The sequence below is a fragment of the Klebsiella sp. 141240 genome, assembly GCF_050600805.1.
Classification (GTDB): Bacteria; Pseudomonadota; Gammaproteobacteria; order Enterobacterales; family Enterobacteriaceae; genus Klebsiella; species Klebsiella aerogenes.
Map to the genome: position 1 here is coordinate 1 of NZ_JAQIRK010000010.1, position 199,915 is coordinate 199,915.

182 protein-coding genes, 5 tRNA genes and 1 pseudogene are annotated in these 199,915 nt (G+C 55.0%); 100 read left to right on the forward strand and 88 right to left on the reverse strand.

From position 1 onward, the window contains the following. Window positions 1–315: 315 nt before the first annotated feature. The 7 genes from PGQ95_RS17150 to aspA form a co-directional block, all read right to left on the reverse strand. Window positions 316–391: transfer RNA gene (locus PGQ95_RS17150), tRNA-Phe, on the reverse strand. A 114-nt stretch (window positions 392–505) separates the two neighbouring features. Beyond that, window positions 506–2,593, reverse strand: coding sequence for a DUF1176 domain-containing protein (locus PGQ95_RS17155; protein ID WP_430918820.1), 2,088 nt, complete (start codon window positions 2,591–2,593; stop codon window positions 506–508). Window positions 2,594–2,658: 65 nt separating this feature from the next. Continuing rightward, the gene (locus tag PGQ95_RS17160; RefSeq protein ID WP_113374765.1) at window positions 2,659–3,234 is read right to left on the reverse strand and encodes a transcriptional regulator; all 576 of its coding nucleotides are present in this window, start codon (window positions 3,232–3,234) and stop codon (window positions 2,659–2,661) included. 35 nt (window positions 3,235–3,269) lie between these two features. Then, window positions 3,270–4,982: a protein-disulfide reductase DsbD gene (locus PGQ95_RS17165; RefSeq protein WP_113374732.1), complete on the reverse strand. Its 1,713-nt coding sequence runs from the start codon at window positions 4,980–4,982 to the stop codon at window positions 3,270–3,272. Next, on the reverse strand, window positions 4,958–5,281 hold the full coding sequence (gene cutA, locus PGQ95_RS17170; protein WP_032715456.1) for a divalent cation tolerance protein CutA: 324 nt from the start codon (window positions 5,279–5,281) through the stop codon (window positions 4,958–4,960). The genes PGQ95_RS17165 and cutA overlap by 25 nt, the downstream gene beginning before the upstream one ends. A 99-nt stretch (window positions 5,282–5,380) precedes the next feature. Beyond that, window positions 5,381–6,682, reverse strand: coding sequence for an anaerobic C4-dicarboxylate transporter (locus PGQ95_RS17175; RefSeq protein WP_113374733.1), 1,302 nt, complete (start codon window positions 6,680–6,682; stop codon window positions 5,381–5,383). Window positions 6,683–6,798: 116 nt separating this feature from the next. After that, window positions 6,799–8,235, reverse strand: coding sequence for an aspartate ammonia-lyase (aspA, locus tag PGQ95_RS17180; protein ID WP_045380159.1), 1,437 nt, complete (start codon window positions 8,233–8,235; stop codon window positions 6,799–6,801). A gap of 334 nt (window positions 8,236–8,569) precedes the next feature. Between aspA and PGQ95_RS17185 the strand changes: the two genes are divergently transcribed. Further along, window positions 8,570–9,040: an FxsA family protein gene (locus PGQ95_RS17185; RefSeq protein WP_015368667.1), complete on the forward strand. Its 471-nt coding sequence runs from the start codon at window positions 8,570–8,572 to the stop codon at window positions 9,038–9,040. Window positions 9,041–9,071: 31 nt separating this feature from the next. Here PGQ95_RS17185 and yjeH read toward each other — a convergent pair whose 3' ends face one another. Beyond that, window positions 9,072–10,319 (reverse strand): L-methionine/branched-chain amino acid transporter, encoded by a 1,248-nt coding sequence (yjeH, locus tag PGQ95_RS17190; protein ID WP_113374734.1) that lies wholly within the window; start codon window positions 10,317–10,319, stop codon window positions 9,072–9,074. A 231-nt stretch (window positions 10,320–10,550) separates the two neighbouring features. Here yjeH and PGQ95_RS17195 point away from each other — a divergent pair, with 231 nt between their 5' ends. The 3 genes from PGQ95_RS17195 (at window position 10,551) to PGQ95_RS17205 (ending at window position 13,009) form a co-directional block, all read left to right on the forward strand. After that, a complete protein-coding gene (locus tag PGQ95_RS17195) occupies window positions 10,551–10,844 on the forward strand; it encodes a co-chaperone GroES (RefSeq protein ID WP_003855929.1) in 294 nt (97 codons plus the stop codon). Between the two features lie 37 nt (window positions 10,845–10,881). Next, complete coding sequence (gene groL / locus PGQ95_RS17200) at window positions 10,882–12,528, forward strand: chaperonin GroEL (protein WP_015368665.1); 1,647 nt, start codon at window positions 10,882–10,884, stop codon at window positions 12,526–12,528. Window positions 12,529–12,655: 127 nt separating this feature from the next. Beyond that, complete coding sequence (locus PGQ95_RS17205; protein ID WP_015368664.1) at window positions 12,656–13,009, forward strand: DUF4156 domain-containing protein; 354 nt, start codon at window positions 12,656–12,658, stop codon at window positions 13,007–13,009. Between the two features lie 42 nt (window positions 13,010–13,051). On the opposite strand, the gene yjeJ is transcribed toward PGQ95_RS17205, so the two are convergent. The 8 genes from yjeJ to PGQ95_RS17245 all read right to left on the reverse strand — a co-directional run bounded on the left by yjeJ (window position 13,052) and on the right by PGQ95_RS17245 (window position 22,851). Beyond that, window positions 13,052–13,915, reverse strand: coding sequence for a YjeJ family protein (yjeJ, locus tag PGQ95_RS17210; protein WP_430918823.1), 864 nt, complete (start codon window positions 13,913–13,915; stop codon window positions 13,052–13,054). A gap of 10 nt (window positions 13,916–13,925) precedes the next feature. After that, window positions 13,926–16,049, reverse strand: a complete 2,124-nt coding sequence (locus tag PGQ95_RS17215; RefSeq protein ID WP_087859219.1) for a peptidase domain-containing ABC transporter — start codon at window positions 16,047–16,049, stop codon at window positions 13,926–13,928. Further along, window positions 16,042–17,331 (reverse strand): HlyD family secretion protein, encoded by a 1,290-nt coding sequence (locus PGQ95_RS17220; RefSeq protein ID WP_430918826.1) that lies wholly within the window; start codon window positions 17,329–17,331, stop codon window positions 16,042–16,044. The genes PGQ95_RS17215 and PGQ95_RS17220 overlap by 8 nt, the downstream gene beginning before the upstream one ends. 93 nt (window positions 17,332–17,424) lie before the next feature. After that, window positions 17,425–17,793 (reverse strand): hypothetical protein, encoded by a 369-nt coding sequence (locus PGQ95_RS17225; protein ID WP_430918828.1) that lies wholly within the window; start codon window positions 17,791–17,793, stop codon window positions 17,425–17,427. Window positions 17,794–17,925: 132 nt separating this feature from the next. Next, window positions 17,926–18,942: a fimbrial protein gene (locus PGQ95_RS17230; RefSeq protein WP_430918830.1), complete on the reverse strand. Its 1,017-nt coding sequence runs from the start codon at window positions 18,940–18,942 to the stop codon at window positions 17,926–17,928. Window positions 18,943–18,965: 23 nt separating this feature from the next. Further along, window positions 18,966–21,509, reverse strand: a complete 2,544-nt coding sequence (locus tag PGQ95_RS17235; protein WP_430918832.1) for a fimbria/pilus outer membrane usher protein — start codon at window positions 21,507–21,509, stop codon at window positions 18,966–18,968. Window positions 21,510–21,544: 35 nt separating this feature from the next. Continuing rightward, a complete protein-coding gene (locus PGQ95_RS17240) occupies window positions 21,545–22,231 on the reverse strand; it encodes a fimbrial biogenesis chaperone (protein ID WP_087859214.1) in 687 nt (228 codons plus the stop codon). A 56-nt stretch (window positions 22,232–22,287) separates the two neighbouring features. Continuing rightward, complete coding sequence (locus PGQ95_RS17245; RefSeq protein ID WP_113374738.1) at window positions 22,288–22,851, reverse strand: fimbrial protein; 564 nt, start codon at window positions 22,849–22,851, stop codon at window positions 22,288–22,290. A 501-nt stretch (window positions 22,852–23,352) separates the two neighbouring features. Here PGQ95_RS17245 and PGQ95_RS17250 point away from each other — a divergent pair. After that, entirely contained in the window at window positions 23,353–23,910 is a 558-nt protein-coding gene (locus PGQ95_RS17250; protein ID WP_087859212.1) for a winged helix-turn-helix domain-containing protein, read from the forward strand. Window positions 23,911–24,074: 164 nt separating this feature from the next. Here PGQ95_RS17250 and epmB read toward each other — a convergent pair whose 3' ends face one another. Then, window positions 24,075–25,106, reverse strand: a complete 1,032-nt coding sequence (gene epmB / locus PGQ95_RS17255; protein ID WP_113374739.1) for an EF-P beta-lysylation protein EpmB — start codon at window positions 25,104–25,106, stop codon at window positions 24,075–24,077. Window positions 25,107–25,148: 42 nt separating this feature from the next. Here epmB and efp point away from each other — a divergent pair, with 42 nt between their 5' ends. From efp to sugE, 4 genes are all read left to right on the forward strand, one after another. Beyond that, window positions 25,149–25,715: an elongation factor P gene (gene efp / locus PGQ95_RS17260; RefSeq protein ID WP_003855940.1), complete on the forward strand. Its 567-nt coding sequence runs from the start codon at window positions 25,149–25,151 to the stop codon at window positions 25,713–25,715. Between the two features lie 64 nt (window positions 25,716–25,779). Next, window positions 25,780–25,911 (forward strand): entericidin A/B family lipoprotein, encoded by a 132-nt coding sequence (locus PGQ95_RS17265; RefSeq protein ID WP_087859224.1) that lies wholly within the window; start codon window positions 25,780–25,782, stop codon window positions 25,909–25,911. Between the two features lie 151 nt (window positions 25,912–26,062). Next, window positions 26,063–26,209, forward strand: a complete 147-nt coding sequence (gene ecnB / locus PGQ95_RS17270; RefSeq protein ID WP_015368653.1) for a lipoprotein toxin entericidin B — start codon at window positions 26,063–26,065, stop codon at window positions 26,207–26,209. Window positions 26,210–26,347: 138 nt separating this feature from the next. Continuing rightward, window positions 26,348–26,665 (forward strand): quaternary ammonium compound efflux SMR transporter SugE, encoded by a 318-nt coding sequence (gene sugE / locus PGQ95_RS17275; protein ID WP_015368652.1) that lies wholly within the window; start codon window positions 26,348–26,350, stop codon window positions 26,663–26,665. Here the strand turns inward: sugE and PGQ95_RS17280 are convergent. The 5 genes from PGQ95_RS17280 to frdA form a co-directional block, all read right to left on the reverse strand. Then, a complete protein-coding gene (locus PGQ95_RS17280; RefSeq protein ID WP_047046300.1) occupies window positions 26,662–27,192 on the reverse strand; it encodes a lipocalin family protein in 531 nt (176 codons plus the stop codon). The two genes, sugE and PGQ95_RS17280, sit on opposite strands and share 4 nt — an antisense overlap. Window positions 27,193–27,305: 113 nt before the next feature. Further along, complete coding sequence (frdD, locus tag PGQ95_RS17285; RefSeq protein WP_015368650.1) at window positions 27,306–27,665, reverse strand: fumarate reductase subunit FrdD; 360 nt, start codon at window positions 27,663–27,665, stop codon at window positions 27,306–27,308. A gap of 10 nt (window positions 27,666–27,675) precedes the next feature. Continuing rightward, window positions 27,676–28,071 (reverse strand): fumarate reductase subunit FrdC, encoded by a 396-nt coding sequence (gene frdC / locus PGQ95_RS17290; RefSeq protein ID WP_045362549.1) that lies wholly within the window; start codon window positions 28,069–28,071, stop codon window positions 27,676–27,678. Window positions 28,072–28,081: 10 nt separating this feature from the next. Next, window positions 28,082–28,816 carry a succinate dehydrogenase/fumarate reductase iron-sulfur subunit gene (locus tag PGQ95_RS17295; protein WP_430918835.1) on the reverse strand — a complete coding sequence of 245 codons (735 nt, stop codon included), beginning with the start codon at window positions 28,814–28,816 and terminating at the stop codon, window positions 28,082–28,084. After that, window positions 28,809–30,599: a fumarate reductase (quinol) flavoprotein subunit gene (frdA, locus tag PGQ95_RS17300; protein WP_430918837.1), complete on the reverse strand. Its 1,791-nt coding sequence runs from the start codon at window positions 30,597–30,599 to the stop codon at window positions 28,809–28,811. The genes PGQ95_RS17295 and frdA overlap by 8 nt, the downstream gene beginning before the upstream one ends. A 277-nt stretch (window positions 30,600–30,876) precedes the next feature. On the opposite strand from frdA, the gene epmA reads away from it, so the two are divergent. Next, entirely contained in the window at window positions 30,877–31,854 is a 978-nt protein-coding gene (gene epmA / locus PGQ95_RS17305; RefSeq protein ID WP_015368646.1) for an elongation factor P--(R)-beta-lysine ligase, read from the forward strand. A 202-nt stretch (window positions 31,855–32,056) separates the two neighbouring features. Beyond that, on the forward strand, window positions 32,057–33,559 hold the full coding sequence (gene yjeM, locus PGQ95_RS17310; protein WP_087859208.1) for a glutamate/gamma-aminobutyrate family transporter YjeM: 1,503 nt from the start codon (window positions 32,057–32,059) through the stop codon (window positions 33,557–33,559). A 43-nt stretch (window positions 33,560–33,602) separates the two neighbouring features. Here the strand turns inward: yjeM and mscM are convergent, their stop codons facing one another. The 3 genes from mscM to rsgA all read right to left on the reverse strand — a co-directional run bounded on the left by mscM (window position 33,603) and on the right by rsgA (window position 39,128). Continuing rightward, window positions 33,603–36,929, reverse strand: a complete 3,327-nt coding sequence (gene mscM / locus PGQ95_RS17315; protein ID WP_430918839.1) for a miniconductance mechanosensitive channel MscM — start codon at window positions 36,927–36,929, stop codon at window positions 33,603–33,605. 24 nt (window positions 36,930–36,953) lie between these two features. Continuing rightward, window positions 36,954–37,916 (reverse strand): archaetidylserine decarboxylase, encoded by a 963-nt coding sequence (gene asd, locus PGQ95_RS17320; RefSeq protein ID WP_430918842.1) that lies wholly within the window; start codon window positions 37,914–37,916, stop codon window positions 36,954–36,956. 150 nt (window positions 37,917–38,066) lie between these two features. After that, window positions 38,067–39,128: a small ribosomal subunit biogenesis GTPase RsgA gene (rsgA, locus tag PGQ95_RS17325; protein WP_087859205.1), complete on the reverse strand. Its 1,062-nt coding sequence runs from the start codon at window positions 39,126–39,128 to the stop codon at window positions 38,067–38,069. Between the two features lie 94 nt (window positions 39,129–39,222). On the opposite strand from rsgA, the gene orn reads away from it, so the two are divergent. Then, a complete protein-coding gene (orn, locus tag PGQ95_RS17330; protein ID WP_015704162.1) occupies window positions 39,223–39,768 on the forward strand; it encodes an oligoribonuclease in 546 nt (181 codons plus the stop codon). A gap of 40 nt (window positions 39,769–39,808) precedes the next feature. Here the strand turns inward: orn and PGQ95_RS17335 are convergent, their stop codons facing one another. Beyond that, a complete protein-coding gene (locus PGQ95_RS17335; protein ID WP_411325518.1) occupies window positions 39,809–40,540 on the reverse strand; it encodes an arginine ABC transporter substrate-binding protein in 732 nt (243 codons plus the stop codon). A gap of 292 nt (window positions 40,541–40,832) precedes the next feature. Here PGQ95_RS17335 and PGQ95_RS17340 point away from each other — a divergent pair. The 3 genes from PGQ95_RS17340 (at window position 40,833) to PGQ95_RS17350 (ending at window position 41,202) form a co-directional block, all read left to right on the forward strand. Then, window positions 40,833–40,908: transfer RNA gene (locus tag PGQ95_RS17340), tRNA-Gly, on the forward strand. Window positions 40,909–40,979: 71 nt separating this feature from the next. Then, window positions 40,980–41,055 (forward strand) — tRNA-Gly (locus PGQ95_RS17345). Window positions 41,056–41,126: 71 nt separating this feature from the next. Next, a tRNA-Gly gene (locus tag PGQ95_RS17350) sits at window positions 41,127–41,202 on the forward strand. A gap of 270 nt (window positions 41,203–41,472) precedes the next feature. On the opposite strand, the gene queG is transcribed toward PGQ95_RS17350, so the two are convergent. Then, window positions 41,473–42,612: a tRNA epoxyqueuosine(34) reductase QueG gene (queG, locus tag PGQ95_RS17355; RefSeq protein ID WP_430918844.1), complete on the reverse strand. Its 1,140-nt coding sequence runs from the start codon at window positions 42,610–42,612 to the stop codon at window positions 41,473–41,475. A gap of 13 nt (window positions 42,613–42,625) precedes the next feature. On the opposite strand from queG, the gene nnr reads away from it, so the two are divergent. The 14 genes from nnr (at window position 42,626) to rlmB (ending at window position 58,590) form a co-directional block, all read left to right on the forward strand. Next, window positions 42,626–44,137, forward strand: a complete 1,512-nt coding sequence (gene nnr, locus PGQ95_RS17360) for a bifunctional ADP-dependent NAD(P)H-hydrate dehydratase/NAD(P)H-hydrate epimerase (RefSeq protein WP_183269110.1) — start codon at window positions 42,626–42,628, stop codon at window positions 44,135–44,137. Continuing rightward, on the forward strand, window positions 44,130–44,591 hold the full coding sequence (gene tsaE, locus PGQ95_RS17365) for a tRNA (adenosine(37)-N6)-threonylcarbamoyltransferase complex ATPase subunit type 1 TsaE (RefSeq protein ID WP_430918846.1): 462 nt from the start codon (window positions 44,130–44,132) through the stop codon (window positions 44,589–44,591). The genes nnr and tsaE overlap by 8 nt, the downstream gene beginning before the upstream one ends. 16 nt (window positions 44,592–44,607) lie before the next feature. Beyond that, the gene (gene amiB, locus PGQ95_RS17370) at window positions 44,608–45,960 is read left to right on the forward strand and encodes an N-acetylmuramoyl-L-alanine amidase AmiB (protein ID WP_113374744.1); all 1,353 of its coding nucleotides are present in this window, start codon (window positions 44,608–44,610) and stop codon (window positions 45,958–45,960) included. Window positions 45,961–45,970: 10 nt separating this feature from the next. Beyond that, window positions 45,971–47,833: a DNA mismatch repair endonuclease MutL gene (gene mutL, locus PGQ95_RS17375; protein WP_430918848.1), complete on the forward strand. Its 1,863-nt coding sequence runs from the start codon at window positions 45,971–45,973 to the stop codon at window positions 47,831–47,833. Next, the gene (gene miaA, locus PGQ95_RS17380; protein WP_087858288.1) at window positions 47,826–48,776 is read left to right on the forward strand and encodes a tRNA (adenosine(37)-N6)-dimethylallyltransferase MiaA; all 951 of its coding nucleotides are present in this window, start codon (window positions 47,826–47,828) and stop codon (window positions 48,774–48,776) included. Before mutL ends, miaA begins: the two co-directional genes overlap by 8 nt. Before the next feature lie 92 nt (window positions 48,777–48,868). Then, window positions 48,869–49,177: an RNA chaperone Hfq gene (hfq, locus tag PGQ95_RS17385; protein ID WP_045396870.1), complete on the forward strand. Its 309-nt coding sequence runs from the start codon at window positions 48,869–48,871 to the stop codon at window positions 49,175–49,177. 75 nt (window positions 49,178–49,252) lie between these two features. Continuing rightward, complete coding sequence (gene hflX / locus PGQ95_RS17390; protein ID WP_032713510.1) at window positions 49,253–50,533, forward strand: ribosome rescue GTPase HflX; 1,281 nt, start codon at window positions 49,253–49,255, stop codon at window positions 50,531–50,533. 58 nt (window positions 50,534–50,591) lie between these two features. Further along, on the forward strand, window positions 50,592–51,854 hold the full coding sequence (gene hflK / locus PGQ95_RS17395) for an FtsH protease activity modulator HflK (RefSeq protein ID WP_015368631.1): 1,263 nt from the start codon (window positions 50,592–50,594) through the stop codon (window positions 51,852–51,854). A gap of 2 nt (window positions 51,855–51,856) precedes the next feature. Then, window positions 51,857–52,861: a protease modulator HflC gene (gene hflC, locus PGQ95_RS17400; RefSeq protein ID WP_015368630.1), complete on the forward strand. Its 1,005-nt coding sequence runs from the start codon at window positions 51,857–51,859 to the stop codon at window positions 52,859–52,861. Between the two features lie 198 nt (window positions 52,862–53,059). Continuing rightward, complete coding sequence (locus PGQ95_RS17405; RefSeq protein WP_015368629.1) at window positions 53,060–53,257, forward strand: DUF2065 domain-containing protein; 198 nt, start codon at window positions 53,060–53,062, stop codon at window positions 53,255–53,257. Window positions 53,258–53,360: 103 nt separating this feature from the next. Beyond that, window positions 53,361–54,659, forward strand: coding sequence for an adenylosuccinate synthase (locus PGQ95_RS17410; protein ID WP_087858289.1), 1,299 nt, complete (start codon window positions 53,361–53,363; stop codon window positions 54,657–54,659). Window positions 54,660–54,809: 150 nt separating this feature from the next. After that, complete coding sequence (nsrR, locus tag PGQ95_RS17415) at window positions 54,810–55,244, forward strand: nitric oxide-sensing transcriptional repressor NsrR (RefSeq protein WP_045379682.1); 435 nt, start codon at window positions 54,810–54,812, stop codon at window positions 55,242–55,244. Between the two features lie 91 nt (window positions 55,245–55,335). Then, a complete protein-coding gene (gene rnr, locus PGQ95_RS17420; RefSeq protein ID WP_045396877.1) occupies window positions 55,336–57,777 on the forward strand; it encodes a ribonuclease R in 2,442 nt (813 codons plus the stop codon). 81 nt (window positions 57,778–57,858) lie between these two features. Then, window positions 57,859–58,590, forward strand: coding sequence for a 23S rRNA (guanosine(2251)-2'-O)-methyltransferase RlmB (gene rlmB / locus PGQ95_RS17425; protein WP_087858291.1), 732 nt, complete (start codon window positions 57,859–57,861; stop codon window positions 58,588–58,590). Window positions 58,591–58,610: 20 nt separating this feature from the next. On the opposite strand, the gene PGQ95_RS17430 is transcribed toward rlmB, so the two are convergent. Next, window positions 58,611–59,906 (reverse strand): MFS transporter, encoded by a 1,296-nt coding sequence (locus PGQ95_RS17430; protein ID WP_430918851.1) that lies wholly within the window; start codon window positions 59,904–59,906, stop codon window positions 58,611–58,613. 179 nt (window positions 59,907–60,085) lie between these two features. Between PGQ95_RS17430 and PGQ95_RS17435 the strand changes: the two genes are divergently transcribed. Beyond that, window positions 60,086–61,723, forward strand: coding sequence for an isovaleryl-CoA dehydrogenase (locus PGQ95_RS17435; protein WP_430918853.1), 1,638 nt, complete (start codon window positions 60,086–60,088; stop codon window positions 61,721–61,723). Here the strand turns inward: PGQ95_RS17435 and yjfN are convergent. Both yjfN and bsmA read right to left on the reverse strand, forming a co-directional pair. After that, a complete protein-coding gene (yjfN, locus tag PGQ95_RS17440) occupies window positions 61,714–61,989 on the reverse strand; it encodes a DUF1471 family protease activator YjfN (protein WP_020079815.1) in 276 nt (91 codons plus the stop codon). The genes PGQ95_RS17435 and yjfN overlap by 10 nt on opposite strands. Window positions 61,990–62,128: 139 nt before the next feature. Continuing rightward, the gene (gene bsmA / locus PGQ95_RS17445) at window positions 62,129–62,437 is read right to left on the reverse strand and encodes a biofilm peroxide resistance protein BsmA (protein WP_045379672.1); all 309 of its coding nucleotides are present in this window, start codon (window positions 62,435–62,437) and stop codon (window positions 62,129–62,131) included. 208 nt (window positions 62,438–62,645) lie between these two features. Here bsmA and yjfP point away from each other — a divergent pair, with 208 nt between their 5' ends. Then, entirely contained in the window at window positions 62,646–63,362 is a 717-nt protein-coding gene (yjfP, locus tag PGQ95_RS17450; protein WP_430918855.1) for an esterase, read from the forward strand. Here the strand turns inward: yjfP and ulaR are convergent. Both ulaR and ulaG read right to left on the reverse strand, forming a co-directional pair. Then, window positions 63,359–64,114 (reverse strand): HTH-type transcriptional regulator UlaR, encoded by a 756-nt coding sequence (gene ulaR, locus PGQ95_RS17455; RefSeq protein ID WP_087858296.1) that lies wholly within the window; start codon window positions 64,112–64,114, stop codon window positions 63,359–63,361. The genes yjfP and ulaR overlap by 4 nt on opposite strands. A 103-nt stretch (window positions 64,115–64,217) precedes the next feature. Further along, window positions 64,218–65,282, reverse strand: a complete 1,065-nt coding sequence (ulaG, locus tag PGQ95_RS17460) for an L-ascorbate 6-phosphate lactonase (RefSeq protein WP_113374750.1) — start codon at window positions 65,280–65,282, stop codon at window positions 64,218–64,220. A 364-nt stretch (window positions 65,283–65,646) separates the two neighbouring features. Here ulaG and ulaA point away from each other — a divergent pair, with 364 nt between their 5' ends. The 6 genes from ulaA to PGQ95_RS17490 are packed head-to-tail and all read left to right on the forward strand — an operon-like array spanning window position 65,647 to window position 70,061. Beyond that, window positions 65,647–67,047: a PTS ascorbate transporter subunit IIC gene (ulaA, locus tag PGQ95_RS17465; protein ID WP_087858298.1), complete on the forward strand. Its 1,401-nt coding sequence runs from the start codon at window positions 65,647–65,649 to the stop codon at window positions 67,045–67,047. Window positions 67,048–67,059: 12 nt separating this feature from the next. Then, window positions 67,060–67,365: a PTS ascorbate transporter subunit IIB gene (gene ulaB, locus PGQ95_RS17470; RefSeq protein ID WP_001577590.1), complete on the forward strand. Its 306-nt coding sequence runs from the start codon at window positions 67,060–67,062 to the stop codon at window positions 67,363–67,365. Window positions 67,366–67,374: 9 nt separating this feature from the next. Beyond that, the gene (ulaC, locus tag PGQ95_RS17475; RefSeq protein WP_015368614.1) at window positions 67,375–67,842 is read left to right on the forward strand and encodes a PTS ascorbate transporter subunit IIA; all 468 of its coding nucleotides are present in this window, start codon (window positions 67,375–67,377) and stop codon (window positions 67,840–67,842) included. Between the two features lie 15 nt (window positions 67,843–67,857). Beyond that, the gene (gene ulaD / locus PGQ95_RS17480) at window positions 67,858–68,511 is read left to right on the forward strand and encodes a 3-keto-L-gulonate-6-phosphate decarboxylase UlaD (RefSeq protein ID WP_015368613.1); all 654 of its coding nucleotides are present in this window, start codon (window positions 67,858–67,860) and stop codon (window positions 68,509–68,511) included. Between the two features lie 9 nt (window positions 68,512–68,520). Next, entirely contained in the window at window positions 68,521–69,375 is an 855-nt protein-coding gene (locus tag PGQ95_RS17485) for an L-ribulose-5-phosphate 3-epimerase (RefSeq protein WP_308957766.1), read from the forward strand. Further along, the gene (locus PGQ95_RS17490) at window positions 69,375–70,061 is read left to right on the forward strand and encodes an L-ribulose-5-phosphate 4-epimerase (RefSeq protein WP_087858300.1); all 687 of its coding nucleotides are present in this window, start codon (window positions 69,375–69,377) and stop codon (window positions 70,059–70,061) included. Before PGQ95_RS17485 ends, PGQ95_RS17490 begins: the two co-directional genes overlap by 1 nt. Before the next feature lie 61 nt (window positions 70,062–70,122). Here PGQ95_RS17490 and PGQ95_RS17495 read toward each other — a convergent pair whose 3' ends face one another. Together PGQ95_RS17495 and PGQ95_RS17500 are read right to left on the reverse strand one after the other, a co-directional pair. Next, window positions 70,123–71,316, reverse strand: coding sequence for an MFS transporter (locus PGQ95_RS17495; RefSeq protein WP_213794671.1), 1,194 nt, complete (start codon window positions 71,314–71,316; stop codon window positions 70,123–70,125). Window positions 71,317–71,463: 147 nt separating this feature from the next. After that, window positions 71,464–71,739: a DUF1471 domain-containing protein gene (locus tag PGQ95_RS17500; protein WP_020079809.1), complete on the reverse strand. Its 276-nt coding sequence runs from the start codon at window positions 71,737–71,739 to the stop codon at window positions 71,464–71,466. A gap of 339 nt (window positions 71,740–72,078) precedes the next feature. Here PGQ95_RS17500 and rpsF point away from each other — a divergent pair, with 339 nt between their 5' ends. From rpsF to PGQ95_RS17525, 5 genes are all read left to right on the forward strand, one after another. After that, window positions 72,079–72,474, forward strand: coding sequence for a 30S ribosomal protein S6 (gene rpsF / locus PGQ95_RS17505; protein ID WP_004098001.1), 396 nt, complete (start codon window positions 72,079–72,081; stop codon window positions 72,472–72,474). A 5-nt stretch (window positions 72,475–72,479) separates the two neighbouring features. Continuing rightward, the gene (gene priB / locus PGQ95_RS17510) at window positions 72,480–72,794 is read left to right on the forward strand and encodes a primosomal replication protein N (RefSeq protein ID WP_015704181.1); all 315 of its coding nucleotides are present in this window, start codon (window positions 72,480–72,482) and stop codon (window positions 72,792–72,794) included. A gap of 4 nt (window positions 72,795–72,798) precedes the next feature. Then, the gene (rpsR, locus tag PGQ95_RS17515; protein WP_000135199.1) at window positions 72,799–73,026 is read left to right on the forward strand and encodes a 30S ribosomal protein S18; all 228 of its coding nucleotides are present in this window, start codon (window positions 72,799–72,801) and stop codon (window positions 73,024–73,026) included. Between the two features lie 41 nt (window positions 73,027–73,067). Continuing rightward, the gene (gene rplI, locus PGQ95_RS17520; RefSeq protein ID WP_015368607.1) at window positions 73,068–73,517 is read left to right on the forward strand and encodes a 50S ribosomal protein L9; all 450 of its coding nucleotides are present in this window, start codon (window positions 73,068–73,070) and stop codon (window positions 73,515–73,517) included. 144 nt (window positions 73,518–73,661) lie between these two features. After that, window positions 73,662–74,597, forward strand: coding sequence for a DMT family transporter (locus PGQ95_RS17525; protein WP_430918858.1), 936 nt, complete (start codon window positions 73,662–73,664; stop codon window positions 74,595–74,597). Between the two features lie 32 nt (window positions 74,598–74,629). Here the strand turns inward: PGQ95_RS17525 and PGQ95_RS17530 are convergent, their stop codons facing one another. Further along, complete coding sequence (locus PGQ95_RS17530) at window positions 74,630–75,307, reverse strand: LysM-like peptidoglycan-binding domain-containing protein (protein ID WP_047053215.1); 678 nt, start codon at window positions 75,305–75,307, stop codon at window positions 74,630–74,632. 209 nt (window positions 75,308–75,516) lie between these two features. Between PGQ95_RS17530 and fklB the strand changes: the two genes are divergently transcribed. Together fklB and cycA are read left to right on the forward strand one after the other, a co-directional pair. After that, window positions 75,517–76,137 (forward strand): FKBP-type peptidyl-prolyl cis-trans isomerase, encoded by a 621-nt coding sequence (gene fklB / locus PGQ95_RS17535; RefSeq protein WP_002886687.1) that lies wholly within the window; start codon window positions 75,517–75,519, stop codon window positions 76,135–76,137. Window positions 76,138–76,443: 306 nt separating this feature from the next. Further along, window positions 76,444–77,847, forward strand: a complete 1,404-nt coding sequence (cycA, locus tag PGQ95_RS17540) for a D-serine/D-alanine/glycine transporter (protein ID WP_015368603.1) — start codon at window positions 76,444–76,446, stop codon at window positions 77,845–77,847. Between the two features lie 64 nt (window positions 77,848–77,911). Here the strand turns inward: cycA and ytfE are convergent, their stop codons facing one another. From ytfE to PGQ95_RS17560, 4 genes are all read right to left on the reverse strand, one after another. Continuing rightward, window positions 77,912–78,577, reverse strand: coding sequence for an iron-sulfur cluster repair protein YtfE (gene ytfE, locus PGQ95_RS17545; protein WP_020079807.1), 666 nt, complete (start codon window positions 78,575–78,577; stop codon window positions 77,912–77,914). A gap of 82 nt (window positions 78,578–78,659) precedes the next feature. After that, window positions 78,660–79,634: a DMT family transporter gene (locus PGQ95_RS17550; RefSeq protein WP_045396930.1), complete on the reverse strand. Its 975-nt coding sequence runs from the start codon at window positions 79,632–79,634 to the stop codon at window positions 78,660–78,662. A 76-nt stretch (window positions 79,635–79,710) separates the two neighbouring features. Then, entirely contained in the window at window positions 79,711–80,535 is an 825-nt protein-coding gene (locus tag PGQ95_RS17555; RefSeq protein ID WP_032709687.1) for an AraC family transcriptional regulator, read from the reverse strand. An 80-nt stretch (window positions 80,536–80,615) separates the two neighbouring features. Beyond that, complete coding sequence (locus PGQ95_RS17560) at window positions 80,616–81,464, reverse strand: SDR family oxidoreductase (protein ID WP_430918860.1); 849 nt, start codon at window positions 81,462–81,464, stop codon at window positions 80,616–80,618. An 89-nt stretch (window positions 81,465–81,553) separates the two neighbouring features. Between PGQ95_RS17560 and PGQ95_RS17565 the strand changes: the two genes are divergently transcribed. After that, window positions 81,554–81,925, forward strand: coding sequence for a winged helix-turn-helix transcriptional regulator (locus tag PGQ95_RS17565; RefSeq protein ID WP_430918862.1), 372 nt, complete (start codon window positions 81,554–81,556; stop codon window positions 81,923–81,925). 108 nt (window positions 81,926–82,033) lie between these two features. On the opposite strand, the gene PGQ95_RS17570 is transcribed toward PGQ95_RS17565, so the two are convergent. Continuing rightward, window positions 82,034–83,977: a bifunctional 2',3'-cyclic-nucleotide 2'-phosphodiesterase/3'-nucleotidase gene (locus PGQ95_RS17570; protein WP_430918865.1), complete on the reverse strand. Its 1,944-nt coding sequence runs from the start codon at window positions 83,975–83,977 to the stop codon at window positions 82,034–82,036. Between the two features lie 191 nt (window positions 83,978–84,168). On the opposite strand from PGQ95_RS17570, the gene cysQ reads away from it, so the two are divergent. After that, on the forward strand, window positions 84,169–84,912 hold the full coding sequence (cysQ, locus tag PGQ95_RS17575) for a 3'(2'),5'-bisphosphate nucleotidase CysQ (protein ID WP_213317447.1): 744 nt from the start codon (window positions 84,169–84,171) through the stop codon (window positions 84,910–84,912). Here cysQ and PGQ95_RS17580 read toward each other — a convergent pair. After that, window positions 84,902–85,459, reverse strand: coding sequence for a YtfJ family protein (locus PGQ95_RS17580; protein ID WP_430918867.1), 558 nt, complete (start codon window positions 85,457–85,459; stop codon window positions 84,902–84,904). The genes cysQ and PGQ95_RS17580 overlap by 11 nt on opposite strands. A 319-nt stretch (window positions 85,460–85,778) precedes the next feature. Here PGQ95_RS17580 and PGQ95_RS17585 point away from each other — a divergent pair, with 319 nt between their 5' ends. Then, on the forward strand, window positions 85,779–85,985 hold the full coding sequence (locus PGQ95_RS17585) for a DUF1107 domain-containing protein (RefSeq protein ID WP_015368594.1): 207 nt from the start codon (window positions 85,779–85,781) through the stop codon (window positions 85,983–85,985). 63 nt (window positions 85,986–86,048) lie between these two features. Here the strand turns inward: PGQ95_RS17585 and PGQ95_RS17590 are convergent, their stop codons facing one another. Both PGQ95_RS17590 and msrA read right to left on the reverse strand, forming a co-directional pair. Beyond that, window positions 86,049–87,401 (reverse strand): hemolysin family protein, encoded by a 1,353-nt coding sequence (locus PGQ95_RS17590; RefSeq protein ID WP_015368593.1) that lies wholly within the window; start codon window positions 87,399–87,401, stop codon window positions 86,049–86,051. 180 nt (window positions 87,402–87,581) lie between these two features. Further along, the gene (gene msrA, locus PGQ95_RS17595; RefSeq protein WP_015368592.1) at window positions 87,582–88,220 is read right to left on the reverse strand and encodes a peptide-methionine (S)-S-oxide reductase MsrA; all 639 of its coding nucleotides are present in this window, start codon (window positions 88,218–88,220) and stop codon (window positions 87,582–87,584) included. 202 nt (window positions 88,221–88,422) lie between these two features. Here msrA and tamA point away from each other — a divergent pair, with 202 nt between their 5' ends. From tamA to PGQ95_RS17610, 3 genes are read left to right on the forward strand one after another with little or no spacing between them, the layout of a single operon-like run. After that, window positions 88,423–90,156, forward strand: a complete 1,734-nt coding sequence (gene tamA / locus PGQ95_RS17600) for an autotransporter assembly complex protein TamA (RefSeq protein ID WP_063443878.1) — start codon at window positions 88,423–88,425, stop codon at window positions 90,154–90,156. Then, window positions 90,153–93,929, forward strand: coding sequence for an autotransporter assembly complex protein TamB (gene tamB, locus PGQ95_RS17605; RefSeq protein ID WP_430918869.1), 3,777 nt, complete (start codon window positions 90,153–90,155; stop codon window positions 93,927–93,929). Before tamA ends, tamB begins: the two co-directional genes overlap by 4 nt. A 2-nt stretch (window positions 93,930–93,931) precedes the next feature. Next, a complete protein-coding gene (locus PGQ95_RS17610; RefSeq protein WP_015704194.1) occupies window positions 93,932–94,273 on the forward strand; it encodes a gamma-glutamylcyclotransferase family protein in 342 nt (113 codons plus the stop codon). Between the two features lie 191 nt (window positions 94,274–94,464). Here the strand turns inward: PGQ95_RS17610 and PGQ95_RS17615 are convergent, their stop codons facing one another. The 5 genes from PGQ95_RS17615 to ppa form a co-directional block, all read right to left on the reverse strand. Then, the gene (locus PGQ95_RS17615; protein ID WP_430918871.1) at window positions 94,465–95,184 is read right to left on the reverse strand and encodes a hypothetical protein; all 720 of its coding nucleotides are present in this window, start codon (window positions 95,182–95,184) and stop codon (window positions 94,465–94,467) included. Window positions 95,185–95,199: 15 nt separating this feature from the next. After that, a complete protein-coding gene (locus tag PGQ95_RS17620; protein WP_430918873.1) occupies window positions 95,200–96,090 on the reverse strand; it encodes a hypothetical protein in 891 nt (296 codons plus the stop codon). A 139-nt stretch (window positions 96,091–96,229) separates the two neighbouring features. Continuing rightward, window positions 96,230–97,396 (reverse strand): hypothetical protein, encoded by a 1,167-nt coding sequence (locus PGQ95_RS17625; RefSeq protein ID WP_430918875.1) that lies wholly within the window; start codon window positions 97,394–97,396, stop codon window positions 96,230–96,232. Between the two features lie 164 nt (window positions 97,397–97,560). Further along, window positions 97,561–98,748, reverse strand: coding sequence for a hypothetical protein (locus PGQ95_RS17630; RefSeq protein WP_430918878.1), 1,188 nt, complete (start codon window positions 98,746–98,748; stop codon window positions 97,561–97,563). 74 nt (window positions 98,749–98,822) lie between these two features. After that, window positions 98,823–99,353: an inorganic diphosphatase gene (gene ppa, locus PGQ95_RS17635; protein ID WP_087858319.1), complete on the reverse strand. Its 531-nt coding sequence runs from the start codon at window positions 99,351–99,353 to the stop codon at window positions 98,823–98,825. A gap of 404 nt (window positions 99,354–99,757) precedes the next feature. Between ppa and ytfQ the strand changes: the two genes are divergently transcribed. The 5 genes from ytfQ (at window position 99,758) to PGQ95_RS17660 (ending at window position 104,913) form a co-directional block, all read left to right on the forward strand. Continuing rightward, window positions 99,758–100,714, forward strand: coding sequence for a galactofuranose ABC transporter, galactofuranose-binding protein YtfQ (ytfQ, locus tag PGQ95_RS17640; RefSeq protein WP_015704195.1), 957 nt, complete (start codon window positions 99,758–99,760; stop codon window positions 100,712–100,714). Window positions 100,715–100,817: 103 nt separating this feature from the next. After that, window positions 100,818–102,320 carry a galactofuranose ABC transporter, ATP-binding protein YtfR gene (ytfR, locus tag PGQ95_RS17645; protein ID WP_087858320.1) on the forward strand — a complete coding sequence of 501 codons (1,503 nt, stop codon included), beginning with the start codon at window positions 100,818–100,820 and terminating at the stop codon, window positions 102,318–102,320. A 10-nt stretch (window positions 102,321–102,330) separates the two neighbouring features. Then, complete coding sequence (gene ytfT, locus PGQ95_RS17650; RefSeq protein ID WP_015704197.1) at window positions 102,331–103,356, forward strand: galactofuranose ABC transporter, ATP-binding protein YtfT; 1,026 nt, start codon at window positions 102,331–102,333, stop codon at window positions 103,354–103,356. Next, the gene (gene yjfF, locus PGQ95_RS17655; RefSeq protein ID WP_087858322.1) at window positions 103,343–104,350 is read left to right on the forward strand and encodes a galactofuranose ABC transporter, permease protein YjfF; all 1,008 of its coding nucleotides are present in this window, start codon (window positions 103,343–103,345) and stop codon (window positions 104,348–104,350) included. Before ytfT ends, yjfF begins: the two co-directional genes overlap by 14 nt. A 62-nt stretch (window positions 104,351–104,412) precedes the next feature. Continuing rightward, on the forward strand, window positions 104,413–104,913 hold the full coding sequence (locus tag PGQ95_RS17660; RefSeq protein ID WP_430918881.1) for a DUF2569 family protein: 501 nt from the start codon (window positions 104,413–104,415) through the stop codon (window positions 104,911–104,913). 34 nt (window positions 104,914–104,947) lie between these two features. Here the strand turns inward: PGQ95_RS17660 and fbp are convergent, their stop codons facing one another. Continuing rightward, complete coding sequence (gene fbp / locus PGQ95_RS17665; RefSeq protein WP_015368583.1) at window positions 104,948–105,946, reverse strand: class 1 fructose-bisphosphatase; 999 nt, start codon at window positions 105,944–105,946, stop codon at window positions 104,948–104,950. A 174-nt stretch (window positions 105,947–106,120) separates the two neighbouring features. On the opposite strand from fbp, the gene mpl reads away from it, so the two are divergent. After that, the gene (mpl, locus tag PGQ95_RS17670) at window positions 106,121–107,494 is read left to right on the forward strand and encodes a UDP-N-acetylmuramate:L-alanyl-gamma-D-glutamyl-meso-diaminopimelate ligase (protein WP_087858324.1); all 1,374 of its coding nucleotides are present in this window, start codon (window positions 106,121–106,123) and stop codon (window positions 107,492–107,494) included. Window positions 107,495–107,562: 68 nt separating this feature from the next. Then, window positions 107,563–108,093 (forward strand): GNAT family N-acetyltransferase, encoded by a 531-nt coding sequence (locus PGQ95_RS17675; protein WP_430918883.1) that lies wholly within the window; start codon window positions 107,563–107,565, stop codon window positions 108,091–108,093. 44 nt (window positions 108,094–108,137) lie between these two features. Here PGQ95_RS17675 and yjgA read toward each other — a convergent pair whose 3' ends face one another. Further along, on the reverse strand, window positions 108,138–108,689 hold the full coding sequence (yjgA, locus tag PGQ95_RS17680) for a ribosome biogenesis factor YjgA (RefSeq protein ID WP_015368580.1): 552 nt from the start codon (window positions 108,687–108,689) through the stop codon (window positions 108,138–108,140). Window positions 108,690–108,783: 94 nt separating this feature from the next. Between yjgA and pmbA the strand changes: the two genes are divergently transcribed. The 14 genes from pmbA (at window position 108,784) to PGQ95_RS17750 (ending at window position 120,223) form a co-directional block, all read left to right on the forward strand. Then, entirely contained in the window at window positions 108,784–110,136 is a 1,353-nt protein-coding gene (pmbA, locus tag PGQ95_RS17685) for a metalloprotease PmbA (RefSeq protein WP_430918885.1), read from the forward strand. A 64-nt stretch (window positions 110,137–110,200) separates the two neighbouring features. Beyond that, window positions 110,201–110,587 (forward strand): cytochrome b562, encoded by a 387-nt coding sequence (gene cybC, locus PGQ95_RS17690; protein ID WP_015368578.1) that lies wholly within the window; start codon window positions 110,201–110,203, stop codon window positions 110,585–110,587. A gap of 278 nt (window positions 110,588–110,865) precedes the next feature. Then, on the forward strand, window positions 110,866–111,204 hold the full coding sequence (locus PGQ95_RS17695; RefSeq protein WP_015368577.1) for a PRD domain-containing protein: 339 nt from the start codon (window positions 110,866–110,868) through the stop codon (window positions 111,202–111,204). 10 nt (window positions 111,205–111,214) lie between these two features. Continuing rightward, window positions 111,215–111,577 carry an SFCGS family glycine-rich protein gene (locus PGQ95_RS17700; protein ID WP_015368576.1) on the forward strand — a complete coding sequence of 121 codons (363 nt, stop codon included), beginning with the start codon at window positions 111,215–111,217 and terminating at the stop codon, window positions 111,575–111,577. A gap of 2 nt (window positions 111,578–111,579) precedes the next feature. Next, window positions 111,580–111,879 carry a DUF4312 family protein gene (locus PGQ95_RS17705; RefSeq protein WP_015368575.1) on the forward strand — a complete coding sequence of 100 codons (300 nt, stop codon included), beginning with the start codon at window positions 111,580–111,582 and terminating at the stop codon, window positions 111,877–111,879. Window positions 111,880–111,900: 21 nt separating this feature from the next. After that, window positions 111,901–112,677 carry a DUF4311 domain-containing protein gene (locus PGQ95_RS17710; RefSeq protein ID WP_015368574.1) on the forward strand — a complete coding sequence of 259 codons (777 nt, stop codon included), beginning with the start codon at window positions 111,901–111,903 and terminating at the stop codon, window positions 112,675–112,677. 13 nt (window positions 112,678–112,690) lie between these two features. Then, a complete protein-coding gene (locus PGQ95_RS17715) occupies window positions 112,691–113,335 on the forward strand; it encodes a DUF4310 family protein (RefSeq protein ID WP_015368573.1) in 645 nt (214 codons plus the stop codon). Between the two features lie 111 nt (window positions 113,336–113,446). Next, on the forward strand, window positions 113,447–114,580 hold the full coding sequence (locus tag PGQ95_RS17720; RefSeq protein WP_213317456.1) for an amidohydrolase/deacetylase family metallohydrolase: 1,134 nt from the start codon (window positions 113,447–113,449) through the stop codon (window positions 114,578–114,580). Beyond that, a complete protein-coding gene (locus PGQ95_RS17725; RefSeq protein WP_411325472.1) occupies window positions 114,564–115,682 on the forward strand; it encodes a DgaE family pyridoxal phosphate-dependent ammonia lyase in 1,119 nt (372 codons plus the stop codon). The genes PGQ95_RS17720 and PGQ95_RS17725 overlap by 17 nt, the downstream gene beginning before the upstream one ends. Beyond that, window positions 115,679–116,419 (forward strand): 2-dehydro-3-deoxy-phosphogluconate aldolase, encoded by a 741-nt coding sequence (gene dagF, locus PGQ95_RS17730; RefSeq protein WP_020079796.1) that lies wholly within the window; start codon window positions 115,679–115,681, stop codon window positions 116,417–116,419. The genes PGQ95_RS17725 and dagF overlap by 4 nt, the downstream gene beginning before the upstream one ends. Before the next feature lie 125 nt (window positions 116,420–116,544). Continuing rightward, window positions 116,545–117,696 carry a lactonase family protein gene (locus PGQ95_RS17735; RefSeq protein ID WP_087858329.1) on the forward strand — a complete coding sequence of 384 codons (1,152 nt, stop codon included), beginning with the start codon at window positions 116,545–116,547 and terminating at the stop codon, window positions 117,694–117,696. Between the two features lie 22 nt (window positions 117,697–117,718). Next, complete coding sequence (locus PGQ95_RS17740; protein ID WP_430918888.1) at window positions 117,719–119,629, forward strand: BglG family transcription antiterminator; 1,911 nt, start codon at window positions 117,719–117,721, stop codon at window positions 119,627–119,629. 77 nt (window positions 119,630–119,706) lie between these two features. After that, the gene (locus PGQ95_RS17745; protein ID WP_002886901.1) at window positions 119,707–119,949 is read left to right on the forward strand and encodes a type II toxin-antitoxin system RelB/DinJ family antitoxin; all 243 of its coding nucleotides are present in this window, start codon (window positions 119,707–119,709) and stop codon (window positions 119,947–119,949) included. Next, window positions 119,939–120,223 (forward strand): type II toxin-antitoxin system RelE family toxin, encoded by a 285-nt coding sequence (locus PGQ95_RS17750; RefSeq protein WP_430918892.1) that lies wholly within the window; start codon window positions 119,939–119,941, stop codon window positions 120,221–120,223. Before PGQ95_RS17745 ends, PGQ95_RS17750 begins: the two co-directional genes overlap by 11 nt. 3 nt (window positions 120,224–120,226) lie before the next feature. Here the strand turns inward: PGQ95_RS17750 and nrdG are convergent, their stop codons facing one another. The 3 genes from nrdG to PGQ95_RS17765 form a co-directional block, all read right to left on the reverse strand. Continuing rightward, on the reverse strand, window positions 120,227–120,691 hold the full coding sequence (gene nrdG / locus PGQ95_RS17755; RefSeq protein ID WP_047055717.1) for an anaerobic ribonucleoside-triphosphate reductase-activating protein: 465 nt from the start codon (window positions 120,689–120,691) through the stop codon (window positions 120,227–120,229). A 240-nt stretch (window positions 120,692–120,931) separates the two neighbouring features. Next, window positions 120,932–123,070 carry an anaerobic ribonucleoside-triphosphate reductase gene (gene nrdD / locus PGQ95_RS17760; RefSeq protein WP_087858331.1) on the reverse strand — a complete coding sequence of 713 codons (2,139 nt, stop codon included), beginning with the start codon at window positions 123,068–123,070 and terminating at the stop codon, window positions 120,932–120,934. Window positions 123,071–123,426: 356 nt separating this feature from the next. After that, window positions 123,427–124,170: a MurR/RpiR family transcriptional regulator gene (locus tag PGQ95_RS17765; RefSeq protein ID WP_213317463.1), complete on the reverse strand. Its 744-nt coding sequence runs from the start codon at window positions 124,168–124,170 to the stop codon at window positions 123,427–123,429. Between the two features lie 261 nt (window positions 124,171–124,431). Here PGQ95_RS17765 and PGQ95_RS17770 point away from each other — a divergent pair, with 261 nt between their 5' ends. The 3 genes from PGQ95_RS17770 (at window position 124,432) to celB (ending at window position 127,516) form a co-directional block, all read left to right on the forward strand. After that, entirely contained in the window at window positions 124,432–124,740 is a 309-nt protein-coding gene (locus tag PGQ95_RS17770; protein ID WP_020079792.1) for a PTS sugar transporter subunit IIB, read from the forward strand. A gap of 90 nt (window positions 124,741–124,830) precedes the next feature. After that, window positions 124,831–126,138, forward strand: a complete 1,308-nt coding sequence (locus PGQ95_RS17775; protein ID WP_032709707.1) for a 6-phospho-beta-glucosidase — start codon at window positions 124,831–124,833, stop codon at window positions 126,136–126,138. A 25-nt stretch (window positions 126,139–126,163) separates the two neighbouring features. Continuing rightward, window positions 126,164–127,516, forward strand: a complete 1,353-nt coding sequence (gene celB / locus PGQ95_RS17780) for a PTS cellobiose transporter subunit IIC (RefSeq protein WP_015704207.1) — start codon at window positions 126,164–126,166, stop codon at window positions 127,514–127,516. Between the two features lie 56 nt (window positions 127,517–127,572). Here celB and treC read toward each other — a convergent pair whose 3' ends face one another. From treC to treR, 3 genes are all read right to left on the reverse strand, one after another. Beyond that, window positions 127,573–129,228: an alpha,alpha-phosphotrehalase gene (gene treC / locus PGQ95_RS17785; protein WP_430918895.1), complete on the reverse strand. Its 1,656-nt coding sequence runs from the start codon at window positions 129,226–129,228 to the stop codon at window positions 127,573–127,575. A 51-nt stretch (window positions 129,229–129,279) separates the two neighbouring features. Beyond that, a complete protein-coding gene (treB, locus tag PGQ95_RS17790) occupies window positions 129,280–130,698 on the reverse strand; it encodes a PTS trehalose transporter subunit IIBC (RefSeq protein WP_213317467.1) in 1,419 nt (472 codons plus the stop codon). Window positions 130,699–130,828: 130 nt separating this feature from the next. Continuing rightward, a complete protein-coding gene (gene treR, locus PGQ95_RS17795) occupies window positions 130,829–131,776 on the reverse strand; it encodes a trehalose operon repressor TreR (protein WP_430918897.1) in 948 nt (315 codons plus the stop codon). Between the two features lie 181 nt (window positions 131,777–131,957). Here treR and mgtL point away from each other — a divergent pair, with 181 nt between their 5' ends. The 3 genes from mgtL (at window position 131,958) to PGQ95_RS17810 (ending at window position 137,418) form a co-directional block, all read left to right on the forward strand. After that, window positions 131,958–132,011: a mgtA regulatory leader peptide MgtL gene (gene mgtL / locus PGQ95_RS17800; protein ID WP_219340445.1), complete on the forward strand. Its 54-nt coding sequence runs from the start codon at window positions 131,958–131,960 to the stop codon at window positions 132,009–132,011. Window positions 132,012–132,157: 146 nt separating this feature from the next. Continuing rightward, complete coding sequence (gene mgtA, locus PGQ95_RS17805; protein ID WP_430918900.1) at window positions 132,158–134,866, forward strand: magnesium-translocating P-type ATPase; 2,709 nt, start codon at window positions 132,158–132,160, stop codon at window positions 134,864–134,866. Between the two features lie 158 nt (window positions 134,867–135,024). Beyond that, the gene (locus PGQ95_RS17810) at window positions 135,025–137,418 is read left to right on the forward strand and encodes a beta-N-acetylhexosaminidase (RefSeq protein WP_430918902.1); all 2,394 of its coding nucleotides are present in this window, start codon (window positions 135,025–135,027) and stop codon (window positions 137,416–137,418) included. 57 nt (window positions 137,419–137,475) lie between these two features. Here the strand turns inward: PGQ95_RS17810 and ridA are convergent, their stop codons facing one another. The 4 genes from ridA to PGQ95_RS17830 all read right to left on the reverse strand — a co-directional run bounded on the left by ridA (window position 137,476) and on the right by PGQ95_RS17830 (window position 139,517). Further along, window positions 137,476–137,862, reverse strand: coding sequence for a 2-iminobutanoate/2-iminopropanoate deaminase (gene ridA / locus PGQ95_RS17815; RefSeq protein ID WP_430918904.1), 387 nt, complete (start codon window positions 137,860–137,862; stop codon window positions 137,476–137,478). A 73-nt stretch (window positions 137,863–137,935) separates the two neighbouring features. Further along, a complete protein-coding gene (pyrI, locus tag PGQ95_RS17820; protein WP_015368555.1) occupies window positions 137,936–138,397 on the reverse strand; it encodes an aspartate carbamoyltransferase regulatory subunit in 462 nt (153 codons plus the stop codon). A 13-nt stretch (window positions 138,398–138,410) separates the two neighbouring features. After that, window positions 138,411–139,346 (reverse strand): aspartate carbamoyltransferase, encoded by a 936-nt coding sequence (gene pyrB / locus PGQ95_RS17825; RefSeq protein WP_087858340.1) that lies wholly within the window; start codon window positions 139,344–139,346, stop codon window positions 138,411–138,413. Window positions 139,347–139,382: 36 nt separating this feature from the next. Continuing rightward, window positions 139,383–139,517, reverse strand: a complete 135-nt coding sequence (locus PGQ95_RS17830; protein WP_072201274.1) for a pyrBI operon leader peptide — start codon at window positions 139,515–139,517, stop codon at window positions 139,383–139,385. 164 nt (window positions 139,518–139,681) lie between these two features. On the opposite strand from PGQ95_RS17830, the gene PGQ95_RS17835 reads away from it, so the two are divergent. Next, on the forward strand, window positions 139,682–140,134 hold the full coding sequence (locus tag PGQ95_RS17835) for a YhcH/YjgK/YiaL family protein (RefSeq protein WP_087858341.1): 453 nt from the start codon (window positions 139,682–139,684) through the stop codon (window positions 140,132–140,134). Window positions 140,135–140,188: 54 nt separating this feature from the next. On the opposite strand, the gene argF is transcribed toward PGQ95_RS17835, so the two are convergent. Next, complete coding sequence (gene argF / locus PGQ95_RS17840) at window positions 140,189–141,193, reverse strand: ornithine carbamoyltransferase (RefSeq protein WP_087858342.1); 1,005 nt, start codon at window positions 141,191–141,193, stop codon at window positions 140,189–140,191. Window positions 141,194–141,356: 163 nt separating this feature from the next. Here argF and rraB point away from each other — a divergent pair, with 163 nt between their 5' ends. Together rraB and miaE are read left to right on the forward strand one after the other, a co-directional pair. Beyond that, complete coding sequence (gene rraB / locus PGQ95_RS17845) at window positions 141,357–141,782, forward strand: ribonuclease E inhibitor RraB (RefSeq protein WP_015368550.1); 426 nt, start codon at window positions 141,357–141,359, stop codon at window positions 141,780–141,782. A 71-nt stretch (window positions 141,783–141,853) separates the two neighbouring features. Next, a complete protein-coding gene (gene miaE / locus PGQ95_RS17850) occupies window positions 141,854–142,618 on the forward strand; it encodes a tRNA isopentenyl-2-thiomethyl-A-37 hydroxylase MiaE (RefSeq protein ID WP_087858343.1) in 765 nt (254 codons plus the stop codon). 69 nt (window positions 142,619–142,687) lie between these two features. Here the strand turns inward: miaE and PGQ95_RS17855 are convergent, their stop codons facing one another. Continuing rightward, complete coding sequence (locus tag PGQ95_RS17855; RefSeq protein ID WP_087858344.1) at window positions 142,688–143,191, reverse strand: GNAT family N-acetyltransferase; 504 nt, start codon at window positions 143,189–143,191, stop codon at window positions 142,688–142,690. A gap of 183 nt (window positions 143,192–143,374) precedes the next feature. On the opposite strand from PGQ95_RS17855, the gene PGQ95_RS17860 reads away from it, so the two are divergent. Then, on the forward strand, window positions 143,375–144,571 hold the full coding sequence (locus PGQ95_RS17860) for a YjgN family protein (RefSeq protein WP_183269111.1): 1,197 nt from the start codon (window positions 143,375–143,377) through the stop codon (window positions 144,569–144,571). Between the two features lie 47 nt (window positions 144,572–144,618). Here PGQ95_RS17860 and PGQ95_RS17865 read toward each other — a convergent pair whose 3' ends face one another. From PGQ95_RS17865 to pepA, 3 genes are all read right to left on the reverse strand, one after another. After that, window positions 144,619–147,474 carry a valine--tRNA ligase gene (locus PGQ95_RS17865; RefSeq protein WP_087858346.1) on the reverse strand — a complete coding sequence of 952 codons (2,856 nt, stop codon included), beginning with the start codon at window positions 147,472–147,474 and terminating at the stop codon, window positions 144,619–144,621. Further along, entirely contained in the window at window positions 147,474–147,917 is a 444-nt protein-coding gene (holC, locus tag PGQ95_RS17870) for a DNA polymerase III subunit chi (protein WP_020079783.1), read from the reverse strand. Before holC ends, PGQ95_RS17865 begins: the two co-directional genes overlap by 1 nt. A gap of 121 nt (window positions 147,918–148,038) precedes the next feature. Then, window positions 148,039–149,550 carry a leucyl aminopeptidase gene (pepA, locus tag PGQ95_RS17875; protein ID WP_008807121.1) on the reverse strand — a complete coding sequence of 504 codons (1,512 nt, stop codon included), beginning with the start codon at window positions 149,548–149,550 and terminating at the stop codon, window positions 148,039–148,041. A gap of 390 nt (window positions 149,551–149,940) precedes the next feature. Here pepA and lptF point away from each other — a divergent pair, with 390 nt between their 5' ends. Both lptF and lptG read left to right on the forward strand, forming a co-directional pair. Further along, window positions 149,941–151,038 carry an LPS export ABC transporter permease LptF gene (gene lptF, locus PGQ95_RS17880; RefSeq protein ID WP_045394713.1) on the forward strand — a complete coding sequence of 366 codons (1,098 nt, stop codon included), beginning with the start codon at window positions 149,941–149,943 and terminating at the stop codon, window positions 151,036–151,038. After that, complete coding sequence (lptG, locus tag PGQ95_RS17885) at window positions 151,038–152,120, forward strand: LPS export ABC transporter permease LptG (protein WP_087858348.1); 1,083 nt, start codon at window positions 151,038–151,040, stop codon at window positions 152,118–152,120. The genes lptF and lptG overlap by 1 nt, the downstream gene beginning before the upstream one ends. A gap of 142 nt (window positions 152,121–152,262) precedes the next feature. Here the strand turns inward: lptG and PGQ95_RS17890 are convergent, their stop codons facing one another. The 3 genes from PGQ95_RS17890 to PGQ95_RS17900 form a co-directional block, all read right to left on the reverse strand. Continuing rightward, complete coding sequence (locus tag PGQ95_RS17890; RefSeq protein WP_087858349.1) at window positions 152,263–153,765, reverse strand: helicase HerA-like C-terminal domain-containing protein; 1,503 nt, start codon at window positions 153,763–153,765, stop codon at window positions 152,263–152,265. Window positions 153,766–153,851: 86 nt separating this feature from the next. After that, complete coding sequence (locus PGQ95_RS17895) at window positions 153,852–154,673, reverse strand: TIM barrel protein (protein WP_087858350.1); 822 nt, start codon at window positions 154,671–154,673, stop codon at window positions 153,852–153,854. Window positions 154,674–154,702: 29 nt separating this feature from the next. Further along, a complete protein-coding gene (locus PGQ95_RS17900; RefSeq protein WP_143115467.1) occupies window positions 154,703–154,906 on the reverse strand; it encodes a hypothetical protein in 204 nt (67 codons plus the stop codon). A 122-nt stretch (window positions 154,907–155,028) separates the two neighbouring features. On the opposite strand from PGQ95_RS17900, the gene PGQ95_RS17905 reads away from it, so the two are divergent. Both PGQ95_RS17905 and iolB read left to right on the forward strand, forming a co-directional pair. Then, entirely contained in the window at window positions 155,029–156,534 is a 1,506-nt protein-coding gene (locus tag PGQ95_RS17905; protein ID WP_087858352.1) for a CoA-acylating methylmalonate-semialdehyde dehydrogenase, read from the forward strand. 18 nt (window positions 156,535–156,552) lie between these two features. Beyond that, complete coding sequence (iolB, locus tag PGQ95_RS17910; RefSeq protein WP_213794697.1) at window positions 156,553–157,353, forward strand: 5-deoxy-glucuronate isomerase; 801 nt, start codon at window positions 156,553–156,555, stop codon at window positions 157,351–157,353. 85 nt (window positions 157,354–157,438) lie between these two features. Here the strand turns inward: iolB and PGQ95_RS17915 are convergent, their stop codons facing one another. Both PGQ95_RS17915 and PGQ95_RS17920 read right to left on the reverse strand, forming a co-directional pair. Continuing rightward, window positions 157,439–158,293, reverse strand: a complete 855-nt coding sequence (locus PGQ95_RS17915) for a MurR/RpiR family transcriptional regulator (protein WP_015368536.1) — start codon at window positions 158,291–158,293, stop codon at window positions 157,439–157,441. Between the two features lie 148 nt (window positions 158,294–158,441). Then, entirely contained in the window at window positions 158,442–160,355 is a 1,914-nt protein-coding gene (locus PGQ95_RS17920) for a bifunctional 5-dehydro-2-deoxygluconokinase/5-dehydro-2-deoxyphosphogluconate aldolase (protein WP_308958160.1), read from the reverse strand. A 527-nt stretch (window positions 160,356–160,882) separates the two neighbouring features. Here PGQ95_RS17920 and iolD point away from each other — a divergent pair. The 5 genes from iolD (at window position 160,883) to PGQ95_RS17945 (ending at window position 167,383) form a co-directional block, all read left to right on the forward strand. Continuing rightward, window positions 160,883–162,823 carry a 3D-(3,5/4)-trihydroxycyclohexane-1,2-dione acylhydrolase (decyclizing) gene (gene iolD, locus PGQ95_RS17925; protein WP_087858355.1) on the forward strand — a complete coding sequence of 647 codons (1,941 nt, stop codon included), beginning with the start codon at window positions 160,883–160,885 and terminating at the stop codon, window positions 162,821–162,823. A 47-nt stretch (window positions 162,824–162,870) separates the two neighbouring features. Continuing rightward, window positions 162,871–163,884, forward strand: coding sequence for a Gfo/Idh/MocA family protein (locus tag PGQ95_RS17930; protein WP_335207057.1), 1,014 nt, complete (start codon window positions 162,871–162,873; stop codon window positions 163,882–163,884). A 41-nt stretch (window positions 163,885–163,925) separates the two neighbouring features. Continuing rightward, window positions 163,926–164,810, forward strand: coding sequence for a sugar phosphate isomerase/epimerase family protein (locus PGQ95_RS17935; RefSeq protein WP_015368532.1), 885 nt, complete (start codon window positions 163,926–163,928; stop codon window positions 164,808–164,810). 23 nt (window positions 164,811–164,833) lie between these two features. Beyond that, the gene (iolE, locus tag PGQ95_RS17940; protein WP_087858358.1) at window positions 164,834–165,733 is read left to right on the forward strand and encodes a myo-inosose-2 dehydratase; all 900 of its coding nucleotides are present in this window, start codon (window positions 164,834–164,836) and stop codon (window positions 165,731–165,733) included. Window positions 165,734–165,886: 153 nt separating this feature from the next. Then, complete coding sequence (locus tag PGQ95_RS17945) at window positions 165,887–167,383, forward strand: sugar porter family MFS transporter (protein ID WP_015368530.1); 1,497 nt, start codon at window positions 165,887–165,889, stop codon at window positions 167,381–167,383. A 100-nt stretch (window positions 167,384–167,483) separates the two neighbouring features. Here the strand turns inward: PGQ95_RS17945 and PGQ95_RS17950 are convergent, their stop codons facing one another. The 8 genes from PGQ95_RS17950 to PGQ95_RS17985 form a co-directional block, all read right to left on the reverse strand. Beyond that, a complete protein-coding gene (locus PGQ95_RS17950; protein WP_430918911.1) occupies window positions 167,484–168,794 on the reverse strand; it encodes an ABC transporter substrate-binding protein in 1,311 nt (436 codons plus the stop codon). Beyond that, window positions 168,787–169,860: an ABC transporter ATP-binding protein gene (locus PGQ95_RS17955; RefSeq protein WP_430918913.1), complete on the reverse strand. Its 1,074-nt coding sequence runs from the start codon at window positions 169,858–169,860 to the stop codon at window positions 168,787–168,789. Before PGQ95_RS17955 ends, PGQ95_RS17950 begins: the two co-directional genes overlap by 8 nt. A gap of 5 nt (window positions 169,861–169,865) precedes the next feature. Further along, window positions 169,866–170,690, reverse strand: a complete 825-nt coding sequence (locus tag PGQ95_RS17960; protein WP_430918915.1) for a phosphodiesterase — start codon at window positions 170,688–170,690, stop codon at window positions 169,866–169,868. 10 nt (window positions 170,691–170,700) lie between these two features. Beyond that, a complete protein-coding gene (locus PGQ95_RS17965; RefSeq protein ID WP_046654732.1) occupies window positions 170,701–171,588 on the reverse strand; it encodes a carbohydrate ABC transporter permease in 888 nt (295 codons plus the stop codon). Beyond that, window positions 171,578–172,450 carry a carbohydrate ABC transporter permease gene (locus PGQ95_RS17970; protein ID WP_113374809.1) on the reverse strand — a complete coding sequence of 291 codons (873 nt, stop codon included), beginning with the start codon at window positions 172,448–172,450 and terminating at the stop codon, window positions 171,578–171,580. The genes PGQ95_RS17965 and PGQ95_RS17970 overlap by 11 nt, the downstream gene beginning before the upstream one ends. 142 nt (window positions 172,451–172,592) lie before the next feature. Next, a complete protein-coding gene (gene ahr / locus PGQ95_RS17975; protein ID WP_032709732.1) occupies window positions 172,593–173,612 on the reverse strand; it encodes an NADPH-dependent aldehyde reductase Ahr in 1,020 nt (339 codons plus the stop codon). 113 nt (window positions 173,613–173,725) lie between these two features. Further along, window positions 173,726–175,195 (reverse strand): SulP family inorganic anion transporter, encoded by a 1,470-nt coding sequence (locus PGQ95_RS17980; protein ID WP_045364863.1) that lies wholly within the window; start codon window positions 175,193–175,195, stop codon window positions 173,726–173,728. Further along, a complete protein-coding gene (locus PGQ95_RS17985; RefSeq protein ID WP_430918917.1) occupies window positions 175,192–175,830 on the reverse strand; it encodes a carbonic anhydrase in 639 nt (212 codons plus the stop codon). The genes PGQ95_RS17980 and PGQ95_RS17985 overlap by 4 nt, the downstream gene beginning before the upstream one ends. Window positions 175,831–176,403: 573 nt before the next feature. Between PGQ95_RS17985 and PGQ95_RS17990 the strand changes: the two genes are divergently transcribed. Both PGQ95_RS17990 and PGQ95_RS17995 read left to right on the forward strand, forming a co-directional pair. Then, window positions 176,404–176,488, forward strand: a tRNA-Leu gene (locus PGQ95_RS17990). Window positions 176,489–176,651: 163 nt separating this feature from the next. Next, window positions 176,652–177,909 (forward strand): annotated as a pseudogene (locus tag PGQ95_RS17995) (tyrosine-type recombinase/integrase). 240 nt (window positions 177,910–178,149) lie between these two features. On the opposite strand, the gene PGQ95_RS18000 reads toward PGQ95_RS17995, so the two are convergent. Continuing rightward, a complete protein-coding gene (locus tag PGQ95_RS18000) occupies window positions 178,150–180,138 on the reverse strand; it encodes a hypothetical protein (RefSeq protein ID WP_430918919.1) in 1,989 nt (662 codons plus the stop codon). Window positions 180,139–180,456: 318 nt separating this feature from the next. On the opposite strand from PGQ95_RS18000, the gene PGQ95_RS18005 reads away from it, so the two are divergent. The 4 genes from PGQ95_RS18005 (at window position 180,457) to PGQ95_RS18020 (ending at window position 185,288) form a co-directional block, all read left to right on the forward strand. Continuing rightward, a protein-coding gene (locus tag PGQ95_RS18005; protein ID WP_213316745.1) for an IS3 family transposase occupies window positions 180,457–181,556 on the forward strand; the annotation gives its coding sequence in 2 pieces (ribosomal slippage) (window positions 180,457–180,712 and window positions 180,712–181,556; 1,101 coding nt in all). 183 nt (window positions 181,557–181,739) lie between these two features. Further along, window positions 181,740–183,764 carry a hypothetical protein gene (locus tag PGQ95_RS18010; RefSeq protein WP_375156889.1) on the forward strand — a complete coding sequence of 675 codons (2,025 nt, stop codon included), beginning with the start codon at window positions 181,740–181,742 and terminating at the stop codon, window positions 183,762–183,764. A gap of 625 nt (window positions 183,765–184,389) precedes the next feature. After that, on the forward strand, window positions 184,390–184,950 hold the full coding sequence (locus PGQ95_RS18015; protein WP_087858370.1) for a type IV secretion protein Rhs: 561 nt from the start codon (window positions 184,390–184,392) through the stop codon (window positions 184,948–184,950). After that, window positions 184,947–185,288: a putative T6SS immunity periplasmic lipoprotein gene (locus PGQ95_RS18020; protein ID WP_087858371.1), complete on the forward strand. Its 342-nt coding sequence runs from the start codon at window positions 184,947–184,949 to the stop codon at window positions 185,286–185,288. Before PGQ95_RS18015 ends, PGQ95_RS18020 begins: the two co-directional genes overlap by 4 nt. A 40-nt stretch (window positions 185,289–185,328) precedes the next feature. On the opposite strand, the gene PGQ95_RS18025 is transcribed toward PGQ95_RS18020, so the two are convergent. After that, on the reverse strand, window positions 185,329–186,198 hold the full coding sequence (locus tag PGQ95_RS18025; protein ID WP_045394768.1) for a phosphorothioated DNA-binding restriction endonuclease: 870 nt from the start codon (window positions 186,196–186,198) through the stop codon (window positions 185,329–185,331). 179 nt (window positions 186,199–186,377) lie between these two features. Here PGQ95_RS18025 and PGQ95_RS18030 point away from each other — a divergent pair, with 179 nt between their 5' ends. Together PGQ95_RS18030 and PGQ95_RS18035 are read left to right on the forward strand one after the other, a co-directional pair. Next, the gene (locus PGQ95_RS18030) at window positions 186,378–187,007 is read left to right on the forward strand and encodes an HNH endonuclease (RefSeq protein WP_430918923.1); all 630 of its coding nucleotides are present in this window, start codon (window positions 186,378–186,380) and stop codon (window positions 187,005–187,007) included. A gap of 27 nt (window positions 187,008–187,034) precedes the next feature. Continuing rightward, window positions 187,035–188,030, forward strand: coding sequence for a hypothetical protein (locus tag PGQ95_RS18035; protein ID WP_213317519.1), 996 nt, complete (start codon window positions 187,035–187,037; stop codon window positions 188,028–188,030). 89 nt (window positions 188,031–188,119) lie between these two features. Here PGQ95_RS18035 and PGQ95_RS18040 read toward each other — a convergent pair whose 3' ends face one another. The 7 genes from PGQ95_RS18040 to PGQ95_RS18070 form a co-directional block, all read right to left on the reverse strand. Continuing rightward, a complete protein-coding gene (locus PGQ95_RS18040) occupies window positions 188,120–188,464 on the reverse strand; it encodes a DUF1294 domain-containing protein (RefSeq protein ID WP_430918925.1) in 345 nt (114 codons plus the stop codon). 115 nt (window positions 188,465–188,579) lie between these two features. Beyond that, window positions 188,580–189,392 carry a DNA/RNA non-specific endonuclease gene (locus tag PGQ95_RS18045; protein ID WP_430918927.1) on the reverse strand — a complete coding sequence of 271 codons (813 nt, stop codon included), beginning with the start codon at window positions 189,390–189,392 and terminating at the stop codon, window positions 188,580–188,582. A gap of 224 nt (window positions 189,393–189,616) precedes the next feature. Then, a complete protein-coding gene (locus tag PGQ95_RS18050; protein ID WP_430918929.1) occupies window positions 189,617–192,766 on the reverse strand; it encodes a CusA/CzcA family heavy metal efflux RND transporter in 3,150 nt (1,049 codons plus the stop codon). A gap of 11 nt (window positions 192,767–192,777) precedes the next feature. Next, window positions 192,778–194,040: an efflux RND transporter periplasmic adaptor subunit gene (locus PGQ95_RS18055; RefSeq protein ID WP_430918931.1), complete on the reverse strand. Its 1,263-nt coding sequence runs from the start codon at window positions 194,038–194,040 to the stop codon at window positions 192,778–192,780. A gap of 45 nt (window positions 194,041–194,085) precedes the next feature. Continuing rightward, window positions 194,086–194,430, reverse strand: a complete 345-nt coding sequence (gene cusF / locus PGQ95_RS18060; protein WP_430918933.1) for a cation efflux system protein CusF — start codon at window positions 194,428–194,430, stop codon at window positions 194,086–194,088. A gap of 17 nt (window positions 194,431–194,447) precedes the next feature. Beyond that, entirely contained in the window at window positions 194,448–195,833 is a 1,386-nt protein-coding gene (locus PGQ95_RS18065) for an efflux transporter outer membrane subunit (RefSeq protein WP_430918934.1), read from the reverse strand. Continuing rightward, window positions 195,820–195,942, reverse strand: a complete 123-nt coding sequence (locus tag PGQ95_RS18070) for a hypothetical protein (protein ID WP_257394921.1) — start codon at window positions 195,940–195,942, stop codon at window positions 195,820–195,822. The genes PGQ95_RS18065 and PGQ95_RS18070 overlap by 14 nt, the downstream gene beginning before the upstream one ends. A 64-nt stretch (window positions 195,943–196,006) precedes the next feature. On the opposite strand from PGQ95_RS18070, the gene cusR reads away from it, so the two are divergent. Beyond that, window positions 196,007–196,690, forward strand: coding sequence for a copper response regulator transcription factor CusR (gene cusR / locus PGQ95_RS18075; RefSeq protein ID WP_047046104.1), 684 nt, complete (start codon window positions 196,007–196,009; stop codon window positions 196,688–196,690). Then, a complete protein-coding gene (locus tag PGQ95_RS18080; RefSeq protein WP_316425359.1) occupies window positions 196,680–198,122 on the forward strand; it encodes a Cu(+)/Ag(+) sensor histidine kinase in 1,443 nt (480 codons plus the stop codon). The genes cusR and PGQ95_RS18080 overlap by 11 nt, the downstream gene beginning before the upstream one ends. Before the next feature lie 54 nt (window positions 198,123–198,176). Here PGQ95_RS18080 and PGQ95_RS18085 read toward each other — a convergent pair whose 3' ends face one another. After that, the gene (locus tag PGQ95_RS18085) at window positions 198,177–199,298 is read right to left on the reverse strand and encodes a cupin domain-containing protein (protein ID WP_113374767.1); all 1,122 of its coding nucleotides are present in this window, start codon (window positions 199,296–199,298) and stop codon (window positions 198,177–198,179) included. Between the last annotated feature and the right edge of the window lie 617 nt (window positions 199,299–199,915).

Sequence of the window (199,915 nt, forward strand, 5' to 3'; positions counted from 1 at the left end):
TCGGACTAACGCCGCAGGCGTTGAACAGCGCGCTTGTCGCGCTGGCCCCGAAGGGGTGAGCCGCGTTGCGGCGAATAATCGAACGCAGTTCGATGGAGAGTCCGGTCGCAGAAAAGCAAAAAACCGCCTTTTGGGCGGGTTCTTTAAATAGTGGTGCCCGGACTCGGACTAACGCCGCAGGCGTTGAACAGCGCGCTTGTCGCGCTGGCCCCGAAGGGGTGAGCCGCGTTGCGGCGAATAATCGAACGCAGTTCGATGAAGAGTCCGGCCGCAGAAAAGCAAAAACCCAGCCATAGGCTGGGTTCTCTGAATAAGTGGTGCCCGGACTCGGAATCGAACCAAGGACACGGGGATTTTCAATCCCCTGCTCTACCGACTGAGCTATCCGGGCAACGGGGCGCATTAAACCGTAATCCGCCCACTGCGTCAATGAAATTTCTCTATTTATTGTTTGATTGCTTATCTTTGCGGCAATTCCGCACCAAAAGGGGCGTTTTGCTTAAAATCACATCACGCCGTTATCGCCTTCGCGGACTCTCCAGCCGCGGGTGATGGCGATGGCATGGCGTTTTCCGGAGATATCGTAATCGCCAACGAGCTCTTCGTCATCCCGTGGCGAACTGATGGTTAAGATCGCATCCACTCCATGGCGGTAAGCGCCATGATGGCTGAAAATGGTGCCGATAAAGCATTTATCGTTGAGCCACACCGGGATCCACGCCACCGTTTCAACGGTGTAGTGCCCCGCAGCGCCGCCATAGTAGCTGTCCACATCATCTTTAGCGGTACCGGGGGGAACAGGGCAAATCGGCTCATCGTTATCGTCAGCAGGTTTATCCTTTAGCAGGCTACCTTGCATGACGTCCAATGACTTCAATAAGCCCGCTTTATCTTTATCGTTTAAGGCTGGGGTGGGTGACTGCCCGTTTTCCGCAGCGCTAATGATATTGAGGTTATAACGGTAGCGGATGGTGATGGCCGGCGTCAGGTCGCTCTGGTTAAACGGACGCAGCAGATAGAGGTTATCTTCCCCAAACACGCCGTTAAACCACAGGGCGTAAACCTGGCCGTTGATTCTGACCCAGCGGCTCCACTGGTTCGCTCCGCGATCGTTAATAGAGTAAAGGGCGCCGGGCACGCCGGCATCGAAGTTATCGTCGTCATTGCTGTCGGCATCGTTCACCGATTCAAAGGCGTTATCACCGCGTTTCAGCACGCCGGTATAGCTGAACAGGCCGGTACCGCCAACATAGCTATCGATGATGAGATCGCGTTTGCCGTCGCCGTCGAGGTCGATAAGCGTGAAGCTGACTTTGCCGTTTTCCGAATCGGCGCTGATATCGGAATGTAAAAACGCCTGCCACTCATCGTCGCTGATATCCGCCGCTGGCTTGGTGGTTGAGACCGGCGCGTCGTCGGCATAGGTGAGGGTAAAGTGGCTGATGTGTCCGCTGAGCGGAAACTGTTCCGCAATGTTCTCTAATGCAAGTTCCGGGTTGCGTTTTTGCTCTTTTAGGACCGCGTCGTGCAACGTCTTCAGCGCGAGTATATCGGCCTCTCGTTGCTTGCGGGGAATAACCTTGCTGACGAAGGTAGGAAGCTGCCAGGTTCCGCCTGGGGTGATTTCCCGACACATGCCGGTACTGTATTTCAGACTTTGCACAAAAGCTTTGCCATCCCACACTCGCTCTTCTCCGCTGACGCAGTCGGCGACGCCGCGTCCCTTGTTGAAGAAGGCGATTACGCCATCGTTATAGCTGGAAGCATCCGTAGTAATGAGCTGTGGCCTGGCGGCCTGTGTGTTATCGACAACCCACATCGCGTAGCCGTCGTTATAGGCGGCGCGCCAGCACAGAGTCTGCAGTAGCGAGTGATTTTTATCCAGCGAAGTGAGGGTGATTTGTCGTTCGCTGGTCGGAATATCGGCGTTTTGCCTGTCATCACACTGGCTGTTGAGCGCGATTTCCAATTGCGGTAGCCATTTCTGCTGTTGTTTCGCGTTGAGCGCAACGGGCTGGGCGCTGTGAATAAACGGCGCGCTCAGGATCTCCGGCGCGGGAATGGCGCGCAGAACGGTGCTGTCGTCACCGTCGCCTTTACGTAACAGCGCATCGGCGGTGCCGATCCGCCGCTGGAATTCATCGATCTTGAGGAACACCGCGCTGCTGCCTGCGTTCGACAGCCGCTTGCGCTGGCCATTGAGCGATAGCTCGATTTTCGCGTTTTGCTCCAGGGCGGTAATAAGCGCGCTGGTTTGCGTACTGTCGAAATGAAAATGGCTGTCGTCGATAGCCTCAAGCGTCCCGCGATCGCTATCGTTGATAAAAAGATTTACGCTGGCATCTGGCGGAATATCGTGCTCGGTCTGCGCAAAGGTGACCTGCGCGGTTGCCTGCCGCCCTGCGCCTGCACTGCGAGTCAGCAGGACGCTGACTTCGCCCATTGTCGCGCCATAGCCCGCAGCCCGGCAGGTGCCGGTATTATCGCAGGCGACTTCCCAGTCTTTGTAGGCGAAAGAGAAACCGCGAGGAGGGGCGGCCATCAGCGAGGTCGAACAGAGCCCCATTACGGCGGCCCAGAGAAGTGGACGCATATAGATCCCTGCCACAGAAAGTGTCAGGGAATTATATGCGCCTTGCAGGGCTTGGGAAATCCGAATTACGTGAGCGCGCCGCCCATCCGGCAGCGGGCAAAGCGCAGAATATCTTCCGCCAGACGCTGGGCGGTATCGACGTCGGCCTGGCTGCGTTTGATCAGCATGCGGCTCAGGCAGCCTTCGACAATTAATTCCATCTGCTTAGCGACCATTTCCGGGTCATCCACCTCAAGCAGGGTCAGCAGCTCGTGCGTGTAGGCCAGCGAAGCCTGCTTCTGCTGTTCCGCTAACTGGTGAATTGGGTGCTGGGCATCCGGATAGAATGTACAGGCGGCGATAAACAGGCAGCCCGGATAGCGGTGGTTGCTAACGCATTTGGTCAGCGCGCTATAGCGCGCCAGCAGCTTTTGTTCTGCGCTCAGCGTCTCATCCAGCAACAGCTGGCGACGCCAGGCATCAACCTGCTGACTTAAATAACGCAGGGCGTCATAAAGCAGCGCTTCGCGGTCGGGCCAAAAGCGCTTGAGGTCATCAAGCGGGTATGCGACGCGTTCGGCGACCATTTCCAGCGTGGTGTTGGCGATACCCTCGATTTCAAGAATTTGTATGGCCTCACCCAGGACATCTTCACGTTGCACGATAGTCTCCTCCATTTATCCTCCTCAAGTGTCGTTCACGGTTGCCAATCGCGCAAATGGGCGCTGAATGCCGTAGCATCCATAAACCCGGTGACGCGCTGCGCGGGCTGTTCTTCTCCCTGCGCGTTGAAGAACAGAATCGTCGGCAAGCCGAGCACCTGTAAATGTTTCAGCAGAGCTGCGTCTTGCGCGCTGTTCTTAGTGACATCCACTTGCAACAGAACGGTCTCTTTTAGGGCCTGTCGCACTTCAGGAGCGCTAAAGGTATATTTTTCGAACTCTTTGCAGGCCACGCACCAGTCGGCATACAGATCGAGCATGACCGGTTTCCCTTTGGCCTGAGCCAGCGCCTGGTTGAGTTCATCAACGGTGCTGACGCGGGTAAATTCCAGATGCGCCTGCTGCTGGACGGCCGGTGCGCCAAAGGCCCAATCCTGCAGCGGACGCGCGCTAACCAGCGCGGCGGCCAACATGACGATTTGCACCAGACGCAGCCAGGGTTTGGTGGCGCCAAGCGAGGTGATAAACGCCCAGCTAAAGAAGGCAACGCCAAGCAACGACCACAGACGTAAACCCCAGGCTTCGCCGATAACGCGTTCCAGTAAAAAGACCGGCAGCGCGAGGATCACGAAGCCAAACGCGGTCTTGACATGGGCCATCCACGGCCCGCTCTTCGGCAGCAGACGGTTACCGAACACGGTCACCAGGATCAGCGGCAGCCCCATTCCCAGCGCGTACAGATACAGCGTGCCGCCGCCGAGCCACAGGTTACCGCTTTGAGCGATATACAACAGAATGGCGCTAAGCGGGGCCGTAGTGCAAGGGGAACAGATAAGCCCGGCGATGGCGCCCATTGCAAACACGCCGCCCGGCGAACCCCCCTGGCGCTTGTTGCTCATCAGCGTCAGTCGGGTTTGCAGCGATGAAGGCAGTTGCAGCGTAAACAGGCCGAACATCGACAGCGCCAGCGCGATAAATACCGCTGACAGCCCAATTAATACGTAAGGGTGCTGCAGCGCGGCCTGGAATTGCAGACCGGCGGCGGCTACGACCAGCCCCAGCGCGGTATAGGTAACCGCCATCCCCTGGACATAAATAAATGCCAGCAGCAGGGCGCGCGCCGTTGATAAGCGCTGTTTACCGCCGAGGACAATCCCGGAAATCAGCGGATACATCGGTAAAACACAAGGCGTAAAGGCGATACCGATACCAATCAGCAGCGCCCATAGCGCTGAAAACGGCAGCGACGCGGGTTCCGCGCCGGTCTGGCTGCCGCTGGCGGGTGCTGAAGGTTGGTCTGCCAGCGCCTTGCCGGAGTCAGCGAGCACCGCGCTGAGCGGCACGATTTTGGTCTCCGGCGGGTAGCAGAACCCGGCGTCGGCGCAGCCCTGATAGGTAACGGTCAGCGTGGCTGTTTTGCTGGCTTGCGTGAGGCTAATCGGTAATGTCAGACGCTGACGATAAATTTCGCTTTTGCCATAAAACTCGTCTTCATGCCATTCGCCAGGCGGTAGCGAAGGGGCGACGATCGCAGCGTCCTTTGCCGTCAGCGTAATCTGCTTACGGTAGAGGTAGTAGCCATCCTTGATGCGCCAGCTCAGGTTGAGGTCGTGTTGATTCTGCTGAAAGTCAAAGGCGAAAGCCCGATCGGCAGGCACGAAGTTTGAACGCCCGGGGGCGTCAAACAACCCGGCGCTGGCGGATGCGCTGCACAGTAGCAGGATCAGCGTAATGATGCGTTGAGCCATGAGAGGTAATCGTTGTCTCCGTGAGTAACCGGCAGGACCAGTAGTTCGGGGGTTTGATACGGGTGATGGGACTTCAGGCAGTCCAGTAACGCCTGCTGATGGGCCAGGTTGGTTTTGAGCAGCATCTGGACTTCATACTCCTGCTCAAGCTTTCCTTCCCAGTAGTAGAGCGACGTCGCTCCCGGCAGGATGGTGGCGCAGGCGGCGAGTTTTTCTCCGAGCGCTTTGGCCGCCAGATCCTGGGCGGTCGCTTCATCCGGCGCGGTACAGAGTACAACAACAGCATCAGGCGTAGTCATCGTGAACCTCGTATCAGCGAAAAGAGGCACTATAGCATGCATGATGCGGGGAGATTAACCAAAGGGGCCAGTTACTTTACTGGCCCCTTTTTAACGATCTTAAAGCATGAGGCCGCCGAAGATGAATCCGAGGATCACGCAAAGCGTAATGGCGATGACGCCCGGGATCAGGAAGGCATGGTTAAAGACATATTTGCCGATACGCGTGGAGCCGGTGTCGTCCATTTCGACCGCTGCCAGCAGGGTCGGATAGGTTGGCAGCACGAACAGCGCTGAGACCGCCGCGAATGAGGCAATTGCCGTCAGCGGGGTGACGCCAAGCAGCAGCGCGGCGGGCATCAATGCCTTGGTCGTGGCGGCCTGTGAATAGAGCAGCGTAGCGGCGAAGAACAGCACCACCGCCAGCAACCACGGATAGTTTTGCAGCAGATCGCCCGCTACCGTCTGGATATCGGCAATGTGCGCTTTAACGAAGGTATCCCCGAGCCAGGCGACGCCGAGCACGCAGACGCAGGCGCTCATTCCTGACTTAAAGGTGCTGGCGTTCAGCACTTCGCCGGTATCGATTTTACAGGTGATGCTAATCAGCGTGGCGATGGTCAGCATGAAGACCACGATCGCTTCGTTACGCGGCAGCACCGGGTTCTGGATCAGGCCGACGGTGTCGCTGATGGCGGTAGCGTAGAACATGACCGCGACGATGCCGACGAGGAACAGCAGAACGGCGCGTTTAGCATGCGGCTTCAGCTCGAAGACCTGACTGCCGCGCAGGCTCACTTCCCCTTTTGCCAGCCGTTCCTGATAGACCGGGTCGTCTTTCAGCTCGCAGCCGAGGAAGTTACAGACGACGGCGGTCAGCATGACGGCAATCAGGGTAACCGGCAGGCAGATCGCCAGCAGCGTCAGGTAGCTGACGCCAAGTGGTTCGAGAATACCGGCAAAGAAGACCACTGCCGCGGAGATAGGCGAGGCGGTAATCGCAATCTGCGAAGCGACAACGGCGATGGAGAGCGGGCGGGAAGGGCGAATACCCTGTTCTTTCGCCACTTCGGTGATGACCGGCAGGGTAGAAAACGCGGTATGACCAGTGCCTGCCAGCACGGTCATGAACCAGGTGACCAGCGGCGCAAGGAAGGTAATGTACTTGGGATGGCGGCGTAGCATACGTTCGGCGAGGCTGACCAGATAGTCCATCCCTCCGGCGACCTGCATCGCGGCGATAGCGGCGATAACCGCCATGATGATTTCAATGACGTCAAAGGGGATCGCCCCGGGTGGAATTTGAAAAATTAAGGTTAAGACGAGGACGCCGAGGCCACCGGCAAAGCCGATACCAATGCCCCCGAGTCGGGCCCCCAAATAGATTGCCAGCAGGACAACCACGAGCTCTGCACCAAACATATATGCCTTCCTTGTTTTTTAACAAGTTGATATTGAATTGTTGTCGTTTCGTAAACCCAAAAAAGCAAAAAGGCATGTCATCACTGACATGCCTTTGGTTAGTTTACCCTGAAAGCTTACTGTTCGCTTTCATCGGTATACCGTTTTGCTTTATAAGCCGGATGCATCAGGTTTTGCGGGGAGAAAATGTCATCCAGTTCGGCTTCGGTCAGCAGCCCGCGCTCCAGCACCACTTCACGTACGCTCTTACCGGTTTCGGCGCAAATCTTACCGACGATATCGCCATTGTGGTGGCCGATGAACGGGTTGAGGTAGGTCACGATACCGATGGAGTTGTAGACGTAGCTTTCGCATACCGCTTTGTTAGCGGTAATGCCGTTCACGCATTTTTCCAGCAGGTTGTAGCAGGCGTTGGTCAGGATGTGGATAGATTCAAACATCGCCTGGCCAATCACCGGTTCCATAACGTTCAGCTGCAGCTGACCGGCTTCGGAGGCCATGGTCACGGTGGTATCGTTGCCGATAACTTTGAAGCACACCTGGTTAACCACTTCCGGCACCACCGGGTTAACTTTTGCCGGCATGATTGAGGAACCAGCCTGCAGCTCTGGCAGGTTGATTTCATTCAGGCCAGCGCGCGGGCCGGAAGAGAGCAGGCGCAGGTCGTTACAAATCTTGGACAGTTTGACCGCCAGGCGTTTCAACGAACTGTGAACCATCACATACGCGCCGCAGTCAGAAGTCGCTTCAATCAGGTCTTCCGCCGGAACGACCGGCAGGTTGCTGACTTCCGCCAGTTTCTGTACCGCCAGCTGCTGGTAGCCGTCAGGGGTGTTCAGGCGAGTCCCGATAGCGGTCGCGCCGAGGTTCACTTCCAGCAGCAGCTCTGCGGTACGCAGAATGCTTTTGGTTTCTTCGTTCAGCAGTACGTTAAAAGCGTGGAATTCCTGGCCGAGGGTCATCGGAACCGCATCCTGTAGCTGCGTGCGGCCCATTTTCAGGACGTCCTGGAACTCAACGGCTTTCGCCTGGAAGCCTTCGCCCAGCTGTTTGATAGCATCGATTAATTTGAGAATCGATGCATAGACCGCGATGCGGAAACCGGTGGGGTAGGCGTCGTTAGTGGACTGGCATTTGTTGACGTGGTCATTAGGGTTGAGGAACTGGTATTCACCTTTCTGGTGGCCCATCAGTTCCAGACCGATATTCGCCAGCACTTCGTTGGTGTTCATATTGACGGAGGTGCCCGCGCCGCCCTGGAACACATCAACCGGGAACTGGTCCATGCATTTACCGTTGTTCAGCACTTCATCGCATGCCGCGACAATGGTGTTCGCTACGCTTTTAGGAATGGTTTGCAGTTCCTTGTTAGCCAGCGCGGCGGCCTTCTTCACCATCACCATGCCCCGAACAAACTCAGGGATGTCGCTAATCTTGTTGTTGCTGATGTAGAAGTTTTCAATCGCTCTCAGAGTATGAACGCCATAGTATGCGTCAGCTGGAACTTCCCTGGTGCCCAACAGATCTTCTTCGATACGAATGTTGTTTAACATGTGAACCTTCTTTTTCAAGCTGCCAATGAATTCACCAAATACACAGAATTTATAGGATTTAGCGTATTTTCAGACCGAAGATTATTTCCTTAACCGGCCCGGTGCCCACGATCATATGCTGATGATAGCGAAGTTCAGTAACCTTGATCACTTATTATATAGCGCGGCGGATAAGAATTATTAATCTGTGAAATGAGTCACCGCTTTACTATTTTTGAAAAAAATGCCGTTGTCGTTGATTGAAAAATGGCGCGCCAACCCCACATTCCTATGACGCGAATAGCAAATTATCACTACGGGCGTCTGCTACGACGGCCGATTGAAGGAGACGCCGGTGCGTTGGATCCCATTTATTGCCTTTTTCTTATACGTTTACGTCGAGATCTCGATCTTTATCCAGGTCGCGCACGTGCTTGGCGTGCTGTTGACGCTGATCCTGGTTATCTTTAGCTCGGTTGTGGGGATGTCGCTGGTCCGCAACCAGGGCTTCAAAAACCTGATGCTGATGCAGCAGAAAATGGCGGCTGGCGAAAGCCCTGCCGCAGAAATGATTAAAAGCGTGTCGCTGATTATCGCCGGGCTGCTGCTGTTGATCCCGGGCTTCTTTACCGACTTCCTCGGTCTGCTGCTGCTGTTGCCGCCGGTGCAAAAGCTGATGACCTTAAAACTAATGCCGTATCTGCGCTTTAGCCGGATGCCTGGCGGCGGTTTTAGCGCCGGCGCTGGCAACGGAGACACCTTCGAAGGGGAGTTCCAGCGTAAAGACGACGAACGCGACCGTCTGGATCACAAAGACGACCGCTAAAACGACAAAACCGGCCTGCGCCGGTTTTTTGTTATCGGCTTGCTGAAGGTGAGCGTGCAGGTAAGGCGAACCACAGCACCGCCAGCATAATAATGGCGTACAAGCTCTTCCAGCCGACCATTGCTAACAGCAAAATGCAGAGCACGCTTCCCACGATGGCCAGCACGCGGTATTTACCGTGTAGGAGTCGGCATCCCGCTAGCATGCACAGCAGATAAATCATGATGAAAATGCCGTTGGCATAGACGATCAGCGCATCGAGATTAATGTTCAGCCAGTAAATGCACAGCGTACTAAGTACGCAGCAGCCTAAGACCGCATTCAGGGCGTTGCGCGGTACCTGGCGCGGCGACAGGCGGGCCAGGTAGCTCTCCGGCTTGAACTGCGCCTGCGACCAGACCAGGCGGGCAAAACTTTGGATATAGATATTAAGGCTGGCGAAGCAGGCGAGGTAGCCGATTACGCAGGCAACCCACAGCGCCTGCACTCCGAACAGTCGCACTACGATGTTTGGCAGCGAAGCCGCCGCCGCCATTTCCTCACCGAAGGCGTGAAAATGCAGAACGACTACCGTACAGCCCCAATAAACGGTTCCTGCCAGCACCAGGCCAATCATCAGCGCTCTAGGGAAGTCGCGCTCCGGACGTTTAAACTCAGATGCCAGATGAGCAAAGGCTTCCAGGCCGACGAAGCACCAGAACATCACCGATAGGGCCGCAAACAGCTGTGACGTGTCGACATCTTTAGGCTCCGGGAAAGGGATCTGCGCCGGGTTTATGCCACCGCGCCACCAGATGGCGACGATCAGCGCGACAATCAATATCGCAACCAGCGTCTGTAGATTGGCGCTGGAACTGGCGCCGCGCGAGCCCACCCACCAGACGATCGCTAGCGTGCCGAGCTCGGCAAGCAGCAGCTGAGTATCGTGCCAGCCGAACAGCGCCTGGCCAAAACCGGTGGCGATATGCAGTGCGGCGGGTAAGCCCACCGGGATCACCGATAAAAACAGCCAACCGGTTACCCGTGCCAGACGTGGGCCGAACGCCATATCCACAAAATGAGCCACGCCGCCAGCGCTGGGAAAGTGGCGCCCAAGCACGGCAAACACGATAGCGATGGGAAAGACCAGGAGAATCAGCGCCGGCCACGCCCACAGGCTATTATCGCCTGAGACCAGCGCCGCCAGCGCCGGTACGGCGAATACGCCGGTTCCCAGTAGTGATGTCGAAAGTAACCCGACTCCCTGACCTAACCCCAGTTCCTGTTTTAAACCACTCATGACTCAACCCTGCGCGCGGCAAAAAAACGATGTTATCACAACCCTTTGCGCCAGAAAGCGCAGCCCCCACGCGAATATTTTTGCGCGTCAGCGCACAGGCGGAAATTTTTTTTTAATTTTCCCCTTGAAGCGGTAAATGGCCATCCCCATCTCTCTCTGCACTAGTCGGAAACCGTTTACGGCCCGGCGCCATCCATAACTGATAATGACTTTCTCGAAGGAGAGCTATCAATGAGTATTCGTCCGTTACATGATCGTGTGATCGTCAAACGTAAAGAAGTTGAAACCAAATCTGCAGGCGGCATCGTTCTGACCGGTTCTGCGGCAGCTAAATCAACTCGTGGCGAAATCATCGCTGTCGGTAAAGGCCGCATCCTGGAAAACGGAACTGTGCAGCCGCTGGACGTTAAAGTTGGTGACATCGTGATTTTCAACGATGGTTACGGCGTGAAGTCTGAGAAGATCGACAACGAAGAAGTGCTGATCATGTCCGAAAGCGACATCCTGGCAATTGTTGAAGCGTAATTCGCACGACCCTGAACGAATTTGAGGAATAAAAGAAATGGCAGCAAAAGACGTAAAATTCGGTAACGACGCTCGTGTAAAAATGCTGCGCGGCGTAAACGTACTGGCAGATGCAGTTAAAGTCACCCTGGGCCCGAAAGGCCGTAACGTTGTTCTGGACAAATCCTTCGGCGCGCCGACCATCACTAAAGATGGCGTTTCCGTAGCTCGTGAAATCGAACTGGAAGACAAATTCGAAAACATGGGCGCGCAGATGGTGAAAGAAGTTGCCTCTAAAGCGAACGACGCTGCAGGCGACGGTACCACCACCGCAACCGTACTGGCTCAGGCTATCGTTAACGAAGGTCTGAAAGCCGTTGCCGCGGGCATGAACCCGATGGATCTGAAACGTGGTATCGACAAAGCTGTCGTTGCCGCTGTGGAAGAACTGAAAGCGCTGTCCGTACCGTGCTCTGACTCTAAAGCCATTGCTCAGGTTGGTACTATCTCCGCTAACTCCGACGAAACCGTAGGTAAACTGATCGCTGAAGCGATGGATAAAGTCGGTAAAGAAGGCGTTATCACCGTTGAAGACGGCACCGGTCTGGAAGACGAACTGGACGTCGTTGAAGGTATGCAGTTCGACCGTGGCTACCTGTCCCCTTACTTCATCAACAAGCCGGATACCGGCGCTGTTGAACTGGAAAGCCCGTTCATCCTGCTGGCTGACAAAAAAATCTCCAACATCCGCGAAATGCTGCCGGTTCTGGAAGCTGTAGCGAAAGCTGGCAAACCGCTGGTTATCATCGCTGAAGACGTTGAAGGCGAAGCGCTGGCGACCCTGGTGGTTAACACCATGCGCGGCATCGTTAAAGTTGCTGCGGTTAAAGCGCCGGGCTTCGGCGACCGTCGTAAAGCCATGCTGCAGGACATCGCGACCCTGACTGGCGGTACCGTTATCTCTGAAGAGATCGGTATGGAGCTGGAAAAAGCGACTCTGGAAGACCTGGGTCAGGCTAAACGCGTTGTTATCAATAAAGACACCACCACCATCATCGATGGCGTTGGCGAAGAAGCCGCAATTCAGGGCCGCGTTGCTCAGATCCGTAAGCAGATCGAAGAAGCGACCTCTGATTACGACCGTGAAAAACTGCAGGAGCGCGTGGCTAAACTGGCCGGCGGTGTTGCGGTAATCAAAGTCGGTGCTGCTACCGAAGTTGAAATGAAAGAGAAAAAAGCGCGCGTTGACGATGCCCTGCACGCGACCCGTGCTGCGGTTGAAGAAGGCGTGGTAGCTGGCGGCGGCGTAGCGCTGGTCCGCGTGGCGGCGAAAATCGCTGGCTTGACCGGTCAGAACGAAGATCAGAACGTCGGTATCAAAGTTGCGCTGCGCGCAATGGAAGCGCCGCTGCGTCAGATCGTTTCCAACGCCGGTGAAGAGCCGTCTGTTGTTGCCAACAACGTGAAAGCAGGCGACGGTAACTACGGTTACAACGCGGCTACCGAAGAGTACGGCAACATGATCGACTTCGGTATCCTGGACCCGACTAAAGTCACCCGTTCTGCGCTGCAGTACGCGGCATCCGTTGCTGGCCTGATGATCACCACCGAGTGCATGGTGACCGACCTGCCGAAAGGCGACGCGCCTGATTTAGGTGCTGCTGGTGGCATGGGCGGCATGGGCGGTATGGGCGGCATGATGTAATCGTGCGCTATACGGCATAAAAATGCAGAAACCCCCGGTCAGAAATGGCTGGGGGTTTTTCTTTTTGCTGGCTTTTTAGTATAAGGTTTACATCCGGGCCAGTGCGTCCAGCTCATTGGGGAATAACATGCAGGTAAAATATTTAGCAGGGATTGTCGGCGCAGCATTATTGTTAGCGGGTTGCAGTTCCAGCAACGAATTAACCGCAGGCGGCCAGAGCGTGCGTTTTGTTGAAGATAAACCGGGAACGGAATGCCAGCTGTTAGGGACGGCAACCGGTACGCAAAGCAACTGGCTGTCAGGCCAGAATGGCGATGAAGGCGGCTCGATGCGCGGCGCGGCGAATGCCCTACGTAACCAGGCTGCGGCCATGGGCGGTAACGTCATTTATGGCGTGAGCAGCCCGACGCAAAACCTGCTGTCGAGCTTTGTTCCGACCGATAGCCAGATGAACGGCCAGGTTTATAAGTGCCCGAACTGATGCGTTAAGCACTCTCTGCACAGGCAGAGAGTGCTTAACAACTTATGCCTCAAGCGCTGCTTTGGTAGCCACGTAGAATTCACGCAGCGACAGCATACATTCATCTCTGGTTAGCATTTGTCCCGGTGAGGATGGAATTACCTTACTGAAGATTTGATACGGCGTATGCTGGCTGTGGACCTGTTTTAGCTTCTGACTCTTTTCAAGCAGACGCAGCGCGATACTCTTTTCAACATCGGACTGATGCGCGGCGCTGGTTTTAATCACCGCACCGGAGAGTACTTTTTTACCCTCCTCCTGCTCGTAGCTGTATAACACGGCCAGATGGTGGCTAAACAAATTCAGCTTCCACTCTTCCTGAGCATATTGCTGGTACTCAATGTTAGGTTGGGTCGTTAAATCGACGGTATACAGCAGTACATAATCCAAAGCCAGCGCCAGGTACTCATTTAATTTCGTATCAGCAACCATTTTTAGAGATTGATTGATACCCAGAATCAATGCCTCTACCTGCCGGTCGTCAATCCGTAATGTCGCGATTTTCTCGTTCTGCAGCATCAGAATTAGCGTTGACTCGTTTACCCCCGGCTTCAACGTAATCGACATGATTCTTAGCTCTGGATTAGGGTTTTGCACCTCGTCCATATCGACTGCCGGGGTATTGGCGATGAGCTCATTATTATAGGCAATAAGCTCCTCTTTCAGCGTATCGTCGCTTTGCTGCAAGCGCGGCAAGAAAATAGACATCCGGTTTGCCAGGACCATGAGCAGGTCAGCCAGCACCGGTGCTTGCAGATAGTATGTCTGACACAGGCCATTCTGCTTTTGTACTTTCAGCAGCAGCGCCATGAAATGGTCTTCATAGGTAATTCCGGCGGTGTTAAAACCAATAAACGTTCCTTGCATACTCTTCTCCTTACGCTGGCATTGGTATTCTTGACTGCGATAAATCAATCACCCGGTCGGCAGAGGCAATCGTCGATGGACGATGCGCGACGATGACGCGGGTAATACTGAGCCCTGAAATCGATTGGTTAATGACCGACTCATTTCGTAAATCGAGATGGCTGGTGGCCTCATCCATAAACAGAATGCTTGGTTTACGATAAAGCGCGCGGGCAATCAAAATACGTTGCTTCTGGCCCCCGGAAATCCCCAGGCCCAACTCACCAACGATGGTTTCATAGCCCATCGGCATTTTCATAATTTCGTCGTGAATGTTGCAGCGTTTGGCGCATTCGACAACAAAATCCACATCGGCGTTGTCTTCAAAGCCGCTGATATTATCGATAAGCGAACCGGAAAAGAGTCTATCCTCCTGCAATACGCAGGCGGTTCCCTGGCGATAGTTATTGAGACCTATCTTCTGGATATCGAGATTATCGGCGAAGACGTCGCCGCTGGTGGGGGAGAGCAGCCCGCACATCACTTTCAATAGCGTGGTCTTACCGACACCGGACGGCCCGACCAGCGCGACGGATTCCCCCGGCTCAACGGTGATGTTCAGGTTTGAGAAAATCGGCTGCGAAAAGGGATCGTACTGATAGCTGAGATTTTTGACTTCAAGTCTTGCGCCGGCATCTTTTGAAAAGACGTCCCGTGATGGTAATTCTTGCTCGGGTTCGCTGAAGACGATTTCTGAAAGACGCTCGTTATGCAGCGATAGCATACGCAGCTGCATGCTCAGGTCAACCAGGCTGGATGCGCGCTGGGAGAACTGGCCGCGGTAGGCGTTAAAGGCCATAAACATACCGAGGGTCATTTCATTATCAATAACCATAATGGCGCCCAACCACAGTACCGCCACCTGATCGATAGCGGTAATGAAGGTATTAATACCGCTAAACATCATGTCGAAACGGGTTTGCTTGATCCCCGCATTACAGGCATCGATATTGATATTCAGCCAGTGCTGAGAGCGGCGTTCTTTCAGATTCAGCGCTTTGATGGTCGAAATACCGTACAGCGACTCCATAAAATGCGAACTGGAACGCGCGCCTTTGATTACCTGTTCTTCAGCAACGCGGCGATAGAAGCGATAAGTTCCCAGACGCATAATGGCGTAGCATAAGGTAAAGCCAACGACGACCCATGTTAGCCAACCGCCGTACAGCGTGAGCATAATCAGCAGCCCGATTGTCATGATCGAATCGATAATGCCGCTGACGATGCTATTAGTGAACGTGGAGCGAATGGTGTCCAGCGATGAGAAACGGGACTGAATATCCCCCAGATGGCGCTTTTCAAAAAAAGAGAGCGGCAGGCTGGCCAAATGATCGAAAAGGGTCGTTTTCCACTGAATATTGGTCAGCGTGTTGAGCGTCAGCGAAGTCCATGCGCGCAGCATACTGATAAAGGTGCGGAAGAGGGTAAAGAAAACCAGGCCAATACAGATAACCGAGAGCAGGCTTTGATCGTGGGCCATGATCACGTGGTCAGTGACTAACTGCGTGCCTATCGGCAGCAGTAAGCCGATAGCTTCAACCACCACCGAGAAGGCGAAAATCTTCAGCAGCGCTGATTTTAAGCCAACAATATTGCGCATCAGATCTAACAAACGCAGGCGAGATTTGGCTTTTTCCTGCTGAAAGTTCTGATCGGGCCATAGCTCTAAGGCGATGCCGGTAAAATTATTCGACATTTCCTGAATGCCGATAATGCGTTTACCCAGCGCCGGATCGTGGACGACAAAACTGGACTTTCGCACTTTGGTGAGCACGACGTAGTGGTTCATTCCCCAGTGGATAACGCAGGGTAGCTTTAATTGCCTGATTTCGTCGAGATCGAGCGACAGCGCCCGGCTTTTTAAGCCGGCATGTTCCGCCGTTTTGCTCAATGACATCAGCGTGACCCCCTGAGAAGGGCTACCAAAACGCTGGCGGAAGTTGAAGAGATCGATATCGAGGCCATAATGGCCGCAAATCATTGCCAGGCAGGCAATGCCGCATTCGGCGGCTTCGGATTGTAATATGACCGGCGTCTTTTTCAGTATTGAAAAATTAACTTTCGCCGTAATTTTCTCAAACAGTTCATTAGTCATGAATCGGGCCGCTCACGCTTTGAGTAATCTTATAAACCGGAGTAAACATCCACATATAGAGAGGGCGTTCTTCAAGAAAAACAACGGCCTGCGCTTTAAGGCCGTTGGACAGGCTTAGCTTTTTCCCATCATATTCGAACTGTTTATCTTTAATTTTGACGATCGCTTTATACAGCGCCAGTTCTTGTTGCTGATTACCACCATTGTTGACGTTGGTATATTCAGACATCTCTTGTCGTGATGCCGGCATTGAGGATATTGATATGATTTTTCCAGGGAATTGCCCGAATTTGTCTGATGGGAAAGCATCATAGCGAATATTAATGGTATCCCCAGTTTTTAAATAGGGGATAGTATTGTTTGGTAGCCAAAGGATAAGAAAATACTCAACGTTTCCTGTAGGTTTTATCTGTGCCAGGCTGCTGCCGTTATCAACGGTTTGTCCTTGGGTAGCTGAAAGTGACTCAATTCTGCCATCGCTGGTGGATTTAATAATAATGTTACCGTTAGCGTTGGATTCAACGAGTTGATTTTTAAAATCGTTGGATTGGTTGTACTGGCTGGATATTTGGTTATCAAAATCAGCAGCTTTAGTGATTTTATCGCTATTAAGCTGGGTGATTTGTGATTCCAGTTGCATCTTCTGGCTAACCAGAGATTGATACGCGCTTTGCTGTTGAAAGTATAAAGAGTGCTGATAGTTATACTGATCTTTTGTTATCAGGCCATTGCTAAGGTATTTATCGTAGCTGGAAAGGTTATCATGCATTTTTTTCAGACCGACCTGGGTATTGACCAGCATTCGGTTGGTCTCTTTCAGAGAGTCCGTAGTGGTTTTCAACTGCGCATTTAGCGCATTTAATGTCTGACTTTTATTATCTTCCAGCTTTTTGATGATGTCGTCAGAGTTGGCAATTTTTTCATTGATGACTTCTATCTGTGCCGCACTGACATTGCCGCTGGTGGTGCTGCGGGACACATCAATTTCGTAGAGCGGTTGGTTTTTTTTAACGACGTCACCAATTTTCACGAATTGCTTAACGACAAATCCTTGCTGCGGCGCAAAGACGTTAATCGAGTGAGGGAGGGTGATGACTTCGCCCTGAACGTCAACGCGCTGGGTGAACTTACAAAAAATGAGTGCGCAAATAAGCGCAATCATAAAGAAGGCGGATAAAGAAGCAATTAACCATGCGGGTAAGCCAGCAAGCAGCAAGGCCTTTCCTTTCCAGTGATTTCTTTTGTATTCGATCGCTTCCTTGCGATAAAGATTTTTTGACATGTATACCGCTTTTATATTGATAAGGAATAGAGGCTTGAAAACCAAGCCTCTAAATATTAACAGGTTAAATTAAGCGAGATTAAGAAATACTGTTTATCCAGCCCAAGGTGTAAATGTACCGTTAATAATACCGTTAGCAACATCCACGCAAGTAGTGAGAGTTGTATCCCAGCCAACAGTAGCAGCAGCAATACCACATCCAATACCGCCGACAATCAATCCCCAAATCATACCTACACCTTGAGCGATTGAACCTACGCCAAAAATGCCGCCACCGTCGCCACCGTGTGCGCCACCGATTATTGACCCAGCCATTGCGCCTACAGATGCCCCCAATGCTACAGAAGCGACTAATTCTGCGGTATTGCTGGCAAGAGAAGTAAGTGCGCTACTCAGAGAAGAAAAATCCCAAGAATACCCACCTGAAATCTCTTCCATTTCAAATACAGTCAATTGCTTCATATTTATTCCTTTAAATTAATATTATTACGTATTGACCTAATTATAGGTCGGGCAGAAATGTAAGCGACGATTGCTTTTTAAGCAATGTAATAGACATGAATTGTTTGTGAATTCATGTCTATTTTCTTAATATTATTGTTCTTGTATAACCACCTCTAACATTGCCTTAACTTTACCGTTAGTAATATCGTCAACACTGTTGCTTTGGCGATAGTAGTCAGCGGTAAGGTTGATGACCTGCGAAGTTGCTGCACTGTTGAAGCTATAGCTATCCATATCATAGAAAACTAAAGGCGTCCCAGTTTGTTTGAAAATGATACCGACATTTTTGGCGCCGCTATCATCGGTTATCATATTATCAATGATGCCATCGCCAGATGCGCTGGTGGTGCCTATCGGATTAAACCAGTACATTAACGTATTACCGATTGAACCGGCTGGGCAGTTAATGGTTAATAAGATGTTTTTTTGCTCTGGTGTCACGCCGCCGCGGGAGACCGACATTAGTGTGCTTTTTTTAATCCGACCGAGCGTTATCTGTGAACTGGAGGGCGATATATCACAAGACGTCACCTGGTATGTGGTGTTTTTTAGCTTGATATTAGTGGTGTATAAAAGCTTATCGCTGGCGCTTGGGTTGGTTGTAGGGTTGCCGACAGAGAAACTTATTGACGGGTTTGAATCCGACCCTGAAGTATCAATGACCTGTTTTGTTTTGATAAACCACACGGTGACAAACTTATAGTAGTTATCTGAGGTTTTTTCAAACGGTACCAGTACCGAACCCGCAACGGCAGGAACCAGTGCGCCATTTTTACTTTCCAGCAGATCGGATATCTGGAATCCAATACCGTCAATACCGGTTTCATATACCGGCATCCCCTGTATCCCGGTTACGCCGGCGACCTCAGCGGTACTGATAGTCGTAATATACTGATCGTTATCTTTCTGGCTGCATGTGAAGTTTTTATAGGTGCTGGTACCATATTTTACCGAATAGAGAACGCTACCTATCGGTATGGAATCATCCGTTGGGATCTTTGCGTTAATAGTAAAAGCTTGCCGGCGGATATTTCCCGTGTATTCACATTTTGCTGCCGCTTCACCACAGGTAACTAAAAGCATTAATAGAATAAATATTCTCTTCATCAATATTTGTCCTTAAATGATGGCTAGCGACATACCGCTTCAACCTGACTTAAACCAGCGGTTTTGCCTTCCCGCGGCGGTAACGTGAAGGGGGCATGACACTGCTGGGAACTACTTTTTCCCCACTGAACGTTGAGCGTCCCGGTTTGCTGCAGACCGGACATATAGACCATCCCGGCATCGCTAACGATACTTGCCTGGCTTTTCGCATCACCAGCCAGTAAGACCATCGCTCCATAGGGAATGTCCTGACCGCTGGCGGTTTTAAGATGAATAAAGGCACGTTGCCCAATCTTGCCGTCGTAGTTTGCCCGCACAATAGCGCCGCGAGTCGGCACCACGGTTTGCGTTGTTTCCGGTAGTTCCATATCATCGCCAAGCGTGGCGGTGTCGAGAGTGATATCGGTGCGACGATAAGGGGTAACGTAAGGCACGATGGCATAGCCGCGATAGTCGGTCGAAATGGTGTTATCGGTCGTCAGTTTGACGTCATCCAGCCCCGGAGCTTTAACCAGTACGGCAGCATCGGTGATGTCCTGACCTAAAGTGATGCCGTCAGCGTGCGCGATAATGCTGCCGTTGGCGCCATAATCAATGCGTTGGCTATCGCGATCGTAGCTGTAACCGGCGTTAACACTCCCCTGAGAACTGTTATAGGTGGCGCGCATGTCGCCGCTGTAATACTCGCGGTTGCTGTATCCTTGCTGAATACTCCAGTCCAGACTATCGTTTTCCAGCCCGACGCCGCCGATAGCAACCGATTGATCCGTTGAGCCTGGGTTGCTATTGGTGAGCTGGTAACTGGTATAGGTGCCAGGAAGCCAGTTGCCGATCGGTAAAGTAACCGTTAGGGTGATACGTTGATCGTCCTGGGCATCTTTATTCGCGCTATTGCTGCTCCAGGTATAGCGGCTATAGCTATAACCCAGGTAGAAGTTCACGTTTTTAAAGCCACCGTTATAGCCAACGCTGATGGATTTATTGGTGCGTTTATCATCCCAATAATCTTCTACCAGACCGCTAATAGAGAGACTACCGAGCCCTTTACCTAAGCTTTGATTAAGCGTCAGGTTGGTACGGTTGCGCAGTGAGCGGGTGGTATAGCTGCCGTCGTTTGAATAACTATCGAACACCTCTGACAGGGTGTTAAAGCCTTTGGTAGAGTATCGGTAACCCGCGATAGTAATGTTAGTACCGGTATCAAGGATGTTTTTGCCGTAGCGGATACGCCAGGACTGACCTGACGTCTTTTCTTGATCCTGGATCTTTGACCAGGCTTGAGTGACGTCTGCTGAAGCCGCGCCAAAATCACCGAGGTTATAGCCTAGACCGGAAGATAATGCTTGATAGTGCGAGGCCATTTGCATCCCGCCGTAGGCCGTCAGGCTACTGGATACACCATAGCTTATTGTCGCTTGGGTGAATGGCGTTTCGTCAACTCCGCCATCATAAGGACGATATTTACCAGAGGTGATTTCATACTGTAGCTGGCCTTCGCGCACCATGACCGGCAGCGTAGCGAACGGCACGATGAATTCTTGCTTTGAGCCATCCGATTCTTCTACCGTTACGTACAGATCGCCGCTACCGCCGCTTGGGTACATATCGGTAATTTCAAAGGCGCCGGGGGCGACGTAGGTCTGATATACCTGGTAGCCATTCTGCTTAACAATCACCCTGGCGTTGGTTTTTGCAATCCCTCGGATAATTGGCGCATAGCCGCGAAGGCTCTCCGGCAGCATGGAGGTATCCGTTGCCATTTGAATCCCGGTAAACGGCACGCTATCAAAAATACCGGAGAGCGAGGAGCTTTCACCCATTACCAGATTACTATTAAGAGGGCGAATGCTGCGCTGCATGTACAGGTAAGCTGATTCCCAGTCGCTGGATTCTCCTTTCGTTTTATTCCAGGTGCTCAGATTTCGGATACGCCATGGACCAAGATTTAAACCGGACTGGAGGTTAAGGCTATAGTATTCATCTTCTGATTCGAAATCATTCGAGCCGCTGAACTGGTAATTCATTAACAGCGCGTTAATACCTTCATCAAATTGATCTTCCGGAATAAATCCTTGCACGACGGTGGATAATGCCGCTTGTGGTATGGAGATATTTAACCGTTGTGCAGTAAAATCGAAATCCGCTTTTGTATCCGGTATGACCGTTAGGTTAACGCAGTTATTGGCATCTTCTTTCAGAGCTGGGAAGGATTTCACTCTGACACCATATTCCGCCAGGTCTTTAAGCGTGAAACAGGGGGTTAATTTGATATCATCACTCTTATCGGCAGTATGGCTATCAATAACAAACTTGATAGTACGGGTATCCAGATATTGACCGTTGAAAACAATGTCAACCCGATAATCCCCGGGCGCCTGAGCGTTCCTGGCTTCAAAAACAGATAAGTCTGGGGCGTTTGAAGGATCGCTACCATTCAATGAATTGATGAATGAGGGATCGAAGAAATCACGTGCTTGCGCTTTATTATCCAAACCACAAAAAAACGCTGGCAACAACGTGATGCAGAGCGTTGATAGTTTGAATAGCTCTTTATTTTTATTTTGCATAGACACATCCCTATAACGTTAATAAAAATTCCAAATTACAACGGTGATGAATAGAGCGATCCGGCCCCACCATAATCATTAACTATTTTCCATGTCACGCTTGATGCATTGACACTTTCCTTTAACGTGACTTCTTTTGTTTCCATCGGAGGGACGGTGTTTACTTCATTTTTTATTTCGGTGTTACCTATTTTTATTGTGTTGAAGTAATAGAAAAAAGGTGTCGGATTGTTAATGAACAATTTATTGCCTGATTTACGCCATTGGAGTTTTGCCGCTTCTGTATTTGGCTTCATATCAAACAGCGATTTTGGCCGGTATACCAGACGCATACGGTGGCGAACCGCTAGCTGAATCGTATTGTTTTTGGCATTGGTGTCATCAGCTGGCGGGATAGCCATAATATTGAAATAAAATATAGATTCTCGATCTGTTGGCGCAGTAACATTATTGGTTGAAAACAAACGCACGGTATTTTGCTGTTTTGCTTCGAGTCGGAATAGTGGCGGAGTCGCCGTGAAAGAGGGTATTTGCCCTTTTGGGGTCTCAATCCACGACTTAATTAAGTAAGGAATACCGTCTTTGTTCTCAATCTGCGCGGTGATTTCGCGAGCGCCCTCTTTGTAAAGATAGCGAGTTGACTCGATAACGATACCAGCATGTGCAATACCGCTAATCAATAAAAAAAAGGGAATGAAAAGTTTAAATAAGGTGCTTAACATAGCATTTCTCTAAACGGAAAAAGGGCTCGCCAGACGGCGAGCCCTCTAAAATAGAATTAGATGGTGTAATCGATAGTAAAGGTTGCAACGCCTTTAACCGGACCTTCGGTTACAGCAGTTGTGGCATTTACTTTCACATAACCAGCGTAGTAGTTCAGGGAAGTGACGGAACCGTCAGTGTAGGTTTCGGACATGGTTTGGGAACCATCGAAGGCTACGCGAGAACCATCGCTGACTTTCGCGATACCGATACCGATACCGGCAGCGCCGTCGTCAGCGGTGTTGTCCAGAATGGTCGCGTTGCTGCTGGTGGTACCAGTAACAGCAACAGTCAGGCCAGTTGCCGGATCTTTGCTGCCTTGGGCGCAATCAGAAACATCAAAACCAAACTTCTGGCTTTTGAAAAGGGTGTTTGCAGCCTGAGCGTTCGCTTCGCTGGTGGTAACAGAAGTCAGACGAACGATGCCGTTGTTCAGAGTACCAGTCGGGGTGACTACGCAAGAAGCGGAGGAATCATTGACTTCACCCAGAACGGTCACTTCAGCAGTGTTAGCGGCCATTGCCTGAGCACTCAGAACTGCAGATGCAGCAACCATTACAGCTACGATTGTTTTTTTCATTTATTTGTCCATGTATAAATACGTAATCCTTGAAATAGATATCGCTCTAATTGCTAATTATTGGTTGGTCTAATAATCCAATAATTGCCCCAAGAACTACACTATCCCATCTCTGTACTCCTTGTTGTCCCTTACGCTAATAAGCAGGTGTTAGCCTGCATTTAGCTTAAGACGGGAGCACTGAGGAATCTAATTCGCCGTTGGTGAAAATGCATGTGAATTTTAATTGAATAATCTTTTTAATGACTAAAGGAACGATTCACATTTTTATTCGAACTATAAGTGATAGCGTTGATTCGATGAATGTTGTGCGGTATCTCTGGCTTCCATTCAGTTTAAATATCATGTTAGTCTTATCTTTGATGCAAAATCGAGACTCAATGATTGATATGTGAAGCCATCTAATAGCAGGCCTGTTCAAGGCTATTCGCGCAACATTAAAGATGGGATTTCATTAATTTCATGTTTATTTCACATAGCTAATGAAAAAGGGAAGACATTATGGCATTTAGTGAATTCATCATTAATGATGAAGTTATTTTTGACGTGAATATGAGTGAGTTGCGAACTGTTAATGAAAATGGCACTACCGTTAACTTAAATGGACCAACGGCGCGTTGTTTATTGTTGCTAATAGAAAGTAATGGCAGGATCATTTCACGTGAGGAATTTCTGGAAACTGTCTGGAAAACAAGGGGGGTAATAGTTGCGCAAAACACGTTTTATCAAAATATCTCATTGCTCAGAAAATCACTGGTAAAGGCCGGACTATCTCAGGATATCATTATTACCGTCAGGCAGCGCGGGTTTATCCTTGCCACGGATGCGGTAATCACTCCAGTTACCACAACGCAAGAGATAATAGCGAGCCCATCAACGAATGTAGATGATTCTGCAAGTGATAGGGAGAGCATAGAGAGCGAAATGTACGAAGTTAAAAATACCGTTAATGCTAATCGAAGCGAAAGTCGCAGAGGAACTACGTTTAAATTACCTAAATGGATCGTGGTGATGTTTATTGTTATGGTCGCAACTAATATACTTTCACTGCTTTTTTAGATGCTCTATTAGCGCATCATTTAATAGATACGCGTATATATAATTATAAATGTTAAGCAAACACCGCTTTCTGGATAACGCTGGTGAAAAATGTTATATCTTTTATTTGCCAGGCGAACATACTTGTCATTTAAGTATCTGCCGGACAGGGCCGGCAGAAAAACTTAGTTTTGTTGCTTTAAACCTAAATCCAGCGGCGTTTTACTCGGTTCGCCGCCGATTTCACGTGCCAGCCTTGGCACCATATATCCGGATACCAGCGTTAATAGCTTACGCATGATTGCCCGGGCCTCCTCGTCTTCGACCATGAAGTGGGCTGCGCCCTGGACTTTATCAAGCACGTGCAGGTAGTAGGGCATCACCCCGGCATCGAACAGCGCGTTGCTGAGGTCCGCCAGGGTTTGTGCGTTGTCGTTAACGCCGCGCAGCAGGACGCTTTGGTTGAGCAGCGTCACGCGCGCTTGCCGTAGCAGCGCCATTGCCGCCCGAAATTCCGGGCCGATCTCATTGGCATGATTGATATGGTTAACCAACAGGATCTGCAGCGAGGAGGCGTTAAAGCGAGCCGCCAGCCCTTCGGTGATCCGCGCCGGAATGACAATCGGCAAGCGGCTATGGATGCGTAACCGTTTAATATGCGGGATAGCTTCCAGTTGCGTCAGTAACCAATCCAGTTCGTGGTCTTTGGCCATCAACGGATCGCCGCCGGAAAAAATAATTTCATCAAGCTGTGGATTGGCGGCAATGTACTCGAGCGCTGCCTGCCAGTTGCGTTTATTGCCCTGGTTCTCGGCATAGGGGAAGTGGCGGCGGAAGCAGTAGCGGCAGTTGACCGCACAGCCTCCTTTCACCAGCAATAGCGCCCGGTTGCTATATTTATGCAGCAGGCCTGGTACAACGCTGTGTTGTTCTTCCAGCGGATCGGTGGAAAAACCAGGGGCGGCAACAAACTCTTCTTGTGCGGTAAGTACCTGACGAAGAAGGGGATCGTTTGGGTTGCCCTTTTCCATACGTGCAATAAACGCGCGCGGTACGCGCAGCGCGAAGAGACGCTTCGCATCACGTCCCGCCAATAGGTTTGCATCTGTTTCCAGATCTAAAAGATGCAATAGTTCATCGGGACTGGTCACAACATCGGCAAGTTGCGTGATCCAATCTTCTCTGGATGGGGTATTTAGGGTTACAATATGCGCCATTTTGTGGCTTAGCTACCAAGTTAAACAATTTCAGAGGGCCTTATGGCGACTTACTATAGCAACGATTTTCGTGCTGGTCTTAAAATCATGATGGATGGTGAACCGTATGCGGTTGAAGCCAGTGAATTCGTTAAACCAGGTAAAGGTCAGGCATTCGCACGCGTTAAGCTGCGTCGCCTGCTGACCGGCACCCGTGTAGAAAAAACGTTCAAGTCCACCGACTCTGCAGAAGGCGCGGACGTTGTCGATATGAACCTGACTTACCTGTACAACGATGGTGAGTTCTGGCACTTCATGAACAACGAAACCTTCGAACAGCTGTCCGCTGATGCTAAAGCTATCGGCGACAACGCGAAATGGCTGCTGGATCAGGCTGAGTGCATCGTGACCCTGTGGAACGGTCAGCCTATCGCTGTCACGCCGCCGAACTTCGTTGAACTGGAAATCGTTGAAACCGATCCAGGTCTGAAAGGCGACACCGCAGGTACTGGCGGCAAGCCGGCGACTCTGTCCACTGGCGCTGTGGTTAAAGTTCCGCTGTTCGTTCAGATTGGCGAAGTCATCAAAGTAGATACCCGCTCCGGCGAATACGTATCTCGCGTGAAGTAATTCATGCTGTGAGACGGTGGGCGCAGCCATGCTGCTGCGCCTCCAGTTTCATGTCAGGATTAACATGAACCGGACGCTCAAATTTCTCATATTGCTGCTGCTCAGCGGCGCGCTGCTTACTGGATGTAATACCGCCCGCGGTTTTGGCGAAGATATCCAGGGGTTAGGGCACGCGATTTCTCACGCCGTCAGCTAGTCTCATTTCATCTGCCTTCCCTGCAATTCATTTTGCGCAGTTCAGCCTGAACCTCTTTTTCTCTTAAAAAACGCGACTATCCCTTCATTTTGAATCAGTTTGGCTATGCTTATAGGGCAAGAAAACAAAAACTGTTTATAAGGATGATATTATGGTGAAAAAAACGATTGCGGCGTTCTTTACTGTTTTGGTCCTTTCCTCCGTGCTCACCGCATGTAACACCACGCGTGGTATCGGTGAAGACATTTCTGACGGCGGCAGCGCTATCTCTGGTGCGGCGACCAAAGCTCAGAATTAAACATTACCGGTACGGCCTCGCGCCGTACCGGTCTTCACATTCACGGCGCCGTTGTTTATAATCCCGGCGTTTTCAACCACCTTGCGGGACGACCCGTGAGCGTATCTCATTCGGGGACGGCCCCATTACTGGAGCCATATGTCCTGGATCATTCTCTTTATCGCCGGTTTGCTGGAAGTCGTGTGGGCCGTCGGCCTCAAATACACCCATGGGTTTAGCCGTCTGCTGCCAAGCGTGATTACCATCGCCGCTATGGTCGTCAGTATGGCGCTGCTATCGTGGGCGATGAAATCACTGCCGGTGGGTACCGCCTATGCGGTGTGGACCGGGATCGGCGCCGTAGGCGCAGCGATAACCGGCATCGTGCTGCTGGGTGAATCCGCAAGCCCGATGCGTATCGCAAGCCTGGCTTGTATTGTCATCGGCATTATCGGGCTGAAAATCAGCGCACATTAATAGCGCTGGTTAACCCAAATCAGTTTGCTCACGTCGAAGCCCTGCCGGGTGGCGATATCCAGCATCTGCTGTTTTACCTGCGGCGAAATCTTCGGCGTACGCGCCAGTAGCCACAGGTAATCGCGATCCGGCCCGCAAACCAGCGCATGGCGGTACTCTTTATCCAGCGCAATCACGTTGTAGCCGCCATAGAAAGGGCCGAAGAACGAGACTTTTAGCGCCGCGCGGTTCGGATCGCCGGTGAACCAGGCCACGCCGTCTGTTTTCTGCCAGATGCCGCGGTCAGGGTTATAACCTTTATTGACCACATCAATGCCGCCATCGCCGCGCAGGCTGTAAGTCGCCGTAACCTTTTCCAGTCCGCTTTCGAAATGATGATCGAAGCGGGCTATTTCATACCAGGTGCCGAGGAAGCGTTGGCTTTCGAATGGGCTGACCACGGTCACGCCAGCGGGAGGAACGGGATTGCTGCACGCAACGCTCAGCAACGACGCGATAACCACGGTTAACACTGGCAGCAGACGCATAGGTACCTTCCTTACCGCTTTTTCTCTAAGTGTAGATAGCGGCAGGAAAAAAGTAGGGAGATTTTGTCGATAAGCGAGCCCGGTAACAGATTGCTACCGGGCGAGATGTCGCATCAGATAAATAACACGCCGACCAGGGTAACGACGGTTAAAATCGCCGCCAGGCCATAGAAGACCCATTTGCCGTTCGGTACGTGGATTTTCAGATCATGCATCGCATGGTGGATACGGTGCAGGCCGCACCACAGCGGCAGAACAATCATCAGAAAGATGAAAAGGCGGCCGATGAAGCTATGGGCGAAGGCGTAAACGCGTTCGTAGCTGAAAGCATCGCCAGGGGCGAGTCCCAGCGGCAGCAGAATGCCGACCAGTAGCACCATCACCGGCGCGATAATCGCCCCCCACATGCCGCCTGCGCCAAACAGCCCCCAGAACACCGGTTCATCGGAACGTTTTGGATTGGGATTAATCATATCAGCCTCCTTACCAGAACAACGCGACAAACAGGATCACGATGCTAACCAGCGCCGTTACCGCCCACAGCCCTTTAATCAGCGGCTCAGGCCCCATTTTCTCGCCTTTAATAATGATGTTGGCGGCTTTCGGCGCCAGCTCAAACCAGGTTTTGGTGTGCAGCAGCGCCGCTGCCAGGGTGATCAGGTTGAGGATCACCACAATCGGGTTTTGCAGGAATGCCACATAGCCATCCCAGCTTTCGGCGCCGTGCTTAAGGGCGAACAGGCCGTAAATCAGCACGATGCTGAACCAGACCGTCGGCACCGCCGTCCCTTCACGCAGCATATAGAAGCGATAAAATGGCAGCTTCTTCCACCAGGTGGAGGTCATGGGCCGCACGTAGGGTTTGCGTTTAGTCGTCATAGTGCACTCCTTAGCGTGGTTTCAGGGTGGCGATCAGGAAGTCTTTCGAACTTTCTACCTTGCCCTGCTGAATGGCGGCCGCCGGATCGACATGCTTCGGGCAAACTTCGGAGCAGAAGCCGACAAACGTACAGCTCCACACGCCGTTCTGGCCGTTAAGCTGCGCCATACGTTCCTTTTTGCCGTGGTCGCGGCTGTCTTCGTTGTAGCGATGGGCGAGGGTGATCGCCGCCGGGCCGATGAACTCCGGGTTCAGACCAAATTGCGGACAGGCGGCATAGCACAAACCGCAGTTGATGCAGCCGGAGAACTGATGGTATTTCGCCATCTGCGCGGGAGTCTGCTTATTCGGCCCCTGCTCCGGCGTGCGGTTATTTCCGATGATATACGGCTTAATCGCTTCCAGACTTTCGATAAAGTGGGTCATATCGACCACCAGATCGCGCTCGATCGGGAAGTTGGCCAGCGCTTCTACCTTCAACCCTTTGGTATAGTCGCGCAGGAAGGTTTTACAGGCCAGTTTTGGCACCTTGTTGACCATCATGCCGCAAGAACCGCAGATCGCCATGCGGCACGACCAGCGGTAGCTTAAATCCGGCGCGAGGTTGTCTTTGATATAGCCCAGCGCGTCGAGCAGCGAGGTTTGTTCGTCGTAGGGGACTTCATAGAAAGCGCTGTGCGGCGCGGTATCGACTTCCGGGTTGTAGCGCACCACTTCAATTTTCAGTTTGTTCATGTCAGCCATGGGTCGTCTCCTTCTTCTCAGCGGCTTCCGCTTCGGCGCCATACACGCGTTTAGCCGGCGGCAGAGTGGTGATCTTCACATCGCCATACTCCAGACGCGTGCTGCCGTCGGCCTCACGGAAGGCCAGCGTATGCTTGAGGAAATTGACGTCGTCGCGTTCAGTACAGCCTTCATCGAGACGTTGGTGAGCGCCGCGGGACTCTTTACGCGCGATAGCGGAGTGCGCCATACATTCGGCGACGTTGAGACCATGGCCCAGCTCAATGGTGTAGAGCAGGTCGGTATTGAATACGCTGGAGGTGTCGGTGATACGCACGCGCTTAAAGCGCTCCTGCAGCTCGGACAGCTTATCGATGGTTTTTTGCATCAGCTCCGGCGTGCGATAGATACCGCAGCCTTCTTCCATCGACATACCCATTTCATCGCGGATTTTGGCCCAGTTTTCATTGCCTTGCTGGTTAACGAGGTCTTTAAGACGGTTTTCAACGTCGTTGACCTGCGCATCCAGCGCCGCGTTGTTAGCTTCGCCCGCGGCCATCGCGCGCTGCATGGCTTGCTCACCGGCAAGGCGGCCAAAGACCACCAGCTCGGCAAGCGAGTTGGATCCCAGACGGTTGGCGCCATGGAGACCGACGGAGGAACATTCGCCGACGGCGAACAGGCCCTTGATGCGGGTTTCGCACTGCTGGTCAGTTTCGATGCCTCCCATCGTGTAGTGGGCGGTCGGACGCACCGGAATGGGCTCTTTTACCGGATCGACGCCGACATAGGCTTTCGCCAGTTCGCAGATGAACGGTAGGCGTTCAAGCAGTTTCTTCTCGCCAAGATGGCGCAGGTCGAGATAAACCACGTCGCCGCGCGGCGTCGAAATGGTGTTGCCTTTGCGCCACTCGTGCCAGAAGGCCTGAGAGACTTTATCGCGCGGGCCGAGTTCCATGTATTTGTTTTTCGGCTCGCCGAGCGGCGTTTCCGGCCCCATACCGTAATCCTGCAGGTAGCGGTAGCCGTTTTTATTCACCAGAATACCGCCTTCGCCGCGGCAGCCTTCGGTCATCAGGATCCCCGAACCCGGCAGGCCGGTTGGGTGATACTGGACGAACTCCATGTCGCGCAGCGGGACGCCGTGGCCCAGCGCCATGCCCATGCCATCGCCGGTGACGATGCCGCCGTTGGTGTTATAGCGATAGACGCGGCCAGCGCCGCCGGTAGCCATGACGACCGCATTGGCGCGAATTTGCACCAGCGTGCCTTCCATCATATTCATTGCCACCAGGCCGCGGGCCTGGCCGTCATCGACGAGAATATCCAGCACGAAGTGCTCGTCGAAACGTTGAATTTGCGGGAACTGGAGGGAGGTCTGGAAGAGGGTATGCAGCATATGGAAGCCGGTTTTATCGGCGGCGAACCATGTACGTTCGATTTTCATCCCGCCGAAGCGGCGAACGTTGACGCTGCCGTCCGGGCGGCGGCTCCACGGGCAGCCCCACAGCTCAAGCTGGGTCATTTCCGTGGGGCAGTGGTGTACGAAATAGTCTACGACATCCTGTTCACAGAGCCAGTCGCCGCCGGCGACGGTGTCGTGAAAATGGTATTCAAAGCTATCGTGATCCTGCGCGACCGCCGCAGAACCGCCTTCGGCGGCGACGGTATGGCTACGCATTGGATAGACTTTTGAAATCAGTGCGATTTTGGCTTTTGGATTAGCCTGCGCAGCGGCGATGGCTGCGCGAAGACCTGCTCCGCCTGCGCCAATGACGACAAGATCGGCTTGAAAAGTTTGCACGACATTCCTCCAGTTTTTGTGTATTTCGCCGCCGGGCTGGCGAAAAAGTATCACTGCTCCTTTATAGGTAAATGAGTATAGCCATAGGGATGTTGGGGAAAATTGACGCGTTCGATTTTTTTATCAATCCGTGCGCTGATTTATCAATTTTATTTATGCAAGTAAGTTAGCAATAAATTATCAGGATGTAATATCGCCGCCGGATTGCACAAAATTTGTTTCACTCGACGGTTGCGAGTAGACTTCGTGCCCTTGTATGAAATCGGAGAAAAGTACCATGAGCGAGACGGCAACCTGGCAGCCGAGCGCATCCATTCCAAATCTGTTAAAACGTGCGGCTGTAATGGCGGAAATTCGCCGTTTCTTTACCGACCGCGGCGTGCTGGAGGTGGAAACGCCTTGTATGAGTCAGGCAACGGTGACCGATATCCACATGTTCCCGTTTGAAACCCGTTTCGTCGGCCCCGGCCACTCTCAGGGTCTGAATCTGTATCTGATGACCAGCCCGGAATACCACATGAAGCGGCTGCTGGCCGCCGGATGCGGGCCGGTTTTCCAACTGTGCCGTAGCTTTCGCAATGAAGAGATGGGCCGCCACCACAACCCAGAGTTCACCATGCTGGAGTGGTACCGTCCCTGCTACGACATGTACCGTCTGATTAACGAAGTTGACGATTTACTGCAGCAGGTGCTCGAGTGCCAGCCTGCAGAAAGCCTCTCTTATCAACAGGCCTTCCAGCGCTATCTGGAGATCGATCCGCTGTCGGCAGACAAAACCCAGCTGCGTGAAGTGGCGGCAAAGCTCGATCTCAGCAATATCGCTGATACGGAAGAAGATCGCGATACGCTGTTGCAGCTGCTGTTCGCCATGGGTGTAGAGCCGCACATCGGTAAAGAACGTCCGACTTTCGTCTATCACTTCCCGGCAAGCCAGGCGTCGCTTGCGCAGATCAGCACCGAAGATCACCGCGTCGCCGAGCGCTTTGAGGTCTACTACAAGGGGATGGAGCTGGCGAACGGCTTCCACGAGCTGACCGACGCACGCGAACAACAGCAGCGTTTTGAGCAGGACAACCGCAAACGTGCGGCCCGCGGCCTGCCGGAGCAGCCCATCGACTATAACCTGCTGGCCGCGCTGGAAGCCGGACTGCCGGATTGTTCCGGCGTCGCGCTGGGTGTAGACCGCCTGGTGATGCTGGCGTTAGGTGTAGAGACCATCGGCGAAGTGATCTCATTCACCGTCGATCGCGCCTGATTAATTACGCTTCCCTTTCATGAGGAGAGGGAAGCCGTTTCCCGCCGTTAGCGTTATCCCCTTCATTCAAAGATTTTTACAGTTCTCTCCGCTGCATTAGCCCTAATAACCACAATTTCAAACTGGATTATTGCTAGGATCTGCGTTCAATTTCTGCTTACCTGGCGACGTTGTTCGGCGACGCTCACGTTTGGATCGATTTATGCCTCAACAAATCAAGAAGATGAGCCTGATTGGGCTGATATTAATGATCTTCACTTCGGTGTTTGGCTTTGCCAACAGCCCTTCGGCGTTTTATCTGATGGGTTATAGCGCAATGCCGTTTTATCTTTTCTCGGCGCTGTTTTTCTTTATTCCTTTTGCCTTAATGATGGCGGAGATGGGCTCGGCCTATCGTAAGGAAGAGGGCGGGATCTATTCGTGGATGAACCGTAGCGTCGGGCCGCGCTTTGCATTTATTGGCACCTTTATGTGGTTTTCATCCTATGTGGTGTGGATGGTCAGTACCGCGGCGAAAATTTGGGTCCCGTTTTCGACCTTTCTCTTCGGCGCGGATAAAACCCAGAGCTGGGCTTTTGCCGGCTTAACCTCGACGCAAACCGTCGGCGTACTGGCCGCCTGTTGGATGGTGCTGGTGACGCTGGTGGCGGCGAAAGGGATAAATAAGATTGCCAAAATTACCGCCGTGGGCGGCATCGCGGTGATGTGCCTTAATCTGGTACTGCTGCTGGTGAGCGGGGCGATTCTGCTGCTGAACGGCGGCCATTTCGCACAATCGCTGGATTTCACCGCGTCGCCGAACCCGGGATATCAATCCGGGCTGGCGATGCTGTCTTTCGTGGTGTTCGCCATTTTCGCCTATGGCGGGATTGAAGCGGTTGGCGGGCTGGTGGATAAAACCGAGAAGCCGGAAAAGAACTTTGCCAAAGGCATTATTATCGCCGCGCTGGTGATTTCGATCGGTTACTCGCTGGCTATTGTGCTGTGGGGCGTCAGCGCCAACTGGCAGCAGGTCTTGAGCAACCACAGTACCAACCTTGGCAATATCACCTACGTGTTGATGACCAGCCTCGGCGCGACGCTTGGACAAGCGCTTCATCTGTCGCCGCAGGCGGCGGCGCTGACCGGCGTATGGTTTGCGCGCATTACCGGGCTGTCGATGTTCCTTGCCTATACCGGCGCATTCTTCACCCTGAGCTATTCGCCGCTGAAGGCGATCATTCAGGGGACGCCGAAAGCGCTGTGGCCGACGATGATGACCAAAGTTAACGCTAACGGCATGCCGGCTAACGCCATGTGGCTGCAGTGTCTGCTGGTGAGTCTGTTTATTTTGCTGGTCTCTTTCGGCGGCGATACCGCTTCAGCGTTTTATAACAAGCTAACGCTGATGGCTAACGTCTCGATGACCTTGCCGTATCTGTTCCTGGCGATCGCGTTCCCGTTCTTTAAGGCCAAAGCCGATCTCGATCGTCCATTTGTGATGTTTAAAAGCCGGGTGAGCACGCTGCTGGCGACGACGATAGTGGTACTGGTGGTAGCGTTCGCCAATATCTTTACCGTTATTCAGCCGGTGATGGATTCCGGTGACTGGAACAGTACGCTGTGGATGGTCGGCGGGCCGATTTTCTTCTCGCTGTTGGCACTAGGGATCTACGAGAACTATCGTCAGAGAACGGCGGTACAGGTAGCGCTGGCGGAGGGTTAAGAAAGAGAATGCCCGGTGAAGCGCTCACCGGGCTAGTTAGTGCTTACAAACTTCCTGGCGTACGGCTGCTTTTACCCGCTGAGTTCAGCGGCTGGCTGCTGCGCAGACCATCCAGGCTTTCCAGGCGCATCTGGAACGGTGGGAACGGCATGTCGATGCCGTGTGCGCGGTAACCCGCCAGAATCAGCTGATGCAGCTCATGACGCAGCGGCATACGGTGACCCATCTCGGCGGCGTAAATACGCAGCTCGAAAATCTGAATCCCCTGCTGCAGGTCAACGAGAAACGCTTCCGGCGCCGGGGTATCAATCACCAGCGAGCAGCGATGAGCGGCGGTCAACAGAATCTGCGTGACCTCTTCCGTATTGGCCTCCGCGGGCGCCGGGATAGTCAACACCACGCGAGTGACCGAATCCGACAGCGACCAGTTGATGAACTGTTCGGTGATGAACGCTTTGTTCGGCACGATGATTTCTTTACGGTCCCAGTCGCTGATGGTGGTGGCGCGGGTATTAATTTTCGTCACGCTACCGGTCAGGCTGCGGATAGTGACCGTATCGCCGATACGGATCGGTTTTTCAAACAGGATGATCAGGCCGGAGATAAAGTTGGCGAAAATTTCCTGTAGACCAAAACCAAGACCGACGCTGAGCGCCGCCACCAGCCACTGCAGTTTCGACCACTCAATACCAATCATCGAGAAGCCGACCAGCCCGCCAATTAGCATCAACAGATATTTGGTGATGGTGGTGATGGCGTAGCCGGTACCCGGCGTCAAATCCAGATGTTGCAGAATCGCCAGCTCCAGCAGCGCCGGGAGATTGCGCACCAGCTGGGTGGTGATAATCAGCACCAGAATGGCGATCAGGACGGCGCCAAGAGTAATGGGTTCAAGACTTTCGACGCCCTGTACCGTGGAGGTCACATCCCATAGCGAGATATTTTCGAGGAAGCCGAATGCCGAGTGAATTTCCGACCACAGAATAATCACCGACAGCAGGGCGATTAGCATCAGCAGCGAGCGGACCAGGCGCAGGGACTGGGTACTGATGGCGTCGAGGTCGACTTCGCTGACTTCCGCTTCGACCGAACCTTCGGTGCTGGTGGAGTGGGCGGTATCTTCTTCGCCGCGGGCGCGCTGGGCGAGGATTTCCGCACGGCGGTGTTTGGCGCGATCGAAGGCCAGACGCCGACGCTGAATCAACATCCAACGGCGAATAATATGGTAAACCACCAACAGCAGGAACCAGATGGCGACCGAGGTTTCCAGTCGCGCCAGTAGCGCCTGCGAGGTGGCAAGATAGCCCACCGCCGCCGCCAGCATCGCGATCAGCGGCGCGCCGAGCAGCAGGTTCCACAGCAGACGGTTCACCATGTTCTCGCCGTCGCCTGCTTTATCAAGATACAGCGGGATCCCGGCGTGCTTCAGGCTCAAGGTAACCAGCGCCAGCGCGCCGCATATCAGCATGAAGCACAGGCGGCCCAGAGAGGCCGAGAATTCACGGTCGTTGAGATTATCGAACATGATCAGCGCCATAATCAGCGGTACGATCAACCCGATGCTCATCAGATAGTAGCGCATGGCTTTGGCGACGCGGTTACGCGGCCAGCCGAAGTGGGCGATGAACAATCCATTCGGCCGGGCGAAGGTGGCGCAAATCATCACCACCCACAGCAGCGGCACGGTGGCGGTCACGCCGTCGCCAATGGCGACCGCCAGCGGGAAGGGCCAGGCCGCCTGCAATCCATAGCCGAGCGTCATCCACAATACCGGCAGCGGAGATGCCACCAGAATTGACCAGAACACGGTACGCAGCGTCAGCCAGAAGTGATCCTGCGTCACCTTGCCAATCCGCGCGCTGGAGCGCTCAAGGAAGCGGGTAAAGTGGCGTCGCGAATAGATACTGAAGCCCACCAGCACCAGCGCGCCAAACAGCGGGAACAGCGTCTCTTTGCTGGTCAGCATCATGACGCTGGCCTTGCCGAGCTGGTTGATGGTATCAAGCGAGATCAGACGACGCAGATCCTGCACCACTTCCAGCGGCCAGGAGAAGCCAATCGGGCTGACGTCCGAGGTCCAGAACAGATAGCGGTGGGTTGCTTCGTTAATCTCTTTCAGCGCGTCTTCTAACTGGCCGTTGGCGACTTTCAGTTTCGTCAGTTCGAGCAGCAAGGTATCGCCGCCGCGTAGAAGCGAGTTAAGCAGCTCGCTCTGGGTACGCAGCTGCGCCTGCAGGATGCGGTTTTGTTCCGCGGTGAGCGGCTCGCCGTCGGCCTGGCGAATCAGCCGTAGCTGCGCCTGCTTGCTGAGCAGGTCTTCGTAATGCAAGCGCTGTACGCGCAGCTGGGCCGTTTCAGTATCTAACTGCTGTGGGCGCGGGCGCTCCGGCAGACGGGCGACCTGGGCGCGTAGCGCTTCGCCGAGTAGATTCGATGATCCCAGCCACTGCGACTGTTCGCGCAGGGTGTTCAGCGCCTGGCGCACCTGGAGCGTTTGATTGGTTGCTTGCCGCTGCTGCGAGGCCACCAGATCCAGGCGCTGAACCTGCTGATTAAGCGCCTGCGATAGTTCGCGGTTAATTTTGAACTGGTCGGTGATCCCCGGCGGCAGGTTTTCGCTGTTTTCCGCCAGCAGCTCGGTGCTCTCCAGCGCCTTTTCCGCTTCGCATTGGCGCTGGCTGTTCTGCTGATTACGCAGCGCCTGCAGGTAGGCATCGAGCTGTTCGCTCTGTTTCTGCGCCAGCTCAGAGCGGATGCGCGACAGTTCCTGGCGGTTGTTAGCGGAGAGTTGGGCCAGATCCAGCTCGTCGACCAGCGCTTTCAGACGCGCGGATTCCGCCTGCAGACCGAGATTTTGCGCCTGCGCCAGCGGCGTATTGCCGGGCTGCGCGCCGACGCGACGTTCAATCTCATTAAGCTTGCGGCGGGCGTCGGTTTGCTGCTGTGGTAATTGATTAAGGGAGTCGGCGATTTCCCGCGCCCGATCCTGCTCCTGCTGCGCCTGGCGGCTGGCTTCCAGCAGTTGGCTGCTGACCTGCAGGATCTCCTGATTCAGCGCGTCGGCGGTGAGGGCGGTAGGTACCTGGTGCGGCGTTTCGCTGACATTCGCTAACTGAGCGCGGAGCGTTTGAAACAGTTTGGGGAAATTATCGATAACGTCCTGGTACTGGCGAGCGCGCTCAACGGAGGCGTTGCGCTCCTCCAGCGCATTCAGCGCGGCTTGCAGGACTTCGACGGTTTCAGGCTGGGCGGGTTTCGCCGCCTTCGCCTGTTCCAGTTCCTGGGTAATTTGTTTGACGTCAGGGGCCGTCGCTGCGTACGCCCCGAAGCTGAGGCTCAAGGCCAACAGAAAAGTGTATATCAGGCGCACGGCGTAACCCTTTGTCGTCCGGAATTAACCTTCGTCTTGTTTATCGTCAACCAGCGGGCTGGCGCGGTGTTCGGCGCGGATCTCTTCTTCCGGCAACGGCGCAGGTTCCACGGAGATATCAGCTTCTACGGACGTCGCCAGCGGTTCGCCGATTTTGGTGACTGACAGGCTTTGCAGTTGTTCAACCAGCTTCACCTGGCCTGGCGCAAACAGGTTAATCACCGTTGAGCCCAGCTTAAAGCGGCCCATCTCCTGGCCCTTCAGCAGCGCAACGGAGCCTTCGCTTTCGCCTGCAGGCCAGGTCCAGCGTTTAATAATACCTTCCCGCGGCGGCGTCACGGTGCCGGACCAGACGGTCTCGATGCTGCCAACAATCGTTGCGCCGACCAGAATCTGCGCCATTGGACCGAATTCAGTATCGAACAGGCAGATAACGCGCTCGTTGCGGGCAAACAGGTTCGGTACGTTTTGCGCCGTCAGGTGGTTGACCGAGAACAGATCGCCTGGGACATAGATCATCTCGCGCAGGATGCCGTTGCACGGCATATGCACGCGGTGATAGTCGCGCGGCGACAGATAAGTGGTGGCGAAGCTACCGTTACGGAACAGGTCGGCCATCTGGTAGTTACCCGCCAGCAGGGCCTCCAGGGTGTAATTGTGGCCTTTGGCCTGCAGAATTTTGTCATCTTCGATAGCGCCAAGCTGGCTGATAACGCCGTCAGCCGGCATTACCAGCACGTTGGGATCGGTGTTCAGCGGGCGAACATCGTCACGCAGCGGGCGGACGAAGAAGTCGTTGAAGGTGCGGTAAGCGGCAGTATCCGGCTTCTGCGCCTCTTTCATATCGACTTTGTAGTATTTGACGAACAGATCGATAACCAGTTTAGTCAGCCAGCCTGCTCGTTTACTTGCCCCCCAGCCTGCGAGGCGGGTGAGCCACAGTTTAGGCAGAATGTATTGCAGTGAGAGTTTAAACGAGTTTAACAAGGTAGCCTCCAGGCCGTTAATTGTCGTTCCTGACCCCGCTTTGGCGCGGGGTACTGAAAAGGGGGACGATTCTATACGTAAACTTCAGCGAATTGTATCCGCGCCGTCTTGCCGGCAAAGCGATTACGTTTAGCGACGACAGCTTAAATGTCAGTCGTCGGTTGATGAAAAGCTTTTACGCGTTTTTACCTGCACCTGTTCCATACTTTCCAGGATGCGGTGATAGTTGGCGAAACGGCTTTCGGCGATAGCGCCTTTTTCTACCGCTTCGCGAATGGCGCAGCCTGGGTCGGTGTCGTGCTTGCAGTCGCGATACTTGCAATGGCCTAAATAATCATGGAATTCGACAAAGCCGTTGGTGATTTGTTCCGCGTCAAGATGCCACAGGCCGAACTCGCGCACGCCTGGGGAGTCAATCACATCGCCGCCGTGCGGGAAGTGATAAAGACGTGCGGCGGTGGTGGTGTGCTGGCCGAGCCCTGACACATCAGAGACGTCGTTCGTCAGGATTTGCTCATCCCGCAGTCCCAGCAGCGTGTTCAGCAAGCTGGATTTACCCACCCCGGACTGGCCGGCAAAGATACTGATGCGCCCGGTCAGGGCCTCTTCAAGCGGCTTCAGGCCGTCCTGAGTATGGCTGGACACCATCAATACCGGATAACCGATCTGGCGATAGATATCCATCTGCTCATTGACGAAAGCCATACCCTCCTCGTCCAGCAGGTCTATCTTATTCAGTACCAGCAGCGGTTCGATATTCTGCGCTTCGCAGGCCACCAGATAGCGGTCGATAATATTGAGCGACAGTTCGGGTAAAATGGCCGAAACCACCACGATTTGGTCGATATTTGCCGCGATAGGCTTCACGCCGTCGTAAAAGTCCGGGCGCGTCAGCACCGAGACGCGTTCATGCACCGCTTCGACGATGCCTTTGACGTTGACCCCGTCGGCGGCGTCTTTGCCTGGCCGCCAGACCACGCGGTCGCCAGTTACCAGAGAACGAATGGTCCGGCGAATGTTGCAGCGGTGGGTCGTGCCATCCGCGGATTCGACATCGGCATGCATACCAAAACGGCTGATGACGATACCTTCAGAAGGCTCGCCAAACAGGTTGTCATCGTAGTCGGCCTTCTCCGAAGTCGTTTTCAGGCGGCGCTGGTGGTTGGCCTTAACGCGGCGCTGCTGGCCTTTGGAGAGCTTATTTTTACTCAATCGAACTGGCTCCTGGTCGCCCTGATGGGGCAAAACCTCTATGATACACGCTATTTTAGATGAATATAGTCACGCAAGAAGGGTGGAAAATAGCATGAGTGCAGATGAAAACAACCTGATTTGGATCGATCTTGAGATGACGGGGCTGGATCCCGAGCGCGATCGCATTATCGAAATCGCCACCCTGGTCACCGACGCGAATCTTAATATTCTGGCAGAAGGCCCGACCATTGCCGTGCACCAGTCTGATGCTCAGCTGGCGCTAATGGACGAATGGAACGTGCGCACTCATACCGGCAGCGGGCTGGTCGATCGCGTGAAGGCCAGTACCGTGGGCGACCGCGAAGCGGAACTGGCCACTATTGAGTTTCTCAAGCAGTGGGTGCCGGCGGGGAAATCGCCAATTTGTGGCAACAGCATCGGTCAGGACCGCCGCTTCCTGTTCAAATATATGCCGGAACTGGAAGCTTACTTCCATTATCGCTATCTCGACGTCAGCACCCTAAAAGAGCTGGCGCGCCGCTGGAAGCCGGAAATCCTTGATGGCTTTAAAAAGCAGGGCACTCACCAGGCGATGGACGATATCCGCGAATCCGTCGCCGAACTGGCCTATTATCGCGAGCATTTTATTAAGCTCTGAAGCATAAACGAGGCCACCATGGCCTCGTCGTTTTACTGCGTTAATTAAACCACTTTTGTTCCATCTGCTGGAACTCCGGCGACGCCTTCACGACCTCCAGCGCGTCATTAATCTGCTTAAGCAACTCCGGGTCGTCTTTGCGTACCGCGATGGCATATTGTTTGCCGTAGTAGGCCGGGTCGGTGGCGCGCTCTTTCATCTCGGCGTAATCAGGATTATCCGCCAGCCACTGGTCCATCGTCGCTAAATCGCCGATCGCGCCGTCGACTTCGCCGCTTTTCAACGCCGTCAGCGCCTCGCTATCGCTGCCAAAGGCGACGGTTTGAATGCCTTTTTGTTTATCGCGTAGATAACGCTGATGAACGCTGCCCTTGACCACGGCGAGCTTTTTACCCTGCAGGTCGGCAAACCCGTGGGCGGCGTCTTTTGCCGTGACTACCACCCCGGAGAGCTCCTGGCGATAAGGCTGAGTGAAGGCGACCTGCTTTTCACGCATCGGCAATACTTCAACGCCGGCGATAATAGCGTCGAACTTTTTAAAGCGTAGCGCCGGGATGAGCGTATCAAAGCGCTGCGGCGTGAATTTACATTCCGCCTGCATCTGTTTACACAGCGCATTGGCCAAATCAATGTCAAAACCCGTAGGTTGGCCTTTGCCTTTGACGGTCTCAAACGGCGGATTGGCGGTTGTGGTGCCAAAATGGAGCGTCTCGGCAGAAGCTGTTCCGATGATTGATGTGGTCAGCAGCAGGACGGAAAGCGCTTTTTTCATTCTGAATCCCTGATAGTCGTCATGGTGGACCTTTTCGCGGATAGCCACCGCGGTGTCATGCGGGCGATTTTGCGCCATTCGCGCGGGGGGAAAAAGATATTTTGCTAATTATGGCGGTTATTTATACAATTCAGTGGGCTGTGTGGCGAGAAAATGTCCATTCAAACAAAAAACGAAAAAAAGTGCTCGCCAGGGGGTTGCAGGTGAATCGAATTCTCGTATAATGCGCCTCCCGTAACGACGCAGAAATGCAAATTACGACGCCATCGAAATATGGCAAAAAAGCAGTAACGCGGGAATAGCTCAGTTGGTAGAGCACGACCTTGCCAAGGTCGGGGTCGCGAGTTCGAGTCTCGTTTCCCGCTCCAAAATTTGAAAGCAGCACCATACCAAAACATAGTTTTCAGGTTACCGACAGGTAGATTGAAAACCAATGTAAGCGGGAATAGCTCAGTTGGTAGAGCACGACCTTGCCAAGGTCGGGGTCGCGAGTTCGAGTCTCGTTTCCCGCTCCAAAATTTGAAAGACACACCATACCAAAGCATAGTTTTCAGGTTGCCAGCAGGTAAATTGAAAACCGATGTAAGCGGGAATAGCTCAGTTGGTAGAGCACGACCTTGCCAAGGTCGGGGTCGCGAGTTCGAGTCTCGTTTCCCGCTCCAAATTTCTTCCTTTATCCAATTTATCCACAGTGCGAAATCGCGCCGGGGATGATTTTCATTACCTATCCAAAAATACTGTAAACAGAGTTATCCACAGGCTGTCGTTTGGCTGACTGCGCGACAAATGCTTCACTTTGTAAATAGTATTATTGTATCTGATTGAAATTTAACATTTAAATTTCATTTCAAACTGTTAATTCGATCACTTGACGTACGTCTGCCCGTTGAAACGCAATGTTTTTTTGTTTTTATTCACAGCCTGTGAATGAATCAGGCGTCGCGCGGCAATCCTTTCTCGACCACCCGGACCAGGCGTAGTTTCTGCGGCAACTGCACTTCGACAACGTTGGCATTTCGCTTTTCTATCTGCTGCGCAACCGCCCATTCGATGTGTTCATCGAGAAGTGGGTGCTCACCTCGGCGACTTTCCAGCGCTGCCAGATTGGCTTCATTCCAGGGAGCATTACCGAGCGCGATGGCGATATTGCGTAGCCAGCGTAAGTGGCCGATACGGCGTATCGCCGACCCCTCGGTGACTTTCAGAAACCAGGCTTCGCTCCAGGCGAACAGCTCAATCAGCTGCGGCGCATGTAGCGCTTTACGCGGGCTGAAGTCCTCTTCATCGGTAAGCTGCGAAAAACGGTTCCACGGACAAATCAACTGGCAATCATCGCAGCCGTAAATACGGTTGCCGATAAGCGGACGAAATTCTTCCGGGATAGCGCCTTCCAGCTCGATGGTCAGATAGGAGATGCAGCGCCGTGCGTCAACGGTATAGGGTTCGACGATGGCGCCGGTGGGGCAGATAGTCATACAGGCGATACAACGCCCGCACTCTTCGGCAACCGGCTGGTCTATCGGCAGTGGCAGATCGATAAGCAACTCGCCCAGGAAGAAAAACGATCCGGCGTCGCGGCTTAAGATAAGTGAGTGCTTACCTGTCCAGCCAAGGCCCGCTTTTTCAGCGATTGGCCGCTCCAGGATAGGCGCGGAATCGACAAACGGTCTAAAATTGAGCGAAGCACACTGTTCCTGAATCATCTCGCCGAGTTTTTTCAGGCGGTTACGTAGCAGCTTATGATAATCACGCCCCAGGGCATAACGGCTGACGTAACCCAGCGTGGGATCTTTCAGAGTGCTGGCGAAAGCAGCATTGGCGGGCAGATAGTTCATGCGCACGCTAATCACGCGTAGCGTACCGGGCAGCAGTTCATGCGGCCGGGCGCGCATCATGCCGTGGCGAGCCATCCATTCCATTTCGCCATGGTATTGTTTATCCAGCCATGCCTGTAGTTTAGGTTCGCTGGCGCTGAGATCGGTATCGGTAATACCGACCTGCTGGAAGCCAAGCTCGGTGCCCCATTGTTTGATTTGCTGCGCTAACTGATTGAGATCGAGGGGCTGTGACATGATGGACCATACAATGACGAAAAACCCTGACAGTATACCACACATCGTGTGGCCAGCGGAGACGCTGCGCCAGGCGGAAAGAGAGGCGGCGGATAGTCTCGGGCTGACGCTTTTTGAATTGATGCGGCGTGCCGGCGAGGCGGCGTTTCAACTGGCCCGAAGCCTTTATCCCGCCAGCCAGCACTGGTTGATTCTTTGCGGCCACGGCAATAACGGCGGCGACGGCTATGTCGTCGCGCGGCTGGCGCAGGCGCAGGGCATCGCGGTAACGCTACTGGCGTTGGAAAGCGATAAGCCGCTGCCGGAAGAGGCGCAGGCCGCGCGGGAAGAGTGGCTCAATGCCGGCGGCGTCATCCACGCCGCCGATAGCGCCTGGCCGGATGATATCTCATTGATTATTGACGGGCTGCTCGGCACCGGCCTGCATAGCGCGCCGCGCGCTAACGTCGCCGGGCTGATTGAACTGGCGAACGCCTATCCCGCGCCGGTTATTGCGCTTGATATCCCCTCCGGGCTGAACGCGCAAACCGGCGCGACGCCTGGCGCGGCGATTCACGCCGCCCATACCCTGACGTTTATCGCGCTAAAACCTGGACTGCTGACCGGCAATGCCCGCGACGTCGTCGGGCGCTTACATCATCATGCACTCGGCCTGGAGCGCTGGCTTTCCGGGCAAAACACCGCTATTCGTCGTTTTTCCGCAGCGCAGCTGGCAGGATGGCTGCCGCCGCGTCGCCCGACGTCGCATAAAGGCTCGCATGGTCGGCTGGTGATTATCGGCGGCGATCGCGGCACCGCTGGCGCCATTCGTATGGCGGGTGAGGCCGCGCTGCGTGCCGGCGCGGGTTTAGTACGCGTGCTGACCAGGGCGGAAAATATCGCGGGGATCGTGACTGCCAGGCCGGAATTGATGGTTCATGAGCTGAACGGCGACACCCTTACCGAGAGCCTGGAGTGGGCGGATGTCGTGGCGATTGGCCCCGGTCTTGGGCAAAGCGAATGGGGGAAAGCGGCGCTGCGGCAGGTAGAGAATTTTCGCAAACCAATGGTCTGGGATGCCGACGCGTTGAACCTGCTGGCAATCAATCCCGATAAACGTCACAATCGCGTGTTAACCCCGCATCCTGGCGAAGCCGCCCGTTTATTGAATATCAGCGTGGCAGAAGTTGAAAGCGATCGCTTACATTCTGTACAACGTCTGGTAAAACGGTATGGCGGCGTGGTGGTGCTAAAAGGCGCAGGAACCGTAGTGGCGAATAACGCGGGTGAAATCGGTATCATTGATGCCGGTAATCCCGGAATGGCCAGCGGCGGGATGGGCGATGTGCTCACCGGCATTATCGCCGCGCTGTTGGGACAGGGGCTGACCCCGTATGATGCCGCTTGCGCAGGCTGCGTGGCGCACGGCGAAGCCGCAGACCGACTGGCCGCCAGAGATGGCGCCCGTGGGATGCTGGCGACCGATCTTTTTTGCACGCTCAGGCGTGTTGTTAACCCGGATGTGATTGACCTAGACCATGATTAACCGTGTGATTCCTTTACCCGACGAGCAGGCGACATTAGACCTTGGCAACCGCGTAGCGCAGGCCTGTACCGGCGCGACGGTTATCTATCTGTATGGCGATTTAGGCGCGGGTAAAACCACCTTCAGCCGCGGTTTTCTACAGGCCCTTGGCCACCGCGGCAATGTCAAAAGCCCAACGTATACGCTGGTGGAGCCTTACACCCTCGAAAATCTGATGGTGTATCACTTCGACCTGTACCGCCTGGCGGATCCTGAGGAGCTCGAATTTATGGGGATCCGCGATTACTTCGCTAACGATGCCATCTGCCTGGTGGAATGGCCGCAACAAGGCGCGGGTGTACTGCCTGACCCGGATGTCGAAATTCACCTGGATTACCAGGCGCAAGGGCGTGAGGCGCGCGTAACGGCGGTCTCTTCATTGGGTGAGTCTTTATTGGCGAGTTTAGCCATTTAGCCTAAAGGATGACGGGATGAAGTATCGTATAACCAGTTGGCTGGCCGCCGCTCTGATGCTGTTCGGCACTCAGGCGTCCGCGGCAAGTTTATCCGATATCCAGGTCTCAAACGGCGATCGGCAGGCCCGCATCACGCTAAGTTTTGTCGGCGACCCCGAATATTCCTTCACCCCGCAAGGTAAGCGCGTGGTGGCGTTGGATATCAAACAAACCGGCGTGCTTCAGGGGCTGCCGCTGCAGTTTAGCGGTAATAATCTGGTCAAAAGCATTCGCTCTGGCTCGCCTCAGGATACGCAATCTCTGCGTCTGTTGGTCGATCTGACGGAAGATGGTAAAACGCGGGCGGCGAAGCAGCAAAACGGCGCCAACTATACCGTCGTCTTTACCATTAACGCCGATGTGCCGCCGCCCCCTCCGCCGCCGCCAGTGGTAGCGAAACGGGTCGAAGCGCCGGTAGTGGCGCCGCGTCCGAGCGAGCCGCCGCGCAATCCGTTTAAAAACTCTGGTAGCGATAGAACCACGGTGGTCACCAGCAGTCAGCCGGCGATGACTAACAACCAGACCATCAGCCGACCGGCGGCGCGTACCGTCTCATCTGACGAAAAAATAATTATCGCTATTGATGCCGGTCACGGCGGCCAGGATCCTGGCGCTATCGGACCGGGCGGCACCAAAGAGAAAAACGTCACGATTGCTATCGCCCATAAGCTACGGGCGTTGCTCAACAACGATCCGCAGTTTAAACCGGTGCTGACCCGCAACGGCGACTACTTCATCTCGGTCATGGGGCGTTCGGACGTGGCGCGCAAACAAAACGCCAATTTCCTGGTCTCTATCCATGCCGATGCGGCCCCGAATCGCGATGCGACTGGCGCATCGGTGTGGGTGCTCTCTAACCGCCGCGCTAACAGCGAAATGGCCGGCTGGCTTGAACAGCATGAGAAACAATCCGAACTTCTGGGCGGCGCGGGCGATGTGCTGGCGAATAGCCAGTCGGATCCTTATCTGAGCCAGGCGGTGCTGGATTTACAGTTCGGCCATTCCCAGCGCGTCGGTTATGATGTGGCGACCGATGTACTCAGCCAGCTCCAGCGGGTTGGTAATCTGCATAAACGCCGCCCGGAGCATGCCAGCCTTGGCGTTCTGCGCTCGCCGGATATTCCGTCGATCCTCGTAGAAACTGGCTTTATCAGTAATAACGGCGAAGAGCGCCTGCTGGGTAGCGATGATTACCAACAGCAGATTGCAGAGGCGATTTATAAAGGGCTGCGTAACTATTATATGCAGCACCCGCTGCAATCAGCGCCGCGCGGCACGGCTGCGCAAACCGCCAGCGCCAGTTCGCCTGGCGGGTCGTTGATTAACTAAGGAGAAGGTCATGCCGATTCAGGTTCTACCGCCGCAGCTCGCCAACCAGATTGCCGCTGGCGAGGTGGTGGAACGTCCGGCGTCGGTCGTTAAAGAGCTGGTCGAAAACAGCCTTGATGCCGGCGCGACCCGTATCGACATTGATATCGAACGCGGCGGCGCGAAGCTTATCCGTATTCGCGATAACGGCTGTGGGATCAAAAAAGATGAGCTGGCGCTGGCGCTGGCTCGTCACGCCACCAGTAAAATCGCTTCGCTGGATGACCTTGAGGCGATCATCAGTCTTGGTTTTCGCGGCGAAGCGCTGGCCAGTATCAGTTCCGTCGCCCGCCTGACGCTGACTTCGCGTACCGCGGAGCAGCACGAGGCATGGCAGGCTTATGCTGAAGGGCGCGACCAGGCGGTGACGGTGAAACCGGCGGCGCATCCGATAGGCACCACGCTGGAAGTCCTGGATCTGTTTTACAACACCCCCGCGCGGCGCAAGTTCATGCGTACCGAAAAAACCGAGTTTAATCATATTGATGAAATCGTCCGCCGCATCGCGCTGGCGCGTTTCGATGTAACGATTAATCTCAGCCATAACGGCAAAATGATGCGCCAGTATCGCGCAGTGGCGGAAGGCGGCCCGCGTGAACGTCGCCTCGGCTCGATTTGCGGCGCGGCGTTTCTGGAACATGCGTTGGCCATTGAGTGGCAGCATGGCGATTTGACACTGCGCGGCTGGGTCGCCGATCCATTGCATACCAATCCGGCACTAGCGGAAATCCAGTATTGTTACGTCAACGGGCGTATGATGCGCGACCGGCTTATCAACCATGCCATTCGCCAGGCCTGCGAAGACAAGCTGGGCGCTGACCAGCAGCCGGCGTTTGTACTGTATCTGGAGATTGACCCGCATCAGGTTGATGTCAACGTGCATCCGGCGAAGCACGAAGTGCGTTTCCATCAATCACGGCTGGTGCATGATTTTATCTACCAGGGCGTACTGAGCGTGCTGCAGCAGCAGCTTGATGCGCCGCTGGTGGCAGAGGACGAAGCGCCAGCGCCGCGGCAGGTGCCGGAAAACCGCGTGGCGGCGGGCGCGAACCATTTCGCTCGCCCATCGCCGGCCCGGGAACCGGCGGCGGGTTATGATACTCGCGCGCCGCGCGAACCTGCCGCCGCCGGCGGCTATAGCGCAGGCGGCGCCAGCTGGCCGCACGCCCAGCCGGGTTATCAAAAACAGCAAGGGGCGCTTTATCGTCAACTGCTGCAAACCCCGGCGGTGGAAAAAAAACAAGCCGCGTCGGCGCCTGCGGAAAGTCTGGCGGCCCATGGCCAAAGCTTTGGCCGGGTGCTGACTATTATCGGCGGCGATTGCGCGCTGCTCGAGCGGGGCGGCACATTGGCGTTGCTGGCGCTGCCGGTGGCGGAACGCTGGCTGCGTCAGGCGCAGCTAACGCCGGGCGCGGAAGCGGTTTGCGCGCAGCCGCTGCTTATCCCGCTGCGTCTTAAAGTGAGTGAAGCAGAACGCAAAGCGCTGGAAAAAGCGCAGCCGGCGCTGGCGCAATTGGGCATCGATTTACAAGCAGATGCCCAGCACGTGACGGTCCGCGCGGTGCCTTTACCCTTAAGACAACAAAATTTACAAATCTTGATTCCTGAACTGATAGGCTACCTGGCGCAGCTAACGGCATTCAACGTCGGCGACATTGCCCAGTGGACGGCGCGTAATCTGACGAGCGAGCACGCGCAGTGGAGTATGGCGCAGGCGATTTCGGTGCTGGCGGACGTTGAGCGTTTATGTCCGCAGCTGATTAAAGCGCCGCCGGGTGGTCTGTTACAACCTGTTGATTTACATTCGGCGATGACAGCCCTGAAAGATGAGTGATGTAACTGAGGCGAGCCTGCCTAAGGCAATTTTTTTAATGGGGCCGACGGCCTCCGGTAAAACCGCATTAGCTATCGCCTTGCGTAAAGTTTTGCCCGTAGAGTTGATTAGCGTCGATTCCGCCCTCATCTATCGAGGAATGGATATCGGTACGGCCAAACCCGATGCCGCGGAGCTTAGCGCTGCGCCGCATCGGTTGCTGGATATCCTTGATCCGGCAGAGTCTTACTCGGCGGCGGATTTTCGTCGCGATGCGTTGGCGGAAATGGCGGATATCGTCGCCGCCGGGCGCATCCCGCTGCTGGTCGGCGGAACGATGTTGTATTTCAAAGCGTTGTTGGAAGGGTTATCGCCGCTGCCTTCGGCGGATCCCGCAGTCAGGGCCAGAATTGAGCAACAAGCAGCAGAGCAGGGGTGGCACGCATTGCACCGGCAGTTACAGGAGATCGATCCCGTGGCCGCCGCGCGTATTCATCCAAATGATCCGCAAAGACTTTCCCGAGCACTGGAAGTTTTTTTCATTTCGGGTAAAACTTTAACGGAACTGACGCAAACGTCAGGAGAGGCTCTGCCGTATCAGGTGCATCAGTTCGCCATCGCCCCGGCGAGCCGTGAACTGCTACATCAACGCATTGAGCAGCGTTTTCATCAGATGTTGGCTTCAGGTTTTGAAGCAGAAGTGCGGGCGCTATTTGCCCGTGGAGATTTGCATACGGATATGCCTTCCATTCGTTGTGTTGGATACCGCCAGATGTGGTCATACCTTGAAGGCGAGGTCTCGTATGATGAAATGGTTTATCGAGGTGTTTGCGCGACGAGACAGTTAGCGAAACGTCAGGTCACCTGGCTGCGCGGTTGGGAAGATGTTCACTGGTTAGACAGTGAGCAACCTGAACAAGCGCTCAACAAAGTATTACAGGTTGTTGGTGCTAGCCAGAACTGAACGTGTACAATTGAACGGTATCGTGCGTAATTTTTTTTAAGAATCGTAAGGTTCTGAGTACAAAACAAGCATACATATAAGGAAAAGAGAGAATGGCTAAGGGGCAATCTTTACAAGATCCGTTCCTGAACGCTTTGCGTCGGGAACGTGTTCCGGTTTCTATTTATTTGGTGAATGGTATTAAGCTGCAAGGGCAAATTGAGTCTTTCGATCAGTTCGTGATCCTGTTGAAGAACACGGTCAGCCAGATGGTCTATAAGCACGCAATTTCTACTGTTGTCCCGTCCCGTCCGGTGTCTCACCACAGCAATAATGCTGGCGGCGGTGCAAGCAACTATCACCACGGTGGTAGCGCGCAAGGTTCTTCTGCGCCGCAGCAAGACAGCGACGACGCCGAATAAGGCTAATGCTGTTTTTCCACGTCGGGGAGCCAGGTTTTCTGCGTTCCCCGCTGGTATTTTATAAGGGGTTTACGCTTGTTTGACCGTTATGATGCCGGTGAGCAGGCGGTACTGGTACACATCTATTTTTCGCAAGACAAAGATATGGAGGATCTCCAGGAGTTTGAATCCCTGGTCTCTTCCGCCGGTGTCGAAGCAATGCAGGTGATTACCGGTAGCCGTAAAGCACCGCACCCGAAGTATTTTGTTGGTGAAGGTAAGGCTGTTGAAATTGCGGAAGCCGTAAAAGCGACCGGCGCCTCGGTCGTGCTGTTCGATCATGCCTTGAGTCCGGCCCAGGAACGTAACCTGGAGCAGCTATGCGAATGCCGGGTTATCGATCGCACCGGTCTGATTTTAGATATTTTTGCCCAGCGAGCGCGTACCCACGAAGGGAAACTGCAGGTTGAGCTGGCGCAGTTGCGCCATCTGGCCACGCGTCTGGTACGCGGCTGGACCCACCTTGAAAGGCAGAAAGGCGGGATTGGTTTGCGCGGACCGGGTGAAACCCAGCTCGAAACCGACCGTCGATTGCTGCGTAACCGTATTATGCAGATCCTGTCGCGACTGGAAAAAGTAGAAAAACAGCGCGAGCAAGGTCGGCGGTCACGCGCCAAGGCCGATATCCCTACCGTCTCGCTGGTGGGATATACCAACGCCGGAAAATCAACGCTGTTCAACCAGATAACCGAAGCGGAAGTCTATGCCGCGGACCAACTGTTCGCCACTCTGGACCCGACGCTGCGCCGTATTAACGTCACAGACGTCGGCGAAACGGTACTGGCAGACACCGTAGGTTTTATTCGTCATCTGCCGCACGATTTGGTGGCGGCGTTTAAAGCGACTCTGCAGGAGACGCGTCAGGCGACGCTGCTGCTGCACGTTATCGACGCGGCGGATGTCCGCGTGCAGGAAAATATTGATGCAGTAAATACGGTCCTTGCTGAAATCGAGGCCGATGAAATTCCGTCATTGCTGGTGATGAACAAAATCGATGTGCTTGACGATTTTGAACCGCGCATCGATCGGGATGAAGAGAATAAACCGATTCGGGTCTGGCTCTCCGCCCAGACCGGGATTGGCGTACCACTGCTTTTTCAGGCGTTAACAGAACGTCTTTCCGGCGAAGTGGCGCAGCATACGCTGCGTTTACCGCCGCAGGAAGGTCGTCTGAGAAGCCGGTTCTATCAGCTTCAGGCGATAGAAAAAGAGTGGATGGAGGATGACGGCAGCGTAAGCCTGCAAGTGCGCATGCCCATCGTGGACTGGCGTCGCCTCTGCAAACAAGAGCCTGCGTTGGTCGACTACGTGGTTTGACCTGGCCTGAAGATATTAACCCCTGTGGGGATATCAAAAACAAATATGGAGCATATACATGGCGTGGAATCAGCCCGGTAATAACGGACAGGACCGCGACCCGTGGGGAAGCAGCAAGAATGGCGGCAACTCTGAGGGAAATGGCAACAAAGGCGGTCGCGATCAGGGGCCGCCCGATCTGGATGATATCTTCCGCAAGTTAAGTAAAAAACTTGGCGGTCTCGGCGGCGGTAAAGGCGGCCAGGGTGGCGGTAATGTGACGCAGGGGCCGCGTGGCCCGATGGGCGGGCGCATTGTCGGCATCGTTGCTGCAGCGGCGGTGATTATCTGGGCAGCCAGCGGTTTCTATACCATCAAGGAAGCGGAACGTGGTGTGGTGACACGCTTTGGCAAGTTCAGCCATCTGGTTGAGCCAGGTCTGAACTGGAAGCCAACTTTTGTCGATAATGTGCAAGCGGTGAACGTCGAGTCGGTTCGCGAACTGGCAGCGTCCGGCGTCATGCTGACTTCCGATGAGAACGTCGTGCGCGTTGAGATGAACGTACAGTACCGGGTGACCGATCCGGAGCGCTACCTGTTTAGCGTGACCAGCGCCGACGATAGTCTGCGTCAGGCCACCGACAGCGCCCTGCGTGGCGTCATTGGTAAGTACACCATGGACCGTATCCTGACCGAAGGTCGTACCGTTATCCGTAGCGATACCCAGCGCGAGCTGGAAGAGACCATTCGTCCGTACAACATGGGTATCACCCTGCTGGACGTCAACTTCCAGACGGCGCGTCCGCCGGAAGAGGTGAAGGCCGCGTTTGATGATGCCATTGCCGCGCGTGAGAACGAGCAGCAGTACATCCGCGAAGCGGAAGCTTATACCAACGAAGTTCAGCCGCGTGCTAACGGTCAGGCGCAGCGTATCCTCGAAGAGGCGCGTGCGTATAAAACCCAGACCGTACTGGAAGCGCAGGGTGAAGTCGCTCGCTTTGCGAAGATCCTGCCGGAATATAAAGCCGCGCCGGAAATTACCCGCGAGCGTCTGTATATCGAAACCATGGAAAAAGTGCTGAGCCATACCCGCAAAGTGCTGGTTAATGACAGCAAGGGCGGCAACCTGATGGTTCTGCCGTTGGATCAGATGCTGAAAGGCGCCACTGGTGCGCCAGCAAAGAGCGATAGCAGTGGCGCAAGCGATCTGCTGCGCCTGCCGCCTGCGTCCAGCTCAAGCAGCGCCAGCACTTCATCAACCTCGAGTTCAACCGGGGGTACCATTATGGACCAACGCCGCGCCAACGCGCAGCGTAACGACTACCAGCGTCAGGGGGAATAACGATGCGTAAATCTGTTATCGCGATCATTGTCGTCGTGCTGGTAGTGCTCTACATGTCTGTCTTCGTGGTGAAAGAAGGCGAGCGTGGCATTACGCTGCGCTTCGGCAAAGTTCTGCGCGACGATGAGAATAAGCCGCTGGTGTATGCGCCGGGTCTGCACTTCAAGATCCCGTTTATTGAATCCGTGAAAATGCTGGATGCGCGTATCCAGACCATGGACAACCAGGCTGACCGCTTTGTTACCAAAGAGAAGAAAGATCTGATCGTCGACTCCTATATCAAGTGGCGCATCAGTGACTTCAGTCGTTACTATCTGGCGACCGGCGGCGGCGACGTCTCCCAGGCCGAAGTTCTGCTGAAACGTAAGTTCTCTGACCGTTTGCGCTCTGAGATTGGTCGTCTGGACGTGAAAGACATCGTGACTGATTCCCGCGGTCGTTTGACTCTGGAAGTGCGTGATGCGCTGAACTCAGGTTCTGCAGGTACAGAAGATGAAGTTTCGACGCCGGCAGCCGATGACGCTATCGCTAAAGCGGCAGAGCGTGTAGAAGCTGAAACTAACGGTAAGGTTCAGGTGATCAACCCGAACAGTATGGCGGCGCTGGGTATTGAAGTCGTTGACGTACGTATCAAGCAGATCAACCTGCCTGCTGAAGTGTCTGAAGCGATCTACAACCGTATGCGCGCCGAGCGTGAAGCGGTTGCTCGTCGCCATCGTTCACAAGGTCAGGAAGAGGCGGAAAAACTGCGCGCGACCGCGGACTATGAAGTGACCAAGACTTTGGCGGAAGCAGAGCGTCAAGGGCGTATCCTGCGCGGTGAAGGCGATGCCGAGTCGGCAAAACTGTTTGCCGATGCATTCAGTCAGGATCCGGGCTTCTATGCCTTTATCCGTAGCCTGCGTGCTTACGAGAAGAGCTTCCAGAGCAACCAGGACGTGATGGTTCTCAGCCCGGATAGCGATTTCTTCCGTTACATGAAGTCACCGGATTCCGTGCGTAAATAAGCCGGGTCGGTGTGAAATCAGAAGGCGCCTTGCAAGAGGCGCCTTTTTTCATGCCATTGATTGTGATTTTTCTCTCAGCTAGTGGTTTCATATTGCCTATGAAATGCCGGAGAATGTGAAGAAAGAAAAAGGGTTTGCGGTAATACTCACCGGCGCCAAACTGGCGGCGGTTTTGTTTTTCTATAAGGGTCATCAATAATGAATGCAACAATTTGGCTGGCACTGGCGCTGGTTTTAGTTCTCGAAGGTCTTGGCCCACTGCTTTATCCCCGCGCCTGGCGCAAGATGGTAGCGACCATGAGCCAACTGCCGGATAATTTATTGCGTCGCTTTGGCGGCGGTCTTGTGGTAGCTGGCATCGTCATCTACTACATGTTGAGGAAATCGATTGGCTGATCAAAAAATAATCGGATTACCCTCATTTTGAGTGCAAAAAGTGCTGTAACTCTGAAAAAGCGATGGTAGAATCCATTTTTAAGCAAACGGTGATTTTGAAAAAATGGGTAACAACGTCGTCGTACTGGGCACCCAATGGGGTGACGAAGGTAAAGGGAAGATCGTCGATCTCCTGACAGAACGGGCTAAATATGTTGTGCGCTACCAGGGTGGCCATAACGCAGGCCATACTCTCGTAATCAACGGTGAAAAAACCGTCCTCCATCTTATTCCATCAGGTATTCTCCGCGAGAATGTAACCAGCATCATCGGTAACGGTGTTGTGCTGTCTCCGGCTGCGCTGATGAAAGAGATGAAAGGTCTGGAAGACCGTGGTATCCCTGTTCGTGAGCGTCTGCTGCTGTCCGAAGCCTGTCCGCTTATTCTCGATTATCACGTTGCGCTGGACGTGGCGCGTGAAAAAGCACGCGGTGCGAAAGCTATCGGTACGACCGGTCGCGGTATCGGCCCGGCTTACGAAGATAAAGTCGCTCGTCGCGGCCTGCGCGTTGGCGACCTGTTTGATAAAGCCACCTTCGCTGACAAACTGAAAGAAGTGATGGAATATCACAACTTCCAGTTGGTGAACTTCTATAAAGCAGAAGCGGTTGACTACCAGAAAGTGCTGGACGATGTGATGGCGATTGCCGACATCCTCACCGGCATGGTCGTTGATGTTTCCGATCTGCTGGATCAGGCGCGTCAGCGCGGCGACTTCGTGATGTTCGAAGGCGCGCAGGGCACGCTGCTGGATATCGACCACGGTACCTATCCGTATGTAACTTCCTCCAACACCACTGCTGGTGGCGTGGCGACCGGTTCCGGCCTGGGCCCGCGTTATGTGGATTACGTTCTGGGTATCATCAAAGCTTACTCTACTCGTGTAGGCGCGGGTCCGTTCCCGACCGAGCTGTTTGATGAAACCGGCGAGTTCCTGTGCAAGCAGGGTAACGAATTCGGCGCCACTACCGGCCGTCGTCGTCGTACCGGCTGGCTGGACGCTGTTGCGGTACGCCGCGCGGTGCAGATTAACTCCCTGTCCGGCTTCTGCCTGACCAAACTGGACGTCCTGGACGGCCTGAAAGAAGTGAAAATCTGCGTCGGCTACCGTATGCCGGACGGCCGTGAAGTGACCACCACTCCGCTGGCTGCCGACAACTGGGAAGGTATCGAGCCTATCTACGAAACCATGCCGGGCTGGTCCGAAACCACCTTCGGCGTGAAAGAGCGCAGCGGCCTGCCGCAGGCAGCGCTGAACTACATCGCTCGTATTGAAGAGCTGACCGGCGTGCCGGTTGATATCATCTCTACCGGTCCTGACCGTACTGAGACTATGATTCTGCGCGACCCGTTCGACGCGTAATCATCATCCAGGGGCGCCGTTCGGGCGCCCTTGTTTTTGCAGTTCGCCCGCCCCATTTCAAATAAATTAGCGGCCTGAGCGCTGGCTGGTTTATCATCAATAGAGTTAATACCCGCGGATTCACCGCTTTCCCCTTACCCTGAGGTTGATGTGCAGTTAACGAGTTTCACCGATTATGGATTACGCGCGCTGATTTATATGGCGTCGTTGCCGGATGACCGAATGACCAGTATTTCCGAGGTGACGGATGTCTATGGCGTTTCCCGTAATCATATGGTCAAAATAATCAATCAGTTAAGCCGTGTTGGCTACGTGACGGCCGTGCGGGGAAAGAATGGGGGGATTCGCCTTGGCAAGCCGGCTAAAATGATTCGCGTGGGTGATGTTGTACGCGATCTGGAGCCGCTATCGCTGGTGAATTGCAGCAGCGAATTTTGCCACATTACTCCCGCTTGCCGCCTGAAACAGGCACTTGCCGAAGCCGCGCAAAGTTTCCTGAAGGAACTGGATAACTACACGCTGGCCGATTTGGTTGAAAAGAATCAACCGCTATATAAATTATTACTGGTGGAAGAAAAGCGCTGAATGATTTGCGCCGCAGCGTAAAGAGAACCCACAAAGCGGCGGCGTAAAACGCAGTCAGACTTTCATCGGAGATGACAACGGAGGAACCGATATGTCACAAGACCCATTCCAGGAACGCGAAGCTGAGAAGTACGCGAATCCAATCCCGAGCCGGGAATTTATCCTCGAACATTTAACCAAACGTGAAAAACCGGCCAGCCGTGATGAGCTGGCGATTGAGTTAAATATTGAGGGCGAAGAACAAACTGAAGCGCTGCGTCGCCGCCTGCGTGCGATGGAACGTGACGGCCAGTTGGTCTTCACTCGTCGTCAGTGCTATGCGCTGCCGGAGCGTCTCGATTTAGTCAAAGGCGTCGTTATTGGCCACCGCGACGGCTACGGCTTTTTACGCGTCGAAGGGCGCAAAGACGACCTGTATCTTTCATCTGAGCAGATGAAAATGTGTATTCATGGCGACCAGGTACTGGCCCAGCCGCTGGGCGCGGACCGCAAGGGCCGTCGAGAAGCGCGCATCGTTCGCGTTCTGGTGCCGAAAACCAGCCAGATCGTCGGCCGTTACTTCACCGATGCCGGTGTAGGCTTCGTGGTGCCGGACGACAGCCGTCTTAGCTTCGATATCCTTATCCCGCCTGAAGAGATTATGGGCGCGCGTATGGGCTACGTGGTGGTGGTCGAGCTGACCCAGCGTCCAACCCGTCGTACCAAGGCGGTAGGCAAAATAGTTGAAGTGCTGGGCGACAATATGGGCACCGGCATGGCCGTTGATATGGCGCTGCGTACCCATGAGATCCCTTACGTTTGGCCGCCGGCGGTGGAAAAACAGGTTTCCGGCCTCAAAGAACAGGTGCCGGAAGAAGCAAAAGCCGGGCGCGTTGATTTGCGCTCCCTGCCGCTGGTTACCATTGATGGCGAAGATGCCCGCGACTTCGATGACGCGGTGTACTGCGAGAAAAAACGCGGCGGCGGCTGGCGTCTATGGGTGGCTATCGCCGACGTGAGCTACTACGTGCGCCCTGGTACGCCGCTGGACGGCGAAGCGCGCAGCCGCGGGACGTCAGTCTACTTCCCTTCGCAGGTCGTACCGATGCTGCCGGAAGTGCTGTCCAACGGCCTGTGCTCGCTGAATCCGCAGGTCGATCGCCTGTGTATGGTCTGCGAAATGACGATCTCGTCAAAAGGTCGACTGACCGGCTTTAAATTCTATGAAGCGGTGATGAGCTCTCACGCCCGTCTGACCTACACCAAGGTTTGGCATATGCTGCAGGGCGATCAAGAGCTGCGCGAGCACTATGCGCCGCTGGTGAAGCATATTGAAGAGCTACATAACCTCTACAAGGTGCTGGACGGCGCCCGTGAAGAGCGAGGCGGTATCTCATTTGAAAGTGAAGAAGCTAAATTCATCTTCAACGCCGAGCGCCGTATAGAGCGTATTGAACAGACTCAGCGTAACGATGCGCACAAGCTGATTGAAGAGTGCATGATCCTGGCGAATATCTCCGCGGCGCGTTTCGTTGAGAAAGCGCAGGAGCCGGCGCTGTTCCGTATTCACGATAAGCCAAGCACCGAAGCGATTACCGCTTTCCGTACCGTGCTGGCGGAGCTGGGGCTGGAACTACCGGGCGGCAACAAGCCGGAGCCGCGCGATTACGCTGAGCTACTGACTTCCATCGCCGATCGCCCGGATGCGGAAATGCTGCAGACGATGCTGCTGCGTTCCATGAAACAAGCGGTCTACGATCCGGAAAACCGCGGCCACTTCGGCCTGGCGCTGCAGTCATACGCCCACTTCACCTCGCCGATCCGTCGTTATCCTGACCTGTCGCTGCATCGCGCTATTAAGTATTTACTGGCGAAAGAGCAGGGACATAAAGGCAATAGCACCGAGACCGGCGGCTGGCACTACAGCATGGAAGAGATGCTGCAACTGGGCGAGCACTGCTCGATGACCGAGCGCCGCGCCGATGAAGCGACGCGCGAAGTGTCCGACTGGCTGAAGTGCGACTTCATGCAGGATCAGGTGGGCAACACCTTCTCCGGCGTGATCGCAAGCGTCACCGGCTTCGGCTTCTTCGTCCGCCTGAACGATCTGTTTATCGATGGCCTGGTACATGTCTCCTCGCTGGATAATGACTACTATCGCTTCGATCAGGTAGGGCAGCGGCTGATCGGCGAGTCCGGCGGCCAGACTTACCGCCTGGGCGACCGCGTGGAAGTGCGCGTCGAAGCGGTCAATATGGATGAGCGTAAGATTGATTTCAGCCTGATTTCCAGCGAACGCGGCCCGCGTAATGTCGGCAAAACCGCACGCGAAAAAGCGAAGAAAGGCGCGCCGGGTAAAAACGGCGGCGGCCGTCGTCGTCAGGTTGGCAAGCAGGTAAACTTCGAGCCGGATAGCGCCTTCCGTAAGGAAAAAGAGAAAGCTAAAGCCAAACCGAAAGGCGAGAAGAAAGCGAAAAAGCCGTCGGCGAAAACGCAGAAAATCGCCGCGGCGACCAAAGCCAAGCGCGCGGCGAAAAAGAAGATCGCCGAGTGATTGACGCCCCTTCACCCTGAAGTCTGCTGGCGCAGGACAGGGTGAAGGGGGCGGATAACAGAACCTAAAACGAGTACATCAATGAGTGAAATGATTTACGGCATCCATGCGGTGCAGGCACTGCTGGAACGCGCACCTGAGCGTTTTCAGGAAGTTTTTATTCTGAAAGGCCGTGAGGATAAGCGTCTGCTGCCGCTGATCCATGCCCTTGAAGCGCAGGGCGTGGTGATTCAGGTTGCCAGCCGCCAGTACCTCGATGAGAAAAGCGAAGGCGCGGTGCATCAGGGCATTATTGCCCGCGTGAAGCCGGGACGTCAGTATCAGGAAAACGATCTGCCGGATCTGCTGGCGCAGTTCGATCAACCGTTCCTGCTGATCCTCGACGGCGTCACCGATCCGCACAACCTCGGCGCTTGCCTGCGTAGCGCCGACGCCGCTGGCGTGCATGCGGTGATCGTGCCGCGCGATCGTTCCGCTCAGCTCAACGCTACGGCGAAGAAAGTCGCCTGCGGCGCGGCGGAAAGCGTGCCGCTGATCCGCGTCACTAACCTGGCGCGGACCATGCGTCTGTTGCAGGAAGAAAACGTGTGGATCGTTGGTACCGCGGGCGAAGCCGACCATACGCTCTACCAGAGCAAAATGACCGGCCCGATGGCGCTGGTGATGGGCGCGGAAGGCGAAGGCATGCGCCGTTTGACCCGTGAGCATTGTGATGAGCTGATCAGCATCCCGATGGCGGGTAGCGTCTCTTCGCTGAACGTCTCTGTCGCCACCGGTATCTGCCTGTTTGAAGCGGTGCGCCAGCGCAGCTAAGCCGCCGCTGGCGAGGTGGGTTAGTCATCCAGCGCCCGCAGATGATCGTTCTTATTGAGCGTCATTAGCGCAGCGATGCTGACGACGGCTGTCGCCATCACGTAGTACGCCGGAATGTCCAGATTACCGGTCTGTTTAATCAGGCCGGTAATAATCAATCCGGCGCAGCCGGAAAACACGGCATTCGATAGCGAATAGGCTAACCCCAGCCCGGTATAACGCACCTTGGTAGGAAACATCTCCGCCAGCATAGCCGGTCCAGGCCCGGCCAGAATCCCCACCAGTCCACCCGCAATCAGCACCACGATACCTTTCACCAGCAGCGTGCTGCTTTCCGCCTGCAATATTTTCAGCAGCGGCAGCGCCAGTACCAGCAGCAATACCGCAGCCGCGACCATTACCCGCCGACGTCCCCACTTATCGCTGAGCATCCCGGCAGGCAAGATGGTGATGGCGAAACCAATGTTGGAGATCACCGCAATTAGCAGCGCCTGATTAAAACCGGTGTGTAGCGCGGACTGGAGGTACGAGGGCATGATTACCAGGTAGGTATAACCCGCCGCCGACCAAACCATCAGCCGGCCAATGCCGGTGAGAATCGCTTTGAGCGTCTGGCGCAAACTGGCGCGGGTTTCCAGGGACGGCGTAGCCTGCTGCTGGCGCAAAAAACCCGGTGTCTCTTCCATTTTTACGCGTAGCCACAGCGCGATGATGCCCATCGGTATGGCGAGGAAAAAGGGGATTCGCCAGCCCCAGTCATGCAATGCTTCGGGGCTGAGCGCGGTGGAAATCAGGGCGACCACGCCAGCGCCTGCCAGCAGCCCCAGCGCGACGGTAAAAGATTGCCATGCGCCATACAGTCCGCGCTTACCTTTAGGGGCGAACTCGGTCATCAGCGATACCGCCCCGCCGTACTCGCCGCCGGCAAAAAGCCCCTGAAGAATACGTAATCCGGTCAGAATAAGCGGCGCGGCAATACCGATGCTGGTGTAAACCGGCACCAGTCCGATAGCCGTGGTGGCGAGCGTCATCAGTACCAATACGATAATCAGCGTCGGCTTGCGGCCGATACGGTCGCCGAGGCGGCCAAAAACGATGGCGCCCAGCGGGCGAAAGAAAAACGCAATCGCGAAAGAGGCGTAAGTCAGAATCAGCCCGGTCAGCGGCGCTTTTCCGGTCATTTGGAAAAAATTTTTCGCAATTACGGTCGCCAGAAAGCCATAGACCGCGAACTCGTACCATTCAATAAAGTTACCGATAGAACCGGCGATCAGCGCGCGTTTTTGCGCTGCCGATGTTGTGCTGGCGGTGTGCATAGGAAGCCCCGACTAATACAAAACAGTAACGAATGAATAAATTATTCCATACATTTTTAATGAGAAAATTTTAAATTCTTATGCCTGTGATGGGCTTCACGAAGGCGGAGCGGTTTTTTTGTGAGCGTCTATGCGGGCGACCATACTTACTGTCAGAGCCATTGACGGAGGGAGACATCATGCACTGGCAAACGCATACCGTATTCAATCAACCGACGCCACTGTGTAACAGCAATCTGTTTTTGTCTGATACCGCGCTTTGTGAGGCGGTGGTGCGTGAAGGCGCCGGCTGGGATGGCGATCTGCTCGCCAGCATCGGCCAGCAGTTGGGCACGGCGGAATCGCTGGAGTTGGGGCGCCTGGCCAATAGTAATCCGCCGGAACTGCTACGCTACGACGCCACCGGCGCCCGATTGGATGACGTGCGGTTTCATCCCGCCTGGCATTTGCTAATGCAGGGACTGTGCGCCAACCGGGTGCATAATCTTGCCTGGCAGGAGGATGCCCGCGCGGGTTCGTTTGTTGCTCGTACCGCCCGCTTTATGCTGCATGCCCAGGTGGAGGCGGGAACGTTATGCCCGATAACCATGACCTTCGCCGCAACGCCGCTGCTGCAGCGCGCGCTGCCCACCGTCTTTAGCGACTGGCTGCCGCCGTTGCTCAGCGACCGCTATGACCCGCATCTGGCGCCCGGCGATCAGAAGCGTGGGTTGCTGATTGGTATGGGAATGACCGAAAAACAGGGCGGTTCCGATGTGCTCAGTAATACCACCCGGGCGGAAAAAACGGCGGAAGGATTCTATCGGCTGGTGGGCCATAAATGGTTCTTCTCGGTGCCGCAGAGCGATGCGCATTTGGTATTAGGCCAGACGCCAGGCGGGCTCTCCTGTTTCTTTGTGCCGCGTTTTTTACCCGATGGTCAACGCAATGGCGTGCGTCTTGAGAGGCTGAAAGATAAATTAGGCAACCGCTCTAACGCCAGTAGCGAAGCCGAATTCTTTGACGCCTGCGGGTGGCTGATAGGCGAAGAAGGCGACGGCGTGCGGCAAATTCTCAAGATGGGCGCGCTGACCCGCTTCGACTGCGCCGCCGGCAGCCATGCCCTGATGCGCCGCGCTTACTCGGTGGCGCTGTATCATGCGCTGCAGCGTCAGGCGTTCGGCAAGAATCTGGCCGATCAGCCGATGATGCGTCAGGTGCTGGGCCAGATGGCGCTGCGTCTTGAAGGACAAACCGCTTTTCTGTTCCGTCTGGCTCGCGCCTGGGATCGGCGCGACGATGCGCATGAAGTGCTATGGGCTCGTTTATTTACCCCGGTCGCCAAGTTTGCTATCTGTCGCGCCGGTATACCGTTTGTCGCTGAGGCGATGGAAGTGCTGGGCGGTATCGGTTATTGCGAAGAGAGCGAACTCCCGCGCTTATACCGTGAGATGCCGGTGAATAGTATCTGGGAAGGCTCCGGCAATATTATGTGTCTCGACGTGATGCGGGTGCTTGGCAAGCACCCGGCGGCGTTAGAAATGCTGGCAGCGGAGTGTGCTGAGGTTAAGGGGCAGAACCGGCATTATGACCGCGCGTGGCGACAGCTTCAGCAACTCTTACGGCGGCCGGTTGAGGCGCAGGGACGAGAAATAGCGCGTCTGGTGTATTGCCTGGGGGCGGGCGCGCAGATGCTGCGCTTTGCGTCTCCACCGCTGGCCCAGTCATGGTGCCGGATGATGCTGGATCCGCGAGGAGGTATCCGCCTGGACGCGCAGCTGCTGGACGATGCGTTGCTGCGGGCGATGGGGCGCGGACGACAGCCTTCTCAGGCGTAGAGAATAGCCTGCACTCGCCAGCTATCCGGCTGCGGCTCTTCATACATCTGAACGATACGATACCAGGAAGCGCCCTGCTCATCGGCTTTTACGGCAATGGCGTGCTCGACATCCTGCTGACTGCCGGAAATATTATTGACGGAAATCAGACCAATTTCGTTCAGGCCGGTGACGCAATCCGCACTGGCGAATTCGGCTGACTGAGCGGAAGTATTGGCCGTCGCGGTGGTCAGCAACAGGCTGGGTAAGGTCAGTGATCGTTTCATCGTCAGCTCCATTTCACGTAATCCCGAGGGCAGTCCGTTTGCTAACGTTCTGCCAAAAGGCTGGCTGAACGTTATTATGCGCAGGAGAACGTGAATGGACGCAAAGCAGTGTAAAGCTGGTTAAAAACGCATCACGCCGCTATTTATGATACAGAATCGCTTGCGAATACCACTGGCCGGGAACCATGGTGTCATCGATCATGACGATGACGTAGTAATCCGCTTTTGCGGCTTCTGCTTTGGCTTTCAACGCGGTCTCGACATCCATCGGCGAACCGTACATCAGAACGCTGACGGTACCTATCTTTTGCAGGCCCTCAGTCTGATTGCGACGAATCTCCTGCGGATGATCGCTTGCCGGCGGCGGCGCCTCCGGCGTACCCTGCAGGATGCTACATCCGCTTAAGGCGAGAGCCAGTAACCACGGTGTAAACCTACGCATGACCATATCTCGTTTCCTGATAGTGATAGTGTAGTGGTAGCCTGAACATCATTTCTGGGGAATGTTCCCGAATTGTTATCTATCGCGCGATTTTCGAATGAAAATGTTATGAAAGCGTAACCGAGCTCTCAACATTATAAATCGTGCTCAACGTAAAGCTTTGGCGAATGTTTTGGTGCGCAACGTCGTGCCACTATAAAGAAGGAGACGATAGTTGATTACACTCGAAATGCGCAATCTGGCAGGCGGTGAAGCGATCCACGCCTGTCCGGCTGGGATGGCGGATAAACCTCTGCCGGTTATCGTCTTTTATCACGGTTTTACCTCTTCCAAGCTGGTCTACAGCTACTTTGCCGTCGCGCTGGCCGAAGCCGGTTTCCGGGTGGTTATGCCTGATGCCGCCGAACACGGCGCGCGTTTTCACGGCGATGATGCCGGGCGAATGCAGCGCTTTTGGCCGATCCTGCGACAGAACTTTGTTGAGTTTTCCGCACTGCGAGAAGCGATTATCGCTGAGGGGTGGCTGGAAGGCGAGCGGCTGGCGGTGGCCGGCGCGTCAATGGGCGGCATGACCGCGCTTGGCATCATGACTCATCATCCTGAGCTTAAATGCGTGGCCTGTCTGATGGGCTCGGGCTATTTCAGTACCCTCGTACAGACGTTGTTTCCGTCACCCGGATTCGATACGGCAAGCCTGGCGGAGTGGGACGTCACTCATCAACTGTCGGCGCTGGCGAATAAGCCGCTGCTGCTGTGGCACGGCGATGCCGATGACGTGGTTCCGCCAGGCGAAACTTTCCGTCTGCAGCAGGCGTTAACGCAGAGCGGCCTGGCAACTAACCTGACCTGCCACTGGCAAAAGGGCGTGCGTCACCGCATTACCCCGGAAGCGCTGGACGCGACCACCGCCTTTTTTTTACAGCACCTTTAAACGCGGATAACCTGCACGCCCTGATCCTCAAGCTGCTTGAGGATCGCTTCATCGGCCTGCTTGCCGGTAATGACCAGGTCGATTTGGCTGGCCTGGCTGAATAGCATCCCGGCGCGTTCGCCGACTTTACTGCTATCGACCAGTACCGCCAGCTTGCCGACGACATTCAGCATTTTCTGTTCGGCCATCGCGGTCAACATATCGGTTTTGTACAATCCTTCGGCGGTTAACCCTTTGCCGCTGGTGAACATCCAGTGCCCGGCATACAGGCTGTTTTCGCTACCTTGCGGGCTGAGGGTGATGAAGTGGCTGTGGTTATATTGCCCCCCCATAATGATCACGCTGTCATGCTCCTGGTCAATCAGATAGTTGGCCAGCGGCAGGTAGTTGGTGATGATCTGCACCGGTTTGCCGCATAATTCACGGCCAAGCAGGAAGGCGGTGGAGCCGCAGTTGATAACGATGCTTTCGCCCGGAGAAACCAGCTGCGAGGCGGCGCGGGCAATCCGCACTTTCTCATCGTGGTTTTGCGCCTGATGAATGTTCATTGGCGACCAACGCGGACGCTGTTCGCTGATGGCTTCCGCGCCATTACGGACTTTTTTCAGCTTGCCGTTTTCATCAAGCTTATTGATATCGCGTCTTGCCGTCGCCGGAGAGATGCCGAGGCGGGAGATTACCTGTTCAACGGTGACGAATCCCGTTTGCGCCAGCAAATCCAGTAAAATTTGATGTCTTTGCGCTTCAGTCATGAGCGAATCCGATTAAAAGTGACAAGCAAAGATGATATTTGAAATTAACGCTAAATACTAATGCGGAAAGGGAATTCCGGCGGGCGTGCCCGCCGGGATACGCTTACAAGAAGGATTTGAACGGCAGGTCCGGCTCAATGGTAAAGCAGTCGTCGAACCCGCGTGGGTAGTGGTACTCGAAATTGTCTTTATCCAGCGGCCAGGTAAATTTACCGCCGACCTGCCAGATAAACGGCTTGAAGCCGTATTTCAGACGATCTTTTTTCATTTCCCACAGCACGCGGATCTCTTGCGGGTCCGCCTGGAAGTTGGACCAGATATCGTGATGGAACGGGATAACCACTTTGGCATTTAGCGATTCCGCCATGCGCAGGATATCGGCGCTGGTCATTTTGTCGGTGATGCCGCGCGGGTTTTCCCCGTAGGAACCGAGGGCGACGTCAATCTGATGGTCGTTACCGTGCTTCGCATAGTAGTTGGAGTAGTGGGAGTCGCCGCTGTGGTACAGGTTGCCGCCCGGCGTTTTGAACAGATAGTTGACCGCGCGCTGGTCCATGCCGTCCGGCAGCACGCCGGCGGCTTTTTGATCGGCAGGCAAGGTAATGAGGGCCGTACGATCGAATGCGTCGAGCGCGTGGATCTCAATGTCTTTGATCTTCACCACATCGCCCGGCTTCATGACGATGCAGCGTTCTGCCGGCACGCCCCAGCCAATCCACAGATCAACGCAGGTTTTTGGTCCAATAAACGGCACATCGGCGGCGCAGTTTTGCATCACCGCGGCGGCGACGTTAACGTCGATATGATCGTTGTGATCGTGCGTCGCCAGCACGGCGTCAATTTGACGGATGGCGAAAGGATCGAGCACGAATGGCGTAGTGCGCAGGTTCGGCTGCAGTTTTTTCACCCCGGCCATGCGCTGCATCTGGTGGCCGGTTTTCATCAGCGGATTAGCGTGGCTCTGCTTACCGGTGCCGCACCAGAAATCGACGCAAATATTAGCGCCGCCTTCCGATTTTAGCCAAATACCGGTGCATCCCAGCCACCACATGGCAAAGGTGCCCGGCGCAACCTGCTCTTGTTCGATCTCTTCATTCAGCCAGCTGCCCCATTCCGGGAAAGTGCTCAAAATCCAGGATTCACGGGTGATGGTTTGCACTTTACTCATCGATCTCTTCCTCTTTTATTTCAAAAGTAATCAATTGGTGATTTGTTTTGATTGATACTGGCACTGTTTTTTCAGGAATGCAATCGGCTATTTTCGATGGAATGCGGCGATATCGTAGCGCTAACGCGCTGAAAACCCCTGAATTTAATATCGGGCATGTATGTATATTGTTGATATTAGTGGTTTGTTTGGTTATCGCGTGACGTGGGAGAGAATACACCTATAAAAAATATGATTATTTGCGTGATGCGTCACATTTAATCAAATTCAATCTTGTTGTGATTGTTTTTGATTATTAGAGTGAGGGCGACGACAACTGCTGAGCGTCATGCGCGTTCTAAGCCTTCCTCTTCTGGAGTGTGTTATGGAGATCCTCTACAACATCTTTACCGTCTTCTTTAATCAGGTAATGACTAATGCCCCGCTGCTGCTGGGTATCGTGACCTGCCTTGGCTATATCTTGTTGCGTAAAAGCGTTAGCGTGATTATCAAAGGCACGATCAAAACCATCATTGGTTTCATGCTGTTACAAGCCGGCTCCGGCATTCTTACCAGCACCTTTAAGCCGGTGGTGGCGAAAATGTCAGAGGTTTATGGCATCAATGGCGCGATTTCCGATACCTACGCCTCAATGATGGCGACCATCGACCGGATGGGCGAGGCCTACAGTTGGGTGGGGTATGCGGTGCTGTTGGCGCTGGCGCTAAATATCTGTTACGTCCTGCTGCGCCGCATTACCGGCATCCGCACTATCATGCTGACTGGCCATATCATGTTTCAGCAGGCGGGGCTGATTGCGGTCTCTTTCTTCATCTTCGGCTACTCCATGTGGACGACCATTATCTGCACCGCGGTGCTGGTCTCCCTGTACTGGGGTATCACCTCCAACATGATGTTCAAGCCGACTCAACTGGTTACCGACGGCTGCGGCTTCTCTATCGGCCACCAACAGCAGTTTGCCTCGTGGATTGCCTATAAAGTGGCGCCGTATCTGGGGAAAAAAGAGGAGAGCGTCGAAGACCTCAAGCTGCCGGGCTGGCTCAATATCTTCCACGACAACATCGTCTCTACCGCGATTGTGATGACCATTTTCTTTGGCGCCATTCTGCTCTCGTTTGGTATCGATGTTGTACAGACGATGGCGGGCAAAACCCACTGGACGGTCTATATCCTGCAGACTGGTTTCTCCTTCGCCGTGGCCATTTTCATCATTACCCAGGGCGTGCGCATGTTCGTCGCCGAGCTGTCCGAAGCCTTCAACGGCATCTCTCAGCGCCTGATTCCCGGCGCCGTGCTGGCGATTGACTGCGCCGCTATCTATAGCTTCGCGCCGAATGCCGTGGTCTGGGGCTTTATGTGGGGCACCATCGGTCAACTGATTGCCGTTGGTATTCTCGTCGGCATTGGCTCCTCCATTCTGATCATCCCGGGCTTTATCCCAATGTTCTTCTCTAACGCGACGATTGGCGTTTTTGCTAATCACTTCGGCGGCTGGCGCGCGGCGCTCAAGATCTGTCTGGTGATGGGCATGATTGAAATCTTCGGCTGCGTATGGGCGGTGAAGCTGACCGGGATGAGCGCCTGGATGGGCATGGCGGATTGGTCAATCCTGGCGCCGCCGATGATGCAGGGCTTCGCCTCGATAGGGCTGGCGTTTATGGCCGTCATTATTCTGATTTCACTGGCTTATATGTTCTTCGCCGGCCGCGCGCTGCGCGCCGAGGAAGATGCGGAAAAACAACTGGCAGAAGCCTCTGCTCAATAAGGAGTTCTGATTATGACCGTACGTATTCTGGCTGTGTGTGGCAACGGGCAAGGTAGTTCCATGATCATGAAAATGAAGGTGGACCAGTTCCTGACGCAATCAAACATCGACCACACGGTGAACAGCTGCGCGGTAGGTGAGTATAAAAGCGAGCTAAACGGCGCGGATATCATTATTGCCTCGACCCACATCGCAGGCGAAATCACCGTTACTGGCAATAAATACGTGGTTGGCGTGCGCAACATGCTGTCGCCTGCGGATTTCGGCCCAAAACTGCTTGAAGTGATCAAAGCCCACTTCCCGCAGGACGTGAAATAAGGAGCCGCCATGAAACTTCATGATTCTCTGGCGCAGAACCACTCCATACGCCTGCAGGCGGAGGCGGAAAGCTGGCAGGAGGCGGTGAAAATCGGTGTCGATCTGCTGGTGGCCGCCGACGTAGTGGAACCGCGTTACTACCAGGCGATCCTCGATGGCGTCGCGCAGCATGGTCCCTATTTTGTTATCGCGCCGGGGCTGGCGATGCCGCACGGCCGTCCGGAAGAGGGCGTTAAGAAAACCGGCTTTGCGCTGGTGACGCTCAAAAAACCGCTGATTTTCAATCACGAAGATAACGACCCGGTCGACATTCTGATCACCATGGCGGCAGTTGACGCCACCACCCACCAGGAGGTGGGCATCATGCAGATCGTTAACCTGTTTGATGACGAAGCCAATTTCGACCGTTTACGCGCCTGCCGCACCGAGCAGGAAGTGTTGGATTTAATTGAAAACGCCACTGCGGCGGCTGTTTAAGAGGGAGTTTATACGATGTCTCAGTTACCAATGTTGCAGGTTGCGCTGGATAACCAAACCCTGTCTCACGCCTATGAGACCACCCGACTGATCGCCGAAGAGGTGGATATCATTGAAGTCGGTACTATTCTCTGCGTTGGCGAAGGGGTGCGCGCGGTGCGCGATCTGAAAGCGCTGTACCCGCATAAAATCGTGCTGGCGGATGCCAAAATCGCCGATGCCGGAAAAATCCTGTCGCGGATGTGCTTTGAGGCCAACGCCGACTGGGTGACCGTGATCTGCTGCGCCGATATCAACACCGCCAAAGGGGCGCTGGATGTCGCCAAAGAGTTCAACGGCGACGTGCAAATTGAACTGACCGGTTTCTGGACCTGGGAGCAGGCGCAGGCGTGGCGCGACGCGGGCATTCAGCAGGTGGTCTATCACCGCAGCCGCGACGCGCAGGCCGCGGGCGTGGCGTGGAGCGAGGCGGATATCAGCGCGATTAAGCGCCTTTCCGATATGGGCTTCAAAGTCACCGTGACCGGCGGGCTGGCGCTGGAAGACCTGCCGCTGTTCGCCGGTATCCCTATTCACGTCTTTATTGCCGGGCGCAGTATCCGCGATGCCGCCTCGCCGGTGGAAGCGGCTCGCCAGTTTAAACGCTCTATCGCCCAGCTGTGGGGTTAAGGAGCGGCTATGTTGTCGAAACACATTCCGCTCGGTATCTATGAAAAAGCGCTCCCCGGCGGGGAGTGCTGGCTGGAGCGGTTACAGCTCGCGAAAACCCTCGGTTTTGACTTTGTCGAAATGTCGCTTGATGAAACCGATGCTCGTCTCGCCCGGCTGGACTGGAGCCAGGAGCAGCGCCTGGCGCTGGTCAAGGCGGTAGCCGAAACCGGCGTCCGGGTACCATCGATGTGCCTTAGCGCCCATCGTCGTTTTCCGCTCGGCAGCGAAGATGACGCGGTGCGTAATCAGGGACTGGACATCATGCGTAAAGCCATTCAGCTGGCGCAGGATGTGGGGATTCGGGTGATCCAGCTGGCGGGCTACGATGTTTATTATCAGCAGGCGAATGATGAGACTCGACGCCGTTTTCGCGAAGGCCTGAAAGAGAGCGTCGGGATGGCCAGCCGGGCCCAGGTGACGCTGGCGATGGAAATCATGGACTATCCGCTGATGAACTCGATCAGTAAGGCGTTGGGCTATGCTCACTACCTGAATAATCCGTGGTTCCAGCTTTATCCGGATATTGGCAATCTGTCGGCGTGGGATAACGACGTACAGATGGAATTGCAGGCCGGCATGGGGCATATCGTGGCGGTACACGTCAAAGATACGAAGCCCGGCGTCTTCAAAAACGTGCCGTTTGGTGAAGGGATCGTCGATTTTGAACGTTGCTTCGAAACGCTCAAGCAGACAGGCTACTGCGGTCCGTATCTGATTGAAATGTGGAGCGAAACCACCGATGACCCGGCGGCGGAAGTCGCAAAGGCTCGTGACTGGGTGAAGGCGCGGATGGCCCGCGCAGGCCTGACGGAGGCGGCATAATGCAGCAGCTTAAACAGCAGGTATTTGCAGCTAATATGGATCTGCCGCGCTACGGGCTGGTGACCTTTACCTGGGGCAACGTCAGCGCAATCGACCGGCAGCGTGGGCTGGTGGTGATTAAGCCCAGCGGCGTAGCCTACGAGTCAATGACCGTCGATGATATGGTGGTGGTCGATTTGCAGGGCAACGTGGTGGAGGGGCGCTGGCGTCCCTCTTCTGATACCGCTACCCACCTTGCGTTGTACCGCCGTTATTCCGGCCTCGGCGGGGTGGTGCATACCCACTCGACGCACGCTACCGCCTGGGCGCAGGCGGGGCTGGCAATCCCGGCGCTCGGTACCACCCACGCGGACTACTTCTTCGGTGATATCCCCTGCACCCGGGCGCTCAGCGCACAGGAGGTGGAAGAGGCCTATGAGCTGAACACCGGGAAGGTGATTATCGAAACGCTGGGCGAGGCTAACCCGTTACATACGCCAGGGATTGTGGTCTATCAGCACGGACCCTTTTCCTGGGGGAAAGATGCCCACGAGGCGGTGCACAATGCGGTGGTGATGGAAGAAGTGGCGCGAATGGCGTGGATCGCCCGCGGGATTAATCCGCAGCTACAGCCCATCGACGGCTGGCTAATGGAGAAACATTTTCTGCGTAAACACGGGCCTGACGCCTACTACGGGCAGAAGTAAGCTACGCGCTCCGGGGCTTTCACCTCAGGGTGAAGCAACTGGTCTGGCCCCGGAGCCGTTTTTAACCCTGACGATAGGCCGATGGCATACAGCGCATGCCGATGAGCGTGACCACGCAAATCATCGCGCCGGCGTAAAACGTCGAGGCTGCGCCGAAGGTTTCCCACAGTACCCCTGCGCCGGTACTGGCCAGCAGCAGCGCCAGGCCGCTCATCAGGTTAAACATGCCGAATGCCGTACCGCGTAGTTCCGGCGGCGCGGTATGCGCAACCATGGCCGCCAGTAGGCCTTGAGTCATCCCCATATGAATCCCCCACAGCGCGACGCCGATCAGCAGCGTGCTCCAGTGGCCGCTGAGCGCCAGCACGATATCGGCGAGGATCAGCACCAGCAGCCCCCATTGCAGCAGTTTACTGTGACTCATGCTGTCAGAGAGCTTACCGAACGGGTAAGCCGTGAGGCTGTAGACCAGGTTCATCGCGACCATGACCAGCGGAATAGTAAACAACGGGATCTCCATCTGCTGGGCGCGCAGCACCAAAAAAGCTTCGCTGAAGCGGGCGAGGGTGAAGATACTGCCGATCGCCACCACCCACCAGTAGGCGGCGGAGAGCTTTTTCAGGTTTTCGCGCTTCAGCGGATTGCTACGTTTGTGCGCGATGGCGGATTTCGGCTCCTGCAGGCCAAAGCCCAGTAGAGCAATGGATAGTACGGCGGGAATGACCGCCACCCAGAAGATAGCGTGAAAATCGTTGGCCCAGATGAACATCAGCAGCACCGCCAGCAGCGGGCCGAGAAAGGCGCCGACGGTATCCAGCGCCTGACGTAGCCCGTAGGCCGCGCCACGGATCTCCGGCGGCGTTACGTCGGCGACTAGTGCATCGCGCGGCGCTCCGCGGATACCTTTTCCGACGCGGTCGATCATGCGGGCGCTAAATACCACCCCGGCGCTCGGCGCGAGGGCAAACAGCGGCTTGCTGATCGCCCCCAGCCCGTAGCCAAGCAGCGCCAGCCCTTTGCGTTTGCCAACGTAGTCGCTAATAACGCCGGAGAAGACTTTGAGAATTAAGGCGGTGGCTTCGGCCAGCCCTTCGATAAGACCGATGATAATGACGCTGGCGCCGAGCGTGGTGGCCATAAACAACGGTAGCAGGCTGTGGATCATCTCTGACGAGACATCCATTAACAGGCTGACGCCGCCGAGTACCCAAACTCCTTTAGGGATGCGACCTAACGTCGCGAAACGCGGGACCATCAATCACTCCTGATTAACAAACGGTGAATTGATGATTAAATCAGGTTGCGATGACGCTGGTAAGTCAGTTTGGAAAATAATTCTCAATTGCGTTTACGTAGGCTTTCGCTTCGCCCCTCATGAGGAGAGGCGAAGCATCGACCTGGGTTAGCGGTAAATAGCGGCGCTGGCATGAATAAGGCCATTGCTCTGCGGTTCGTGAATCAGGATTGGCTGGAAGTACTTCGCTCCCAGGGCATCGCTTTCCTGGTTCAGGGCCTGGTCGGCCTCTTGTTCGCTAGCCATATTATGGTTGATATAGATTACGCCCAGACTCTGCACATCATCCATGTTGCGAGCCTGACGCCCATCGATTTTGATGGCTGCCAGCGCGTTGGCGCTAAGGAGTAGCGCAGCCATTACGGCGATGATAATGCTTTTCATAGAACGCTCCTTACTGACAGTACGGGTAAAACGCTGGACTCCTCTTGCTGGTGTCTGGCTATTGATTAAATTGTAATCGCTGGCGCGTCGCCTGATAGCGACCTTTTCTGATGCAGTTGTTCAAAAAAATGCCGCGTTCGTTATTGGTTAATTTTAAATCACTCACTTAGCCCAGCTTGGCGCTTAGTGCGAATTATTTGTGCAAATGCGCTTGTGTTCCTGGGGGGGCGCAATTAGAATGACGCGTCAATTTTTCAGCCGCCCTTTAACACGTTCCTTGCCTCCATGGGCCGCGGCTGACCCAGACAGGAGGCTGAATAATCCGTAAGGAGCAATTCGATGCGTCATTACGAAATCGTTTTTATGGTCCATCCTGACCAGAGCGAACAGGTTCCGGGCATGATCGAACGTTACACTGGTGCAATCACTGCAGCAGAAGGTACGATCCACCGTCTGGAAGACTGGGGCCGCCGTCAGCTGGCTTATCCGATCAACAAACTGCACAAAGCTCACTACGTTCTGCTGAACGTTGAAGCGCCGCAGGAAGCGATCGATGAGCTGGAAACTAACTTCCGCTTCAACGACGCCGTTATCCGCAGCATGGTAATGCGTACTAAGCACGCTGTTACCGAAGCATCTCCGATGGTTAAAGCGAAAGACGAGCGCCGTGAGCGTCGTGAAGATTTCGCTAACGAAACCGCAGATGATTCTGAAGCTGGGGATTCTGAAGAGTAATCCTGATGACCAACCGTCTGGTGTTGTCCGGCACCGTGTGCAGGATGCCCCTTCGAAAGGTCAGCCCGTCAGGAATTCCTCATTGCCAGTTCGTGCTTGAGCATCGTTCTGTGCAGGAGGAAGCCGGTTTTCACCGGCAGGCGTGGTGCCAAATGCCCGTTATTATTAGCGGACACGAGAACCAGGCCATTACTCACAGTATAACGGTCGGTAGCGCAGTCACCGTTCAAGGGTTCATTAGTTGCCATAAGGCAAAGAACGGCTTGAGTAAAATGGTTCTGCATGCCGAGCAGATTGAATTGATAGATTCTGGAGACTAGCCATATGGCACGTTATTTCCGTCGTCGCAAGTTCTGCCGTTTCACCGCGGAAGGCGTTCAAGAGATCGACTATAAAGATATCGCTACGCTGAAAAACTACATCACCGAAAGCGGTAAGATTGTCCCAAGCCGTATCACCGGTACCCGTGCAAAATATCAGCGTCAGCTGGCTCGCGCTATCAAACGCGCACGCTACCTGTCCCTGCTGCCGTACACTGATCGTCATCAGTAATCGGTCACGGTCCATTAATACGACTTTGAGAGGATAAGGTAATGCAAGTTATTCTGCTTGATAAAGTAGCAAACCTGGGTAGCCTGGGTGATCAGGTAAACGTTAAAGCGGGCTATGCTCGTAACTTCCTGGTACCACAGGGTAAAGCTGTTCCAGCTACCAAGAAAAACGTTGAGTTCTTCGAAGCGCGCCGCGCTGAACTGGAAGCCAAACTGGCTGACGTTCTGGCCGCTGCTAACGCACGTGCTGAAGCAATCAACGCACTGGGCACCGTTACCATCGCGTCCAAATCTGGCGACGAAGGTAAACTGTTCGGTTCCATCGGTACTCGCGACATCGCTGACGCTGTTTCTGCAGCTGGCGTTGCCGTTGCGAAGAGCGAAGTTCGCCTGCCGAACGGCGTTCTGCGCACCACCGGTGAGCACGAAGTAGACTTCCAGGTTCACAGCGAAGTCTTCGCTAAACTGGTTGTTAACGTTGTAGCTGAGTAATTTTTACTCAACTCACGTCGATGCGCCGGCCTTGTGCCGGCGTTTTGCTTTTTAGCGCCTGCCTGATTTTTATCTGGTATGGTAGCTATTCTCGCCACTTTCTGGATGATAAAATAAAACACGATTTTATTTCCGGTAAAGTTAATGGACGCTTCCTCTCCGACCCCCTCGATTTTTGCTAATAAAAAAGTAGCTTATGTCTGCGCGACGCTATGCTGTCTGCTGTGGGGCAGTTCTTATCCCGCGATAAAAAGCGGTTATGAACTTCTGCACATCGCCACCGATGATGTTCCCTCAAAAATTGTTTTTGCCGGCTATCGCTTCCTCTTTGCGGGCTTATTGTTGCTGCTGTTTGCGCTGGCGCAGCGCAAACCCATCGCCCGACTCAATGGCCGCCAGTGCGGGCAGCTGGCGATGCTGGGGCTAACGCAGACCGCTATCCAGTACGCCTTCTTCTACGTCGGCCTGGCATTTACCACCGGGGTAAAGGGATCGATCATGAATGCCACCGGAACGTTCTTCAGCGTTCTGCTGGCGCATTTTATCTACCAGAATGACCGGCTCAGCTATAACAAAACTATCGGCTGTGTGCTGGGCTTCGTCGGCGTGATGTTGGTGAACTTCAACACCTCATTGGGCGATTTTAATTTTGTCTGGCAGGGCGATGGCTTTGTCGTGCTGGCGGCGTTCATCCTCTCGGCGGCGACGCTCTACGGCAAACGCATCTCGCAAACCGTCGACCCGACGGTGATGACCGGCTGGCAGCTGGCCTTCGGCGGTCTGGTGCTGGTGGCGGGCGGGTATCTGACCGGCGGGGAGCTACGGATGCACAGCCTGACCGCAGCGATGATCCTTGGCTATTTAACTCTGCTGTCGTCGATAGCTTTTGCGCTATGGAGCGTGCTGCTCAAGCACAATCGCGTCAGTATGATTGCGCCGTTTAACTTTGTTATCCCGGTGGCCGGGACGGTGCTGTCAGCGATCTTTCTTGGCGAGAATATCTTTGAGTGGAAGTACGCGATCGCGCTGGTCCTGGTGTGTGTAGGGATCCGCTGGGTGAACAAAAGCCAGGCGCATTAGGCCGGGCGTACAACCCGGCCTAAGCGAAGCGTTTATCGCGCGCGCACGAAGCTGCCGTTCGACTGGCGGGTGAACAGCACCTGCTGGCCGTTGCCGGTATCAATAGTGAGGCCGGTGACGACGCCGTTGGCGTTCTGGCGAATTTGCACCGTCTGTCCACTCTGCAAGGTGCTTAATGGTTTGCCGGCGCCTTCGACCTGCGCCATGGCGTAGACGTCAGTGGCTGGCAGTCCGTGGTCGCGGAACAATTGCGCCAGCGTTTTGCCCGATTCAATCCGGTAGGTGCGCCACTGCTGTTCAATGCCCGGCGCAGATTGCTGCTGCGCCGGCTGCTGGTACGGCTGAGAAGAAGAAGAAGTTTGCGTCTGCGTCTGGTCCGGCTGTTCATCCTGAATGGCTTCAGGCGCCACAGGCGCAACCTGGTCGGCATCGCTGACCGTCGGCGTATTGGTGATTGGCGGAAGCGGCACGGCCTGATTGCCCGAACCTTGCGGCTGAGACTGGGACTGCAGATCGAGATTAGCTTCGCGGCTGGCCTGGGTCGGCGTGCTGTTATCGCCGGAGGGGAGCAGGAAACCAATAATGACCAGCAGGAAGCCGGCGATGATGCCGCGGCGATGCATGGGCGGTAGCGGATCCATGAGACGAAGTTGATCCGGGGCGTGCCAGATCTTCGCCAGGGTAGATGTCAATTCAAAGCGCCCGGGCATGGCTTTCCTCCTGCTCCGCATATTTTTATCCTGCTTATGAGTATAGACGGCTAACGTCCTGAAGGTAGAGGTTAACCTGATATCGCCTATTGTTTCTGTTTCGCTGAGATTTGTCATCATCCGCCGACAAAGTTTTACCCATTCCTCTATGGCTGTTATGCTTTCGAACGCTTTTCTCAAGATGTTTATCACCCAAAAAAGGAACAAAGATGGCAACCCCGACTTTTGACACTATCGAAGCGCAGGCAAGTTACGGTATCGGCTTGCAGGTTGGACAACAACTGAGCGAATCCGGCCTGCAGGGGCTGCTGCCGGAAGCGCTGGTTGCCGGCATTGCCGATGCGCTGGAAGGCAACCAGCCGCAGGTGCCGGTTGAAGCCGTACACCGCGCGCTGCGTGAAATCCACGAACGCGCTGACGCCGTGCGTCGTGAGCGCTTCCAGGCGATGGCCGCCGATGGCCAGAAATACCTCGATGAAAACCGTGAAAAAGAAGGCGTGAACAGCACTGAATCCGGTCTGCAGTTCCGCGTACTGACGCAGGGCGAAGGCCCGATCCCGGCGCGCACCGACCGCGTACGCGTTCACTACACCGGTAAGCTTATCGACGGTACCGTGTTCGATAGCTCCGTAGCCCGCGGCGAACCGGCTGAATTCCCGGTGACCGGCGTGATCGGCGGCTGGATCGAAGCGCTGACCCTGATGCCGGTAGGTTCCAAATGGGAACTGACCATTCCGCACAACCTGGCTTACGGCGAGCGCGGCGCGGGCGCTTCTATCCCGCCATTCAGTACTCTTATCTTTGAAGTTGAGCTGCTGGACATTATTTAAGCACCAGGGGCTTCCTCTCCCGTAGAGGGGAGGGAGCCAATAAAAATAGTGCAAAATCCTTAAGTTATAAATTTATTGGAATTTTATATTGCATATAAGTTTGTTGAGTGTATTTTTGTGAGCTGTTTCGCGTTACATTGGTGATATAACACTCACTTTAAACATAAAATTAACATTATATCTAAATCATAGTATTCATCCCTCCGATTCTTACCTAATATCGATAAACCCTCTTGCCAGGGTTGCGACAAATGACAGGCCAACAGAGCCTGAACAACACAGACAGGTACAACAGGAAGAAATCACATGGTAGATCAGGTCAAAGTCGTTGCCGACGAGCAGGAGACGACTGAACAATCGCTACGGCGAAATCTCACTAACCGGCATATTCAGCTTATTGCTATCGGCGGGGCGATCGGCACCGGGCTGTTTATGGGGTCAGGCAAGACCATCAGTCTCGCCGGGCCATCCATTATTTTTGTTTATATGATCATCGGTTTTATGCTGTTTTTCGTCATGCGCGCCATGGGCGAATTGCTGCTGTCAAACCTCGAATATAAATCATTCAGTGACTTCGCCTCCGACCTGTTAGGGCCGTGGGCGGGGTATTTTACCGGCTGGACCTACTGGTTCTGCTGGGTGGTCACCGGGATGGCGGACGTTGTCGCCATCACCGCCTACGCGCAGTTCTGGTTCCCCGGGCTTTCTGACTGGGTCGCTTCGTTAGCGGTTATCCTGCTGCTGCTGGGCCTGAACCTCGCGACCGTGAAGATGTTTGGCGAAATGGAGTTCTGGTTCGCGATGATCAAAATCGTCGCCATCGTGGCGCTGATCGTGGTCGGCCTGGTGATGGTGATGATGCACTTTAAATCGCCGACCGGCGTTGAAGCCTCATTCGCGCATCTGTGGAATGACGGCGGCTGGTTCCCGAAAGGCCTCAGCGGTTTCTTTGCCGGCTTCCAGATAGCGGTATTCGCCTTCGTGGGGATTGAGCTGGTGGGTACTACCGCGGCTGAAACCAAAGACCCGGAAAAATCGCTGCCGCGGGCGATCAACTCCATTCCGCTGCGTATCATTATGTTCTACGTCTTCGCGCTGATTGTGATTATGTCGGTGACGCCGTGGAGCTCCGTCGTGCCGAGCAAGAGCCCGTTCGTTGAACTGTTTGTTCTGGTCGGCCTGCCGGCTGCCGCCAGCCTGATCAACTTCGTGGTACTGACTTCCGCCGCCTCTTCCGCTAACAGCGGAGTGTTCTCCACCAGCCGTATGCTGTTCGGTCTGGCGCAGGAAGGTCAGGCGCCGAAAATGTTCGCCAAGCTGTCTAAACGCGCGGTGCCGGCGAAGGGCTTAACCTTCTCCTGCATGTGCCTGCTGGGCGGCGTGGTGATGTTGATGGTCAACCCGAGCGTGATTGCCGCGTTCACCATGATCACCACGGTGTCGGCAATTCTGTTCATGTTCGTCTGGACCATTATCCTCTGCTCTTACCTGGTCTATCGTAAAAAGCGTCCGCAGCTGCACGAGAAGTCCATCTATAAGATGCCGCTGGGTAAAGTGATGTGCTGGGTGTGCATGGCCTTCTTCGTCTTCGTACTGGTGCTGTTGACGCTGGAAGATGATACCCGCGAGGCGCTGATGGTCACCCCGCTGTGGTTTGTTCTGCTGGGCGCAGGCTGGCTGTTTGCCGGTAAAAAACGTCTGGCGAAATAAAAAAGGCCACCCGGAGTGGCCAATAAACTGACAATGTCGAGAGGGCGCCTGCGGGCGCCTTTTTTTATGGTTTTCCGGCGAGGGCACGCGGGAACAGCACGTTATTTTCCAGACTGATGTGCTCCATCAGGTCGTCAATCATCTCGTTAATGCCGTTGTACATCGCTTTCCAGGTGGTGCAGGCTTCCGGCGGCGGCGTCACGTTATGGGTGATGTGTTTGATCACTTCCAGCAGTTCGCCCGCCTCGTCGTGCTCGCTTTCCATCACGCTGATAGGACCACCGGCCTGGGTTCCCATCCCCTGCTTGATCATCGGGAACAGGATCTGCTCCTCTTTCATCATGTGGCTGGAGAGTTCCTGGTGCAACATGGTCAGGTATTTGGTTAGCCCTTTTGGCACGTTCGGCTTATCGGCGTGGACGCGTTCAACCTTGGTTGCCTGCAGGATCAGTTCCGGCAGCTGTTCGCGGTGACGATCATGATAGCGAACGATGATGTGGTCGATGATGTCGGCGAACGGCGCGACGCGCCAGTCGCGCTCGATCGGCTGCTCGGCCAGTTTTGCCAGTTCGGCTTCAATCACCGCAACGTCCAGCTCTTTACGCGTTGCCGCGCGATCCAGGGTCTGCTTGCCGCCGCAGCAGTAGTCCATATCGTATTTACGGAACAGCGCGGAGGCGCGCGGGATGCTCAGCGCCAGCTCGCCTAAAGGTTGGTCACGGAAAGCCATAGCAGTTACCTCGTCATCAAGAATATAAGATGTATATTAAATGCATCTTTAATCCATGGGAATACCCCTTTAGGATACCAGGCTATTTTTTTGGCTCGACGCGCAGTTCCTGCAGAACCGGTTTTTCCGGACGGGCGCGAACCGCCGACACCACACCGAGCACCAGCAGCAGGATCCCGCTCAGCGTCAGCAGCGGAGGCAGACTCTGGCGTAGCAGGAAGGTGTACAGCAGACCGGCCAGCGTCTCGAAGACGATCAGCGGCCCGAGGATCACCGTCGGCAGGCGCTGGCTGGCAATGTTCCAGCACAGTGCGCCGACCCACGAACAGAGTACGGCGATCGCCAGCATCAGGACGATGAACACCGCCGGGCGCGGGCCGAAGGGGAGCGGGAAGTCGATATGCTGGTTCTGCAGCCACCCACAGGCGGCGATATAACCGACCAGCGAGACCGGAAGGGTGACCAACGCCTGCGCGGTAGCCCACATCATTGGCGGCTTATCCGGGTTTTCACGCAGCCAACGAGCGTTGCGCAGGGCATACCACGCCCAGCAGACGACGGAGATCAGCGCGAGAAGAATGCCCGAACCATAGCGCCACGGGCTGAAATCAGGAAGCCCGTGCTGCAGCTCCGCTACGTTGACGCATACCAGCCCCAGCGCAATACAGATTAGCGCCGGAAATAGCCGCCGCCACGGCAGCTTGCCATCGCGCTGGCTATAAAGCAGGTTGGCGCACACCGGCAGTACCACCGGCAGGGTGCCGATAATCATCGTCGATACCGGCGCGCCGGTGCGCTGAATGGCGCTGGCCAGACAGAAGTAATAGATCAGGTTCCCCATCATGGTCAGCGCCAGCGCGGTCCACCAGTCCTTACCGTTCAGCTGGCGTAGACGCGCGCGGCCGAGCCACGCCAGCGGCAGGGCGATAAGTCCCAGCGCCAGATAGCGCCCCATCGACTGCAGCACCGCCGGGTATTCCGGCACCAGCAACGGGCCGACGAAAATCAGCCCCCACATTAACCCCGCCAGCAGGGCATACAACACGCCGCTAATCATGATGACATCCATCTTCAGTTTGCTTGCGCCAAGTGTAGAAGGGCGTGGGGGAAAGAATATTGTATGAGATTGCGCTTTAGCGCCCGGCGACCTGCTTTTGATAACGCACCGGCGTAATGCCGTAGCGGCGGGTGAAGGCGCGGGTTAAGTGTGATTGGTCGGTTAACCCGGCGGCGATGGCCACTTCGGCGGCGGGCATGCCGTGGGTCAAAAACGCCTTGGCGCGCCACAGGCGAATCGCCATCAGCATCTGGTGCGGGGTAACGTGAAAGTGGGCTTTAAACTGGCGCTGGAAGTGATAGGGGCTGAGCGCCGCGACCTGCGCCAGTTCATCAAGGCTGACGGCGCGCATATAGTTATCGTGCAGGTAGTCGCGTACCCGATCGAAGCGATGCGCCGCTTCCGGCGCCATTGGCGAATGGTGAGCCAGCGGGCGGAAGGTATCAACCAGGTCGAGCAGTATCCCCTGCTGCGCCAGCGGATCGTCTGCGTGCCACAGGCCGTAAATCAGTTGGCCGATTTGCCGGGCGCGCTGCGGCTCCTGGCGCACGACCTCGCTGAACCACCAGTGGCGAACGCCGGTGAAGGCCTCCAGCCGATCCGGCTCCAGATAAATCATCCGGTAGCGCCAGCCTTCGGCGGTTTCCGCCTCGCCGGTATGGAGCTCATCCGGATTCATGGTGACGATGGAATTGGCTGAGGCGACGTGCTGACTACCGCGATAGCGAAAGCGTTCGGCGCCTTGTTCAATCACGCCGATGCCGAAGGCTTCGTGGGTATGCGGTTCAAAGGCATAGCGGGAAATATGGGCGTGATAGAGCTCAACGCCGGGGAGTTGTTCGAGATGGCGAAAGCGCGCGTGGTCTTTTTCATCGCTAAATTGTGGTGGTACGCCCTGCATGCCGTGTCTCCCGACGATTCATCCCTTCAATATTAGAGATGAAGCGCCGGGAAGCAACCGCAAAAACTGACAGGGAGCGATTAGATGATGCCTTTTACGCTATCGGCAAGCGACGTGGTCGGGCGGCCAATCAGTTTGCTCAGGGTGCGGCTGTCATCAAACAGTCCGCCTTTCGACGCGCCGGTATCGGACTCCGCCAGCATATCGGCAAGCCCGGCCGGCAGGCCGACGTTTTTCAGCGCGGCGGCGAAATCGGCTTCGCTGAGGTTTTGATAAACCACATTTTTCCCGCTTTGCTTGCTCAGCTCGGCAGCCAGTTCGCTCAGGGTCCAGGCGTTATCTCCCGCCAGTTCGTAAACTTTCCCGGCATGGCCCTCACCGGCGATAACGTGGGCGGCGGCGGCGGCATAATCGGCACGGGTGGCGGAGGCGATTTTACCCTCGCCGGCGGCGCCAATAAACACGCCGTGTTCCAGCGCCGGCGGCGCGCTGGCCAGATAGTTTTCGGTATACCAGCCGTTGCGCAGAAGCGCGTAAGGAATACCGGAATCAGCCAGCATTTGTTCGGTTTCGATATGTTCACCGGCCAGGCCCAGCGGTGAGGTATCGGCGTGCAGCAGGCTGGTATAGGCGATAAATTTCACCCCAGCGGCTTTGGCGGCGTTAATGACGTTACGGTGCTGAACGGCGCGCTGACCGACTTCGCTGGAGGAGATTAATAGCAGTTTATTAACCCCCTGCAGCGCGGCGGTAAGCGCGGCTTCATCGCCGTATTCGGCCTGGCGCACAATCACGCCCTGCTGGCTGAGCGCTTGCGCTTTCGCCGGGTTGCGGACAATCGCCACAATCTGGCTGGCGGGGACGGTTTTTAACAGATCATGCAGTACGTGCTGGCCAAGCTGGCCGGTGGCGCCGGTAATCGCGATCATAGTTCTTCTCCTTCGTGTTCATTGGCAGTTGTGGTAAGCTAACACCTTAACTAACTTTTAGTAAGTACGTACAAAAAGGTAAGTATAAAATGGCCGAACCGACGCTGAGCGACAAACTGCGCAACGGGGATCTGTTTGCTGAACAGTGCCCGTCGCGTGATGTGCTAAAACACGTGACCAGCCGCTGGGGCGTGTTGATTCTGGTGGCGCTTCGCGAGGGGACTCACCGCTTTAGCGATCTGCGGCGCAAAATGGGTGGCGTCAGCGAAAAAATGCTGGCGCAATCCTTACAGGCGCTGGAACAGGATGGCTTTATCGACCGCGTCTCGTATCCGGTGGTGCCGCCGCATGTTGAATATAGCCTGACGCCGCTCGGCCTGCAGGTGAGCGAGAAGGTGGCGGCGCTGGCGGACTGGATCGAGCTGAATCTCCCCGCGGTGCTGGCTAACCACAGGGAGTGAAAAAGTATCACTCCCTGTAACCCCGGATAGCGGCTGGCGCCTTATCCGGGCTACCAGCCCGCTCCGCTTTGTAGCCCCGGTAAGCGCAGCGCCACCGGGGAACAGGCATTACTGACTCAAATCCAACTGATAAATAGCGAAACCGATATCATCGGTCGCCACCTGCCGCATCGGATACTGTGCTTTCTCTTTGATAAACGCCGCGGCTTTGTCGCCAGGCGAGGTCTCAAAGCGAATATCCAGCGGCGTTTTGCTGTGAATCGGCGCCAGTCGCCAGTTGTTATCCGCCGCCGGATGGATCGCGCCATCTTTCTTCGACAGCGCGCCAATCCACGCCGCCAGCACCGAACGGTTTTCGTCCGGGGAGGCAAAAGCGATATGGTCGTCGCCGGTACCGGCGAATTTGCCGCCGTAGGCGCGATAGTTATTGGTGGCGACGAGGAAGGTGGCCTGCGGATCGATAGGCTTACCGTTAAAGGTCAGGTCTTTAATGCGTTCTGACTGCGGGTGAATCATCTGGCACTCGCCGTCGTAGCGCGCCGGTTGACTCACGTCGATCTGGTAATTTACGCCGTCAATCACGTCGAAGTTATAGGTGCGGAACCCGTCCCAGTTAATCAGCGACTGCGGTTTGCTGCTGGCGGGGTCAATCTGGTTAAACTGCCCGGCGGAGCATTCGAGCCACTCCTTGACCTCTTTACCGCTTACCTTCATCACCACCAGCGTGTTCGGGTAGAGATAGAGGTCGGCGGCGTTACGGAAGGTGAGCTGGCCTTTTTCCACTTCGACAAAGCTTGCCGGATCGTTTTTACGCCCACCGACTTTAAACGGCGCGGCGGCGGAGAGTACCGGCAGTTTCGCCAGATCCGGATCGCCCTGGATGTAGTGCTCGACATAGGCCTTTTGCGCCATGTTGACCACCTGCACCGTCGGGTCGTCCTGCACCAGCGCCAGGTAGCTGTACATGTTGTCGGCGGACTTGCCGATAGGCTTGCTAACGAATTCGCGTGTGGCGTCGTGATCGGCTTTCAGCACCGCCACCATTTTACTATCTTCCGCCGCCAGCGACTTTTTCGCTACCGCGTCGTAAATAGGTCGCGCTTCGGCTTTGGCCTGAGCCACTTGCCATTTACCGCTGTCGTTATTCAGCACCAAATCGACCACCCCGAGATGATCGCCCCACATTCCCGGCATCACCGCCGGAATACCGTTTAGCGTGCCTTTGGCGATATCCGCGCCTTTAATGGTGGCGAAGTCTTTACCTGGGAACACCGCGTGGGCGTGGCCGAACATAATGGCGTCAACGCCCGGCACCTGGCTTAAGTAGTAGACCGAGTTTTCCGCCATCGCCTGATACGGATCGGCGGAGAGCCCCGAATGCGCGACCACCACGACCACATCAGCGCCTTTCGCGCGCATCTCCGGCACGTACTTACGCGCGGTTTCAGTGATGTCGTTGACCTTCACCTTGCCGTTGAGGTTGGCTTTATCCCAGGTCATGATCTGCGGCGGCACAAAACCGATATAGCCGATGCGCAGGGTATGGGATTGACCATCGCTATCCTGAACCTGGGTATCCTGAATCAGGTAGGGGGTAAACATCGGTTTGCCGGTTTTGAGATCGATAATGTTGGCGTTAACGTAGGGGAATTTCGCCCCGGCCAGCGCCTTGTGCAGGAAGTCGAGACCGTAGTTGAATTCATGGTTGCCCAGGTTGCCGACGGCGTAATTCAGGGTGTTCATCGCCTTATAAACCGGGTGCACATCCCCCTCTTTGAGTCCTTTTGCCGCCATATAGTCGCCCAGTGGGCTACCCTGAATAACATCGCCGTTATCCACTAGCACGCTGTTTTTCGCTTCCGCGCGGGCTTTTTCAATCAGGCTGGCGGTTCTGACCAGGCCGAATTTTTCCGTCGCGGCATCTTTGTAGTAATCGAAATCCATCATATTGCTGTGCAGATCGGTGGTTTCCATGATCCGCAGGTCGACCGTCGCCGCGTTGACGCTGGCCGCCACCAGCGTGGCCAGCAGCGTTGCGCTAAACTTAATCATCAGAGGCGTCCTTTTTTATGAGCAATGGCACAAAAGAAAATGTATTTACATTCTGTTGCTTACAGAATTGTGAATTCTGCCAGAAAAGCGTGAATGGAAACCGCTAGTGTTATCACAGATAGCGGAACTGGTGATGATGCGATATAAATAAAACAACGAGTTAACGCCACTGTAACCAGAAGAGGTGGAGAATGTTAGAACAAGTATGTCAGCTTGCACGGACCGCGGGCGATGCCATCATGGATGTCTACGATGGGAACCAGCCGATGGATGTGAGCAGCAAAAAGGATGATTCTCCCGTTACCGCGGCGGATATCGCCGCGCATAAAGTCATTGTCAGCGGCCTGCAGGCGCTGGATGCCACAATCCCCATCCTGTCGGAAGAAGATCCGCCGGCGTGGGAAGTGCGTCAGCACTGGCAGCGCTACTGGCTGGTCGACCCGCTGGACGGCACCAAAGAATTTATCAAGCGCAATGGCGAATTCACCGTTAATATCGCGCTGATTGAAAACGGTAAACCGACGCTGGGCGTGGTGTACGCACCGGTGATGAAAGTGATGTACAGCGCGCAAAATGGCAAGGCGTGGAAAGAAGAGTGCGGCGTGCGCAAGCAGATTCAGGTTCGCGATGCTCGCCCGCCGCTGGTGGTGATTAGCCGCTCCCATAGTAATGACCCGGAGCTGCAGGAGTATCTGGAGCAACTGGGCGAGCACCAGACCACCTCAATCGGTTCGTCGCTGAAATTCTGCCTGGTAGCGGAAGGCCAGGCGCAGCTCTATCCGCGCTTCGGGCCGACCAGCACCTGGGACACCGCTGCCGGTCATGCGGTCGCGGTAGCCGCCGGGGCGCATGTTCACGACTGGCAAGGCAAAACTCTTGACTACACGCCGCGTGAATCCTTCCTCAACCCCGGCTTCCGGGTCTCTATTTATTAAGCAGCTTATGCAGCAGGTCGACGACCTGCTGCACCTCTTGCTGGGTCAGCGCGCCGTCTTTTGCCCACTGAACACGGCCGTTTTTATCTAACACCACAATCGCCGAACTTCCTTCATCGAGCTGCCAGGCTTTGCGCGCGAGACCGTTGCTGTCGACGATAAACTGCGACCACGGATAGAGCTGCTTGTTGCTCTCGATGCTGCTGCGCACGAACATCCCGGAGCCGGGGATCGCGTCGTCGGTATTGACGATGGTGGTGGTCTGGTAGCGGTCGTGCGGCAGGCCAGCCGCCTTAATCGCCTCAATCAGATTGGCATTTTTCTCTTTTGCCGAGGTGCGCCCGGCAATATGCTGGATGACGCGCACTTTTCCCGCCAGCTGCGAGCTATTCCAGTTTTTGTAGCTAAACTTATCGTTATTCAGTATCAGTTCTCCGCGATCGGCGATGCCTACCGGCGCGACGCGCTGACCATCGACAAAATTATGCGCCGAAGCCATAAGCGGTAACAGGAGGGCGGAAACCGCCAGCAACTTACGTAGGGTCATGAGATATCCTTTTTTATATGCAGGTGATCCGACCACTTGGTCTTGTTTAATGATAAGTGCGATTCGTCGCCATTACCCGCAAGCGTGATGCCAGTTTGCGTGCCAACGCACACATTCAATAAAAAACGGAAACTTATACTAACAACTACGTATGCCTGAAACGAAAATTCTGAATTATTGTCATCAAAGGGTAAAAAAACTTCTACAGACTGGGTGACTTCGGAAATCTGGACTATAGTTTTAGGGCATTAAAATTTGCGCTCCCGATACGCGGGCTAACTGTGGCACCGCAGGAGCGTAACCCTGGCAGGAGACAACAATGAAAATTTTCCAACGCTACAATCCGCTGCAAGTGGCGAAGTACGTGAAGATCCTGTTTCGTGGACGGTTGTACATCAAGGACGTTGGCGCTTTTGAATTTGATAAGGGCAAAATCCTTATCCCGAAGGTTAAGGACAAGCTGCATTTCTCAGTGATGTCCGAAGTCAATCGTCAGGTTATGCGTCTGCAAACTGAGACCGCATAACGTGGTATGACGGCACGAAAAAAAACGGCTCCCGATGGGAGCCGTTGATGTTTTCAGGGCCGCTTACGCCGCGCCTTTTTCTTTCTTCGCCGCTTCTTCGATATCAGGCAGTTTCGGTACCAGCACCGTTGGTTTGTTGTCGATACGGGTAACCAGTAGTTGGTCGATACGGTAGTTATCGATATCCACCACTTCAAACTTGTAGCCAGAGAACTTCACCGCATCGGTGCGTTTCGGGATCTTACGCAGCATGAACATCATAAAGCCGCCGATGGTCTCGTAATTATCGGACTGCGGGAATTCATCGATATCCAGCACGCGCATTACGTCGTCGATCGGCGTCCCGCCGTCAATTAACCATGAGTTCTCATCGCGGGCGACGATTTGCTCTTCCAGCCCCTGGCCGACCAGGTCGCCCATCAGGGTGGTCATGACGTCGTTGAGAGTGATAATCCCCACCACCAGCGCGTATTCGTTCATGATCACTGCGAAGTCTTCGCCGGCGGTTTTAAAGCTTTCCAGCGCTTCAGAGAGCGTCAGGGTATCCGGCACGATCAGCGTATTGCGGATCTGCACGCCGCCGGTTAACACCAGGCTCTGATTTGCCAGCACGCGGTTCAGCAGGTCTTTTGAATCGACGTAGCCGATGATGTGATCGATATCCTCGTTACATACCAGGAACTTGGAGTGCGGATGTTCCGCCACTTTATTCTTCAGGCTCTGCTCGTCTTCGTGTAAATCGAACCAAATCACGTTTTCGCGCGGCGTCATCGAAGAGGGGACGGTACGGGATTCCAGCTCAAAGACGTTTTCAATTAATTCGTGTTCCTGTTTACGCAGCACCCCGGCCAGCGCGCCGGCTTCCACCACCGCGTAGATATCATCGGAGGTGATGTCGTCTTTACGCACCATCGGGATTTTAAACAGGCGGAAGATGTTGTTCGCCATGCCGTTAAACAGCCACACCAGCGGGCGGAAGACCAGTAAACAGAAGCGCATCGGGTTGATGATGCGCAAAGCCACGGCTTCTGGCGCAATCATACCGATGCGTTTCGGCGTCAGGTCAGCAAACAGGATGAACAAGCTGGTGACCAGGGTGAAAGAGAAAATAAAGCTCAGCTGCTCGGAAAGCTCCGGCGACATGTAGCGGCTCAATACGCTGTGAAACGCGGGTGAAAATGCGGCATCGCCGACGATACCACCCAAAATGGCCACGGCGTTGAGGCCGATCTGCACGACGGTGAAGAAGGTGCCAGGGTTTTCCTGCATTTTGAGAACGCGCTGCGCATTCACATTGCCTTCATCAGCCAGCAATTTGAGTTTGATTTTACGTGATGCGGCCAGTGAGATTTCAGAGATCGAAAAAAATGCACTGACGGCAATAAGGAAAAGTATTACTAAAATACTGTTTAACATATCTTTTCTGACCGTTGAGGCCAGATCCTCGGAAGGGAAGTGGATAACTCTTTTAATGTGGAATACATAAAAAACCGGTCCGAAGGCGCTGGACCGGCTATGACACAGCGTAGTATAGCGTAAATGTCTGTAAAGCCACCAGAGCGATAATTATTCTCGCCAGCGGCCTCTTCTACAGGATTACGCCTGCGGAGGGAGGCAAACGCCAATCCCGCCGATACCGCAGTAGCCGTACGGATTTTTGTGTAGGTACTGCTGATGATCGTCCTCGGCATAGTAGAACGGTTTCGCCGTGGCGATTTCAGTGGTGATCTCGCGGGTATCGTTGGCGTCGCGCATCGCTGCCTGGTAACGCAGCATGCTGGCCTGCGCCGCTTCAAGCTGCTCCGGCGTCAGCGGGTAGATAGCCGAACGGTACTGCGTGCCGTGGTCGTTACCCTGCTGCATCCCTTGCGCTGGATCGTGGTTCTCCCAGAAAACCTGCAGCAGTTGTTCATAGCTGATGACCTGCGGGTCATATACCACGCGCACCGCTTCCGCATGCCCGGTATCGCCGCTGCACACTTCACGATAGGTTGGATTTGGCGTGTAGCCGCCGGTATAGCCCGCCGCGGTGCTGTAGACCCCCGGCAATTGCCAGAACAGACGCTCGACGCCCCAGAAGCAGCCCATCGCGAACAGCGCTACCTCCATTCCTTCAGGAACGTTGGTCATTGAGTGGCCGTTAACGGCGTGGAGTGTTGCTACCGGCATCGGCGTGTTGCGCCCCGGCAGCGCATCCGCCTGGGCGACAAGATGCGTTTTATCAAATAGACTCACGGTTGGCCTCGCAATTTGTGGTTAAGGTTGTAACGTCGCGTATCTTTTTAGACAATAAACACGCTCAATACGTCTAAATTTAAACATAAGAATTATTTGGGTTACCGTCACTTTTTCAACCCTTAGTTGTTAGGGTTTTGTTAAGCCGTGGAGCGGCACTTGCGTTTCCTTCGGGGGGAAACAAGGATATTCAGGAGAACACGTGCAACAAATCCGCCAGATATGCGTTACCAGCCTTTTGCTGGTCAGCGGGGTCGCCAGCGCAGCGAATGTGCGTTTGCAGGTTGAGGGGTTATCCGGGGAACTGGAAAAAAACGTCCGCGCCCAACTATCCACGATCCAGAGCGATGAGGTCACGCCGGACCGTCGTTTTCGCGCGCGCGTCGATGACGCCATCCGCGAGGGCCTGAAAGCGCTGGGTTACTATGAACCCACCATCGATTTCGATCTGCGTCCGCCGCCCAAAAAAGGGCGTCAGGTGCTGATTGCCAAAGTGACTCCCGGCGAGCCGGTGCGCATTGGCGGCACCGAGGTGATCCTGCGCGGCGGCGCGCGCACCGACCGCGATTACCTGGATCTGCTGAAAACGCGTCCGGCAATTGGCACGGTGCTCAATCACAGTGATTATGACGGCTTCAAAAGCTCGCTCACCAAGGTGGCGCTGCGCAAAGGCTATTTCGATAGCGAGTTCAATAAAAGCCAGCTCGGCGTGTCGCTCGATCGCCATCAGGCTTTCTGGGACATTGACTACAACAGCGGCGAGCGCTACCGCTTTGGCCCGGTAAGCTTTACCGGTTCGCAGATCCGCGAAGAGTACCTGCAAAACCTGGTGCCCTTTAAACAGGGTGATTATTACACCTCGCAGGATTTGGCGGAGCTGAACCGCCGCCTGGCGGCGACCGGCTGGTTTAACTCGGTGGTCGTCGCGCCGCAGTTTGATAAATCACGTAAAACCAAGGTGCTGCCTCTGCAGGGCGTCGTTTCGCCACGCAAAGAGAACACCGTGGAAACCGGGGTCGGCTATTCGACAGACGTCGGGCCGCGCGTGAAAGCAACGTGGAAAAAGCCGTGGATGAACTCCTACGGCCACAGCCTGACCTCCAGCGTTAGCCTCTCCGCGCCGGAACAGCAGCTCGATTTCAGCTATAAAGTCCCGCTATTAAAAAGCCCGCTTGAGCAGTATTACCTGATGCAGGGCGGTTTTAAGCGTACCGACCTTAACGATACCAAGGCCGATTCCACCACCCTGGCGCTGTCGCGCTATTGGGAGATGTCGAGCGGCTGGCAGCGCGCGATTAACCTGCGCTGGAGTCTGGACCACTTTACCCAGGCTAACGTCACCAATACCACTATGCTGCTTTATCCCGGCGTCTCGGTAAACCGCACCCGCTCCCGTGGCGGCCTGATGCCGACCTGGGGCGATTCCCAGCGCTATTCGGTGGACTACTCCAACACCATGTGGGGCTCGGACATTAACTTTATCGTCATGCAGGCGCAGGACGTGTGGATCCGCACCCTCTATGACCGCCACCGCTTCGTGGTGCGCGGCAACCTCGGCTGGATTGAAGCCGATGACTTCAGCAAAGTCCCGCCGGATCTGCGTTTCTTCGCCGGTGGCGACCGCAGCATTCGTGGTTATAAATACAAATCGATCTCGCCGAAAGACGATGACGGCAAGCTGATCGGTGCGTCAAAGCTGGCGACAGGTTCGCTGGAGTATCAATACAACGTCACCGGAAAATGGTGGGGGGCGATGTTTATTGACAGCGGCGAAGCGGTGAGCGACATCCGTAAAAGCGATTTCAAAACCGGCGCAGGCGTCGGCGTGCGCTGGCAGTCGCCGGTCGGGCCGATCAAGCTGGATATCGCCAGACCTATCGGCGACAAAGAAGAACACGGTTTACAGTTTTATATCGGTCTGGGGCCTGAATTATGAGTTTATGGAAGAAGATAAGCCTCGGCGTATTACTCTTTTTAGTGTTGCTGATTGGCGCGGTCGGCTTTTTAGTCGGCACTACTACCGGTTTGCATCTGGTACTGAAAGCGGCGGACCGCTGGGTGCCGGGGCTGGAGATCGGCAAGGTTACCGGCGGCTGGCGCGACCTGACCTTACAGAACGTGCGCTTCGAACAGCCGGGCGTAGCGGTGACGGCCGGCCAGTTCCATCTCGGCGTCAAGCTGCGCTGCCTGTGGGATAGCAGCCTGTGCGTTAACGATATCTCGCTGCGTGATATCTACGTCGCTATCGATACCAAAAAGATGCCGCCTTCGGCGCCGGTAGAGGAAGAAGATTCCGGCCCGCTGAACCTCTCGACGCCATACCCCATTACCCTCAGCCGCGTGGCGCTGCATAACGTCAATGTCAAAATCGACGACACCGCCGTTTCGCTGCGCGATTTCTCCACCGGCCTGAACTGGCAGGAGAAAAACCTGACCCTGACGCCGACTTCGCTCCAGGGCTTGCTCATCGCCCTGCCGAAGGTAGCAAAAGTGGCGCAGGAGCAGGTGGTGGAGCCGAAAATTGACCATCCGAAACCGGAAGAGAAGCCGCTCGGCGAGACGATGAAAGATCTGTTCTCGCAGCCGGTGCTACCGGAGATGGTCGATGTGCATCTGCCGCTGAACCTTAATATTCAGGAGTTCCGCGGCGAACAGCTGCGCCTGACCGGCGACACCGATATGACCGTCTACAACCTGCTGCTGAAGGTGAGCAGCATCGACGGGCAGATGAAACTTGATGCGCTGGACGTCGATTCCGACCAGGGCAAGGTTACCGCTTCCGGCACCGCGCAACTGCAGGATAACTGGCCGGTCGACATCACCCTCGACAGTACGCTGAACATCGACCCGCTGAAAGGCGAGAAGGTAAAGCTGAAAGTTGGCGGCGAACTGCGTAAAAAACTGCAGGTCGGCGTTGATTTAGCCGGCTCGGTGGCCATGACCCTGCGCGCCGAAGCGCAGCTGGCGGAAGCCGGTCTGCCGCTGAATATGGAAGTGAAAAGTAAGCAGCTGTACTGGCCGTTTACCGGCGAGAAACAGTTCCAGGCGGATGATCTGCATCTGAAATTCAGCGGCAAAATGACCGACTACACCATGGCGTTTAGTACCGCGGTGAAAGGACAGTCGCTGCCGCCGGCTAAAATTACCCTTAATGCTAAAGGCAATGAACAGCAGGTGAACCTGGATAAGCTGACCGTAGCGGCGCTGGAGGGGAGAACCGAACTGAAAGCGTTGCTCGACTGGCAGCAGGCGATCAGCTGGCGCGGCGAATTGACCCTCGATGGCATTAATACCGCCAAAGAGGTGCCGGACTGGCCGTCGAAGCTGAACGGGATTATCAAAACCCAGGGTAGCCTGTATGGCAGCAGCTGGCAGATGGCGGTTCCTGAGCTGAAAATTACCGGCAACGTGAAACAGAATAAAGTGGATGTCCACGGTTCGCTGCAGGGTAACAGCTATATGCAGTGGAAAGTGCCGGGACTGCATCTGGCGCTTGGCCCAAACAGCGCCGATGTGAAAGGCGAGCTGGGGGTGAAAGACCTCAATCTCGACGCCACCATCGATGCGCCGCATCTCGATAACGCGCTGCCGGGGCTCGGCGGTACGGCGAAAGGTCTGCTGAAGGTACGCGGCACCATCGATGCGCCGCAGCTGCTGGCGGATATCACCGCTCGCGCTTTACGCTGGCAGGAACTGACGGTAGCCCAGGTCAACGTCAAAGGCGACGTCAAATCCAGCGACCAGATTGGCGGCAATCTTGACGTACGCGTCGATCGTATCAGCCAGCCGGGCGTTAACATCAGCCTGGTGCAGCTGAATGCCAAAGGTACCGAGAAGCAGCACGATTTACAGCTGCGCGTACAGGGCGAGCCGGTGTCGGGCCAGTTGACGCTGGCGGGCAGCTTCGATCGTAAAGAGGAGCGCTGGAAGGGCACCCTGAGCAATACCCGTTTCCAGACGCCGGTTGGGCCGGTGGCGCTGACGCGCAACATTGCGCTGGATTACCGTAATCAGGAACAGAAAATCAGCATCGGGCCGCACTGCTGGAGCAACCCGAATGCCGAGTTGTGCGTACCGCAGACCATCGATGCCGGCGCCAGCGGGCGCGCGGTGGTCAATCTCAACCGTTTCGATCTGGCGATGCTGAAGCCGTTTATGCCGGAGGCGACCCAGGCAAGCGGCGTGTTTAGCGGTAACGCCGATGTGAGCTGGGACACCACCAAAGAGGGGCTGCCGCAGGGCAAAGTCACTCTCAGCGGGCGCAACGTCAAAGTCACCCAGACGGTCAACGACGCACCGTTGCCGGTGGCTTTCGATACGCTTAACCTCAGCGCCGACCTGCATAACAACCGGGCGCAGTTGGGCTGGCTGATACGCCTGACCAACAACGGCCAGCTTGATGGCCAGGTGGAGGTGACCGACCCGCAGGGGCGGCGTAACCTTGGCGGCAACGTCAACATCAGCAACTTCTCGTTGGCGATGATTAACCCGATCTTCGCTCGCGGCGAGAAAGCGGAAGGCAAGCTTAATGCCCGTCTGCGTCTGGGCGGCAACTTACAGAGCCCGCAACTGTTTGGTCAGATGCAGTTGAGCGGCGTTGATATCGACGGCAACTTTATGCCGTTTGATATGCAGCCGAGCCAGCTGGCGATGAACTTCAACGGAACGCGTTCGACCCTGCAGGGGACGGTGAATACCAAACAGGGGCAGATTGCGCTGAGCGGCAACGCCGACTGGACGCAAATCGACAACTGGCGCGCGCAGATTGCGGCGAAGGGCAGCCGGGTGCGCATTACCGTGCCGCCGATGGTCCGCCTGGATGTTTCTCCGGACGTGGTGTTTACCGCCACGCCAAGCCTGTTTAACCTCGATGGCCGCGTTGACGTACCTTGGGCGCGTATCGTGGTGAACGAGGTGCCGGAGAGCGCGGTGGGCGTCTCTTCCGATGAGGTGATGCTGGACAAAGATCTGAAGCCGATTAAGCCGCAGAGCGCCGGTATTCCGATCAACAGCAACCTGACGATTCACGTCGGCAACAACGTGCGTCTGGACGCTTTCGGCCTGAAAGCGCGTCTGACCGGCGATCTGAAAGTGGCGCAGGATAAGCAGGGGCTGGGGCTCAATGGCCAGATCAATATTCCGGAAGGTCGTTTCCACGCTTATGGTCAGGATCTGATCGTGCGTAAAGGCGAGCTGCTGTTCTCCGGGCCGCCGGATCAGCCGCTGCTCAATATCGAAGCGATTCGTAACCCGGAAGCCACCGAAGACGACGTGATCGCCGGCGTTCGCGTCACCGGTTCTGCCGATCAGCCGAAGGCCGAGATCTTCTCCGACCCGGCAATGTCGCAGCAGGAAGCGCTTTCTTATCTGTTACGCGGTCAGGGTTTAGGCAGCGAACAGAGCGATAGTGCGGCGATGACCTCAATGCTTATTGGAATGGGGGTTGCACAAAGTGGTCAGGTTGTGGGTAAAATCGGCGAGACGTTTGGCGTAAGCAATTTGGCGCTGGATACCCAGGGGGTAGGCGACTCCTCCCAGGTGGTAGTCAGCGGCTATGTGCTGCCAGGTCTTCAGGTAAAATACGGCGTCGGCATCTTCGACTCTTTGGCGACGCTTACCCTGCGTTATCGCCTGATGCCTAAGCTATATATGGAAGCGGTGTCTGGCGTAGACCAGGCTCTCGATTTGCTCTATCAGTTTGAGTTTTAGCAATGCGAATATTTGTTTACGGCAGTTTACGACGCAAACAAGGCAACAGCCACTGGATGACCAACGCCCAGTTGCTGGGCGCTCATAGTGTCGACGATTATCAGCTGTACAGCCTGGGCCACTATCCAGGCGCGGTGCCGGGCGAGGGCACAGTACATGGTGAAGTGTATCGTATCGACGCATCGACGCTGGCCGAGCTGGATGCGCTGCGCACCAAGGGCGGTGAATACGCGCGCCATCTGATCCAAACGCCTTACGGCAGCGCGTGGATGTATGTCTACCAGCGCTCCGTCGAGGGGTTTGCGCAGATTGAGAGCGGAAACTGGTTGGACAGAGACCAGTAATTGAAAACGGCAACGCCACCTTCGGGTGGCGTTGTTTTATCTTGCGCTCGGGGCGTTATTATTTATTTTCTGGCCACGATGTTTGCGGGTAACCTAAAAATCCTTCCCGGATTATGCCGAACCTTGCAGCCAAATAAGGTGAAGATAAATGATTCGCGAAATATATTCTTAAGCAGCATAAGTGGACTCCCTCAAAATCCATTAAAGAGTTCTTCTTTCTCGCTATAGTGATTTTCAATGCCGGACTGACAGTGTAAAAGTGTTTTATTTGTTATATCAGAGTTGAAGAGTTCGTTTTCCTCAATATAGTAATTACTGATTCCGGTCTGACTGCGTAGCTGTGTTCTATCCACCATATCAAAATTAGCGCATCCGGTTATTTTTCCATCTATTGCGTTGGGGAAAAGCTGTAACATTAATTCCTGACCCCATTCAGGTACATTATTGATATGATAAATGAATTCGACCTTGGTGGTGCGTTGGTCCATAGTAGGAGTGATAGTATTTACATTTTCCACCTGTATGTTGCCGAAGCATAGACCGGTTCTCCAGCTATAAGGCCAGTTTGGACTGCTGGCTGCACCTTTATCAGTCAGTCGATAATAAAAGAAAGTAATTCCAAATTCGTTTACCTGTTTTATTTCTTCTACAAGATCGTGTTTAATAAACCATGGCGTTCCTGCACTAGGCCGAATCTCGCCGCTAAACTTGGTGCGCAGTCTTCTATCGGTAATTATACAGACCGCTTGATTGGCATTAGGATTTGCGGCATCAAAACGCTTTTGAATTTCCCAGCGCCACTGCGGCCCGCTCAATTTTTTAACCGGATAGCCAGCGTCTTTTTTTGTACTGCCGCAGGCAGTAAGAAGCAGTGCGCAGGTTAAACCGAAAAAGATGCTTATTTTATTCATCTATAGTATCTCTACTTATGACATCCAGATTTTCTTCATGAAATTATAAATATTAAGATTGCCACGGGTCTGTTCTGGTAGGCCAGTGATTAAAGTCTCAATTGGATAGGGAAAACAGCGCTGTGGATTAGCAGAATAGTCGTATGCAATCCCTTCCAGCGCACTATCACCCGGCGCTAGTCCGTGGCAAGCAGGAACGTTGCCTTGCTGGTACTGATAACCTTCGGCAAAGACAATTTTCTTCCCCCAATCGTTCAGATGCGATAAAAATTCATCTTTTTTATGAAAATCATAGTTTGTTAACCAGATTATATGTTGCTTTCCAAATATTATTACGCTGCTTTCTTGTTCTGTGTGGTTTACAGGGGTGATATGATTTTTGTTTGTAAATCTATAGCGATACGTCCAGGATAACGTATGATCGTGTTTATTGTATTGTGGTAACTCTAGCCAGCTGAAACTAACGTCTTCAGGAGTATTTCTGATATATTCTGGCAGAATGTTATTCTGTAGTTCCTTCGCTTTTTTTTGCAAGTTGGATAGATTGTTAGAGAGCCTTAAGTATCCGACGTTAAATATTTTTATGCATAACACCCTTCTGTTGGGATTACGTAGCAATATGTACCTGGAACAGCTTTCTTCTGGGGAATTACTTAATGGTGTACCGTATTTTTCTTTATCTTCAATGTAAATATAGTTTTTCGATATATTTAATTTGGCAATGTCGTTTAATTTAATTGCTGCCGGCCCGGAAATGATTGTTCTGACTCCGTAGTTGCCTAAATTAGCATCGAACATGCGGATCTTTTCGAGCTCATCAGGCGTTGGTGGATATTTACTCTCTGCGAGGGATGAGAATATCGTTAAAGTGAAAATTATCGGTAGTGCATATATTATTTTATTCATGATTGTTTACTTTTACATTAAAAGTAATGATGCTGTTGCCATATTCATGTAAGTAATACAGTAAGAATATGACGTATTTAGATAAAAGTGTCAGTTTTCGATTGCCAAAATAACAGCCTGCATTTTATCTTTCTTAGCGCTACATCAGTTCCCGTGGCGTTATCCTGGAACCATTACGCCTGGCGTAAGCCAATATTATTTGATGCACTTTTATTCTACCTTTTACCCGGCGCGATAGCCGACGGCTAACTAAGCCGATAAGTTCGATGATAATTAAAAGAAGATTGATAGGCATCGCCATTATCATCAGGCTGGTAATGAACTTCCAATTTACAGGAGCGCTTAGCAGATCGTGCAGATGCATTGATAGTGTGAATAATACAATCAACAGTACGAAGCCGTAAGCACATTTATAAATAAACGCCATCTGCGGATTGCTGAGGCTAAATTGACTGCTTTTCAGATAAGTGCTGCCATCGCTGACATTGTATAACGCCTGGAGACCATTATGTCCATGTTGTCGTGCGGTAATTACCCAGTCGCCATCGGCAAGAAATGGTGGGTGATGACGATATATATTCGGATGTGTCGCGAAGAGGTTGGTTAGCCAGGTCAGTTGTGCAGGAAAATACAATGTAGAGGTGGCTAGCTGGAAACATACGCCTTCTGCTGTTGCATATCTTCTCGAAGATCTATACTCCCACATTCGAAAGTAACTATTCATTATTACGCCTTCCTCAAGGGCGATATGTTCTGGTAGCGATAGATTTTTATCCAGCGGGAGTTTATTTCTCTCGTCTATTGAATGTGCTGAATTTAATATCTGGAAAAATGAAAAGTCACCTTGTCTGGCTTGATTCATTTTGCTAATCAGGTCAGCTTGCGTAAGGGAAAAGTTATGAGCGATCCAGGCGAAACCGGTAGGGTGAATCCGCAAAAATAACATAACCAGCAGCGCGAACATGAAAAGCCCAAAAAATAACCCGTTAGCGATCATACCGACAGCAACGCAGAGCGCCAGTACGCCGAAAAGCCATGCCCCTTTCAGCGGCTGTAGGCTGGGTTCGAGTAACGCACTACCATCGCTTAACCAGTGGATCCAATAGCTACCATCCTGCAGGCGGCGGGTGCCGATATGTAGCGGCTGGCCGACCTGCAGGCTGTCAAAAAGCGAGGAGTCCTTAAAGTAGCGTTTATCGGTATAAAAGACGCGCCCATCTTCGATAAGGCGTAAATAGCCCTGATCTTCTGAGGCGGCGGTGGTGAAGCCGGTAAAATTCAGGGTGAAATAATGAGTCTGTTTCACAAGGTTCCTTCCTTAATGAAATAGCGGCGTTTTTCCCTATAGCCCATGCCGAAGACTCAGGCAAAGCCATTACCACAGATGAAAATGGCTCTTACCAATCAACAGAAGGGCCGCCAGCGTGGTGAGCGCGAGAAACAACAACCGCCGTGTCGGGGTACTGAACATTATGTTATCTCCTGTAGCAGCGTGGTGGCGGCGACTCGCCTGAGGTAACCTCTTACGGCCGCTCGCAGCGCCAGCCAGTCGCGTACGCTTTGTGACAAACAGCGGGCGATTGGGCCGATAAGCTCCATTATTGCCAGTGTTCCGCCGAAACAAAGTAGTGATATAGACAACATGTGCAGTGAATCGCGAAACAACCACCACAAGCTCCTGCCAGACTTGTAGGGATTATTTAGTTCCATGCCAAGTACAAGCAGGTACAGCGCCAGCGCCATGCCATAAAGCAGGTTATAGAGTAGCGACATTTGCCGGTTACCGGGATACCACCAATGATTTTTCAGAAAAGCGCCCCCGTCACTGACGTTGTATAACGCCTGGATATCGTTATCTTCCCGTTGGTAGATGGCGACTATCCGATCGCCGTGAGCGAGAAAGGGCGGTTGACGGCGGTAAAAAATAGGATGCAGGCCGAAATTGGCGAAACCGATCTGCCAGAAGAAAGCCAGCGGAGCTATGTCGCATTGCAATCCAACCCCGTGGTATTCCCGCGTTGGATTCCCTGCGAACCACTTCTTAAAAATGATATTGCTAATTTTCCCCGTCCGGACGGCATAGCGTTGCGGAAGCGTTTCTGTAAAAGCCAGCGCCGCCTGACGATCGACCGGCGGCGTTGCCTGTATCGACTGACAAAATGAGAAGTCGCCGCGGCGCGCCAACGTCATCTTCGCCAACAGATCGCGCATATCGGGGAGGAGTTTTAACGCCGGGCGGAACAGAAGCTCGCAGAGGCCAGATAGCAGCGCGATTAACGCCAGTACTGCGATAATGCCGAAGCCCATCTTTCCCCATTCTGAATCGATGTAAAAGACGGGGATGAGCGTCGCGAGGAGGACCAGCAGGCTAACTAACAGCAGCGGCCGGGCCCATGTCTTTGCTAAGTGGTCAGGTTCAAGTAGCGTTTTGCCGTCGCTCAACCAGTGGATCCAGTAGCAACCGTTGGGCAAGCGGCGGGCGCCGATGTGCAGGGGTCGGTTAAGCTGCAGACGGTCAAAAAGCGTGGGATCGCTAAAATGGCGTTTATTGGTATAAAAGATATGCTCGCCTGCAATGAGGCGCAAATAGGCTTGCCCTTCAGAGGCCGCGGTGGTGAAACCGGTATAGTTCAGGGTGAAATAGCGAGTGCTTTTCACGGGGATCCCTCCACGAGGATAATGCGGCAATCCGTGCCGCAGTCAGGCAGGGGATGACCCTGCCTGAGACAGAATTACTTCTGTTTAGCGCGCTCGAAGGAAGCAACGATTTCAGCTTTAGCCGCTTCAGCGTTGTCCCAACCGTCGACTTTAACCCACTTGCCTTTTTCCAGATCTTTGTAGTGCTCGAAGAAGTGAGTGATCTGGGCTTTCAGCAGTTCCGGCAGGTCGTTCACATCTTTGATGTGATCGTATTCTTTGCTCAGCTTGGTGTGCGGAACCGCAACCAGCTTGGCATCTTCACCGGATTCGTCGGTCATTTTCAGTACGCCAACCGGACGGCAGCGGATAACTGAACCTGGTTCCAGCGGGTACGGAGTTGGGACCAGCACGTCAACCGGGTCGCCGTCCAGAGACAGGGTGTGGTTGATGTAGCCGTAGTTGCACGGATAGAACATCGCAGTGGACATGAAACGGTCAACAAACAGCGCGCCGCTCTCTTTGTCAACTTCGTATTTGATTGGGTCTGCGTTAGCTGGGATTTCGATAACGACGTAGATGTCTTCCGGCAGCTCTTTGCCCGCAGGTACGTTGAGTAAGCTCATGTCTGTTTCCTTTAAAAATGTTTGGCAAACAAGTGCCCGGTATTATAGCCAACTCACATCGAATGTCTTCGCTTCTTTTTGCCAGACTATGGGGGGAAGCGTCTGAATTTCTCCTCATCAGATAACCCTAAAATCCATAAAGATAGCTACATTCTGAATAATTTTGTGTAACCGTTTTCAATGTTGCGAGCGGCGGTTATCCAGAAGGCAAATTTTCGTCATTGGCGCAGGGCATGCCGTTGGGCGGGAAGCCTTACCGCCGCTCAGCTCAGACAAATCGCACCACTTAACATTTTATTTACTTTTTCGAAGTGTGATGTAACGCATTCAGTTACATAACGGATTGTCTATAGTTTGTTCGCAGGTGAGCATTTAACCAACAATAACCCTACGAGGAACATCTTATGTGGAAGCGCTTACTTCTCGTCACCGCGGTTTCGGCAGCTATGTCGTCTATGGCGATGGCCGCCAACCTGACCGTAGGATTTTCGCAGGTCGGCTCTGAATCGGGCTGGCGCGCGGCCGAAACGAATGTTGCTAAGGAAGAAGCGGCGAAGCGTGGTATCACCCTGAAGATTGCCGACGGTCAGCAAAAACAGGAAAACCAGATTAAAGCCGTGCGCTCGTTCATTGCCCAGGGCGTGGACGCGATCTTTATCGCGCCGGTCGTGGCGACTGGCTGGGAGCCGGTGCTAAAAGAAGCGAAAGAGGCCAATATCCCGGTGTTCCTCCTCGACCGTTCGATCGACGTTAAAGATAAGTCGCTGTATATGACCACCGTCACCGCCAACAACGTGCTGGAAGGCCAACTGATTGGCGACTGGTTGGTGAAAACCGTCGATGGCAAACCGTGTAACGTTGTGGAGCTCCAGGGCACCGTGGGCGCCAGCGTCGCTATCGATCGTAAGAAAGGCTTCGCCGAGGCGATTGCCAAAGCCCCCAACATCAAGATTATCCGCTCGCAGTCCGGCGACTTCACCCGCAGTAAGGGGAAAGAGGTGATGGAGAGCTTTATCAAAGCGGAGAATAACGGCAAGAACATCTGCATGGTCTACGCCCATAACGATGACATGGTCATTGGCGCGATCCAGGCCATCAAAGAGGCCGGTCTGAAGCCGGGCAAAGATATCCTCACCGGGTCTATCGACGGCGTGCCGGATATCTATAAAGCCATGATCGCCGGCGAGGCGAATGCCAGCGTTGAGCTGACGCCGAATATGGCCGGTCCGGCGTTTGATGCGCTGGAAAAATACAAAAAAGACGGCACCCTGCCTGAGAAGCTGACCATTACCAAATCGACCCTTTATCTGCCGGATACGGCAAAAGAAGAGTTAGAGAAGAAGAAAAATATGGGTTACTGAGCCTTCATGAAAATGCCGGGGGCGCTACGCTTGCCCGGCCTACATTTCGCTCTTTTGTAGGCCGGATAAGCGCAGCGCCATCCGGCGTGATGCAGGGGGAACCATGACCACCGACCAATACCAGGAGATCCTTCGTACCGAAGGACTCAGCAAATTCTTCCCCGGCGTGAAGGCGCTGGATAACGTTAATTTCAGCCTGCGGCGCGGCGAAATCATGGCTCTGTTGGGCGAAAACGGCGCCGGAAAATCGACGCTGATTAAAGCGCTCACCGGCGTGTATCATGCCGATCGCGGGGCGATTTGGCTGGAAGGGCAGCAAATATCGCCGAAAAACACCGCTCACGCTCAGCAGTTGGGTATCGGTACCGTTTACCAGGAAGTTAACCTGCTGCCGAATATGTCGGTGGCGGATAATTTGTTTATTGGCCGCGAGCCGAAGCGCTTTGGTCTGCTGCGGCGCAAAGAGATGGAAAAACGCGCTACCGAGCTGATGGCCTCTTACGGCTTCTCGCTCGACGTGCGCGAACCGCTGAATCGTTTTTCGGTGGCGATGCAGCAAATCGTCGCTATCTGCCGGGCCATCGACCTGTCGGCGAAAGTGTTGATCCTCGATGAACCAACCGCCAGTCTCGACACTCAGGAAGTGGAAATGCTATTCACCCTGATGCGTCAGCTGCGCGATAACGGCGTCAGCCTGATTTTTGTGACCCATTTTCTTGACCAGGTCTACGCCGTCAGCGACCGTATTACCGTGCTGCGCAACGGCAGTTTCGTCGGCTGTCGGGAGACCCGCGAGCTGCCGCAAATCGAACTGGTCAAAATGATGCTGGGCCGCGAGCTGGACCATCAGGCGCTGCAGCGCGCCGGGCGCACGCTGCTCAGCGATAAGCCGGTGGCGGCATTTGAAGATTTTGGCAAGAAGGGCACGATTGCGCCGTTTACTCTGCAGGTGCGGCCGGGCGAGATCGTCGGCCTGGCCGGGCTGTTGGGATCCGGGCGCACCGAAACGGCGGAGGTCATTTTTGGCATCAAGCCCGCCGACAGCGGTAAAGCGTGGATCAAGGGCAAGCCGCAAACGCTGCGCTCGCCGCATCAGGCCTCCTGCCTCGGCATTGGTTTTTGTCCTGAAGACCGTAAAACCGACGGCATTATCGCCGCCGCCTCGGTACGGGAAAATATCGTGCTGGCGCTACAGGCGCAGCGCGGCTGGCTGCGGCCGATCCCGCGCCGCGAACAACATGAGATTGCCGAACGCTTTATTCGCCAGTTAGGTATCAGGACGCCCAGCGCCGAACAGCCGATCGAATTTCTCTCCGGCGGTAACCAGCAGAAGGTATTGTTGTCGCGCTGGCTGCTGACCAAACCCCAGTTCCTGATCCTCGATGAGCCGACGCGCGGTATCGACGTCGGCGCCCACGCCGAGATTATTCGCCTGATAGAAACCCTCTGCGCCGATGGTCTGGCGCTGCTGGTTATCTCCTCGGAGCTTGAAGAACTGGTGGGCTACGCTGACCGGGTGATCATCATGCGCGATCGCCAGCAGGTGGCGGAAATCCCCCTTGCCGAGCTGTCGGTCCCGGCGATCATGAACGCGATTGCGGCATAAGGAGCCCAGCATGATGCCCAGAACCGTACCACAAAGCGGACAGCCAAAACGGCGCTTTAGCTGGCCGAAAGGGATGCCGCAAATTATCGCTCTCCTGCTGGTATTAGCGGTGGATAGCCTGGTGGCGCCGCATTTCTTCCAGGTGCTGCTGCAGGATGGGCGGCTGTTTGGCAGCCCGATTGACATTCTCAACCGGGCGGCGCCGGTGGCGCTGCTGGCGATTGGCATGACGCTGGTCATCGCCACCGGCGGCATCGATCTGTCGGTCGGCGCGGTGATGGCTATCGCCGGGGCGACCGCCGCCTCGATGACCGTCGCCGGGCACAGCCTGCCGGTGGTGCTGCTCGCCGCGTTGGGCGCAGGCGCGCTGGCTGGCCTGTGGAACGGCATTCTGGTGGCCGTGCTGAAGATCCAGCCCTTCGTGGCCACGCTTATCCTGATGGTCGCCGGACGCGGCGTCGCGCAGCTGATTACCTCCGGGCAGATAGTCACCTTTGATTCGCCGGCGCTTTCCTGGCTCGGTAGCGGATCGCTGCTGTTGCTACCGACGCCGGTGATTATCGCCGTCGCAACGCTGCTGCTGTTCTGGCTGTTTACCCGCCGGACCGCGCTCGGCATGTTTATTGAAGCGGTGGGGATCAATATCCGCGCGGCGAAAAATGCCGGAGTGAATACCCGCATTGTGGTGATGCTGGCCTATGTGCTGAGCGGCATCTGTGCGGCGATTGCCGGGATTATTGTGGCGGCGGATATTCGCGGCGCCGACGCCAACAACGCCGGATTATGGCTGGAGCTGGACGCCATCCTGGCGGTGGTGATCGGCGGCGGTTCGCTGATGGGCGGGCGCTTTAATCTGCTGCTGTCGGTGGTGGGGGCGCTGATTATCCAGGGGATGAACACCGGGATTTTACTCTCCGGTTTCCCGCCGGAGCTCAACCAGGTGGTGAAAGCGGTGGTGGTGCTGTGCGTACTGATCGTTCAGTCGCCGCGCTTTATCGGTCTACTGAAAGGGGTACGCGGCCGTGATAAAACGTAATTTACCTTTGATGATTACCCTCGCGGTATTCGTGCTGGGCTATCTCTACTGCCTGACCCAGTTTCCGGGGTTTGCGTCGACGCGGGTGATTTGCAATATCCTGACCGATAACGCTTTCCTTGGGATCATCGCCGTCGGCATGACCTTCGTGATCCTCAGCGGCGGTATCGATCTGTCGGTCGGGTCGGTGATTGCCTTCACCGGCGTGTTTCTCGCCAAAGCGATCGGCTTTTGGGGGATCTCGCCGCTGCTGGCTTTCCCGCTGGTACTGGCCATGGGCTGCGCCTTCGGCGCGTTTATGGGGTTACTGATCGATGCGCTAAAAATCCCGGCATTTATCATCACCCTCGCCGGCATGTTTTTCCTGCGTGGGGTTAGCTATCTGGTCTCGGAAGAGTCGATTCCCATTAACCACCCGCTGTATGACACTCTGTCCGGGCTGGCGTGGACCATCCCCGGCGGCGGCCGCCTGAGCGCGATGGGGCTGCTGATGCTGCTGGTGGTGGTGCTGGGCATTTTCCTCGCCCACCGTACCCGCTTTGGCAATCAGGTCTACGCCATCGGCGGCAACGCCACGTCGGCCAATTTGATGGGCATTTCCACGCGTAGCACCACTATTCGCATCTATATGCTGTCGACTGGCCTGGCGACGCTTGCCGGCATCGTCTTCTCTATCTACACCCAGGCGGGCTACGCGCTGGCGGGCGTCGGCGTGGAACTGGATGCCATCGCCTCGGTGGTGATAGGCGGCACGCTGCTGAGCGGCGGCGTCGGAACGGTACTGGGGACGCTGTTCGGCGTGGCGATTCAGGGGCTTATTCAGACCTACATCAACTTTGACGGTACGCTCAGTTCATGGTGGACGAAGATAGCCATCGGCATCCTGCTGTTTATCTTCATTGCGCTGCAGCGTGGGCTGACGGTGCTGTGGGAAAACAGGCAAAATGCTGTTGTCCGCCGAATAAATAATGAGGGAAAAAAACAGCCAATTTGAGAAGCGAAAATTATTTGCTATAGTCGCTTTTGCTGCGAAAAAAGGAAAGTAGATAAGGGATTATGACGATGAACTTGCATTGTGAAAGCGACTGTGCGCGGATAGATAACAATGTGCAAAATAAAATAAAACAAGGTGATAATATTAGTGGCTGGCTATACATTCCGGCATTTTTATTACCGCTTATTATTATTAGTGGTCTGATGTTGGCTTGCCAGCTCTGCTATTGTTACTGGTTTCAGATGTACTTCTATCCTCTTGGTTTTTATGTGAAATTTTTTATTCTTTTTAATTTGTTTTTTGCTGCGAGCGTATTCTTTCTGGCGAATTACGTTATCACGCTATTCTGGCGGAAAAAACGTCAGTTGCCGCAGTTTTATATAGGGCTACTGATTGCGTGGTGGCTTGCATTATTCATCAAGGCTATTCTTACGTATCACATCTTAATGGGGCAATTTGCGGCTTGGGATTTGCTTTGTCTGGGGGGGTTCAGCGTTATTTCCGCAATCTTTATCCCTTATTTTCTTAAAGCGAAACGAGTGCAATTGACGTTCGTCAGTTAAAAAAACGGGCGCCCATTAGAGGGCGCCCGCGTTATCAGGCGTCCGGGAACTCTTTAATGAAGTTCTCGACGTCTTCTACCATGTGGTCGTTGCCGACGAAGAACGAACGGCGCTGGTGCAGGCTTTCCGGGATGATATCGAGAATACGCTCTTTACCATCGCTGGCTTTGCCGCCAGCCTGTTCCGCCAGCATCGCCATCGGGTTGCATTCGTACAGTAAACGCAGTTTACCTTGCGGGTGGCTGGCGGTGCTTGGATACAGGTAGATGCCGCCTTTCAGCAGGTTACGGTGGAAGTCAGCCACCAGAGAACCGATATAGCGCGAGGTGTACGGGCGCTGGGTCTCTTTATCTTCTTCCTGACAGTACTTGATGTATTTCTTCACGCCCATCGGGAACTTGATGTAGTTACCTTCGTTGATGGAGTAGGTTTTGCCTTTCTCCGGGAAGCGCATCCGCTCCTGGCTCAGGCAGAAGACGCCGAGTGACGGGTCGTAAGTAAAGGCGTGCACGCCGCAGCCGGTGGTGTAGACCAGCATGGTGGAGGAGCCGTAAACCACATAACCCGCGGCAACCTGTTTGTTACCCGGCTGCAGGAAGTCTTCTTCGGTGACCGGCGTCCCGACCGGCGTGACGCGGCGGTAGATAGAAAAGATAGTCCCCACGGAGACGTTAACGTCAATGTTGGAGGAGCCATCCAGCGGATCCATCAGCACAACGTATTTGGCGTGTTCGCACCCTTCGAAGACCACGATTTCATCTTCTTCTTCCGAGGCGATACCGGCGACGATATCACGTGCGCGCAGTGCAGCTTTTAATTTTTCATTCGCGAACAGGTCCAGCTTCTGCTGAACTTCACCCTGAACGTTTTCCGCACCGCTGGCACCCAGGATATCGACCAGACCGGCCTTATTGATATCGCGGTGGATGATCTTGGCGCCCAGTTTTATTGCCGACAACAAAGCAGTCAGCTCACCGGTAGCGTGGGAGAACTCGTGCTGCTTTTCGACAATAAATTCACCTAACGTTTTCATAACTCGTTCCCTGCATTTTTATGTTGAGTAAAACGAACGCAACAATCTTAACAAATAATAAAAAAACTGCGCACAGGTGAATCGCGCCAGCAAATGCAGATTTGCCTGAAATGCATTTCTCAGGGGGCATACATATGGGTAAAATGCGGGTCAGATTAATGAGGGAAGTAACGAATGCGCATTCATATTTTAGGAATCTGTGGCACGTTTATGGGGGGGCTGGCAATGCTGGCACGTTCCCTCGGGCATCAAGTAACCGGCTCGGATGCTAACGTTTATCCGCCAATGAGCACCCTGCTGGAAAATCAGGGCATCGATCTGATTCAGGGCTACGACGCTAGCCAACTGGACCCGCAGCCGGACCTGGTGATTATCGGTAACGCCATGACCCGCGGTAATCCGTGCGTCGAAGCGGTGCTGGAAAACAACATTCCGTACATGTCCGGTCCGCAGTGGCTGCACGATTTCGTGCTGCGCGACCGCTGGGTGCTGGCCGTCGCCGGTACCCACGGTAAAACTACCACCGCCGGTATGGCGACGTGGATCCTCGAAGCCTGCGGCTATAAGCCGGGCTTCGTTATCGGCGGCGTACCGGGGAACTTCGAAGTTTCCGCACGCCTGGGCGATAGCCCGTTCTTCGTGATTGAAGCCGACGAATATGACTGCGCCTTCTTCGACAAGCGTTCTAAGTTCGTTCACTACTGCCCGCGCACGCTGATCCTCAATAACCTTGAGTTTGACCACGCGGATATCTTTGACGACCTGAAAGCGATTCAGAAACAGTTCCACCACCTGGTGCGCATCGTGCCGGGCAAAGGCAAGATTATTCTGCCGGAGAGCGACATCAACCTGAAGCAGGTGATGGCGATGGGCTGCTGGAGCGAACAGGAGCTGGTGGGCGAACAGGGCCACTGGCAGGCGAAGAAACTCAACGCCGATGCCTCGCAGTGGGAAGTCCTGCTCGACGGCGAAAAAGTTGGCGAAGTGAACTGGGCGCTGGTCGGCGAACATAATATGCACAACGGCCTGATGGCGATTGCCGCGGCGCGTCATGTTGGCGTGGTGCCGGCGGATGCCGCTAACGCGCTGGGCAGCTTTATCAACGCCCGCCGCCGCCTTGAGCTGCGCGGCGAAGCCAACGGCGTGACCGTCTACGACGATTTTGCCCACCATCCGACGGCCATTCTCGCGACGCTGCAGGCGCTGCGCGGCAAAGTCGGCGGCACCGCGCGTATTCTGGCGGTGCTGGAGCCGCGTTCCAACACCATGAAAATGGGCGTCTGCAAAGACGATCTGGCGCCGTCTCTGGGCCGCGCCGATGAAGTCTTCCTGCTACAGCCGCAGCATATCCCATGGCAGGTGGCGGAAGTGGCGGAAGCCTGCGTACAGCCGGCGCACTGGAGCGCCGACGTCGATACGCTGGTGGATATGATCGTGAAAACCGCGCATCCGGGCGACCATATTCTGGTGATGAGCAACGGCGGCTTTGGCGGCATTCATCAGAAGCTGCTGGATAAACTGGCGCAAAAAGCGGCCGCGGCAGAGTAAGCGCGAACGCTTCCGGTTACTGCCCTCCGCGTGAGGGCAGTTTTGTTTTCGCCACCAGGGATTGTGTGATGCTGACCTGTGAAAGAGTACTTTCTACCGATTCGCCCCATTTCGCCGCGCTTGACGCGCTGTACGCCCGCGCCTTTCCATGGCACGAACAGCGCGAAAGCGACGCCAAACTTCAGGCGCTGAGCAACCCGCACTATGCGCTGGAAGCCTGGTTTGATGACGGGATATTTATTGGCCTGAGCGGCTGCTGGCAGTTTGCCGGTTATAGCTATATCGAACATCTGGCGATTGACGACACCCTGCGTTCGCGCGGCTATGGCAAACAGCTGCTGGCGCAGATCCTGACGCGTGCGCCGCTGACTATTCTGGAAATCGATCCGCTCACCAGCGAAATCGCCCATAAGCGGCTGCGTTTTTATCAGTCGATGGGATTCCATGCCAATGCCTGGGCGCACCGCCATCCGACCTATCATCAAGGGATCGACGATCATGAACTGCTGGTGTTGAGCTGTCCGCAACCGATCGATGCGGCGCAGTATCAGCAGTTTGCCGAGGATTTAGGGCGTGAGGTGATGGGGGAGCCCGGATAAGGCGCAACGCGCCGCCATCCGGGAGATGGCGGTTAGCGTGGGAATTAGCCTTCGTTCTCGGCCAGTTCGCGCAGATACTGGAAGATCAGGCGCGCGGATTTTGGCGGCTTGTTGCCTTCTTTCTCTTTTTTGGCATTGCGGATCAGTGAGCGCAGCTGCTGACGGTCAGCGTCTGGCCACAGGTTCAATACCTCTACGACAGCATCATCGCCATTATCAATCAGGCGATCGCGGATTTGTTCCAGCTTATGGAACAGCGCCACCTGCTGGTTGTGACGGTTCTTCAGCTTATCCAGCGCCTGGCGAATCGGATCGACGTCGCGGTTACGCAGCATTTTACCAATCAGCTGCAGCTGGCGGCGGCGGCCTTCTTTCTTGATACGCTGGGCGAGTTCAATGGCGTCGCGCAGGTCGGTATCGAGCGGCAGCTTATCCAGCGCGTTCTTACCAAGGTCTACCATTTCCGCGCCAAGACGCTTCAGTTCTTCCGCATCGCGCTTAATTTCACTCTTGCTGACCCAGATAATTTCATCATCTTCATCTTCAACGTCATCACCGGGCACGTCGTCGAGCCAGTCTTCGGGCTGCTTTGTCATCTCAGGCTCCTTAAAAAAGAGGCTAATGTTACCAGTTAAGGCGCGCACTGAAAAACGGTTCTCTGTTAGACTTCAGTTAACTCCTTCTTACATTATGGCATTAGCAATGAAAGTCATCTCTCAAGTTGCACAGCAGCGTAAGACGCTGGAAGAAGCCGTTAGTACGGCACTGGAACTGGCGGCAGGCAAATCCGACGGTGCGGAAGTCTCCGTCAGCAAGACCACCGGCATCGGCGTCAGCACCCGCTACGGTGAGGTGGAGAATGTTGAATTCAATAGCGACGGCGCGCTCGGCATCACCGTTTATCATCAAAACCGTAAAGGCAGCGCCTCTTCGACCGACCTGAGCCCGGACGCTATCGCCCGTACCGTGCAGGCGGCGCTGGATATCGCGCGTTACACCTCGCCGGACCCGTTTGCCGGCGTGGCGGATAAAGAACTGCTGGCCTTTGACGCCCCGGATCTGGACCTGTTCCATCCGGCGGAGGTCTCCCCCGATGAATCCATCGAGCTGGCGGCCCGCGCCGAGCAGGCCGCCCTGCAGGCCGACAAACGTATCACCAATACCGAAGGCGGCAGCTTCAACAGCCACTATGGAATTAAAGTGTTCGGTAACAGCTATGGCATGCTCCAGAGCTATTGCTCTACCCGCCACTCGCTCTCCAGCTGCGTGATTGCCGAAGAAAACGGCGATATGGAACGCGACTATGCCTACACCATTGGCCGCGCCCTTGGCGATTTACAGACCCCGGAGTGGGTCGGCAACGAATGCGCCCGCCGCACTTTGTCGCGCCTGGCGCCGCGTAAGCTGTCGACGATGAAAGCGCCGGTTATCTTCGCCAACGAAGTGGCTACCGGGCTGTTTGGCCACCTGGTTGGGGCGATCGCCGGCGGCGCGGTCTACCGTAAATCGACCTTCCTCCTCGACTCCCTCGGCAAACAGATCCTGCCGGAGTGGCTGACCATCGAAGAACATCCGCATCTGCTGAAGGGGCTGGCCTCCACGCCGTTCGACAGCGAAGGCGTGCGCACCGAACGTCGCGACATCATCAAAGACGGCGTGCTGACCCAGTGGCTGCTCACTAACTACTCCGCGCGTAAGCTGGGTATGAAAAGCACCGGCCACGCCGGCGGCATCCATAACTGGCGCATCAACGGCCGCGGCCTGAGTTTTGCAAAGATGCTTAAAGAGATGGGCACCGGGCTTGTGGTCACCGAATTGATGGGGCAGGGTGTCAGTGGCGTGACCGGCGACTACTCGCGCGGCGCATCCGGTTTCTGGGTAGAAAACGGCGAAATTCAGTATCCGGTCAGTGAGATCACCATCGCCGGAAATCTGAAAGAAATGTGGCGTAATATTGTCACCGTCGGCGACGATATCGAAACGCGCAGCAATATTCAGTGTGGTTCCGTACTGCTGCCGGAAATGAAAATCGCCGGTCAATGACCTGTGTGCCGGGCGCGTCCTGCCGCGCCCGCTTGATATCTTCATAATAAAAAGGAAGTGAGCAATGCGTAAAAAACTGTTAGCGATGCTGGCCGTCTCTGCTTTTGCGCTCGGTTCGGCATCGGCGTTCGCCGACCTTGGCGAAGACATGGACACCCTTGCGGAAAACCTGCAGGTGGTACAGAAAACCTCAGACATTGGCGAGCTGAAAGCGGCGCTGAATAAGATGCGTACCGCTGCGGTTGACGCCCAGAAAGAGACGCCGCCAAAACTGGAAGGCAAAGCGGCCGATAGCCCGGAGATGAAAGATTTCCGCCACGGTCTGGAGACGTTGGTCGGCCAGATCGACGGCGCGCTGAAGTTAGCTGACGCCGGTAAGCTGAAAGAGGCGCAGGCCGCCGCGGAGGACTTCAAAACTACCCGCAATACCTACCATAAGAAGTATCGCTAATCGCCGTTTTCGGGAGGCGTCAGCCGATGTCTCCCGCCTAAAAACCTACCTGTATCACATTTTTCCCTTTTCTTTTTCCGGTCTTTTTCCGCTCAACCTCGCGCATTGTTGTGATGCGTATCACGTCATATCGCCTGTTTTTACATTTATCCGGTGAATATGTGGAGTCGATCACCTAAGCCTTCTCCCTTTCCACTTCGAAGTGGAAAACAACTCGCTACAAACTCCTGACCCCCGGCGCTACTTTGGATTCCAGAGACATCAGCGGGGTAACACAAGTGAATAACGGAGCGGTAATAAACGACGTAGGGGAGCAGGCGGCGCAGACCGAACGCCTGGCTGACAAGATGTTACAGCAGGTCTTCGCCCTGTTAAGCCGTCACGACATCGTCCCTAACGACGTTCAGGAGCAAATGCTGACTTCCCACGTGCGGGCCATGGCCCACCGGTCAATCAGCGGCGAACCGCTACCGGAAGTGGATGCCAGTCTGTTCGAAGAAATTTCTGAAGATTCAATGATGCTGGCCCGCGAAGTGGTCGCACAGTTCGGCAACCTGCCTGATGAAGAGGCATGGTTGTTGTCCGTCCACTTCGAAGTCGCAAAAGAAAACCTGTAAGGAGCAAAACATGGAACAAATCACCGTAGTTATTGGCGACCGTCTGGGTAAAGGACAAAAAGTCGCGGCAGGCGCAGAAAAAGCCGGCGCACGTGCAGTGGTCGTCCCTGGCGTTGCTGCAGACATGAAACTTGGCGACATGATGAAAGCGGAAAACGCCTCTTTCGGCATCTCCTTCTGCGGCAGCGGCGGCGCAGGCGCTATCACCGCGCAGACCAAGTACGGCTACAAAGCAAAATACGGCATGCGTTCTATTGAAGAGGGCGTCACCGCCATCAACGAAGGCTGCAACGTGCTGGGCTTCGGCTTCATGGATAAAGAAGAGCTGGGCGAGCGTCTGGTTGAAGCCTGGAAAAAGAAATACGGCGCATAAGTATGAAAGAGCAATTCACCACCACGGTGAGGGTTGCAGGCAAAGGCGAAAGCAAATCACGGGCCTTCGCCGATGCCCTGAACCATGTGCAGGCTGCGGTGATGAAGTCATCATCGCGCATCCTACTGCGTATTGAGCCACAGGACGTGACGGTTGTTCATGCGCGCGAAGCGGTACGAAAAGAGGCGTTTCTGTTCATCTTTTTGCGCCGTGAACGACGGACCTACAGCGTGGAGCTGGACGTCACCGTCAACGTGACCGCCATCGATCTCGATAAAGTGGATTTCGTCACGCAAACCTGATTGTTACCAAAGGGTCAGATTATGTTCCTGATAATTTTAATAAAATCGCTCATCATCGGCGGCCTGGTCGGCGTCGGCGTGGGCGCCGGAGCGGCACGCATGTTTCACGCGCCCACCACGCAAGGGATGGGGGCGTTTCGTACCTTGGGCGAGCTGAATTCCTGCGAAGGCGATCCGGCTTCTCACTTCTCTTTTGGTCTCGGCTTCTTCTTTAACGCCTGGGCCTCTTCCGTTGCAGCAGGCTCCTTCACCCAGGACGTTGACCACCGCATTATCCCGAACTGGGGCGCGGCGGCGTTGATGGTGAAAAATCGTAACGTTGGCGAAACGCTACACGATCCGAAAAAAATGGCGATTGCCTGCGGCATCATCGGCATGATCGTCGTCGCCTTCCTTAACCTGACCGCCTCTTCCGTACCGGAAGCGCTGCAGGTCACCGCCGTTAAGGTATTGGTTCCGGCGGCAAACCTGCTGGTGAACACCGTGATGCCGGTGATTTTCTGGCTGGCGGCTATTGATGCCGGTAAGAAATCAGGCTTCTGGGCGACGATTTTCGGCGGCGCGGCGCAGCTGATTATGGGTAACGCCGTACCGGGTCTGGTACTGGGGATCCTGATCGGTAAAGGCGTAGAAGAGAGCGGCTGGAACCGGGTAACCAAAGTGATGATGATCGCCATTGTCGCGCTGTTTGTCCTCAGCGGCTTCTTCCGCGGCTTCGACATGAAGATGCTCGAATCCTTCCATCTGACCGTGCCGAACTGGCTGGACATGATCCACAACTCACTCAGCGGCAAGTAACGGGAGCCTGATAATGGAACAGAATAAAGGTTTTTGGTATGCCGACTGGTCGTTCCCGATCTTTGTTGGCCTGCTCTCCTCCGGCGTCTTCGCCGGGACGCACATGTACTATCTGTACGGCATCGGCGCCTTTAACGAAGTGGCCTTCGTGGCGATGTTGAAGGCAGGGATTGATACCGGCGCGTACGGCGCGGTGGCGGCATTCGGCGCGAGCTTCCTGTTCGCCCGCATCATCGAAGGTTCGCTGGTGGGGATTCTGGATATCGGCGGCGCCATTCAGACCGGTATCGGCCTCGGCGTACCGGCGCTGCTGCTCGGCGCGGGCTTTGTCTTCCCGGTGGCGAACTTCGCCGCGTCGCTGGCAACCGGCCTGATCCTCGGCCTGGCGGTCGGCTACATCATCATTCTGGCGCGTAAGTTCACCATCAACCAGAGCGACTCTACCTACGGCGCTGACGTGATGATGGGGGCCGGTAACGCCTCCGGCCGCTTCCTCGGTCCATTGATCATCCTCAGCGCGATGACGGCGTCTATTCCTATTGGGATTGGTTCTTTGGTTGGCGCACTGCTGTTCTACATCTGGCAGAAACCGATCACCGGCGGCGCCATCCTCGGCGCGATGATCCTCGGTTCCATCTTCCCGATTGCGATTAGCTAATTGCCCGATGGCGCTGCGCTTATTGGCCTACAAGTCAGCGCGATTTGTAGGCCCGATAAGGCGGTACGCCGCCATCCGGCAACAGATTCACTCTTTCATCAGGAGATAGCTATGTTTGATTTACTCCTGCGCCGTGCGCGCCTCGTCGACGATACCCTGACTGATATCGCCATCCAGGACGGGAAAATCGCGGCGCTGGGCGAGATTAGCGCGCCCTCCCGTAAAACCATTGAGCTGAACGGCAACGTTTACGTCAGCGCTGGCTGGATTGACTCTCACGTTCACTGCTACCCGAATTCACCGATTTATCACGATGAGCCGGATAGCGTCGGCATCGCCACCGGCGTCACCACCGTGATCGATGCCGGCAGCACCGGCGCCGACGACGTTGATGACTTCTATCAACTGACCCGCAAAGCGGCGACGGAAGTTTATGCGTTGCTCAACATCTCCCGCGTCGGGCTGATTGCGCAGAATGAGCTGGCGAATATGGCCAATATCGACGCCGCCGCGGTGCAGCAGGCGGTGCAGCGTCATCCTGACTTTATCGTCGGCCTGAAGGCGCGGATGAGCAGCAGCGTCGTCGGCGAAAACGGCATTACGCCGCTGGCGCGCGCCAAGGCCATTCAGCAGGAAAACGGCGATCTGCCGCTGATGGTGCACATCGGCAATAACCCGCCGAACCTCGATGAAATCGCCGATCTGCTGAGCAGCGGCGACATCATTACCCACTGCTATAACGGCAAGCCGAACCGTATTCTTAATCCTGCCGGCGAGCTGCGCAGCTCCATTACTCGCGCTCTGCAGCGCGGCGTGCGACTCGATGTCGGCCACGGTACCGCAAGTTTCAGCTTTGAAGTGGCGCGGCGGGCAATTGCGATGGGCATTCTGCCGCACACCATTAGCTCCGATATTTACTGCCGTAACCGTATCGATGGCCCGGTGCGCTCGCTGGCGCTGGTGATGTCGAAGTTCCTCGCCATCGGCATGACCCTGCCGCAGGTGATTGACTGCGTGACCGTCAGCGCCGCCGAGGGGCTGCGCCTGGCGCGTAAAGGGCGCCTGGAAGCGGGCTTTGATGCCGATTTAACGCTATTTAGCCTGCAGCATCAGCCCACGTTGCTGGTGGATGCCGAAAAAGAGAGCCTGCAGGCTGACAACATTCTGGTGCCGCTGGCCGCGATTCGCGCGGGCAAGGGCTATCTGACCGAACAAGGGAGCGCGGAACATGCCTTCGATTTTTGAGAAATACCATTTAAAACAAGTTATTAATACTTCAGGCCGGATGACGGCGCTGGGCGTCTCCACGCCGCGCCCGGAAGTGGTTGAAGCCGCGATGGCCGGTATGAACCAGTACTTTGAAATGAAAGACCTGGTGAATAAAACCGGCGAGTACATCGCCAAACTGCTGGATGTGGAAGGGGCGACCGTTGTCTCCTGCGCGTCGGCGGGGATTGCCCAGTCGGTCGCAGCGGTGCTGGTGAAAGACAGCGACTGGCTGCTGGAAAACCTGCACGTTACCCCGATTGAAAATAACGAAATCGTGTTGCCGAAGGGCCATAACGTCAACTTCGGCGCGCCGGTTGGCACCATGGTGGCGCTGGGCGGCGGTAAGCTGGTGGAAGCGGGCTACGCCAACGAATGTTCTGCCCAACAGCTGGCGGCGGCGATCACTCCGCGCACCGCGGCGATTCTGTATATCAAATCCCACCACTGCGTGCAAAAAAGCATGCTTAACGTCGCGCAGGCCGCGGAAGTGGCGCGCCAGCATAACTTACCGCTGATCGTCGATGCGGCGGCGGAAGAAGATCTGCAGTGCTACTACCGCATGGGCGCCGACCTGGTGATTTACAGCGGCGCGAAAGCGATTGAAGGGCCGACCAGCGGGCTGGTGATTGGCAAAACCCAGTACGTTGAATGGGTTAAACGCCAGTCGATGGGAATTGGCCGGGCGATGAAAGTGGGCAAAGAGGGCATCCTCGGCCTGACCTGCGCGATTGAACACTACCTGACGGCGACCAAAGAGAGCGGCCAGCAGATGGTAGCCAAGATGACGCCGTTTATCGAACAGCTAAACACTCTCAACGGCGTGACCGCGCGGGTGGTGTGGGATAGCGCGGGCCGCGATATCGCTCGTGCCGAAATTAAATTTGATGAAGCGACCACTGGCGTGAATACCGGCGATCTGGTTAACGCGCTCAAGCAGGGCGAATACGCCATTTACTTCCGCGGCTATAAAGCGAATGAAGGCATTATTGAAGCCGATGTCCGCAGCGTGAACGCGCAGCAGCTGGAGGTGGTCGCTCGCCGCATCGCAGAAGTTCTGAATAAGGAGAAAAAAGCATGAAACTGACCCCAAACTTTTACCGTGACCGCGTGTGTCTGAACGTACTGGCGGGCAGCAAAGACAACGCCCGTGAAATTTACGACGCGGCGGAAGGTCACGTACTGGTCGGCGTGCTCTCCAAAAACTATCCGGACGTCGCCAGCGCGGTGGCCGATATGCGTGAATACGCGAAGCTGATTGATAACGCGCTCTCCGTCGGGCTGGGCGCAGGCGACCCAAACCAGTCGGCGATGGTGAGCGAGATTTCTCGCCAGGTGCAGCCGCAGCACGTCAACCAGGTCTTCACCGGCGTGGCTACCAGCCGCGCGCTGCTCGGGCAGAATGAGACCGTGGTGAATGGCCTGGTCTCGCCGACCGGCACGCCGGGAATGGTGAAGATCTCAACCGGCCCGCTGAGCAGCGGCGCGGCGGATGGGATTGTTCCGCTGGAAACCGCCATCGCGCTGTTGAAAGATATGGGCGGCAGCTCTATCAAATACTTCCCGATGGGCGGCCTGAAGCACCGCGCTGAGTTCGAAGCCGTCGCCAAAGCCTGCGCCGCGCACGATTTCTGGCTGGAGCCGACCGGCGGTATCGATCTGGAAAACTACAGCGAGATCCTGAAAATCGCGCTGGATGCCGGCGTGAGTAAAATCATCCCGCATATTTACAGCTCGATTATCGATAAAGCCAGCGGCAACACCCGCCCGGCCGATGTGCGCCAGTTGCTGGAGATGACCAAACAGTTAGTGAAGTAGTGCCTTTGCCCCTCACCCTAACTTTCTCCCGGAAGGAGAGGGAACCATCTGGTTTTCTCCCTCTCCCTTTGGGAGAGGGCCGGGGTGAGGGGAAACTTATCCCACCGAACCATCAAGGAGTTACCATGCCAACCGCTCGTCACCTGCTTGTTGCTTCACTGTCTTTGCTTGCCGCCGGCGCCGCCGCGCAAACCCACTACGCCTGGATTGGCACCTATAATCCTAATGGCGAAGGTCTGTATCGCTTTACCGTCGATGCCAAAACCGGCGCTCTGCGCGATAAGGCGCTGGTAAGCTCGTTGCCGAACGTCGCGCAGCTAACCGTGTCGCGCGATGGCAAAACGCTGTATGCCGCCAGTGAAGTCGAAAAAGGCGTGGTGCAGGCGTGGCGAATTGACAAGAACGGCGAGCTGACGGAACTCAACCAGGTTGCCTCCGGCGGCGCCGGGCCGGTGTATCTCTCCCTGACGCCGGATGGTAAATATCTGTTGGTGGCCAACTACGTTAGCGGCAGCACCGCCGTGCTACCGGTGAAAGAAGATGGTAGCCTGGGCGAAGCGGTGGATGTGCATCAGGATGAAGGTCCGGCCGGCGCCGAACGTCCGGCGGCGGCCGTCGAGGGCAGCTTTGCTATTAGCGATCACAATGGCCCGCATGCCCATATGATCGCTGCCGATCCCAGCGGAAAGTTTGTTTACTCCACCGATCTCGGGCTGGATCGGATCTATCAGTATCGGCTGGATAGCGCCAGCGGCAAACTGACGCCAAACGATCCGCCGTTTATCGCCGCCTCGTCGCCGGGCGCCGGTCCGCGCCACTTCGTCTTTACGCCAAAGGGCGACGGTCTGTGGCTGATTAACGAAGAAGCGTCGACGCTGACCTTCTATCATCTTGATAAGCAAAGCGGCCTGCTGCGCGAAGGCAAAACCGTCTCCGCGCTGCCGAAAGAGTATAAGGGCACCAGCTTTGCCGCGGGCCTGGTGCTGAGCAACGATGGCAAACAGCTATACGTCGCCAACCGCCTGCATAACAGCATTGCTCACTTTAGCGTGTTGGCTGACGGCAGCCTGAGCCACCAGGAGGATATCTGGACGCGTGGGGATTACCCCCGTACGCTGACGCTGGATAATCAGGGGCAGTGGCTGTACGTCATGAACCAGCGTAGCGATAATATTACCCGTTTTAGCGTGGCGCCGAAGGATGGCAAATTAACCTTTGCCTCAGACTACACGCCGGTCGGTAGCCCATCGCAGATGGTGATATCCGCCCAACCCTGAGCCGTAACAACAAGGAACTGACATGCGATTTCCCAACCAACGCTTAGCGCAACTCTTCACCCTGCTGCGAAATGAAACGCTGCCGCAGGATGAACTGGCGCAGCGGCTGTCGGTTTCTACCCGTACCGTGCGCGCCGATATTACCGCGCTGAATGCGCTGTTGGCGCAGTATGGCGCGCAGTTTACCCTCAACCGCGGTAGCGGTTATCAGTTGAAGATTGACGACCGATCGCGTTTTCAGGCGCTGGAGGAGACGGCGCCGAAGACGCAGCACGTGCCGCGTACCGCCCAGGAGCGCATCCACTTTTTGCTGGTGCGTTTCCTGACCTCGGCATTCTCCATCAAGCTGGAAGATCTGGCCGATGAGTGGTTCGTCAGCCGCGCCACGCTGCAGAATGATATGGTCGAGGTGCGCGAGCGCTTCCAGCGTTATCAGTTGACTCTTGAAACCCGCCCGCGCCACGGCATGAAGCTGTTCGGCAGCGAGGTATCGATTCGCGCCTGCCTGACCGATTTACTGTGGGAGCTGACGCTGCAGGGCGACATTAATCCGTTGATTAGCGCCGAGGCGCTGGAAGCGGATGTTCCTGCGCAACTGGAACCGGTGCTGCAGGAGACGCTCACGCGGCATCATATTCGCCTCACCGATGTCGGCGAGCGCTTTATCTGCCTGTACGGCGCGGTTGTGGTGCGCCGCGTGAGTGAAGGCTACCCGCTGGCCGATTTTAGCGCCGAAGATGTGGCGCAAAACGTCCGCGACGCCGCGCGTGATTTGGCGGGAGAGCTACAGCGGTTGGCCGGAAAACCCTTCTCGCCCGCCGAAGAAGAGTGGCTATGCGTGCATATCGCCGCTCGCCAGGTACAGGATGTCGACCCGGAAACGATCAGCGCCGACGATGACGAAGCGCTGGTCAATTACATTCTGCGTTACATCAACAGCCAGTATAACTACAACCTGCTGGACGACGCCCAGCTGCACGCCGATCTGCTGACCCACATTAAGACCATGATCACCCGCGTGCGCTATCAGATAATGATCCCCAATCCGCTGCTCGATAACATCAAACAGCACTATCCGATGGCATGGGATATGACACTTGCCGCGGTATCGAGCTGGGGTAAATACACTCCTTATACCATCAGCGAAAACGAAATCGGCTTTCTGGTGCTGCATATCGGCGTCGGGCTGGAACGCCACTACAACATTGGCTACCAGCGCCAACCGCACGTACTGCTGGTATGTGATACCAGCAATGCGATGGTGCGGATGATCGAAGCGATCCTGCAGCGTAAATATCCGCAGTTGGAGATCGCCGCCACCATTTCCCAGCGCGAGTACGAACAGCGAGAAGCGATCGATGAGGACTTTGTTATCTCAACGGTGCGGATTAGCGAAAAAGATAAACCGGTGGTGACCATCGCGCCGTTCCCCACCGATTACCAGTTGGATCAGATTGGCAAGCTGGTGCTGGTGGACCGTACCCGTCCGTGGATGTTGAATAAGTACTTCGATGCCGCCCACTTCCGGGTGATCGATAAGCCGATGGATCAGCAAACATTGTTCGCCGAGCTGTGCCAGCAGCTGGAACAAGAAGGTTTTGTCGATGCGGAGTTTCATGATTCGGTGGTCGAGCGTGAAGCGATTGTCAGCACCATGCTGGGTGACGGTATTGCGCTGCCGCACGCCCTCGGCCTGTTAGCGAAAAAGACGGTGGTCTATACCGTTATTGCTCCGCAGGGAATCGCCTGGGGCGACGAAACCGCCCATATCATCTTCCTGCTCGCTATTAGTAAGAGCGAGTATGAAGAGGCGATGGCGATTTACGATATTTTCGTGACGTTCCTGCGCGAGCGAGCCATGAGCCGCCTCGCCGCGACCCGCAGCTTCGATGAGTTTAAAACGGTGGCGATGGAGTGCGTCAGCCGGTTTTGAGAGGCGTTTTCCAGATTCGAATGTAATTCAAATGTAATGCTATACTGCATTACAAAATTCCCCTTTCTGGAGGCATAATGGCCACGCTCAATGTTCGACTGGACGATAAACTCAAAAAAGAGGCTTATGCCGTGCTGGAGAAACTCGATATGACGCCAACGGAGGCGGTACGCCTGCTGTTTCAATACATTGCGGAAAATGGCCGCATGCCGGTGAAAAGTATGACCATCAGCGATGGCGAAGCGGCGTTGTTACGCACCGTTCGCGAGCGGCTGGAAAACCCACGGCCGGGGGTTAAGGTGAGTCTGGATGACCTATGAACTGGAGTTTGATCCACGAGCCTTGCGCGAATGGCAGAAGCTTGGCGAGACGGTCAAAAAACAGTTCAAAAATAAGCTCCTGCAGATTGTGCAGAATCCGCGAATGGAGTCGGCCAGGCTGAGCGATTTACCGGATTGCTACAAAATCAAGCTTAAGGCGTCAGGTTATCGGTTGGTGTATCAAGTACGAGATAGTGTGGTGGTGGTTTACGTTATTGCCATTGGCAAAAGAGAGAAAGCGGCCGTCTATCATCAGGCGAATAAACGGCTCTAAACGCTATCGCAAATGATGCACGACCTGGTTGCTGCTGCCGCGCCAGATAAGCGCCGGGTCTTTTAAATCCTGCACAAACTTACCGTCGACCAGCACGTTAATCAGGTTCACCACCTGCATCTGTGCGTCATTGAGCTCGTCGAGCTTATAGCCGGTCCAGACCCAGATATCTTTGCCCGGGCATTCGGCGCGCACGCGCTGAACCAGATTGAGGATCTCCGCGACGTTTTGCGGATGCAGCGGATCGCCGCCGGAGAGTGAAAGCCCCTGACGTTTGATGCGGGTATCGTTGAGGTCGGCGATGATGCGGTCGGCCATCCCGGTTGTGAAAGGCATACCGGAATTTACCCGCCAGGTGCTTTTGTTGTAGCAGCCGGGGCATTCGTGGACGCAGCCGGAGACAAACAGGGTGCAGCGGGTGCCGGGGCCGTTGACGATGTCGACGGGGTAATACTGGTGATAATTCATTTTCGCTTCTCAATTAACGCCATAGCGGCGTTGGCTGCGCTCACTCACCCCAGTCACGTACTGAATGTACGCTCCTGGGGATTCCTTCGTTTGCCGCCTTGCTCTGACGTTAATTGCTTTGCGAAAACGGAGGAGTGGGGCCATTTCCCGGCGTCGCTGCGCTCGGCCGGGCTACGACAATAGTAGTGGTAGCCCGGATAAGGCGCTGCGCGCCGCTATCCGGGAAAAGCGCATTGGTCTTTAACCGATCTGTCCATTGCCCAGGTGCTTCACGCGGCGCTTCACTTCTTCCTGCTTGCCGGCATTGAACGGACGCGCGTCCGGGCTGCCGAGATAACCGCATACCCGGCGGGTCACCGATACGCGGGCGGCGTCGTGGTTGCCGCATTTCGGGCAGGTAAAGCCCTTGCTGGTGCACTCGAACTCGCCGGTAAAACCGCACTCGTAGCATTCATCGATCGGCGTATTGGTGCCGTAATACGGTACGTGCTGATAGCTGTAATCCCACACGTCTTCCAGCGCCTTGAGGTTATGCTGGATATTCGGATATTCGCCGTAGCAAATGAAGCCGCCGTTAGCCAGCGGAGGATACGGCGCTTCAAAATCGATCTTGTCGTACGGGTTAACCTTCTTCTCGACGTCGAGATGGAAGCTATTGGTGTAGTAGCCTTTCTCGGTCACGCCCGGAACCACGCCGAATTCGGCGGTATCGAGGCGGCAGAAGCGATCGCACAGGTTTTCGCTCGGCGTGCTGTACAGGCTGAAGCCGTAGCCGGTCTCTTCCTTCCACTGTTCAACGGCGTCGCGCAAACGCTGAACGATGGCGATGCCTTTTTCACGCAGCGCTTCGCTATCGTACATATGCTGATTGTTGTACAGCGCGTTGATGGTCTCGTGAATCCCGATGTAGCCCAGGGAAATGGACGCGCGGCCGTTCTTGAAAATTTCCGCGACGTCGTCGTCGGCTTTCAGACGCACGCCGCAGGCGCCTTCCATATACAGAATCGGCGCGACGCGGGCTTTCACCCCTTCCAGACGGGCGATACGGGTCATCAGCGCTTTGCGCGCCAGCAGCAGGCGCTCGTCCAGCAGCGCCCAGAAGGCGGCTTCGTCGCCTTTCGCTTCCAGCGCGATACGCGGCAGGTTCAGGCTGATAACGCCGAGGTTGTTGCGCCCATCGTGTACCTGTTCGCCGTTCTCGTTTTCCCACACCCCGAGGAAACTACGGCAGCCCATCGGCGTTTTAAACGACCCGGTGACTTTCACTACCTGATCGTAGTTGAGAATATCCGGATACATGCGCTTGCTGGCGCACTCTAATGCCAGCTGTTTGATGTCATAGTTCGCATCGCCGAATTTATGGTTCAGGCCGTCGCGAATAGCGAAGACCAGTTTCGGGAATACCGCCGTTTTGCGGTTTTTGCCGAGGCCGGCGATGCGGTTGCGCAGAATCGACTGCTGGATCAGGCGCGACTCCCAGCTGGTGCCGAGGCCAAAACCAAAGGTGACGAATGGCGTCTGGCCATTGGCGGTATGCAGCGTGTTGACCTCATACTCCAGCGACTGGAACGCGTCGTAGCACTCTTTCTCTGTACGCGTACGCGCATAGCCTTCGGCATCCGGGATCTGCCACTCTTCGGCAATTTTACGATGCTTTTTGAAGCTCTCGGTGACGAACGGCGCCAGCACTTCATCGATACGGTTAATGGTGGTGCCGCCGTAAATATGGCTGGCGACCTGGGCGATAATCTGCGCCGTGACCGCGGTGGCGGTAGAGATAGACTTCGGCGGCTCAATTTCGGCATTGCCCATTTTAAAGCCGTGCGTCAGCATGCCTTTCAGATCGATCAGCATGCAGTTGAACATCGGGAAGAACGGCGAATAGTCGAGATCGTGGTAGTGGATCTCGCCGCGCTCGTGCGCCTGTACGACATCGCGCGGCAGCAGATGCTGACGGGCATAGTGTTTGGCTACGATACCGGCCAGCAGATCGCGCTGGGTCGGGATCACTTTACTGTCTTTGTTGGCGTTCTCGTTGAGCAGCGATGAGTTGGTTTGCTCGACCAGACCACGAATTTCCTGGTTCAGACGGCCGCGCTTTTCACGCTCGATATCGCGATCGTGGCGATATTCGATATAGGCGCGCGCCAGCTGTTTCCACGGGCCGGACATCAACTGGTTTTCCACGGCGGTCTGGATATCGTTGATATCGACCTGCGCGCGGCCCTGCATTTGCTGGCTAACGACTTCTGCGACGGTGGCGCAATAGTCTGCGTCATCGACTCCCGCTGCTTTAGCTGCACGCAGAATTGCTTCTTTAATGCGCTCTGACTTGAACGGCACTTTACAGCCATCACGTTTCATCACATGCGGTGTCATGATCACTCCATATATAGAACAGGTTATCCACAGAGGCGGAAGGTCTCCCAAAAGCGCGCCACGCTACGAGTAGCGGCGTTTGCCTTCGGATCCGGCCCTTTTTATCCACATCTCATCACCGCCCAACAACGACAAGATATGGTGACATAATAGACGATTAATACAATATGTAGGGCCGGGGCGCATTTTAAGTTCTATATGTAGTGATTTGCATCAAAGATGTTTGCGATTTTATTGACCCAGAACAAGGTAAAAAGGTGAGAGTACGGATGATGGGCGCTGGCGTAAATGTAAATTTAGGCGCTTAAAATATAAGCAAAAATTGGGCCCGAACGCTAAAGGAACGGGCAGAATATTCAGGCAATCAATGTATCGTTAAGCAGATCGACCAGCAGCAGCAGGGCGTAGCGGGCATGCAGCGGGTTGGCTGGCAGCGGAAGCACGGCGCTTGCCATATCGGCCAGCGCATGCTGTTCCGGGGTCAGAGCGATAATCGTCACCCCTTGCGTACGCGCCTGCAGCGTCGCGCTCTGCAATACGGTATTGGCTTCGGCGGTGGCCAGCACCAGCAGCAGGTGATCGTCATTAAGGGTACTGGCGGTCATTCGCATCAGCGCCGCCTCCTGGCAGAGATTAATCGCGATGCCGGATGGCAGCAGCTGGTGCTGCAGCAGCGCCGCCAGCGCCACATCCTGAGCACCGAGGGCGAAGCAATGCACCGCGCGGGCGCTAAGCAGGCGCGATTTGCACTTCTCCACCGCCGCTTCGGCGGTGTGGCCGAGCTGGCGGGTTAGCGTATCGCCGAGGCTGCTAAGTTTGTCGCGCCAGGCGACGGGCAGGGCGGCGCTATCCGGCGTGAGCCAGCTGGTGCGTCGTTCGCTGGCCTGCGCCAGCTGTTTACGTAAATCGCGAATATCATCACAGCCCACTGAACGGGCGAAGCGGGTGATGGTGGCCGGGCTGACCCCCGCGCTGGCGGCCAGCTCATCAATGGAGGCGCTGGCGGTAAAGCTAAGATTTTCCAGAATAAAGGCGGCGACGCGCGACTCCTGAGCGCTAAAGCGGATCAATCCTTCCTGTAGCTGACCTACGATATCCATCCTGATGTTCCCTTTGGCAGTACCCGGAATTGAAAATATTTTTCACTTAATGAATAGCCGTTTTTATAGCATCTGCGCAGGCGATTTCCTATGTCTGGCGTCGATATTTCGCAATGGCACGAAGAAATAGTGCGCAAAAATTGAGCCTCGATCACATCGGTGAAAATTATTTTCATATAGCCTTCACTATCACACAATATTAACAATATAGTCGCATAGGCCGTGAGGGCTGAAGCGATAAACACGCAAAGGGGAAGCGCAATGCCACGAATCGTACTCTGTTGTGCCGCAGGCATGTCGACCAGCATGCTGGTGAACAAAATGAAAGCGGAGGCCCAGCAGCGCGCGCTGGCGCTGGAAATCTACGCGGTGGCGGTGGCGGAATTTGAACGCGAACTGCCGAACGCCGATGTCATCCTCCTCGGGCCGCAGGTCAAATACGAAGCCGGCCGCCTGACCGCGCTGGCGGCCCCGCAGGGCAAAGCGGTGGCGGTGATCGATATGGCCGACTACGGCATGATGCGCGGCGCCGCGGTGCTGGATAAAGCGCTAGCCCTGCTCGAACGCTAATTTTCTAATCCCGTTTTTATCACCCTCACGCGCGGTCCTGGCGATCGCGCGCGGCGATCTGCATGCCGAAAAATGCGAATAGAGGTCACTATGCAAGCACTGAAAATCGCCGTTATCGGCGGCGGCAGCAGCTACACGCCGGAGCTTATTGAAGGGATTATCGTTCGTTATGAGCAGCTTCCGGTCACCGAGCTGGCGCTGGTGGATGTCGAATCCGGCAGGGAAAAAGTTGAGATCATTGCCGCGTTGGCCCGGCGGATGTTGAAACATAAAGGGCTGGAGCAGGTGGCGGTCAGCGTCCACTTTACGCTCGATGAGGCGATCCGCGGCGCCAGCTTTGTGCTGACGCAGCTACGCGTCGGTCAACTGGCGGCGCGCGCCGCCGATGAACGGCTGGGGCTCAAATATCATCTGTTGGGCCAGGAGACCACCGGCGTCGGCGGGTTCGCCAAGGCGCTGCGGACGATCCCGGTGATCCTCGAAGTTGCGCGCAAAGTGGAACAGCTGGCGCCGGAAGCGTTCATTCTTAACTTTACCAACCCGGCGGGGATCGTCACCGAGGCGGTCAGCCGCTACAGCAAGGCGAAGATCATCGGCCTGTGCAACGTGCCGATCAACATGCAGCACATGATCGTCGGCATGTTGGGCGCGCAGGAGTCCGAAGTGAAACTGCGCTTTGCCGGGCTCAACCATATGGTTTGGGTGCATAAGGTGCTACAGGGGCGCGAGGATGTCACCGGTAAAGTGATCGATATGCTCTGCGACGGTAAGGCGCTGTCGATGAACAACATTAAAGAACTGCCGTGGCCGGCGGAATTCCTCCGCGCGCTAAAGGCGATTCCGTGCCCTTATCATCGCTATTTCTGGCTGACGCCGGCGATGCTGGCGGAAGAGATCGCCGCAGCGAAAACCAAAGGCACCCGCGCCGAGCAGGTGATGAAGGTCGAGCAGGAGCTGTTTGCGCTGTACGCCGACCCGCAGCTGGAAGAAAAACCAGAGCAGCTGAGCTTTCGCGGCGGCGCTTACTACTCGGAAGTGGCCGTTGAGCTTATTAACGCGATTCACAACAACCTGGGCGCGGAGATGGTGGTAAACACCCGCAACAACGGCGCGATTCACGGCCTTGATGATGATGCGGTGGTGGAAACCAACAGTATTATCGATGCGCAAGGGGCGCGGCCGCTGGCGTTCGGCCCGTTGCCGCCGGCGATGAACGGCCTGACGCAGCAGGTAAAGGCCTTTGAACGGCTGACGATCGAAGCCGCGGTACACGGCTGCCGCGAGAGCGCGCTGCTGGCGCTAGTGGCTAACCCGCTGGTCGGTAATGTCACCGATGCCCAGGCGCTGCTGGATGAAGTGTTAACGATAAACCGTCAATGGCTGACGCAGTTTAACTGACCGCTATTTCCCTCGGGAGCACACCATGTCGAATACAAGCTGGATTGAACGTTACGTCATGCCGGCGGCGCTGAAAATCGCCGGGCAAAAGCACGTCCTGTCGGTACGCGATGGCATCATTCTGAATATGCCGTTTATGCTGATTGGCTCGTTTTTCCTGATTTTCGCCTACCTGCCGATCCCCGGCTATGCCGACATGATGAGCGGCCTGTTTGGCGAGGTCTGGCGCGATAAAATGCTGTACCCGGTGAAAGCGACCTACGACATTATGGCGCTGATTTCCAGCTTCGGCATTGCCTATCGGCTGGCGGAGAAGTACCGCACCATCGACCCGCTGAGCGCCGGGGCGATGTCGCTGGTGGCCTTTGTGATGACTATCCCGCAGAACACCCTCTTTACCCCGGTACACGGCGCGGCGGAGGTGATTAAAGGGGTGATCCCGGTGAGCATGGTCGGCAGCCAGGGGTTGTTTGTCGCTATTGTCATTTCGCTGCTGTCGACGGAGATTTATCGTTTGGTCGCCAGCCGTAACCTCGTTATCCGCATGCCTGACGGCGTGCCGCCGGCAGTGGCGAAATCTTTCCTCGCTCTGATCCCCGGCTTCTGTGTTCTGGCGGTGGTGCTGGCGCTGCGCCTGGCGGTTGAGGCCTCGCCGTTCGGCGACATCAACAGCATGATTGCCACCCTGATCGGTATTCCGATGCACCACGTCGGCGGTACGCTGCCGGGGATGATTATTTCGGTGATAGTGATCGGTATTTTGTGGACGCTGGGCCTGCACGGCGACGCGATTGTGCTGGTATTTATCCAGCCGGTGTGGCTGTCGAATATGTCAGAGAACCTGACGGCCTTTCAGAACGGCCAGCCGATCCCGCATATCATTACCCAGCAATTTTACGATCTGTGGATTGCGCCCGGCGGCACCGGCGCGCTGCTGGGGCTGGTGATATTTATGTTGCTGCGCAGCCGTAGTCAGCAGATGAAACAGCTGGGGAAAATTGCCGCGCCGGGAGCGTTGTTTAACATCAGCGAGCCGATGGTGTTCGGCATCCCGCTGGTGATGAACCCGTACTTCTTCCTGCCGTTTATTTTAACGCCGGTGCTGCTGGTGATCGTGTCCTATACCGCAATGGCGACCGGGCTGGTTGCGCCGCCGGCCGGAATCGCGCTGCCGTTCACTACGCCGATCTTCATCAGCGGCTATCTGGCGACCGGCGGCCATATTTCCGGCACCATACTGCAGGTAGTGAATTTAACTATTTCGCTGGTGGTCTACTATCCGTTCTTCCGCGCCTGGGATCGGCTGAAGGCCAAAGAGGAGCACGCCTCAGCGCAGCCGCAGGAGAGCGTTATCCTTCCTGACGCTGACCGCGCGTAAACTCCAGCCCCACGAACCGGTAGCCCCGGTGAGCGTAGCGCCACCGGGGAAAAGCTTTACGCCTGCAACCACCATACCGCTTCGAACGGCCGCAGCGTCATTGCCGCCGGGCAGTTGGACGTTTCCGCATAGTTACCAATCAGCGCCCGCCAGTCGCCGGACATCTCCGGCGGCTGCCACGGCTGGAACTCACGGCTCAGGTTGGCGGCCACCACCAGGGTCTGCCCCTGCCACTGGCGGCGATAACACCACAGCGACGGATGGTCCGGCAGCAGATCCTGATAATCCCCCCAGGTCAGCACCGGCGTGGTTTTTCGCAGCGCGATCAGCTGCTGATAGGTGTAAAACACCGATTCCGGATCCGCCAGCGCCGCCTCGACGTTAATCTCGCGATAGTTATCACCCAACGCGATCCAGGGTTTTCCATCGCTGAAACCGCCGTTATCGCCGTCGTGCCACGGCATCGGCGTGCGGCTATTGTCGCGCGATTTGCTGGCCAGAATCGCCAGCAGTTCATCGGGGCTTTGCCCCTGCGCCGCGCGCTCGATAAACATGTTATGGCTTTCCACATCGCGATAATCGCTGATATTGCTGAAATGCGGGTTGGTCATACCAATCTCTTCGCCCTGATAGATATAGGGCGTGCCCTGCATGCCGTGCAGTACCATCGCCAGCATCTTCGCCGCCGGCACCCGGTACTCGCCCTCGTCGCCGAAGCGCGACACGATGCGCGGCTGATCGTGGTTACACCAGAACAGCGCATTCCATGCCCGGTTATGCATCCCTTGCTGCCAGTGGCGGAATAGCGCTTTCAGCGCCACGTAGTCCGGACGAGCGAGGGTCCATTTTTCGCCGCCGGGATAATCGACTTTTAAGTGATGAAAATTAAACGTCATCGACAGTTCGCGTCCGTCCAGCGCGGCGTACTGCTGGCAGTGTTCAAGCGAAGTGGAAGACATTTCGCCGACGGTCATCAGGTTACGCGGAGTGAAAACATCGCGGCTCATTTCCTGCAAGAACTCATGCGCCCGCGGTCCATCGGTGTAAAAGCGCCGTCCATCGCCAATGGTATCAGACGGGAAGTTCTGGTCTTTTGATATTACGTTAATGACGTCCAGACGGAGGCCATCAACGCCGCGATCGGCCCAGAATTCGCAGACTTTTTTCAGCTCGGCGCGTACCGCCGGATTTTCCCAGTTGAGATCCGCCTGTTCGGTGGCGTAGAGGTGTAGATAGTACTGTTCGCTTTCCGCATGCCACTGCCAGGCGTTACCGCCGAATTTTGAGCGCCAGTTATTCGGCGGCGTTCCCGGCTCGCCGTCGCGCCAGATATAGAACTGGCGGTACGGGCTCGCCTTATTTAACGACTGGCGGAACCATTCATGCTCTGTCGAAGTATGGTTCAGTACCATATCCAGAACGATACGGATACCGCGCGCCTTCGCTCCGGCGACCAGTTGGTCGAAATCCTCCAGCGTGCCGTAAGAGGGATCGATAGCGGTATAGTTCGCCACGTCATACCCGTTGTCCACCTGTGGCGAAACATAGAATGGCGTCAGCCAGATAGCGTCGACCCCGAGCTTTTGTAGGTAGTCGAGACGGGCGGTGACGCCGCGTAAATCGCCGGTACCGCTGCCGGTGGTGTCCTGAAAACTCTTCGGATAGATTTGATAAATAACGCCGTTTTGCCACCAGCGGGGAAGAATATTCATATTACGTTCCTGCGAATAAAGGGGGCGCAAGCGGCGCCCCGAAAGAAGACGTTAGATAATCTGCAAGGTGCCCTGACGGTACTTGCGTTGATAAACTACGGTGGTGAGGATAATCGGCACTATCACCGCGATGGCCATCGCCATGGCATAGACCTGCCAGTAGCTTGGCTGAATCGACAGGATGCCAGGCAGGCCGCCGACACCGATGCCATTAGCCAGCACGCCGTTCAGGCCGCACAGCAGGCCAGCAAGGCCGGATCCGACCATCGCGCACAGCATCGGGAAGCGGTACTTCAGATTGATACCGTACATCGCCGGTTCGGTGACCCCGAGATAGGCGGAGATCGCCGCGGGTACCGAAATTTCGCGTTCATTTTGTTTACGGCTGGCAATAATAATGCCGACCACCGCCGATGCCTGAGCAATATTAGATAGCGCAATTAGTGGCCATACCGGCGTACCGCCGATGCTCTGTACCATCTGCATATCGATAGCAAGAGTGGTCTGATGTACGCCGGTTATTACCAGCGGCGCATACAGGAAGCCGAACAGCGCGGCGCCGATCGGCGCGAAGCTGCCGGTTAACAAATGGCGCACCGCGAAGGCCACGCCGTCGCCGATTAGACGGCCAAACGGGCCGATAACCGCATGGGCAAGGAACACCGCCAGAATCAGCGAGCACACCGGCACCACCACCAGATAGAGGTAGTCAGGCACGATGCGCTTGAGGCGCGTTTCGATAAAGCCCAGCGCCAGCCCCGCCAGCAGAGCCGGGATCACCTGCGCCTGATAGCCGACTTTCGCAATGGTAAACAGGCCGAAGTTCCACACTTCCGGCACCTGCTGGCCGAGCAGGTAGGCGTTCATCAACTGCGGAGAGACCAGCGTGACGCCAAGCACGATCCCGAGGATCGGCGTGCCGCCCATTTTCTTCACCGCTGACCAGCAGATCCCCACCGGCAGATAGAAGAAGATAGCCTCGCCAATCAGCCACAAGAAGTCATAAATCGTTTTCAACGACGGGTGCATTTGCGCCAGGGTCTGGCCGTTGCTCATGGGTAGATCGCCGATGACGTTACGGAAACCGAGGATCAGACCGCCGCTGATAAGCGCCGGCAGGAGCGGGAAAAAGATCTCGGCAAAGTGCGAGATCAACCGTTCGTGCCACTTCATGTTTTGCCGCGCGGCCTGTTTGGCCTGCTCTTTGTCGGCGGACGCCTGGCCGGTGGTGGCCAGCAGCGCCTTATAGTAATCGCCGACTTCGGTGCCGATGACCACCTGGAACTGCCCGGCGTTAGTGAAGCATCCCTTCACCATGCGCAACTGCTCAATGTCTTTCGGTTTGGCGATGGCCGGATCGTTTAGCACAAAGCGCAAACGGGTAATACAGTGGCTGACGGTGGCAATGTTGCCGCGCCCGCCCACCAGTTCGATCAGTTTATCGATGTCCTGCTGGTTTACTTTGCTCATGATGAAGCCTCAAAAACAGAGGGGAGAGATGCCGTTTTTACCTTGCATGCATCCTAACCGTTCCGTTGGGAATGCAAAATGGGAACGTTCCCGAAACTCGGCGAAGATCACATAAATCGCCCGAACGAGATTAATTCAGGGCCGCGGGAATGACGATTTGGCGGGTTTCGGCGTGGCCGGCGATCTGGTCGATCAGCTGCTGCGCCGCCTGGCGACCGGCTTCGGCGTAGCCGGGATCGACGGTGAGGATCTCCGGATGCAGAAACTTCATCAGCGGCGTGCTGCCGACGCTGGCGAGCTGTAAAGTTTCAATACGTTGTTCCTGCAGATATTTACTGGCGCCGAGAGCGAGAGTATCGGTGGCGCAGACTAGCGCGCGGGTCTCGGGAGTTAGCACGCTGGCGACGCTTTCATAACCCTGCTTCATCGCCAGCCCCGGCAAAGCAGCGGTTGGCGTGAGCTTCTTTTGCGCGCAGAAATCGAGATACGCCTGATGACGGCGTTCCCCGGTGGTGACGTCGCTGTGCGGCACGCCGAGGAAGCTTATATGCCGGTGTCCGCGTTCATAGAGACGCTGCATCAGTAACTCGATCGCGCCATGATCGTCATAGCACACCGAAGCGAAGCCGGGGGCATCGCGCGCCAGCAGCACCAACGTTTCGCGCCACGGCGCGAGCATCTCCTCGCTAATACCGGTAAAGCCGAACAGCACCACGCCGTCGATATTGCGCCGGGCGAGCATGCCCAGATGTTCTTCCACCAGCGCCGGAGAAAACTGGCTCTCCATCATGATAGGATCGTAGCCCTGCTGATAAAAGGCGGGCAGCATGGTCTGCACCGCTAAATTTTCCGACAGCGAATCCAGACGGGTGACGATAATCGCCACCACCTTATCGCTCTGACCGCGCATGGCGCGGGCGGAGCGGGAAGGGGAGAAACCGTGCTGCTGCATCACCGCTTCCACCCGTTCGCGGGTACGCTCGCTGACGCCGCTTTCGTTATTCAGCACGCGCGACACCGTCGATTTTCCGACGCCGCTTAAACGCGCGATATCTTTGATTGTTAGCCGGTTTTGCATACGAGGTTCTCGCCGTCGTCCGATTTGAGTGAGTCTAATGCTACTCAACGAATCCTCAATGAGCAAAGACTGGTTGATGTCCGGTTTAGTTGCCGGACGGTATGATAGCCATAATAGCCACAAATAGTTTCCTGGTCGCGGTATACTCCGCGCCGTCTTGAGTTACTTACCGGAGAATTTTATGGACCCCGATCCCACTCCTCATCCTCGATGGAGCAACCTTTCTTTCCGGTAAGCCTGTTTAGCACTGCTTTACCGGAAAGCGTAAAGCAGTGACGTCCTCGATGTCCCTGCCCTATAAAAATAATGCCTGACAGGTAAGGCTTTGCCACGCCTGTTGGCAACGCTGCGTTCGCTCGCGCGAGCGCGGAGGGACTGTTTATGCTGAAAAATTTTACCCGGCAGCTGTTCGCGCAGCTTAGCCGTCATTTACCACATCGTTTGATCCAGCGCGATCCGCTGCCCGATGCCCGTAACCTGGCCAGCGCGCCGATCCCGGATTCACTCGGCAAGCGCTGTCTGGACGTCGCGGCTATGGATGAGCAGGAGATCTGGCGCGCGTTCGATAGCCACCCTGAAGGGCTGAACGACGCCGAAGTGGCGGCGAAAATCGCCCTGCACGGCGATAACCAAATCCCGGCGCAGAAGCCGTCGCCGTGGTGGGTTCATCTGTGGACCTGCTATCGCAACCCGTTCAACCTGCTGTTGACGGTGCTCGGCATCGTCTCCTATTCAACTGAAGATCTATTCGCCGCGGGCGTTATCGCGCTGATGGTCGGCATCTCGACGCTGCTTAACTTCATCCAGGAAGCGCGCTCGACCAAAGCGGCGGATGCGCTGAAGGCGATGGTCAGCAATACCGCCACGGTGCTGCGGGTTATCAACGAGCAGGGCGAGAGCCGCTGGCTCGAACTGCCCATCGACCAACTGGTGCCGGGCGATATCGTCAGGCTATCGGCGGGAGATATGATCCCGGCGGACCTGCGCATCATTGTGGCGCGCGACCTGTTTGTCGCTCAGGCCTCGCTGACCGGCGAATCGCTGCCGGTTGAGAAAGTCGCGCGCACCCGCGATCCGCTACAAACCAATCCACTGGAATGCGACACCCTGTGCTTTATGGGGACCAACGTGGTGAGCGGCTCGGCGCAGGCTATCGTCTACGCCACCGGCGGCAACACCTGGTTCGGCCAGCTTGCCGGGCGCGTCAGCGAGCAGGAAAGCGAGCCGAACGCCTTCCAGAAAGGCATCAGCCGGGTCAGCATGCTGCTGATCCGCTTTATGCTGGTGATGGCGCCGGTGGTGCTGCTGATCAACGGCTACACCAAAGGCGACTGGTGGGAAGCGGCGCTGTTCGCGCTGTCGGTGGCGGTCGGCCTGACGCCGGAGATGTTGCCGATGATCGTCACCTCGACGCTGGCGCGCGGGGCGGTGAAGCTGTCAAAACAAAAGGTTATCGTCAAACACCTCGACGCCATTCAAAACTTTGGCGCGATGGATATCCTCTGCACCGATAAAACCGGCACCCTGACCCAGGATAAAATCGTGCTGGAGAACCATACCGATGTTTCCGGTAAATCCAGCGAGAGAGTCCTGCACACCGCCTGGCTCAATAGCCATTACCAGACCGGGCTTAAAAACCTGCTCGATACCGCGGTGCTGGAAGGCGTGGAGCTGGATGCCGCTCGCGGTCTCGCGGAGCGCTGGCAGAAGGTGGATGAGATTCCGTTTGATTTCGAACGCCGCCGCATGTCGGTGGTGGTGAAAGAGCAGGACGAGGCGCATCAGCTGATCTGTAAAGGGGCGTTGCAGGAGATCCTCAACGTCTCGACCCAGGTGCGCTACAATGGTGAAATCGTACCGTTGGACGATACCATGCTGCGCCGTATCCGCCGGGTGACCGATACCCTGAACCGTCAGGGACTGCGGGTGGTGGCGGTGGCGACTAAATACCTGCCGGCGCGGGAAGGCGACTATCAGCGTGCGGATGAATCCGACTTGATCCTCGAAGGCTACATCGCCTTCCTCGATCCGCCGAAAGAGACCACCGCCCCGGCGCTGAAAGCGTTAAAGGCCAGCGGCATTACGGTAAAAATCCTCACCGGCGACAGCGAACTGGTGGCGGCGAAAGTGTGTCATGAAGTGGGGCTGGATGCGGGCGAAGTGGTGATTGGCAGCCAGATTGAAGCCATGAGCGACGACGAACTGGCGGCGCTGGCGAAACGCACCACGCTGTTCGCGCGCCTGGCGCCGCTGCATAAAGAGCGCATCGTGACGCTGTTGAAACGAGAAGGCCACGTGGTGGGCTTTATGGGCGACGGTATTAACGACGCCCCGGCGCTACGCGCGGCGGATATTGGCATTTCCGTTGACGGCGCGGTGGATATCGCCCGCGAGGCGGCGGATATCATTCTGCTGGAAAAAAGCCTGATGGTACTGGAAGAGGGGGTTATCGAAGGCCGCCGCACTTTCGCCAACATGCTCAAGTACATCAAAATGACCGCCAGCTCCAACTTCGGCAATGTCTTCAGCGTGCTGGTGGCCAGCGCCTTCCTGCCGTTCCTGCCGATGCTGCCGCTGCACCTGTTGATTCAGAACCTGCTGTACGATGTCTCTCAGGTGGCGATTCCGTTTGATAACGTCGATGATGAGCAGATTCGTAAACCGCAGCGCTGGAACCCGGCCGATCTCGGGCGTTTTATGGTCTTCTTCGGGCCGATCAGCTCGATTTTCGATATCCTCACCTTCAGCCTGATGTGGTGGGTGTTCCACGCCAACAGCGTCGAGATGCAGACCCTGTTCCAGTCCGGCTGGTTTATTGAAGGGCTGCTGTCGCAGACGCTGATTGTGCATATGATCCGTACCCGCCGCATTCCGTTCGTCCAAAGCCGCGCCGCGTGGCCGCTGTTCGCGATGACGCTGCTGGTGATGGCGGTGGGTATCGCGCTGCCGTTCTCGCCGCTGGCGGGCTACCTGCAGCTGCAGGCGCTGCCGCTCAGCTATTTCCCATGGCTGGTGGCGATTCTGGCGGGTTACATGGTGTTGACCCAGACCGTTAAAGGCTTCTACAGCCGCCGCTACGGCTGGCAGTAGAGGTTTCGCCCCTTTGCCGTAAGGCAGAGGGGCTTACCGGTATTTCTCTTAAATCTCATCAAGTTGTGAAGCCCGTCAACGCCATGTATTGACGCAATTTTGTGCGCATGTTAACCCAATGTTTTGCTTTTTTTGGCCCGTCATAAAAAGGAACATTGATGATTAACACCGTGCGTTACAGTCTGCTGACCAGCGGAATATTACTGAGCAGCATGGCGCTTGCCGCCCCGGCGGGCGATCTGCCGCTGATGCCGTGGCCCGCCCATGTGGAGCGCCCGCAGGCGCAGGGGGCGTTGGCGCTAAATAATCAGCTGACGATCAACGTCAGCGGCGACGATCTTGGCGAGGCGGCGAACCGCTGGCGCGAACGTCTTGCGCGGCAAACCGGCTGGACGCTCCAGCCGCAGACGGCGCTGGCAAAAAGCCCAACCATTAACGTGATCGTCAATAAGAAAGTGCCTTTCCTGCCGCAGCCTGATAGCGACGAAAGCTATCAGCTAACCGTTAACGCCGAAGGCGCGACCCTGAAAGCCAATACGCGTTTTGGCGCGCTGCGCGGCATGGAAACGCTGCTACAGCTGGTACAAAACGGCCCTGACGGCACCACCATTCCTTATGTCGCCATTAACGATGCGCCGCGCTTCCCGTGGCGTGGACTGCTGCTGGATTCCGCCCGCCATTTTATGCCGCTGTCGGCGATCAAACGGCAGATTGACGGTATGGCGGCGGCGAAGCTTAATGTACTGCACTGGCATCTGACCGACGATCAGGGCTGGCGCTTCGCCTCCAGCCGCTATCCGAAGCTGCAGCAGCAGGCAAGCGACGGCCTGTTTTATACCCAGGCGCAGATGAAAGACATTGTGCGCTATGCCGCCGAACGCGGTATTCGCGTGGTGCCGGAAATCGATATGCCGGGCCACGCCTCGGCGATCGCCGTGGCTTATCCGGAGCTGATGAGCGCGCCGGGGCCTTACGCGATGGAGCGCCACTGGGGCGTGCTGAAACCGGTACTCGACCCAACAAAAGAGGCCACCTACGCGTTTGCCGAGGCGATGGTCAGCGAACTGGCGGCTATCTTCCCCGATCCGTATCTGCATATCGGCGGTGATGAAGTCGATGACAGCCAGTGGCGCGCCAATCCGGCCATTCAGAAATTCCTCAAAGAGAAGGGGCTGGCGGACAGCCACGCGCTACAGGCGTACTTTAACCGGCGCCTGGAGACGTTACTCGAAAAACATCACCGGCAGATGGTCGGCTGGGATGAAATCTACCACCCTGATTTACCGAAGAGCATTTTGATCCAGTCGTGGCAGGGGCAGGACGCATTAGGCGACGTCGCTAAACACGGCTATCGCGGCATTCTCTCCACCGGTTTTTATCTCGACCAGCCGCAGTACACCGCCTATCACTATCGTAATGAAATTATCCCGCAGGGGCTCAACGGCGTGGATACGATTACCGATAACGACAGCGCCCAGAGCTGGCAGTTTTCGATGCCGCGCCTGAAGGGCAGCGCGGTTGAGGGCAGCTTTACGCTGGTAAAAGGCGATAGCGGCTGGCGTGGATTTATTGATTTTAAAGGGAAATCACGGCGTGCCGTGCAGGAGATTGAATGGCTCGGCGACAATCAGGTCACGTTCCGCGTGGATACCTGGATGGGCGAGACCCGCCCGGTGCTAACCATTAACGACGACAAGCTCGCAGGCTACTTCCTGCTTGGCAACACCCGTTATCCCATTGACGGCAAGCGGCTGGATGCCGTGCCGCAGGGCATTCAGCCGACGCTGCCCGACGCGCAGCAACAGAAGAATCTGCTCGGCGGCGAGGCGGCGCTGTGGGCGGAAAATGTCGCCGCGCCGGTCATCGATATCAAGCTGTGGCCGCGGGCTTTTGCGGTGGCGGAGCGGCTGTGGTCGGCCGAAGACGTCAAAGACAGCGACAATATGTATCAGCGCCTGCAGGCGATGGACAGTTGGTCAACGGTCTCCGTCGGCCTGCAGCAGCACGCTCAGCAGCTGGAGCAGTTCACCCGCCTGGCGAACAGCAGCCATACGCTGGCGTTGCAGATCCTCGCCGAGGCGCTGGAGCCAGCGCATTACTACACCCGTCAACATCTCAAGTTCCAGGCGAACAATTACCATCAATTTGAACCGCTTAACCGACTGGCCGATGCGCTACCCGCGGAGAGCGACACCGTACGCAGCCTGAACCAGTGGGCGGAGCGGCTGATCAGCGATGCCGAGGATACTGAGAGCGCCGATGCGCTGCGCCACGTTTTTACCCGCTGGCAGAACAACAGCGGCGATGCGCTGGCGCTGACTGACAATAACTATCAACTGGCGGCGATTAAACCGGTGGTGCAGCAGGTTGATAAGCTGGCGAGCCTCGGGCTGCGCTTGACCGATCTGGTGGCGCGGCAGGGAACGCTGGACGATAAAGAGTACGCCTCAATCCAGGCGCAGCTGGATACGGCGGCGAAAACCCAGGATGAGCTGGTGATTGCGGCGGTCTATCCGCTGGAGAAACTGCTGCGGGCAACGAAGATAAAATAGGGCATTTCCCTCACCCCGTGGATGACGCAAGCGCCTGGGGTGAGGGCAGAGAAGCGCTTAGCGACGGATCGCGATAGCTTCAATCTCAATCTTCACGTCTTTCGGCAGACGCGCGACTTCTACGCAGGAACGCGCCGGGAAAGTGGCGTTATGCTCGGTGAAGAACGCTTCATACGCGGCATTCACGGTGGCGAAATCGTTCAGATCTTTCACGAAAACGGTGGTTTTCACGATATTGCCCACTTTCAGGCCAGCGGCTTCAACGATAGCTTTTACGTTGTCCAGGGACTGACGCGCCTGCGCGGCGACATCTTCCGGCACGCTGCCGGTTTTCGGGTCTACTGGGATCTGGCCGGAAGTGATGATCATGCTACCCAGATCAACGCCTTGTACATAAGGGCCAATAGCTGCTGGTGCCTTTTCCGTCGCAATAGTTTTGCTCATAATATCTCCAGATGAACTGCAGTAATTAGGTCGTAGCCATTATAGGGAGGGCCGGTATTAATACCAACCGCAATTAGTTGGCCAGCACCACATAATGGGAAAACTCTTTTTCACAGTATTTGCATTTGAGTGCAATGTCATCAGCGCGTTTTTTCACTGCGAAACTCGACGAAACCGGCTCAGCGTGACTGATGCAGTTGCTGTTCGGACAGACCAGCACGCTGTTGATGCGCTCAGGCAGGCTCGGGCGGGATTTGCCCACTACTTCGTAATCATCAATACGGTTAACCGTTGCGTCCGGCGCATACAGCGCCAGCTGATTGACCTGCTCATCGGTCAGGAAGGTGTTCTCAATTTTAATCAAATCTTTACGGCCCATCTCGCCGGACGGCAGGTTCAGGCCGATGGTGATGCGCTGGTCGGTTTCGGTCAGCTTGAACAAGGTCAACAGTTTGAAGCCAACCTGGGCCGGGATATGGTCGATTACGGTGCCGCGTTTAATGGCTTCTACTTGCAGTTTATTGTCGTGTGTCATCTCTCAATCCCCCTTACTGTGCCAGCTCGCTATTCAATACCAGTGCCAGTAACGCCTGGCGGGCGAAGATGCCGTTGCCTGCCTGCTGGAAGTACCAGGCGTGCGGCGTTTTATCGACATCGGTGGTGATTTCATCAACGCGCGGCAGCGGGTGCAGCACTTTCATATTGGCGCGCGCGCCTTCGAGATCCGCGGCGCGTAGCACGAACTGCGCCTTCACGTTGGCGTATTCCGATGGGTCCAGGCGCTCTTTCTGCACGCGAGTCATATACAGAATATCGACCTCAGCCATTACTTCGTCGATGGCGCTATGCAGGCTCCAAGCGATGCCTTTTTCATCCAGCATATCGAGAATGTACTGCGGCATCGCCAGCGCGTCCGGGGCGATGAAGTAAAAGCGGTTGCCGTTGAATTTCGCCAGCGCCTGGGTCAGCGAGTGTACGGTACGGCCATATTTCAGATCGCCGACCATCGCGACATTGAGGTTCTCAAGGCGGCCCTGAGTTTCCTGAATGGTGAACAGGTCGAGCAGGGTTTGCGTTGGATGCTGATTGGCGCCGTCGCCGGCGTTGAGAATCGGTATGCCGCCGGAGAACTCGGTTGCCAGACGCGCGGCGCCTTCTTGCGGATGGCGCATCACGATAGCGTCGACGTAGGTGCTGATCACCGAAATGGTGTCGGCCAGGGTTTCGCCTTTCTTACCGAGCGAGGTGTTGCTGCTGTCGGAGAAGCCGACCACGCTGGCGCCGAGGCGGTGCATGGAGGTTTCAAAAGAGAGGCGAGTACGGGTGGAGGCTTCAAAGAAACAGCTGGCGATAACCTTATGCTTCAGCAGCTCGGGTTGCGGATTGGCTTTCAGCTTTGCGGCCGTCGCCAGCACCAGTTCGAGGTCTTCGCGGCTGAGATCGTTTATGGAAATGATATGTTTTTGATATAGCGGGTTAGCCATGCTTATCTCCTGACGCCTGAGCAAAAAAAAAGCCCCTTAAATAAGGGGCTTCGAGAATTCATTGAGCAACGGAAAGAAAAACGCCAGGCCAGCGCCTGCTTTCAGACGCGGTAAGACACAGCAATGTCGTACGCAATTGACCATATTTCCTCCCGGCAAAACGGCTGGCATTATACGCAGCTTTGATGAGCAATCAAGCGATTAATCCACAATCAGGGAAACGTTTGCCTGCGAAGGCTGAGCCAGCGCAAAAAACCGCGATAAAAATGTGGTCTGACAGTGGTAAGCGGCGTATAAAATAAAAATGAAAAGCTGTTTTATATTTGAGGGGTCTTATGATTATCGGCAATATTCATCATCTGCAATCCTGGCTGCCGGACGCGCTGCGTCAGGCGATTGAGCATGTTAAAGCCCACGTTAGCGAATCGACGCCGCTCGGCAAGCACGACATCGACGGTAATAATCTGTTCTATCTGATTTCTGAAGACAGCACCGAACCGCAGGCCGAACGTCGCGCCGAGTTTCACGCCCGCTATCTGGATATCCAGATTGTACTTCGCGGTCAGGAAGGGATGACTTTCAGCACCTTACCGGCAGGCGAGCCGCAGACTGACTGGCTGGCGGACAAAGACATCGCCTTCCTCGGCGAAGGCGCGCAGGAGAAAACCGTTATCCTTAACGAGGGGGATTTTGTGGTGTTTTATCCAGGCGAAGTGCATAAACCGCTCTGTGCCGTCGGGGCGCCGGCGAAGGTGCGCAAAGCGGTGGTGAAGGTATTGATGGCTTAAAACGGGTAGCCCGGATACGCCTGGCGCTATCCGGGAATCTACCGTGGTTAATGGCTATTTTCCAAGCGTCGCCACCATCACAGCCTTGATGGTGTGCATGCGGTTTTCCGCCTGATCGAAGACGATGCTCGCTGGCGACTCAAATACCTCGTCGGTCACCTCCATGCCGCCGTGCAGTCCATACTCCGCCGCCATCTGTTTGCCGAGAATGGTCTGGTCATCGTGGAACGCGGGCAGACAATGCAGGAATTTCACCTGCGGGTTGCCGGTCAATTGCAGCATGGTTTTATTCACCTGGTAACCGCGCAGCAGGGCGATACGCTCCGCCCATTTCTCTTTCGCCTCGCCCATCGACACCCACACGTCGGTATAAATGAAATCAGCGCCTTTTACGCCCGCGGCGATATCTTCCGTCAGGGTAATATTGCCGCCGTGCTTTTTCGCCAGCGCAGTGCATTCCGCCACTAAACCCTCTTCCGGCCAGCAGGCTTTTGGCGCCACCAGGCGCAGGTCCAGCCCGGTCAGCGCGGCGGCTTCCAGCATGGAGTTACCCATGTTGTTACGCGCGTCGCCGGCGTAGACCAGCGTCATTTCATTAAATGCCTTACCCGGCAGGTGCTCTTGCATGGTCAGCAGGTCGGCCAGGAGTTGCGTCGGGTGGAATTCATCGGTCAGGCCGTTCCACACCGGCACGCCGGCATACTCCGCCAGGGTTTCTACCAGCTCCTGGCCGTAGCCGCGATATTGAATACCGTCATACATGCGACCCAGCACGCGGGCGGTATCTTTCATGGATTCTTTGTGGCCGATCTGGCTACCGCTGGATCCGAGATAGGTCACGCGGGCGCCCTGGTCGTAAGCGGCAACTTCGAAAGAGCATCGTGTACGGGTTGAGTCTTTTTCGAAGATGAGCGCGATGTTTTTGCCCTTTAGTTTCTGGGCCTCGATGCCGTTTTTCTTATCGGCTTTTAATTGCGCGGCCAGGTCGACAAGGCCGGTAATTTCTGCAGCAGTGAAATCCAGTAATCTCAAGAAATGCTTCTGATATAACGCGGACATAATTCCCTCACCTGGCAAACGCCACTATTGAATTAAAATTCACTTTATATGTATGAATATTCATTTGCAACCCCGAGTAAGAAATCTTTTACACAGAAGGTGGAGGCAATCACGGCGGTATGTGACAATAGGAGTATCTGCCGCACATTATGAGGAACGAGCCATGGCAAACCCGGAACTACTGGAAGAGCAGCGTGAGGAAACGCGTCTGATTATCGAAGAGCTGCTGGAAGATGGCAGCGATCCGGACGCGCTGTATACCATTGAGCATCATCTCTCTGCCGACGATTTCGAAACGTTGGAAAAAGTGGCGGTAGAGGCCTTCAAGATGGGTTATGAAGTCACCGAGCCGGAAGAGCTGGAAGTCGAAGAAGGCGAAGTGGTGATCTGCTGCGATATTCTGAGCGAAAGCGCGCTCAACGCCGATCTGATCGACGCCCAGGTTGAACAGCTGATGAACCTGGCGGAAAAATTCAACGTCGAGTACGACGGTTGGGGTACCTATTACGAAGACCCGAACGGCGAAGACGATGACGGCGAAGATGACGAAGATTTAATTGACGAAGACGACAACGGCGTACGCCACTAAGTCGTCAACGGATACGGCGGCGTCTGCCGCCGTATATACCCGTCCTGATTAGGGTATAGCCTGGAGCTTCAATGGATTACCCGCAAATACTTTCCCCGATTTTAGCATTCCTGCACTGCCCAACGCCGCAGGCGTGGATTGACGAAGCCCGTAAACCGGAAAACCTGCCGCTGCTGCTGACCGACCACATGGTATGCGAGCTGAAAGCGGCGCAAAACGCCATGCTGCTGGTGCGCCGCTACGTCGCCGATAAAGACGGCGCCGACGAGCTACTGGAATGCCTGAAACCGTACGAAGACTTTACCTATCGCCGTGGGCCGGAGCCGGATTTTGTCGCTCTGCATAAGCGGATCAACAAAAGCGCTATGCCGCGAACCAACGACCCGTGGGGCAGACAGTTGCTCGACAGCATGATTCTGCTTATCAAAGAGGAGCTGCACCACTTCTGGCAGGTGCGCGAGATCATGCTGGCGCGAGATATCCCTTACGTCAAAATCACCGCCAGCAACTATGCCCGCGGTATGCGCCGGGAGGTGCGATCGCACGAGCCGGTGATGCTGATCGATAAGCTGATTTGCGGCGCTTATATCGAAGCGCGCTCCTGCGAGCGGTTTGCCGCGCTGGCGCCGTGGCTGGATGATGATCTCCAGAAGTTTTATCTGTCGTTGCTGCGCTCCGAGGCCCGTCATTATCAGGATTACCTGGACCTGGCGCAGCAGATAGCGGGGGAAGATATCAGCGAGCGCGTACGCCAGCTTGGCGAGGCGGAAGCGGCATTGATTCTCCGCCCGGAGTCTGAGTTCCGCTTCCACAGCGGCGTACCGACGGCACCGTAGCCCGCGGTTTCCGGACTCTGTGGCCCCGGTAAGCGCAGCGCTACCGGGGAAGCCCACGGTAGCGAGGCGTTACAGCGGTTTCAACATTCGTACTTCGCAATCGACGTGGCCGGTGCAGCCCAGCGGCTCGTCGATATGCTCAAAGCCGAGATGCTCATAAAGGGCAATCGCTTCTTTCAAAAAAGCGGTGGTCTCCAGATAGCAGCGTTTAAAACCCTGTTCGCGGGCGTAATCCATCGCCATCAGCGCCAGCTTTTTCGCCAGCCCTTTGCCGCGCGCCGAGGTCATAAAGTACATTTTCTGCAGCTCACAGATATCGGACTCGCTACATGAGAGCGCCGCCACGCCGCCGCCGCCGACCACTTCGCCATTTTGCTCCACAACCCAATAGGCGGAGCCCGGTTGGCTATAAAGTTCGTACAGTTCATCCAGGTTGGGATCAGCGACCGTATAGCCTTTATCGGCGGTCAGGCCGTATTCCGCTGAGACCTGGCGGATAACTCGGGCGATGGCGGCATTATCTGCCGCCGTAATGCGGCGTAAAGTAAAGGTCTGTGGCGCAGCAAGATTCATAGAATCACTCAATGTTAGCTTAAATAACCATACATTGTTTTAATACCATTATTCTTTAATCGACGCAAGATGTGCATAAATATATTGCTGGGTAATTTCCAGATAATATATTCTGTATGTTTAATGGCAATTATTCTGGCTTATTATTTATATATATACTTTAAAATGCAAGGACGGCGAGGTATGGAAATTTTTTCAGGGGGAAAACAAAGCAGTAGTCATTTTTTTGTTTTTCACGGTCGGGCAAAGAGTTATTTTTTTATTTGTTTGGTTAATATTATACTGTCTGTAATTACTTTAGGGATATTCATTCCCTGGGCATGGGTACGTAGTCGCCGTTATTTTTGTGAAAATATGGAAGTTAACGGTAACCGTTTTGCTTACCACGGGCGCGGTTTCACGATTTTACTTAGCTGGCTGCTGATGTTTATCGTGCTGGTTTTACTTAGTCTGGCGCTTGCCATTTTCTCTCCCGGTAGTGAAGGGCTCGAGACGCTGGCATTTCTTATCCTGCTGCCGGTCATGGTAATGAAGGGGTTAAGCTATCACGCGAATATGACCTCATTCGCTAATATTCGTTTTGGGTTTAAATGTAATCTACTGCGCGCATGGTGGATTATGCTCGGGTTACCTTTGCTGATAGTCGTGCTAATGGCGGTTATCCTCTTCATTCCCGGAAGCCGTCTCTGGTTAGGTTTTAGCATAAATGGCATGTTAGTGGGTTTCGTTGCCCTGTTTTTACTGGCACTGTGTGTCATGGCCGCCGCCAGTGGGGTGGTTTACAGTCACTGGCTTGAGCTGATCGGCAAAGGCGGAAACTTAGGTAAAACTAAATTTAATATTTATATCAGCACGAAGCGTTGCATCGTGGCGTTTTTATGGGCAACGGTAATTTTGTTGCCGTTTATGATACTGTTTTTGGGTTTTTTCATTTCCGCATTTATGCAATTTTTCACAGGATGTATGTTCGGCATGTGTAATGAAAATACAGCGCTGTTTATGGCATTGCGGCATCTTAGTGCGGTATTGAGTGGATATTTATCTCTCACCATTGGTATCGTATTAGCCATGGCATTTATCCGGGTGGCCTTACGTAATCACGCGTGGAATAATTTGGTGCTTGGCGACAGCATTCGTTTTCGTTCTACCCTGACGTTTTTTGGCCTTGCTCCGCGTTTATTGGCTCTGACGTTTCTTTCTCCGCTGACATTGGGTCTGGCGTATCCCTGGTTAAAGATTAATTTGATGCGCTATATTGCCGCCAACACTGAGGTGATTGGTGACTTTGAAACGCTCGACCTGCAGCAAGATGAGGCCTGTCAGCCGCCAGTAGCTGGTAAATTGTGCAGCGGTTTTTTACCTAACCTGCCGTTCTTATAATGTAAAAAAAGCCGGAGCAAGCTCCGGCTTTTTTCTATCGCGAGTTTTTACAGCGCGGCGATCACTGCCTGCTGTTCAATTAGTTTCGCTTTCGCTTCCGCGTAGCCTTCCAGCTTCTCACGCTCTTTGGCGATAACCGCCTCCGGCGCGCGGGCCACAAAGCCTTCGTTGGATAGCTTGCTTTCGATACGGCCGATTTCCGCTTCGACTTTCGCCACTTCTTTCGCCAGACGCGCCAGCTCGGCTTCTTTGTCGATAAGACCCGCCATCGGGATCAGCAGCTCGGCGCCGTCGATAATCTTGGTCACGGAAACCGGACCTTTATCATCGGCAGGCAGCACGGTGATGCTTTCCAGACGCGCGAGGTTCAGCAGGAAGCTGCGGTTGTCGTTAACACGACGCTCGGCATCTTTGCTGCAGCCGCGCAGCAGCAGTTCCAGCGGTTTACCTGGCGCAATGTTCATCTCCGCACGGATGTTACGTACGGCGACGATCGCCTGCTTCAGCCATTCGGTATCGGCCAGCGCCGCTTCATCAACCTGGGAAGCATCGTACTGCGGGAACGGCTGCAGCATGATGGTATCGGCGGTGATACCGCAGATTACTTTCACGCGCTGCCAGATGGTTTCCGTGATGAACGGGATGATCGGATGCGCCAGGCGCAGCAGACCTTCCAGCACGGTCACCAGAGTATGGCGAGTCCCGCGCAGCTCCGCTTCGCTGCCACCGTTCATGACCGGCTTGGTCAGTTCAAGGTACCAGTCGCAGAACTGATTCCAGGTAAACTCATACAGGATGCCCGCGGCGATATCGAAGCGGAAGTTATCCAGCGCTTCGCGGTACGCTTTCACGGTCTGGTTGAATTCAGCCAGGATCCAGCGGTCGGCCAGGGACAGCACCATCTCGCCGCCGTTGAAACCGCAATCCTGATCTTCGGTATTCATCAGTACGAAGCGGCTGGCGTTCCACAGTTTGTTGCAGAAGTTACGGTAACCTTCAAGGCGCTTCATATCCCAGTTGATGTCGCGGCCGGTAGAGGCCAGCGCCGCCAGGGTAAAGCGCAGGGCGTCAGTGCCGTGTGGCTCGATGCCGTTCGGGAACTGTTTCTCGGTGCGCTTGCGGATTTTTTCCGCCAGCTGCGGCTGCATCATGTTGCCGGTACGTTTTTCCAGCAGCTCCGGCAGGGTGATGCCGTCAACCATATCCAGCGGGTCAATGACGTTACCCTTGGATTTGGACATCTTCTGGCCTTCGTCGTCGCGGATAAGGCCGGTCATGTAGACGGTCTTAAACGGAACCTGCGGCTTGCCGTTTTCATCTTTGATGAAGTGCATGGTCATCATGATCATGCGGGCGATCCAGAAGAAGATAATGTCGAAGCCGGACACCATCACGCTGGTCGGATGGAACTGACGCAGCGCGTCGGTGTTTTCCGGCCAACCGAGGGTGGAGAAGGTCCACAGCGCGGAAGAGAACCAGGTATCAAGAACATCTTCGTCCTGACGCAGGGCAACGTCGGCGCTCAGGTTGTTTTCCTGACGCACTTCGTCTTCGCTACGGCCAACATAGACGTTGCCGTCGTTGTCATACCATGCCGGGATGCGGTGACCCCACCACAGCTGACGGGAAATACACCAGTCCTGAATATCGCGCATCCAGGAGAAGTACATGTTTTCGTACTGCTTCGGCACGAACTGGATGTCGCCATTCTCAACGGCTTCGACTGCCGGCTTGGCCAGCACGTCCGCACGTACGTACCACTGGTCGGTCAGCATCGGTTCGATAACCACGCCGCCGCGGTCGCCGTAAGGCACGGTCAGGTCGTGCGGTTTGATCTCTTCCAGCAGGCCCAGCGCGTCGACGGCGGCAACCATCGCTTTACGCGCGGCAAAACGTTCCATCTTCTGGAATTCAGCCGGGATCTCGTTGGAATAAACGTCGGATTCGTTGCCTTTGGTATCGTAAACTTCCGCGCTTTCGCGGATGTCGCCATCAAAGGTCAAAATATTAATCATCGGCAACTGATGACGGCGGCCAACTTCGTAGTCGTTAAAGTCGTGCGCCGGGGTGATTTTCACGCAGCCGGTGCCTTTTTCCATGTCGGCGTGTTCGTCGCCAACAATCGGAATGCGGCGGTTAACCAGCGGCAGCACTACGAATTTACCAATCAGGTCTTTGTAACGCGGATCTTCCGGGTTAACGGCCACGCCGGTATCGCCCAGCAGGGTTTCCGGACGGGTGGTGGCGACCACCAGGTAATCTTTACCGTCAGCGGTTTTCGCGCCATCGGCCAGCGGATAGCGAATGTGCCACATGGACCCTTTCGATTCGCGGTTTTCCACTTCGAGGTCGGAAATGGCGGTACGCAGTTTCGGGTCCCAGTTGACCAAGCGCTTGCCGCGATAAATCAGGTCTTCTTTGTACAGGCGAACGAAGACTTCTTTCACCGCGTTGGACAGGCCTTCATCCATCGTGAAGCGCTCGCGCTCCCAGTCGACGGAGTTGCCGAGGCGGCGCATCTGACGGGTAATGGTGCCGCCGGATTCCGCTTTCCACTGCCAGATTTTGTCGATGAAAGCATCGCGGCCGTAGTCGTGGCGGGTTTTACCTTCTTCAGCGGCAATCTTACGCTCAACCACCATTTGGGTAGCGATACCCGCGTGGTCGGTACCGGCCTGCCACAGGGTGTTTTTACCCTGCATGCGCTGGTAACGAATCATGGTATCCATGATGGTTTGCTGGAAGGCATGACCCATATGCAAACTGCCGGTGACGTTCGGCGGCGGGATCATGATGCAGAAGCTCTCCTGGCTTTCATCACCATTCGGTTTGAAATAGCCCTGCTTTTCCCAGTGCTCGTAAAGCGGCTGTTCGATATCTTGTGGGTTGTATGTCTTTTCCATTATTTCCAGGTTGCCGTGTTCAGGTTGAAACCAGCCATGCGGTACGCTTTATAGCGTTCGCGCGCCAGTTGTTTCAAAGAATCTTCGTAAGGGACAAAGTCTATCACTTCTGTGAAAGCGGTGGCAAAATCTGCAAAGTTTAGCCGCAGGCTGATAAGAATATCCCGCGGACTGCTGTTGCGCTTTTGCGGCCAGGCAATTTCCACCGGCGCGCCGCCTCTCGGGCCTTCGCCCGCCAGATTATGCGGCACAAAGCTCTCCGGAGGACGCGTCCACAGCGCTTCGTCGAGGCGAATAGCCTGCTGTTCATCTTCACAGGCGATCAGTACGCGCTTGCCGTTGCGCCAACGTTCTGCGGCAATTTCGCACACCAGCTGTTCGACGGCGCTGAGCTCGTCGACGGTGTCTTCGTTGTCCAGAAGATAGAACGTTGCGTTTTTCATATATGGGGCTTCTTGTTGTGGATTTAAATGCAAAGCCGGGTGGTGCTACGCTTACCCGGCCTACAAACGGCATCTTTCCGTCGGCCCGGTAAGCGTAGCGCCACCGGGCATCAGACGGCAATCACTCTTCGCCGTTAAAACCCGCACGATTGAGCAGGAACTGCGATAACAGCGCCACCGGGCGGCCGGTCGCGCCTTTGGCCTTCCCGGAACGCCAGGCGGTACCGGCGATGTCGAGGTGCGCCCAGTTGTACTTGCGGGTGAAGCGTGACAGGAAGCAGCCAGCGGTAATCGCGCCGCCAGGACGGCCGCCGATGTTGGCCATATCCGCAAAGTTGGACTCCAGCTGATCCTGGAACTCGTCGGCCAGCGGCAGACGCCATGCGCGGTCGCCGGCCAGTTCGGAGGCGCCGATCAGCTCATGAGCCAGCGGATTATGGTTCGACATCAGGCCGGTGATGTGATGGCCGAGGGCAATCACGCAGGCGCCGGTCAGCGTCGCAACGTCGATAACCGCTTCCGGCTCGAAGCGCTCAACGTAGGTCAGCACGTCGCACAGCACCAGACGGCCTTCGGCATCGGTATTCAGCACTTCAACGGTTTGTCCGGACATGGTGGTCAGAACATCGCCTGGGCGATACGCGCGACCGCCAGGCATGTTTTCACAGCCCGCCAGCACGCCGATGACGTTCAGCGGCAGCTGCAGCTCGGCAACCATTCGCATTACGCCGTAAACCGCCGCCGCGCCGCACATGTCGTACTTCATCTCGTCCATGCCTTCGGCAGGCTTGATGGAGATACCGCCGGAGTCGAAGGTCAGGCCTTTACCGACCAGCACGATAGGGCGCGCGTCTTCAGACGGGTTGCCTTTATACTCGATGACCGACATCAGCGACTCGTTCTGCGAGCCGTTGCCGACGGCAAGATAGGAGTTCATCCCCAGCTCGCGCATCTGCTGCTCGCCGATCACGCGGGTGATGACGTTCTTGCTGTAGGTGTCAGCTAACTGGCGCGCCTGGGAAGCCAGATAAGCCGCGTTACAGATATTCGGCGGCATGTTGCCGAGATCTTTCGCCGCTTTGATGCCGGCGGCAATCGCCAGGCCATGCTGAATGGCGCGTTCGCCGCTGGTGAGCTCGCGGCGGGTCGGCACGTTAAAGACCATTTTACGCAGCGGACGACGCGGCTCGCTTTTGTTGGTCTTCAACTGATCGAAGCTGTACAGCGTCTCTTTGGCGGTTTCAACGGCCTGGCGAACTTTCCAGTAGTTGTTGCGCCCTTTAACGTGCAGTTCGGTCAGGAAGCAGACGGCTTCCATCGAGCCAGTGTCATTCAGAGTATTAATGGTTTTCTGAATAACTTGTTTATACTGACGTTCATCCAGTTCGCGCTCTTTACCACAGCCGATGAGCAGAATGCGCTCAGACAGGATGTTCGGCACATGGTGCAGTAACAAGGTCTGGCCAGGCTTGCCTTCGAGCTCGCCGCGACGCAGCAGGGCGCTGATGTAACCGTCGCTGATTTTATCGAGTTGTTCGGCGATGGGGGAGAGGCGACGTGGTTCGAAGACGCCGACCACGATACAGGCACTCCGCTGCTTCTCCGGGCTACCGCTTTTTACACTGAACTCCATGCACTATGCTCCTGAATCTTAAAGACAACAGTGGTGGCTACGGCTATACTCGTCGCCTTTCCAGTTGCAGATGTGTTGGCTACGCCTGCTTACCCCTGACGCTGGCTGATGCCGCTTTGGGGCTTCACAGTCCTGCCGCCTTTCTACAACTCGAAATCCATTGAGTATATAATTGCAAGCTTTCGTAACTCATGTCCGCTGTTGCGGTGACTTCGTGTTAATCTTAACGTTATTACGGCCTTGGTTCGTCAGAAAAGATCCTGATACGCAGAACCGATGAGTCATTTAATCTTAGCGATGTTTTCGACGATAAAAGAGAATAAATGACGTTTAAGCCATGAAACAAGCAATTTTCCTGCAATAAGACGGGTTTTTACGGGCGTATTTATAGTGATAATCATAAGATATCTGGTTCGTGAGACGCTGAAAAGCCAGTTGGCGATCCTATTCATCCTGTTACTGATTTTCTTCTGTCAGAAACTCGTCAGGATCCTCGGCGCCGCGGTAGATGGCGATATCCCGACCAACCTGGTGCTCTCGCTGTTAGGGCTGGGCGTACCGGAAATGGCGCAGCTCATTCTGCCCCTGAGTCTTTTCCTCGGGTTGTTGATGACGCTGGGCAAACTGTATACCGAAAGTGAAATTACGGTGATGCACGCCTGCGGCTTGAGCAAAGCCGTATTGATTAAGGCGGCAATGATCCTTGCCCTGTTTACCGGCGCTGTCGCGGCGGTCAACGTGATGTGGGCGGGGCCGTGGTCGTCGCGCCATCAGGACGAAGTGCTGGCGGAAGCCAAAGCTAACCCCGGAATGGCGGCGCTGGCTCAGGGCCAGTTCCAGCAGGCCAGCGACGGCAGCGCGGTGTTGTTTATCGAAAACGTCAACGGTAACCGCTTCAACGACGTGTTCCTGGCGCAACTGAGGCCTAAAGGCAACGCGCGTCCTTCCGTGGTGGTTGCGGATTCCGGCGAGCTGTCGCAGAAAAAAGACGGCTCCCAGGTGGTCACGATGACTCAAGGGACGCGTTTTGAAGGCACGGCGATGCTGCGCGATTTCCGTATTACCGACTTTAAAAACTACCAGGCGGTTATTGGTCATCAGGCGGTAGCGGCCGATCCCAGCGACACCGAACAGATGAATATGCGCACGCTATGGCGTACCGACACCGATCGCGCCCGCGCCGAACTGCACTGGCGCTTCACGCTGGTGGCGGCGGTGTTCATGATGGCGCTGATGGTTGTCCCGCTCAGCGTGGTGAACCCGCGTCAGGGCCGCGTGCTGTCTATGCTGCCGGCGATGCTGCTGTATCTGGTGTTCTTCCTGCTGCAAACGTCGATCAAATCGAACGCGGGTAAAGGCAAAATGGACCCCGCCATCTGGATGTGGGGCGTGAACCTGCTCTACTTCGCGCTGGCGGTGCTGCTTAACCTGTGGGATACGGTGCCGATGCGTCGTTTCCGTGCCCGGTTTAATAAAGGAGCGGTGTGATGCAGGCGTTTGGCGTACTTGACCGCTATATCGGTAAAACCATTTTCAACACCATCATGATGACGCTGTTCATGCTGGTGTCGCTCTCCGGCATTATTAAGTTTGTCGACCAGCTGAAAAAAGCCGGGCAGGGCAGCTATGATGCGCTGGGAGCAGGACTCTATACCATTCTCAGCGTGCCAAAAGATGTGCAAATCTTCTTCCCAATGGCGGCCCTGCTTGGGGCTTTGCTGGGGCTGGGTATGCTGGCGCAGCGCAGCGAACTGGTGGTGATGCAGGCTTCCGGCTTTACCCGTATGCAGGTGGCGCTGGCGGTGATGAAAACGGCGATCCCGCTGGTGTTGTTGACCATGGCGATGGGTGAATGGGTGGCGCCGCAGGGCGAACAGATGGCGCGTAACTACCGTGCGCAGCAGATGTACGGCGGTTCGCTGCTGTCGACCCAGCAGGGGTTGTGGGCGAAAGACGGGCATAATTTTGTCTACATTGAACGCGTAAAGGGTAACGATGAGCTGGGCGGGGTGAGCATCTACCAGTTTAACGATAACCGTCGTCTGCAATCTGTTCGTTACGCCGCTTCCGCTAAGTTTGATAATGACGCCAAGATCTGGCGCCTGTCGCAGGTGGATGAATCTAATCTGACCGATCCGAAACAGGTTACCGGCACGCAAATGGTCAGCGGAACCTGGAAGACCAAACTGACGCCGGACAAACTCGGCGTGGTTGCGCTGGATCCGGACGCGCTATCAATCAGCGGCCTGCATAACTATGTGACCTATCTGAAGTCCAGCGGCCAGGATCCTGGCCGTTACCAGCTCAACATGTGGAGCAAAATCTTCCAGCCGCTGTCGGTGGCCGTGATGATGCTGATGGCGCTGTCGTTCATCTTTGGTCCCCTGCGGAGCGTGGCAATGGGCGTGAGAGTCGTTACCGGGATTAGCTTCGGCTTTATCTTTTACGTACTCGACCAGATATTTGGCCCGCTAACATTGGTTTACGGCATACCGCCGATAATCGGCGCGCTGCTGCCAAGCGCAAGCTTCTTCCTGATAAGCCTTTGGCTGATGATGAGAAAAGCGTAGTTCGATAAATGACCCGGCCAAGCGCAAGCAACGCCGGGTTTTTTGTGCCCGCGGTTTGAGTGGCGATCCGCAGTGTAATGCCCTGTATTGTTGTCGCCCGGATCGGACGCAGCGCGCCGCAATCCGGGGCTCGACGCTGACGTTAACGGCGCCTTCCGCCTAGCAGGCTTCCCAGCATACCGCGGACGATCTGGTTGGTGACCTGACGTACGGCGCTTTTGGCGGCGGTCTGCACAATACCATCTCGTTTACCGCCGCGCGGGCCGGTAGTGCCGAACAGAATATCTTTCAGTCCCCCGAGCAGCCCGTCGTCATCGCCGCTTTGTTGGCCTTTTGCCGGCGGCGCCGACTGCTGCTCGGTGGCGACCTGCACCCCTTTTTGCAGCATTTCGAAGGCCGATTCGCGGTCAATCTCTTCTTCATACTTGCCGTACAGCGCCGAGTGGTTAATCAGGCCATTTCGCTCATCGTCGCTGACCGGCCCCATCCGCGAGCAAGGGGCGATAACCATCGCTCTTTCTACTATCGATGGGCTGCCTTTTTCGTCGAGGAAGGAGATCAGCGCTTCGCCGGTACCGAGCTCCTGAATGGCCTGCTCGGTACTGAACGCCGGATTGGCGCGCATGGTTTGGGCGGCGGTCTTCACCGCTTTTTGATCCTTCGGGGTAAAGGCGCGCAGGGCATGCTGCACGCGGTTGCCCAACTGGCCGAGCACGGCATCCGGGATATCCGATGGATTCTGCGAGACAAAATAGACGCCGACCCCTTTAGAACGGATAAGGCGAATCACCTGCTCGATTTTATCCAGCAGTACCTGCGGCGCATCGTTAAACAGCAGGTGGGCTTCGTCGAAGAAGAACACCAGCTTCGGTTTTTCGAGGTCGCCGGCTTCCGGCAGGCGCTCGTAGAGTTCGGAGAGCATCCACAGCAGGCTGGCGGCGTACAGCTTCGGCATCTGATAGAGCTTTTCAGCGCTGAGGATATTAATCACCCCTTTACCGCTGGCATCGACACGCATCCAGTCCTGAATATCCAGCATCGGTTCGCCGAAGAAGTGCTCTGCGCCCTGCTGCTCCAGGGTCAAGAGCCCACGTTGGATAGCGCCTACCGAAGCGCTGCTAATGTTGCCGTACTGATTCTGGAAGGCTTTGGCGTTATCACCGATAAACTGGGTGATGGCGCGGAGATCTTTAAAGTCCAGCAGCAGCAGGCCGCGATCGTCAGCGATACGGAAAATAATGTTCAGCACGCCGCTTTGTACTTCATTCAGGTTGAGCAAGCGGGCGAGCAGCAGGGGGCCGAGGTCCGACACCGTAGCGCGCACCGGGTGGCCCTTTTCACCAAAGATATCCCAAACAACCACCGGGTTGGCGTGCGGCTCCCAGTCGGTAACGCCGATTTTTTCCAGACGCGCCTGAAGCTTCTCAGAGCTCTGCCCTGCCTCCGCGATACCGGTCAGGTCGCCTTTCACATCGGCCATAAAGACCGGTACGCCGATCTCCGAAAATGACTCCGCCAGTTTTTGCAAAGTTACGGTTTTACCGGTACCGGTGGCGCCGGTAATTAGACCGTGACGGTTAGCCATTGCTGGCAGCAGATGGAGCTGTTTGTCCAGCGTGCGTGCGATTAGCAAGGGTGAGCTCATGATCGATTCCTCCATTTATCCTGCGTCGATTATAGGCAACCTGACAGCAAAAGATGGAGGAAATCGATAACTCTCAACGTTTAATCTTACGCGCAGTGGCGCTGAATCAGCGCAATGCTCTGTTCAATCTCGCGGCGAATATCCTCTTCGCGCCATGACGCCAGCTGCGGAGCGAAAGGCTCGAAGGCGTAATCCCCCTGGTATCCGCGGGCTTCGAGATGCCGCACCTGTTGACAGGTCAGCAGCCGGTCATGCGGCGTCAGCATGATGCGCTCGTCGTCGGTCAACTGTTCTCGCGGGCGGGAATCGTCAACGCCGGAGAGATGAACCAGACCTATCTCAGCAATGTCCAGCTGGCTGAATTCCTCTTCTGCTTGTGGATAAAGATGATGGTGGAAAGTATCAATTAATAGCTTAAACGGTACCTGGGCGTCGCGAATGAGCGCCTGAGCCTGCGCCGCCGAGCGTAGCGAACTTTGTGGGAAGCCTAGCGGCTCGACCAGGCCCTGAATGCCATATTGTTCGAACAGCGGCGCCAGCTCGCGCATAGCGGCAAGCGTTTCTTGCGGCGCTACCGTGGTACCATCATTTAACGGGCACATCACCAGCGATTTGGCGCCAATAGCCTGCGCCTCTTTCAGCAGCGACTCCGTCAGGTGACGTACTTCAGCGCTGTGGCGGTTGAAAGGATAGACGGCGTTGATCGTCAGAATCTCAAGCTGGTAACGGTCGGCCAGCCTGCGCACCTGCTGGTGGGTGAGCGCGTCGGTGACTTTACCGCTGGGTAAATCATTACGCAGCTCTACCTTGTGCAGCCCGAGTTCGCTCACCAGACGGAAAAACGCCTCAATGCTGAGCGACGGCGCAATTTTACGATTGATACAGAAACGCTGCAGGGCAATGGCCATTTGACACTCCTGACAAGATATTGACTGGTTTAGTTCGCTTTCCAGATAGTTAAAATGTTTATTTCATCATTGGCAATGGATGAAATGATGGTTGTTTGAGCACGATCGCAAAAAAGTTGCTGCGCCATTTCATGGTTTACATCAAAGATAACCGCATAAAATCTCACCTTCGCTACTGCTGTGATTTGAAATTGTATGGAGAGTGGTTTGCTGAAAAATGCGACAACCATCACCAAAGTAGAATTTCATTTTATCTGATTATTGAAATATAAATTTCATTTTACTACGGTTATAGCACAGCACAATCAGCGACGGGCCGTAACTTGAACGGCCTTCTACACTATGAGGCGAGAAGATGACTATCACAGGTAACTTTATTGGTGGGAAAACGGTAACCAGCAGCAGCCAGGAAACGATGCCGGTGTACGATCCGGCTACTGGCGATGTGGTTCGCGAAGTCACGCTTTCCACCGCGCAGGAGGTTTCCGATGCAATCCAGGTCGCTCGCGACGCTTTTGACAGCTGGTCCCGCACCACGCCGCTGCGCCGCGCCCGCGTGCTGTTCAATTTCAAAATGCTGCTCGAACAGCACGTCGATGAACTGGCGGGCATTATCGTTAGCGAGCATGGCAAAGTATGGTCCGATGCGTTGGGCGAGCTGACCCGGGGCATGGAAGTGGTTGAGTTTGCCTGCGGCATTCCGCACCTCATTAAAGGTGAGTTTTCTTCCGACGTGGGTACCGGCGTCGACAGCTATTCGCTCATGCAGCCGCTGGGCGTGGTGGCGGGGATAACGCCGTTTAATTTCCCGGCGATGGTGCCGATGTGGATGTTCCCCATCGCGCTGGCCTGCGGCAACAGCTTCGTGCTAAAACCACCTGCGCTGGCCCCGACCGCGGCGGTACGCATGGCTGAGTTACTGAAAGAAGCCGGTCTGCCGGATGGCGTCTTTAACGTCATTCACTGCAGCAATGAAGATGCCGAGCAGCTTTATACCGACCCGCGTATTGCCGCCGTCAGCTTTGTCGGCTCCTCCGGCGTGGCGGAATATATCTATAAAACCGCCAGCGCTCACGGAAAACGCGTCCAGGCGTTTGGCGCGGCGAAAAACCATGCCATCGTGATGCCGGACGCCGATCTTGATGCGACCGTGAATGCCATTATGGGCGGCGCGTATGGTTCCGCTGGCGAGCGCTGCATGGCCCTGCCGGTAGTGGTGGCCGTCGGTGACGAGACTGCAGATAAGTTGATTGCCCGCCTGAAACCATTAGTCGAGTCGCTGAAAGTCGGTCCTGGCTGCCTGCGCGGCAAAGACGAAAACGAAATGGGGCCGGTGGTATCCGAAGCGCATCAGAAAAAAGTACTTGGCTATATTGATAAGGGCGTCAGCGAAGGGGCGTCGTTGGTGGTGGATGGCCGCAGGCTGCGCGTGGCCGGGCATGAGGACGGATATTACGTTGGCGGTACGCTGTTTGACCACGTCACTCCGGAAATGACCATTTGGCGCGAAGAGATTTTTGGTCCGGTGCTGGGGATTGTCCGCGTCGCTGATTACCAAAGCGCGCTGTCGCTGGTTAACAGCCACGAATTCGGTAACGGCAGCGCCGTCTTTACCAGCAACGGCCATACCGCCCGCGAGTTCGTCCATGACGTACAGGCCGGCATGGTTGGCGTCAACGTACCGGTGCCGGTGCCGATGGCCTTCCATAGCTTCGGCGGCTGGAAGCGCTCGGTATTTGGCGCGCTGAACGTCCACGGGCCGGACGGCGTCCGCTTCTATACCCGTATGAAAACTGCCACCGTGCGTTGGCCGCAGGGGCAGCAAACCGTATCTGAATTCAGTATGCCGACGTTAGGTTAATCGGCGAAGGAGAACGCTATGTCGTTATTGGCTAAAGCGCAACAAGAGGGACATATCCAGCACATCACCCCGCAGAGCGCGGGGTGGCAGTATATTGGCTTTGATGTCTGGATGTTAAAACAGGGGCAAACCGTGACCCTGGAGAGCGGTGATCGTGAGCTATGTCTGGTTCTGGTCTCTGGGCTGGCCTCGATCAAAACTCAGCACGCCGATTTTCCCGACCTTGGTAAACGCATGTCGCCATTCGAGCGTACGCCGCCGTGGTCGGTCTATGTGCCGCCGCACGATAAGGTCGAGGTCACTGCAGATTCCGATCTTGAGCTGGCGGTCTGCAGCGCGCCGGGCAAAGGCAGCTTCCCGGCGCGAGTGATACGGCCTGAGGATGTCGGCGTAGAGCATCGCGGTAAAGGGCGCAACCAGCGGCTGGTACATAATATCCTGCCGGATAATGCGCAGGCGGATTGCCTGCTGGTGGTGGAAGTCTACACCGAAGAAGGGGCGACCAGCTCCTGGCCATCGCACAAGCACGATACCGCGCTGCCGGGGCAGGAAACCCAGCTGGAAGAGACCTACTACCACCGCTTCGATCCGCCGCAAGGCTTTGCCTTTCAGCGAGTGTACACCGATGACCGCAGCCTGGATGCCTGTATGGCGCCCTATAACCATGATGTGGTGATGGTGCCGCGCGGCTACCATCCGGTAGCGGCGATCGCCGGTTACAACAGCTACTATCTGAACGTAATGGCGGGGCCGGATCGTAAGTGGCTATTTACCTGGGAAGACGATCACGCCTGGATCAACAGCGATCGCTATTCATAGCGTGCGATATACGAGAAAAGCCGGGGATGTCCCCGGCTTTTTTGTCTGTTGATTGCCGTTGTATACAGCGTAGTGCAACGGGTAATCAGGCGCGGTGCTGCTGCGGCTCTTTGCTGCTATTCAATGCCAGCGATACCGCTAGCGTCTGGGCCAGGCACAGCGAGGCCACCTGCGAGCGGAAACCATCAACCTGCGCTTCACGCACCACAAAGCACACATCACTGAAGGCGGCAAGCGGGCTTACCTGGCTATCGGTAATGGCGATTTGTCGCGCCTTGCGCTGGGCGCCAAGCTCAACCAGCTCCACCACTTCACGGGCATAAGGCGAGAAGCTCACCGCCACGACCACATCCTTCGGCCCCACCAGACTGAGCTGCTCGGTGAACATCCCGCCGAGGCCGTCGATCAGGAAGGCTTTGCGATCCAGATGGCGCAGCGCGTAGGTCAGGTAAGAAGCGACGCTAAATGAGCGACGCAGGCCGATGACATAGATATTTTCCGCATCCGCCAGTAAATCTACCGCCCGGTTGAGGTCTTCGCCGGAGGTCTGCATTGCCAGTTGCTGCAGCGCCTGGGTATTGACCATGCTGAACATGTTGAGGATTTCCGTCGGCGTTTCCGGCGGCGTCGTTTCGTCGTTAGTGGTCTGGCGGAACAGACGCGCGCGCTCGGTGTAGTTGGCGGTCTCTTCCATCAGATGCTGCCTGAACATCTGCTTCATTTCGTTAAAGCCGCTGAAGCCAAAGGCGTTAGCGAAGCGAATCAGCGTTGAGGGCGGAACGTCAGCCTGTTGCGCAATGGAGGCTACTGTATCGAAAGCAACGCTATTACTGTTATCCAGTATATAGCGCGCCACCTGCTTCAGACGTTTGCTGAGCGTGTCGTAGCGCCGTCTGATTTCATCCTGCAGGATGGTCAGTTGGGTCGGATTATTAGCCATAAGTTGCGCTCTGAGAAAATGGAAGGAATATGGCTTCCAGTGTACCAAATGAAGCGAATTTTTCATTTTTTGCGATGAAATACGCGATTCATTTCACGAAGAAACCGCAGGCCCGCCGCTTTCAAGGAAGAGGCGGGCCTGAAGGAGGTTAGCCGCGCGCTTCGCGCCAGTAGCCGATGAGCCGTAGATAGTTGCGTTTCACTTCATCGATTAGCGCGGCGTCATCCAGTTCGCCCTGCATCCAGCGGCGCGAAGGCTGGCCAAATATGGTTCGGCCGACGGCAAAACCCTTGATCATCGGGTGCCCGGCCGCTTCGGCGAAACCTGAACGCAATCGATCCGATGGCGCATCCAGCCCCAGGAGCAGGATGCCCCGGCACCATGGGTCTTCGCGCTCGATAAGCGCTGAAATCCGCTCCCACTGGGCGCTGGCCAGCGGCGGCAGCTTCCACCAGTCCGGCTGGATGCCCAACTGATAGAAATGCTCCAGCATAGTGTGGTAGTGGCGTTCATCTTTGTCCGGTCCGTTCTCCGGCAGGATCACTTCCAATAGCAGCTCGTGCCCCGACTTATTGCAGGCCTGCCAGACTTCCAGCAGCAGCGCGTCCTGCTCGGCGCGCAGCGCTGCCGGGTCATCCGGGTGGTAAAAGACCAGGCATTTGACGACGTGCTCAAGCGGCCAGTCGATCAGCTGTGAGCCAATATTGCCATGTTCAAGACGTAGCGGACGCGAGCTGGGGAGCTCAATCGGCCGACCGATCCACCAGCCTTTACCGGTAATGGCGTTAAGTGAACGTTGACCATAGGTTCCATCGGCGAGGATGCCGCTACGCCGATCCAGTCCGGCCTCTGTGGCTGCCGCCTCGGCGGCGGCCAACAGTAGCAGTTTGAGTTCGGGAATACAGGCCGGGTCGCGCCCGGTTTCTAATGCCAAATCCGCCAGCTGTTTACGATGGTCAAAGGCGAAGATACACAGTTCCGGCCACGACTGGCGTCGGCTGGTCACCCGGTGCAAATGATTAAGCCGCGCGTCGATATCCGGGCGTGGAACGGCACCGGCCCGCGATAGATAATCATCAAGCTCCACTTTCGTCGGCATCGCCGGCGCGCAGCCGTGACGTGACACCACCAGCGCGCCGCAGGCGTTGGCGTAGCGGCAGGCCTGTTCCCAACCTTCATCATTAAGCCAGCCGCGCAGCAGTCCGGACATAAAAGCGTCGCCGGCACCGAGTACGTTGAGTACTTCGACGCGAACGCCTTGCTGCAGCGGCACTTCGTCCCAGCTATCCGGGATGGCGCCCTCCAGCACCACGCAGCCCATCGGCCCGCGCTTGCAGACCAGCGTCGCGTTGGTGGCATGGCGAACGTTTTTCAACGCGGTGAGGGTATCGGTGCTGCCGCCGGCAATATGAAACTCTTCTTCAGTGCCGACGACTAAATCGAACAGGTGCAGAACTTCCTGCAACTGACGGGTCACCGGACCCGACTCAATGAAACGCGTTTCACCGTCGCCCAGCGAAGTGAGCCCCCACAGCACCGGACGGTAATCGATATCCAGTGCGGTACGCAGGCCGTGGCGGCGGGCGTATTCCAGCGCCTTCAGTACCGCATCGCGGGTATTGGCGTGTGAAAGGTGGGTGCCGGTCACCGCCAGAGCGCGTGAAGAGGCGATGTACTCTTCATTGATATCGTCAGGCGTCAGCGCCATATCGGCGCAGTTGTCGCGGTAGAAAATCAGCGGGAAGGTATCCTGATCCTTAATGCCCAGCATCACCAATGCGGTCAGCCGTTCTTTATCCGTGATCAGATATTCGGTATCGACACCTGCGCGGCGGAGGGTTTCACGCAGAAACCGGCCGTTGTGCTCATCGCCCACCCGCGCCAGCATCGCCGATTTTAATCCCTGAATCGCGGTACCAAAGGCGACGTTGCCCGAGGAACCGCCGAGATACTTGGCGAAACTGGCCACATCTTCCAATCTTGCCCCTATCTGCTGGGCGTAGAGATCGACGGCCACCCGGCCAATACAGATGACGTCGAGCCGCTTAACTGCTGCATTCATCGCTAGGGTTTCCTTTTGCAAATCTGCTGCCAGGAGAAGGTCGCATGAGTGACAGTCTGCCGTGAACAGCCTGATGGTTATTAGTTATCTCTAGTTTGAGAAATAAATATTTCATTTTCAAATCTAATCGAAATTAAAAAACCAAAAGTGTGAAGGATCTACCACTCTGCGCGGATGAGCGGCTGCCCACCCATACATGTTGTATGCATCCCGCTTATCCATGTTTCCCTTTTTTTAATATCAATATTATCCATAATTTTCATGTAGATAATCTTATATTCACCCTTTCGTTTGGAAACCTGCTCGCGAAGGAGATGTAAGTGAAACGTGTGAAATGGGTAGAGAGTTTGATCCTTCTCGCAAAATGAAACATTTCTTCTGTATTTGTGTTTAATGAAAAAAATGTTTGCCTATAATCCAAAAATATTCCAGTGGACGTTAACGGCTTTCCCTCACCAACGCCATCTTCTCTGGCGAGCAAAGCGCTAACTCACACGACAAATACTGAACGATAAGGATTAGGCAACATGGGCAAACTGAGACTGACAATGGCGCAGGCGCTGGTGAAGTTCCTTGATAACCAGTATCTGGAGGTGGACGGCGAAGCGCAGAAATTCGTGAAAGGGATTTTCGCTATTTTTGGTCACGGCAACGTGTTGGGCTTAGGCCAGGCGCTGGAAGAGAACAGCGGCGAACTGCGGGTTTACCAGGGGCGTAATGAACAAGGCATGGCCCATGCGGCTACAGGCTTTGCCCGTCAATCACTGCGCCGGCAGATCATTGCCTGCACTTCTTCCATCGGTCCGGGGGCGGCCAACATGATCACCGCCGCGGCGACGGCTACGGCCAACCGTATCCCGTTGTTATTACTGCCGGGCGATGTCTTTGCCACCCGCCAGCCGGACCCGGTACTGCAGCAAATCGAACAGAGCCACGATCTGAGTATCACGACTAACGACGCATTTCGCGCGGTGAGTAAGTACTGGGATCGAATTACACGCCCGGAACAGCTAATGAGCGCCTGCATTAATGCCATGCGCGTGCTGACGGATCCGGCGGAAACCGGCGCGGTCACCTTGTGTCTGCCGCAGGACGTGCAGGGTGAAGCCTGGGATTATCCCGAGTCCTTTTTTGCCCGCCGCGTCCACCGTCTGGATCGCCGTCCGCCAAGCGCAGCGCAGCTGTCGGATGCGGTAGCGGCAATTAAAACCAGCCGTAAACCGCTCATCGTCTGCGGCGGCGGCGTGAAATATTCCGCGGCAGGTGAAGCGCTGGTGAGCTTCGCCGAACGTTACGGCATTCCGTTTGCGGAAACACAGGCCGGTAAGGGTACGGTGGTTTCATCGCATCCGCTGAACGTCGGCGGCGTTGGCGAAACGGGCTGTCTGGCTGCCAACCTGTTAGCGAAAGAGGCCGATCTGGTCATCGGTATCGGCACGCGCTTTAGCGATTTCACCACCTCCTCGAAATGGATATTCCAGTCCCCGGGCGTGCGCTTTCTTAACGTTAACGTCAGTAATTTTGATGCCTGGAAGCTGGACGGCATCCCAATGCTGGCGGACGCCCGCGAGGCGCTAAGCGCGCTCAGCGCTGCGCTGGCGAACGAGTCCTGGCAGGCAGGATGGGGCGCGCAGATTGCAAGCGTGCAGAGCCGGCAGATGAAAGAGACCCAGCGCGTCTACCAGGCTGTCTGGCAGGAAACGGATTTCGTACCAGAAATTGACGACCATATTGACCGTGAATCGGTATATCGCGAATTCCGTCAAATCACGGATTCCACCCTGACGCAAAGCAGCGTTCTTGGCCTGCTGAACGAGTCGCTGGCGGCGGATGCGGTCATTGTGGCGGCGGCGGGCAGCCTGCCGGGGGATTTACAACGCGTCTGGCGCAACCGGGCGGTGAATACCTATCACGTCGAGTACGGCTACTCGTGCATGGGCTATGAGGTCAACGCCGCTCTCGGCGTGAAGCTGGCGCAGCCGCAGAGCGAGGTCTATTCGCTGGTCGGCGATGGCTCCTTCATGATGCTGCATTCTGAACTGGTCACCTCCCTGCAGGAGCGGGCGAAGATCAACGTCATTCTGCTCGACAACATGGCGAATGGCTGCATCAACAACCTGCAGCTGGAACACGGTATGGATAGCTTCGGCACCGAGTTCCGCTACCGCTCGGCGGAAAATGGCCGGTTGCAGGGCGGGCTGGTGCCGGTGGATTTCGCCACGATCGCTTCCGGCTACGGCTGCAAGACCTGGCGGGTCACCACCCTTGAAGAGCTACGCCACGCGCTGGATGCCGCTCGCCGTGAAACCGTCAGCACGCTCATCGACATTAAAGTACTGCCGAAAACTATGGTCCACAAATACGGTAGCTGGTGGAACGTTGGCGTGGCGCAGACGGCGCTGTCGGAACGTATCCGTAAAGTCGCTGAAATGATTAATGAAAAACGCGCCCAGGCGCGGGATTACTAACAAAGAACACGAACCCTGAACCCTACAGAACTACGGAGAGAACCATCATGTCACTCAAATTAGGTGTCATCGGCGCAGGCGCCATCGGTAAAGAACATATCCGTCGCTGCACCCAGGTCCTACAGGGGGCGACCGTGGTCGCCGTTTCCGATATCAACGCCGATAACGCCCGTGCGGCAGTAGCGCTGCCGGGCGTGCAGGCGGAAGTCTACGCCGACGGTCATGATGTGATTAAAGCCAGCGACGTTGACGCCGTGCTGGTGACCTCCTGGGATCCAACCCATGAAGAGTACACCCTGGCGGCTATTGAGGCCGGTAAGCCCGTATTTTGCGAAAAGCCGTTGGCGATGAGCGCGGAAGGCTGCCGCCGCATCGTTGATGCGGAAATGAAAGCCGGGCGTCGCCTCGTTCAGGTCGGCTTTATGCGTCCTTACGATGAAGGCTATCTGGCGCTGAAGAAAGTCATTGATGACGGCGATATCGGCGCGCCGCTGATGCTGCGCTGCGCCCACCGCAACCAGTCGGTCGGCGAGAACTACACCACCGATATGGCGATCACCAACACCCTGATCCACGAGCTGGACGTGCTGCGCTGGCTGCTAAATGACGACTACCGCTCCGTACAGGTACGCTTCCCGCGTTCGACCTCCCATACCCATGCGCGGCTGAAAGATCCACAGATCGTCTCGTTTGAAACGAAAAAGGGCACCCTGATCGACGTCGAAGTCTTCGTAAATTGCCAGTACGGCTACGACATTCAGTGCGAAGTCGTTGGCGAAACGGGCATTGCGCGCCTGCCGGAACCGTCGGCGGTGGAGATGCGTAAAGCCGCCAGCCTGTCGACCGCCATCCTCACCGACTGGAAAGACCGTTTCATCAAAGCCTACGACGTCGAACTGCAGGCATTTATCAATGATGTGAAAGCCGGCAAGCTGCAGGGCCCCTCAGCCTGGGACGGCTATGCGGCATCGGTTGCCGCCGACGCCTGTCTGAAAGCGCAGGAGTGTAACGAACCGGTAGCCGTGACGCTGCCTGAATGCCCGGCATTCTACCAACGCTAAATCCTCCTTCACCGACGTAACGTTTCAAACAGGTAACGACGATGAAAATTGCTTTTGATGTCGATGTGATTCGCGATCTCGGGATCACCAGAATGGTCCAGCAGGTGGCCGAGTGGGGCTACAAATACATTGAGCAATCGCCGCACCCGCAGATTAACCCGTTCTACAAACATCCGCGCGCCAGCCGAGAGATCATGGCCGAGTACAAGCAGGCGCTGCGCGACAACGGCGTTGAGCTCTCCTCGTTCATCTGCGTATATCGCTGGTCCGGCCCGGATGAACTGCGTCGTCAGGCGGCGGTGAAGAACTGGAAGCGGTTAATCGAAGTGGCGGTGGAGATGGGCGTGCAGGTTATCAATACCGAATTTTCCGGCGATCCTAACCAGCCGGAAATTTGCGAAGAAATGTTCTACCGCTCGATGGAAGAATTACTGCCGATATTCGAACGTGAAGGTATCCGCGTCGAAATCCAGGCCCACCCGTGGGACTTCTGCGAAGAAAACAACGAGACGGTGGATATCGTGAAGTCCTTTCGCAGCGACAACGTGAAGTATGTCTACAGCGTGCCGCACACCTTCTTCTACGACAAAGGTAAAGGTGAAGTCGAGAAGATGCTGCGCTATGCCGGTCAGGACCTGTCGCACGTGCTGATTGCCGATACCCGCAACCACACCAAACACTGCCGCTATATCGTTAATCCGCCGGGCGTTGACGCCGCCGTACACCAGCACGTCGGCGTCGGTGAGGGGGATGTCGATTTCGATGCCCTGTTCCGCACCCTGCGCGATATGCGCTTCGCTGAACAGACCTTCAAAGTTGGCGGTGAACCGATCGTCTGCACCTCGCTGTTTGGTTACCCGGAAAAGATGAAATACCAGGCCGTGGAAACGCGTGAACTTATCGAACGTGAACTGCTGCGCCGGTAAGGCGCGGCGGCAGGAGCATCAAAATGAACAAAGACAATGTCAAACTGGCTATCGCCCCTATCGGTTGGACTAACGACGATATGCCTGAGCTGGGAAGCGAAAACACCTTCCAGCAAACGGTCAGCGAAATGGCGCTGGCCGGGTTTACCGGCAGCGAAGTCGGCAGCAAATATCCGCGCGATCCGGCGGTGCTGAAGCCGATGCTGGATATTCGCGGCATGCAAATTTGCAACGCCTGGTTCAGCACCTTCTTCGCGAATGGCCAAAAAGAAAAAACCATCGATGAATTCGTTAATCACATGAATTTTCTCCATGCGATGGGCGCGAAGGTGATTGGCTGCTCTGAGCAAAGCGGCAGTATCCAGGGGCTCGATAAACCGATTCTCGGCGATGCGAAGCCGTGCTTTAGCGACGAAGAGTGGCAGCGGGTAGCCGAAGGTTATAACGCGCTTGGCAAGCTGGCGGCAGAAAAGGGGATGCAGGTTTGCCTGCATCACCATATGGGCACCGGCATTCAGACTACCGCGGAGATCGACAAGTTTATGTCGCTGGTGGATGAACGCGTCTTCCTGCTCTACGACACCGGTCACGCCTGGTATTCGGAAGGCGGCGAGGCGCCGATGCTGGCAATCCTGAAAAAATATCTGCCGCGCATTAACCACGTGCATCTGAAAGACGTCCGCCCCGCGGTGATCGAGCAGGTGCGCCGCGAAGGGCTCTCATTCCTCGACGGCGTCAAGAAAGGCACCTTTACCGTACCGGGAGATGGCGAAATAGATTTCCGTCCGGTCTTCCAGTTGCTGGATGACTACGGCTACAAGGGCTGGATGGTGGTGGAAGCCGAACAAGACCCCGCGCTGGCGAACCCCTTCGAATACGCCGTAAAGGCGCGTAAATACATCCGCGAAACGGCAGGAATCTGATCGTTGATGCATTTCGGGCCACACAGCTGCGTGGCCCGCTTTTTCTAAACCTCAAGAGAACCACACGAGAACGACACGTCCGTGAGGCAGGAGGCCTCTGTATTCAGACAAGAGCATATCTTCCCCCTACAAGGTAGGTTACTGGAGTCTTCTATGTCACAGGAACAATATCTCACACTCAATAAAGCGTCGGGGCCGAATAGCGACGCCCCGGCAACGCCGTTTGTTAAGATCGTCGCGTTGATTGCGACCTTAGGCGGTTTACTCTTTGGCTACGACACCGGAGTGATTTCCGGCGCCCTACTGTTTATGGGTAAGGAGCTGCATCTCACGCCGTTTACCACCGGGCTGGTGACCAGCTCGCTGCTGTTCGGCGCCGCATTCGGCGCACTGCTTTCTGGCCATCTGGCCAGCGCCGCAGGCAGAAAGAAAATCATCCTCTGGCTGGCGGTGATCTTCGCTATCGGCGCGGTGGGTACTGCCCTCGCGCCGGACGTCAACTGGATGATTTTCTTCCGCCTGGTTCTCGGCGTAGCGGTTGGCGGCGCGGCGGCAACGGTGCCGGTATATATCGCTGAGATGGCGCCGGCCAACAAACGCGGGCAACTGGTTACGCTGCAGGAACTGATGATCGTCTCAGGCCAGCTGCTGGCCTATATCTCTAACGCCACCTTCCATGAGTTGTGGGGCGGTGAAAGTACCTGGCGCTGGATGCTGGCGGTGGCGACGCTACCTGCCGTGCTGCTGTGGTTTGGCATGATGTTTATGCCGGATACCCCGCGCTGGTATGCGATGAAAGGCCGACTGGCGGAAGCGCGCCGGGTGCTGGAGCGTACGCGGCGTAAAGATGATGTCGAATGGGAGCTAATGGAGATTACGGAAACTCTCGACGAGCAGCGCAATCTTGGTAAGCCAAAAATTCGTGAAATCATGACCCCGTGGCTGTTTAAGCTGTTCATGATCGGTATCGGCGTGGCGGTTATTCAGCAGCTGACCGGCGTCAATACCATTATGTACTATGCGCCGACGGTGCTGACCTCGGTCGGTATGACCGATAATGCCGCGCTGTTCGCCACCATTGCCAACGGCGTGGTTTCGGTGCTGATGACCTTTGTCGGTATCTGGATGCTGGGGAAGATAGGCCGTCGCCCGATGACCATGATCGGCCAGTTCGGCTGTACCGCCTGCCTGGTGTTTATCGGCGCGGTGAGCTACCTGCTGCCGGAAACGGTCAATGGTCAGCCGGATGCGCTGCGCGCCTATATGGTACTGGCGGGAATGCTGTTGTTCCTGAGCTTCCAGCAGGGGGCGCTGTCACCGGTGACCTGGCTGCTGTTGTCGGAAATTTTCCCAACCCGGATGCGCGGGATGTTTATGGGCGGGGCGGTGTTCTCAATGTGGATTGCCAACTTCCTGATCTCGCTGTTCTTCCCGATGCTACTGTCGTGGGTCGGCCTCTCCGGAACCTTCTTTATTTTTGCGGCAATCGGCATCTTCGGCGCGATCTTCGTGATCAAATGCGTGCCGGAAACGCGCAACCGCAGCCTTGAGCAGATCGAGCACTATCTGCGTGAGAAGCTGGATACCAGCCCGGCGGGAAAAGCCTACGCGCGTAAATCCTGGGCTTCGTCGCAGGCGGATAAAATCTAAGGCTTCGCAAAAACTCTCCGGCGCATTCTGCGCTGGGGGCGGTTGGTCACCCGGCTTGGGCGTTTACGCCGCAAGCCGGGCGCCCCGCTACAGACCTGTGCTACTTCACTTCTCCCAGCGCGGTCTTATCAACATAAGGTTTCATTAGCGCGTCAGCTTCCTTCTGTGCCGTCTGTACCGCAGCTTCCGGCGTTACTTTGGCATCGTTGACCACCGCCGCCAGCTGGTTCTCCATCGCCTTACGCACGGCGACGGTCTCCCAGGTGGAGTACCACGGATGCGCGTACTTCAGCTGTTCAAGGGCGATCGCCGCCCGTGGATCCTGCTGCAGATATGCTTTCATCTCCGGCGTATCGTAAGAAGCCTTGCGCGGCGAGAAGTAGCCGGTAAAGCGGCTCCACGCGCCGTTCACCTGCGGGCTCACCAGATAAGTCAGGAACTGGTAGGCCGCTTTCTTCTGCGCGTCGTTGATGCCTTTAAAGCTCACCAGGCTGGCGCCGCCGATCGGCACCGCGCGCTGCTCTTTGGCTGGTAGCATGGCGACACCGAGTTCAAAATCTTTACTGTTCTCGCGCATAAAGCCCAGCGCGCCGGTGCTGAGCATCGCCATTCCGAGCTTGCCGGAGAAGAATGCGGCGCTGATCTGCTTCGAATTCAGTACCCCGGAAGGCATCACTTTGTCTTTGTAGATCAGATCCTGCCAGAAGCGTAGAGCGCCGATAGCGGTCGGCGAGTTGTAATAAACCTCACCCGGATAGTCTTCATTGAAATATTTACCGCCGTTGGCGCGCACCAGCGCCGAGAAGATCCAGCCGCCGTAGTCGTCGTTGGTCGACGGCAGCATGATCCCCCACTGGCCTTTGCTCTCGTCGGTCAGCTTTTTGGCATCGGCCAGCAGCTCGGCCCAGGTCTGCGGCGGCTGGGTGATCCCAGCCCGATCGAACAGCGTCTTGTTGTAGTAGAGGATCGGCGTCGAGTTATGGAACGGGATCGCATAGGTGGTGCCCATCACCTGGGCGTTCTTATGCATCGCTGGCCAGAACTCCTTTTGCAGAAAATCGCCGGCCTTTTGATCGCCATATTTAAACAGTTCGTCCATCGGCAGGATCTCACCCTTCAGCGCCAGATCGGTGGTGAAATTAGCGGACATGATCACCAGCGCCGGCGGTTGTCCGGCCTTCTGTGCGGATTCGGCTTTGATCTTGGTGGTGTCATAGTTGCCGGTGAAGATGCCGCGTACTTCGACATCCTGCTGCGAGTCATTGAACGCTTTAATAACGCGGGTCATCTCCATCGTCAGCTTGCCGTCTACCGGGGCCGGAAACATGAAGTCTATTTTCTCTTTCGCCAGCGCCGCGCCGCTCAGAGCGAGGCTGAGCCCAACCGTCAGGGCGGTGAAGGGTTTAAACATGATTACACTCCATCAGTAAATTATGCTGGGTCTCAGCATGAAAAAGATGCACATCGGCAGGCGAGAAGCCGAGGATCAGCGATTCGCCTTTTTCCGGTACTGCGCCGCGGTGGCGGCGGCTAAAGCGCAGGGTGCCGATCGGGGTGCTGACGTGGAGCAGATAATCGGCTCCCATCAGTTCTCGTTGCAGGACGGTGCCCGGCAGGTGCAGATGGCCTTGCTCCACGCGGTCGGTAATATGTTCCGGGCGAATGCCAAGCCAGACGCGGGTCTGGCTGCGGTGGCGCGACGGTAGCGGATGGCGTAGTTCGCCAAGCTGAACGTTACCGTCAACGCAGGGGAGCGATAGCAGATTCATTGCCGGCGAACCGATAAATCCAGCCACGAACAGATTGGCCGGGTTGGCATACAGATATTCTGGCCGCCCCACCTGCTGCACGTGGCCGCCGTTCATCACCACGATGCGGTCGGCCATCGACATCGCCTCGGTTTGATCGTGGGTGACGTAGACGGTACTGGTTTTCAACTGTTGGTGGAGGTCCATAATGCTGTCGCGGACTTCGCTGCGCAGGCGGGCGTCGAGGTTGGAAAGCGGTTCATCCATTAAGAACAGCCGCGGATTACGTACGATCGCCCGCGCCATCGCCACCCGCTGCCGTTGGCCGCCGGAGAGCTTCGCCGGTTTGCGATCGAGCAGCGTCTCCAACTGCAGCATCTGCGCGACTTTATCTACCCGCGGCTGCCAGCTGCTTTTCTCTTCCTTGCGTACCTTCATGCCGAAGGTGATGTTGTCGCGCACCGACAGATGTGGAAACAGCGCATAGTTCTGGAAGATCATCGCAAAATTGCGTTCGCGCGGCGTGGTGTCGGTGATGTTCTCATCATGCAGCCAGATTTCGCCTTCGCTGACCTGATCCAGCCCGGCAAGCAGGCGCAGTAGGGTGCTTTTACCGCAGCCCGACGGGCCGACCAGCACCACAAATTCGCCTTCGCGGATATCAAGCGACAGCGCGCTAAGCGCCGGTTTACCGTCGAAATGTTTACTGATGTTTTGCAGACTGAGCATGGCGGTTAGCGCTCTTCCGTTGGACAACTGATGTTTTCGTCGTACAGCCACGGCCCGGCGTAGTGGGCCAGCGAGTGCTGGTAGCTCACCCACTGCTCGCCGACCTGGCGGTGCATCAGGCACGAAGCCGGCGAGAGATCGTAATACGGGCGAGTGTCTTCGTGGCAGTACGGTACCTGATGGACGGTGCCGGGGAGGGTGGAGATCAGCGCCTGGCGATACTGGGTCATGGTCAGGCTATGGTTATGGCCGCAGAAGATGCGCGTCAGCGACGGGAAACGCTCCACTAGCGCCAGCAGACGGTGGCCGTTTTCACAGGCAATCGGGTCCATCTGCGCGTTGCCCAGCGGCAGCGGCGGGTGGTGCATAAATATCGTTGCCGGTTTGTCGCCGCCGTCGAACAGCTGCGCTTCCAGCCAGCTAATGGTCTCGTCGGTCAGCCAGCCTTTTGAAGTGCCGGCGCGGCTGGAGTCGATAAACAGCAGGCGGGTAGCGAAGTCGTCAACCGCATAGCGCATATTATTGGCATCGTTGCCGAGCTGCGGGCACAGCGGCTGCAGGTACTCCAGAAACAGCGCTTTATCATCGTGGTTGCCGGGGATGAGATACAGCGGATAGTTCAGGCTGCCGAGGATCTGGCGGGCGACCTGATACTCCTCCGGACGGCCGCAGTTGACGATATCGCCGCTCACCACCACCGCATCCGGGCGTTCGCGCAGCGCGTTAAGTTGAGAAACCACATCAGCGTTGGCGGCATTGACGTCGATAAAACCGTACAGCTTTTCGCCGCGGCTGCGGAAATGGGTATCGGAAATGTGCGCTAACAGCATGAATAACTCCTTATTTGATCCCGGAGAAGCCGAAGCTTCGCAGGAACTGTTTCTGGAAAAGGATGAACGCCAGCATCAGCGGCAGGCAGACCATCAGCGTCCCGGCGCCGATGGTGCCCCACTGGCCGCCGGATTCAGCGCCCATGGCGAAAGAGACCAGCCCGACCGTCAGCACCTGCTTATCGGGATCGTTGAGCATCATCAGCGGCCACAGGTACTCGTTCCAGTGGTAGGTAATGCTGACGGTGGCGAAGGCCAGCACCGACGGCCAGGACATCGGCAGCAGTACGCGGAATAGCACCTGCCACCAGCGGCAGCCCTCCATCAGCGCTGCCTCTTCCAGCTCTTTCGGGATGGCGAGGAACGCCTGGCGCATCAGAAACACGCCGAACGCTGAGGTGAAGTAGGGCATCATCACGCCGGTCAGGGTGTTGAGCAGGCCGAAGGTTTTCAGGGTCAGCATATTCGGCACCATCATCACCACCGGCATGATCATCAGCTGGACGAGAAACAGCAGAAACAGCGTTTTCTTGCCGCGAAATTCGTGGCAGGCGAAGACGTAGCCGGCGGTGGTGATGGTGAGTAGCTGCACGAAGAAAGTGCCGAAGGTAAAGATAAGGGTGTTGGCGTACAGGCTCAGCCAGTCGGCGCTGTCCCAGGCGTCGCGGAAGTTATCGAGAGTCAGCGGCAGGCGCGGCAGCAATGAGGCCATATCTTCGCCGAAGGTGGTGGCGCTGAACGAGGTCGCCAGCATCCAGATAAACGGGCTCACCCATAGCAGCGCCAGGCAGCACATGATTACCGTCAGGGTAAAGGGCTGCGAGCGACGCAGGCGCAACCACAGCGGACGCGCAGCGGCGGGCGAGCGGACCATCAGCGGCGAGATTTCAGCGCTCATAGTGGGCTCCTTTTTCCAGCAATTTCAGGTTAATCAGCGAGAAGGCAAACAGCCCGGCCAGCGTCAGGAAGGTGGCGGCGGAGGCTTTGCCGAGGTCGTGGGTATCCCACGCGAGATTCTGGATGTAATAGAGCAGCACGGTCGTGGCGTTATCCGGCCCGCCGCGCGTCATCACCGCGACGTGATCAATCTGGGTAATGGAGTAAATCAGCGCGGTGGTGATTACAAAGCTCAGCGTCGGGCGCAGCAGCGGCAGCGTCACTTTAAAAAATACTTGGGTGCGGGTGGCCCCTTCCATCAGCGCCGCTTCCCGCGTCGAGGCCGGAATGCTCTGCAATCCGGCGAGGAAAAACAGCATGTAATAACCGGCGAACTTCCATACGCCAATCAGCGCCAGCGCCAGCAGCGCGCTGTTGCTGCGCCCCAGCCAGTTGTTGTTTAGCGGGCCAAATAGCTTCGCCAAATAGTGATCGAGGAGGCCGAGGCCGGGCATAAAGATAAACAGCCACAGCGCGGCGGCGCTAACCATCGGGATAATCATCGGGAAGAAAAAGGCGGTGCGCAGCCAGCGGTTGACGCGGTGATTCTCGCTCAGCGCCACCGCCAGCAGCAGAGCAAGCGTCACGCCAGGTACCACCGTCAGCAGGATATAGAGCAGGTTATTGACCAGCGATTGCCAGAACACGCCGTCGGCAAACAGGCGGGTGAAGTTATCCAGCCCGACGTACTGTGCGCCGTCGCTGGCCATGCGGGTATCAAACAGGCTGTCATAGACCGAACGGCCAAGCGGAAACCAGGTAAACAGCAGTAAAAACAACAGGGAAGGCGACAGTATCAGCCAGGGGAGCCAGCGCTTATTCATGGTGACGGGCGTCTCGTTCAGGCGTTTATGGAAGCCCGGATTGTGGGAAGCGATGACTACAGAGGAATGGCGGGGAGATGACGGTTTGATGAAGCAAAGAGACAAGCGCCGGGCGAACGGGACGCCCGGCGATAAAGAACAATCAGAAGTCGGCTTTTAATACCGCGCGATAGCGGGCTTTGCCTTCGCGCACGTGCTTCAGGGCTTCGTTAATTTGCGACATCGGGAACAGTTCGGTGGTTGGCGCCACTTTGCTACGGCCGGCGAATTTCATCAGCTTGCGCAGTTCGGACGGATTACCGGTCGCCGAGCCGGAGATGCTGCGGTCGCCGCCGATCAGAGTAAAGGCCGGAACCGGGAAAGGTTTCATCACCGCGCCGACGGTGTGGAAGTTGCCGCCGTAGGCCAGCGCCTGGAAGTACGGCTGCCAGTCAAGGTCCACCGCCACGGTGTTGATGATCAGATCGAACTGACCGGCCAGCGCGGTTAACGCCTGCGGATCGCGGCTGTTCACCACGCGATCGGCGCCCATTGCCAGCACTTCCTGCTCTTTAGCCGGGTTAGAACTGAAAGCGGTCACTTCCGCCCCCATCGCCCGCAGCAGTTTAATCGCGATATGGCCGAGGCCGCCGATACCAATCACGCCGACGCGGCTGGTGGCGGTCACGTGGTGGGTCAGTAGCGGTTTGAAGACGGTGATGCCGCCGCACAGCATCGGGCCGGCGGAAGCCAGATCGATGCTCTCCGGCAGCGGGATCACCCATTGCCAGTCGGCGCGCAGCTTATCGGCGAAGCCGCCGCGGTTCATGATGGTCGGCACAGAGCCTTCCAGGCAGTTGATCTGGTTGCCGCTGATACAGGCGTCGCAGTGGCCGCAGCTGCGCGCCGTCCAGCCGATCCCTACCTTCTGACCAATCTTCAGCCCTTTATCCTGCGCCGCGCTGCCCAGCGCCGCCACCCGGCCAATCACCTCGTGACCGGCGACCAGCGGGTAGCTCGACATGCCCCATTCGTTGTCGATCATCGACAGGTCCGAATGACAAATCCCGCAGTACTCCACTTCGACTTCGACATCTTCCGGCAACAGTTCGCCGGCATCGTACTCCCACAGCGACAGATCGGCGCCCGCTTCTTTGGCGGCGTAACTTTTAATGATGCTCATGTTTGTTTCCTTGGGGTTGGCGTAGTAACGAAGAAAGTGTAGAGCATGGCAACAGGCGTCGCTTGGCATTAGGAGGGGTGGATAAGCGGGCGGACCAGCCGCCCGGGAGACGGTCAGCGGCTGGCAAGCGGCCACTGATTGAGGCGGATGCCGCGCTGCGGCGCGCTCTCGGCAAAATCATCCAGCACCGCCTGCACATCCGGGTCAAGATAGCCGACGTTATCGTGCTCGACGATCACCACGCTCTTTTCCGGAATTTTCGCCAGCAGCGCCAGCAGATGTGGATTGTGTAAAAAGGTCAGGTTCTGCTGGATGCGCAGCACGTAGTGGTCGTCGTAGCGCGCCAGCTGCAGTGAATGGCGATGGCTACGCCAGATGCTGAACGCCACCTGGGTGGCGAGACCAATCCCGATCCCCGCCAGCATGCCGAAGCCGATAATCCCGCCAATGGTGGCAAGAAAGGGGACGTACTGTGCGGCGCCCTGGCGGAACTGTTCAATGAACAGCCGCGGCGTCGCCAGCTTATAGCCGGTGTACAGCAGCACGGCAGCGAGGCTGGCGAGTGGGATTAACGTCAGCAGGCCGCTAAACCACAGTCCGCAGATCAGTAGCAGCACGCCGTGGATAAAGATCGACAGTTTGCTCTGTGCGCCGTTGCTGACGTTGACCGAGCTGCGGACGATAACCGCGGTGATCGGCATCGCCCCGAGTATGCCGGAGAGCAGGTTGCCGACGCCCTGGGCGACCATTTCGCGGTTCGGCGAAGGCGGCGGATTTTGCGGACGCAGTTTTTTCAGCGCCTCCTGGCTGAGCAAGGTTTCGAGGCTGGCGACCAGCGCGAGGGTCAACGCCACTACCCACACCGACGGATTACGCCATGCGCTCCACGCAGGAGATTCCAGCTCGCCCAGCAGATCGCCGAGGCTACCGAACTCCGGCAGGGTAATGCGCGGCAGAGCGGCAAGCTGTTGCGGCGCGGCCTGGGTCATTAATACGGTGGTGGCACAACCGAGCAGGACAGCGATCAGCGGGCCGGGGATCCAGCGCAGGCTCTTCACCCGGCGGATAAGCGGCGAACCCCACAGCCATAGCACCAGCAGGCCGCCCAGGGCGACGGCGATAGCGCTGAGGGAGAAGGTGGCGTTACCCTGCACGATATCAACGAGCCCGGTCTCTTCTGCGCTGCCAAGCGCGACGGGGATCTGCTGCATAATCAGCAGGATGCCGATCGCCGCCAGCATACCTTTGATGACGCTGGCGGGAACCAGCGAGATAAAGCGCCCGGCCCGCAGGATGCCGAACAGCAGCTGCAGCACGCCGGCCAGCACCAGCGCCATCAGGAAGACGGAGAAGGAACCCAGGGATTCAATGGCGGCGACGACGATGGTGACCAGTCCGGCGGCGGGGCCGCTGACGGCGAAGCGGGAGGGGCTGAGTGCGGTGACGACCAGGCCGCCGATGATGCCGGTTAGCAGACCGACAAAGGGTGGTAAGCCGCTGGCCTGGGCGATGCCGAGGCACAGCGGCAGGGCGACAAGGAAGACGACAATGCCTGCGAGAGAGTCCTGACGAAGAGTATTCATGGGGCATGCTCCTGAGGTGAGAGGTGTTCGACGAGAGTGGTCAGATGGCCAGATGCCAGATCGTAGACGCAGCCGTGCAGGCTGAGCGGCCGTCCGCTGGCGAGCTGCGTCTGTACGGGGTCACAGTCAAGCAGGCGGATGAACTGGGCGCGAACGTTGGCCTCCACCAGGGCATTGAGCGCCTCGCCCGCTTCGGCGTCAGTGTCAGTGTGCGTCAGAGCAGTGATATCACCCTGCAGGGTATCGCGCAGCGAGCCGATGCGGCGGGACAGCGCCGAGGACTCGTGGGCCAGCGGCATCTCCGGCAACGACAGCGCCGCCTGCACGCCGCCGCAGCCGTAGTGGCCGCAGAGCACCACCCGTTCGACCTCGAGATAGTGGAGGGCATATTGCAATACGCTCATAAAGTTGTCGTCGGCGGGGTCAATCATGTTAGCGATATTGCGGTGGACGAAGAGTTCGCCGGGATGGCTGCCGGTGAGCACTTCGGCGGGAACGCGGCTATCGGAGCAGCCAATCCACAGCGAGTGCGGCCGCTGCCCGGCTACCAGTTTTTCAAAATATTCCGGGTCATACTGGCACTTCTGCAGCGCCCAGCTGCGGTTACGCGCCAGTAAAGGTTTTAAGGTAGTCACAGTCTTTCTCCTGAGTAAATTCACCGAGTGAAGATGTCCATCGAGACTCGTACAGCGACTAGTAAAAATAGTATTTACCGGAACTTTCACGCCTGAGGAAAATCCTGGAATAAAGAGCGAAAACAAAACTTTTCATTAATGTAAAGTTATAAAAATATTGACGTAATTAATAAATTCTTAAGGATTGCGGTAATAAGAAAAAGCGATGGAGTAGTTTTTTATGGAATATATAAATTAATTACATCAATTATTCCGGAATCTTATATTGAGTGTTTGAGGAAGCGTAAATGCTTATGGTTGGCGGCGATAAAACGTTGACGCGATGAGGGTGTAATGTGAGATGGATTTGAGAAAAATTGGCGCGGAATTGGTGATGTGTCGGTCGTAGGGGTAGGGAAGTGAAGGCCACGGAGCCGGTTTGCTGCGCATTGATGGCTGAAAAATGTGACGCCGCACCGCTCGTTTGTGGGATTACGCTGTTTTTTTCAACACTTAGCACGACTGATGCACGCTGTTGCTTGCATGGCGGCCAGCGGCAGGTATAATCCAAAACGTTTTCCGTATCCCTTCAGTGCCGAAGTGGCGAAATCGGTAGACGCAGTTGATTCAAAATCAACCGTAGAAATACGTGCCGGTTCGAGTCCGGCCTTCGGCACCATTAGTACTTCCAAGACCATCCGAGAAAGTCCAATTACCCCTTAAAAATCAATGCTTACAGCGATTTTTACGTCCTGAGTCGTCCGGGGCTGTCCGTTGAAATCCGGATGTCATTGGGGGCATAATTGGGGGCATCTTAACTTCGATAAGAAATGTGCCCCCAGATGAAGCTCAACGCCAGACAGGTCGAGACCGCAAAGCCAAAAGACAAAACCTACAAAATGGCCGATGGCGGCGGTTTGTATCTTGAGGTTTCGGCCAAGGGTTCTAAATACTGGCGCATGAAATACAGACGCCCCTCTGACAAAAAAGAGGATCGCCTCGCTTTCGGTGTTTGGCCTACTGCGACCCTTGCTTAGGCAAGAGCAAGGCGTGATGAAGCTAAAAAGCTATTAGTGCAGGGCATTGACCCAAAAGCCGAATAAAAAGAAGATCAGGCCGAGAATTCGGGGCGTATACTTTCGAAACTATTGCCCGTGAATGGCATGCCAGTAACAAGCGCTGGAGTGAAGAGCATCGATCGCGCGTTCTTCGCTATCTTGAGTTTTATATCTTCCCTCATATCGGTTCGTCCGGCATTCTCCAGCTCAAAACCAGCCACCTGTTAGCCCCGATTAGAAAGTTGATGCCAGTGGCAAACATGACGTCGCACAGCGTCTTCAGCAGCGTGTCACGGCAATTATGCGTTATACCGTACAGAACGATTACATCGACTCTAACCCGGCTAGCGATATGGCTGGTGCGTTATCGACAACCAAAGCACGACACTATCCAGCTCTACCTCCCAGCCGTTTCCCTGAATTTCTGGCACGCCTTGCGGCATATCGTGGCCGTGTAATGACACGCATCGCGGTTGAGTTTTCCTTACTAACTTTTGTGCGCTCCAGTGAGTTACGTTTCGCGCGATGGGATAAGTTCGACTTCGATAAATCTCTTTGGCGTATACCAGCACAGCGAGAAGAAATTAAAGGTGTGCGTTACTCGTTTCGTGGCATGAAAATGAAAGAGGAGCATATTGTTCCTCTCAGTCGGCAGGCGATGGTTTTATTAGAGCAGCTCAAGCAAATTAGTGGTGATAAAGAGCTGCTGTTCCCATGGGATCACGACGCCGCCAAAGTTATGAGTGAAAACACGGTGAATAGTTCGTTGCGTGCCATGGGTTATGATACGAAAACCGAAGTTTGCGGACATGGTTTTAGGACGATGGCGCGTGGTGCGCTCGGTGAGTCAGGGTTATGGAGCGATGACGCGATAGAACACCAGTTGAGTCACTCAGAGCGCAACAATGTACGTGCGGCTTATATTCATACATCTGAGCATTTGGATGAGAGACTGTTAATGGTGCAGTGGTGGGCTGATTATCTTGATATAAATAAGAGCCAAACTATAACACCTTATGATTATGCTCTTATTGGGAAATGAACAGTATCAAAAGGCTCTAAAATAACTCTCAGTTTAAATGAAATCGAAACTGGAAAATAGTAGCCTTGTGCAATGCTGAAAGAATCTAACAAGAAATGTATGTGGTTGAAAAGGCTGGTGTTAAATGTTTTTTTGGTAAAATTAACGCTCAAGTGGGAGTTATTAAACTAAGATAATTTTGACAGTCGCCAGTATTAATTTGGCAACTGTCAAAAATAATTAATTTTGTTTAGTGTTGCTTTAAGGTTGCATGTATTTTCTAGAAAGAGAATACTCTTTGTAGAAATCTCTAGTCGAATGTGATATTGATGAAAGCATTGTTAATGCTTTCACAAGACCGTCGCTAGAACCTTTCTCTTCTAGTATCATCAGCAACTGAGATATGCTCATGAAAAATAAGTTGTGAAATGGTTCGGCATCAAGTTGGCTGGAATCCTTAAGGCATTGAATATGTGTTGATAATTCATTTATGTGTTCTTTCCAGTTATTAAGTTTTTTGTCAATGCCTGAATTAGCTCCTTTAAATGTTACACCCAATGAATTAGTCAAAATTGAACGAATCGTCATTCTGTCTTGAAAACTTCCATAATCATAAAGAGTTAAGGCAATTTTAATTACTCTTTGTGATTTATATGTTATAGGGGAAGATCCTTCAATGCTAATTCCACCATCACATCGTAAAACGCGCTCAGCCTTAAAACATTGGCTTGTGGCATGAATCAACCCCCCACCTAAATCAGACAGAATTGAATAATCGACCCCTGACATTGATAGTCTGGTCATTCCTTTCTTTTTTATCTCAATAAAAATTACGGCGGTCTTAGTTTCAATTGTTATATCACTTTCACCATATACTAATCCATCTTTACTAACAAAATTTCCGCTATGAAACACAATCCCATAAGATAATAATTTATCCTTAACAAATCTCTCGATTACATGTCCTAACGCTGCATCGTTATGTTCATTTCTTTTGCCATCAGGAGCGATAATAGAGTTTAATATGTTGTTAAGAAGTGCTAAGGAAGATAAAGGTCGTGGTAATAAAAGATAAGAGTTTTTTAAGGGAGACAGTATATTAAAATTATTATCAATATTGGTGCTTTTGGGAGGGAATTCTAATGAGTGGTTAGGGGATTTATTGAGGAGGATATTGTTAATTATCGCTGTGGTTTTTTTATGATCTAAATTTAATATATTTTTTATGCTGTCATGGCTAATATTAGTAATCTGAATATCTAAAGTTTTACTAAGTAATGTTAACCCGCTCTTGTATATTTTACCTATTGAAAAACCATAGCTTTTTAAATTTTTAAATTCAGATGAGTTTACTATATAGTTTAAGATTTCAGCCACGTGGTCACTGTGCATCTGAGCTATGCAATACAGGTTGTCGAACACAATTTCGTCAGATAGGAATTTGGTTAAACCATAATGGTCAACGTACCATGATTCATAGGGGCTATAATCCTGAACCTCAAAAATAGAAACTACATCTGTTAAAAGTTCAATTAATTTGGGAAAGTTACTCTCACGATTACGATCTCCAAAATTATTTGAATGCTTTGTCCCTAACGCAATTAGGTATGCCCATGGTATAGCAGGTAACGGTCTATCCTGACCCATAGAAAGTGAACGGTGAATATGGAATCTTTTTTGATTATAATCATATTTAGTGGCAATGTTTTCAAAAACCGCATGGAGGATATTACATCCACCAATTGAAGTGGCAAGTCTGTCAATCTCCTTGGTTAGTTGCTGGTAATAACTATCATCGAGATAGAAGTTATCTTCTTTTTCTAGGATTGGGAATCCTTTCTTTATTATTCTTGAACAGGAGTGGCTAAAATCAAAATATTTTGCATAGGTCTCTCCGAAGTTGCTATCTTCTTTCATTAGACTGTTTGTTTCTTTAATTTCCCCTAAAACACTTATTATTTCTTTCCATTTGATAGTTGAAGCGTTGCCTTGTTCTCTAGTTTTTGTATTGTCTCTTGCTCCATCAATTAAGGTACATACATAAGAAATGTAAGGTGTTAAAGGTCCTCCATTGACGATGTGTTCATAAATAATTTTCTTTCGTAGATATATTAGCTTCTCCCTGACTAGATAGACATCATCTCCTGAAAGCTGTTTTATTTTTGTATAGCCATCACTACTATTTATTTGAGGCTGGTTTGCATTAGAAACTAACTCATCACACAAGTTTAAAAATAGGTTGTAATTCATCTGACTCTCCATGAGGAAATTTAATGGGAATGTGGTTTTAATTTATGCGATCTATGATCGTAGTGATATTATTATCAGTTTTACTTACTTGCGTCATCTAATTATTAAGTAAATGCTATTTTCAATTTTACCAGTACACGAAGATTCGGAAAGAGACCTTAGACTCAACTCAACACAGAGTTATCCTTTTTAGAACTTAATTCCTGGAGATGCACTCAGGTATATTTTACCGGATGATCTGATCTCCTCCCTGAAAACAGTACCAGTCTAAACTGAAGTCTCCGGTCTTTCTTCGATCTCACAGAGAGGCACATCGCCATGAAAAAGACCCGTTATACCGAAGAACAGATCGCGTTTGCGCTGAAACAGGCCGAAACCGGCACCCGCGTCGGGGAAGTCTGCAGAAAGATGGGCATTTCTGAGGCCACGTTTTACAACTGGAAGAAGAAATTCGCCGGTCTGGGCGTAACGGAACTGCGCCGTCTGCGGCAACTGGAGGATGAAAATCAGCGGCTGAAGAAACTGGTGGCAGACCTGAGTCTGGACAAGGAGATGCTGCAGGAGGTACTGAAACAAAAGTTCTGAGGCCGGCTCAGAAGCGCCAGGCGGTGCATTTTCTGCAGGAGGCCTATCGTATCAGTGTCCGCCGGGGATGCGGGTTGCTGATGCAGAGCAGAACTGTCTACCACTGGCAGAGCCGGCGTGACGATCGGGCGATAACCCTGCGTATCCGGGAAATAGCGGAAACCCGGATACGGTACGGTTGCCCGCGTATTCATATCCAGTTGCGGCGGGAAGGCTGGCAGATTAACCACAAGAAAACACACCGGATTTATTGTCTGGAAGGCCTGAATTTGCGCAGAAAGCGCCCCCGCAGGCATGTCAGTGCCGCACGCCGCCAGCAGCGCCCGGCCCTGACGCATATCGATCAGTGCTGGAGTATGGATTTCGTGTCGGATAGTCTGTTTAACGGGCGGCGTTTTCGGGCGCTGACTGTAGTGGATAATTATAGTCGGGAGTGTCTGGCGATCCATGCCGGAAAATCGCTGAAAGGCGAGGATGTGGTCAGCATAGTGGAAGCATTACGGGTGCTGGATAAACGCCTGCCGGTACGTATCCAGACGGATAACGGCAGCGAGTTCATCTCGAAAAGTCTGGATAAATGGGCGTATGAGCACGGTGTCACGATGGACTTCTCCCGTCCCGGGAAACCGACCGATAACCCGTTTATTGAGTCATTTAACGGCAGCCTGCGGGACGAATGTCTGAACATTCACTGGTTCCTGTCACTGGAAGATGCGCAGGACAAACTCGACAAGTGGCGCAGGGAATATAATCATGAGAGGACGCATTCATCACTAAATGACATGACTCCGGCTGAATTTATCCGGAGTCTGCAAAAAGACGAAGATCTCTGATTTAGCACTGCACTGAATTTGGGCCAGGGTCAAAAACCCGGAGCTCTCAAAAAGTGCGTGGAACTAAAACAGGTGTGCTTACAACACCTCTGGTGTGCAATTTTTAATAGAAAATACTGGCAATTAGTGACTGTTCTATTACATACTTATAAAACAATAATATATTCTTAATGGTATAGTTCAATGACTTACTATGATGCGCGGGTGATAAAAAAATTAGCCGAAGATGCTGAGGGATTTATTGTGTTTTTTCAGGAGTGGATTGATAAAGTAGAGCTTGAACCAGCTTTGAATGTTCTCAAAATTTCAGCACTTTACTATAATCGCTTATCTGAACAATCTGAAGATGATTATACGTGTTATTTTGGTCAATGTATCTATCTGCTTTTAGTCCGTTTTCCTTCTCATTGTGATGAGATTTTAAAGATGGAGAAGGACTGCCGTACTATTCATGTGGCATATAATGATTTTTTTAGACGCATTAGGGTTATGAATGAACGTTTTTACAGGAAAGAGGAATATAAGCTTAGTGCATTTTTAATTTTTTCTGAAATAAGCTTGAGTATTATGTGCTCACTCCTTGATGATATACCAAGCAGTCGGCTTGAATCAATTTTTCCCATCATATTTAGAATGCATGGACTTCCACTGTCGGAAGATGTCACTCCACATAATGTAAAATCAATCAGTATGATATTTGACCAAGTGTGCAGTTATACTGGTAACATATTTAAAGAGTTACGGCATTCTAATTTTCTTGAAATTGAACATCATTGTTCAGAGGAAGCAGTAAAAAATGCAGGTGGTTGGATAAAAGAATGGGACGATTACGATTCACTTAATCGTATCAGTGATCTTTTCCGGTTTTGTAATGCAAAGGTTAACTATTTAGATTTAAATAACATCTCCATAGAAGTGAATGAGGATTGTATTTATAAGGATTATGAGGTTGCACGCTCAAGATTTACCATGAGGGGGACGGGGGTCTATTATGAAATTCAGAGGGTTTTGGAAGAAAATCCTAATTTCATTGAACAACTGAAGTCGATAGTTCCTGAGTGGATTAATGAAAACGATTTTTTCCCCATCGCTTATTTTAGTGAAATGGAAAATATGTCACCGGAGGATTTATATATTGAGTATGGGGGAGTTAATATTTATGCATGGATACATGCATATGGAATATTAGTGGCGATAGCGAAACAGGAGATGGTTGAACGTTTCCGCAGAACAACGCCTGGGAAATTACAACTTAAAGATTGGGTTATTTATCATACTCGTGATGAATGGATACGACTTTTTGTTGAGGGCGGCCTTTGTTGGGTTACTGCGGCATTAGTCACTGATTACTTTACATTTGATGATAAAGCTTTAGATATAAATGATTGCCCGTTACTACAATGTAACGATGGTCTTTGTATGTTGCCTTCCATTGTTTCAATGAGTTGTGTGACTCGCTCCCTATTATCACTTTTTAGTGCCAAAAATATTTCAATCGATGATAAGGGAAAAGTTCACGAACGAGAGTTTATTCAGAAGGTCAGGAATTCTAAAATTTGTGCTGCTCAACTTTCAGTACGAAAAGATTATGACTGTGACTGCGCAATGGTGATTCAAGATCATTTATTCTTTGTTGAGTTGAAATCTAATGGACATCCGGTACATTTTAATCGCTATTACCAGACGCTTGTGAATATTAATGGTGGTAATGTTGCACAGAAAACTAAAACCTCTTGGATTAAACAAGTGACACGATATGCTAATTATTATTCTACTCAATTAGAATTGGTCCGAAATGCTCTAGGTTTACCCGCGGGATGGAAGCCAAAGTGTTTTCATAAAATGATTGTCACCACCTCGGTGTTTGGGGGGATTTATCATCAAGAGGGGTGCTTTGTTGTCGATAAAACTGCATTTTATAGCTTTATTGAGCGTATGGTGAGTGTAACTACCGAAGTGAAAAATGGAATGCGTACACAGATAATTCCTGAAAGTGATCGTTTTTACCATGGTGAGATTACTATTGAAAAAATGCTTGGCTTCTTGAATGAATTACCATCTATTACTGCAAAGCGTCGAAGAGTAAAGCAGCTTGCATATAATGTCCAGTGCGGAGACATAAAATTCTCTTATCCGTTTTTTGATATATGGCCTGCTTTTGAAACTGTACTAAAGGAAGATGGTACAGAAGCTGTTGCAATATTATAGCTCTTTCATGCTTTTAATATTGAGTAACATACAGGGTAAATAAAATTTAGATACAGGTACAGGTACAGGTACAGGTACAGGTACAGGTACAGGTACAGGTACAGGTACAGGTACAGGTACAGGTTTTATGTTTTTTATTAAACAGAAACAGTTATGGATACAGATTATATTTTTAATGTCAATTACGAACTGTTGAAATGGATAAATATAAAGTAACTAAGAAGGTGTCATTTTAAATGCATGCCCTTGCTTAAGGGCCTTATCGGTGGTCTACTGATATTGTATCCACTCGCAATGTCTATTTTTTGTATGGATTCTGATTTGTGGGTACAAGTGCGGGTATAATTACTTATTCCTGATTGTAAAATACATTAATATCAGTTTGTTAGGTGTTAAATTCGAGTCCGGCCTTCGCACCCAATCGGCAACCAATTCACCTGAAGGCATCTTTTTGTGCCGGAAATTCAGTATCTGTTTAAACACTTCGTGTAACGAATGTGAGTATTGTATTCCCATTAACTATGCTAAGTCAGCTGCAAATTTTTTCGGATAAAAATCTTTCCCTTGTCGATTGCATTGGCGTACGATAAATAAACAATACCGCTGCAATTCAGAGGGATTTTGAATGCCTGTAAACGAGAGGATTAACGCGACATCCGGGACACGTATTAAGCCCGGTGGAACGAGGCTTATAACCACTGGTGAGATTGGGTTAGCAAGAACGCTATTTAGCTACGGTCTCCGGTACAATACAGTGTGGATTCATCGGGAAAGTTATTTGCCGTTCAATCTGCAGCCTACTGATATTGCTATGAGTCCTAACGGAGAAATGTGGTTTAGGGAAGACACCTACTCCCATGATTTTTCAATGGAAGTTGATGTGCAGAAAAAACATAGATTCATGCATGAGTTAATGCATGTATGGCAAGCGCAGCACGGAATGTTTGTTAGAACCAGAGGGTTGTTCTCCCGATTTGCTGATTACAGTTACAGTTTAGACAAGGAGAACATACGACATTATAACTTAGAACAGCAGGCTTCATTAGTTAGTGATTACTGGTTGTTGCAAGCTTACGGTTTTAAAAATTATCTGTATCTGCCTGCATTACGAGATTATGATCATAAAGAATCTGACTATACATTGCTTCAAAAATATAAATTAGTTATGAAGGGATTTCCACAATGAAGAGATTCGCTATCTTACCTTTAACTTTTCTTATTTCCGGTTGTCCTGGTGGTAATCCTGCGCCACACCCAAGAGATACCATTATTAATGGAGAGCATCTTTGCTTTAGTTTGGATAAAAGGGATGTATTGAATTACTACACTATTGATTCAGGCGAAAACGGTAAGACGCAAACGGTAATGAGTTCTGGTTATGACAAGTTAATGTCATCATATCCTGACAATTGCATCGATATTGAATGGAAGAAGAATCATACTTATGTCATTAACTACGGTTTAAATAATAAAAAATATGTTCATGAATTCTTTATTGATAGTGTTGGGACGTTGACTAAATAGCGGAGGGGTGACTCCGTGACATATAGTCGCGTGCCTTACCTCACCCCCTAAATACCTCTCTCCTGTGCCACTCCACAAATCCCTCTTTCGGGTAACAGTCCTTCCCCTGAGGCAATCCAATTTGCTTACCATCAAAATCCCAGAACAGCTTTCCGACAATCCCGCCGCCGTTAACCGCGGGAGAAATCTGTACCCGCATATGCTCATCCAGGCCAATCGAACCTTTATCAAATGCTTTGTGGTGAATGGCGCATAGCGCCAGGCCGTTGGGAATTTCACATGGGCCGCCGTGCTGCTTCCATTTGATATGCGCAGCCTCCAGCGCGACGGAGGTGTTGTCATGGCGCATATTAAAGCCGCAGATAGCGCATTCATAGTTATAAGCGCGTAGCACCTGCTGGCGGAACAGCGGGTCGCGTTCTTTGCGAATTTGCTGGATATCAAACCCCATCTCGTCGGCGATCTCTTCCTGAATACTCTCCGGGAAATGGGCCTGCAGGATCTGATGCGCCAGGGTGTTAATCAGCCTCTTATTCTTGCTCAGCAGCGCGAAGTGCTCTTCGTCAAAGCCGCCCGCGACGTGATAGGTTTCCAGTTCTTTAGAGGGTGGCTGTCTGCTGCCTTCAGTTGAACATTGCTCAGCGTTGCGTAATTCCCAGAAGCCGTCGCCTTTTAGACGCCAGAAAGGCATATCGGGGCGGTATTGCGCGCGCTGTGGACCAAAACGCTCCAGCAGGCTATGTAACTCATCACGAACCTCTGAGGCGTAATCGAACATCCGCGGATGTCCGTGCTGGTAATGCGACAGCACGTGCAACAACAGCAGAGGTTTATGCGGCGCGCGCTGTTCGCCTTTGCGCCAGATAGTGATATTGGCGATCGCTTGTTGCAGAGTTTTACTAGAAGGCATCGCGTTACGTATTTTGCTAAATAATTGCGATGATGCTCGCAAAACTGCTGTCGATCAAGCCACCGGGATTCGATATCCAACCCAGGTCTCTTTTCAACTATCACCATGATTTATCTATTCGAAATTTATTCCGCTTTCTATCTATAATGAGGTCACTCATCATCAAATAGCTCAGCCATATGAAACGGTTGCCAGATCATCTATCGCGAGAATGCATCATCGAAGCCATCCGCGCGTACGACGAGGGTATAGCGCATCAGTTTAAAGACGCGCGTCTGTATGAAGTCGAATTCGAAGGACGTCGTTATCCCTCTAAAGCTATCGTTGGGATAGCGGCCACCATGGCGACAAAAACGGAGTTCACGCCGGCGGATTTCAGCGGTGGGATCAAATCCAAATGCGTCCGTCTGTTGCTGGAACAAGGATTCAAGATCGTTTATGAGCTAGTAGATGATGCCGGCATTACCCTTTTCCCCGACGAGCTACAGACGAAAAGTGAGTTTATAGAAGGGGCTGCGGTTCAGGTTATGGTTAACCGCTATGAGCGCGATCGCCAGGCCCGCGAGGCCGCGTTGCGCTATCACGGTACCCGGTGTCAGGTATGCGGCCTTGATATGGCTAAGCGCTATGGTGATATCGGCCAGGGCTTTATCCACATTCATCTGGTGCCGCTATCGGAGATTAAACAGGACTATCGTTTGGATCCGAAAACTGATCTGATCCCTGTTTGCCCCAACTGTCACGCGATGCTGCATCGGCGAAACCCGCTATATACGCCAGATGAATTAAAAACTCTGATACAATCATAGTAATACTTTCATAAACGGATTTGAAAAATGGCATTATTTAATATTGCTGATAAAAATTTAGTTGCGCTGGAAAAAACTACCTACTCAATAGAGGGGCTTCAGGAACGTTACGATTTGCAAGAAGCTATAAAAAATAATATTGATATCCTTGCACCTGATTGTCTTGTCATTGCTGAGGAGTTTTCAGATTGGGAGGACAGCAGAAGACGGATTGACTTATTAGCGATTGATAAGCAGGCTAATCTTGTCGTAATAGAGTTAAAGCGAGATGAAATCGGCGCTCATATGGAATTACAAGCATTGCGTTATGCAGCTATGATTTCTACAATGAGTTTTACAAAAGCATGCGAATATTATCAGTCATATTTAGGTACTGATTCAGATGTTAATGCTAAAGCAAAAATATTAGAATTTATTGGTCTTGAGGAGAATGAGCTCTCTGACTTTGGTAAGGATGTTAGAATTGTTCTTGCTTCAGCTGATTTTGGGAAAGAACTGACCACTACAGCGATTTGGCTGAGAGATAAAGGTGTTGAAATTCGTTGTGTTCGTCTTACACCTTACAAGTTTAACGATGATATACTAATAAATGCAGAGCAAATAATTCCGGTTCCAGAATTAGAAGAATATCAAGTTAAGTTCAGAGAAAAGCTGGTTGAGCAAAATATAAGTAGCCAGAAGTCTGAAAAAGATTACTCTGAATATAGGTATAATGGTGGTGTTTATAATAAGCGTAAGTTAGCCCTTGAACTATTTACTGATTGGATAAATAAGCATAATCCCCACAGCCTTGAGGACATTTATACTAAGCTGGGTGAAATTCTCAAAAATCGAACAATTGTTTTGGCTGATCAAGTTCCTGATGGGCGAAAGAATCGATATCATTTGAGTGAAGATGCGGTAATTGAGCTTCAATCTGGCGAAGTTATCGCAATATCGAACCAATGGGGGCTTGGTAATATCCAGCGTGTAATTGATTTTTTACGACGCGATGGTTTTATTATTGAAAAAGTAGAGCAATAGGTAGTAAAAAATATTGCTCAACGCTGCGTTTGCAGACCTGGTGTTGAGCATATTGAGCGTATATGTAGTGATAATAAATTACACCAACCCTACACCCCATATCCCCGGTACAGCCAATACCCGCCAACCAGCACCACAACATTCAGCACGATGCTAATAATGAAATACGTTCTGAATGGCTGCTTCTGGGTTTTGTGGCGAAAACACTGCTGCCCGGCAATCGCGCCCGGCCATCCGCCAAGCAGGCCGAACGTCAGCAGGGAGGATTCCGGGATCCGGCTCCAGGCTTTACGGGCGGCTAATTTGTCGATGCCGTAGATAAGCCAGGTCAGCACGTTCGCCAGCAGGAACCACATGGCGATGGAATGGGGCAGTAACACGCTGCCGACGGCGGCGATGGCCAGCAGGAAGTAACAAAAATAACCGAGCTTCATACGATATCAACAGCGCTTAGCGGTGGCAGAGACGGCAACTATACTTGGTTTGCTGGCTGGCGGTAAGACGCCGATTGTTAATCGCGACAGGTCGACAACTTTACCCCTCCGTCCCCTACCTGCAACCCATCTCCCGCGCCAGAGTCCCCGGCTGCGTTTTTAACGTTGCGGCAACGGCCGCCGGCAATGCCGGCCACAGCGTCAAATGCGGACTGGTACGGCGTTCGATCTCCGCCACCGTCACCTGATGGTCGCAAAAATTAGCATCGCGCGGCGTCGCCTGGTCCAGCACAAATGCCGCGTACTGGCCGCTCTGCGGACCATCATTGAGGAAAATAATCTTCCAGTAGCCGCTGGGGATCTCCACGCCCGGCGCGGCGGGCAGGGTGGCAATATGCCGTTCGAACAGCGGCCCGGTAACCGTATAAACCGCCGTCACCCCCGGGCGCTCGGCTAACGCGCGCTCCGCGTCTTCCAGCCGCGCCCATGCTCCCTGATTCAGCGCCGCTTCCTGCGGGGTGATATTCGACAGATAGTTCAGCGCAGGCCAGTCCGCCGCGCCGCCGAGGCTCGCCAGCGGCGCCTGATGACCGCGATCGACCGCCAGTAAGGCGTTGGCCCGGCGATAGTCGGCGGGCGTCAGCGTATCGGCAGCGGGTAAATCGGGGTCCTGCTTCCACACTCTCTCCCGGTTACTGGCCTCGCTGGCGCGAGTGATTTTATACGCTACCCAGTTGGCCAGTTTATGGCGGGGGTTGTTATTCAGCGTGTAGGCCGCGCGGAAAAGCGTCTGTTGGCTGCCGCCGGCTGGGCAGCCAACTTCGCAATTATCCACCTTTGCTGTCGCGGCATGGCTGGGTGATATCGTGCTCAGGGTAGAAAGTAATAACAGCAAAAATAAACAGGGTGGAAAAGGATTCAGGTTCATCGATAGCGCTCATTGAATTAAGGCCCACCTTTTCCCAGCGTGATAAATACGCAGCCAGGGTGAGCAGGAAAATCAATGAAGCTAAAGGGAATAACATCGAGTGAAGGCCGATTGGCGCAGAGGATGAGATAATATGAGAACGGGTGAGGGTTAAATGAGGTAATTATTTGTGGGTCTAATAATAAAAAAGCCCGCCGGTGAAATACCAACGGGCTTGCCTTTATCTATTCTCCGCGCTTGCCCCGATGCCGGTACAACCACATCAGCTTATATGCCGCCGGAATGATAAATAGCGACAGCAGCGGCGCGGTGATCATCCCGCCAATCATCGGCGCGGCGATACGGCTCATCACTTCCGAACCGGCGCCGGTGCCCCATAAAATCGGCAGCAGGCCGGCGATAATCACCGCCACGGTCATTGCCTTTGGCCGCACGCGCAGCACCGCGCCCTGATACAGCGCCTCGTCGAGCTTATCGGCGCTGAAGGTCTGCGGGTTCTCCAGCGATGGCTCCGCCTCGATGGCGTGGCGCAGATACATCAGCATCACCACGCCAAACTCCGCCGCCACCCCGGCCAGGGCGATAAAGCCGGTACCGGTGGCCACCGACAGATGGAATCCCATCCAGTAGAGGAACCAGATCCCGCCGACGAGGGCGAACGGCACGCTGGTGATAATCAGCAGCGCCTCGCCGAAGCGGCGGAACGCCAGGTACAACAGCACGAAGATAATCATTAGCGTCATCGGCACCATCAGCTTCAGCTTCTGATTGGCGCGCTCCAGCAGTTCAAACTGCCCGGAGTAGGAGACGCTGATGCCCGGCTTCAGCTTCACCTCTTTGCCGATGGCCTGCTGCAGATCGCGCACCACCGACACCATGTCGCGGTCGCGAGCGTCGATGTAGATCCAACTGGTCGGGCGGGCGTTCTCGGTCTTCAGCATCGATGGCCCGGTAACGACTTTAACCTCGGCGACGTCGCCGAGCACGATCTGCTGCTTCAGCGGCGTGAGGATCGGCAACTGGCGGAGGGTCTCCGGTCTGTCGCGATAGCTCTGCGGGTAGCGGATGTTGATCGGATAGCGCTCGATGCCCTCTACCGTTTCGCCAACCATCGCGCCGCCGATAGCAGACGAAACGAACAGCTGCACATCGCCGACGGTCATGCCGTAACGGGCCGCCTTCTCACGATGAATATCAATGTTGAGGTAGCGCCCGCCGACCAGCCGCTCGGCTAATGCCGAAGTGACTCCCGGCACGGTGCGCGCCACCACTTCAATTTGTTCGGCGATGGCGTCGATATCGGCCAGATTGGTGCCGGAAACTTTAATGCCGATCGGGCTCTTGATGCCGGTGGAGAGCATGTCGATGCGGTTGCGGATCGGCGGCACCCACAGGTTTGCCAGCCCCGGCAAACGCACGGTTTTATCCAGCTCCTCGACGATCTTCTCCATGGTCATCCCCGGTCGCCATTGATCCTGCGGCTTGAGCTGAATCGTGGTCTCTACCATCTCCAGCGGCGCCGAGTCGGTGGCGGTCTCGGCCTTGCCGGTTTTGCCGAACACCCGCGCCACTTCCGGCACCGTCATGATCAGCTTATCAGTTTTCTGCAGCATATCCGCCGCCTGCGCAGCAGAGATCCCCGGCAGCGTTGATGGCATATACAGCAGATCGCCTTCATTAATCTGCGGCAGAAACTCGCCGCCGACCCGGTTAAGCGGCCAGATAACCGTCAGGATCGACAGCAGCGCGATCAGCAGGGTAGTTTTCGGCCAGTGCAGTACCTTCAGCAGCAGCGGGTGATAAATGCGGATCAAAAAGCGGTTCAGCGGGTTGCTGTTCTCCGCCGGGATCTTGCCGCGGATCCAGAAGCCCATCAGGATCGGGATCACCACGATCGCCAGCAGCGCCGCCCCGGCCATCGACCAGGTTTTGGTGAAGGCCAGCGGGCCGAACAGTTTGCCCTCCTGGCCTTCGAGGGTGAAAATCGGGATAAACGACAGAGTAATGATCAGCAGGCTGATAAACAGCGCGGGGCCGACCTCCACCGACGCATCGGTAATGATTTTCCAGCGGATGTCGTTGCTTAGCTTCTCTCCCGGGTGCTGATGTTCCCACTCCTCCAGCCGCTTATGGGCGTTCTCAATCATCACGATGGCGGCATCGACCATCGCCCCTACCGCAATGGCGATCCCGCCCAACGACATGATGTTGGCGTTAAGCCCCTGGAAATGCATCATGATAAAGGCGAAGCACAGACCGAGCGGCAGCGAGATAATCGCCACCAGCGCCGAGCGCACGTGCCACAGGAACAGGGCGCAGACCAGCGCGACAACGATAAACTCTTCCAGCAGCTTGTGGCTGAGGTTGTCGATGGCGCGGTCGATAAGCTGGCTGCGGTCGTAGGTGGTGACCACTTCAACCCCTTCCGGCAGGCTGCTTTGCAGCGACGCCAGCTTCTCTTTGACCGCCGAGATCACCTCGCGGGCGTTCTTGCCGGAGCGCAGGATCACCACGCCGCCGGCCACTTCGCCTTCGCCGTTAAGCTCGGCGATACCGCGGCGCATCTCCGGGCCAATCTGCACCCGCGCGACGTCGCCGAGATAGACCGGCACGCCGTTATCGCCGGTTTTCAGCACGATATTTTTGAAGTCGTCGAGCGTCTGCAGGTAGCCGCTGGCGCGCACCATATATTCGGCTTCCGCTAGTTCGACGGAAGAGCCGCCCGCCTCCTGGTTAGAGGCATCCAGCGCCGATTTCACCTCGCCGAGGCTGATGCCGTACTGGGTCAGCTTCATCGGGTCGACGACAATCTGATACTCCTTGACCACGCCGCCTACCGAAGCCACTTCCGAGACGTTAGGAATGGTTTTTAGCTCATATTTTAAGAACCAGTCTTGCAACGAGCGCAGTTCGGCGAGGTCATGTTTGCCGCTGCGATCGACCAGCGCGTACTCGAAGACCCAGCCAACCCCGGTGGCGTCCGGGCCCATTTCGGCGCTGACCCCGGCGGGCAGTTTGCCCTGCACCTGGTTGAGATACTCCAGCACCCGCGAGCGCGCCCAGTAAGGATCGGTGCCGTCTTCAAATATTACATACACGTAGGAGTCGCCAAACTGCGAGAAGCCGCGCACCGTTTTGGCGCCAGGCACCGACAGCATGGTGGTGGTCAGCGGCCAGGTGACCTGGTTTTCGACGATCTGCGGCGCCTGTCCCGGGTAGCTGGTTTTGACGATTACCTGTACGTCGGAGAGGTCCGGCAGAGCATCCACCGGGGTATGGACGATGGTCCAGGTCCCCCAGATGCTGAGAAACAGCGCCGCCATCATCACCAGGAAACGGTTGGCCACCGAGCGGCGGATAATCCATTCAATCATTGTTCCGTTCCTCAGTGCGCGTGGGCGGCAGGGGCTGTGACATCAGGAGCCTGCGCGCGCATGCGCTCCAGCGCGCCGGAGATATTGGCTTCCGAGTCGATCAGGAACAGGCCGCTGGCGACGACTTTTTCGCCCTCCTGCAGACCGCTGCGAATGGCCGTGACGCCGGCGGATTCATGGAATACCTGCACGAGCTTCGGCACGAAGCGGCCCTCGTTATCCACGGTAATCACCCGCTGCTCGTTGCCGCTGTCGATCAACGCTTTTGATGGGATCAGCAGCATCGGCGCGCTTTCGCTGGTCAGTTTCAGATAGGCGTTCATCCCCGGCTTCAGCGCTTCATCCGGGTTGTTGACCTGCAGGCGCAGCTGCAGGGTACGGGTGGCGCTATCGACGCTGGGGAGAATGGTCCATTTGTTGATGCTGAAGGTTTTGCCCGGCCAGGCGGGAACCTGAATGGCGAACTGCGAGGCGTCTTTAATCAACCAGGCGATGGATTCCGGAACCGCCACGCTGACCCACACCGGGTCCATGCCCTGGATTTTCGCCACCACATTATCTTTGGCGATATTCATTCCGGCGCGCAGATCGAAGGCGGTAATAACGCCATCGATCGGTGCTTTGAGGGTAAAGCGGGTCTGGATTTTACGTGTGGTTTTCAGGCGGCGGATATCGTCATCCGGCATCCCGGCAAGGCGTAGGCGTTCGAGGATCCCCTCAACCTGCGTGGTGGTGCCCCCGGTCTCCTGCAATAAAAGATATTCGCTCTGCGCCTCCACCCAGTCCGGGATGGTCAGCTCGAGTAACGGCGTGCCTTGTTTCACTTTGTCGCCGACGGTCAGCGGATAGACTTTATTAATAAAGCCCGCCGCCCGCGCCTGCATAATCACGTACTGGTACTCGTTATAGCTGATGTTGGCCGGGAAGGTCTGGGCGTAGCGCAGCGGCCCGCGGGTGACCGCGGCGGTTTTTACGCCGAGGTTTTGGGTCTGCGTCGGGTCGATACGCACCCCTGGCGCACCGGCGGCGGCACTCTCCTCATCAGCGTATTTCGGCACTAGGTCCATATCCATAAACGGCGATTTACCCGGTTTATCGAAGCGGGTGTTCGGGTACATCGGGTCGTACCAGAACAGCACTTTACGCTGCTGCTCGGCCGCCGGAGCGCTATCCATTGTCGGCGTCAGTCGGGTATACAGCGCCGCGGTAAGCGCGCCGCCAATCAGCATGCTGCCAAGGATCAGCGCCGTATTTTTCAGTGTCAGGGATGCCATGTGTCGTCCATTCAGTTGTTGAGGGGGCCTACCGTCGCCGGGCCGTTATTGGGCGCGGATATCCTGTAACAGCGACAGATTGCCCTGCTGAACGAAGGTGAAATCCACGCTGTCGCCGTTCTTCACATTGTTGAGCTGTGTCTGCGGGGTGATGGTGAAGCGCATGGTCATCGGCGGCCAGTTCACCGCCGGGATGGCGTCGTGGGCGATGGTGATTTTTTTACTATCCATGTCAATGGCTTTAATGACGCCTTTGCTCGTGATGCTTTGCGTTTGCAGGGCAGCGGGCTGCTCGTGCATTGCCATACCGGCGTGCGGGTCGGCGGCCTGGGCCGCGAACACTGCGCCAGAGAGCAGGGTGAACAGGGCGATTTTAGACAGTGAATTCATAATCAAGACTCCTCGGGTTATTCCATCCAGCCGCCGCCGAGGGCGGTGAACAGGGTGATTTCATTAGCCTGACGGGAATAGTTGAGTTCCAACAGGGTTTGTCGGGTGGTGAAAATGTCGCGCTGGGCGCTCAGGACTTCGATGTAGCTGACCGCGCCGTGACGAAAGAGCGCAGTAGCGCGCTGCAGGGTGATATTTAGTGAAGCGAGATAGCGCTCCTGGGCAGCAATCTGATCGGCCAGGCTTTGGCGCAGGGCCAGCGCGTCGGCCACCTCTTTAAAGGCGGACTGTATTTTTTGCTCATAGTTGACCACCTGCTGCTGCTGGCGGATCTCCGCCAGATCGAGGTTGGCCTGATTACGCCCGGCGTTGAAAATCGGCAGTTCGATTTTGGGGATGAAGTTCCACATCGCACTGCCGGCGTTAAACAGGCTGGAGAGCTCGCTGCTGCTGCCGGAGAGCGAGCTGGTCAGGGTAATCGACGGGAAGAAGGCCGCCCGCGCGGCGCCGATATTGGCGTTTGCCGCCAACAGGCTGTGCTCGGCTTCTAAAATATCCGGCCGCTGCAACAGGATCTCTGAGGAGAGCGACGGCGGCAGGGTTACGCCTTTCAGGTCCACCGCGCTGCTGGCGCTATCGTCCGGCAGCCGTTGATAGCTGCCGAGCAGTAGCTGCAGGGCGTTATTAGCCTGCGCCAGTTGGCCCTGCCGTTTGGCGATATCGGCGCGGGTGCTTTCGATCATGCCGCGCGCCTGTTCCAGCGCCAGGACGGTGGTGCTGCCGGTCAGCAGCTGTTTTTCAACGAAGGCGTAAGACTGCTGATAGTTCTGTAAGGTGTCGTTCGCCACCTGTAGCTGCGCCGCCGCCAGACGCTGGTTGAAGTAGCTTTGTGAAACGTTAGCAATCAACAGGATATGCACCGCGCGCCGCGCCTCTTCGCTGGCGAAGAAGTTCTGCCGGTCGGCCTCGCTAAGGTTTTTCAACCGGCCAAAGAAGTCGAGATCGTAGCTGAGATTCAAGCCAGCGGCATAATCGCTGCTGGTGGTGGTGTCGCCTTTGAGCTTGCCGCCATAGGTGGTGCTGCCGTCGCCGTTAAGCTGCGGGTAGCGGTCGGCGTCGGTGACCCGGTACTGGGCGCGGGCTTCCTGCACTTTCAGCGCCGCCATCCGTAGATCGCGATTGTTGGTCAGCGCGGTACTAATCAGGCTTTTTACCTGTGGGTCGACGAAAAAGGTGCGCCAACCAGTCTCCTGGTAGCCCGCAGTCGCAGTAACCAGTTTGTTCTGGCTGAGAGAGAACTGCTGCGGCACCGGCGCGGTGGGGCGCTGATAGTCCGGAGCAAGTGACAGACAGCCGGTTAAGGCGAATATCACGCTGAGAGAAAGAAGCTTAATTGGGCGCATGACGGCAGACGGTTTTCGGCGATTTATCAATGGCGGATACTTTACGCAGCGGGCTCTGTTCAACGCGTGACAGGAAAATGACAAAGCTGTCATTTTCCTGATATTTCATTGCTATCCGGAGGGGCTCCTCTAAAATTGAATACCCGCACAGAGCGCGCGTGAAGGAGCCAGCCGTGAAGATTTTGATTGTCGAAGATGAGAAGAAAACCGGGGAGTACCTGACCAAAGGGCTTACCGAAGCCGGATTCGTCGTCGACCTGGCCGACAACGGCCTTAACGGTTATCACCTGGCGATGACCAGCGACTACGATCTGCTGATCCTCGACATCATGCTGCCGGACGTCAACGGCTGGGATATCGTGCGCATGCTGCGCGCCGCCAATAAAGGGATGCCGATCCTGCTGCTCACCGCGCTTGGCACTATCGAGCATCGGGTGAAGGGGCTGGAGCTGGGCGCCGACGACTATCTGGTGAAGCCCTTTGCTTTTGCGGAACTGCTGGCGCGGGTGCGCACTCTGCTACGTCGCGGAGCGGCGGTAATAGTAGAAAGCCAGTTTCAGGCGGCCGATCTCAGCGTTGATTTGGTCAGCCGCAAGGTGATGCGCGGCGCGACTCGTATCACCCTGACCAGTAAAGAATTCACTCTGCTGGAGTTCTTCCTGCGCCATCAGGGCGAGGTGCTACCCCGCTCGCTGATCGCGTCGCAGGTGTGGGATATGAATTTCGACAGCGACACTAACGCCATCGACGTGGCGGTGAAGCGGCTGCGCGCCAAAATCGATAACGACTTCGAGCCGAAGCTTATCCAGACCGTGCGCGGCGTCGGCTATATGCTTGAGGTGCCGGATGGCCGCTAAGCGCCCCTTTTCGTTGGCCACCCGGCTGACCTTCTTTATCAGCCTCGCCACCATCATCGCTTTCTTTGCCTTCACCTGGATCATGATCCATTCGGTGAAGGCCCATTTTGAAGAGCGCGACGTTCACGATCTCAAGCAGCTCAGCACCACGCTTGAGACGGTGCTCAACCACGCCGACTACCCGCAGGCGCGGCGGCTGGAGATCTTAAAAAACGTGATTGGCGGCTACGCTAACGTCTTTATCTGTCTGGATGATGCCGAGGGCAATATCTTATTTCAGTCGCCAGACGGCCCGGAACTCAGCCATATTATGAGCACGCCGGGGCTGGCGATGAAGTTGCGCGACGGTAATGTGATTTCATGGACTGACCCGCAGCCGCGGGAAATGGTTCATGATAATCATCAAATGGAGACCCGCTCCTGGCGGCTAATCATGTTGCCGCTCGGCAAGCAGTCGGACGGTAAACCGGCCTGGCATCTGCTGATGGCTTTATCGATCGACTTTCACCTGCACTATATTAATGAACTCAAAGCGAAGCTGATTTCCGCGGCGTCGATAATCAGCCTGTTGATTATCGCCATCGTGCTGTTTGTGGTCTATCAGGGGCATAAGCCGATTCGCCAGATCAGCCGCCAGATCCAGAATATTACCTCGCGGGATCTCGATGTACGCCTTGACCCACAGGCGGTGCCCATCGAGCTGGAACGGCTGGCGCTGTCGTTTAACCATATGTTGGAGCGGATAGAGGATGTCTTTACCCGCCAGTCTAATTTCTCCGCCGATATCGCCCATGAAATCCGTACGCCGATTACCAACCTGGTGACGCAAACCGAAATCGCCTTGAGCCAAAGCCGCAGCCAGCAGGAGCTGGAAGAGGTGCTCTATTCCAATCTCGAAGAGTTTTCGCGCATGTCGCGGATGGTCAGCGATATGTTGTTCCTCGCCCAGGCGGATAATAACCAGTTAATCCCTGAACAACGGGCGCTGGATCTGGCCGAGGAAGTGAATAAGGTGTTTGAGTTCTTTGAAGCGTGGGCGGAAGAGAAAGAGGTGGCGCTGCGTTTTGTCGGTAGCCACTGCCGGGTGATTGGCGACCCGCTGATGCTGCGGCGGGCAATCAGTAACCTGCTGTCGAACGCGATCCGCTATACGCCGGCCGGACAGGCGGTGACCATTCAGTTGAGCGAAAGCGCCGAAAAGATCCGCTTGGTGGTGGAGAACCCCGGCGCGCCGATTGCTGCTGAACATTTGCCGCGCCTGTTTGACCGTTTCTATCGCGTCGACCCGTCACGCCAGCGCAAAGGCGAGGGCAGCGGTATCGGTCTGGCGATTGTAAAATCGATTGTCAGCGCCCATCACGGCAGCGTAGCGGTGCAGTCCGATCTGCGCTCTACGCGCTTTATTATCGTGCTGCCGAAATATGCGCAATAACGGCTGAAAGCAAGCGGGCAGCGCCAGGCGGCTGCCCGCAGTATTGCCGTTCTTTTACTCTTCGAAGTACCAGTAGCCCTGATTAATCAGCCGCGTCAGCTCGCTCACGAATTCTGGATTTTGCAGGCCGCTGCCGAGCTCTTCTTGACCTAATGAGGTATAGCGGCACAATGCATCCAGCGCCTCGGCATCGGTGGTATCCAGCTGTTCGCTATGTACGAAGAAGCTGTCGCCGATATGCAGAACGCGCAGTCCGCTCAGGCGAGAAAGCTTTTCGCCGCCCAGCAGCGCATCGATCACTTCCTCTTCTTCATATGCCGGTTCCGCCGGAGCAATATCCAGCTCGTGACGCGGCGTGGTGACGAAACTGCCGAACCACTGCTTGAAGTCTTCTGGTTGGCGAATCATGTCGATCATCATGTTGCGCAGACGGTCGAGTTCATACTCTTCAACCCGGCCCGGATGGTCGCGGCAGGTGAGGTCCGGATCGCTGTAGTGTTCGCCGCCGAGATCGTTTTCCAGCACATAGTCGGCGAAGCTGCTGATCAGGTCGCGGCCGTTTGGCCCGCGGAAGCCGACGGAGTAGTTCAGCGCCGTTTCGTGAGTTACGCCGTCGTGCGGGAATCCCGGTGGAATATAGAGGATGTCGCCCGGCTCCAGATCTTCATCAATGATCGGTGGGAACGGATCGACGTGCAGCAGTGCCGGATGCGGGCAGAACTGACGCATCGGCAGTTTATCGCCCACGCGCCAGCGGCGGCTTCCCATGCCCTGAATAATAAAGACGTCATACTGATCGATATGCGGGCCTACGCCGCCGCCGGGGACGGAGAAGGAGATCATCAGGTCGTCTAAACGCCAGTCAGGCAGCACGCGGAACGGGCGTACCAGCTCGGCGGCCGGCATATGCCAGTGGTTTACCGCCTGGGCCAGCAATGACCAGCCGCTTTCGCCCAGCCCGTCGAAATGCTCAAATGGACCGTTACTGGCCTGCCATTTACCGTTGACCAGGCTGACCAGTCGGCTATCGACTTCCGGTTCCATGGCTAACCCGGCCAGTTCGTCTGGCGTAATGGGGTCGATGAAGTTCGGAAACGCCTTCTTTAATACGACCGGCTGCTTTTGCCAGTACTTCTCTAAGAACTCGGGCCAGTTAATGTTGAGTTGATAAGCCATAGATTATTACCAGTAGGAAGAAACGGCTCTGATTATAGAAAGGAGGGAAGGCGTGGCGCTTTGTCATGGGTCAAGAGTGGTGCTTAATTCACCATTGGCGTGATAGCGGCGGTGGGGAAACGAGAAAAATCGCGTTTTCGCAAAAAAGTGGTTTCGGTAGGAAATGCGCTGCAGGTCGCATGAATACTGGGTTTTGTCGATTCGTTCTTACCGCGGATAAATGTGAAAAGCTTAATAAATGAGCGCTTGATAAGTTTTTTGTATTTTAAGGCTTGCTATATCTCAGCAGCTCCCTATAATGCGCTCCCACTGACACGGCGGATGTGAATCACTTCACACAAACAGCCGGTTCGGTTGAAGAGAAAAATTCTGAAATTCAGGGTTGACTCTGAAAGAGGAAAGCGTAATATACGCCACCTCGCGACAGAGCGCTAAAGCGCGTCGCAACTGCTCTTTAACAATTTATCAGACAATCTGTGTGGGCACTCAAAGTGACATGGATTCTTAATGTCTTCGGACAATAAATGAATACCAAGTCTCTGAGTGAACATACGTAATTCATTACGAAGTTTAATTCACGAGCATCAAACTTAAATTGAAGAGTTTGATCATGGCTC

What these genes read in the sequence shown, in the direction of transcription:
- PGQ95_RS17765 (WP_213317463.1), bottom strand. Translation starts at nt 124,170, where the DNA reads ATGGATATCGTAGGTCAGCTACAGGAAGGATTGATCCGCTTTAGCGCT.
- PGQ95_RS17735 (WP_087858329.1), top strand. Translation starts at nt 116,545, where the DNA reads ATGCCAACCGCTCGTCACCTGCTTGTTGCTTCACTGTCTTTGCTTGCC.
- bsmA (WP_045379672.1), bottom strand. Translation starts at nt 62,437, where the DNA reads ATGGTCATGCGTAGGTTTACACCGTGGTTACTGGCTCTCGCCTTAAGC.
- celB (WP_015704207.1), top strand. Translation starts at nt 126,164, where the DNA reads ATGTCGAATACAAGCTGGATTGAACGTTACGTCATGCCGGCGGCGCTG.
- miaE (WP_087858343.1), top strand. Translation starts at nt 141,854, where the DNA reads ATGGATTACCCGCAAATACTTTCCCCGATTTTAGCATTCCTGCACTGC.
- PGQ95_RS17165 (WP_113374732.1), bottom strand. Translation starts at nt 4,982, where the DNA reads ATGGCTCAACGCATCATTACGCTGATCCTGCTACTGTGCAGCGCATCC.
- PGQ95_RS18045 (WP_430918927.1), bottom strand. Translation starts at nt 189,392, where the DNA reads ATGAACCTGAATCCTTTTCCACCCTGTTTATTTTTGCTGTTATTACTT.
- PGQ95_RS18040 (WP_430918925.1), bottom strand. Translation starts at nt 188,464, where the DNA reads ATGAAGCTCGGTTATTTTTGTTACTTCCTGCTGGCCATCGCCGCCGTC.
- PGQ95_RS17220 (WP_430918826.1), bottom strand. Translation starts at nt 17,331, where the DNA reads ATGTCAAAAAATCTTTATCGCAAGGAAGCGATCGAATACAAAAGAAAT.
- cysQ (WP_213317447.1), top strand. Translation starts at nt 84,169, where the DNA reads ATGTTAGAACAAGTATGTCAGCTTGCACGGACCGCGGGCGATGCCATC.
- PGQ95_RS17770 (WP_020079792.1), top strand. Translation starts at nt 124,432, where the DNA reads ATGCCACGAATCGTACTCTGTTGTGCCGCAGGCATGTCGACCAGCATG.
- PGQ95_RS17950 (WP_430918911.1), bottom strand. Translation starts at nt 168,794, where the DNA reads ATGTTTAAACCCTTCACCGCCCTGACGGTTGGGCTCAGCCTCGCTCTG.
- PGQ95_RS17865 (WP_087858346.1), bottom strand. Translation starts at nt 147,474, where the DNA reads ATGGAAAAGACATACAACCCACAAGATATCGAACAGCCGCTTTACGAG.
- fbp (WP_015368583.1), bottom strand. Translation starts at nt 105,946, where the DNA reads ATGAAAACGTTAGGTGAATTTATTGTCGAAAAGCAGCACGAGTTCTCC.
- tamB (WP_430918869.1), top strand. Translation starts at nt 90,153, where the DNA reads ATGAGTTTATGGAAGAAGATAAGCCTCGGCGTATTACTCTTTTTAGTG.
- epmB (WP_113374739.1), bottom strand. Translation starts at nt 25,106, where the DNA reads ATGGCGCATATTGTAACCCTAAATACCCCATCCAGAGAAGATTGGATC.
- fklB (WP_002886687.1), top strand. Translation starts at nt 75,517, where the DNA reads ATGGCAACCCCGACTTTTGACACTATCGAAGCGCAGGCAAGTTACGGT.
- PGQ95_RS17240 (WP_087859214.1), bottom strand. Translation starts at nt 22,231, where the DNA reads ATGTTAAGCACCTTATTTAAACTTTTCATTCCCTTTTTTTTATTGATT.
- PGQ95_RS17295 (WP_430918835.1), bottom strand. Translation starts at nt 28,816, where the DNA reads ATGGCTGACATGAACAAACTGAAAATTGAAGTGGTGCGCTACAACCCG.
- PGQ95_RS17965 (WP_046654732.1), bottom strand. Translation starts at nt 171,588, where the DNA reads ATGAGCGCTGAAATCTCGCCGCTGATGGTCCGCTCGCCCGCCGCTGCG.
- PGQ95_RS17860 (WP_183269111.1), top strand. Translation starts at nt 143,375, where the DNA reads ATGGAAATTTTTTCAGGGGGAAAACAAAGCAGTAGTCATTTTTTTGTT.
- rraB (WP_015368550.1), top strand. Translation starts at nt 141,357, where the DNA reads ATGGCAAACCCGGAACTACTGGAAGAGCAGCGTGAGGAAACGCGTCTG.
- PGQ95_RS18000 (WP_430918919.1), bottom strand. Translation starts at nt 180,138, where the DNA reads ATGAATTACAACCTATTTTTAAACTTGTGTGATGAGTTAGTTTCTAAT.
- orn (WP_015704162.1), top strand. Translation starts at nt 39,223, where the DNA reads ATGAGTGCAGATGAAAACAACCTGATTTGGATCGATCTTGAGATGACG.
- PGQ95_RS17740 (WP_430918888.1), top strand. Translation starts at nt 117,719, where the DNA reads ATGCGATTTCCCAACCAACGCTTAGCGCAACTCTTCACCCTGCTGCGA.
- PGQ95_RS17205 (WP_015368664.1), top strand. Translation starts at nt 12,656, where the DNA reads ATGCAGGTAAAATATTTAGCAGGGATTGTCGGCGCAGCATTATTGTTA.
- PGQ95_RS17430 (WP_430918851.1), bottom strand. Translation starts at nt 59,906, where the DNA reads ATGCACACCGCCAGCACAACATCGGCAGCGCAAAAACGCGCGCTGATC.
- PGQ95_RS17155 (WP_430918820.1), bottom strand. Translation starts at nt 2,593, where the DNA reads ATGCGTCCACTTCTCTGGGCCGCCGTAATGGGGCTCTGTTCGACCTCG.
- PGQ95_RS18015 (WP_087858370.1), top strand. Translation starts at nt 184,390, where the DNA reads ATGCCTGTAAACGAGAGGATTAACGCGACATCCGGGACACGTATTAAG.
- PGQ95_RS17580 (WP_430918867.1), bottom strand. Translation starts at nt 85,459, where the DNA reads ATGACCCTACGTAAGTTGCTGGCGGTTTCCGCCCTCCTGTTACCGCTT.
- PGQ95_RS17565 (WP_430918862.1), top strand. Translation starts at nt 81,554, where the DNA reads ATGGCCGAACCGACGCTGAGCGACAAACTGCGCAACGGGGATCTGTTT.
- PGQ95_RS17810 (WP_430918902.1), top strand. Translation starts at nt 135,025, where the DNA reads ATGATTAACACCGTGCGTTACAGTCTGCTGACCAGCGGAATATTACTG.
- PGQ95_RS18080 (WP_316425359.1), top strand. Translation starts at nt 196,680, where the DNA reads ATGGCCGCTAAGCGCCCCTTTTCGTTGGCCACCCGGCTGACCTTCTTT.
- yjeH (WP_113374734.1), bottom strand. Translation starts at nt 10,319, where the DNA reads ATGAGTGGTTTAAAACAGGAACTGGGGTTAGGTCAGGGAGTCGGGTTA.
- rpsF (WP_004098001.1), top strand. Translation starts at nt 72,079, where the DNA reads ATGCGTCATTACGAAATCGTTTTTATGGTCCATCCTGACCAGAGCGAA.
- PGQ95_RS18085 (WP_113374767.1), bottom strand. Translation starts at nt 199,298, where the DNA reads ATGGCTTATCAACTCAACATTAACTGGCCCGAGTTCTTAGAGAAGTAC.
- nrdD (WP_087858331.1), bottom strand. Translation starts at nt 123,070, where the DNA reads ATGACACCGCATGTGATGAAACGTGATGGCTGTAAAGTGCCGTTCAAG.
- PGQ95_RS17555 (WP_032709687.1), bottom strand. Translation starts at nt 80,535, where the DNA reads ATGCAGGGCGTACCACCACAATTTAGCGATGAAAAAGACCACGCGCGC.
- efp (WP_003855940.1), top strand. Translation starts at nt 25,149, where the DNA reads ATGGCGACTTACTATAGCAACGATTTTCGTGCTGGTCTTAAAATCATG.
- PGQ95_RS18030 (WP_430918923.1), top strand. Translation starts at nt 186,378, where the DNA reads ATGAAACGGTTGCCAGATCATCTATCGCGAGAATGCATCATCGAAGCC.
- PGQ95_RS17590 (WP_015368593.1), bottom strand. Translation starts at nt 87,401, where the DNA reads ATGTTAAACAGTATTTTAGTAATACTTTTCCTTATTGCCGTCAGTGCA.
- nrdG (WP_047055717.1), bottom strand. Translation starts at nt 120,691, where the DNA reads ATGAATTATCACCAGTATTACCCCGTCGACATCGTCAACGGCCCCGGC.
- ytfT (WP_015704197.1), top strand. Translation starts at nt 102,331, where the DNA reads ATGATGCCCAGAACCGTACCACAAAGCGGACAGCCAAAACGGCGCTTT.
- iolB (WP_213794697.1), top strand. Translation starts at nt 156,553, where the DNA reads ATGTCGTTATTGGCTAAAGCGCAACAAGAGGGACATATCCAGCACATC.
- rpsR (WP_000135199.1), top strand. Translation starts at nt 72,799, where the DNA reads ATGGCACGTTATTTCCGTCGTCGCAAGTTCTGCCGTTTCACCGCGGAA.
- ahr (WP_032709732.1), bottom strand. Translation starts at nt 173,612, where the DNA reads ATGAGCATCATTAAAAGTTACGCCGCCAAAGAAGCGGGCGCCGATCTG.
- pepA (WP_008807121.1), bottom strand. Translation starts at nt 149,550, where the DNA reads ATGGAGTTCAGTGTAAAAAGCGGTAGCCCGGAGAAGCAGCGGAGTGCC.
- PGQ95_RS17435 (WP_430918853.1), top strand. Translation starts at nt 60,086, where the DNA reads ATGCACTGGCAAACGCATACCGTATTCAATCAACCGACGCCACTGTGT.
- ytfE (WP_020079807.1), bottom strand. Translation starts at nt 78,577, where the DNA reads ATGGCTTTCCGTGACCAACCTTTAGGCGAGCTGGCGCTGAGCATCCCG.
- treB (WP_213317467.1), bottom strand. Translation starts at nt 130,698, where the DNA reads ATGAGCAAAGTAAACCAGCAGGACATCGATAAACTGATCGAACTGGTG.
- sugE (WP_015368652.1), top strand. Translation starts at nt 26,348, where the DNA reads ATGTCCTGGATCATTCTCTTTATCGCCGGTTTGCTGGAAGTCGTGTGG.
- PGQ95_RS18025 (WP_045394768.1), bottom strand. Translation starts at nt 186,198, where the DNA reads ATGCCTTCTAGTAAAACTCTGCAACAAGCGATCGCCAATATCACTATC.
- PGQ95_RS17745 (WP_002886901.1), top strand. Translation starts at nt 119,707, where the DNA reads ATGGCCACGCTCAATGTTCGACTGGACGATAAACTCAAAAAAGAGGCT.
- PGQ95_RS17980 (WP_045364863.1), bottom strand. Translation starts at nt 175,195, where the DNA reads ATGAATACTCTTCGTCAGGACTCTCTCGCAGGCATTGTCGTCTTCCTT.
- PGQ95_RS17715 (WP_015368573.1), top strand. Translation starts at nt 112,691, where the DNA reads ATGGAACAGAATAAAGGTTTTTGGTATGCCGACTGGTCGTTCCCGATC.
- rplI (WP_015368607.1), top strand. Translation starts at nt 73,068, where the DNA reads ATGCAAGTTATTCTGCTTGATAAAGTAGCAAACCTGGGTAGCCTGGGT.
- frdD (WP_015368650.1), bottom strand. Translation starts at nt 27,665, where the DNA reads ATGATTAATCCCAATCCAAAACGTTCCGATGAACCGGTGTTCTGGGGG.
- PGQ95_RS17195 (WP_003855929.1), top strand. Translation starts at nt 10,551, where the DNA reads ATGAGTATTCGTCCGTTACATGATCGTGTGATCGTCAAACGTAAAGAA.
- PGQ95_RS17945 (WP_015368530.1), top strand. Translation starts at nt 165,887, where the DNA reads ATGTCACAGGAACAATATCTCACACTCAATAAAGCGTCGGGGCCGAAT.
- queG (WP_430918844.1), bottom strand. Translation starts at nt 42,612, where the DNA reads ATGTCACAGCCCCTCGATCTCAATCAGTTAGCGCAGCAAATCAAACAA.
- cusF (WP_430918933.1), bottom strand. Translation starts at nt 194,430, where the DNA reads ATGAATTCACTGTCTAAAATCGCCCTGTTCACCCTGCTCTCTGGCGCA.
- lptG (WP_087858348.1), top strand. Translation starts at nt 151,038, where the DNA reads ATGCAGGCGTTTGGCGTACTTGACCGCTATATCGGTAAAACCATTTTC.
- treC (WP_430918895.1), bottom strand. Translation starts at nt 129,228, where the DNA reads ATGAATATTCTTCCCCGCTGGTGGCAAAACGGCGTTATTTATCAAATC.
- ulaG (WP_113374750.1), bottom strand. Translation starts at nt 65,282, where the DNA reads ATGAGTAAAGTGCAAACCATCACCCGTGAATCCTGGATTTTGAGCACT.
- PGQ95_RS17250 (WP_087859212.1), top strand. Translation starts at nt 23,353, where the DNA reads ATGGCATTTAGTGAATTCATCATTAATGATGAAGTTATTTTTGACGTG.
- priB (WP_015704181.1), top strand. Translation starts at nt 72,480, where the DNA reads ATGACCAACCGTCTGGTGTTGTCCGGCACCGTGTGCAGGATGCCCCTT.
- hflK (WP_015368631.1), top strand. Translation starts at nt 50,592, where the DNA reads ATGGCGTGGAATCAGCCCGGTAATAACGGACAGGACCGCGACCCGTGG.
- amiB (WP_113374744.1), top strand. Translation starts at nt 44,608, where the DNA reads ATGAAGTATCGTATAACCAGTTGGCTGGCCGCCGCTCTGATGCTGTTC.
- PGQ95_RS17230 (WP_430918830.1), bottom strand. Translation starts at nt 18,942, where the DNA reads ATGAAGAGAATATTTATTCTATTAATGCTTTTAGTTACCTGTGGTGAA.
- iolE (WP_087858358.1), top strand. Translation starts at nt 164,834, where the DNA reads ATGAACAAAGACAATGTCAAACTGGCTATCGCCCCTATCGGTTGGACT.
- PGQ95_RS17915 (WP_015368536.1), bottom strand. Translation starts at nt 158,293, where the DNA reads ATGGCTAATAATCCGACCCAACTGACCATCCTGCAGGATGAAATCAGA.
- PGQ95_RS18020 (WP_087858371.1), top strand. Translation starts at nt 184,947, where the DNA reads ATGAAGAGATTCGCTATCTTACCTTTAACTTTTCTTATTTCCGGTTGT.
- cybC (WP_015368578.1), top strand. Translation starts at nt 110,201, where the DNA reads ATGCGTAAAAAACTGTTAGCGATGCTGGCCGTCTCTGCTTTTGCGCTC.
- rlmB (WP_087858291.1), top strand. Translation starts at nt 57,859, where the DNA reads ATGAGTGAAATGATTTACGGCATCCATGCGGTGCAGGCACTGCTGGAA.
- hflC (WP_015368630.1), top strand. Translation starts at nt 51,857, where the DNA reads ATGCGTAAATCTGTTATCGCGATCATTGTCGTCGTGCTGGTAGTGCTC.
- PGQ95_RS17935 (WP_015368532.1), top strand. Translation starts at nt 163,926, where the DNA reads ATGAAAATTGCTTTTGATGTCGATGTGATTCGCGATCTCGGGATCACC.
- PGQ95_RS17920 (WP_308958160.1), bottom strand. Translation starts at nt 160,355, where the DNA reads ATGAATGCAGCAGTTAAGCGGCTCGACGTCATCTGTATTGGCCGGGTG.
- PGQ95_RS17750 (WP_430918892.1), top strand. Translation starts at nt 119,939, where the DNA reads ATGACCTATGAACTGGAGTTTGATCCACGAGCCTTGCGCGAATGGCAG.
- PGQ95_RS17225 (WP_430918828.1), bottom strand. Translation starts at nt 17,793, where the DNA reads ATGAAGCAATTGACTGTATTTGAAATGGAAGAGATTTCAGGTGGGTAT.
- PGQ95_RS17710 (WP_015368574.1), top strand. Translation starts at nt 111,901, where the DNA reads ATGTTCCTGATAATTTTAATAAAATCGCTCATCATCGGCGGCCTGGTC.
- PGQ95_RS17830 (WP_072201274.1), bottom strand. Translation starts at nt 139,517, where the DNA reads ATGCCAGCCGTTTTGCCGGGAGGAAATATGGTCAATTGCGTACGACAT.
- PGQ95_RS17960 (WP_430918915.1), bottom strand. Translation starts at nt 170,690, where the DNA reads ATGCTGTTAGCGCACATTTCCGATACCCATTTCCGCAGCCGCGGCGAA.
- mgtA (WP_430918900.1), top strand. Translation starts at nt 132,158, where the DNA reads ATGCTGAAAAATTTTACCCGGCAGCTGTTCGCGCAGCTTAGCCGTCAT.
- treR (WP_430918897.1), bottom strand. Translation starts at nt 131,776, where the DNA reads ATGCAAAACCGGCTAACAATCAAAGATATCGCGCGTTTAAGCGGCGTC.
- cutA (WP_032715456.1), bottom strand. Translation starts at nt 5,281, where the DNA reads ATGACTACGCCTGATGCTGTTGTTGTACTCTGTACCGCGCCGGATGAA.
- PGQ95_RS17620 (WP_430918873.1), bottom strand. Translation starts at nt 96,090, where the DNA reads ATGAATAAAATAATATATGCACTACCGATAATTTTCACTTTAACGATA.
- yjeM (WP_087859208.1), top strand. Translation starts at nt 32,057, where the DNA reads ATGCCTCAACAAATCAAGAAGATGAGCCTGATTGGGCTGATATTAATG.
- PGQ95_RS17705 (WP_015368575.1), top strand. Translation starts at nt 111,580, where the DNA reads ATGAAAGAGCAATTCACCACCACGGTGAGGGTTGCAGGCAAAGGCGAA.
- yjeJ (WP_430918823.1), bottom strand. Translation starts at nt 13,915, where the DNA reads ATGCAAGGAACGTTTATTGGTTTTAACACCGCCGGAATTACCTATGAA.
- mpl (WP_087858324.1), top strand. Translation starts at nt 106,121, where the DNA reads ATGCGCATTCATATTTTAGGAATCTGTGGCACGTTTATGGGGGGGCTG.
- PGQ95_RS17335 (WP_411325518.1), bottom strand. Translation starts at nt 40,540, where the DNA reads ATGAAAAAAGCGCTTTCCGTCCTGCTGCTGACCACATCAATCATCGGA.
- PGQ95_RS17970 (WP_113374809.1), bottom strand. Translation starts at nt 172,450, where the DNA reads ATGAATAAGCGCTGGCTCCCCTGGCTGATACTGTCGCCTTCCCTGTTG.
- PGQ95_RS17890 (WP_087858349.1), bottom strand. Translation starts at nt 153,765, where the DNA reads ATGAGCTCACCCTTGCTAATCGCACGCACGCTGGACAAACAGCTCCAT.
- yjfN (WP_020079815.1), bottom strand. Translation starts at nt 61,989, where the DNA reads ATGAAACGATCACTGACCTTACCCAGCCTGTTGCTGACCACCGCGACG.
- PGQ95_RS17560 (WP_430918860.1), bottom strand. Translation starts at nt 81,464, where the DNA reads ATGATCGCGATTACCGGCGCCACCGGCCAGCTTGGCCAGCACGTACTG.
- PGQ95_RS17775 (WP_032709707.1), top strand. Translation starts at nt 124,831, where the DNA reads ATGCAAGCACTGAAAATCGCCGTTATCGGCGGCGGCAGCAGCTACACG.
- PGQ95_RS17930 (WP_335207057.1), top strand. Translation starts at nt 162,871, where the DNA reads ATGTCACTCAAATTAGGTGTCATCGGCGCAGGCGCCATCGGTAAAGAA.
- mutL (WP_430918848.1), top strand. Translation starts at nt 45,971, where the DNA reads ATGCCGATTCAGGTTCTACCGCCGCAGCTCGCCAACCAGATTGCCGCT.
- PGQ95_RS17280 (WP_047046300.1), bottom strand. Translation starts at nt 27,192, where the DNA reads ATGCGTCTGCTGCCAGTGTTAACCGTGGTTATCGCGTCGTTGCTGAGC.
- pyrI (WP_015368555.1), bottom strand. Translation starts at nt 138,397, where the DNA reads ATGACACACGACAATAAACTGCAAGTAGAAGCCATTAAACGCGGCACC.
- pyrB (WP_087858340.1), bottom strand. Translation starts at nt 139,346, where the DNA reads ATGGCTAACCCGCTATATCAAAAACATATCATTTCCATAAACGATCTC.
- miaA (WP_087858288.1), top strand. Translation starts at nt 47,826, where the DNA reads ATGAGTGATGTAACTGAGGCGAGCCTGCCTAAGGCAATTTTTTTAATG.
- ulaB (WP_001577590.1), top strand. Translation starts at nt 67,060, where the DNA reads ATGACCGTACGTATTCTGGCTGTGTGTGGCAACGGGCAAGGTAGTTCC.
- PGQ95_RS17610 (WP_015704194.1), top strand. Translation starts at nt 93,932, where the DNA reads ATGCGAATATTTGTTTACGGCAGTTTACGACGCAAACAAGGCAACAGC.
- PGQ95_RS17835 (WP_087858341.1), top strand. Translation starts at nt 139,682, where the DNA reads ATGATTATCGGCAATATTCATCATCTGCAATCCTGGCTGCCGGACGCG.
- PGQ95_RS17235 (WP_430918832.1), bottom strand. Translation starts at nt 21,509, where the DNA reads ATGCAAAATAAAAATAAAGAGCTATTCAAACTATCAACGCTCTGCATC.
- PGQ95_RS17410 (WP_087858289.1), top strand. Translation starts at nt 53,361, where the DNA reads ATGGGTAACAACGTCGTCGTACTGGGCACCCAATGGGGTGACGAAGGT.
- PGQ95_RS17700 (WP_015368576.1), top strand. Translation starts at nt 111,215, where the DNA reads ATGGAACAAATCACCGTAGTTATTGGCGACCGTCTGGGTAAAGGACAA.
- holC (WP_020079783.1), bottom strand. Translation starts at nt 147,917, where the DNA reads ATGAAAAACGCAACGTTCTATCTTCTGGACAACGAAGACACCGTCGAC.
- PGQ95_RS17585 (WP_015368594.1), top strand. Translation starts at nt 85,779, where the DNA reads ATGAAAATTTTCCAACGCTACAATCCGCTGCAAGTGGCGAAGTACGTG.
- PGQ95_RS17615 (WP_430918871.1), bottom strand. Translation starts at nt 95,184, where the DNA reads ATGAATAAAATAAGCATCTTTTTCGGTTTAACCTGCGCACTGCTTCTT.
- PGQ95_RS17550 (WP_045396930.1), bottom strand. Translation starts at nt 79,634, where the DNA reads ATGATTAGCGGCGTGTTGTATGCCCTGCTGGCGGGGTTAATGTGGGGG.
- argF (WP_087858342.1), bottom strand. Translation starts at nt 141,193, where the DNA reads ATGTCCGCGTTATATCAGAAGCATTTCTTGAGATTACTGGATTTCACT.
- PGQ95_RS17405 (WP_015368629.1), top strand. Translation starts at nt 53,060, where the DNA reads ATGAATGCAACAATTTGGCTGGCACTGGCGCTGGTTTTAGTTCTCGAA.
- cycA (WP_015368603.1), top strand. Translation starts at nt 76,444, where the DNA reads ATGGTAGATCAGGTCAAAGTCGTTGCCGACGAGCAGGAGACGACTGAA.
- PGQ95_RS17855 (WP_087858344.1), bottom strand. Translation starts at nt 143,191, where the DNA reads ATGAATCTTGCTGCGCCACAGACCTTTACTTTACGCCGCATTACGGCG.
- hfq (WP_045396870.1), top strand. Translation starts at nt 48,869, where the DNA reads ATGGCTAAGGGGCAATCTTTACAAGATCCGTTCCTGAACGCTTTGCGT.
- ulaC (WP_015368614.1), top strand. Translation starts at nt 67,375, where the DNA reads ATGAAACTTCATGATTCTCTGGCGCAGAACCACTCCATACGCCTGCAG.
- PGQ95_RS17530 (WP_047053215.1), bottom strand. Translation starts at nt 75,307, where the DNA reads ATGCCCGGGCGCTTTGAATTGACATCTACCCTGGCGAAGATCTGGCAC.
- rnr (WP_045396877.1), top strand. Translation starts at nt 55,336, where the DNA reads ATGTCACAAGACCCATTCCAGGAACGCGAAGCTGAGAAGTACGCGAAT.
- ytfR (WP_087858320.1), top strand. Translation starts at nt 100,818, where the DNA reads ATGACCACCGACCAATACCAGGAGATCCTTCGTACCGAAGGACTCAGC.
- PGQ95_RS17675 (WP_430918883.1), top strand. Translation starts at nt 107,563, where the DNA reads ATGCTGACCTGTGAAAGAGTACTTTCTACCGATTCGCCCCATTTCGCC.
- PGQ95_RS17525 (WP_430918858.1), top strand. Translation starts at nt 73,662, where the DNA reads ATGGACGCTTCCTCTCCGACCCCCTCGATTTTTGCTAATAAAAAAGTA.
- iolD (WP_087858355.1), top strand. Translation starts at nt 160,883, where the DNA reads ATGGGCAAACTGAGACTGACAATGGCGCAGGCGCTGGTGAAGTTCCTT.
- ulaA (WP_087858298.1), top strand. Translation starts at nt 65,647, where the DNA reads ATGGAGATCCTCTACAACATCTTTACCGTCTTCTTTAATCAGGTAATG.
- PGQ95_RS18035 (WP_213317519.1), top strand. Translation starts at nt 187,035, where the DNA reads ATGGCATTATTTAATATTGCTGATAAAAATTTAGTTGCGCTGGAAAAA.
- aspA (WP_045380159.1), bottom strand. Translation starts at nt 8,235, where the DNA reads ATGTTAAACAACATTCGTATCGAAGAAGATCTGTTGGGCACCAGGGAA.
- PGQ95_RS17660 (WP_430918881.1), top strand. Translation starts at nt 104,413, where the DNA reads ATGACGATGAACTTGCATTGTGAAAGCGACTGTGCGCGGATAGATAAC.
- yjgA (WP_015368580.1), bottom strand. Translation starts at nt 108,689, where the DNA reads ATGACAAAGCAGCCCGAAGACTGGCTCGACGACGTGCCCGGTGATGAC.
- PGQ95_RS17895 (WP_087858350.1), bottom strand. Translation starts at nt 154,673, where the DNA reads ATGGCCATTGCCCTGCAGCGTTTCTGTATCAATCGTAAAATTGCGCCG.
- PGQ95_RS18065 (WP_430918934.1), bottom strand. Translation starts at nt 195,833, where the DNA reads ATGCGCCCAATTAAGCTTCTTTCTCTCAGCGTGATATTCGCCTTAACC.
- PGQ95_RS17495 (WP_213794671.1), bottom strand. Translation starts at nt 71,316, where the DNA reads ATGGTCCCGCGTTTCGCGACGTTAGGTCGCATCCCTAAAGGAGTTTGG.
- PGQ95_RS17955 (WP_430918913.1), bottom strand. Translation starts at nt 169,860, where the DNA reads ATGCTCAGTCTGCAAAACATCAGTAAACATTTCGACGGTAAACCGGCG.
- ridA (WP_430918904.1), bottom strand. Translation starts at nt 137,862, where the DNA reads ATGAGCAAAACTATTGCGACGGAAAAGGCACCAGCAGCTATTGGCCCT.
- PGQ95_RS17500 (WP_020079809.1), bottom strand. Translation starts at nt 71,739, where the DNA reads ATGAAAAGCATTATCATCGCCGTAATGGCTGCGCTACTCCTTAGCGCC.
- pmbA (WP_430918885.1), top strand. Translation starts at nt 108,784, where the DNA reads ATGGCATTAGCAATGAAAGTCATCTCTCAAGTTGCACAGCAGCGTAAG.
- PGQ95_RS17720 (WP_213317456.1), top strand. Translation starts at nt 113,447, where the DNA reads ATGTTTGATTTACTCCTGCGCCGTGCGCGCCTCGTCGACGATACCCTG.
- PGQ95_RS17215 (WP_087859219.1), bottom strand. Translation starts at nt 16,049, where the DNA reads ATGACTAATGAACTGTTTGAGAAAATTACGGCGAAAGTTAATTTTTCA.
- tsaE (WP_430918846.1), top strand. Translation starts at nt 44,130, where the DNA reads ATGATTAACCGTGTGATTCCTTTACCCGACGAGCAGGCGACATTAGAC.
- ulaD (WP_015368613.1), top strand. Translation starts at nt 67,858, where the DNA reads ATGTCTCAGTTACCAATGTTGCAGGTTGCGCTGGATAACCAAACCCTG.
- PGQ95_RS17175 (WP_113374733.1), bottom strand. Translation starts at nt 6,682, where the DNA reads ATGTTTGGTGCAGAGCTCGTGGTTGTCCTGCTGGCAATCTATTTGGGG.
- dagF (WP_020079796.1), top strand. Translation starts at nt 115,679, where the DNA reads ATGAAACTGACCCCAAACTTTTACCGTGACCGCGTGTGTCTGAACGTA.
- ulaR (WP_087858296.1), bottom strand. Translation starts at nt 64,114, where the DNA reads ATGACTGAAGCGCAAAGACATCAAATTTTACTGGATTTGCTGGCGCAA.
- ppa (WP_087858319.1), bottom strand. Translation starts at nt 99,353, where the DNA reads ATGAGCTTACTCAACGTACCTGCGGGCAAAGAGCTGCCGGAAGACATC.
- PGQ95_RS18050 (WP_430918929.1), bottom strand. Translation starts at nt 192,766, where the DNA reads ATGATTGAATGGATTATCCGCCGCTCGGTGGCCAACCGTTTCCTGGTG.
- PGQ95_RS17485 (WP_308957766.1), top strand. Translation starts at nt 68,521, where the DNA reads ATGTTGTCGAAACACATTCCGCTCGGTATCTATGAAAAAGCGCTCCCC.
- PGQ95_RS18010 (WP_375156889.1), top strand. Translation starts at nt 181,740, where the DNA reads ATGACTTACTATGATGCGCGGGTGATAAAAAAATTAGCCGAAGATGCT.
- PGQ95_RS17905 (WP_087858352.1), top strand. Translation starts at nt 155,029, where the DNA reads ATGACTATCACAGGTAACTTTATTGGTGGGAAAACGGTAACCAGCAGC.
- ytfQ (WP_015704195.1), top strand. Translation starts at nt 99,758, where the DNA reads ATGTGGAAGCGCTTACTTCTCGTCACCGCGGTTTCGGCAGCTATGTCG.
- PGQ95_RS17245 (WP_113374738.1), bottom strand. Translation starts at nt 22,851, where the DNA reads ATGAAAAAAACAATCGTAGCTGTAATGGTTGCTGCATCTGCAGTTCTG.
- PGQ95_RS18055 (WP_430918931.1), bottom strand. Translation starts at nt 194,040, where the DNA reads ATGGCATCCCTGACACTGAAAAATACGGCGCTGATCCTTGGCAGCATG.
- PGQ95_RS17725 (WP_411325472.1), top strand. Translation starts at nt 114,564, where the DNA reads ATGCCTTCGATTTTTGAGAAATACCATTTAAAACAAGTTATTAATACT.
- frdC (WP_045362549.1), bottom strand. Translation starts at nt 28,071, where the DNA reads ATGACGACTAAACGCAAACCCTACGTGCGGCCCATGACCTCCACCTGG.
- ecnB (WP_015368653.1), top strand. Translation starts at nt 26,063, where the DNA reads ATGGTGAAAAAAACGATTGCGGCGTTCTTTACTGTTTTGGTCCTTTCC.
- PGQ95_RS17490 (WP_087858300.1), top strand. Translation starts at nt 69,375, where the DNA reads ATGCAGCAGCTTAAACAGCAGGTATTTGCAGCTAATATGGATCTGCCG.
- nnr (WP_183269110.1), top strand. Translation starts at nt 42,626, where the DNA reads ATGACGAAAAACCCTGACAGTATACCACACATCGTGTGGCCAGCGGAG.
- epmA (WP_015368646.1), top strand. Translation starts at nt 30,877, where the DNA reads ATGAGCGAGACGGCAACCTGGCAGCCGAGCGCATCCATTCCAAATCTG.
- PGQ95_RS18070 (WP_257394921.1), bottom strand. Translation starts at nt 195,942, where the DNA reads ATGAAATATCAGGAAAATGACAGCTTTGTCATTTTCCTGTCACGCGTT.
- groL (WP_015368665.1), top strand. Translation starts at nt 10,882, where the DNA reads ATGGCAGCAAAAGACGTAAAATTCGGTAACGACGCTCGTGTAAAAATG.
- PGQ95_RS17265 (WP_087859224.1), top strand. Translation starts at nt 25,780, where the DNA reads ATGAACCGGACGCTCAAATTTCTCATATTGCTGCTGCTCAGCGGCGCG.
- PGQ95_RS17570 (WP_430918865.1), bottom strand. Translation starts at nt 83,977, where the DNA reads ATGATTAAGTTTAGCGCAACGCTGCTGGCCACGCTGGTGGCGGCCAGC.